The 221,891-nt window shown below is 51.3% G+C and carries 185 protein-coding genes, 3 tRNA genes, 1 other RNA gene and 4 pseudogenes (1 of these 193 running past the window's edge); 46 read left to right on the forward strand and 147 right to left on the reverse strand.

The window, feature by feature from the left end:
* The 7 genes from V4U88_RS10400 to V4U88_RS10430 form a co-directional block, all read right to left on the reverse strand.
* Window positions 1-1,256, reverse strand: the 5' portion of a protein-coding gene (locus tag V4U88_RS10400) for a response regulator (RefSeq protein ID WP_334073188.1). It extends 325 nt beyond the left edge of the window; 1,256 of the gene's 1,581 nt are visible here — the first part of the coding sequence; it begins with the start codon at window positions 1,254-1,256; its stop codon lies beyond the left edge, outside the window.
* A complete protein-coding gene (locus V4U88_RS10405) occupies window positions 1,244-3,079 on the reverse strand; it encodes a sensor histidine kinase (protein ID WP_334073189.1) in 1,836 nt (611 codons plus the stop codon). The genes V4U88_RS10400 and V4U88_RS10405 overlap by 13 nt, the downstream gene beginning before the upstream one ends.
* A 155-nt stretch (window positions 3,080-3,234) precedes the next feature.
* A complete protein-coding gene (locus tag V4U88_RS10410) occupies window positions 3,235-3,648 on the reverse strand; it encodes a cupin (protein ID WP_334073190.1) in 414 nt (137 codons plus the stop codon).
* 35 nt (window positions 3,649-3,683) lie between these two features.
* Window positions 3,684-4,514 carry a sugar phosphate isomerase/epimerase family protein gene (locus V4U88_RS10415; protein WP_334073191.1) on the reverse strand — a complete coding sequence of 277 codons (831 nt, stop codon included), beginning with the start codon at window positions 4,512-4,514 and terminating at the stop codon, window positions 3,684-3,686.
* A gap of 44 nt (window positions 4,515-4,558) precedes the next feature.
* Window positions 4,559-5,875 carry an anaerobic C4-dicarboxylate transporter gene (locus tag V4U88_RS10420; protein ID WP_334073192.1) on the reverse strand — a complete coding sequence of 439 codons (1,317 nt, stop codon included), beginning with the start codon at window positions 5,873-5,875 and terminating at the stop codon, window positions 4,559-4,561.
* 125 nt (window positions 5,876-6,000) lie between these two features.
* A complete protein-coding gene (locus tag V4U88_RS10425; RefSeq protein ID WP_334073193.1) occupies window positions 6,001-6,870 on the reverse strand; it encodes a fructoselysine 6-kinase in 870 nt (289 codons plus the stop codon).
* A 38-nt stretch (window positions 6,871-6,908) separates the two neighbouring features.
* Entirely contained in the window at window positions 6,909-7,883 is a 975-nt protein-coding gene (locus V4U88_RS10430) for an SIS domain-containing protein (protein ID WP_334073194.1), read from the reverse strand.
* A gap of 206 nt (window positions 7,884-8,089) precedes the next feature.
* On the opposite strand from V4U88_RS10430, the gene V4U88_RS10435 reads away from it, so the two are divergent.
* Entirely contained in the window at window positions 8,090-8,800 is a 711-nt protein-coding gene (locus V4U88_RS10435; RefSeq protein WP_334073195.1) for a GntR family transcriptional regulator, read from the forward strand.
* Window positions 8,801-8,878: 78 nt separating this feature from the next.
* Here V4U88_RS10435 and ltrA read toward each other — a convergent pair whose 3' ends face one another.
* From ltrA to V4U88_RS10455, 4 genes are all read right to left on the reverse strand, one after another.
* Complete coding sequence (gene ltrA, locus V4U88_RS10440) at window positions 8,879-10,270, reverse strand: group II intron reverse transcriptase/maturase (RefSeq protein ID WP_334073196.1); 1,392 nt, start codon at window positions 10,268-10,270, stop codon at window positions 8,879-8,881.
* 472 nt (window positions 10,271-10,742) lie between these two features.
* Entirely contained in the window at window positions 10,743-12,365 is a 1,623-nt protein-coding gene (locus V4U88_RS10445) for a response regulator transcription factor (protein WP_334073197.1), read from the reverse strand.
* A 22-nt stretch (window positions 12,366-12,387) separates the two neighbouring features.
* Window positions 12,388-14,130, reverse strand: coding sequence for a sensor histidine kinase (locus tag V4U88_RS10450; RefSeq protein WP_334073198.1), 1,743 nt, complete (start codon window positions 14,128-14,130; stop codon window positions 12,388-12,390).
* Between the two features lie 80 nt (window positions 14,131-14,210).
* On the reverse strand, window positions 14,211-15,887 hold the full coding sequence (locus tag V4U88_RS10455; protein ID WP_334073199.1) for an extracellular solute-binding protein: 1,677 nt from the start codon (window positions 15,885-15,887) through the stop codon (window positions 14,211-14,213).
* A 316-nt stretch (window positions 15,888-16,203) separates the two neighbouring features.
* On the opposite strand from V4U88_RS10455, the gene V4U88_RS10460 reads away from it, so the two are divergent.
* Together V4U88_RS10460 and V4U88_RS10465 are read left to right on the forward strand one after the other, a co-directional pair.
* On the forward strand, window positions 16,204-17,061 hold the full coding sequence (locus V4U88_RS10460; protein WP_334073200.1) for an ABC transporter permease: 858 nt from the start codon (window positions 16,204-16,206) through the stop codon (window positions 17,059-17,061).
* Window positions 17,062-17,081: 20 nt separating this feature from the next.
* Entirely contained in the window at window positions 17,082-17,960 is an 879-nt protein-coding gene (locus V4U88_RS10465; protein ID WP_334073201.1) for a carbohydrate ABC transporter permease, read from the forward strand.
* Between the two features lie 494 nt (window positions 17,961-18,454).
* Here V4U88_RS10465 and V4U88_RS10470 read toward each other — a convergent pair whose 3' ends face one another.
* The 5 genes from V4U88_RS10470 to V4U88_RS10490 all read right to left on the reverse strand — a co-directional run bounded on the left by V4U88_RS10470 (window position 18,455) and on the right by V4U88_RS10490 (window position 26,161).
* Window positions 18,455-19,540 carry an AI-2E family transporter gene (locus V4U88_RS10470; RefSeq protein ID WP_334073202.1) on the reverse strand — a complete coding sequence of 362 codons (1,086 nt, stop codon included), beginning with the start codon at window positions 19,538-19,540 and terminating at the stop codon, window positions 18,455-18,457.
* Between the two features lie 87 nt (window positions 19,541-19,627).
* A complete protein-coding gene (locus V4U88_RS10475; RefSeq protein WP_334073203.1) occupies window positions 19,628-20,278 on the reverse strand; it encodes a response regulator transcription factor in 651 nt (216 codons plus the stop codon).
* A 2-nt stretch (window positions 20,279-20,280) separates the two neighbouring features.
* On the reverse strand, window positions 20,281-21,492 hold the full coding sequence (locus tag V4U88_RS10480) for a sensor histidine kinase (protein WP_334073204.1): 1,212 nt from the start codon (window positions 21,490-21,492) through the stop codon (window positions 20,281-20,283).
* A gap of 143 nt (window positions 21,493-21,635) precedes the next feature.
* The gene (locus V4U88_RS10485) at window positions 21,636-24,800 is read right to left on the reverse strand and encodes an efflux RND transporter permease subunit (protein ID WP_334073205.1); all 3,165 of its coding nucleotides are present in this window, start codon (window positions 24,798-24,800) and stop codon (window positions 21,636-21,638) included.
* Window positions 24,797-26,161: an efflux RND transporter periplasmic adaptor subunit gene (locus tag V4U88_RS10490; RefSeq protein ID WP_334073206.1), complete on the reverse strand. Its 1,365-nt coding sequence runs from the start codon at window positions 26,159-26,161 to the stop codon at window positions 24,797-24,799. Before V4U88_RS10490 ends, V4U88_RS10485 begins: the two co-directional genes overlap by 4 nt.
* A gap of 275 nt (window positions 26,162-26,436) precedes the next feature.
* On the opposite strand from V4U88_RS10490, the gene V4U88_RS10495 reads away from it, so the two are divergent.
* Window positions 26,437-27,792 (forward strand): TolC family protein, encoded by a 1,356-nt coding sequence (locus tag V4U88_RS10495; protein WP_334073207.1) that lies wholly within the window; start codon window positions 26,437-26,439, stop codon window positions 27,790-27,792.
* 447 nt (window positions 27,793-28,239) lie between these two features.
* On the opposite strand, the gene V4U88_RS10500 is transcribed toward V4U88_RS10495, so the two are convergent.
* A complete protein-coding gene (locus V4U88_RS10500; protein ID WP_334073208.1) occupies window positions 28,240-30,903 on the reverse strand; it encodes an adenosylcobalamin-dependent ribonucleoside-diphosphate reductase in 2,664 nt (887 codons plus the stop codon).
* A 506-nt stretch (window positions 30,904-31,409) separates the two neighbouring features.
* Here V4U88_RS10500 and V4U88_RS10505 point away from each other — a divergent pair.
* From V4U88_RS10505 to V4U88_RS10515, 3 genes are all read left to right on the forward strand, one after another.
* Window positions 31,410-33,191, forward strand: a complete 1,782-nt coding sequence (locus V4U88_RS10505; RefSeq protein WP_334073209.1) for a DEAD/DEAH box helicase — start codon at window positions 31,410-31,412, stop codon at window positions 33,189-33,191.
* 6 nt (window positions 33,192-33,197) lie between these two features.
* Window positions 33,198-34,130, forward strand: a complete 933-nt coding sequence (locus tag V4U88_RS10510; protein ID WP_334073210.1) for a YqhG family protein — start codon at window positions 33,198-33,200, stop codon at window positions 34,128-34,130.
* Window positions 34,131-34,317: 187 nt separating this feature from the next.
* Window positions 34,318-35,301 carry a hypothetical protein gene (locus tag V4U88_RS10515; RefSeq protein ID WP_334073211.1) on the forward strand — a complete coding sequence of 328 codons (984 nt, stop codon included), beginning with the start codon at window positions 34,318-34,320 and terminating at the stop codon, window positions 35,299-35,301.
* Window positions 35,302-35,345: 44 nt separating this feature from the next.
* Here V4U88_RS10515 and V4U88_RS10520 read toward each other — a convergent pair whose 3' ends face one another.
* Window positions 35,346-35,546, reverse strand: a complete 201-nt coding sequence (locus V4U88_RS10520; RefSeq protein WP_334073212.1) for a YqzE family protein — start codon at window positions 35,544-35,546, stop codon at window positions 35,346-35,348.
* 183 nt (window positions 35,547-35,729) lie between these two features.
* On the opposite strand from V4U88_RS10520, the gene V4U88_RS10525 reads away from it, so the two are divergent.
* On the forward strand, window positions 35,730-36,437 hold the full coding sequence (locus V4U88_RS10525; protein ID WP_334073213.1) for an N-acetylmuramoyl-L-alanine amidase family protein: 708 nt from the start codon (window positions 35,730-35,732) through the stop codon (window positions 36,435-36,437).
* 54 nt (window positions 36,438-36,491) lie between these two features.
* On the opposite strand, the gene V4U88_RS10530 is transcribed toward V4U88_RS10525, so the two are convergent.
* Window positions 36,492-37,106 carry a TetR/AcrR family transcriptional regulator gene (locus V4U88_RS10530; protein ID WP_334073214.1) on the reverse strand — a complete coding sequence of 205 codons (615 nt, stop codon included), beginning with the start codon at window positions 37,104-37,106 and terminating at the stop codon, window positions 36,492-36,494.
* 100 nt (window positions 37,107-37,206) lie between these two features.
* Here V4U88_RS10530 and V4U88_RS10535 point away from each other — a divergent pair, with 100 nt between their 5' ends.
* Window positions 37,207-38,220, forward strand: a complete 1,014-nt coding sequence (locus V4U88_RS10535) for an alpha/beta fold hydrolase (protein WP_334073215.1) — start codon at window positions 37,207-37,209, stop codon at window positions 38,218-38,220.
* 81 nt (window positions 38,221-38,301) lie between these two features.
* On the opposite strand, the pseudogene V4U88_RS10540 reads toward V4U88_RS10535, so the two are convergent.
* From V4U88_RS10540 to V4U88_RS10595, 12 genes and pseudogenes are all read right to left on the reverse strand, one after another.
* Window positions 38,302-38,583 (reverse strand): annotated as a pseudogene (locus V4U88_RS10540) (nickel ABC transporter, nickel/metallophore periplasmic binding protein); the annotation flags it as partial.
* Between the two features lie 213 nt (window positions 38,584-38,796).
* The gene (locus V4U88_RS10545) at window positions 38,797-39,957 is read right to left on the reverse strand and encodes a homocitrate synthase/isopropylmalate synthase family protein (protein ID WP_334073217.1); all 1,161 of its coding nucleotides are present in this window, start codon (window positions 39,955-39,957) and stop codon (window positions 38,797-38,799) included.
* 83 nt (window positions 39,958-40,040) lie between these two features.
* On the reverse strand, window positions 40,041-40,820 hold the full coding sequence (locus V4U88_RS10550; RefSeq protein WP_334073218.1) for a HesA/MoeB/ThiF family protein: 780 nt from the start codon (window positions 40,818-40,820) through the stop codon (window positions 40,041-40,043).
* Between the two features lie 38 nt (window positions 40,821-40,858).
* Window positions 40,859-41,392 carry a DUF269 domain-containing protein gene (locus tag V4U88_RS10555; protein ID WP_334073219.1) on the reverse strand — a complete coding sequence of 178 codons (534 nt, stop codon included), beginning with the start codon at window positions 41,390-41,392 and terminating at the stop codon, window positions 40,859-40,861.
* Window positions 41,373-41,786 carry a nitrogen fixation protein NifX gene (gene nifX, locus V4U88_RS10560; RefSeq protein ID WP_334073220.1) on the reverse strand — a complete coding sequence of 138 codons (414 nt, stop codon included), beginning with the start codon at window positions 41,784-41,786 and terminating at the stop codon, window positions 41,373-41,375. The genes V4U88_RS10555 and nifX overlap by 20 nt, the downstream gene beginning before the upstream one ends.
* Entirely contained in the window at window positions 41,764-43,092 is a 1,329-nt protein-coding gene (gene nifN, locus V4U88_RS10565) for a nitrogenase iron-molybdenum cofactor biosynthesis protein NifN (protein WP_334073221.1), read from the reverse strand. The genes nifX and nifN overlap by 23 nt, the downstream gene beginning before the upstream one ends.
* Window positions 43,082-44,449, reverse strand: a complete 1,368-nt coding sequence (gene nifE, locus V4U88_RS10570) for a nitrogenase iron-molybdenum cofactor biosynthesis protein NifE (protein WP_334073222.1) — start codon at window positions 44,447-44,449, stop codon at window positions 43,082-43,084. Before nifE ends, nifN begins: the two co-directional genes overlap by 11 nt.
* 54 nt (window positions 44,450-44,503) lie before the next feature.
* Window positions 44,504-46,039, reverse strand: a complete 1,536-nt coding sequence (gene nifK / locus V4U88_RS10575; RefSeq protein WP_334073223.1) for a nitrogenase molybdenum-iron protein subunit beta — start codon at window positions 46,037-46,039, stop codon at window positions 44,504-44,506.
* A complete protein-coding gene (gene nifD / locus V4U88_RS10580; RefSeq protein ID WP_334073224.1) occupies window positions 46,036-47,484 on the reverse strand; it encodes a nitrogenase molybdenum-iron protein alpha chain in 1,449 nt (482 codons plus the stop codon). The genes nifK and nifD overlap by 4 nt, the downstream gene beginning before the upstream one ends.
* 60 nt (window positions 47,485-47,544) lie before the next feature.
* Window positions 47,545-48,417, reverse strand: coding sequence for a nitrogenase iron protein (nifH, locus tag V4U88_RS10585; RefSeq protein ID WP_148450257.1), 873 nt, complete (start codon window positions 48,415-48,417; stop codon window positions 47,545-47,547).
* On the reverse strand, window positions 48,414-49,817 hold the full coding sequence (nifB, locus tag V4U88_RS10590) for a nitrogenase cofactor biosynthesis protein NifB (RefSeq protein ID WP_334073225.1): 1,404 nt from the start codon (window positions 49,815-49,817) through the stop codon (window positions 48,414-48,416). Before nifB ends, nifH begins: the two co-directional genes overlap by 4 nt.
* Before the next feature lie 990 nt (window positions 49,818-50,807).
* Window positions 50,808-51,836, reverse strand: coding sequence for an L-rhamnose/proton symporter RhaT (locus tag V4U88_RS10595; protein WP_334073226.1), 1,029 nt, complete (start codon window positions 51,834-51,836; stop codon window positions 50,808-50,810).
* Between the two features lie 155 nt (window positions 51,837-51,991).
* Here V4U88_RS10595 and V4U88_RS10600 point away from each other — a divergent pair, with 155 nt between their 5' ends.
* The 5 genes from V4U88_RS10600 (at window position 51,992) to V4U88_RS10620 (ending at window position 56,033) form a co-directional block, all read left to right on the forward strand.
* Window positions 51,992-52,699 (forward strand): response regulator transcription factor, encoded by a 708-nt coding sequence (locus tag V4U88_RS10600; protein WP_334073380.1) that lies wholly within the window; start codon window positions 51,992-51,994, stop codon window positions 52,697-52,699.
* Entirely contained in the window at window positions 52,696-53,781 is a 1,086-nt protein-coding gene (locus V4U88_RS10605; RefSeq protein WP_334073227.1) for a sensor histidine kinase, read from the forward strand. Before V4U88_RS10600 ends, V4U88_RS10605 begins: the two co-directional genes overlap by 4 nt.
* Before the next feature lie 71 nt (window positions 53,782-53,852).
* Window positions 53,853-54,584 carry an ABC transporter ATP-binding protein gene (locus V4U88_RS10610; RefSeq protein WP_334073228.1) on the forward strand — a complete coding sequence of 244 codons (732 nt, stop codon included), beginning with the start codon at window positions 53,853-53,855 and terminating at the stop codon, window positions 54,582-54,584.
* Complete coding sequence (locus V4U88_RS10615; RefSeq protein ID WP_334073229.1) at window positions 54,581-55,282, forward strand: ABC transporter permease; 702 nt, start codon at window positions 54,581-54,583, stop codon at window positions 55,280-55,282. Before V4U88_RS10610 ends, V4U88_RS10615 begins: the two co-directional genes overlap by 4 nt.
* 13 nt (window positions 55,283-55,295) lie before the next feature.
* Window positions 55,296-56,033 (forward strand): ABC transporter permease, encoded by a 738-nt coding sequence (locus V4U88_RS10620; RefSeq protein WP_334073230.1) that lies wholly within the window; start codon window positions 55,296-55,298, stop codon window positions 56,031-56,033.
* An 808-nt stretch (window positions 56,034-56,841) separates the two neighbouring features.
* On the opposite strand, the gene V4U88_RS10625 is transcribed toward V4U88_RS10620, so the two are convergent.
* The 7 genes from V4U88_RS10625 to V4U88_RS10655 form a co-directional block, all read right to left on the reverse strand.
* Entirely contained in the window at window positions 56,842-57,723 is an 882-nt protein-coding gene (locus V4U88_RS10625) for a CPBP family intramembrane glutamic endopeptidase (protein WP_334073231.1), read from the reverse strand.
* A 68-nt stretch (window positions 57,724-57,791) separates the two neighbouring features.
* A complete protein-coding gene (locus tag V4U88_RS10630; RefSeq protein ID WP_334073232.1) occupies window positions 57,792-59,729 on the reverse strand; it encodes a serine hydrolase domain-containing protein in 1,938 nt (645 codons plus the stop codon).
* Window positions 59,730-59,913: 184 nt separating this feature from the next.
* Window positions 59,914-62,262: an ABC transporter permease gene (locus tag V4U88_RS10635; RefSeq protein ID WP_334073233.1), complete on the reverse strand. Its 2,349-nt coding sequence runs from the start codon at window positions 62,260-62,262 to the stop codon at window positions 59,914-59,916.
* 1 nt (window position 62,263) lies between these two features.
* The gene (locus tag V4U88_RS10640) at window positions 62,264-63,025 is read right to left on the reverse strand and encodes an ABC transporter ATP-binding protein (RefSeq protein ID WP_334073234.1); all 762 of its coding nucleotides are present in this window, start codon (window positions 63,023-63,025) and stop codon (window positions 62,264-62,266) included.
* Window positions 63,026-63,141: 116 nt separating this feature from the next.
* Window positions 63,142-64,401, reverse strand: coding sequence for a HAMP domain-containing sensor histidine kinase (locus V4U88_RS10645; RefSeq protein WP_334073235.1), 1,260 nt, complete (start codon window positions 64,399-64,401; stop codon window positions 63,142-63,144).
* A complete protein-coding gene (locus V4U88_RS10650) occupies window positions 64,398-65,084 on the reverse strand; it encodes a response regulator transcription factor (RefSeq protein ID WP_334073236.1) in 687 nt (228 codons plus the stop codon). Before V4U88_RS10650 ends, V4U88_RS10645 begins: the two co-directional genes overlap by 4 nt.
* Before the next feature lie 188 nt (window positions 65,085-65,272).
* Window positions 65,273-67,078: a hybrid sensor histidine kinase/response regulator transcription factor gene (locus V4U88_RS10655; RefSeq protein WP_334073237.1), complete on the reverse strand. Its 1,806-nt coding sequence runs from the start codon at window positions 67,076-67,078 to the stop codon at window positions 65,273-65,275.
* Window positions 67,079-67,270: 192 nt separating this feature from the next.
* Here V4U88_RS10655 and V4U88_RS10660 point away from each other — a divergent pair, with 192 nt between their 5' ends.
* From V4U88_RS10660 to V4U88_RS10670, 3 genes are read left to right on the forward strand one after another with little or no spacing between them, the layout of a single operon-like run.
* Window positions 67,271-68,185, forward strand: coding sequence for an ABC transporter ATP-binding protein (locus tag V4U88_RS10660; protein ID WP_334073238.1), 915 nt, complete (start codon window positions 67,271-67,273; stop codon window positions 68,183-68,185).
* A complete protein-coding gene (locus V4U88_RS10665; RefSeq protein ID WP_334073239.1) occupies window positions 68,182-69,117 on the forward strand; it encodes an ABC transporter permease in 936 nt (311 codons plus the stop codon). The genes V4U88_RS10660 and V4U88_RS10665 overlap by 4 nt, the downstream gene beginning before the upstream one ends.
* 23 nt (window positions 69,118-69,140) lie before the next feature.
* On the forward strand, window positions 69,141-69,845 hold the full coding sequence (locus V4U88_RS10670; RefSeq protein ID WP_334073240.1) for a DUF4097 family beta strand repeat-containing protein: 705 nt from the start codon (window positions 69,141-69,143) through the stop codon (window positions 69,843-69,845).
* Window positions 69,846-70,188: 343 nt separating this feature from the next.
* Here the strand turns inward: V4U88_RS10670 and V4U88_RS10675 are convergent, their stop codons facing one another.
* The 14 genes from V4U88_RS10675 to V4U88_RS10740 all read right to left on the reverse strand — a co-directional run bounded on the left by V4U88_RS10675 (window position 70,189) and on the right by V4U88_RS10740 (window position 85,103).
* Entirely contained in the window at window positions 70,189-70,284 is a 96-nt protein-coding gene (locus V4U88_RS10675) for a putative holin-like toxin (RefSeq protein WP_148450269.1), read from the reverse strand.
* A 157-nt stretch (window positions 70,285-70,441) separates the two neighbouring features.
* Window positions 70,442-73,108, reverse strand: coding sequence for an ABC transporter permease (locus tag V4U88_RS10680; RefSeq protein ID WP_334073241.1), 2,667 nt, complete (start codon window positions 73,106-73,108; stop codon window positions 70,442-70,444).
* Window positions 73,105-73,788, reverse strand: coding sequence for an ABC transporter ATP-binding protein (locus V4U88_RS10685; RefSeq protein WP_334073242.1), 684 nt, complete (start codon window positions 73,786-73,788; stop codon window positions 73,105-73,107). Before V4U88_RS10685 ends, V4U88_RS10680 begins: the two co-directional genes overlap by 4 nt.
* 95 nt (window positions 73,789-73,883) lie before the next feature.
* A complete protein-coding gene (locus V4U88_RS10690; protein WP_334073381.1) occupies window positions 73,884-75,062 on the reverse strand; it encodes a sensor histidine kinase in 1,179 nt (392 codons plus the stop codon).
* The gene (locus V4U88_RS10695) at window positions 75,062-75,721 is read right to left on the reverse strand and encodes a response regulator transcription factor (protein WP_334073243.1); all 660 of its coding nucleotides are present in this window, start codon (window positions 75,719-75,721) and stop codon (window positions 75,062-75,064) included. The genes V4U88_RS10690 and V4U88_RS10695 overlap by 1 nt, the downstream gene beginning before the upstream one ends.
* A gap of 157 nt (window positions 75,722-75,878) precedes the next feature.
* The gene (locus V4U88_RS10700; protein WP_334073244.1) at window positions 75,879-76,487 is read right to left on the reverse strand and encodes an ABC transporter permease; all 609 of its coding nucleotides are present in this window, start codon (window positions 76,485-76,487) and stop codon (window positions 75,879-75,881) included.
* Window positions 76,488-76,819: 332 nt separating this feature from the next.
* Window positions 76,820-77,431, reverse strand: coding sequence for a sugar O-acetyltransferase (locus V4U88_RS10705; protein WP_334073245.1), 612 nt, complete (start codon window positions 77,429-77,431; stop codon window positions 76,820-76,822).
* A gap of 140 nt (window positions 77,432-77,571) precedes the next feature.
* Complete coding sequence (locus V4U88_RS10710; RefSeq protein ID WP_334073246.1) at window positions 77,572-78,570, reverse strand: ROK family protein; 999 nt, start codon at window positions 78,568-78,570, stop codon at window positions 77,572-77,574.
* Window positions 78,571-78,609: 39 nt separating this feature from the next.
* Window positions 78,610-79,362 carry an ABC transporter permease gene (locus V4U88_RS10715; RefSeq protein ID WP_334073247.1) on the reverse strand — a complete coding sequence of 251 codons (753 nt, stop codon included), beginning with the start codon at window positions 79,360-79,362 and terminating at the stop codon, window positions 78,610-78,612.
* Complete coding sequence (locus V4U88_RS10720) at window positions 79,356-80,132, reverse strand: ABC transporter ATP-binding protein (RefSeq protein WP_334073248.1); 777 nt, start codon at window positions 80,130-80,132, stop codon at window positions 79,356-79,358. The genes V4U88_RS10715 and V4U88_RS10720 overlap by 7 nt, the downstream gene beginning before the upstream one ends.
* Window positions 80,113-81,096, reverse strand: a complete 984-nt coding sequence (locus tag V4U88_RS10725; RefSeq protein WP_334073249.1) for an ABC transporter substrate-binding protein — start codon at window positions 81,094-81,096, stop codon at window positions 80,113-80,115. The genes V4U88_RS10720 and V4U88_RS10725 overlap by 20 nt, the downstream gene beginning before the upstream one ends.
* A 419-nt stretch (window positions 81,097-81,515) precedes the next feature.
* Window positions 81,516-82,010, reverse strand: coding sequence for a PTS sugar transporter subunit IIA (locus tag V4U88_RS10730; protein WP_334073250.1), 495 nt, complete (start codon window positions 82,008-82,010; stop codon window positions 81,516-81,518).
* Window positions 82,011-82,290: 280 nt separating this feature from the next.
* The gene (locus V4U88_RS10735) at window positions 82,291-83,739 is read right to left on the reverse strand and encodes a sucrose-specific PTS transporter subunit IIBC (RefSeq protein WP_334073251.1); all 1,449 of its coding nucleotides are present in this window, start codon (window positions 83,737-83,739) and stop codon (window positions 82,291-82,293) included.
* 473 nt (window positions 83,740-84,212) lie between these two features.
* Complete coding sequence (locus V4U88_RS10740; RefSeq protein ID WP_334073252.1) at window positions 84,213-85,103, reverse strand: AraC family transcriptional regulator; 891 nt, start codon at window positions 85,101-85,103, stop codon at window positions 84,213-84,215.
* A 146-nt stretch (window positions 85,104-85,249) separates the two neighbouring features.
* Here V4U88_RS10740 and V4U88_RS10745 point away from each other — a divergent pair, with 146 nt between their 5' ends.
* Window positions 85,250-87,445 carry an alpha-galactosidase gene (locus V4U88_RS10745; RefSeq protein WP_334073253.1) on the forward strand — a complete coding sequence of 732 codons (2,196 nt, stop codon included), beginning with the start codon at window positions 85,250-85,252 and terminating at the stop codon, window positions 87,443-87,445.
* A gap of 208 nt (window positions 87,446-87,653) precedes the next feature.
* Here V4U88_RS10745 and V4U88_RS10750 read toward each other — a convergent pair whose 3' ends face one another.
* The 5 genes from V4U88_RS10750 to V4U88_RS10770 all read right to left on the reverse strand — a co-directional run bounded on the left by V4U88_RS10750 (window position 87,654) and on the right by V4U88_RS10770 (window position 97,196).
* Window positions 87,654-92,432, reverse strand: coding sequence for a polysaccharide lyase family 8 super-sandwich domain-containing protein (locus tag V4U88_RS10750; RefSeq protein ID WP_334073254.1), 4,779 nt, complete (start codon window positions 92,430-92,432; stop codon window positions 87,654-87,656).
* A 236-nt stretch (window positions 92,433-92,668) separates the two neighbouring features.
* The gene (locus tag V4U88_RS10755; RefSeq protein ID WP_334073255.1) at window positions 92,669-93,715 is read right to left on the reverse strand and encodes a glycoside hydrolase family 130 protein; all 1,047 of its coding nucleotides are present in this window, start codon (window positions 93,713-93,715) and stop codon (window positions 92,669-92,671) included.
* A 32-nt stretch (window positions 93,716-93,747) separates the two neighbouring features.
* Entirely contained in the window at window positions 93,748-95,280 is a 1,533-nt protein-coding gene (locus V4U88_RS10760; protein WP_334073256.1) for an extracellular solute-binding protein, read from the reverse strand.
* Window positions 95,281-95,363: 83 nt separating this feature from the next.
* A complete protein-coding gene (locus V4U88_RS10765; RefSeq protein ID WP_334073257.1) occupies window positions 95,364-96,248 on the reverse strand; it encodes a carbohydrate ABC transporter permease in 885 nt (294 codons plus the stop codon).
* Window positions 96,249-96,257: 9 nt separating this feature from the next.
* A complete protein-coding gene (locus tag V4U88_RS10770; protein ID WP_334073258.1) occupies window positions 96,258-97,196 on the reverse strand; it encodes an ABC transporter permease in 939 nt (312 codons plus the stop codon).
* 310 nt (window positions 97,197-97,506) lie between these two features.
* Here V4U88_RS10770 and V4U88_RS10775 point away from each other — a divergent pair, with 310 nt between their 5' ends.
* Entirely contained in the window at window positions 97,507-99,774 is a 2,268-nt protein-coding gene (locus V4U88_RS10775; protein ID WP_334073259.1) for an AraC family transcriptional regulator, read from the forward strand.
* 26 nt (window positions 99,775-99,800) lie between these two features.
* On the opposite strand, the pseudogene V4U88_RS10780 reads toward V4U88_RS10775, so the two are convergent.
* A pseudogene (locus tag V4U88_RS10780) lies at window positions 99,801-99,893 on the reverse strand (hypothetical protein); the annotation flags it as partial.
* A 343-nt stretch (window positions 99,894-100,236) separates the two neighbouring features.
* On the opposite strand from V4U88_RS10780, the gene V4U88_RS10785 reads away from it, so the two are divergent.
* The gene (locus V4U88_RS10785) at window positions 100,237-101,139 is read left to right on the forward strand and encodes an IS1595 family transposase (protein WP_334073260.1); all 903 of its coding nucleotides are present in this window, start codon (window positions 100,237-100,239) and stop codon (window positions 101,137-101,139) included.
* 369 nt (window positions 101,140-101,508) lie between these two features.
* Here V4U88_RS10785 and V4U88_RS10790 read toward each other — a convergent pair whose 3' ends face one another.
* From V4U88_RS10790 to V4U88_RS10810, 5 genes are read right to left on the reverse strand one after another with little or no spacing between them, the layout of a single operon-like run.
* Window positions 101,509-102,333: an ABC transporter ATP-binding protein gene (locus tag V4U88_RS10790; protein WP_334073261.1), complete on the reverse strand. Its 825-nt coding sequence runs from the start codon at window positions 102,331-102,333 to the stop codon at window positions 101,509-101,511.
* Window positions 102,278-103,132, reverse strand: a complete 855-nt coding sequence (locus V4U88_RS10795; protein WP_334073262.1) for an ABC transporter ATP-binding protein — start codon at window positions 103,130-103,132, stop codon at window positions 102,278-102,280. Before V4U88_RS10795 ends, V4U88_RS10790 begins: the two co-directional genes overlap by 56 nt.
* Window positions 103,132-103,935: an ABC transporter permease gene (locus V4U88_RS10800; RefSeq protein WP_334073263.1), complete on the reverse strand. Its 804-nt coding sequence runs from the start codon at window positions 103,933-103,935 to the stop codon at window positions 103,132-103,134. Before V4U88_RS10800 ends, V4U88_RS10795 begins: the two co-directional genes overlap by 1 nt.
* The gene (locus V4U88_RS10805) at window positions 103,932-104,879 is read right to left on the reverse strand and encodes an ABC transporter permease (protein WP_334073264.1); all 948 of its coding nucleotides are present in this window, start codon (window positions 104,877-104,879) and stop codon (window positions 103,932-103,934) included. Before V4U88_RS10805 ends, V4U88_RS10800 begins: the two co-directional genes overlap by 4 nt.
* Window positions 104,879-106,480, reverse strand: coding sequence for an ABC transporter substrate-binding protein (locus V4U88_RS10810; RefSeq protein ID WP_334073265.1), 1,602 nt, complete (start codon window positions 106,478-106,480; stop codon window positions 104,879-104,881). The genes V4U88_RS10805 and V4U88_RS10810 overlap by 1 nt, the downstream gene beginning before the upstream one ends.
* A gap of 152 nt (window positions 106,481-106,632) precedes the next feature.
* Between V4U88_RS10810 and V4U88_RS10815 the strand changes: the two genes are divergently transcribed.
* Complete coding sequence (locus V4U88_RS10815) at window positions 106,633-107,388, forward strand: class I SAM-dependent methyltransferase (RefSeq protein ID WP_334073266.1); 756 nt, start codon at window positions 106,633-106,635, stop codon at window positions 107,386-107,388.
* An 80-nt stretch (window positions 107,389-107,468) separates the two neighbouring features.
* On the opposite strand, the gene V4U88_RS10820 is transcribed toward V4U88_RS10815, so the two are convergent.
* From V4U88_RS10820 to V4U88_RS10920, 21 genes and pseudogenes are all read right to left on the reverse strand, one after another.
* On the reverse strand, window positions 107,469-108,245 hold the full coding sequence (locus V4U88_RS10820; RefSeq protein WP_334073267.1) for an NAD-dependent epimerase/dehydratase family protein: 777 nt from the start codon (window positions 108,243-108,245) through the stop codon (window positions 107,469-107,471).
* 113 nt (window positions 108,246-108,358) lie between these two features.
* On the reverse strand, window positions 108,359-109,645 hold the full coding sequence (locus tag V4U88_RS10825) for an MFS transporter (RefSeq protein WP_334073268.1): 1,287 nt from the start codon (window positions 109,643-109,645) through the stop codon (window positions 108,359-108,361).
* 288 nt (window positions 109,646-109,933) lie between these two features.
* Window positions 109,934-110,209: pseudogene (locus tag V4U88_RS10830) on the reverse strand (GNAT family N-acetyltransferase); the annotation flags it as partial.
* Window positions 110,206-110,550 carry an Asp23/Gls24 family envelope stress response protein gene (locus tag V4U88_RS10835; protein WP_334073269.1) on the reverse strand — a complete coding sequence of 115 codons (345 nt, stop codon included), beginning with the start codon at window positions 110,548-110,550 and terminating at the stop codon, window positions 110,206-110,208. The pseudogene V4U88_RS10830 and the gene V4U88_RS10835, both read right to left, overlap by 4 nt.
* Before the next feature lie 162 nt (window positions 110,551-110,712).
* The gene (locus V4U88_RS10840; protein ID WP_334073382.1) at window positions 110,713-111,279 is read right to left on the reverse strand and encodes a TetR/AcrR family transcriptional regulator; all 567 of its coding nucleotides are present in this window, start codon (window positions 111,277-111,279) and stop codon (window positions 110,713-110,715) included.
* A gap of 175 nt (window positions 111,280-111,454) precedes the next feature.
* Window positions 111,455-112,885 (reverse strand): glycoside hydrolase family 32 protein, encoded by a 1,431-nt coding sequence (locus V4U88_RS10845; protein WP_334073270.1) that lies wholly within the window; start codon window positions 112,883-112,885, stop codon window positions 111,455-111,457.
* Window positions 112,882-114,546 (reverse strand): glycoside hydrolase family 172 protein, encoded by a 1,665-nt coding sequence (locus V4U88_RS10850; protein WP_334073271.1) that lies wholly within the window; start codon window positions 114,544-114,546, stop codon window positions 112,882-112,884. The genes V4U88_RS10845 and V4U88_RS10850 overlap by 4 nt, the downstream gene beginning before the upstream one ends.
* A 1-nt stretch (window position 114,547) precedes the next feature.
* Window positions 114,548-116,833 carry a GH32 C-terminal domain-containing protein gene (locus V4U88_RS10855; RefSeq protein WP_334073272.1) on the reverse strand — a complete coding sequence of 762 codons (2,286 nt, stop codon included), beginning with the start codon at window positions 116,831-116,833 and terminating at the stop codon, window positions 114,548-114,550.
* Entirely contained in the window at window positions 116,830-119,031 is a 2,202-nt protein-coding gene (locus V4U88_RS10860) for a PfkB family carbohydrate kinase (RefSeq protein WP_334073273.1), read from the reverse strand. Before V4U88_RS10860 ends, V4U88_RS10855 begins: the two co-directional genes overlap by 4 nt.
* Window positions 119,032-119,061: 30 nt before the next feature.
* Window positions 119,062-120,684, reverse strand: coding sequence for an ABC transporter substrate-binding protein (locus V4U88_RS10865; protein WP_334073274.1), 1,623 nt, complete (start codon window positions 120,682-120,684; stop codon window positions 119,062-119,064).
* Between the two features lie 125 nt (window positions 120,685-120,809).
* The gene (locus V4U88_RS10870; protein ID WP_334073275.1) at window positions 120,810-121,706 is read right to left on the reverse strand and encodes a carbohydrate ABC transporter permease; all 897 of its coding nucleotides are present in this window, start codon (window positions 121,704-121,706) and stop codon (window positions 120,810-120,812) included.
* 11 nt (window positions 121,707-121,717) lie between these two features.
* The gene (locus V4U88_RS10875) at window positions 121,718-122,668 is read right to left on the reverse strand and encodes an ABC transporter permease (RefSeq protein ID WP_334073276.1); all 951 of its coding nucleotides are present in this window, start codon (window positions 122,666-122,668) and stop codon (window positions 121,718-121,720) included.
* A 155-nt stretch (window positions 122,669-122,823) separates the two neighbouring features.
* Window positions 122,824-123,792, reverse strand: coding sequence for a LacI family DNA-binding transcriptional regulator (locus tag V4U88_RS10880; RefSeq protein WP_334073277.1), 969 nt, complete (start codon window positions 123,790-123,792; stop codon window positions 122,824-122,826).
* Window positions 123,793-124,005: 213 nt separating this feature from the next.
* A tRNA-Leu gene (locus V4U88_RS10885) sits at window positions 124,006-124,090 on the reverse strand.
* A 71-nt stretch (window positions 124,091-124,161) separates the two neighbouring features.
* Window positions 124,162-125,079: a GNAT family N-acetyltransferase gene (locus V4U88_RS10890; protein ID WP_334073278.1), complete on the reverse strand. Its 918-nt coding sequence runs from the start codon at window positions 125,077-125,079 to the stop codon at window positions 124,162-124,164.
* Window positions 125,080-125,184: 105 nt separating this feature from the next.
* A tRNA-Leu gene (locus tag V4U88_RS10895) sits at window positions 125,185-125,269 on the reverse strand.
* A gap of 193 nt (window positions 125,270-125,462) precedes the next feature.
* Complete coding sequence (locus V4U88_RS10900) at window positions 125,463-126,044, reverse strand: pyridoxamine 5'-phosphate oxidase family protein (RefSeq protein WP_334073279.1); 582 nt, start codon at window positions 126,042-126,044, stop codon at window positions 125,463-125,465.
* Between the two features lie 203 nt (window positions 126,045-126,247).
* The gene (locus V4U88_RS10905) at window positions 126,248-127,225 is read right to left on the reverse strand and encodes a DUF5643 domain-containing protein (protein WP_334073280.1); all 978 of its coding nucleotides are present in this window, start codon (window positions 127,223-127,225) and stop codon (window positions 126,248-126,250) included.
* Window positions 127,226-127,260: 35 nt separating this feature from the next.
* Window positions 127,261-128,238, reverse strand: a complete 978-nt coding sequence (locus tag V4U88_RS10910; RefSeq protein ID WP_334073281.1) for a DUF5643 domain-containing protein — start codon at window positions 128,236-128,238, stop codon at window positions 127,261-127,263.
* 21 nt (window positions 128,239-128,259) lie between these two features.
* Window positions 128,260-129,465 carry a DUF4179 domain-containing protein gene (locus V4U88_RS10915; RefSeq protein WP_334073282.1) on the reverse strand — a complete coding sequence of 402 codons (1,206 nt, stop codon included), beginning with the start codon at window positions 129,463-129,465 and terminating at the stop codon, window positions 128,260-128,262.
* Window positions 129,452-130,009 carry a sigma-70 family RNA polymerase sigma factor gene (locus tag V4U88_RS10920; protein WP_334073283.1) on the reverse strand — a complete coding sequence of 186 codons (558 nt, stop codon included), beginning with the start codon at window positions 130,007-130,009 and terminating at the stop codon, window positions 129,452-129,454. The genes V4U88_RS10915 and V4U88_RS10920 overlap by 14 nt, the downstream gene beginning before the upstream one ends.
* A 230-nt stretch (window positions 130,010-130,239) precedes the next feature.
* Between V4U88_RS10920 and hcp the strand changes: the two genes are divergently transcribed.
* Window positions 130,240-131,925, forward strand: coding sequence for a hydroxylamine reductase (gene hcp / locus V4U88_RS10925; protein ID WP_334073284.1), 1,686 nt, complete (start codon window positions 130,240-130,242; stop codon window positions 131,923-131,925).
* 120 nt (window positions 131,926-132,045) lie between these two features.
* Here the strand turns inward: hcp and V4U88_RS10930 are convergent, their stop codons facing one another.
* From V4U88_RS10930 to V4U88_RS10985, 12 genes are all read right to left on the reverse strand, one after another.
* Window positions 132,046-132,909 (reverse strand): ABC transporter ATP-binding protein, encoded by an 864-nt coding sequence (locus tag V4U88_RS10930; protein ID WP_334073285.1) that lies wholly within the window; start codon window positions 132,907-132,909, stop codon window positions 132,046-132,048.
* Window positions 132,910-133,080: 171 nt separating this feature from the next.
* Window positions 133,081-133,902: a TlyA family RNA methyltransferase gene (locus V4U88_RS10935; RefSeq protein WP_334073286.1), complete on the reverse strand. Its 822-nt coding sequence runs from the start codon at window positions 133,900-133,902 to the stop codon at window positions 133,081-133,083.
* A 661-nt stretch (window positions 133,903-134,563) separates the two neighbouring features.
* Entirely contained in the window at window positions 134,564-135,457 is an 894-nt protein-coding gene (locus tag V4U88_RS10940; RefSeq protein ID WP_334073287.1) for a carbohydrate ABC transporter permease, read from the reverse strand.
* 12 nt (window positions 135,458-135,469) lie between these two features.
* Window positions 135,470-136,384, reverse strand: a complete 915-nt coding sequence (locus V4U88_RS10945; protein WP_334073288.1) for an ABC transporter permease — start codon at window positions 136,382-136,384, stop codon at window positions 135,470-135,472.
* A gap of 65 nt (window positions 136,385-136,449) precedes the next feature.
* A complete protein-coding gene (locus V4U88_RS10950) occupies window positions 136,450-138,180 on the reverse strand; it encodes a sugar ABC transporter substrate-binding protein (protein ID WP_334073289.1) in 1,731 nt (576 codons plus the stop codon).
* A 267-nt stretch (window positions 138,181-138,447) separates the two neighbouring features.
* Window positions 138,448-140,094 carry an extracellular solute-binding protein gene (locus V4U88_RS10955; RefSeq protein WP_334073290.1) on the reverse strand — a complete coding sequence of 549 codons (1,647 nt, stop codon included), beginning with the start codon at window positions 140,092-140,094 and terminating at the stop codon, window positions 138,448-138,450.
* Window positions 140,095-140,121: 27 nt separating this feature from the next.
* Window positions 140,122-141,543, reverse strand: a complete 1,422-nt coding sequence (locus V4U88_RS10960; RefSeq protein ID WP_334073291.1) for a response regulator transcription factor — start codon at window positions 141,541-141,543, stop codon at window positions 140,122-140,124.
* 3 nt (window positions 141,544-141,546) lie between these two features.
* A complete protein-coding gene (locus V4U88_RS10965) occupies window positions 141,547-143,247 on the reverse strand; it encodes a sensor histidine kinase (RefSeq protein ID WP_334073292.1) in 1,701 nt (566 codons plus the stop codon).
* 314 nt (window positions 143,248-143,561) lie between these two features.
* Entirely contained in the window at window positions 143,562-144,785 is a 1,224-nt protein-coding gene (locus tag V4U88_RS10970) for an FAD-dependent oxidoreductase (RefSeq protein ID WP_334073293.1), read from the reverse strand.
* A 20-nt stretch (window positions 144,786-144,805) separates the two neighbouring features.
* Window positions 144,806-145,354 carry a YeeE/YedE thiosulfate transporter family protein gene (locus V4U88_RS10975; protein ID WP_334073294.1) on the reverse strand — a complete coding sequence of 183 codons (549 nt, stop codon included), beginning with the start codon at window positions 145,352-145,354 and terminating at the stop codon, window positions 144,806-144,808.
* A 35-nt stretch (window positions 145,355-145,389) separates the two neighbouring features.
* Window positions 145,390-145,617 (reverse strand): sulfurtransferase TusA family protein, encoded by a 228-nt coding sequence (locus V4U88_RS10980; protein WP_128632914.1) that lies wholly within the window; start codon window positions 145,615-145,617, stop codon window positions 145,390-145,392.
* A gap of 112 nt (window positions 145,618-145,729) precedes the next feature.
* Window positions 145,730-146,419, reverse strand: coding sequence for a YeeE/YedE thiosulfate transporter family protein (locus V4U88_RS10985; protein ID WP_334073295.1), 690 nt, complete (start codon window positions 146,417-146,419; stop codon window positions 145,730-145,732).
* A 172-nt stretch (window positions 146,420-146,591) separates the two neighbouring features.
* Here V4U88_RS10985 and V4U88_RS10990 point away from each other — a divergent pair, with 172 nt between their 5' ends.
* Window positions 146,592-147,479, forward strand: a complete 888-nt coding sequence (locus V4U88_RS10990; protein ID WP_334073296.1) for a LysR family transcriptional regulator — start codon at window positions 146,592-146,594, stop codon at window positions 147,477-147,479.
* 10 nt (window positions 147,480-147,489) lie between these two features.
* Here V4U88_RS10990 and V4U88_RS10995 read toward each other — a convergent pair whose 3' ends face one another.
* The gene (locus tag V4U88_RS10995; protein ID WP_334073297.1) at window positions 147,490-147,717 is read right to left on the reverse strand and encodes a sulfurtransferase TusA family protein; all 228 of its coding nucleotides are present in this window, start codon (window positions 147,715-147,717) and stop codon (window positions 147,490-147,492) included.
* Window positions 147,714-148,625: a LysR family transcriptional regulator gene (locus V4U88_RS11000; protein WP_334073298.1), complete on the reverse strand. Its 912-nt coding sequence runs from the start codon at window positions 148,623-148,625 to the stop codon at window positions 147,714-147,716. The genes V4U88_RS10995 and V4U88_RS11000 overlap by 4 nt, the downstream gene beginning before the upstream one ends.
* Before the next feature lie 135 nt (window positions 148,626-148,760).
* On the opposite strand from V4U88_RS11000, the gene V4U88_RS11005 reads away from it, so the two are divergent.
* On the forward strand, window positions 148,761-149,786 hold the full coding sequence (locus tag V4U88_RS11005; protein ID WP_416367205.1) for a YeiH family protein: 1,026 nt from the start codon (window positions 148,761-148,763) through the stop codon (window positions 149,784-149,786).
* 113 nt (window positions 149,787-149,899) lie between these two features.
* Here V4U88_RS11005 and V4U88_RS11010 read toward each other — a convergent pair whose 3' ends face one another.
* From V4U88_RS11010 to V4U88_RS11085, 16 genes and pseudogenes are all read right to left on the reverse strand, one after another.
* The gene (locus V4U88_RS11010) at window positions 149,900-151,696 is read right to left on the reverse strand and encodes a polysaccharide deacetylase family protein (protein WP_334073299.1); all 1,797 of its coding nucleotides are present in this window, start codon (window positions 151,694-151,696) and stop codon (window positions 149,900-149,902) included.
* A 451-nt stretch (window positions 151,697-152,147) separates the two neighbouring features.
* Window positions 152,148-152,855 carry a 5'-methylthioadenosine/adenosylhomocysteine nucleosidase gene (locus tag V4U88_RS11015; protein WP_334073300.1) on the reverse strand — a complete coding sequence of 236 codons (708 nt, stop codon included), beginning with the start codon at window positions 152,853-152,855 and terminating at the stop codon, window positions 152,148-152,150.
* Window positions 152,856-152,864: 9 nt separating this feature from the next.
* On the reverse strand, window positions 152,865-153,716 hold the full coding sequence (locus V4U88_RS11020; protein ID WP_334073301.1) for a MetQ/NlpA family ABC transporter substrate-binding protein: 852 nt from the start codon (window positions 153,714-153,716) through the stop codon (window positions 152,865-152,867).
* 39 nt (window positions 153,717-153,755) lie between these two features.
* Window positions 153,756-154,526, reverse strand: a complete 771-nt coding sequence (locus V4U88_RS11025) for an SDR family NAD(P)-dependent oxidoreductase (RefSeq protein WP_334073302.1) — start codon at window positions 154,524-154,526, stop codon at window positions 153,756-153,758.
* A 5-nt stretch (window positions 154,527-154,531) separates the two neighbouring features.
* Window positions 154,532-154,993, reverse strand: a complete 462-nt coding sequence (locus V4U88_RS11030) for an S-ribosylhomocysteine lyase (protein WP_124331543.1) — start codon at window positions 154,991-154,993, stop codon at window positions 154,532-154,534.
* A 95-nt stretch (window positions 154,994-155,088) separates the two neighbouring features.
* On the reverse strand, window positions 155,089-155,769 hold the full coding sequence (locus V4U88_RS11035; RefSeq protein ID WP_334073303.1) for a methionine ABC transporter permease: 681 nt from the start codon (window positions 155,767-155,769) through the stop codon (window positions 155,089-155,091).
* Complete coding sequence (locus V4U88_RS11040; protein WP_334073304.1) at window positions 155,766-156,833, reverse strand: methionine ABC transporter ATP-binding protein; 1,068 nt, start codon at window positions 156,831-156,833, stop codon at window positions 155,766-155,768. The genes V4U88_RS11035 and V4U88_RS11040 overlap by 4 nt, the downstream gene beginning before the upstream one ends.
* A 251-nt stretch (window positions 156,834-157,084) precedes the next feature.
* Window positions 157,085-159,337, reverse strand: coding sequence for a glycoside hydrolase family 3 C-terminal domain-containing protein (locus V4U88_RS11045; protein WP_334073305.1), 2,253 nt, complete (start codon window positions 159,335-159,337; stop codon window positions 157,085-157,087).
* 77 nt (window positions 159,338-159,414) lie between these two features.
* Window positions 159,415-160,741: pseudogene (locus V4U88_RS11050) on the reverse strand (glycoside hydrolase family 30 protein).
* 37 nt (window positions 160,742-160,778) lie between these two features.
* The gene (locus tag V4U88_RS11055; RefSeq protein ID WP_334073306.1) at window positions 160,779-161,606 is read right to left on the reverse strand and encodes a carbohydrate ABC transporter permease; all 828 of its coding nucleotides are present in this window, start codon (window positions 161,604-161,606) and stop codon (window positions 160,779-160,781) included.
* Window positions 161,603-162,490, reverse strand: coding sequence for a carbohydrate ABC transporter permease (locus V4U88_RS11060; RefSeq protein ID WP_334073307.1), 888 nt, complete (start codon window positions 162,488-162,490; stop codon window positions 161,603-161,605). Before V4U88_RS11060 ends, V4U88_RS11055 begins: the two co-directional genes overlap by 4 nt.
* Window positions 162,491-162,565: 75 nt before the next feature.
* Entirely contained in the window at window positions 162,566-163,861 is a 1,296-nt protein-coding gene (locus V4U88_RS11065) for an ABC transporter substrate-binding protein (protein ID WP_334073308.1), read from the reverse strand.
* Window positions 163,862-163,941: 80 nt separating this feature from the next.
* Window positions 163,942-165,021, reverse strand: a complete 1,080-nt coding sequence (locus V4U88_RS11070) for a response regulator (protein WP_334073309.1) — start codon at window positions 165,019-165,021, stop codon at window positions 163,942-163,944.
* 3 nt (window positions 165,022-165,024) lie between these two features.
* The gene (locus tag V4U88_RS11075) at window positions 165,025-166,791 is read right to left on the reverse strand and encodes a sensor histidine kinase (protein WP_334073310.1); all 1,767 of its coding nucleotides are present in this window, start codon (window positions 166,789-166,791) and stop codon (window positions 165,025-165,027) included.
* A 94-nt stretch (window positions 166,792-166,885) separates the two neighbouring features.
* Window positions 166,886-168,892: a beta-galactosidase gene (locus V4U88_RS11080; protein WP_334073311.1), complete on the reverse strand. Its 2,007-nt coding sequence runs from the start codon at window positions 168,890-168,892 to the stop codon at window positions 166,886-166,888.
* 386 nt (window positions 168,893-169,278) lie between these two features.
* Window positions 169,279-169,363: transfer RNA gene (locus V4U88_RS11085), tRNA-Leu, on the reverse strand.
* A 162-nt stretch (window positions 169,364-169,525) separates the two neighbouring features.
* On the opposite strand from V4U88_RS11085, the gene V4U88_RS11090 reads away from it, so the two are divergent.
* Window positions 169,526-169,933, forward strand: coding sequence for a hypothetical protein (locus tag V4U88_RS11090; protein ID WP_334073312.1), 408 nt, complete (start codon window positions 169,526-169,528; stop codon window positions 169,931-169,933).
* 74 nt (window positions 169,934-170,007) lie between these two features.
* Here V4U88_RS11090 and V4U88_RS11095 read toward each other — a convergent pair whose 3' ends face one another.
* The 4 genes from V4U88_RS11095 to V4U88_RS11110 form a co-directional block, all read right to left on the reverse strand.
* Window positions 170,008-170,352: a carboxymuconolactone decarboxylase family protein gene (locus V4U88_RS11095; protein ID WP_334073313.1), complete on the reverse strand. Its 345-nt coding sequence runs from the start codon at window positions 170,350-170,352 to the stop codon at window positions 170,008-170,010.
* Between the two features lie 86 nt (window positions 170,353-170,438).
* A complete protein-coding gene (locus V4U88_RS11100; protein WP_334073384.1) occupies window positions 170,439-170,654 on the reverse strand; it encodes a hypothetical protein in 216 nt (71 codons plus the stop codon).
* A 173-nt stretch (window positions 170,655-170,827) separates the two neighbouring features.
* Window positions 170,828-171,160: a hypothetical protein gene (locus V4U88_RS11105; RefSeq protein ID WP_334073314.1), complete on the reverse strand. Its 333-nt coding sequence runs from the start codon at window positions 171,158-171,160 to the stop codon at window positions 170,828-170,830.
* Between the two features lie 101 nt (window positions 171,161-171,261).
* Window positions 171,262-171,837 carry a xanthine phosphoribosyltransferase gene (locus tag V4U88_RS11110; protein ID WP_334073315.1) on the reverse strand — a complete coding sequence of 192 codons (576 nt, stop codon included), beginning with the start codon at window positions 171,835-171,837 and terminating at the stop codon, window positions 171,262-171,264.
* Between the two features lie 102 nt (window positions 171,838-171,939).
* Between V4U88_RS11110 and V4U88_RS11115 the strand changes: the two genes are divergently transcribed.
* Window positions 171,940-172,971, forward strand: coding sequence for a YkvI family membrane protein (locus V4U88_RS11115; protein ID WP_334073316.1), 1,032 nt, complete (start codon window positions 171,940-171,942; stop codon window positions 172,969-172,971).
* On the opposite strand, the gene V4U88_RS11120 is transcribed toward V4U88_RS11115, so the two are convergent.
* The 3 genes from V4U88_RS11120 to V4U88_RS11130 are packed head-to-tail and all read right to left on the reverse strand — an operon-like array spanning window position 172,972 to window position 178,633.
* The gene (locus tag V4U88_RS11120; RefSeq protein WP_334073317.1) at window positions 172,972-176,178 is read right to left on the reverse strand and encodes an AAA family ATPase; all 3,207 of its coding nucleotides are present in this window, start codon (window positions 176,176-176,178) and stop codon (window positions 172,972-172,974) included.
* Window positions 176,178-177,494, reverse strand: coding sequence for a metallophosphoesterase family protein (locus V4U88_RS11125; protein ID WP_334073318.1), 1,317 nt, complete (start codon window positions 177,492-177,494; stop codon window positions 176,178-176,180). Before V4U88_RS11125 ends, V4U88_RS11120 begins: the two co-directional genes overlap by 1 nt.
* 5 nt (window positions 177,495-177,499) lie before the next feature.
* A complete protein-coding gene (locus V4U88_RS11130; RefSeq protein ID WP_334073319.1) occupies window positions 177,500-178,633 on the reverse strand; it encodes a glycosyltransferase family 4 protein in 1,134 nt (377 codons plus the stop codon).
* A gap of 182 nt (window positions 178,634-178,815) precedes the next feature.
* Between V4U88_RS11130 and V4U88_RS11135 the strand changes: the two genes are divergently transcribed.
* Both V4U88_RS11135 and V4U88_RS11140 read left to right on the forward strand, forming a co-directional pair.
* Entirely contained in the window at window positions 178,816-179,052 is a 237-nt protein-coding gene (locus tag V4U88_RS11135; RefSeq protein ID WP_334073320.1) for a hypothetical protein, read from the forward strand.
* Between the two features lie 81 nt (window positions 179,053-179,133).
* Window positions 179,134-180,549 carry an RsmB/NOP family class I SAM-dependent RNA methyltransferase gene (locus tag V4U88_RS11140; RefSeq protein WP_334073321.1) on the forward strand — a complete coding sequence of 472 codons (1,416 nt, stop codon included), beginning with the start codon at window positions 179,134-179,136 and terminating at the stop codon, window positions 180,547-180,549.
* A 70-nt stretch (window positions 180,550-180,619) separates the two neighbouring features.
* On the opposite strand, the gene V4U88_RS11145 is transcribed toward V4U88_RS11140, so the two are convergent.
* From V4U88_RS11145 to V4U88_RS11175, 7 genes are all read right to left on the reverse strand, one after another.
* The gene (locus V4U88_RS11145; protein ID WP_334073322.1) at window positions 180,620-181,840 is read right to left on the reverse strand and encodes a copper amine oxidase N-terminal domain-containing protein; all 1,221 of its coding nucleotides are present in this window, start codon (window positions 181,838-181,840) and stop codon (window positions 180,620-180,622) included.
* Between the two features lie 277 nt (window positions 181,841-182,117).
* On the reverse strand, window positions 182,118-182,942 hold the full coding sequence (locus V4U88_RS11150; RefSeq protein ID WP_334073323.1) for a Cof-type HAD-IIB family hydrolase: 825 nt from the start codon (window positions 182,940-182,942) through the stop codon (window positions 182,118-182,120).
* A gap of 22 nt (window positions 182,943-182,964) precedes the next feature.
* Window positions 182,965-183,732: a pseudouridine synthase gene (locus tag V4U88_RS11155; RefSeq protein WP_334073324.1), complete on the reverse strand. Its 768-nt coding sequence runs from the start codon at window positions 183,730-183,732 to the stop codon at window positions 182,965-182,967.
* 3 nt (window positions 183,733-183,735) lie between these two features.
* The gene (locus tag V4U88_RS11160) at window positions 183,736-185,292 is read right to left on the reverse strand and encodes an RsmF rRNA methyltransferase first C-terminal domain-containing protein (protein WP_334073325.1); all 1,557 of its coding nucleotides are present in this window, start codon (window positions 185,290-185,292) and stop codon (window positions 183,736-183,738) included.
* Window positions 185,293-185,394: 102 nt separating this feature from the next.
* The gene (locus V4U88_RS11165; protein WP_334073326.1) at window positions 185,395-185,889 is read right to left on the reverse strand and encodes a DUF309 domain-containing protein; all 495 of its coding nucleotides are present in this window, start codon (window positions 185,887-185,889) and stop codon (window positions 185,395-185,397) included.
* Window positions 185,879-186,694 (reverse strand): GTP pyrophosphokinase, encoded by an 816-nt coding sequence (locus V4U88_RS11170; RefSeq protein ID WP_334073327.1) that lies wholly within the window; start codon window positions 186,692-186,694, stop codon window positions 185,879-185,881. Before V4U88_RS11170 ends, V4U88_RS11165 begins: the two co-directional genes overlap by 11 nt.
* A 28-nt stretch (window positions 186,695-186,722) precedes the next feature.
* Window positions 186,723-187,817, reverse strand: a complete 1,095-nt coding sequence (locus V4U88_RS11175) for a quinone-dependent dihydroorotate dehydrogenase (protein WP_334073328.1) — start codon at window positions 187,815-187,817, stop codon at window positions 186,723-186,725.
* 185 nt (window positions 187,818-188,002) lie between these two features.
* Here V4U88_RS11175 and V4U88_RS11180 point away from each other — a divergent pair, with 185 nt between their 5' ends.
* Complete coding sequence (locus V4U88_RS11180) at window positions 188,003-188,140, forward strand: hypothetical protein (RefSeq protein ID WP_334073329.1); 138 nt, start codon at window positions 188,003-188,005, stop codon at window positions 188,138-188,140.
* Window positions 188,141-188,157: 17 nt separating this feature from the next.
* On the opposite strand, the gene V4U88_RS11185 is transcribed toward V4U88_RS11180, so the two are convergent.
* The 3 genes from V4U88_RS11185 to V4U88_RS11195 all read right to left on the reverse strand — a co-directional run bounded on the left by V4U88_RS11185 (window position 188,158) and on the right by V4U88_RS11195 (window position 191,448).
* The gene (locus V4U88_RS11185) at window positions 188,158-189,594 is read right to left on the reverse strand and encodes a L,D-transpeptidase family protein (protein WP_334073330.1); all 1,437 of its coding nucleotides are present in this window, start codon (window positions 189,592-189,594) and stop codon (window positions 188,158-188,160) included.
* A 179-nt stretch (window positions 189,595-189,773) separates the two neighbouring features.
* Window positions 189,774-190,016, reverse strand: a complete 243-nt coding sequence (locus tag V4U88_RS11190) for a ferredoxin (protein ID WP_334073331.1) — start codon at window positions 190,014-190,016, stop codon at window positions 189,774-189,776.
* Between the two features lie 142 nt (window positions 190,017-190,158).
* Window positions 190,159-191,448, reverse strand: a complete 1,290-nt coding sequence (locus V4U88_RS11195) for a DNA polymerase IV (RefSeq protein WP_334073332.1) — start codon at window positions 191,446-191,448, stop codon at window positions 190,159-190,161.
* A 188-nt stretch (window positions 191,449-191,636) separates the two neighbouring features.
* Between V4U88_RS11195 and cimA the strand changes: the two genes are divergently transcribed.
* A complete protein-coding gene (cimA, locus tag V4U88_RS11200) occupies window positions 191,637-193,256 on the forward strand; it encodes a citramalate synthase (protein ID WP_334073333.1) in 1,620 nt (539 codons plus the stop codon).
* 366 nt (window positions 193,257-193,622) lie between these two features.
* Here cimA and V4U88_RS11205 read toward each other — a convergent pair whose 3' ends face one another.
* Window positions 193,623-194,228: a TlpA family protein disulfide reductase gene (locus tag V4U88_RS11205; protein ID WP_334073334.1), complete on the reverse strand. Its 606-nt coding sequence runs from the start codon at window positions 194,226-194,228 to the stop codon at window positions 193,623-193,625.
* Between the two features lie 138 nt (window positions 194,229-194,366).
* Between V4U88_RS11205 and V4U88_RS11210 the strand changes: the two genes are divergently transcribed.
* Entirely contained in the window at window positions 194,367-194,855 is a 489-nt protein-coding gene (locus V4U88_RS11210) for a Mov34/MPN/PAD-1 family protein (protein ID WP_334073335.1), read from the forward strand.
* Here V4U88_RS11210 and V4U88_RS11215 read toward each other — a convergent pair.
* The 3 genes from V4U88_RS11215 to V4U88_RS11225 are packed head-to-tail and all read right to left on the reverse strand — an operon-like array spanning window position 194,842 to window position 198,167.
* Window positions 194,842-195,576: an exonuclease domain-containing protein gene (locus tag V4U88_RS11215; protein WP_334073385.1), complete on the reverse strand. Its 735-nt coding sequence runs from the start codon at window positions 195,574-195,576 to the stop codon at window positions 194,842-194,844. The two genes, V4U88_RS11210 and V4U88_RS11215, sit on opposite strands and share 14 nt — an antisense overlap.
* Complete coding sequence (locus V4U88_RS11220) at window positions 195,573-196,664, reverse strand: DUF294 nucleotidyltransferase-like domain-containing protein (RefSeq protein ID WP_334073336.1); 1,092 nt, start codon at window positions 196,662-196,664, stop codon at window positions 195,573-195,575. Before V4U88_RS11220 ends, V4U88_RS11215 begins: the two co-directional genes overlap by 4 nt.
* Before the next feature lie 54 nt (window positions 196,665-196,718).
* Complete coding sequence (locus V4U88_RS11225; RefSeq protein WP_334073337.1) at window positions 196,719-198,167, reverse strand: ammonium transporter; 1,449 nt, start codon at window positions 198,165-198,167, stop codon at window positions 196,719-196,721.
* 305 nt (window positions 198,168-198,472) lie between these two features.
* Between V4U88_RS11225 and V4U88_RS11230 the strand changes: the two genes are divergently transcribed.
* On the forward strand, window positions 198,473-198,904 hold the full coding sequence (locus V4U88_RS11230) for a MerR family transcriptional regulator (protein ID WP_334073386.1): 432 nt from the start codon (window positions 198,473-198,475) through the stop codon (window positions 198,902-198,904).
* A gap of 53 nt (window positions 198,905-198,957) precedes the next feature.
* Window positions 198,958-199,638, forward strand: coding sequence for a zinc metallopeptidase (locus V4U88_RS11235; RefSeq protein ID WP_334073338.1), 681 nt, complete (start codon window positions 198,958-198,960; stop codon window positions 199,636-199,638).
* 103 nt (window positions 199,639-199,741) lie between these two features.
* On the opposite strand, the gene V4U88_RS11240 is transcribed toward V4U88_RS11235, so the two are convergent.
* Together V4U88_RS11240 and V4U88_RS11245 are read right to left on the reverse strand one after the other, a co-directional pair.
* Window positions 199,742-200,653 (reverse strand): LysR family transcriptional regulator, encoded by a 912-nt coding sequence (locus tag V4U88_RS11240; protein ID WP_334073339.1) that lies wholly within the window; start codon window positions 200,651-200,653, stop codon window positions 199,742-199,744.
* 125 nt (window positions 200,654-200,778) lie between these two features.
* A complete protein-coding gene (locus V4U88_RS11245) occupies window positions 200,779-201,393 on the reverse strand; it encodes a rhomboid family intramembrane serine protease (protein ID WP_334073340.1) in 615 nt (204 codons plus the stop codon).
* Window positions 201,394-201,502: 109 nt separating this feature from the next.
* Between V4U88_RS11245 and tpx the strand changes: the two genes are divergently transcribed.
* Window positions 201,503-202,024, forward strand: coding sequence for a thiol peroxidase (gene tpx, locus V4U88_RS11250; RefSeq protein WP_334073341.1), 522 nt, complete (start codon window positions 201,503-201,505; stop codon window positions 202,022-202,024).
* Window positions 202,025-202,117: 93 nt separating this feature from the next.
* Here tpx and V4U88_RS11255 read toward each other — a convergent pair whose 3' ends face one another.
* The 3 genes from V4U88_RS11255 to V4U88_RS11265 all read right to left on the reverse strand — a co-directional run bounded on the left by V4U88_RS11255 (window position 202,118) and on the right by V4U88_RS11265 (window position 203,765).
* The gene (locus V4U88_RS11255) at window positions 202,118-202,507 is read right to left on the reverse strand and encodes a DUF1499 domain-containing protein (RefSeq protein ID WP_334073342.1); all 390 of its coding nucleotides are present in this window, start codon (window positions 202,505-202,507) and stop codon (window positions 202,118-202,120) included.
* A 187-nt stretch (window positions 202,508-202,694) separates the two neighbouring features.
* Window positions 202,695-202,885: non-coding RNA, 6S RNA (gene ssrS / locus V4U88_RS11260), on the reverse strand.
* An 85-nt stretch (window positions 202,886-202,970) separates the two neighbouring features.
* Window positions 202,971-203,765: a YesL family protein gene (locus V4U88_RS11265; RefSeq protein ID WP_334073343.1), complete on the reverse strand. Its 795-nt coding sequence runs from the start codon at window positions 203,763-203,765 to the stop codon at window positions 202,971-202,973.
* A 177-nt stretch (window positions 203,766-203,942) separates the two neighbouring features.
* Between V4U88_RS11265 and V4U88_RS11270 the strand changes: the two genes are divergently transcribed.
* Window positions 203,943-204,047: a sporulation protein YjcZ gene (locus tag V4U88_RS11270; RefSeq protein ID WP_334073344.1), complete on the forward strand. Its 105-nt coding sequence runs from the start codon at window positions 203,943-203,945 to the stop codon at window positions 204,045-204,047.
* Window positions 204,048-204,118: 71 nt separating this feature from the next.
* Here the strand turns inward: V4U88_RS11270 and V4U88_RS11275 are convergent, their stop codons facing one another.
* Window positions 204,119-205,696: a DEAD/DEAH box helicase gene (locus tag V4U88_RS11275; protein ID WP_334073345.1), complete on the reverse strand. Its 1,578-nt coding sequence runs from the start codon at window positions 205,694-205,696 to the stop codon at window positions 204,119-204,121.
* Window positions 205,697-205,960: 264 nt separating this feature from the next.
* Between V4U88_RS11275 and V4U88_RS11280 the strand changes: the two genes are divergently transcribed.
* From V4U88_RS11280 to V4U88_RS11295, 4 genes are all read left to right on the forward strand, one after another.
* Window positions 205,961-206,782: a YitT family protein gene (locus tag V4U88_RS11280; protein WP_334073346.1), complete on the forward strand. Its 822-nt coding sequence runs from the start codon at window positions 205,961-205,963 to the stop codon at window positions 206,780-206,782.
* Window positions 206,783-206,956: 174 nt separating this feature from the next.
* Window positions 206,957-207,157 (forward strand): hypothetical protein, encoded by a 201-nt coding sequence (locus V4U88_RS11285; protein WP_211373256.1) that lies wholly within the window; start codon window positions 206,957-206,959, stop codon window positions 207,155-207,157.
* Window positions 207,158-207,392: 235 nt separating this feature from the next.
* Entirely contained in the window at window positions 207,393-208,574 is a 1,182-nt protein-coding gene (locus V4U88_RS11290) for a putative glycoside hydrolase (protein ID WP_334073347.1), read from the forward strand.
* Between the two features lie 86 nt (window positions 208,575-208,660).
* Entirely contained in the window at window positions 208,661-210,019 is a 1,359-nt protein-coding gene (locus V4U88_RS11295) for an MATE family efflux transporter (protein ID WP_334073348.1), read from the forward strand.
* 103 nt (window positions 210,020-210,122) lie between these two features.
* Here V4U88_RS11295 and pfkA read toward each other — a convergent pair whose 3' ends face one another.
* The 3 genes from pfkA to V4U88_RS11310 form a co-directional block, all read right to left on the reverse strand.
* Window positions 210,123-211,094 carry a 6-phosphofructokinase gene (gene pfkA, locus V4U88_RS11300; protein WP_334073349.1) on the reverse strand — a complete coding sequence of 324 codons (972 nt, stop codon included), beginning with the start codon at window positions 211,092-211,094 and terminating at the stop codon, window positions 210,123-210,125.
* A gap of 21 nt (window positions 211,095-211,115) precedes the next feature.
* Window positions 211,116-212,198 carry a tetraprenyl-beta-curcumene synthase family protein gene (locus V4U88_RS11305; RefSeq protein WP_334073350.1) on the reverse strand — a complete coding sequence of 361 codons (1,083 nt, stop codon included), beginning with the start codon at window positions 212,196-212,198 and terminating at the stop codon, window positions 211,116-211,118.
* A 90-nt stretch (window positions 212,199-212,288) separates the two neighbouring features.
* The gene (locus V4U88_RS11310) at window positions 212,289-212,615 is read right to left on the reverse strand and encodes a hypothetical protein (protein WP_334073351.1); all 327 of its coding nucleotides are present in this window, start codon (window positions 212,613-212,615) and stop codon (window positions 212,289-212,291) included.
* A 151-nt stretch (window positions 212,616-212,766) separates the two neighbouring features.
* Here V4U88_RS11310 and V4U88_RS11315 point away from each other — a divergent pair, with 151 nt between their 5' ends.
* Window positions 212,767-214,008, forward strand: coding sequence for an MFS transporter (locus tag V4U88_RS11315; RefSeq protein ID WP_334073352.1), 1,242 nt, complete (start codon window positions 212,767-212,769; stop codon window positions 214,006-214,008).
* A gap of 139 nt (window positions 214,009-214,147) precedes the next feature.
* Here the strand turns inward: V4U88_RS11315 and V4U88_RS11320 are convergent, their stop codons facing one another.
* The 3 genes from V4U88_RS11320 to V4U88_RS11330 form a co-directional block, all read right to left on the reverse strand.
* Complete coding sequence (locus tag V4U88_RS11320; protein WP_334073353.1) at window positions 214,148-215,041, reverse strand: hypothetical protein; 894 nt, start codon at window positions 215,039-215,041, stop codon at window positions 214,148-214,150.
* A 20-nt stretch (window positions 215,042-215,061) separates the two neighbouring features.
* Window positions 215,062-216,087, reverse strand: a complete 1,026-nt coding sequence (locus V4U88_RS11325; protein WP_334073354.1) for a helix-turn-helix transcriptional regulator — start codon at window positions 216,085-216,087, stop codon at window positions 215,062-215,064.
* Window positions 216,088-216,347: 260 nt separating this feature from the next.
* Window positions 216,348-216,545 carry a cold shock domain-containing protein gene (locus V4U88_RS11330; RefSeq protein WP_009222768.1) on the reverse strand — a complete coding sequence of 66 codons (198 nt, stop codon included), beginning with the start codon at window positions 216,543-216,545 and terminating at the stop codon, window positions 216,348-216,350.
* 222 nt (window positions 216,546-216,767) lie between these two features.
* Between V4U88_RS11330 and V4U88_RS11335 the strand changes: the two genes are divergently transcribed.
* The 6 genes from V4U88_RS11335 to V4U88_RS11360 all read left to right on the forward strand — a co-directional run bounded on the left by V4U88_RS11335 (window position 216,768) and on the right by V4U88_RS11360 (window position 221,457).
* The gene (locus V4U88_RS11335; protein ID WP_334073355.1) at window positions 216,768-217,001 is read left to right on the forward strand and encodes a hypothetical protein; all 234 of its coding nucleotides are present in this window, start codon (window positions 216,768-216,770) and stop codon (window positions 216,999-217,001) included.
* 59 nt (window positions 217,002-217,060) lie between these two features.
* Window positions 217,061-217,240, forward strand: coding sequence for a hypothetical protein (locus V4U88_RS11340; protein WP_334073356.1), 180 nt, complete (start codon window positions 217,061-217,063; stop codon window positions 217,238-217,240).
* 200 nt (window positions 217,241-217,440) lie between these two features.
* Complete coding sequence (pepF, locus tag V4U88_RS11345) at window positions 217,441-219,231, forward strand: oligoendopeptidase F (RefSeq protein WP_334073357.1); 1,791 nt, start codon at window positions 217,441-217,443, stop codon at window positions 219,229-219,231.
* 78 nt (window positions 219,232-219,309) lie between these two features.
* On the forward strand, window positions 219,310-219,645 hold the full coding sequence (locus V4U88_RS11350) for a LapA family protein (RefSeq protein WP_334073358.1): 336 nt from the start codon (window positions 219,310-219,312) through the stop codon (window positions 219,643-219,645).
* A 17-nt stretch (window positions 219,646-219,662) separates the two neighbouring features.
* Complete coding sequence (locus V4U88_RS11355) at window positions 219,663-220,700, forward strand: M42 family metallopeptidase (protein ID WP_334073359.1); 1,038 nt, start codon at window positions 219,663-219,665, stop codon at window positions 220,698-220,700.
* Window positions 220,687-221,457: a hypothetical protein gene (locus V4U88_RS11360; protein WP_334073360.1), complete on the forward strand. Its 771-nt coding sequence runs from the start codon at window positions 220,687-220,689 to the stop codon at window positions 221,455-221,457. The genes V4U88_RS11355 and V4U88_RS11360 overlap by 14 nt, the downstream gene beginning before the upstream one ends.
* The last annotated feature ends 434 nt before the right edge of the window (window positions 221,458-221,891 follow it).

Genomic DNA, 221,891 nt, shown 5'->3' on the forward strand with positions numbered 1-221,891 from the left:
GCTTGTTTTTTCGAGAAAATGGTTCGTGAAGTGCTAAGGACGTATCGCTCCAAAATAGTGGTTAATTCCGGCAGATTGTCCGCCGTGATGATCGAAACCAGCGTTGCTTTATTCAACGCGTGTTCCTCCTCGATCTGTTGTTCCATGGCCGCGCGCTGGCATGCGGCAATCACATCCATCGCCGCCAGCCGAAACTGCGCCACACCGGAAAAAGGAACAGCGAATATGCGGGGCAGCATCTCCGCCGCGCGTTCGGACGAACCTACGCTGACATAAAATTGCAACTGCTGGAGTAGTTCCGGATTTGACTGATAAGACTGCTCCCTACTGTCAACCATATCTTCAAAACAGACGACCTGATTGTTTCCGGCGAATGCCTTGTATCGAATCGCACGGCATGCCTCCTGATATTCCAGGTGGGCTTCTTGCAGATTCCCGCGCTTGCGCCCTACCCCGATGTTTACCAGGCAGGGGGAGGACTCAAGCAGCTTGGTAATCAGCGATTCGCCGTCGCTCACGAGATCCGCTTCCTCGTTAAAGGAAACAAGCACAAATTGGTTCCGGGTGTCCGACAAAATGAGAACCCGGTCGTCATCCCAGAAAAACGCCTCTATGTTGTTCTTGCCCTCCATCCCCAATAAAATCAACTGTTCCTCGGTGTGCTTCTCGGATGCCGGAGCGATTTCGACAACAGCGATTTGATAGGCTCCATCGTGAAGGAGCATGGGCATGTTGAAATAAGCCGCCTTATCCAGGATTTCTTCCAGGGACAGGGCACCCTGAATCCATTGGAATAAAAACTTCTCCCGCAAATAAGGGAGGTTCCGTTCCAGCTCTTCCTTTAGCCGCTTCAATTCGTTCTCACGCGTACGTTCCTCATTCATTTTCCGTTTGAGCTTGTCGGTGACATGCAGCAGGTCCGCGGCCCGAATCGGTTTGAGGAGGAAATCGAAAACTCCGATTTTGATACTCTGCTGCGCATATTCAAACTCGTCATGACCCGTAACGACCACGATTTTCATCTCCGGGTATTTCTCCAATACCCTCCGGCTAAACTCGATTCCATTGATATTCGGCATGTAGATATCCGTAAAAATAATATCCGGCTGCTGTTGCTCCACCATATCAAGCGCTTCTTGAGCGTGGGACGCTTCGCCGACGATCATCATGCCTTGTTGTTCCCAATCGATGCGCATTTTAAGTAGATTCCGAATCAGATATTCGTCGTCCACAATCAAAACCTTTAATTGTCCCATGATGCATCTGCTCCATTCGGTATAATTAACGTAATCGTCGTTCCTTTTCCCGGTTCGCTATCCACGGTGATACAATCCTTGTCCCCGTAAAATATGCGCAGCCGTTCCATGGTTCCCCATAATCCAAAGCTCTTGATCTGGCCTCTTCTTTCCGTCTGCAAAATTTGCTCGATCTCTTCTTGCGACATGCCGACACCATCGTCGGAAATGGTTATTCTCACGCTGCCATCCGTAGTTTTCGCGCTGATCCGTATAATACCTTTCGTTCCTTTGGGGCGTATGCCGTGATACAGCGAATTTTCCACCAACGGCTGCAAGACCAGTTTGGGAATCGGGGTCTGGCAGCAATCTTCGTCCACCTCGAATTGAGCCTCGAACACATCGTGGTAACGCACCTTCTGGATTTTCAAATAATTGCGGACCATCTCGATTTCTTCGCCCACCGTGATCACGTCTTTTCCTTTGCTGACGCTCATGCGATAATAACTCCCCAACGCCTCGATCAGGTAACATACCTGGTCGTTTAGCCCGGACAACGCCAACGAGTTGATAGAGTCCAGCGTGTTATACAGAAAATGAGGTTTGATTTGCGATTGCAGCGTATTCAATTCGGCCTTGCGGATCGTCTTCTGCTCTTCGATCATGCGCTTCAGAAGTTGGTCAATCTGCTCAATCATATGATTGTATCCGTTATACAACTGTTCGAATTCATAGCTGTTCTGCTCTGCGATCACTTTCATGAAATTTCCGCTAGGGGCTTTGTTCATCGACCGCAGCAGCTTTTGAATCGGTTTGATAATGCTGCGCGAGATCACGAAGGAGCTCACAAAAAAGATAGCTCCATTGACAATAAGCAACACCAGCGCCAGAAGCACCAGCGATTTATTTCTCTCCTGAAAGGTATCGTGCGGCGAGATACTCACGAATTTCCAATCAGACTCCCCGCTGGCAAGATATGTAACCGTATATTTCTGTGAACCGATGTTCGCGGACAGAAACCCGGAATCGCTTTGCTGAAACAATTGTTCCAATTTGACTTTATTGTCGGTCAGAATCTCTTGATACACCGCTCCATTGGGTTCGTCGGCGGAGTCGGCTACGATGGTCTGATTGTTTTCATCCAAAATCGTAATGTCCAAGGAATTTTGATCCAGCAGATTGGAATACGCCTGCACAAACGCTTCATCCTTGATGTTCATGACCAGGACCCCGAGAGGAGACGTATTGTCAATGTCCCGAATTAATCGGATAAAAGATACGGTATTGCCGTCTGCCCGGTTCTCGGCCGCCCCCTCCGATATGGACGGGTTTTGGTTTAGCTTGAGAATATATCTGCCTCTATTACGTACCGCCTGTTCATACCACGGGGCCTCCTCAATATTCGCTTCCATAAAAGTCGGCAGTTCCTGGGTACCGACGGAGAAACGGTGCCCCGAGTTATCATAGATATATACCGAATCAACAATTGGAACCGCTTGCATAAGATTGTACAGGTATGCGCTAACTTTAGACTGGGTTTGCAGGTTGGAATATACATCCCCTTGTCTCAGCAAGTTTTGCAGATTCTGATCGGAAAATATCATTTTGGAATAGTTGTTTACGTTTTCGATCATCAAATCAACGTTTGTCCGGATGGAGGTAATCGTTTGCAAAGACGCCTCATTGATTTTCTTTTGAGCCGAATTCGTTGATATTTGAGTGAGTACCAGATAGCTGAGCCCGACCGTAAACAAAATGACCAGGAAATAGGCAAACGGTATTTTAAAAGCTAATTTTTTCGGCTTGCCGTAAATGAAATGGTTGCTCTTTATCCTCTCGATCACCGTTTTGGCCCCCTGCCTTATGATGTAATAAATTCCATTATAGCGACAGCCCTTTGTTTCAGACAATAAAAAATAGTTTCCCGTACTGCGTCAAAAATAAATATGCATGCCAAAAAGAGACGTTCCGGCAACGAACGTCTCTTTTTAGATCCATCTTACTTATTTAATATTTTAAGCGCCTTTGTTCTGACAAAAGCCAACTCGGCTTCGCTCATGTTGCAGTATTCGCTGTTTTCGTTCGTGGTGTTGGCGTCTTGGACATACGTCATCACCGTGTCCTTTTGCATAATCGTATAAAACCAGGTATCCTGAGGGATGTTGTAGACCTTCCCCGGTTCCATCTCGATCAATTCAATGTCGAACTGGTCGTCCTTTCGATCCGCAGCCAGCAGAATCGCTTTGCCGCGGATCAAGATGAACTGTTCATCGGTTTCGCGATGGACTTCGAGGCGATAAATGCCGTCGATATCGTTATCCGGTTTCCAGTTTTTGATGCAAACCAACCATTTGTCATTTTTGTACACACATTGAATGCCTTCGCCTTCATGAATAAATATATCCGCCTTCATCGGCTTACCATTCCTTTCGATTTCGCAGATAGGTATTAGGATAAGTGCTTTTCAAACCAGGTCAGGGAATCCCGCATCGCTTTTTCCGGATCCAAAATGTATCTTCGATCCAGCAGTTCCAGGCCCAGATATCCCTTATAATCGATATCGTTCAGCGCCTTTAACGCCCCGGCCATGTCGAGCTTGCCTTCTCCGGGAACCAAATGTCCCCCGGGATTGCCGTCGACGAAATGCACATGGTTCAAATCATCTCCAAGCTCCCCGATGAAGTCGTGAATCGTATCTTTGCCTGTCGTCGCCATGACGTCCGTATCCGCCAGCCCTTTCAAATTGGGGCTTCCGACTTCTTGGATCATCTGGGCAATGTGCGCCGCGCTGTTAAACACGTGTGTGGTAAAGGAGGTAAACGCCTCCACGGGCAGGTAGACTCCTTCTTTTTCCGCCGTTTTGCAGATTTCGCCCAAAGATTCCCGGATCCATTTCCATGTTTCCGTCTCATCGGCGTCCAAATAAGCGATCCCTGTCGTCACCAGCACTCTGTCGCATTCCAGAAGCGACGCGGCTTCAATATGCCGGCGGAAAAACTCCACGCTTTGCTTGCGGTATTCCGGATCGGGGTGGCTGATACTGATCGGATAAACAAACTGCTCGGGGGTCAGACAGATGACCTTTAGCTCACGTTCTTTGATTTTTTTGTTTAACTGTTTGATATCTTCCAACGTGAAATAGTCCAGATGAAAATGCGGTCCCGAAGCCCATAACTCGATATTCCGGAAGCCCAACCCGGCAACGGAGTCCAAAAAATAATCCATGGAGTACCTTTTGTAATGATAATTCGCGGCAGCCACTTGCGAGAGTTGTATCATAGTCCAAACCCCTCCTTATCTTATCCAGCAATAAATACTGACTTCTAAATTAAAACGCTTCCAATTAATGTAGCAACAATGACGGAGGTCAAGGTGTTGATCAATCCCGGTATCATAAAGCTGTGATTGAGCACAAACCTGCCGATTTTGGTCGTTCCCGCGGTATCAAACGAGATGGCGGCAAGGCACTGCGACGCGACCGGCAAAAAGTAGTTGGCATTGACGGCCATCCACGCTCCAATGATGATGTAAGGAGGTAAATCAAGCGCGATGGCGATCGGGACCATAATCAATGTCGTGGCGCCTTGACTTGTCGTCAGGGCGGCGACAATAAACATGATTACGGCGAGCATCCAGGGATAACTATTTACGATCGTAGCGACATGTTCTTGGATAAAGGCGGTTTGTCCGTTGATAAAGGTGCTGCTCATCCACGCGAGTCCAAAAGCGCAAACCATCGCCAGCGCCCCGGCCCTGAAGATGGGGCCGTTAAGGATCGTTTCAATCGCCGGACGGCCAAAGATAATGATGAGCGTGGCGCAAACCAGCATAATAATTTCAATCGTATTCGGCATGGATAAGATCGTAGTCTCGCCGCCTTGCACCCAGGATGGACGCAGGTTATTGAACAGACCCATGATGACAATCGCCAGAACACCCAGCAAAAAGAGCACAACTGAAGCTTTCGCTCCTTTTGGTACGGCTTGTTTCTCGGCCTTCTGTTCCGGTTTGACAATTAATCCTTCCGCGAGCCTCCGCAAATATTCCGGGTCTTCCGCCAACTCCTTGCCCTTGCGAATCGTCAACACCGCACTAACCACAACGCCCAGTAAGGTAGCCGGTATGGCAATGGTCAAGATGGTTCCCAAGCCCACTCCAAGGGGGGCCATAAATCCGATCATGGCCGCGGTTGCCGCCGATACCGGCGAGCAGGTAATGGCCTGCTGGGACGCGATGATACTGTTTGAAATCGGCCGTTCCGGCCTGATTTTGTTATCGATGGCCAGTTCATTGATAATCGGAAGCAAACTGTAGACGACATGTCCCGTTCCCGACATGAACGTAAATAACCAGGAGATAATCGGGGCTATAATCGTAATATTTTTAGGCGACTTACTTAGCATTTTTTCCGCAAGATGGACGAGAAAATTAAGCCCGCCCGAAGATTGCAGCGCGGAGGCCGCGAGCACGACCGCCAAAATAATCAACATGACATCGATGGGAGGAGCCGCCGGCTGGACGTGAAAGATGAATATAAATATAGCCACGCCCACGCCGCCGAGCAAGCCCATAAATACGTCGCCTTTTCTGGCGCCAAAGAAGATGAGCAAAATAATGATGAACAGCTGTAACCAAAACATGAAGGTTCACCCTCCTTATGTGATTTTGCCGACTTGTCTAAACTATCGCGGCATCTGCTGCGCTATCTCTGAATACGCTTACAAATCCCCGATTAAAGGTGTCTCTATTGAGTCGGAGGGTTGCTTTACAGGATTGCCGTTCCGTGGCCAAATGCGCCGTTAATCCGGCAAATCTTTGCGGCAAAGGCGGCTCCTTGCTCCATGCTTGCTTTGATTTTTCGCAGCATCTCCTCATCCGAATCCGCGAATATGGTGCCGTTTTCCGAGCTTCTGATCATCCCTATAAGAAAAGCGGTTAAATAGGAATCGCCCGCTCCCATCGTGTCTACCGTTTCCGTTAATACAGCCGGCTGGTAGATCCATTGATCTTTATAAAGCGCGAATGAGCCGTTCTCTCCCACCGTTCCAATAACCAATTTGGAGCCGAATGCCTGAGCTTTCCGCATCTCTCGTTCCCGTTCGCTTTCCGTTATATGGCTGCAGGACAGAAAGGAAATGTCCGCATACCGGCATACTCGCTCCAAGTACTCGTCATTCCAGCGCACCGAAAAGTCAAAGGAGACCGGTACATCGCTTGTTTTTAAGATCGCCAGATCTCCCTCGATATAGCTGTTCAGGCTGGTATGGATCACGGAGAACTGTTTGATATAATCCAGGTCGTCTTCCGTAAAATTCCAAGGCTTTTCTTTCGCGATGCCGCCTTTGTTCGAACCCAGAAATACACGGTCCCCGTTTTCCAGCGTTACCTGCGCGTATCCGTTCTCTCCCTCAAATATCCGGCAACGGCTATGTTCAATCTCCAATTCATCCATAACCCGCTGGATATAGTGAGCGACTTGATCGTTGCCGAATTTCCCCAAATAAGACGAGTTCATTCCGCACATGCGGGCATAGGCGCTAAAATTTAAGGCGTTTCCACCAGGATACATCACACCCTGGTGGACATACTTGTCTACTACGTTGTCGCCGATCCCGATAACCTTATATTGTTCCATAAAAATAATCCCCTCTAAAGCTGCTAATGTAGGTAAAATTAATACTCAACCTTCCACATATATCTGCGGGTGGTAAGCGGATGCTGTCTTTCCACCGCCAAAGCTTGATTGTAAACGGGGTAAACGTTGTTAAACAGGGAATGGTTGAAATAATCGACAACGGAAGCGTCGATGGTGGAAAGGCCCAGATCTTTGGCATCCAGTACTTCCACTCGCTTGGCATACCGGTTCAGGAACTCCAGAGCTCTTTCATCCAGCGGCCGGGTGCTTCCTTCGGAAATCTGAATGACGAACGGAATTTCCGCATCCGTGATCTCGAACGGACCGTGGAAGAATTCGCCCGAATGAATGCTGGAGGAGTTGATCCACTGCATTTCCATAAAGATACAAATACTCTCCATATAAGCGGCCCCGTAACCGGCCCCGCTGGCCATCGTATAAATCACGTTATCGTCCTTGTGATTTTTCGCGAACGTCAGAGCGCGTTTAGCCACGTGTTTGCAAGCGCTTTTAACAATATGATCGATTTTGGCCACTCCATCGAGGAATGAATTGTAGTGCTCGTATCCCTCAGTCTGATTCAATGCCTCTACCGCCGTCAACAGGGCTTTTATGGTTTTTTCCCCAGCAATATCCTTGCCCTCGCCAAAGGTGTACTTCACCACATAATCGGCATGCTCCGTAATCGGCGAATCCGTAATCCAGGTTAGCGCGATGACCGGAACGCCCGCCTTTTTGCCGATCTCCGCCGCTTTCACGGTCTCCGGCGTATTGCCTTTATGAGAGGCTACAACCAGTACCGAATTTTCGCCAAACGCCTTAGGTGTGTTGTGTACGAATTCATTGCTGTTATACAGGCCTACTTTAATATCCTTAGCCTCTTTTTCCAGAAACGTCTTGGCCGGATAAAAAGCGCCATAAGAACCGCCGCAAGCTACATAATAAACCTGCTTAATGCCTCCGACCTCTTGTTTTCCCGCCACAATTTCCGCAATAATTTGTTTTATATCCATGGCCTTCTCCTTGTATGATACATTTAGTTTCTTTACATTCCCCACCGGTGTAATGTATTGGAATGTCTTAACTGAAGGATAACACATAGTAATACATTATACAAGTGTACTTTGCTGTTTTTTTGTACACAGCCTATAGATATTGTTATAATATAGAAGTACGGTAACATAACAATATAATACAAAGTTTTTTTGGAGGTAAAACCATGGTCGATCATACGGAATCCGCACCGTTATATAAACAGCTGCAAGACAAAATTTTGGACTCCATCCATAACGGCACGCTGAAGCCGGGGGACAAACTCCCTACGGAATTGGAATTAAGCGAAACCAACAATGTGAGCCGCGTAACCGTCCGCGCCGCCCTTGACTCCCTCACCTCTGAAGGGTATTTGGTGCGCATTCCCGGAAAAGGCACATTTATTACGAAGGAGAAGATCAGGAAGAATGTCACGGAGACGATTGGATTTAGCGATACTTGCAGACTGCAAAATAAAGTTCCCGGCGCCAAAGTCATCAAATGCGTGATTGAAGAAGCTACGGCCGCGGATCAGGAGCACTTGGGTTTAAAACCCGGGGATAAAATCATTAACATCGAAAGAATCAGATATGCCGACGATGTTCCCGTATCCGTGGAATATACCCGTCTTCCTTCGTCCTACTCCTTTTTGCTGCACGAGGATTTAAATCATAAATCACTGTACGAGCTTTTAAGGAATAAACACAATATTACCTTTGGTATTTCCCGTAAATACATCGTCCTGGAATATGCTTCCTTCGATGTGGCCACTTACTTGAATATCGAGGAGGGCCATCCTTTGCTTTGCATCCGAAGTACCGTCAGCAGCCCGGACGGCAAAAAAATCCACCGCTCCAAGCAGTTGATCTTAGGGGACCGGTTTGAACTGATCGTTTAATCGAGTAGGAGAGGGCGGCAAGCCCTCGACCTCTCACACCACCGTACATGCGGGTCCGCATACGGCGGTTCCAAAAGGTTAACAAAGCTCCAGATAACGTGAAAGCAAACTTTTCAGCCCTTTCGCTTCCCAAAAGGAAGTCGGAAGGGTGTTGTTTGTGTTGCGGGACATTTCCCATGGACCCCGACGTGAATTCGCCATCCTCCAAGCCGCCCATTCAGGCACTCCCAAAGCGCGGAGGTTGCGCAGCCTCGTCCTCGGGAGCTTCCACTGTTTCCAGAGACACATCCGCAGCCTTCTTCGAATCCATTTGTCAAAGTTTTCGCAGTGACTCTTGGCTGCGGCGAGACGGAAGTAGCCAATCCAGCCCATCATGTAGCGGTTCAGTCGGTCAATCCGTTCCTCCATCGGCAGCGGGCGCGTTCGGTCTGTAATCTCCCGGACTTTCGCTTTGAATCGCGAGATTGTCTTGGGGGCCAGCCGGACCGTGGCCTGTTTGTTCGACAGGAAGCTAAAGCCGAGGAACTTGCGGTTCCATGGCCTGTCCACCGCGCTTTTGTCTCGGTTCACTTTCAGTTTCAGCTTTCCTTCCACAAATCGGATCACCGATTCCATCACGCGTTCTCCGGCTCGCCTACTGGCCACGAAAATATTGCAGTCGTCTGCATAGCGGACGAAGCACAGCCCCCGCTTGGTCAATTCCTTGTCCAAGTCGTCCAGCAGAATGTTGGCAAGAAGCGGACTGAGCGGCCCACCTTGTGGCGTGCCTTCCTTCGTTCGCTGCACCACACCCCCGGTCATAACCCCGGCGTTCAAGTAGGCACGAATCAGCTTTAGCACGCGCTTGTCGCTTACCTTCCGCGCCACTCGCGCCATCAGGGTGTCGTGGTTGACACGGTCGAAGAACTTTTCGAGATCCATATCCACGACCCAGCGGAGTCCGCTTTGGATGTACTTTTGCGCTTGCTTTACCGCATCGTGCGCTTTCTTGCCCGGGCGAAAGCCGTAGCTATACCATGAGAAATGCGGATCGAAGATCGGGTCCAACACTTGCAGAAGCGCTTGCTGGAGAAGACGGTCCATTACGGTCGGGATGCCGAGCAGCCGCATGCCGCCTCCGGGTTTGGGGATTTCCACCCGTCTGACAGGCATGGGTCTGTACGTTCCCGTCAGGAGCGCAGTTTTCACCACTTCCCACTGTGTCTTCAGGTAAGCTTGTAACTCTGTTACCGTTACACTGTCCACACCGGGGGCTCCTCCGTTCTGCACCACTTTCTTGTAAGCCATCAAGAGGTTTTCCCTTTCAAGCATCTTCTCCAGCAAATCGTTCTGTGCTATGCGAGAGGAAGAGGCGATTTGTGCCGGCGATGAACTCGGCGCTCCGGCATACCCTTGCGGCTTCACCGCTGCTCTTTGCCAGCAGCTCTCTTGCGAGATATTCGGCTGTCTTTGCTCTTCGCGCGAACGCATCGGTTCCCTCTCTCCTTTCGGTTCGGTCCTTCCGTTTTCCGGTATCCCGTACTCGCGTACTATGACCTCTGCTGACTTCTGCGGATTCAGCGCGGCCTCTCGACCGCGGTTACGAAGGAACTTCGCGTATTCCGCAGACCTCCCCAGATAAGAGCGTCATCTGTCTGCCCGCGACCACCCAAGTTTACAGCGTCAGCCCTTGGCGGCTTCGGATTTCGTTGTGTCGTGGCAACTCATCCGGCTGATACTGCCTCGAATTGGGTTCGTGTACCTTGGCCCGTGCATTTGCCTACAGCTTCCTTCAGATTCCGCCTCGCGGCGGACACCCTTGCCTTCGGCTAACGGTAGGCGCTCGCCAGCCCCCGTTCAGGACTTTCACCCTATAGATGACGCCCATGCTGGGCGTACACGCCAAAAATGCCAACCGTATCTGGTTGGCATTTTCATATACTTCCCTTCGGGCCATACCGCTTCAACTACTACAACGATGCATCGCATCGCGGTACTCCTGAGGAGACATATTGTACTGTCTTCGGAACAGCTTGCTGAAATACTGCGGATTTTGATACCGCAGCTCACCGGAAATCTCGTAGATTTTTTTGTCCGAGTATTTTAGCAGATAGGCCGCTTCCTCCATTTTCAACCGGAAAATATACTCCGTGATGCTCTCCCCGGTTTCCAGCTTGTACACTCTCGATACGTAAGCGGGATTCAGGTTGACGCACTCCGCAATCATGTGGGAAGTGAGGTCGGCGTATAAGTGTTCCTGGATGAACGCCTGAATTTTACCGATCAACATTTGCCGGTTGTCCTTCCGGCCCTTCTCGCTCTCCTCGATAATTTTATCCAGCACCCTGTAGGTCCACTCCCGCAGCGCCTTCACCGTAGTCATTCGGCTCGTATCCAGGATGCGGTGATCATTACCCATCAACTCAAAAAAACGCCAGCCGTTCTTGTGCACAATATAGGTAAAAGCCCCGGATATCACGAAAAACGCCTCCATGATATGCTCATAGGAATCGGACCAGCGGTTCTCAAGCTCATCGATCACCCGGCTGACCTTCTCCCGAAAAGCGTCCCAGCGCGCCGACTCCAGCAGCACGGTCAGCAGCGGCGGCTCATACAAGCGCTCCACGATGCTCGACTCCGCAAACGTGAGCGAATTCATGGTGATGACCAGTTCATCCTCGCTGCCGGCCAGCTGTCTCAAGGTCCCGATGCTGTTCCGGTAAGTGGCGGTGAGTTCGTCGGGGAAACCGAACCAGGAGCTGACCAGAACGGATATCCTGCCTTTCAAATACAGCTGCACACTGCGCTGCAATTCCCCTGCCTTGAGTTCCAATAAATTGTTCTTATTTTGCGCGTCCGATTTGTATTTCGGCTTGACCACCATCGTCAAGTAGTCGTGCGGGTCTTTTCCGATCCAAATCCAAAACTGGTCGGCAAAAACCTCTGCCGCGATATTTCCAACAGCGTATTCCATTAGGGAAAGTGTGTGGTAATCATATTCGGCAAAGGTCCCTTCCATACGGATCAACAGCAGAGCGAGAGAATCCCCCGTGGAAAAAGGCATTTCGAGAAGAGCCATCTTTTCCTCCAACGACGGGAAGTCGATTTTCTTCCCTTGCAGCAAGTCATGCAGCAGGTTGCTTTTCAAGAGCGGAAGGTTCTCTTTGATGGCGGAAACCGCTTGTTGATAGGAAGCGATTCTCCCCCATTCCTCTCGTAAACCGGCGATAATTTGCGTGACGGAAGTCTCCAGTTCCTCGGTTTCGACCGGCTTCAGTAAGTAATCCGTAGCTTTGAATTTAATCGCCTGTTTGGCGAAATTGAAATCCGAGTACCCGGTCAGCAAAATGCACTTGACCTTTTTCCATCTCTCATGAATAATTTCGATCAATTCGATTCCCGTCATCTCCGGCATTTTGATATCCGTAATGACAATATCGACCTGGGACGAATTCAAAATGTCCAGCGCTTGCTCTCCCGAATAAGCCTTGTGCACGGTCGACACGGACATCCTGCTCCAATCCGTCGTTTCCGCCAGGCTCTCCACCAAATGCTCCTCATCATCGACAATCAACACGCAATACATACGCAACCCCTCCTGCTGTAAATTAACTTTCGCCAGGCTCGTCCCATCTGATTACAACGTGAAGACCTCCCAGCTCCGAACGCAAGAAGCTCAGCCCGCTGCTTTCTCCGTATTTGATAATCAGCCGCTGATGCACATTCCACAGACCGCAGCCCATCTCTTCGTTCAGCGGAGTCCATAATTTTTCGGCAAGCCGCTCCATCTCGTCGTCAGTCAGACCGAATCCATCCTCCTCGACATGAATCAGGCAGACCCCTCCCTCAATTTCCCCTCTTATCCGGAGCATGGAGGAATTTTTCTTCTGTTCAATCCCGTGAATGATGGCATTTTCCACGACAGGTTGAAGGATAAGCCTTGGAATCGATAACCGCCGCATAGCATCGGGAATATCTATCTGATACTCCAGCCTGTTCATCCGCAGCTTGTATATCTCCAGGTAACTGTGTACTAAGTCCAGCTCCTCTTGCAACGGGATCGTCTGGTTCTCGACTCGTGTGGTCTTCCGGTAATATTTGCTTAAATGGTAGGACATCGCGATGACGGCGTCGTGGTCCTGCAGCTTAGCCATGCTGTTAATATACGCGAGACAATTGTACAAAAAATGCGGGTTAATCTGGGATTGCAATTGCTTTAGAACAGCCTCTCTGGAATGGATCTTCTCCTTGTATACATTCTCGATCAACTGTTCAATCTGCATGGCCATATAGTTGTACCGCTCAAGCAAAAAACGAAATTCACTCTTGGGCCGAATCGAGATCCGATAGGAGAAATCCCCGATCTTGATCCGGTTTACCGCATAGACCAACTGCTGAATCGGCAGCTTCACCTGCCGGTATATAAAGGTGATCGCCACGATCACCAACAACATCAGCAGTCCGGTAGAGCCATAGAAGATATCCCGATTCTTGATGATGGGCCCCAGCACTTCCGCTTCCGGGATGTAATCGACCAAATACCAGCCCAACTGCTTGGACTTCACGTAAAAAACTTTGTATTTCTTACCGTCCAGTGTCTTGGTCAGCTCGCCTTTCTCCCGGTTTTGCGGAACGGAAATGTCCGCGATCAGCGCCCGCACTTTGCCCCGATCCGACGAGCCGTTATATAGAATCGAATCGCCGCCGAGAGACGGACTATAGAAAAAGGGATCCTGATTTCCGTCCTCGTCCTTGTAGCGATTCAGCATATGTTCAATGTTGGAAGCCGGAAATTGCATTTCCAAAATAAAATCCGTCTCCTCGGTACCGCCCGCTTTATAAAAAGGGTCGAACAAGGTGTAAGAGAAAACCGCTCTTTTTTTGCCTTTGTCGATAAAATTCCATCCTTGACCGTGCGTCATCACTTCTTTAAGAAATGCCTGTTTATTATTCATCGTATTGGTCGAGATGAGCAGATCGAGGCTTGTCGAATACAAGCTCAATTCATTAGGCCAAACGCTCGAAGTGCTCTGAAGAACCAGCTTCGTTTCCACCCGTTGGATCATGTCGATTTGATCAAGGTCCAGCAGCTTGCTGGACAGATAGAAGCTTTGAAATTCCCGGATATCGGGGTCCTGGTTCAACATAATGGGAAAGGTGGCGAGCTTGCCGGCGTTCGTGTCGATTTCATTCACCAGAAATGACAGTTGGTTCAAGTTGTAATTCGTTATTTGTTCCTTCAGCAACGCCATCGTATTGCGGTGGCTGTTGGAATACAAATACACGATGGGGATCAGAAAGAGGAAAAACAAGATAATGAATTTATTGAAGAAATTCCATTTGCTAGTCATGCCGTTTCTCCTCTCGACCGTGAGAATAAAGGAAACCATAGGGCGGTTTCAGCCCTATGGTTAAATGCGTCTTTCGGTATTTACTTCACCGACTGGTACCATTCATTTACCTCTTTGGTCATGTCGTCTCCGCCGGACGATTTCCATTCCTCTACGAATTTGTCGAATTGTTCGGGGCCGACTTTGCCGTAGATAATCTTCGAGAACACGTCCTTCTCCAGCTTGTTGAGATATTCCTGTCTCTTTTTCATCGTTGGCGTTTGGCGCGTTTGGAACATACTCGGAACGGCCAAATCCTTTTGATCCATCACGATTTTGGCCGCATCGAGCATCGTCTTCGGCGTGCCTTCCGCAATGATCTTCTCGAACGGAGTCGTCGGCGGCTCGCCATTGGCCAATTTGGACATCGTCTTCATGTTCAAAGAAGGAATCCGGGCTCCGTCAAAGGTGAGGGTATATTTGTACGCTGGAGCGCCGCCGCCCGGCACCTTCGCTTCATCCACCCATTTGCCGTCCACGAAATCGTAGTCGTAGCCTTGGAATGTTCCGAATTCAAACTCGCTGCCGGCCTTCCGCTCGGCGTAATTGTCAAACCAGTAGTTTTGATACGTGAAAAAGACTTCCGGATGTTTCATATTTTTGTTGATCAGGACTACTCCGTTCCGGACGAAAGTGGTGTGGCGGCCGCCTTTGCCGTCAGGGCCAGTTGGCAGCGGGTAGGCCTTAAACTCCGCACCCTTGACGTTTTTGCTCAAATCTCCAAGCGGCCACGCAACCATCCAGTGCGGGCCGGCGATCATCCCCGCTTTTCCTGATACAAACGCCTCGGTTGCCTTGCTTTCATCCCAAAGCGAAAACTCCGTTGGAATGTATCCTTTCTCTTTCCATTCTTTCAGCTTAACGAGCCCTTCCTTGACGCCGGGCTGAACGGAGCCAAACTCCAGGTTACCTTCGCTGTTCAGATTCCATTGGTTCGGCATGGCGCCGTAAGCGCCGAAGAGCCAACTAACATCGGACATCCATGTGTTAAACGCGTTCTTCGTTCCAAGCGTCAGTCCCCAGGTATCTTTTTGACCGTTTCCGTCGGGATCTTGATTGACGAAGGCGTCCATGATCTTCTCGACATCTTCGATCGTTTTCGGCGCCTGGAGATTGAGCTTCTTCATCCAGTCTTCGCGAATCCACAGCACCGGATCCGAATTGTAAGCGTAGTCCAAAATAGGAATGCCGTATTTTTTGCCGTCCTTCATATAACGATACCATACTGTCGGATCCTCATTCATGGCATTTTTCCAGGTTTCGGAGGCATACTTGTCGAACAACTCTCCGACCTCCATAAACTTGCCGGAGTCAAGGAGCGCATCCAGAATATCCGAATCCTCACGCATGGCGATAATATCCGGCATTTCCTCATCGGAAGCCAGCGCCAGGCGAAGCTTGGTAGCGAACGCATCGTTTGTGTTCGTCACCGTCCAATTGTATTTGATCTTAATACCAAGCTTTTCTTCCGCCCACCGGGTGTGCACGTTGTTTTCAATGGTCTCGCCGTTCTTGAACGTCACATCCGCATTTACGCCGCGAATGGTGGTAATCGTTACCGGCGGATCGTACTTTCCATTGACCAGCTTCAGCGTTTCCTGAGCCGGCGGGTTAGACGCTTCGCTTCCGTTGTTTTTGCCTCCGGAGCAACCGCTAACCAGCGTGAAGGTCAATGCCGATGTCAACAAGACCGCCGCACACTGTTTAATCGCTTTCATTTTTTCATCCCCCTGTAAGGAAATCTTGTAAATACAACGTTTATTGTAGATGAGCTCCCAGGATCTTAAAATGGCTGCTTTTTTACCTGGATGGAACGATTTTTAGATTTGTAAAATTCGTGCCCTTCGGGTAAACAGGCTGCCATATCTCGCCTTTTTGCACTCAAGTATAATAAGGCCACAAGCGTAAGCCTGACAAGTAGAGAGGAGAATGATGATGGCGTCTGTTAGTGAAACGGCAACGCAAAATCCCCGGCGTACTGACGTTTCGGGTTCGCGTACAAAGCGCAGTAAAAGCGGTTTTGTTTTTCATTTCATGCTGCTGCCGGCAGTAATTCTAACGATTATTTTTGCTTATGTTCCCATGTTCGGCGTGATTATGGCCTTCCAGGATTTCAAACCTTGGCTTGGTTTTAGCGGCTCTCCCTGGGTTGGGTTGGACCATTTCAGATTTATGTTCGAGAGAGAAGACAGTATTCAGGTTATCTTAAATACTCTCATTATTTCCGTTCTCAAAATCACGATCGGGATGATTATCCCTATTCTGTTTGCCATCCTACTCAATGAAATCCGAAAAATAGCCTTCAAACGGGTCGTGCAAACGATGGTCTATCTTCCTCATTTCCTGTCATGGGTGATCTTAGGGGGAATTCTGATTGACCTTCTGTCCCCTGAAGGCGGCCTGGTGAATCAGGCACTCGGTGTGTTGGGGATCAAACCGATTTTCTTTTTGGGGGATGGAAACTGGTTCCGGGTCACGATTGTGGTTTCAGATATATGGAAGGAGTTCGGTTTCTCCACGATCGTATACCTGGCCGCCTTGTCGGGCATAAACCCGTCGCTCTATGAAGCGGCGGAAATCGACGGAGCTTCACGCTGGAAGCAAACTCTGCACATTACCGTTCCAGCCCTATTGCCGATCACGATCGTCGTCGGAACGCTCGCGCTAGGCAATATTCTGAATGCGGGCTTTGACCAGATTTTCAACCTGTATAATCCGCTGGTCTACGACAAAGGCGATATTATCGATACTTTCGTCTACCGCATGGCCATCTTGAACGGTGAAATGAGCTTTGGAACGGCCGTCGGCTTGTTCAAATCCGTCATCGGCGCGGTCATGATTATTACCGCCTATCGCTTGGCTTACAAATATGCCAATTACCGAATTTTTTAAAATCCCGGAGGTGAGGATGTATGTATCACAAAACGCTATCCTATCGCATATTCAATGTATTCAACCATGTTTTTCTGGCGCTCCTGTCCCTGCTTTGCGTCATTCCCCTGATTCACGTTCTGGCCGTTTCTTTCAGCGGAAAAGCTGCGGCGAGCGCAAATCGGGTCGGCTTATGGCCGGTCGACTTCACCCTCGACGCTTATGAAAAAACACTGGGTAACGAAAACTTTATTCAATCCTTGATCATTTCCGTGGAGAGAGTCGTTGTGGGAACATCCCTCAGCATGTTAGTCGTATTCCTGGCCGCCTACGCTTTATCCAAGGATGAAAAAGTCTTTCGCGGAAGAAACCTGTATTCCTGGTTCTTCGTGTTCACGATGTTGTTCTCCGGCGGCATGGTTCCCATGTACATCCTGATTCAAAAAATCCATTTGATGAACACCATCTGGGCTTTGATCATTCCGGGGCTGGTCAGCGTATGGAACATGATCCTGCTGCTTAACTTCTTCAGGGGTGTCCCGAAGGAACTCGAAGAGGCTTCCTTGATCGACGGGGCCGGTCACTTGACAACCCTGTTCCGTATCTACCTGCCGCTTTCCATGCCGGCGATCGCCACCTTGTCTCTTTTCACCTTGGTCGGTCAGTGGAACGACTGGTTCTCGGGCCTCCTCTATATGTCGGATTACAAGAAGTATCCGCTTGCGACCTTCCTGCAGACGATTCTCGTACAGCAGGATATGAGCAAAATGAATGTGGACCCGAAAATGCTGGAAAACATCTCCCAGCGCACGGTCAAGGCCGCCCAAATATTTATCGGCGCCGTACCGGTCCTGCTGATTTATCCTTTTCTCCAAAAGTATTTTGTCAAAGGCATTGTCCTGGGAGCGGTTAAAGAATAGAGTCATATACTATGTTTTTTCGGCTATATAGGTTGAACTAAAGAATTGGCGTTAGGCAAGGATATGAAATGGTTTCGGAGATACGTTGCCACTAACGGGAAAACCTCCCGTTAATGTATCGCTCTTGGCCCTTGGATCGGATTTAGCTGGAAAAGCTCCATCTATTTCGCGGCCCAATTACCGATATACACAATTTCGGGCGAATTAGCGGGAGGTTTTCCAGCTAATTCGCCTCTGCAGCCGCATAAGTACCAAATTAACGGGAGGAATTCCCTTTAATTTGAACCAAAGAATTAGCTGTAGGCCAAGAGTGTGAAAAGAACCCTTCACACCGCTGTCTAATATGCAAATCAATAGTTCAACCTATATAGCCGTAAACATTTAAACACAAAGAACCGTCCCCCGTAAAAAAAACAGGGACGGTTCTTTTGACCATCATCCGGTTTAACCTATATTGCCTTTTTCATAGATTGCGTGGCCGTTGCCCTCCTGAATCATAAAGCTTCCCAATGAGTTCTAAAGAACAACTTGTACAGCCGCTTCCAAGCGATTTTCAACAACATGTACACCGGGATCACGACCAACATGCCGATGATGCCAAACCAGTTTCCGCTTCCCAAAACGAGCAAAATCGTCGTTACCGGATGGATGTCCAGTTTTTTCCCAAAAACATAGGGGGAAATGACATTATCCTGAATCTGCTGCGCCAGCAAAATTATGACCAACGCCCAGACGCCGGTCGACGGGGACTGAATCAAGCCGATGATGACAATGGGAATGGCGGATATAATTGCCCCGAACAAGGGGATGAAGTTTAAAATGACCGCGATCGTCGTCAGCAGGAGTGCATAAGGCAGCCCGATCGCCAAAAAGCCGACAAACATCAGAACGCCAAGGGCCGCATTCACGATGACCCGGCCGATAATATAGTCATTCAGCGCCTTGTCCATGTCCCCGGCCGCGCGAAACACCTCTTTCCGATAACGAATGGGAGAGAGCTTGACCAAACTGCGTTTGAAGCGATATCCTTCCTTCAACATGTAATAGAGCAGGATCGGGAAAGTAAACAACACAATGGCGAATTGGGACAGGAAAGAGACGAAACCGGTCACATAATTCGTTAAGAAGGAAATCCCCTTGCTCAGGTACTCCGAAAAATTAGCTGCCAAACCGGAATCGGAAGGAATAATGGACGAAAGGAAAGGCGTTTCTCCCCACTCTCTCAGTTGAGCATCCAGCAGATTCACGAATTGGGGAATGTTCTGCACCAAATTGATTAATTGGGCTTGCAAAAGCGGCCATACCCCGGCAATAAATCCGATAGCCAAAATGACCATGATGACATAAAGGATCAGGATCGCCAAAGACCGCCTGATCTTATGCCGCTCCATGTAAAGGACGACCGGACGAAGCAAATAGTAAAAAAAACCGGCCAGCAGGATCGGAATTAAAATGGCTCCAATCACAGCTTGCATCGGGAGAAAAAAGGGCCTCACCAAAGAAAATACGTAGACGATAGCCAGCAAAATCAAAACGAATTTCGCGATGCGCGTCCATCTTTCCAACAGCTTCATTCTCATCAGCACCTAACTTTCAAATAATCGGAATACAATAACTATACCTACATTATATAATCGGATGGGCCCGAAAATAAAATCGTCAGGTGGTTACATAAGTAGAATCCCACGTTCCATGGCGATCGCGACAGCTTGAGATCGTGAATCCACGCCGAGCTTATTATAGATATTGGTCAAATGCGCCTTTACGGTGCGTTCCGAAATTCCAATATCAAAGCCGATCTCTTTACTTTTATACCCTCTGGCTACGAATTGAAGAATCAGAAGTTCACGCTCCGTCAGTGAAGGCTCCTCCGTTCTGTTGCCAGCAGGCTCTGCTCGGTCTTTGGCTTCAAACACTTTCGCCAATATGTCGGCCTGGAAAAGCGCTTCGCCACGCACCGCCGATTCAATGGTACGAAACAAGTTTTCGCGATTTGTATCTTTAAGCAAATAGCCTTTTGCCCCCAAAGCCAGTCCGTTAACCATCAGTTCATCTTCGTTATAGGTTGTCAAAATGATGACCGGAACCTGATTTTGATGATTCTTCAAAATTTCCATAGCTTCCAGCCCGCTCATTACGGGCATATTCAAATCCATTAGCACGACGTCAGGGTTAAGCTCCTTAATCCGTTGAAGCGCGACCCTGCCGTTTTCGGCTTCAGCGACAATGGCGAAGCGGTCGTCCGTTTCAAGAATCAGCCTCAGTCCTTCACGGACGATGGAATGGTCATCAACTATCAGCACTTTGTACGGATTCATATTTAGGCTCCTTTGTGAACAGGGAATTCCAAGAAAATTTGTGTACCTTCCGGATAACTGTTAATTCTGACTTCCCCCTCGATCAACCGCGCACGTTCTTGTATCCCCAGTATGCCATAATGCCCTGGTTCTTTGCCAATACGTTCTGTATTGAAACCTATCCCATTGTCCCTAATCTTGATTTGCACCCTATCGTTTTGTTCGATGATCGAAACCCATAACTTATTAGCTTGGGCATGTTTTGCTATATTTGTAAAACACTCGCTGATGATTTGCATACTATGCTCAATCAGAGTTCGGGATAAATGGCTGGAAATCTGGACATGATCAACAACCTCGATGCCGGTGGCCTGAATAAAACGGCGGATCTCGTAGGTCAGTGCTTCTTGAAAGCTCATTCCTTCTACTGATTTGATGCGCAAATTATCAATAGCGCGCCGTGCGTCGGCTAAAGTTTTACGTGCTTGGCTCATGGACCTTTGAATGATCTCCTGGGACCGCGGGATGTTCCCTTGAGATATGAAGGCATCTGCAGCCTCGAGCTGCATGATCAAACCGGCCAAACCTTGGGCCAACGTATCATGAAGATCGCGAGCCATACGCTGTCGTTCAGTCATGAGTGTCAACTCTTCGACCTTTCGGTGTGCGGTTTCCAAATCTTTTACATAGAGTTGTGTTCGTATCCTAGCGTGCACTTGCTGAAAATACAACAAAGCATAGGCACCGGTAAGGATCACCATAAAAAGAAATATCGGGACCAGTAGTACAAGATCATAAAGTTGGCCTAAATAGAATTGAGCCGCGAAAAAAAATGAAAAGCAGCAAAGTACCACGAAGAGTATATTCTTTTTGTGATAATAAAGTCCGATGCTCTGACCGATTAATACTGGAAGAAAACCGATTAATATAGCAGGAGAGCCTCCCGGCACCAACAAAGCGCTTGTATAAATGAGAAAGCCCTGAATGAAAAAGTACAGCCAAGACTTTGTAACGGTGAGACGGTAGGCGTTCCAGTGAAGAAAAGCGTGAACGCCGAAGATAAATGTAAAGATCAAGCTGTTAAAGATAAGTAGCTCTTCAATGCTTTGCAGTATAATGGAAGCCACATAAACCAGAGATATCCAGAGAAGAATCGGAAACCGAGAGATAACCAGTTGGTCTGTTGCTTGAACTGGAGTCGTTTCTTGTCTTTGATCTAAATTCAACGCCTTCACCAGATCACCTCCATAGGCACATGATAGGTATTTCACCCCGGTTTAAATCATACTTCAGCCCATATACCAAAGTACAGCTTGGAAAATAAGTTCGATTCGCGAATAATTAATCCCCTCTGCGTTTAAGCAGAGGGGACACTTACTTACATCGATACAGAACCGGACGAGGCCGGCTGATCGGGTTTATGTTTGCGCATCAGGCGCTTTTCTTTCCACCCGGCCACCACCATGTATATCGAAGGCACCACAAACAACGTTAAAACTGTCGAGAACATTAAGCCGAATATAATAGTGTAAGCCATCGGTCTGAATAATATGCTGCCGGCGATCGCCAGGGGCAGCATCCCGATCATGGCCGTAAGCGAAGTGAGTACAATCGGGCGGAATCGCGCACCTGTGGCTGCAATGACCGACTCATACAAACCGATACCTTCGCGTCTTGATTCCTCGATAAATTCGATCAGGACGATCCCGTTTCGCACGACGATCCCGGCGAGCGAAATAATCCCCATCATACTCATGAAACCGATGGAAGAACCGGAGACAAAGATGCCGATGATTCCGCCGGCGGCCGCCAAATACACCGTGGTCATGACGATAATCGGTGCCGACAAGGAATAGAACTGAACCGTGATCAAAATAAAGATTAAAAAGATAACTACAATGAACAAGGTTGCCAAATCCGCGAAAATATCCGATTGCTCTGAAGTCTCGCCGCCAAATTGGAGGGTGTATCCTTCCGGAACAGGCAGATCTTTGAGCATGCTGCGGACTTCGGCGGTTAGCTCCGTTGCCGTCTTCCCTGCCGCGTTCGCTTCCACCGTTACCATACGCTCAAGGTTATAATGTTGGATTTTTTGAGTCGTGAATGACGTTTTCATTTCAGCCAACTGCGCTAAGGGCACTTGCACCCCTTGTTTATTGGTAATGTAAATTTGCTGGAACAACTGGTTAGGACTTGCTTCCTGATTAGAAACGTGTAAATTAAGGTCAACGATCTGTTTTCCGGTATCAAAGTCCCCGATATCCAGTCCGTCCCCCATAAGGCGCAGCGTCTGAGTCAGTGTGCTGTAATCGATCATATACTCATCCATAGCCGGCTTATTCATTTCGAATTCCAACGTATAGCTCTGATTTCCAAAGTTATCTTTAATGCCGGTAGCGCCATCGATTTTGGCGATTTTTTCTTTGACTTGTTGGGACAGTTTTTGCAGCGTATCCAGTTCATCACCGGCGATTCGGATGGAGACGGCCGAACCGACCGGTATGCCAAGCCGGGGAACGTGCATGGATAGGGTCGCACCCGGGAACCGTTTTGTTAATTCCGCCTCCCAAGCCGGCACGGTCTTATCCAATTTAAAGCTATCCGACTTGCCCATAACCGTAATTTGCCCGACATTCGTTGCAGAAGGGAGAGAATTGGTGATATCGGAATAGATGGTTGGTGCCTTGCCGCCAATACCGACACTAATTAACTCGGTCTCAGGCTGTTTCTCGACCCACTTGGTGATATTATCCACCATCCGTTGAGTTTCCCGGAAGGTTGTGCCAACAGGCATCTCTACATTAATGCTGGCATGCGGTTCCTCGGCCTCGGAAAACAGATCAATCGGTGTAATCAGTGCCAACCCGAATGAGGCGGTACCGATGAGAAGTCCAACAGTCGCGAACATTTTTGGCCGTTTCAGCACCTTCGGAATTAAGGTGCCGGAATACCACTGGGTCGCAGCCTGAATTTGTTTGCCGAGCAAACCGGCGGGTTTTTGTTCCCAAGGTTCGCTGTTTTGATCGTTTTCATTTTCATTATGAAGCAATTTATGCTTGGCCGCTGATTTTCTTCTCCGGCGCTTCTCGTGCCATTGACGGAAAATCGGTATAATGGTCAGCGACATAATCATGGACGCGAGCATGGAGCAGGAAATGACGATAGGGATCGGGCTGATGAAGGAACCGATATCCCCCGTCAGGAACAATAACGGGGCAAAAGCGAAAATCGTCGATAACGTAGCGGTCAGAATGGACACCGATACTTCCTTCGCGCCTTTTACCGCCGCAACGTCGGGACTTTCCCCCAAGACGTGAAGCCGGCGTTCGATATTATCGTTCACGACTACCGCATCATCGACAAGGATACCCAGCACGATGATCAGACCGACGATGGAAATTTCATTCAGGGAAATGCCAGTGAATGGCATTGCAATCATACCTATTGCAATTGATATCGGTATGGCCATGGCCACAACCAGCGATGTCACCAGATTGAGCCCCAGTGTGCAGATTAGAATGACGGAAGCGATTGCGATCAGCATTTCACGAATTAGCTCGCCGAACATTTTGCTGACAACCTCTTCTTGGCCGAAAGCTCGGCTAAAATGCACGTTACTTGGCAAGCCCTTCTTGAGGTCATCCAACTTGGCCGAGATCCGCTTATCCATCTTCGGAACATCGGAGCCGGTCTGCGCGGAAACATTGATCGATATGGCCGGTTTTCCGTTGTAATACGCCAGATAAGTTGAGGCTTTATCCGCCGTTTGAACTTGACCCACATCTTTCAAATATATAGGGAACCCGCTCTCGCTTCTGGAAATCAGCACTTCATTCAACTCTTCGGCCTGTTTCATGTCGGGAACTACCAATTCGTAGCTGCGCGATTGAAATTCCAGCGCCCCCAATGGAGTACGGTTGTTCATATTCTTGACTGCCTGTACAATCTGCTCCCAGGCGATGCCGTATTGCTCCAGTTTCTGCAAATCGATTTGAATGCGCACTTCCTTTTCCGGGATCCCACTGATCTGTACATCCGCTACACCGCCCACTTGGCGTATCTTGTCCCGCCAATCGATCATCTGGTCGTTTAAGGCATACAGCGCATCTATCTTATCCGCGTAAATTACATAGGAGCCGATAAAAGAAGAGAACAAATCGTCATTAACCATGGGCTGTATAGTGCCGTCCGGCAAGTCTGCTGAGGCATCTTCCACCGCTTTCCGCAATTCATCCCAAGTCGCTTTGGCATCCGCGTCGGGATAAGCGGTGACTGTAATGTTCGAAACACCGCTCGAACTGGTAGATTCTATTTTTTCAATGGTCTCTACCTTTTTAATAGCCTGTTCCAACACCTTTGTTACCGACTGCTCTACCCGCTCCGGGGTCGCTCCAGGAAAAACCGTCGTAACTACCGCGTTTTTTATCACCACATCCGGCATATCTTGACGCGGTAACCGGGTAGCGCTAAATATCCCGAAAACAATGAACATCACAAACAGCAGTAATGTAATTTTGCGTTTTTTAACGGAGTACTCAATCATTTGGCGTTTTCCTCCAAAATCGTTATTGCATCCCCGTTAAACAAGCTATCCGCCCCGGAGCTGACAACCACATCTCCTTCTTTCAGCCCCGATGCGATACTTTGTCGATTGTCTTCGCTTAAATGAGTGCCAAGTTTAACGATCGTCTTTACGGCCTTGCCGTTAACATATCTGAACACATAAGGCTCCTGGCCATTGCTGATTACTGCTCCGACTGGAACGAAGATACCTTCCTGCTCCGAAACCGACCTGCCGGCTCGGACCACTTGCCCAGGAATCCACTGATGCTTGGGATTGGGGACATTGGCCTCCACACTTATTGTTCCGGTTCCCTGATTGGTTACCGGGGAAATCCGCTTTACGGTACCCTGCAACGCAACTCCGTTCTGTTCCAAGGTAATGGATTGCCCCATTGTCCATTCTGAAGCTTGATCATTTGGAACAGGAATCAACACCTTTAACGTATCAATAGATCCGATGACAAACCCTTCCGCTCCTGCTGAAACCGTCTGCCCAACAACAACCTTTTTATTCAAAACAGCCCCGCCAACAGGCGCGATCAGTTTGGTTTGGGACAGAGCTAATTCAGCCTGCTGCTGCTTCGCGACCACTTGATCATAAGCAGCTTGCGCTTGCGTTAATGACCCTCTTGCTTGAGCAACCGCGGCCTCTGCCGAGCTCTTTCCGGCTTTGGCTTGGCTTACCGTGGCATTAGCCGTTCTGATCTGCTCCGGTGTCGCGCCCTCGGTTAACTCGGATAGCGACTGCTTGGCGTTATCGAGTGCGGTTTCCGCATCCTTCAATTGGACTTGAAATTTCTCGTATTCATCCAACGATATGAGTCCATTAGCATACAAATTTAAATACCGGTCCGCATCCGTCTTTAATTTATCGTAGGCGTTTTGAGCTTGGGTAACGGCATTTTGGGCCTGGGCAAGCTTTTGTGCAGACGCTCCTTTCTTTACGGTAGCCAAGTTGGCTTCCGCCGTCTCCAACTGTGCGGCGGCAGCATCCACTTGAGCCTCCGCGGCAGCGACTCCCGCTTTCGCGGCGTTTAATTGACCTTCGGCTTGCTTCACGCCCTTTTGCGCTTGCTTCAGCTGCAACTGCGCGGCCGCGTCATCAACGACAGCCAATATCTGCCCAGCCTTTACCTTGTCTCCTTCCTCTACCAGTGTTTTTTGGATTTCTCCGGCTGCTTGAAAAGAGATGCTTGCCTCCTGGTTTGGCCTCAAAGTACCGGATAAATTGTACACCGTACTTAACGGCTCCTTCTTGACCGTAATAACTTGTACGGCGGAAGTGGCATCTTCTCCATTGGCAGCTTTCTCTTTATTCGAACCGCACGCTGCTAGAATCATAATAATTAGTATTGAACATAAAACCGCCGTCCAGCGTCCTTTCATCTGGTTCTTCCCCCCTGATCCGTTTTTGCTGATGATTTTTTTTGCCTTCATGTTCCCTGCGGCTTATTATAGGCGTTCCATCCCCGAATAAAATCGTGCTTTAGTACATGTACCTAAGGGCAAAAGGGCATGTACGAAAGTACAAATTGCGCGGATGAATTTGTGGATGATAGCATGGAAAGCAAAACAAACACCAATGTCACATGTAAGGCTTGGGAGGGAAAGGTAGAATGACTATGAAGCGAAGTTTCTCGGTAATGATGTCGTCCTTGCTGAGCATGGCCCTTTTGGCGGCTGGACCGATTTCGGCTTATGCGGACAGTAATGAAAACGATAATTCCATTCGTTCAGGGAAGGAGGCCACGAGCAGCGGGGTATTAAAGGAGCACTTTATCGATTCGGGTACCTTGGCTCCGTTAAAACGCTTGGATCTGGATACAGTTTTGAAACTTGCGCTGGACTATTCTCAAAATTACAAGCTGTTGACTTTTAAAATAACCGCACTTAAAGAAAATGAAGGGAACCTCAAAGAACAAAAGAAAAAGCTGGATGAATCCACTTCCGGCGGAACGGGGGGCTCCTACACTTTGCCGGAATCACTGGAGGAAATTCAAAAAAAGTATGAGGACTTTCCCGAGGAGCTGCTTCCGTCCCTATATCCGGTGCTGGAAACCAACGCCGCGGTCAATCAGTTGATCAACGGACTCGGCAGCATCACCGACGCCATGAACAAACAATTGCAGGGTCAGCGTGACCAATTGATCCTTTCTCTAAAACAAATCGATATCGAACAGGCCAATACATTGCTCGATCTGGAGGAAGCCAGAATAGGGATTCAATTGCAAATGACTTCGCAGTATGTAGATTTGCTATCGCTAAAGAAGCAGGTTCGTACGAACGAAGCCTATTTGGATGTTCTAAAAACGGATGTGAAGCGGGCCGAGTTGATGCAGGAGCAGGGGATGACATCGGCGGCAAAAGTCACCGAAGCGCAAAGGGAGGTGGAGAAACAGGAGCAGCAACTGAATCAATTAAGAAACAAGTACCTTCTTGCCCTGGTTCAGCTCTGCTTTGACCTCGGCGTAGCTTACGACCCGGACATTGAGCTGGGGGATTTGAGGGAATTCTCCGCGCAGCCCGTTACCCAAATGAGCCGGGAGCGGATTTTGGAGAAATCATTTGAGATGAAAAGACAATGGAACTCCATTATATTGGCGGAGCAGCAAAAAAGTCACACCGACGCCGCGAACGAGGACCAGGGGGATTATCTAGAGACAAATGTTCGGATCGCGGAGCAGCAGGCGGAGAAATCGCGCATCGATCTCAATAAAAAAATCGACCAGTTATATAGCAATCAGGAAACCGCCTACCAGGCTTATCAAAACGCGTTAAAAGACTTGAATAATGCGCAACTGGATGTTCAACATATAACAGTCCGTTACAACAATGCGCTTGTATCGCGTCATGATTATGAAAAATCCAGCTTCAGTCTGACCCAGCAGGAGGCTCAGCTGGAACTGGCCAGACTGCAGCTTTATGTCGCACAACGTGCCGTTGACGCGCTGGAAGACGGGTTTATTATGTAGGTTAAACGCAAAAGAACCGCCCCATGTATAAAACGTGGGACGGTTCTTTTCATTTTCCGAATCCAACCTATATTACCTTTTTCATATCTAATACTATTTCTGTCTGTTTATTTCTTCTATATAGTTTACCAGCAACTAATTGTTAGGTTCAAATTAAAGGGAATTCCTCCCGTTAATTTGGTGCGTATGCGGCTTCAGAGGCGAATTAGCTGGAAAACCTCCCGCTAATTCGCCTGAATTTGTGTATATCGGCCATAGGGCCGTGAAATAGATGGAGCTTTTCCAGCTAAATCCGATCGAGGAGCCAAGAGCGGTACATTAACGGGAGATTTTCCCGTTAATGATGTAGACTCCGACGGTAGGGCTTTATATCTACAATTGTGACTGCTGGCAGCGTATCTCCGAAATCATTTCAATCCTTGCCCAATGCCTCCATACTTTAAAACCTCACGAGCACTTGCTGTACCCGCAATTGCTGCAAGTTTTGCAGCCCTCGATGTTGATCAACGAGGCGGAGCCGCAGGACGGACACAGGTCTCGCGAGGTGGCAACCGCGCCAGCATGGGTATGGGAAGCGGAGCCGTTATCCGCGTGCGCATGCTCGGCATGCTCTTCATGATGTGCGATCGTGGCCGCTACCGGAGCGGGATCGTGGTCCCCGTAAGGCCCGTTCTGCACATGGGTTTCCAGCGCCTTGGCCACGGCGTCCGCGATCGATTCGACGCGGTTCGGGCCGAACCCGATGGCGCCGGAGCCGCCGATGCCTTTCAGGTGCTTGATCAGCAGTTCCACCTTGTGACCGTGATCTCCGTAGCGCAGGAACAGGGAGCACACGCGGCCCAACGCTTCCGCCATCGCGAACACATCGGAGCCCGCTTTACCGACGTTCAGGAAGATCTCGCTTGGTACGCCGTTCAAATCGTTGATCGTAATATACGCCATACCGAACGGCGTATTGATTTTGTAGGTCGCCCCGTGCAGCACTTGCGGGCGTTTCTTGTACTGCTTGTCGAGCAACTCCTGTTTCGAGGTCCCCCCGGAAACGGCCAGGCTTTGGTTCAATCCGTTCAGCGCCTTCGCTTCCGTTTCCAAAGCCTCGCCTTCGGATCCGGTTTTGACCGCAATCGCCGCCTCATCGGCCCCCGATGCCTCATTCTTCGCGTCGGCGTCTTTCTCTTCTTTCTTCTCCGTCTGCAGCACCTGAACATCGCGGCTTCCGTCGCGGTAAATCGTCACGCCTTTGCAGCCAAGGTCGAACGCCAATTCATACAGGCGCTTCGTCTCTTCGACCGTGAAGTCGGCAGGACAGTTGGCCGTTTTCGAAATCGAGCTGTCCACCCAGCGCTGGATGGCGGCTTGCGCACGGATATGATCCTCGGCCGACAAATCCATGGCGGTGACGAAGTAGTCCGGCAGCGGTTCGCCCGGATGGGCGTCCATCCATTCCTGGGCGATCGGCACGAATTGCTCGTCGAAGCCCAAGCGGCTTTGACGGTAGTATTTAAAGGCAAAGTACGGCTCGATCCCGGTCGAGGTTCCGACCATCGTCCCCGTGCTGCCCGTCGGCGCCTGGGTGATGATCGTAACATTGCGGATGCCTTTTTCGCGGACGGCTGCCCCGACTTCCGGATATACCTCCGTCATCACCTTCATAAATCCGCTTTGCAGATATTTATCCGCTTCAAACGCCGGGAAGGAGCCCTTCTCCGCCGCAATCTCGGCGGAAGCGAGGTAGGCTTCCTTGGCGATGAAGCCGTACAATTTATCGAGGAACTTCAGCGATTCCGGGCTGCCGTAGCGGATGTTCAGCTTGATCATCAGTTCGGCAAGACCCATCGTTCCGAGCCCGACGCGGCGCTCTTTCTTCTGGTTTTTCTCGTTTTCTTCAAAATGGTACGGCGTTTTGTCGATGACGTTATCCAGGAAACGCACCGAATAGCGGGTCGTGGTCGCGAGCTCGTCCCAAGCGACATCATGGTTTTCTTCATCGTAGAATTTGGACAGGTTCATGGCCGACAGGTTGCATACGCCCCAACCCGGCAGCCCTTGCTCACCGCACGGATTCGTACAAATGATCGGGTTAAAATACCAGCTGTTCGACATCTGGTTGTAATATTCCATGAACACGACACCCGGCTCGGCGGATTTCCACGCCGATTCGATGATCGTATGCCAAATATCGCGGGCTTTGACGGTCCGGTAGTGCACCACGTTGCGCCCGGCCGCCTTCCATTTCTCCAGATCGCCGTCCCAGACCTCGGTGTAATCATCATACGTCGTGTCCGGGAACACGAGCTCCCAGTCCAGATCTTCCTTGACGGCTTTCATAAAGGCGTTGCTCACGCATACCGACAGGTTGGCGTTCGTCACTTGGCCCATCGTTTGTTTGACGGTAATAAAATCGAGCACATCGGGATGCCAGTCGTTGATCATCAGCATCAGGGCGCCGCGGCGGCTTCCCCCTTGTTCGATCAGGCCGGTCGTGTAACTGAACAGTCCGCCCCAGGACACGGCGCCGCTCGAAGATCCGTTGACGCCTTTAACCACGGCGCGGCGGGGACGCAGCGAGCTGAGGTTAATGCCGACTCCGCCGCCTCTGGCCATAATCTCCGTCATTTCCGACAAGGTTTCCATGATCCCGCCGCGGCTGTCTTTCGGTGAAGGGATCACATAGCAGTTGAACAGCGTCAGCTCCTCGCTCGCGCCCGCCCCGGCAGCGATTCGTCCGCCCGGCACCAGCTTCCAGTCGTCCAGAATATAGCGGAACTTCTCGCGCCATTCCTCTTGCAGCTCCGGGGTTTTCTCGACCGAAGCCATCGCGCCCGCAAGCCGGTCCCACATTTCTTCAGGCGTTTTCTCGATGTTCAGCGTCAGTTTCTCCACATCGGACTCCACCAATTCGCCCTTGCGCGTCTTGACCGTTACGGTGCGGCCGTTCCGGGCCACGACTTCACCGACTTCTTTGGTCGGGAACTTCGGATCGTCTTTGGTCAGAACCAATACCACGTCGCCTACCTCGGCATGACTCGGGTCCGCGTCCTTCCAGGCATACCGGTCCAAAAAGATTTTTTCGCTAAGCCCTTCCAGGCGTTGCTTATGTTCTGTTTTCAAAGAAAACACCCTCCTCTAAATATGGTCGGCGCAAGCTTCGGAATCTAAAATGATCGAGTGCAAAGGCTCGAAGGTTACGCTTTGTCGATGATCGCAAAAAAATAGCGGCCACAGGCTCTCGAAACGCCCCGCAATTCCCTTAAAAAACGTGAAATCCGGGCTTTTTCCTACCAACCTATAACCGGAATGCACACGATAGAAACGGTATATCATATGTAAAAATCACAACATATTGTGTGCGAATACCATTATACTATACAATATCTCGTTGTCACGGGAATTCAGCATGAAATTTTAGCCAAGAAAATGGGTCAAGCCCGACCGATCGCCGAATTCCTCCCCCATCCTCTTTTTTTCGAGCCGCCTTCTATGAAAATTGCCCTGAAAACCGGCTGCTCAGCCGTAAGGTTATGAAGTATCCCGATTTCGTCCATACTACTCCTTAATGTGAGCATTCACCAGACGCTGGCCCCGGTCAGCCGACACGCAAAGGGAGGTTTTACATCATGAATCCTCATGCCCCGGGTTCCGTCACCGCCGCTGCCGCTTCGACAACCGCCGTTCCTGGCAACATAACGGTCGAGTTTGACCGCAGTTGGTACGAAGACCTGGAAGCACGGCTGGACAAAGGCGGCCCTTGGGACGATTGGAAGCTGTTCAACCTCGCCGGTCAGGCCGAAGAAGCTTCGCTCGTCACCAGTTTTGAAGAAATGCTCTGTCTGAAGCATCTTCAGGAGGTTACGCCGCTCCCGCATCAAACCGAAACCGCCCGCAAAGTACTGTTCGAGATGCGCGGACGGGCCATCCTGGCGGACGAAGTAGGCTTGGGAAAAACGATCGAAGCCGGCCTTATTCTGAAGGAATATATCATCCGCGGACTGGTCCGGAAAGCGCTCATTCTCGTCCCGGCCTCGCTTGTGCTGCAATGGGTGCGCGAGCTGAATCAGAAATTCGGCATTCCCGCCGTCGCGCAGAAAAAGGCGCATTCCTGGCAAAACGACGTCGTCGTCGCCTCCATAGACACGGCCAAGCGCGAACCGCATCGCGAAATCCTGCTGGGCAGCGAGTATGACATGGTGATCGTGGACGAAGCGCATAAACTGAAGAACAAGAAGACAACCAACTATCAATTCATGCTGCAACTGCGAAAAAAATACTGCCTGCTTCTAACCGCAACCCCGGTTCAGAACGACATGGGCGAGCTGTTTAACCTGATCACGCTGCTCAAGCCCGGCCAACTCGGTGGACAAACCGATTTTGCCTCCAATTTCGTCTACGACAAACGGGTCCCCAAAAACGAGGGCCAGTTGAAAAGCGAGCTCGCCAAAATTATGATCCGCAACCGCCGTGGAGACGGACAGTTGGAATTTACGAAACGCAATGTCAAAAATATCGATGTCCATCTCTCAACCGAAGAAATGGAATTATACGATGGTGTTACTTCCTTTGTCAAAGACCAATATCATGCAGCCGGCGGCGACCTGAACAGCATGCTCTCCCTGGTGACCTTGCAGCGGGAAGTATGCAGCAGCCGGGACGCCGTGTTCGTCACACTCGTCAATCTCTCCAAGAAGCTCGCTCCCGATTCGCCCCTGCGCGATAAAATATGGGACCTCGTCGGCATTATTAAAAAGATCCAGGCCAACAGCAAAGCCGAAAAAGCGATGGAACTGATCGGGCAAATGGACGACAAGGTCATCGTTTTCACCGAATACCGGGCCACCCAGGAATATCTGCTCAAATATTTCCGCGACCGGAACATGAGTGCCGTCCCCTATCGCGGGGGTATGAACCGTGGCAAAAAAGACTGGATGATGGACCTGTTCCGCGGCCGGGCCCAGGTTATGATCGCGACCGAAGCCGGCGGCGAGGGTATCAATCTCCAATTCTGCCATCAAATGATCAACTTCGACCTGCCCTGGAACCCGATGCGTGTGGAGCAGCGGATCGGACGGGTGCACCGGCTCGGACAAAAAAACGACGTTCAAATTTACAACCTGTCAACCAAGGGAACGATCGAGGAGCATATCCTGAATCTTTTGCACGAAAAAATTAACATGTTCGAAATGGTCATCGGGGAGCTCGACGTCATTTTGGAGCGTTTTGAAAAGAACGATTCCCTGGAAAAAAGCTTATATAAGATTCTGCTGGAGTCCGGCAGCCAGGAGGAAATCGCCAGCAAAGTCGATTCCCTGGGCCAGTCGCTTCATTCGCTCCGTCACGATCTGGGGGCCGAAGGGGATCCAGCCGGCAAAAACATGGCGATCCAGCGGCTGCTGGGAGGTTGAGCGGATATGGCCATGACCAAGGAACAGATTCGCGATTTTGTGATGACTTATCTGGAGACGACGGAATGCCGGTTTCTGGAAAAATCGCCGTACCACGTCACCGTCAAACTGTCTCCCCGGGCGGACCGCGATTTGACCAACCGGCCGTACTACTGGGGTTTCATCGAACGCACGGGGACCGAGCCGGAAACGATGACCTTCTCGTTTATTTTCGATCCCGAACGCCACCGGGAAACCCAGGAGGAATCGGGCGGGGCCGCGGACGCCGGGGAGGATTCCCTAATGTCCCGCCACTTCGGCGCCGTCCGCCCGCTGCCCATTCTCGGGCCGGGCCGGATTCAGCGGGAGGAGCTACATTTTGGCAGCCCCCGCCTCAAACAGATTTTTGCCGCGGTCAAGCAAGGCGGACGCAGCATCTATCTGTTTGAGGACCCCGGCCCCCTCCAGCGGGACACCTTGCTCTCCGCCGCCTACGAGCCTTGGCTGGGCGTCCGCTTCAAGCTCGAGTTCTGCTGCGACATGAAGCGGGAGGAGCTGCATTTTCTCGGGGTATCCTTGCGGACGGGACAGATTGCGGATCCCTTCTCCCCCCGGCTGGCGGGGAAAGCTTTCGTTCCGCGCGTCCCCGAGAATATGCACGTGCTGCCCAGCCAGTTGACGCTGGCTCAGGGGCTTCAGGCGCTGGAGAACGTGATCGGCGAAAGGCTGGGCCGCTGCGACAGCGCCTGGGCGGACGAAGCCCGGGAAAGGCTAAGCGAGGAATTGTCGCTCATCGATGCATATTATAAAGATCTGCTGGCCGACCCGGATGAAGAACGAAAAAAGGCCGTCGCGGAACAGTACGAGGCCCGGCGAGGAGAAATCCGCTGGCAGTACGAGCCGAGAATTGTCGTTTCGGCGATCGGCAGCGGCATCTTTCATCTGCGTTCGCCGGGTTAGCCAGACATTGACCTCCCTCGCTAAAAAAAAGCAAAAATAGAAGCTGTCCGCGCTTTAGCCGCGCGACAGATTGCAGCAACCTTTTCAAGCCGTCCCAAGTACAATGGGACAAGCACCTGGGATATTTGACAGCAGGGGCGCGGACCCGGCGTCCCGCATTCTAAGGAATAGCGGGTGATCCGTTGATATGCTTTCGCAAAATTGTACAAAACGCAACCGCTTCATCAAACTTTTGCTCTGCCTCGGCCTAATTTTCGCCGGAAGCAGCCAGCTTCTTCCCGGTTTTCAAGCGGCGGTGAACGCGGCCGCCGAAGAAGGCCGCTCTGACAATCCAGCCCCCGCCGGACTGCGAAAATTTGCCGAAGAAGCATCCGCCCTTTTGGCGGGAAGCGAGCCGTTTACCGCTTGGGCCGGAGCCGCGATGGTGATCGAGCCGCTCGGTCCGGGGACCCGCAGCTGGCTGATAACGTTAACAAAGGGACAGGGCAAAGCCATTCAGCCCCTTGGGTATATGATTATTAGCGCCACGCCGGACGGCGAATACAAATTGATCGAATACGGCTGCGGCGCGGAATCCCTTTACGGGAGCGGAGCTCTCCATTCCGGCCTTTCCGGCCTCGGGTTGTCCAAAGGAAGCAAATCGGCTTCCGGGATCACTCCCGTCTACGGCGGCCCGGTTCTGGCGGCCTGGATGATTTCCTCCCAAGCCGGCAAATCCTCCAACGCCCGGTTCCTGGATGCCTTGACCGGAGAACTGCTGCCGGAGAGCCGGGAGAGCTGGGCCAGACAGTCCGCCAAGTACACTCCCCCCGCCTCGGCGGTCGGAAGCGCGAAGCAGGGCTGGACGCCGGGGGAAGCGATCCGGCTGGCCGATCCGTTTGATCCTTACGATAATCTGTTGTGGATCACCGGGAAAAACAAGCTTCATCTTAGCACCGGTAATCTGGAAAATGCCTTCGCTCAGCAACGCCGTTTCGTATTTGCCGCCACCGGTCCCAAGCGCACTTATTCCGTTCCATTGCCCGTTTACGGCTATCAAATCTGGAGTCCTTCTCCTCCTTCCTCCGGCAGCGCGGCGGCGTACATGTTAACGGGAACCGAAGATTCCCCCAGATGGATTGCCCTGGATGCCTTGCTCGCGAGCGGCAGCTTTCTGGCGATGCCCGATTAATCCGTTTTCCCTTTATATGCAAAAAGGCAGCGAGTAGAGTTGCTCTACCGCTGCCTTTCTTGTTTGTTTCGTTTCCACGGCAATTGTTCCATCCATAGCGAGATCGAAAAGGGGATCATCCCGAACCACCGATTGGTCCACGGCTCCCGCTCCTTGGCCCGCTCCCGCCGTACGTCGCGCGGCGTCTCGACATAGTCGACAAACCGCTCGGTAATGTATTTCACCAATTCGTCGCCTTTGGCCATGATACTTCCCTCCCGGCAAGCAAGATCTCTATCCCTATTGTGCACCGAACCGCCGGAACATAAACAGGCGCATACTGTATAAGCCTCTTGAGCATGCATGTTTTTCCGGGAATATGATCAAGCTAAACGCAGAAAAGAAGGAAGGCGCGAAGCAAGCTTCATTCTTGATCGAAGGGTGAGAACATGCTGATAAGAAAAATCGGGCTTCTGTTCACGGGATTCGCCCTGGCCGTCAACCTGGGCAGCCCCGCGTGCTCGGCCGACCCGCTAACCGAAAAAACCAAGGACCTGCGTCACGCCTTCCCGGTACCCGTGATCCTGATCGATGTCGGGCACGGAGGCATCGACGGCGGCACCGCTTACGGCAACACCTTGGAAAAAGACATCAATCTGGAAGTCGGCCGCAGACTATACATGGTTCTGCGCAGTCACGGATATCGGGCGATCCTGAACCGCACCGGCGACTACGCCCTCAGTGACGAGAACCGCTGGCTGAACAGCCGTTCCCGACATATGCGGGATCTGGCCCAGCGAAGAGGCTTAAGCGAGCAGCTCCCCGCCGCGATTGTAGTCAGCCTGCACGTCAACTGGGCCAGAAACACGGCGAGGCGGGGACCGCTCGTCCTGCACCAGGAGGACGGGCGAAGCGCCATGCTGGCGGGATGTCTGCAGCACGCGCTCGAAGATCTGTTTGACATGCCCGGCTCGCGGCTTCCGGAACTCGGCAAGCCTTTCTATTTGCTCAATCATATTAAAGCCCCGGCCGTGATCGTGGAAACGGGCTTTATCAGCAACGCCGAAGACCGCGCCATGCTTACGAGCAAGCGCGGTCAACAGAAGCTGGCGGAGTCGATCTACGCCGCGATCGCGGAATACTTTACGGTGATGTAAACGAAAGGCCCCGGACCCGCTCCGGGGCTGATTTGTTCGTAAGCCAGCTCCGTCTTATGCATATGTTTTGTCATCGGCGGGAATGCAAAGCGACTGGAGATACTGTTCAACGATATCCTCGAGCCGGTCCACGGGCAGTCTCTCGGGCTGCATGAGCCGGTGTACGGCCAGCCCGTCGATCAACGCGTACAGCTTCTCGGTCTCCAGCTCAACATCCAGCCCCTTTCTGGCCATCCCGCTAGCAACCAATTCCTGGAGCGCGTATTGGGACGCTGTAAGCAATCCGTCCTGCATGCTGGCGCTCAATTTTTTCAACTCCGGGTAGACCAGCGTCTTGGCGTTAAAAGAAAACCAAACCTCCATTTCCAATGTTCTCTCTTCATCCACGGGTAAAAACTGCAGCAGCATCCGTTTCAAGTCATACACAATCGGCCCTTCGATTTCGAACTTGGCCAGCCTTTCCTCCACCCGTTCCACAAACAAATTCATGCAAAAGGCGAACAATTCTTCCTGCGAGGCAAAATAATGGCGCATGGAACCGACGGAAAGGCCCGCCTCCTCCGCAATTCTGCGAACGGTAGCCCGCTCCAGCCCCGATTCCCGAATGACTTTTAGAGCCGCCTCGGCGACGATACGCTTTTGTTTGTCATGATCCACAATTTTTGGCATGGGCCTATTATACTCTCTTTTCTTTTTTGGTACAACGTGCTAAAATGATTTTGTAGTACATTGTGCTAAATAAACAAACGATGTGGAGAGGAAAACCAACATGAACAAAACTGCAAAAAGTCACAGAAAACCATCCAAGTGGCGGAAATTAAAATGGTCGCTGCTGATTATCTTGGCCTTGATCGGGCTGTCGATCGGCTCCGGATTCACTTACGAAGCCATCGCTTCGAAACAAGCCGCCCGGAATTATCCGCCTCCGGGCAAACTGGTGGATGCGGGCGGTTATAAGCTTCATCTCGTCAAGGCCGGCACCGGCTCCCCCACAATTCTAATGGAAGCGGGAAGCGGTGAAACCAGCCTGTCTTGGCGCCAAATCCCTGAGGAACTGTCCAAATTCGCCACCGTTGTAACATACGACCGCGCGGGGTATGCCTGGAGCGAGCCGGCCAACACGGAACGCACCGGCGAGAATATCGTCCGGGAACTTCATACCGCTTTAGAGAAAGAAGGGATCCATGGCCCCTATCTTATGGTCGGCCACTCGCTGGGCGGCATGTACGCCCGACTCTTTACCGAAACCTACCGGGACGAGGTCGTCGGCCTGGTTCTTATCGATGCAAGACCGGAAGACGACGCTCGCGATACCGCGGAAATTTTGAAACAAGGAGGATTTACCGGTAATCCCCAGGCTTCGACGCTCAAGCTGATCAAGCACTCGGGTCTGCTGCGTTTATTTAAAGACACATTGTTGGAAGGCCAAGTCCCCAAGGAGGACCGGGACCGGTTTCTTAACGTGATCGCCAAGGACAGTTATTTCGAGGCAAAAGATGAAGAAGGAAATTTGGCCTGGACGACGGAGGAAGCTCTGCGTGGCCAGCGCTTGGGGAACTTGCCGGTGCGGGTGATCGCCCGGGGGTTGCCGCAGAACTATGCCCAGGCAGGCATTTCGGAGGAGAGCGGCCGGAAGCTGGAGGCCATTTGGCAGGAGGGCCAACGGAAAATGCTGGACATTTCCACGGACAGCCAGCTCATCGTCGCGGAGCGAAGCGGTCACATGGTCATCCATGACCAGCCCGAGCTGGTGGTTGAAACGGTCCGCAGCTTATTGAAGTAAATGGAAAACGCGGCTCAGGGAGATATATCCCGGAGCCGCGTTTTTATTCTCGTCGGCCGTAAACAATAATTCTCATTAATTCTCATTGGCATCGAAAACGGCGTATTGATCGGTTTGTGCTCGCTGAACTTGTAAGGCCCCGTACCGTACCGTTCCGTTGTAACCGTTCACGCGTCCTTGGCCTCCCCGTTGAGGAAGTATTAACCAATTCGAACAAGTGTTCATCGATGCCTTCGTGCTCACGACATGGGTTGACAGCTTAATCCAGGAATGCTGGCTTGCGTTTCTTTGCACTGCATCGATATTCCGCATTACCGCCTCCGCGTTAAACGGCTCCCCGTCATAAAAGGTCACCCTTTGTCGCGATATACGCTGGAGAAGGCGAGGCACCCAATTAACGGGAATTCCTCCCGTTAAAAAGTGGTAAGGTGTGCAGACTCGTTACCCTCGGTGGCGTTTTGAATCTCTACATCAAGCAGACCAAACTGTGGATATCCGCACGACGATCCTAACAAGGAACTCACGAAGGATAAGCCAGACGGGGCAAAAAGAGACAACCTTTTTTTGATTCTGCGGTTACGATCGGGTTTTCATGCTCTGCATGATCTCCTCGTTCCGGAATTCTTCCCACCAATGCAGCAGTTCCTCCGGCTCCACGTTCCGTTTTTGTTCCCGGGCCTGCCGATGGACTCGGCGCAGCAGCTTTTCCGATGTAAGGGTATCGGCGACGATCCCTTTGCCCGCCAGCACATGCCGGAGGGAGCTTTTCCCCGAGTGGGTGCCGAGGACGATCCGGTGTTCCCGCCCAAGTTCCAGCGGATCGAAACTTTGATAGGTTTCGGGGTTTTTGGCCAGCCCGTCGACGTGTATTCCGGATTCATGCGAAAAGATCATCGTTCCCAGGATCGGTTTACCCTCCGGGAGACGCCGGCCGGACGCCAAGGCCACGGTTTCTCCCAGCGCTTGAAGACGATCCGTCTTCACCCCGCACTCTCCCCCGTAAAGATGGCGCCAGGCCATCACCACTTCCTCCAGCGGAGCATTGCCGGCTCGTTCGCCAAGCCCCGTTGCCGTCGTGCTTGCCCACACCGCTCCCGCCGCCAGACCGCATAATGTATTCGCCGTAGCCAATCCGAAATCATTGTGGCAGTGCACCTCCAGTTCCACATCCGGCGGTATATCGGCCCTTAACCCCGCTATCGCATTCCCCATGCTTGCCGGATGATGCAAGGAGAGCGTGTCCGCATACCGGAACCGGGTAATGCCAAGTTCCCGGTACAAGAGAAAAATCAGTTCCCGCAAAAAAAGGGGGTCCCCGCGCGATGCGTCCTCCATGCCGACCGATACGGTCATATTCATGTTCCTGGCGTATTCCGCGGCCTTCAGAACCCGGCACAAAGCTTCCCGGCCGGACCAGCCCAGCTTGGAGTTCAACTGCACCGGGGAGACCGGGATGGAGAGATGGCACCAGGAAACGCCGGTCTCCCGGGCTTTGTCGATATCCTGCGGCAGAGCCCGGTTCCAGGTCAGCAGCTTGACCGGCAGCTCAAGTTCCGCCATCGCGGCGATATGACGCTGTTCCTCCTTGCCCATGGCCGGGATGCCCACTTCTGCCTGCTCAACGCCGCATTCGGCCAGGAGGGTAAGGATGTTCAGCTTCTCTCTGAGCGTAAAGGACACCCCGGCCGATTGTTCCCCATCCCGGAGCGTCGTATCACAAATGCGCAGTTTTCTCACGATCTCCCCTCCTTTCTCCGAAAGCCGGTTTAACCGCCGCTCCCCTGTATCTTTCTGGCTTTCTTACCCTGGCATCAATGGCATCAACCCTTATCCGAATTAGCGCATCGCTCACGCGCCGCATTTCCGCAGCACTCGCACCCTGCAATTCGCTTCACCTTAAAGCAGAAGCTCCGCATATTCAGCGTGTTCATGCGGTGCATGACACCAAGCGCCGGTTCCCCGATCCCTGTAATCCACTTTATTGCTTCTATCGCGGCCAGGCAGCCGGCGATGCCGGAGGTTGCCCCCAGCACCGGAAACCCGAAAGGCTCCCATTCCGGGCAACCTTCGGGATAAATGCAGGCAAGACATGGCGTTACCCCCGGAACAATCGTTGTGAGCGACACCTCAAAGCCATACATCGCCGCCTCCACCATCGGTTTGCCGTAGTCGACGCAAAGCCGGTTCAACTCATACCGCTCCGGGAAATCGTAGCGGGCGTCGATCACGATATCCGCCGCTTCGACCCAAGACTTTGCGGTGTCGTACTCGATCTTTACCGGATAGCCTTCAAGCCTCACATGCGGATTCACCCGGCGGAGCTGCTCCATCGCCGTATCGATCCTCGATTCGCCGATCCGGAAGGAATCCATCAGGATTTGCCGGTTCATATCCGGCGGCCGGATCACCCCTTCGTGCGCGAGAATCAGTTTTCCGACACCGGCGGCCGCCAGATAGACAGCCGCTGTTCCTCCCAGCCCGCCGATGCCCGCGATCATCACCGTCGCCCGCCCCAGTTTCCGCTGTCCTCCTGCCCCCAGCAATTCAAGCTGCCGGGCAAACCGTTCTTTTTCGGACCCGGCCAACATTTTCTCCATCATGGTATGGAATCACCGTCCTTCGCTGCGGTTCGGCTCTTTTAAGAAAACAGAGGCAATTGCCTGAATCTCTCCCGGTTTTTCAGCCCTTCGCGGATACAGGAAATGCCGTAGAGCCGCAGCTTGTCAGGCTCCGCAAACGGAAACGGAACGCCTCCGCGAAAACTATGGACCACCAGCACCGTCCGCCCGGAATAAACAAGCGCACGGCCAAAACCTTCCTCATTCATTTCCACCATGCTTTGAATGAGATCTCCGCTTACCTTCTCCAAGGAGGCGGCGACCGCTTGAAAGAATACCGGAACCTGAGTCCACAAGACAGGTAAGGCGCGGCAGCCGGACATCATCTCCGTTTTTTGTTCGGGGGTACAGAGAAAATGCCTGCCGATTCGCTCACCCCGGGGCAAATCCGCATCTTTTCCCCACGGATCAGATAATTGAAGAGACCGATCCAGGTTCGATATAAACAAGTCCCCTAGACTTTCTTCGTCCCATCCGCTCCGGGCTCCCTCCCGAGCTGCGGCCTTCTCGTATTCCGCCATGACATGCCCTGAATTAGCAGCCCGTTCCGCCATTTTGCTTCTCTCCTTCCTCCTGGGGTTCTTCTTCATTAAAGATTTTGGCCAGCCACAGAGGGGGAGTGCCCCGCAGCATTTCCTGTAAACGCCTGAGCTGCCCCTCGATGCTGCTCCCTCCAGGCACCTTGACCGGCATAATCTTCTTGCGGGTTACGCGGGCTGCCGCCGAAGCGCCGATTTGCATCAGGAACACTAGAACACAATCCTCCACAGCCGCGATCCGCGCCGCGATCTTGCCGTGTTCATCCTGTCCGCTATCCGTGGGGATTCGCCGAATCTCCAATAGCTCCGTCGCTCCCGACTTGGTCAGTTTGTAAATCGCAAACTGCCTGCTTTGGCCGAAATGGGCATTCACCGTCAAGCCGTCATCACTGGCGAAAGCGATCTTCATGACGATCCTCCTCCCTTCGAATCAGCAGATTTCCGACCCGGTTCACCAGGTCCATCGCGCCCCGGTAGCCGACGCTTACACTCATATAGGATCCCAGCTCGTCGACGACCGGGAATCCGGCGGCCATGAAAGCGGACTTCATACGCCTGGCCCCCTTTCTTCCGTGCCCGTTGCTGATCCAGAGGTCGGCCCCCCGGCCCAAGGTTTCGGCATCGTCCAGATCGCCGATCCACACCTCTTGCTCCGCTTCCTTCAACAAGGGGGATTCGCACGGCGCGACCAGCGCCTTGATCTTCACGCCCATCTCTCCGAGCCAAGCCGCCATCGACAGCGCGTGGTCCGGCTCCAGCGCGACGACCGCCGAAACTCCCGCATAATGGAAATGAGCGTCCAGCATGCTGTCGAGCAGGTTCTCGCGCTGCCATCGATAGCGCAGTGGTACCGGTATCCCGCTTAGTTGCTGCAGGAATGAAACCAGCTCGTCGGCGGCAGCGAGCCCGTGCATTCCGGGAATTACTTTATAGGGAATACCGGCGGCATGTTGCAGTCTTCTTGCCGGACGCTCCATACTGGCTCCCATGGCAATCGTATAACGGGAACGAAGCATCTGCTTTAAAGCCTCCAGCGGCACGCCGCCCCGGGTCAGCGGGGAGAAGCCTGTCAGCAGATGGCCGGACAGCGAGGTCGACAAATCCGGAAGCGTAATGACTTCAAACCCGAAATCGCCAAGGATTTCCCTTAACTCCATCACATCGCCTGGAGTCAGGCATGGCCCCGGAAGCAAGTTGACCTGACCGGTGATGGGTTTGCCGGGAGGTTTGCCGCTGTGTCCCTGGATGACCGCGTCGATGATACCTTCGACGACCGCACTATATCCCGTCTCCAGCGATCCTCCTCCGAAATCGGGCAGCGTCACGGGGACAATGAGGCAATCGCGGGGAGCGCGCTCGCGGATATATTTTTTCACGCACGCCGTGTAGTCGGTTCCCGATACATCCGTAAGCTCCGTACCGATGACCGCGATCAGATCGGGACGATGCTTGGCAATTACGGTGTTCAGCGCCTCTTCCAGGTTGCGGTCCGCGTCGAAGATGACATCCATCTCCTGGAGCGCCGACGTCTGAACCGCGATAGGTTCGCGAAAATGGCGCGTAAGCAGCGATTTGGAAAACGCCGAACAGCCTTGGGCCCCATGAAGAAGCGCGATCGCGCGGTAGCAGCCTTGCACGGCCAGCACTCCGCCGAGAGACGGACCGATCGTCAAAGGATTCACCGCGACCGGTTTTGCCGTTCGCTTAACGCTCATAAGCCTTCCCCGCCTCCTCCCAAGGTGCCGCTCGCTCCGCCAGCTTCCACACCGGATGCTGCAAAGCGTGCCGGATTTGCTCGGCGAGCCGCAATAATCCGTCATATCCCGCATAGGCTGTGTGCCGTTCCTGATTGATGTCCACGAACGGAATCCGTTCCTTCAGCGAGACATACATATTTCGCCCGCCCGCGATGATCATGTCCGCTTTCCGGTCCTTGACCGCTTTCAAAATCCGCTTGGCTCCGCCCTCCGCGATGAACTCCGCGTTCTCCCCGATCCGGTCGACGATCCGTCCCACATCCTCGGCCGTGCTTTTATTTGTTCCCACGCCGACGACCGAAATGCCGAGCTCGTTTAATGCCGAAATCACGGACCAGCTTTTTACGCCGCCCGTATACAATACCGCCCTCTTCCCCTTGAAAAGCCTGCGGTATGGCTTTAACTCCTCCGCCACCCTCGCTTCCTCGCGCTCCACGAGGCGGTCCACCTTCAACTCCGTGTCCCGGTCGTTCAGCAAATAAGCCATTTGGCGCAAAGAATAACTGGTTTCCTTTGCGCCATAGAAGGAGCCCTCAAAAAATGGAATACCATACGTTTGTTCCATTCGCTTCGCCAGACCCAGCAAAGCCCGGCTGCAAACGACCATATTGACCCTGGCCCGGTGAGCCCGGCCGATTTCTTCGAACCGGCCGTCGCCCGTAATTCTGGACCGGATCGATAGGCCCGCGCGGTTCATCAGCTTTTCGATCTCCCACATTTCACCGGCGATGTTATACTCGCCGAGCAAATTGATGCCGGATGGCGGCGACGTGTCATCCGGGTCGCTTCGGCCGATCACGTACTGCATCAGCGCTTCTCCCGCCAGCCGGTTCCCCAGATTTTTGCTCCCGACAAATCCGGGACTGTTGACGGGGACGACCGGCAGCCCCAGCCGGCTTGCCGCCTCGCCGCAAACGGCGTCCAGATCTTCGCCGATCAGCGCTGTAACGCAGGTCGCATACACAAATATGGCGGGCGGAGCGAACCGCCCCGCGATATAATCAATACCAGCCGCCAGCTTGCCTTCGGCGCCGAAGATCATATCCCGCTCGCTGAGCGCCGTGCCGAAGCCGTATTCCGACAGCCGGGCACCGCTGGACAAGCTCCCCCGGCTCTCCCAGCTGTTTGCGATGCAAGACGCGGGCCCGTGGACCAAATGGGCGGCATCGGCAATCGGCAGCAGCGTGATTTGTGCCCCGTCAAAAGCGCAGCCTCCGGCGGACTCTCCCGGTTTCGGGCGCGGACAGGCTTGGGATTTCGGGCAAAGGTTCAAACAATCCGTATCGTGCGCAATTATTTTTGGGGCCGCCTCCATCCTTCACCACTCCCCTGACTCCATGTTGGTCAAACTTGTTTGCCTAACGAACCTTTATCTCACCAAATCAAAGCCGTATTCCGGCGCACGGTCATCCAATCGCTGAAGCACCGTATTCACGATCAGACTTAGTACGTTGAGGGTTCCCTGATACCCGATGATCGGGTAGCGGTGCATATGGTGCCGGTCAAAGACCGGAAATCCCAGCCGCACCAGCGGGATATCCGCATCTTTGGCCGCGTATTTCAAGTGCGAGCTTCCGATCGCCAAATCCACCGGATCGCTGATCAGCAGAGACCGCATGTGCCATAAATCACGTCCGATATACACAGTCCCCTCTTCTCCGTACGGACTGGACGCCAGCAATTGCTCCGCTTCCTGTTGGAATTCCTTGTCCCCGTTGGTACAGACGATGTGTACCGGTTCCATCCCCACCTCCAGGCAAAAACCGATCAGTCCGAGCAGCAGATCGGGATCTCCGGCCATGGCCACCCTTTTTCCGTGCAGATAATTGTGGGAATCGGTTATGGCATCGACGATTCGCCCGCGTTCGTTGACGAGCTCCTTCGGCACCTCCAAGCCCGTGAGCCCGGAAATCGCCCGGATGAGCCGGTCCGTGGCAGAGATGCCGATCGGTGTCGGCATGGAGACGACCCGCTGCCCCCAGCCGCTTTCGATATATTCCAGACTTTTCTTTACCGCATATTTTTGCAGCGAAAGGGTTCCTACGGCCTTGGCCGCCTTCGGCACATCGGACAGTTTGGTCCCACCATAGTAATAGCTGTATTCCCCCGCCGCCGGCGAATCGAAATTGCCGCTGTGATCGCCAAGGATCGTATACCCGCCGCCAAAAAAACCGAGAATCCTCCTCAGTTCGGCAAAATTGCCGGTGTACGGTTCAAAGCCGAGCAACACATTCAATGTGGGGGAGTTCGCCTGAGGTATATCCGGGTCCCCTTCGCTGCGATCGTACAAGTAGCTCAGAATCGACTTCAACATCGCGTCATATCCCGTAATATGCGAACCGACAAAGCTTGGCGTATTCGCATAGGGAACGGGGATATCCATGGCGACCGCGCCTTCCTGCCGTGCGGTTTCGATGAAGGCGTTCAGGTCGTCGCCGATGACTTCCGCCATGCAGGTCGTGGACACGGCGATCATCCCGGGCCTATACAGCGCCATGCTGTTCTCCAGGCCTTCGATCAGGTTTCTCATGCCGCCGAACACCGCGCCGTCCTCGGTCATGGAAGAGGACACCGCCGGCACCGGCTCCTTAAAATGCCGCGACAGATGGCTGCGGAAATACGCCGTGCAGCCTTGCGAGCCGTGCAGGAAAGGCAGCGTCTTCTCGAATCCGAGCGCGGCCATCACCGCGCCGAGCGGCTGGCACGCCTTGGCCGGATTCACGACCAGGGAATTTCTCGCGAAATTTTTGTCCTTATAGGCGTCGGTTCTGGAGTAAGCGGCCGCCTCTGCCACCTCGGCCTGGGTGCATGGAGCTTCGAACGCTTTTTTCCGCTCCAGGAGGTCCTTATATTCCTCTTTTCGAAACAGATCGTTGAAATCTTGAATTTCTCGCTCCACACTCATACGCCCACCGCCTCTTCTTGCGGATGCTCCAGCAGTTTCCACACCGGGCTGTTTACGGTCATATCCATATCTCTCGCAAACACTTTAAAACCGTCGAAGCCGTGATACGGGCCGCTGTAATCCCAGGAATGCATTTGACGGAACGGGATGCCCATTTTGTGATAAACGTATTTCTCTTTGACGCCGGCTCCCATCAGATCGATGTCCAGCTTCTGAGCCAGCTCCTCCAGTTCATAAGCGGACGGATCGTCGTAAATGATCGTGCCTTCCGTTAACTCGGGAAAAGTCCGGACATAATCGTCCTTGTGGGCGAATTCATACCCGGCCGCCACGATTTCCATCCCGAGGTCCTCATAAGCTCCGATCGTATGGCGCGGACGGAGTCCGCCGATCAGGAGCATCACTTTTTTGCCTTCCAGACGAGGCCTGTATTTGCGGATGATCGCGTCCATCTGAACCTGGTATTTGGAGATCATTTTCTCGCAATTGTCGCGGATTTGATCGTCGAACCGGTCCGCGATCGCCCGCAGACTCTCGATCGTTTTGGTCGGTCCGAAGAAATTGTACTCCATCCACGGTACGCCGTACTCGCGCTCCATGGTCGTGCACATGTAGTTCATCGAACGGAAGCAATGAATCAGATTCAGCTTCGATCTATGGGCGATCGCCAGCTCGTTGAGGGACCCGTCTCCGGACCACTGGGCGATCACCCGAAGGCCCATCTCCTCCAGCAAAATCCGGGACGCCCAGGCGTCCCCGCCGATATTGTAATCGCCGATAATGCTGACATCGTAGGGCCCACTCTCCTCAAGTTCCCGGCGTCCCATCAGGAAATCGCGGATCGCATCGTTGGCGATGTGATGTCCCAGCGACTGGCTCACCCCGCGAAAGCCTTCGCAGCGGACAGGGATGATCGGAATCCCGATTTCCGCGGACATCTTTTTGGCAACCGCCTCGATGTCGTCTCCAATCAGCCCCACCGGGCATTCCGACTGGATCGAGATGCCTTTCGCCAGGGGGAACATCTCCTTGATCTCCCGGCAGATCTCCTCCAGCTTTTTGTCTCCGCCGAACACGATATCCTTCTCCTGAAAGTCGCTCGTGATTTGCATGGCCGTAAAATTGTCGATCCCAAGCGCGCCGCCGGCGTAATTCCGCCGGGTGCCCCAGCTGTATTGACCGCAGCCGACCGGTCCATGGCTGATATGAACCATGTCCTTGATCGGCCCCCACACCACGCCTTTGGAACCGGCATAAGCGCAGCCCCGGACCGTCATGACCCCCGGGCGGGATTTCATATTGGATTTGATGGCGCATTTGCCGCAGTTGATCAAATTCTCGTCATTGATTTCGTAATGCCTGCTTCGATCCTTCCTCGCCTTATCGGGATAGGCTTCCAGGATGTCGTCGATCAGGCTCTGTCTGCCGCCGAGGTCCGTACTCATCTTTTCCCCTCCCCTGTTCAGTGTGCCAATGAATTCGCATCCGGCTTCCGTTATTTCGGTTTAAACCGCTTTTTGCTGGCCGTTCAGTTTTTTGAGCTGGGTCTCTTCATCCTCGATCACGCCGAAGTTGATAAGCAGATCCTCCAGCTCCTCCATGGAAATGGGGGTCGGAATCGTCAGCATGTCATTGTGCAAAATTTTCCCCGCCAAAATTTCATATTCATTCGCCTGCGCATGCTCCGGTGCATATTGAGCCACCGTCATTCGGCGAAGCTCGGCATGCTGCACGACATTGTTCCGCGGCAGGAAATGAATCATTTGCGTGTTCAGACGCCGGGCCAGTTCCGTAATAAGCTCATCTTCCCGGTCGGTGTTCCGGCTGTTGCAGATCAACCCGCCCAGGCGAACCCCGCCGCTGTTGGCATATTTGAGAATCCCGCGGGCGATATTGTTTGCGGCGTACATGGCCATCATTTCGCCGGAGCAAACAATGTAGATTTCCTGCGCTTTATTCTCGCGGATCGGCATCGCAAACCCGCCGCAAACGACGTCGCCCAGCACGTCATAGGATACGAAATCCAGTCCGTCGTAGGCCCCTTCCTGCTCCAGAAAGTTGATCGCCGTAATAATGCCTCTGCCCGCGCAGCCTACGCCCGGCTCCGGTCCGCCGCATTCCACGCAAGCGATGTCTCCAAACCCTTGCTGCACCACATCCTCCAGCTCCAGATCTTCGACCGTCCCGCGTTCCGCGGCAAGATGGAGCACCGTTTGCTGCGCCTTCGTATTCAAAATCAACCGGGTCGAGTCCGCCTTCGGATCGCAGCCGACAATCATCGTCTTCTGGCCGAATTTGGTGGCCAGCTGGGCCAACGTGTTTTGCGAAGTCGTCGATTTACCGATGCCGCCTTTCCCGTAAAAAGCGATTTGCCTCATGTTACATCATCCTTTCGAAATAAGTTGTTTTGAAAGTAATAGCTGTATCGGCAGCTCTCGAGAATAAGCTGCTCCGCGTCCCCGCTTCGCACGATCGGCACGATGCCGGCTCGTTGCAGTTGCCTCCGGGGATGATCGCCGATGCCGGAACAGAGCAGAACCTGGCAGTCCTTCAGGATGGAGCCGATCTCCCGCAGCGTTGCTTCCTTGTCGCCGTTGCACTCCGCGCGCCCGTGACAGTAGGATTGGACTTTCCGTACGCCCAGCAGGCTGACGGTCTGCCCGTCGCTCTCGTAAACCAAAAACTCCCGGGCGTGGCCAAAATGCAAATTCACTTTCCCCGAACCTCTGGTAGCAACCGCCACTCGGATCACAAATCGCCGGGCCGCCGCAACTTCCGATATCTCCGCGGACGAACCATTGCGTTCCTCCCTCTTCAGCCGCCGCTGCCTGATCTTCTCCTCCAGTTGGGCTTGCAGTTGCTCTCTCGCTTCCAAGTTCAAGGGGGGCGCCTGCTCAATATTCTCCCGGGTGAAATCCGCGCTCCGGTCCTGGCCAAGCAAGCCGATGGCGTCGGCGCGGCACTGACGGCAGTGCCGCATGATCTTCATTCCCTCCCGACCGCAGCTCTCCTGAAGGGCATGCAGCTCCTTGGGCCGGGGAGCCCGTCGTCCCTCTTGCTCGTATTGACTGCCCGGCGCGACGATGAGCGGCGTTACATTGTGCAGGGCCGCGCCCAGCGACTTCACGGCTTTGGACACCTCCGGGAGATGGGCATCGTTGATCCCCGGGATCAATACGGAATTGATTTTGCATAATACCCCCCGCTCGCTTAAGGCTTTCAGGCCGGCTAATTGTCGGGAAATCAGCAATTCCGCGGCTTCTTTCCCTTCATACCGGACACCATTCTCTACCACCCAGGCATAAACCCCGCTGCCGATTTCGGGATCAATCGCGTTGATGGTAAGGGTCACATGCTTGATTCCTAATTCCTCGATTTCGTCCAAATGCTGAAGCAGCGTCAATCCGTTGGTGCTAAGGCACAGGTTTACGCCGGGCACGCTTGATTTGACCTTGCGGAACGTTTCAAAAGTCCGGTCCGCGTTCGCAAGCGGATCGCCGGGGCCGGCAATCCCGACGACGGATAGCTGCATCAGTTGAGCGGCAACTCCTTTAACCTTTTTGTCCGCCTGCTCCGGCGACAGCACTTCGCTTACGACGCCGGGGCGGCTCTCGTTGACACAGTCGAACTTCCGGTTGCAGTACCTGCACTGAATGTTGCAAGCCGGAGCCACGGGAAGATGCATCCGGGCGAAATAACGATGTGCTTCTTCGCTGTAACAGGGGTGGCGGCTAACTTCTTCCTTTACATCGGAGCCGCTGCATCTTCCGGATTCCACGCTTCGTCCCCTCCCTTCTCTTGTCCTCTCATTTTTCACTGATGTCAGGTTTTGGTTTATTCCCGTGTATCGAATTACTTTTATTTACATTCATAATATTTACAAGCAAATTTTACGTCAATTAACTTCCCACGATGTTTCCTCGTTTTCAGCACTAGTTTGCAATTTTGTCAATTTACATGTTATATAACATGACATATACATTACCTGGAAACGGTTGCTAATCTGGAAATGGGTGAGTCATAACTGTCGGCTAAGCCGATGGCTTCCATCAGCCCCATAAGGGCAAGGCGTACAAACCATGTTTGCAGGTAAATTAGGGCCTGATGCGGCGCTATTTTGTCGAATGCAGCTTGGCAGGTCAGGCTTTCCGGCTGGCTGGTACTAACGCCTGAGGGAAGTCTAACGGATGTAACAGCCGCTATTTAACGAAAAGTACCCCTTTCGAAATTCTAGCGGTCGTGAGCGCCGTTATTTCCCTGGATTCCTTGCCCTAACAGCCTGTTTATGCCAAATAAGCGCTGTGGCGACCGTTAGAATGGGAAATCGGCGTTTTCAGGGCAAATAACGGCTGTGGCAACCGTTAGCGTAATTTTCGTCTGCGGCGGCGGTTAGGGGAAATGGGGCGCACCGGGATGCAATTTCAGTAAGCCCGCAGGATGAGCACCGTGATCTAACGGCTGCCACAGCCGTTAGATCACGAAAAATGACTACACTTACTTATAAAAAAGAAAAGGGGCTGTCCCCAAAGGTCATAAAATGACCTGAGGACAACCCCTTTTTATCATTATCCGACGAGATCACGAAGGCTTCAAAAGAAAGTTCCGCCCCACCCAATCCTGAGTAGTCATGGCTCCGGAAGAGGAAGAAAGCAATGGATTAACCGCTGGGTTTTTTCCGCGTTTTCTTTTTGCTTCTCCGCTTCGATTTTCTTGCCTTTTTCCACTTCCTCCGGCGATGTTTTGCTAGTGGACCCCTCCGGCATAACGTTCAAGCCAAACTGTTGGAGATCCCCACGACAATCCATGACACGATCAGAATGACGTTTCCCGCCAGCAGCCATTTTTTAGGCCCGGCAAAGCCCTTCCACTCGCCGTCCTTCAACCCCCAGGCATTGCTGACGATCAAGGCCAGGCCGTTGAAGGCCAGCCAACCGACGCTGGAGCCGATCGGCCCGAGCATAACGGTAGCCTTGGCGTAAAATCCAAGGGCGAAGAACCAGACGAAAGAGGTGACAATCGCTTTGAAATAAGCTTTGCCCGAGCCTGTTTTCGTGAAATCGCGATAGGTCCGGTTTCTGATCAGCAAGTAGAGAGCGTATACGAAATTCGCCACAAAACCGCCGGATAGCGCGACAACCCAGGGAATCAAACTGGCGTTAATCTCGGGAACACCTTGCTCCGCGGCAATTTTCAGCGTCTGACTGGCATAGGAGAAACCGATATTCATCGCCGCCGAGCCTAACCCGGCGAAGGAGGCCATGAGCAGTCCTTTGGACAGCCCTCTTCCTTGCTGCCCTCCCTGTTCGGGTTGCCGCTCCGATCCCTGCGTTTTCCTACTATTGTCCCTATCCAGTCCCGCCTTCGTAATGACAACGACGCCGCCCAGCATCACAGCCATCCCGATCAATAAAAGGACAAAGGAACGGGCGGGCGGAATGTTCCCAAAGATCAGCAGCGGAATCAGCGACCCCAGGGAAGCCGAAATTCCCATGTTCACGCCGTAGGTCAAGGAAACCCCAATCGTATCGACCGCTTTGCCGAACAGAATGGAGCTGACTCCCCACAGCAGGCCGCAAAACGAAGCGAGCACCAACACCTGCACCGGGGTTTGCCGAACATAATCCATGAAGGACGGAACCTCCAGCCAGGTCCATCCGATCGGAATCAGCAAAATACCGATCACCGAAAACAAAACCCAGAAGGCTTCCCAGGAAAAGGGCTGGTATTTTTTCATGCCTAATCCGAAACTGCCCTGAAACAAGCTTGCCGCCAGCAGCAGCAAAAATCCGTAAATCACCGTATTCTCTCCCCCCGGCCTCCAACCCGAGCGCCGAAACTTTGTTTATCCGATAAATTAACTATATAGATGAAAGCGAAAAAAGACAATTAAAAAAAATCATCGAATGGTATGATAATAGTTAGAAAAAGAAACTTTCAGATGGAGTGAGTCAAGTGGAGAACGGTACCGTCCTGCTTGTGGATGACGAGCAAGGCTTGTTGGATCTGTTGGCCTTTACATTACGGAAATTCGGGATCACTAACCTGTTAACCGCAACGACGGCGCAAGGAGCGCTGGAAATCATCGCTCGCCATGATATATCCCTGATCGTCCTGGATGTGATGCTCCCGGACGGTGACGGATTTGAGGTTTGCCGGCAAATCAGAATGATTAGCGAAGCGCCTGTGCTGTTTCTGACCGCCAAGAATCAGGATATGCATAAAATTACCGGGTTTGAACTGGGGGCGGACGATTACATTACAAAGCCGTTTAACCCGACCGAAGTGGCGGCGAGAGTTCAGGTTCATTTGCGCAGAATGGTCAAGCTGCAAACGCTGTCCAAAGCGGTTTACGATTTCGGGCATTTTAAACTGAACAAGCAAAGCGGGCAATTATTCGTTCAAGGGCGGGAAGTCTCATGTGCGCCGATGGAATTTTTGTTGCTTGCTTTCTTTTGCGAGCATCCCAATTTTATTTTTACGGTGAGCGAATTATATGAAAAAGTGTGGAGGCCCTATCAGGAGGGCGATGAAAAAACGGTGGTCATTCATATCTCAAGAATTCGAAAGAAGATCGAACCCGACCCCAGACAACCGCAGTTTCTCGTCAATATGAAAGGGTTGGGGTATAAATTGGTGAAAGAAGCGAGGAATGTTCTATGACGATTGTTCGGCGCTCCATGCTGCTGTCCCTTGTATTTTTGTTGGCTTCCGTATTTATAATCTCTGTCGGCTTTGTGGCCGCTACCGTTGTCATCATTCTCTTAATGCAATATATCCCTGCGCTTCATCTGCTTGATATCAAAGTTTACCATATATTAGTTATGGTCGGGGTATTAGGCCTATATATGTATACGGCGGGCTGGTTGATCGGCAAGCCGTCACTGGCTGTAGTAGGCTGGATGAAAGGCTTGTCCGAAGGGCAGTACGATTCCCGTCTTTATGGCGAGCGGTATGCCTTTCTTTGGAAAAAACAGCAAAAGATCAGGTTTCGCTATACCCCTTTCAAAGATATGATTCTTCGCCTTCAGGAATTGACCGCCACGCTTGAGTATAACCGCCAGGAACTTGAGCAGGCCAACGAAGTAAAAGAACAATGGATTTCCGGTGTATCCCACGACATAAAAACTCCACTCTCTTACATAAAAGGATATCTGGATGTAATGGCCAGCCCGCAAGTCGAATTGGCCAAGGAGGATGAGGAGCGAATTTTCCGATTGCTGCTGCAAAAAGTGCAAGATATCGAGGGGTTGATCCGAACTTTTCAGTTCAAGCGCGGAAAGCCCCGAGTGCTGAAGACAAGAAGCGATCTTGTCCGTTTCTTGAGAGAGCTAACGCTCGATGCGGCCAACAATCCCAAATCCGCTTCCTTTCAGTTCAGCTTCGAATCCCAAGTCTCCGTTTTGCCGTACTATTTTGACTCCAAACTTTTGAAAAGAGCGGTCCAAAATATTTTGATGAATGCCGTATTGCACAACCCGCCCGAAACGAGTATCGCCGTCCAGGTGAGAGCGCATGAAGACGTTCAAATCATTGTAACCGACAACGGTGTAGGCATGTCCCCCGAAGTCATTCAACGTCTCCATCACCGCCATCCGGGCGATATTCAGGATAAGGACGAGGGAATCGGCTTGTTCGTCGTCCAAGACTTGATCGGGGAACACCGGGGAAAGCTGGAGGCCCACAGCGTCCCGAAACAGGGAACGACCGTCACGATCACACTTCCGCTCGATGCCGTCAGGTAAATTCGTTTACCTGACGTTTACTTTGTTCGCTTACTCTGTGGAAAGAATATGAACAGAGGTGAACAAAGAGAATGGCACAGTATGTCCTCGAAACAGACGCTCTATGCAAACAATTTGGCGATCATCTATCCGTAGACCAGGTTGATTTGCAAATTCCCGAAGGCTCGGTTTACGGGTTTTTGGGACCTAATGGAGCCGGCAAATCGACAACGATCAAAATGCTGCTCGGATTGGTCAAGCCCGACGGCGGAACCATGACGATTTTTGGCAAGCCTTTTCCAAAAGCGCGGATTGAAATTCTAAAGCAGATCGGATCGCTGGTTGAATCTCCATCTTATTACGGGCATTTATCGGGATACAAAAACATGAAAATCGCAGCCACTTTGCTGGGAGTCTCGGAGTCACGCATTACGGAGGCGCTGGAATTGGTCCGTTTAACGGATCAGGCCAACAAAGCGGTCCGCAAATACTCGCTGGGCATGAAACAGAGACTCGCCATTGCGATGGCGATCCTCCACCGCCCCAAATTACTGATTCTCGACGAGCCGACCAACGGCTTGGACCCTTCGGGCATACAGGAGATCCGCAGTTTGATCAGCGCCATGCCAAAAATGTACGGCATGACCGTATTGGTGTCGAGCCATCTATTGTATGAAATTGAACAGGTCGCGGATCATGTGGGAATCATCAATGAAGGAAAACTTATTTATCAAGGAACACTATCCTCCCTAAGGAAACAAGGCGGGGATCGATCGCTGGAACAAATCTTCCTCGGCATGACCGGTATGGGGAGAAGTTTATGATCAAGCTGATTCGCACGGAATGGATGAAATTGAGAACGTTTTGTCTCGTGCTGCCGGTTATCGCGGCGGTTTTGCTGCTGGGGGTGATAAGCGCATTCTGGTACATGAATTTCCGGGAAGCGCCCGGCGGTGCATACGCCACGATGTCCGTGATGTACTTTTTTCTTTCTTTTACCCTTATGCTTAGCGTTACATTGATTACCAGCGTCATGGCGTCTACGGAGCATGAGACGAAAGTCTGGAACCGGATGTGCACGATTCCTGTACCGAAGCCAAAAATTTACTTAAGCAAATGGATCGTCACTTGCCTGCTACTGCTCATTGAAGTATTGCTGATTATCGCGGGAACGATCGTGCTTTGGAAGCTGCTATTCCATGAACCGGCACCGTTCGAAATCATCATCAAGCAGCCACTCTATTGTTACTTGGCCGTATTTGCCTTTATCTCCATTCAAACGTGGCTATCCATTCTGTTTGCCAACCAATCGATTGCGATAGGGGCGGGAGCCGCCGGTTCCATGGCGAGCTTGTTTCTGGCACGTTCGACTTTTCCTGTCCTCCATTATATGCCGTGGACTTACCCGGCGCTATCCACCCCTCTAATCCCCGGGCATATGCAATGGATCTTTACCGGTGTAGCTGTAGGACTGGTTTTGCTGGCGGCAGGATGTTGGCACTTTAACAGGAAAGACTGGTAGGAGGAAAATAGAAATGAAAAGACTACTTACCGCAGAATTCATAAAAATTCAATGGGGGCTGATCGCCGTCCTTATTCTCATCGCCATGATTGCGGATGTATCATTAGCTAGCAGCAATTGGGGCATGCTTTCCGCGGTTTACGAACCGAGTTGGCCGAATTACCTGATGTATATCATAAACCTGCATACGGCGTTTTTCTTTCCGCTGTTATCCGGGACCATCGCGGGTCTGATCTGCATGTACGAGCATAGGTCGGGGGGATGGAAGCAGTTGCTTGCCACACCTTACTCCCGTTCCAGCATCTATTCGGCCAAATACGCCGTGTTGCTCTGCATGCTGGCGATTATACAGGTGTTATTCATCGCGGCGGAGATCGGCAGCGGCATGGTTGCCGGTGTTGAAGGCAGCATCGATTGGCTATTCGTGGTGTCTAGCGCCGTGTTGGGCTGGATCGGCATTCTGCCGTTTGCCGCCATCCAGTTATGGTTCTCCACCCGGTTTAAAAACTTCGGCATCGCTTTCAGCATCAATGTCGTCTGCGTCCTGCTGAACATCGTGTTCTCCGGCCTCCCGTCAACGCTCGGCATGTGGTTTCCGTTTGTTTTGCCCTTCTATACCATGATGCCGCAAGGCACCCCTTTCTCGCCGAGAGTTCAGGAATGGAGCTTATATGCGATGGTAGGCATCAGCTTTGTCTTTTATTTCTTACTGGGTAAGTATATGTTCCGGAGGAAATCGTTGGCGGCGTGAAGCTTGATTGTCTGCGTTCCTACCTGCCGCCGAACCATTCTATCAAATAAGTTGCTCCAGCGAACTCATCGCCTCCTATCCGTAGACTCCAGCTATGGGGAGGATCGGTGCGGCTGACTACGAGATTTGGGAGACAGATGGCTTAAAATCCAATTAACGGGAGTTCTCCCGTTAATTTTGCTTGTTTCGCGCAAACGTTACCCTTTAACCGGAAATGCTCCTGCTAATTCCGCCCAAAAGGGCGAAAGAAGCCGCAGTGCCGAGGATTAGCTGGAGGTTTTCCTGCTATATAGGTTGAACTAAAGAATTGGCGTTGGCAAGGATGTGAAATGGTTTCGGAGATAGGTTGCCAACATTTACAATTGTAGATATAAAGCGCCACCGTTGGAGTCTACGCATAAATTAACGGGAAAACCTCCCGTTAATGGACCGCTCTTGGCCCTGGAGCCGGAATTAGCTGGAAAAGCTCCATCTATTTCGTGGCCCAATGGCCGATATACACAATTTCAGGCGAATTAACGGGAGATTTTCCAGCTAATTCGCCTCTGCAGCCATATACGCACCAAATTAACAGGAAGAATTCCCTTTAATTCGAACCAAACCATGAGTTGTAGACCCAGAGTGTGAAAAGAACCCTTTACACGGCTGTCTAATATACAATTCAATAGTTCAACCCATATAATTACAGACCGCGGGCGGCAATATCCAAATACCGGGAGTTTATCCCGTTCATTTGTATGGAGGAGGCCGGTTACTCCGACGGACTCGTCGCCCCATCTTGGTAAACCCCGTTAAAGGAAAACAATCATCACAATGGACTATGGTACCGTGGATCATCGACTGCCTCTTTGCGACCGCTAGTCTTCTTGCGGCTTGCAATTAACATCGCCGCACAAGCCAGCCCAAGCACCAGCGTTGTAACGGCGCTTCCCTCCAGGCCAAAGCCGCCCCCGCTGAGCCAGCTTGCTCCCTGCAATTCCAGGGTATAGATGCCGTCAACCGGATGCCCGCTGACCGGAACGCCAAATATATAACCCTGAAACAAATTCCACGCCGCGTGGAGAGCGATGGCGAAGTAAAGATTCCCCGTCAAGATCGTCATCCCCGAGAAAATCAGCGACACGAGCACGATGTTAAGCGCACTGATCCAGGTGAAACCGCCGTTCATCATATGCCCGAGCGAGAATCCGGCTGCTATGATTATCATAGCCCAGAAGGGAGACAAACGGCTGGAGAGGAGCTGTTGAATGTACCCCCTGCAGAGAACCTCTTCGGAAATCCCCGCCAGGATGGAGACGATGAACAAATCAACGGGATCGATCCGTCCCCATTGCGGATGCAGCCAACCTCCTTGCAAACTTGCGATGTCCAATGCCAGCAGAATCACGACGACGGTATTCAGCAGCAATGCTCCGCTTAAGAAACCGCCGGATAACCTTTTGCCGTCCGGGCGGACAAGCCCGATCGAAGCGAGCGGCATTTTACGAACAACTTTGACGACAAACCCGACAACAAGCAGGATATACAAGCCAAGCCCATTAAATAGGCGCGCCCATCCGTCTCCGGAATCCGTCCACAGTGACATACCGAGCAAACAGATCCTCTTCAACACAAACATGGCCGCGATCACCAGCAAGATTTCCCATCCCGCGCGCAATTGTTTGGACTTGTTTTTAAAAATAAACCGCATCGTCTGGCGACCTTCTTCCTAATAAATTTCACTTTCTTGAGAAGCCACTACGCATAGTCTGCAACGCCTTACGGGATGAAGTGGAAGAAGTGCCAATCGGCCAGCAGCAGGGCAAAGCCGGTGAACAGCACGCCCGTGGCGATCCGCCCCCATTTCCGCCATTTGGATTGCGGTACACTTCTGCTTTTAACCAGGGAGAACACATACAATCCCGCGGCAAGCAAGCTCAGCACCCAATTTAGGGCAACGCCAAAATTCATCTGGCCTACCGTCACGTTTTCGTTGATCATGGCATTCACCAGCAAATAGAGAATGTTGACTACGAGAAGTGTCCCGCACAGGACAGCGGCCGCTAGCAAACGACTACCTGCCAATCTTGCCGATGCGGACGAAGCGCCTTTTCTTTTACGCAGAAGCCAGCGAATCAGCAGAACCAATGGAGCCAGCAAAAAGAATACGACAGCAAGGATGGCCAACGCCAAATAGCTAATCAGCGCGGGAAGCGAACGGCTTCCCTTGAGCGGCAATATATCCGTAGCAATCCCTTTGCTTAAGCGCACCACTTCTCCGTCCGAAATTTCCGCATACAGCACCGGGGCCAATCTTTCAAATCTCGGATTGTCGGACTTGGCGAACTTGTATACATTGGGACTTGTTTGTTTAAGCTCGCCCGACATGCCCATCACACTCAGCGTAAGATCATGCTCCCCTTTTGCTTCCACCTTGATCAACCCCAGATAGTTGGTAACCTCGTGATATGTGGAGTAGGTACCGCCCGATTGAACGTAGTATCCGGCCAACTCGCCGGACGGTGACAAATCGGCCGCCGGGACCGGTCCCTCGGCTTCCTTCGTCTTGTCCTGAACCAGCAGATTAATGATGCCGGAGGTGAGCTTCTGCTCGATTTCCGTGTTCGTCAAGACAACGATGCCAAGCCGCTCCGCGGGAACGATCGCGAAATTGCCGGAAAATCCCTTCACATTCCCGCTGTGTCCAACGGCATGGGGCTCTGCCCGGTATTCCCAGAATCCGTGCGCATTGGACAGAATCTCCCCGTTCGGCGTATAACTCCGGGATAGCATCGTCCGCACGGTCTCCGGCCGGGCGAACAGCGGACTGTTCTCGGCATACAGCGCCATGGCGAACCGGGCCAGATCTTCCGCCGTTCCTTCCATAGCTCCCGCCGGATACATGGGAACATAATAGTGAGCTCTCGTTTCGAAGCCCCCCTCCTGTTTCACCGCGTAACCCATAGCCTCCGCCTCCCGCAAATCCCGGTGATCCGCCAGGGTAGGATGCCCGGAGGTGCGGTTCATTCCCAGAGGCTTCAGAATGTGGTTCATTTCGTAGTCGGAAAAAGATTCCCCGCTCACCTTCTCCACCGCCAGACCGGCCAGTGCCGTGGCAAAGTTGGAATAGGCGATCACCTGTCCGGGTTCATAGATTTGTTCGGGCTGATTTGACAGCAGCGTCTCTTCCAGCGAGGTCAAGTTCTCCGCCGACAGCGTAAATGTACTGAGCGGATGCTGCTCATAACCGGCCGTATGGCTCATAATGTCCAGCATTGTGATCGGCTTGTCGTAACGCAGCTGCTCCGCGACCTTTTTGGGAAAATACGCCCGGATATCTTGATCCAGCCGCATCTTGCCCGCTTCCACCATCTGCATCACAGACGTCCAGACGAACGCTTTGTTGATGGAGCCGTAGGCAAACACGGTAGCGGAGGGATCAACGGCCGCCTTGCGCTTCATATCGGCATAGCCGTACCCTTTGGAGAAAATAATCTTGTCGCCCTTGGTGACCACAACCGCGGCGCCGGGAGTGGACTTTCCGATATGGGAGTTTACAAAGCTGTCGATCTCTTCCCCCAGCCGGCTATAGGGTATCCCCGAAGGGGTTTCCCCTGTTGCGGCGGTATTCGCCGCATAGGCCCGGACCGATAAGACAGTGAAAAGCAGTACACTTATCAGAAATACAAAAGCAGGCTTTCGTATTCTCATATTCATATGGTTGTGCTCCTTCCTTCTTACAGAGGCTACATATTTATTATTCAAAGATATAACAGATGTTTTATAACTATAATATATATTGGGTTGGCCCGCGGACTTCCGCAGCTTATGGATTCGAGGCACGACGTAACTCATCCTCGCAGCCCATCTTTGTTTTTTCAACCCATAAGCTGCCGTCCGGTTACTCCGTAATTAATACATACGGGCTGACCTCTTTGATTCTGCGCGCCACAAAAAGCGACACAACATAGGAAAAGGCTATAATGGCTGTGCATAACGCTACAACAGGCGGCATCGGGACAATAAAGCGGACTTTGGAGATCCCCGCGTCCGCGAGCAGGAATTCCAATATGGCATTGGTATACAGGGCGCCGAGCGCGCCCCCCGCCATGACGCCGGCTGCGGTTACCGGAATGATGCTTAGTGTAACTTGGGTCATCAGTTGGAATGAGGTGTAACCTGCCACTTTCAGAATGCCCATTTCTCTTCGCCGCTTCAGAATGGACGTCCTGATGACAAGATAGAGAACCAGGACAACCACCAGCATCGATATGGACAGAATCACGGTCATCACGGCCCATAATGCCGAGCCATATACTTGCGTTCCGCTTTCCTTTGATGCATTCACATCGGTTACGGAACGGATCAGATCTCCATACCCCGCTTTAACCTCCTGCGTGAAAACCGATTTGCCCATTCCTTGCAGGTAAACATTAATGGACATCCCCGTATGTCCAGGGATCAGATGGTTGAGGCCCGACAGGGTTAATGACGCTCCCTTTCCTTCCGCACTGAACGATTGGTTCAGCCCCGTAATCAGAAAAAGATAAGCTCCGTTTCCGGCTTCCACCCTTACGGAATCCCCGATCGTTTTGCCCAGCAGCCCGGCCAGCCTGCCGCTAATGGCGATCTCATTGTCATATAGCGGATAACGACCTTCGTAAACCGTTTGGTTGTCCCGTGTTTCGAACTCATCGGAAATTTCCGTACTTACGATTTGACCATGGACTACCGTCGGAATCGACGCCGTTAAATTAGCCTTGCCCACCCCATCCATCCGCCGGATCGCCGTCAGCAATTGCAAACTGTCTTGGCCGGACTGGACCTGAATACCGACATCAGGCGTTTCCGAACCGAGCATTTGGAACAGGGCCGCTTTATCCCAGGCCATGTTGTAATACAGCACCACCGAGAAAACCGAAGCAAAAGTGACTGCGGCTATAATGCACCCGAGCAGCAGATTTTGCCGGCCGCTCGCGAGCATCGTTTTGCAGGCAAGCAGCCCATGCAGGCTGCCTTTGGTACGGTCCAGCGGAACATAATTGCGTTTGAAATTATGGGACTTGATCCCGCCCCGCAACGCATCGACAGGATGGATCCCGCAGATGCGGACTGCGGACAGGAACGCCACTGCAAATACCGGTAAAGTCACCGACCCGACACAGGCCAGAGCGGAGCCCGCATGCGCGCTTCCGTTCCATACCAGCCCCGCCAAAGCGGAGACCGCTTTCCCGTATGCGGACATAACCGCGCAGGAGACGGCGACACCTGCGATGCTGGCCGCGAAGGCATGCAATACATACGGTACAAAAAAGGATAATACAATCTGCAGATTAGTGTAGCCCATCGCTTTGAGGACGCCCATGTGGATCATCCCCTCTTCGATACGGTCCGCAATGCGGAATTTGATGACCAAAAGTGACACCAGCATAAGGACTGCCGCAAATGCGACCAGCATCATCGAGACAAAATAAACGACGAATGCCCCGCCGTCCTCGGCCATTTGCGTATTCGCGGCCCAAAAACCGGGGATTACAGTCTCGTTTGACCGGGGGAACGCTTTGTAATAATCCATTAACAACGTGCCCGATCGCTTGCTGTCCGTTAAGATGGCGGACATCAGCGTTCCCTGGACTGCGGGCCCCAAGTCGTTGGACAACTGTCGGAAGCTCGCTTGCGGCAAATAAAATTTCATCATATCCAGCTTCGGAGTGCCCATTAAAGTCGACTCAAAAAATCCGGCGACACGATAGCTATACTGTTTATCCCGATAAGTAATCGGAAAGCTGTCCCCCAGTTCGTAACCGCCCCGCACTTTCAGAGTATAAGGAATATAGATCCCTCCTCCCGTATCGGCAGGGGCCGCCTCAATCAGCTTTACCGGAGCGATGTTTCGGGCAGCATCCGCATCAAGCACCATGGTATGAATGCCAAAACCCGAATCATTCTTATAGAAAGGAATCGTCGAGGCGGACAGCAGAATCACCTGCTCCGTCTCCAGCTCCCTTACGCCCGGATAGGATGCCAGAAAATCCCGGTAAGCCGGCTTGCAGCTTGCGCTGTCCATCGCAATGCCGACATGCGGATCGTGCAGCTCACGCACCTTGTCCGCGTAAAAAGTGTCCATGTCGGACACGGTGGTCAGGCCGAGGTTCAACAGGATCCCGGCCATCATGAGCAGGATGAACAGGAAGACGGCTGCACTTTTGGATTTTTTGAGATGGGCGGCGGACAGATTCAACGCGTTCAACTCACCATCCCATTTCGGCCAAAAATGCCTTCAGCCTCTCCCGGCGGTCCCCACCCTGCTCGTTCTGAAATGCCCCCAACGCCAAGTCACCGTAAATGCTGCCGTCGCGCAGATAAAGGATGCGATTGCCCCGCAAAGCCGTGTTCAGATCATGCGTGACCAGCACGATGCTCTGTCCGTCACGGTTCATCTCCGACATCACATCCATCACGCTGTCGCCGGACGCGGAATTGAGGGCGCCTGTAGGCTCATCAGCGAACACGAGGCTCGGGCTGTTTATAAAGGCGCGGACAATGCCGACTCGCTGGGCCTCGCCGCCGGACAACTGGGAGGGGAATTTGCCCCATGAGGATGCGGGCAATCCCACTTGGGTGAACAGTTGCTCCGCTTTAGCCGTGACGGACCGCCGGTTTCGGTTCACCAGCAACCCGTTCGCCAGCACGTTATCCATCACGCTCATATTGTCCAGCAGGTAGGTTTGCTGAAACACAAATCCGCAATGGGTCCGGCGAAAAACGGCAAGCCGGCTCTCGCTGTACCGCGTAATATTTTCCCCATCAAAATAAATTTCGCCCAGGGTTGGCTTGTCCATGCCGGAAAGCGCATAAAGCAATGTCGATTTACCGGAGCCGGAGCTCCCCATAATAATCGTAAAGTCTCCTTCCAGCAGATCGAGGTCCAGATTTTTGAGCACATGCTGTTGATTGCCGCCGGTGGAGAAGGTTTTGCATAGTTTCTCCGTTCTCAATAGCGTATTTGGCACGAAACGATCATTCCCTTGTTCTACGAATTGCGCAATCGGGTGTCCGCCATATTTCTATCCTACAAGATCAATTCTTAGTTAATCTTTGTCCAATCCTTAACCATTCCTTAAATCGGTCAGGCTAGCTTAATTCTTAAGGTCACAGTAAAACCGTCGGCACGGTTATGACACTCGATATCCCCTTGCATGCTCCGCATCAAATATCGGGAAATGAATAACCCAAGCCCCGCCCCGTTCTGGCCTTCAATATTGCTGCCGCGGTAAAATTTGTTGAACAGAAGCGGCAGCTCCTCCGGGTTAACGCCTTTCCCGTAATCCATAATCTCGATTTGCAGGTGGGTGCGAAGAATGCAAGCTCCGATTTTGACCGTGGTGCCCGCATATTTGTAAGCGTTGCTCAGAACATTGTCGAAGACTTGCTGCAAACGCATGGAATCCGCCAAAATAAGGCATCCCGGGATGGGGCCGCATACGATCCGGTCATCGTAATTTACGTTCCTGATCATTTCTTGCAGGATCAGACTATGTTCCTCGGTGACATTCACCTTCAACTCCTGCAATTCCTCCAGAGTCGCATGGAACATATCCGTAACCAGCAGGTTGATCTGCTCAGCCTTGGAGTGGATCATGTCCAGCTGGTTTTTCGTCTTCTCATCGTTTGTGCGCACCAACATCAGTTCACTGATCGCCTTGATGGACGAGACCGGCGTTTTGATGTCGTGGCTCAAACCGGCCACAAGCTCTTTCTTGCTGCGGTTGGCTTCATATTCGCTCTGCCGCGCCGCCGCCAGTTCCTCCCGCATAATATCGAAACTTTCGGTGAACGCGCCGAACGGATTATTTTTATCCATTTGAAGGGGAAAATCCAGGTTGCCGCGGGCCACATTCAAAGCGAATTTCTGCAACTTTCGGAACGGCCGGAAAATGGTGCGGTTCAGAAACAGGACATAAAGCACGCACAGTACTGCCAATACCGCAAAAGTCGTCAGCACTATAGTCACCCATTGCCTTTTGCTGCGCCGGACGGTTTGCCCATAATTATCCCGGATAATCAGTTTTCCCGCCGGCTGCCCCGCAACCGTCACATCAAGCACCGCATCCCTGTTCCTGACGGCATCATTTACGGTTTCGGGCAGTCCGCCAGTCGACCGGTAGCGCACCTTCCCGCGCTGGTCGAGCACGACAAATTGCAGTGGGATGCCGCTGTAATCGCCTGCCCCTATCTCGCCCCAGTGGCTTTCCACCGTCTTCAGCAACCGGTTCGCCATCACGATATCAAGCCTGGGGTCGACTTCATTATCAATCGCCCGGAGCGATAGCATGAAGCCGAGGAGCCATACCGCAAGCAGCGTCAGAAGCATCCCCTTTATTCTCATCGCTCGCCGTCCTCCAGCACATATCCCGTGCCCCACACCGTTTTGATGTACTGGGGACGGTTCGGATCATCCTCGATTTTTTCGCGTAAATGCCGGATATGCACATTCAGGGTTCCGTCCCCGGTAAACGTGTCGCCCCATACCTTGGCGAACAGCTCTTCCTTGGGCACTACCCGGTTTTTATGCTGCGCCAAATAGCAGAGCAAGCGGTACTCCAGCGCTTTGAATTTGACCTCCTCACCGTTCACCCGCACCCGGTAAAGCGCCAAGTCGATCCGCACCTGTCCAAATTCGAGCAGGTTCGCTGAGGGACGCTGTTTTCCGTAACGTCGGAGCACGGTTTTGACCTTGGCCAGCAGAACGCTTAGCGTATAGGGCTTTTGGATGTAATCGTCGCCGCCGATGTTCAGGGCGATCAGTACATCGTCATCACTGGAGCGGGCGCTGATAAACAGGATCGGGATATCCAGCGTCTGCCGCAATTTTTTGCACAGATCAAACCCCGAACTCCCGTCAAGATTGATATCCAGAAGGATCAGCGAGGTGTCATGCTCCCGCAGGAACCGTTCGCACGCCTCCGCGCTGGTCACGCAGGCCGATTTAACCTCAAACATATTGAAATACTCGCATGTTGTCTCCGCAAGCACACGCTCGTCATCCACAATTAAGCAGTCATAGTTCATGTTTATTCTCCATGATTCGCCAGAATTTGAATAACACCATCCCCTTAAGATAGCATGAAACAAGGCTGAGCGGAAATGTTACCCGGCACTCCGGCCTGACGGCGTCCTTTGGCTGACGTGACTTCAACGTTCGAGCATTGGAAGGGATGGGCAATAAAAAAAGCTCTCAAGAAGCGAATATCCGCCTCTTAAGAGCTTTTTGTGCCTAACTGTTCCTTTTTGGCTTTCGCAATGGCCGTGTCGCGGTCGCTCACTTGCAGCTTTAAATAGATCGCTGAAATATAATTGCGGATCGTCCCCTCCGATAAATGCAGCTTCTCGGCAATAGCCTTGTTTCGTTTCCCATCCGTCAAGCACTGGAGAATATCCAGTTCCCGCTCGGTTAATCCGTAGGGATTTGCCGCACTTTTCTCCGTCTGCTGTTGAAAAAGCTGTTGTGCGACATGTGGCGAAATCATTGTCCCCCCGCTATAAACCAGCCTGATCGTTGCCGCGAGTTCCTTCGGATGAATCGACTTGAGCAGGTAACCCTCCGCCCCCAGGCGAAGCGACTCTGCCGCAACATCAACCTCGTCCAGCGTAGTCATCATGATTACCCGGACACCCGGCCAGGCTTCCTTCACTTTCTTGGTTGTTTGGAGGCCATCCATTTCAGGCATATGTATATCCATGAGAATGAGGTCCGGCAACTCCCGCTCGCAGGTTTCCATTGCCTGCTTCCCGTCACCGGCAACGCGCACACGCATGTCCTTTTCTTCGCCAAGCAGCAATCTCAGGCTTTCACGAACCAGCAAGTGGTCATCCACAATCAGGACTTTGATTTGCTCGGTCCCCTCATTCGTCCGGTTAGGAACCGTGCAGGTAACAAGTGTACCCTGTTCTTCACTGGAGTGAATATACAGATTCCCTTGCAGAGCGGTCAGGCGATCCTTCATCGCGGTCAGGCCGAATCCATATTGAAGCTGCGAATTTCCCGCACCGTTATCCTGAATCTGCAGCATGAGACAGGCCATGTCATATTGGAGCGTTACTTCAATCCGGCTGGCCCGGCCGTGGCGGCTGGCATTGGTCAGGGATTCCTGAAGGCAACGATACAGGACCAGCTTGGCCTGCTTCATCACGGGATACGGATGTCCCATCGTCCGAAAAAACACACGAATTCCTGTACTCGTTTTGAATTCTTCAATCATTCGCATCAGAGCCTGATCCATCGGCACCGATTCCTCCAGGGGGTCCATCCGGTGCACTTGACGACGTATATCATCCAGCCCGTTTCTGGCCAAGCCCAGCAGTGCCTCAAGCTTCTCTTCGCCCTCCGGAGATTGAATTTGAGGCCGCAACGACTCCATGCCCAGAATCAACGAGGTGTAACTATGCCCGATCGTATCGTGCAGCTCCCGAGCCAAACGGTAACGTTCCTCCAGCAGCGTCATCTTTTCGATTTGGGAAGAGTATTGCTCAAGAATCGTATACTGTTCTTTTACAATGGCGAGTTTGTTGCTGATGTTGTCTATAGCGGCAGCACCTTTTTGCAAGGCAAAACCGACGCCGTAAAGGACCAGCGCGTCCGCTACACTTTGTCCCCAGAAAGGCCGCTGTAACGGAAGCATACTACCGGGGGCCACCGCACTCAGGACAAATATGCCCACGGCTAACGGCAAGGCTAGAGCATGGGCTCTCCCGCGGCTGTAAAACCCCAGCATGAGAAGAACGGGGAGAAACAAGCGAAGCAAACCGAAGCTATACGCCAGCAGGACCGATGCTCCACCAGCTATGATTAGCGCGGCTGCAAGATAATACCGATACTTGTAATGCACCAAGAAGAACGGCAGCAAATGGCACAACAAGAGTACGGGCAATATGATTCCCAACGGAAAAGCGGGCTGATCCTGATACATAAATATCAAGACGGCGGTAACCCACACGCCGTGAATACACAACAAGGTCCAATCTGGCCAGGACCATTTCCCGTTGATTTGAAAACGTTCAAACATATAATAAGTCCCCTGTCATGGTCGAATAAAACCTGTCAGTTTAGCTCTACTGGTATTGTCACGGAAGGTTGTGACAGTTTGTAACTGGTCAATATGACAGCCCGTTCAGTAGGATGTACTCATGAATAGCGCGATCCACAATGAATGAATTATAGCCTATTCCATGCGATAAAACAAAGGGAGTGTGCTAGGGTGCCCGTATTACAAATTGATCATCTCACCAAAAAAATCGGCAAGAAAACCATTGTAGATGGCGTCAGCCTTACCTTGAACAAAGGGGAAATCCTCGGCTTATTGGGGCCGAACGGCGCTGGCAAAACAACCACAATCCGCATGATTGTCGGCCTGATGAGCAAGTCGTCGGGAAACATCCTCATTAATGGAGTCGATACGCAAACCGATCGTGAAAAGGCGATGAAGAGCATCGGTGTCATTGTCGAGAACCCGGATCTTTACAAATATTTATCGGGATATGACAACCTGATTCATTTTGCGAGAATGAGCAAAGGGGTTACAGAACAACGAATCAAGGACATCATCGCTCTGATCGGTCTGGAGCATAGCATTCATGAGAAGGTAGGCACCTATTCGCTGGGGATGCGCCAGCGCTTGGGACTGGGCGTCTCCCTTATCCACCGCCCCTCCCTGCTCCTGCTGGACGAACCTACAAACGGTCTGGATCCGGCGGGGATTCGCGAGCTTAGAGAGCATCTGATCCATCTGGCCCGTCAGGAAGGAGTGGGCATTATGATATCCAGCCACCTGATGTCGGAAATGGAGCTGATGTGCGACCGAGTGGCCGTACTTCAGCAGGGCAAATTGATCGGCATTCGCGACTTGTCGGAGGTAGAGCAGGCGGGCGATTTTAAAGTTCAATTTGAAGTTGACCGGCCCGAGGCAGCAGTCCAAATTCTTCAGGCCTTGACCGTGGGTCAAGAAATTTTAAGGGACAGTGACCACATCGTCCTGCGCATGGCAAAATCCAGGATACCGGAATTTACGCAAAAATTGATCGGGGCAGGGATCCAAGTGTATGGCGTCAATACACTTAAGCCATCTTTGGAGGATACGTTTATGGCGATGACGGAAGGAGAACGACAAAAATGATCAACCTGATTCGAAATGAGAATATGAAAATATTCAAAAGAAAACGGAACTGGATTTTAATCGGCATTGTCATTTTGTTCATCATTATTCAATTCGTAAACCTGAAATCCTCCGACAACGTCCTTGTTGAGGAAGATTGGCGGACAAAATTGGAACAGGAAATTGCTTTTCTCAAGCTTGATATGAGCAAGCCGGACGCTTTACCCATTGAAATCAAGCAGGCGGAGAAAAGCATCCTGCTGAACCAGTATCATCTGGATACGGGCTTGCCCCCTTCCACAAGCACCTGGAGTTTTGCCGTAGACCAGGCCGGAAATTTGATCATCGCCATCTCGTTCATTTCCGTCATCATTGCCGGGGAAATCGTGGCCGCCGAATTTATCAGCGGTACCATCAAGTTATTGTTGACGCGATCCGCAAGCAGGACCCAAATCTATCTCTCCAAGTATATCGCCTCCATCCTTTTTGGACTGGTATTGTTGCTCATCGGAGCGGTGATCTCCGTTGTCCTTGGAGGCGTTGTGCTCGGTTTTCAGGGATTGGGCGGTTCGTACCTCTATGTGCAAAATGGCGCTGTCGAGCAAACGACCGTCATCAAGGCCTTATTCGAAGCATACTTCCTGCATATCCCGTTTTTACTGCTGACCGTTACTTTAGCGTTTATGATATCCGCGGCTTTCAAAAGCTCAACCTTTTCCATTGTCATATCCTTGCTTGTTGCTGTAGCGGGTTTTGTCATTGCCACGGCGATGAGCGGCTGGGGATGGACCCGATACTTTGTATTTTCGCATACGAATCTCACCCAATATGTTCTCGGCGACCCCTCCGTAACAGGCATCACCTTCGGGTTTTCGGTCGGGTTTATTCTGCTCCATCTTCTTGTTATGCACTTGATCTCTTACCCTGCTTTTGTCAAGCGTGATGTGGTTTAAAACAAATTCATCCGGAGGTTATTATGAAAAAGATACTTTACTCGCTGCTTATCGCCGCCTTGTTTCTGCTGTCCGCCTGCCAATCAACGAGCGAGACGACGACCGACAGCAAAGAACTGAAGTTGGATGCGGCCTCGCTGGAATCGCTAATTATCGACCATCGGAACGGCGATATCGAAATCACCGGAGATCCCCGGAGCGAGACCATTCAGGTCGCTGCCGAGATTAGCCATTCCGGAAATATCGATCCGAACAAACTTCAGTTACAACTGGAAGAACGCGATGGGGAAGCGCACTTGATGGCATTTTTCAAGGGACAGTTTTTGGCCAGCGGGAAGGGGACGGTCGGTCTAAAGGTAATTATTCCTGCCGCTCTATCGGTTGAAATCCAATCGCATCAAGACGGTTCGATCCAAATCGCCGATCTTGCATCCGCCGTCAAGATTGATAATGTTAACGGAAACATCGATGTCAAAAACATCGGAAAAGATGTCACTATCCACAATCGCGACGGTAACATAAATATTAGCAACGCGGCGGCTAATCTATATATCGACAACGTGAATGGAGCAATAACCGCGGAACAGATCGGCGGCTCCGCGATCGTCGACGTGGGTGACGGCAAACTCGACATCGACCAGGTTGACGGCGATGTCACTGTTAAACAATCCGGAAGTGGGGAAGTCCAAGTCGGCAATGTAAAGGGAAGTGTTAACCAGAAGCGGTAGTCGGCCGGGTCTTGGGGCTTGGACCTTCGGAGGAAGGTTCAAGCCCTGTTCTGGCGTCTGTATTTTAAAGGGGTCCTGCCGATCACCCGCAGTATCGTATGCAATGATTACGCCTTTTGATTTGTATTCCTCGTAAATTTTAACTACCATCGTAATCGGTGTAACAGTAATGTTTCTACTCTGTCCTTAATCTTGTCGATCAGTTCTCTCTATGGTATTATTTATGTAACAAGACCAAGTGCTGCGAACACTTGGCCTCGACAATTGGCTTGGATGGGGATTCCCCTCTGAGTATTCAAAAGGCAAAAACCCACCTTCGGCGTGCAACCTTAGGGTGGGTTTTTTACTTTCTCTTGTTGTTATTCCCGATGTATGTTAAAAGTGCAATAATAAATGTACCAAAAGCAATCATGATGAGAATCGCATCTTTAACCTCCATGGCTCACCTCCCTTCGAAGGGAGACCATGCCCACCCAAGATTCAATTGTATTTCCATTTTATCCTATAACGACAACGCGTACAAGTGTTCCCTTTTTTTGCGATTCTCTTTCATTTTCAGGAGTTAATATTAACTCTTCCAAACATACTTTCTAATCTTATACCGTTTCATCCTTGAGAACGTCAACGATCGTACCCTGTTTCAATCTCCGGCCGCCCAAGATGTAAGCGAGTACCACAGAAATGATAATCAACGCTGCGAATAGCACAAGTTCAAGTACCGGCATGTGGGGCAAGAATTCCCCTAAATAGACCATATTGATCTTGAGGAATGACCAAATGATAAGCACAGTAACCGGAATGCTGAGCAAAATCGGGATCAAGCCGAACAACAGGGCTTCCAGCAGCAGCATTCGCCCGATTCCTCGGGGCGATATTCCCACGGATCGCAGCACGGCAAACTCCTTTTGCCGCTGCCGCAAATTTCCGGAAACGGTGGAAAATACGTTGGATATTCCAATCAACGCAAGGAAACCCGATACGCAAACGATAATGAACTTCATCATCTGCCGTCCCTTGTCGCCCGATTCCTTTATCTCAATGATATTCCAAATTTCATAGTCACCCGAACCATACCATCTGTCTACGACGTTTTTCAGCTCGGCCGTGACGCGTTCAATCCTATCCGCGGACTCCGCCACGACCGGAATCGAAACATATCGCGCACGGATAGCGCGCTCCTCCGCCATTTGCCCAACGATGCCAAGATAAACGCTGCTCGGCATGATCTGCACAAGCTCGAAATTGTTATCGTATCTATCTCCGAGGGGGGGCATTTCATCCGTCAAGTAAGCAACTTCGGTAGTGAAAGTATAACTGCCCTTGTCTTCCGAATAGACCTTCTCCTCCAAATTCAACCGTTCACCTGCACGAAGTTTTAAAAAAGGAATATGCACAGTCTCGCGCCGGTTGCTGCGTAAATCGTCCCGAACCTGGTTAACGACGATAGTACGGGGCACGTCTTTATCGTAAAATAAGCGGGCGTCCGCGCCGATCCGCCGACTGTACTCGGCAAAGCTTTGATCATCCAGCGCAACCAAATTCGTCTGCAGACGGTAGCTTCCGTTTTCTTCATACAACGAGTATTGGCCGCTGTCGGCAATCCGGGAAAAACCGCCGATCCCGGCAAGCGCTTCACTTTGCCGATCCTCCTTTACCCACATTGCCGCAGGAACATGACTTACAAACAGCGCGCTTTTCACTCCCGGGACGGACCGTATCTGCTCTTCCATTTGCGGGTCCATCACATTTCCGTCCAAAATTCGCAGCGCAATATTTTCCTCAGATTCATGAAGGCTATCTTCTCTGAAAAGGGTATTGGCTACCTCAAGGATTGAAAACATATGCAAAAATCCGCTCAGCAAGCAAAAGGACAAAGTGAGGGAGATGACCGCGGTACGGTACGACTTTTTTCTGGCACGCAGGGCGTTTTTCGCGAGTTCTCCTTCAATCCCGAAGAGCTTACCGCTTAGCCAAGGCTTTCGCAATTTCTTGACCCGTATTTCACCGCCCTGGCGAATCGCGTCGATCGGCGACATTTTGCTGATTTTTCGCGCCGGGATAGACGCCGATAGCCATACGGTCAGTAGGGCCAACAGTACGGACGGGAGCACGGCGGGCAGGCCAAAGGTAAACCGGATGTCTTGAACTTCCCGCAGCTTCTCTTGTGAGCTGATATAAGCGAACAAGCCAAAGTCCAGAAGCCAACCGAAGAACAATCCTAAAGGGATCGAGATAACCGATAAAATCAGCGACTCCAGAATGACCGAACGCCGGATTTGTTTCGGTGAAGCGCCGATGCTCTGCAGTATCCCTAACTGACGGAGCCGTGCATTTGCCGAGATGGCAAAAGCGTTGCTGATAATCACGACGAACAGGCCGGTGACCAGGAGGGCCATAGCCGCAAACATCAGCGGCCATGAAAACTGCCAAATTTGAAATTGTCCTCCTTGCCCGGAAGGGAACACAAAATATTTGGCTAACAAACTGCTGTTCGTTCTCACCATGTAATCGCCGTATTCATCCGGCTTGTAGCCTACGGAGCGGGCGATCTCGACAATATCCTCATACGCCGTTCCGGGATTGTTAAAGCGCATGTAGATGGTTAGCTTGTCTTCCGGAGTCATCGACGCCTCATCCAGATAACCGTAAGCAAGATAGGCAGGGGTGGTGGAATTGGTGGTGATATCCAGTTTCCCGACCACGGTATAGCTCCGCTCCGCCGTGGGGACAAAGCGTTCTCCTTTTTTGTAGATGGATCGGGATTCCAGTGTTTCGCCGTTCAGTACCCGGCTGCCCACCGGCAAGCGAATCGTATCCCCTACCTTTAGGTCGGGATGATGCTCAAAATACTGTTTGGACAGGGCTAATTCCCCGGGATGATGCGGAATCCGGCCCTCAAGGATATGTTGACGCTCAGGCATATCGCTCCAGTAGCTTGAGGTAAGCCCGCGCATAACCAGATAGGGGCGGCGCGGATCCTCGATTTGCGCCACTTCCCATGGACCTTTGATCATGACCTGTTCCACATTGGGGTGTCCTGTCACATATTTCAACTTATCGCCAGGGGTGTCATCAAACAGTTCGGCATGCCAGTTGCCTTCTTTATGAATCGTCAGACGGATTTCGTCCGTATACATCGTATGCAGAAAGCCGCAGAGCGCAGACAGCAGTGTTGTAGCGATGAGGATCGCGATCAGGATGGCAACACTGCTTTTTTTGTTGCGGCGCACATAGTCCAGGGTGTACTCGGCAAGGATATTCATCGTTTCACCACCTCATCGGAGACGATTTTTCCGTCCTCGATGGTGATGATGCGGTCGGCTTCAAGCGCGATTTTCTCATCATGGGTGATCAACAGGATCGTCTGCCGGAAGCGGCTGTGGGATAATTTTAGTAATTCGACAGTGTCCTCGGAGTTTTTCCGGTCCAGGTTCCCCGTCGGTTCGTCCGCCAGCAACAGGGCCGGCCGATAAATCAAAGCGCGGCCGATGGCGACACGCTGCTGCTGACCACCGGACAACTGGCTGGGCAGGTGGTTTAGCCGATCCGCCAAACCAAGCGCGGTGACGATTTCGGAAAAACGTTCTTCATCCGGTTTCCTGCCGTCCAGGAGCAGGGGGAGCAAAATATTTTTGCGCACATCCAGCGTAGGGATAAGATTATAAAACTGATAAATCAGCCCCACCTTGCGGCGGCGGAATACCGCCAGCTTCTCCTCGTTCAGCGTCGAAATGTCGGTATCTTCGATCCATATCTTCCCGCTGCTTGGACGGTCTACGCCTCCCAGCAGATGAAGAAGCGTGGATTTCCCCGACCCGGACGCGCCTACGATGGCAACGAATTCACCCTTGTTCACCGAAAGACTAATATGATCTAGCGCTGTAACTTTCGCCTCGCCGGAACCATAAGTTTTAGTTACATTGTCACACGTTAATAACTTCATGGACATGGCCTCCTTTACAGTCTTCATGGTATCAGCCTTAAATGACATTTCAGTGACAGGGAGAAATAAAAAAAGCCTTCCCCCGGCACATGGAGTCAGGCATAGAATTTCACCGTAAATCGGGCACCGCCGTCAGGAGCGTTTTCGGCCCGGATGCTTCCGTTCTGGTTGGCGATGATGGAACGTGAAATGGCCAGGCCGATGCCCGCACTGTCTTTCGCCGCATTTTTTCCTTTATAGAAGCGGTCAAACAAGTGCGGCAACTCCTCCGTGGGAAAGCCTCCGCCGCTGTCCTCGACGACGATTTCCGTATAGAGCGGATTTTGCGAATACCGGAGGGTAAGCGTCCCTCCAGCCGGTGTATGCTCGCTGCAGTTCTTGATCAGATTCAGGAAGGCTTCCGCCGTCCATGTAGAATCTCCCTTAAAGCTCACTCCGGATTCGCTTGAAATGTCGAGCCGCAAATGCTTTAGACGAAGCGCCTCTTCCAGCGGCTCAACGGCACGGAGCAGCATAGCATATACATCCACCGGCTCCCGCTTGAATTCCAAGGTGCCCGCATCCAACCGCGACAGCTTCAGCAACGAGGAAACGAGCATTTCCAGACGCCGAAGCTGCCGGCTCAGATTATCCACGTAGTCCGCTTCCTCCCCCTTGCACGAGTCCGCCAAAAGCTGTGTCATTAACGACATGGAGGTCATCGGCGTTTTAAGTTGGTGCGAGATGTCCGCCAAATTTTCGGCCAGGGCCTGCCGTTCCCGCAAGGCCTTCTCCCGGGTTTGCCGGAGCTCCGTAACCGTCTTGTACAATTCGTCCTCCAGCCGGGAGAATTCATCCTCCTGCCGCACCAGCAGCATTTCCCGGCCGAGATTGACATGTTCCAGATACGTGGTTAATCCGCGAATACGCCCCTGTTTCTTTTTTGAATGGAACAGCAGCCAAACGAATAGCCCTACTCCCGGAATCAGCAAGATTCCTATACCGATCCCGGTCAGGGTTAAAGCGTGCCGCTCATGGAAAACGGCGGGGGCGTAGCCGTATTGGCGAAGGATTCGATCTCCCGCGGCAAAGTCCGTGGGGGACGCCGCTTTCAGCGCCTGCATCATCCCATCCTCGGCTTGCGGGTTTATTTGCTGTGCAGCGCCCAGCATTTGCGCGATCGTCCGGTATTCCTGACGGGCGAGGACCCGATCGGCCAGCAGTCCTAAAACCGTCCCGAGCAGAAGGCAGGCGGCCAATATCGTCAGACCCTGAAGGAAGGAACGCTTGGTCATCACGAGAGTTCCTCTATTCGGTAACCGATGCCGCGAATCGTTTTGAGGCAGGCGGGATAATTCAGCTTCTCGCGCAGCCGCTTCATGGTCACGGTAAGCGTATTGTCGTTGACAAAATTCCCTTCAGTGTCCCATAGCCTGTCCAACAGCTGCGGACGCGTCAGGGTCTGATTTTTGTTTTCCAGCAGGATGGTCAGCAACCGGTACTCTCCCGCGGTCAGCAACAACTCCCGCCCCGCAACCCAGACCCCCGCCTTCTGCTTATCCAGCATAATTTCTCCGCAGCGCATGACGGTTTGACCGGCATCTTTTGTCCGCCTCAGCACCGCATTGATTCTTGATAACAAGACGGACAACTGAAACGGCTTGACGATATAATCGTCGGCCCCCAAATCGAGTCCATACACAATGTCCTGCTCATCGTCCCGTACGGTCAGAAAGATCACCGGCACATCCCGGACCGTGCTCACCTCACGGCAGAACTCAACCCCGGTCCCGTCCGGCAGATTCCAGTCCAGCAGAACAAGCGCGAGATCTTCGATCTCGGCTAACATCGTCCTCCCCTCCGCCAAAGACGCGCAAGCCAGTGGCAAGTAGCCATTTTTACGGAGCGCAACAGTCAGACCGAACGAAATCGTCTCGTCGTCTTCTACAATCATGATTTTCCTCAATGTATCCTCCGTCCTCTATCGGCAAGCTGCATAGAGATCTCGGTGAACCTTTTTGTCGCATGGATCTGCGGTTTTTCGCCTGCCAACCTATCTCCTCCTACAATTCGACTTGTACCGCTTAATCTCCTTGTTTTCGGAAAAGGAGTTACCTTCTTCTTCCCTTCGAGTTTGGCTGAACTTTTTTCTTTCTGGCTTTTGGCTCCTTGATCCGATTTCCTATCACGGCGATTAAAGCCACTGAAGCCAGGAATACAATCAACATGGTCAGATAGCATAACGGAAGAATGTAGATGGAGCCCCCCTCTTCCTGATAATTGATAATGCCAAGTCCTGCTGCAATCGGATAAATATTTGTAAGGCCGTGTCCCGCAGCGAACACACCTACAAAACCATAGAAAAAGGCAAAACCGACACCAGCCATAAACCCGTTTGCACTGCGGCTTGTAACAACAACGATGGGCAAGACTGCCAAATATACACATAGATTTATCCCGATCATCTGAAACAAGGATTGTACCATAAACGCTGCGCTCAACCCCGTAAACCCGCTTATTAAAAATACAACAAGTGTCAGAACAAAACTCACCGCTCCAAGAAAAATGGAAAGTATCCCCACAGTTATCAATTTACCGATCAGCAGCCGGCGGAATGTAACGGGGATCGTTAATATGTTCTTCAGTGTATCGTCCGTTTGCTCACGATTGATGATACAACCCGCTATTAGAGTAATCGTAGCGGGCAAAACTGCAAGCATGGTCGCAGATACTTGCTATTCTCTCACTCACCGGGGGCCGATGTCCAATTAATCCCTAAACCTGTTATAAACACAGGATTTGCCACGTTTCTATATAGAATACAGTTTCAAAGATATATATGCTGAGGGAGGAAGGATATCAATTCACGGTACTTGCAGGAGAATTTCTCGGGGTATATTAAGGCTTAGAATATAAGGGTTATGGTGCCCGGCGGGCACCCCTTATTTTAGTCACTCGTTCAAACTCTTATCTACCACACTATCCTGTTTCGGTGATTTCACGAATCACCCAGAACAATCGTTATCGGCTTGTAAGATCTCCTAAATCTGTATTAGAGATAATCCAATACATCAAATTCTCTGTCTCTATAATAATATTTCCGATCATCTTCAGTTATCTCGCGGACAACCTTACACGGGTTCCCCACGGCGATTACATTATCCGGAATATCTTTAGTCACCACACTGCCCGAGCCAATCACAACATTGTTTCCGATGGTCACGCCAGGGTTGACAACCACATTTCCGCCGATCCATACATTATTCCCGATCGTGATGGCAATTCCGTACTCATACCCGGAGTTTCTGGAATCCGGATGGATCGGGTGACCCGCCGTATAAATCGCTACATTGGGAGCAAACATCACATTATCGCCAATGACCACCTTGCCGACATCAAGAATGGTGCAATTGAAATTGGTAAAGAAATTTTTGCCCACCGTGATGTTCTTTCCATAGTCACAATGAAAAGGCGGTTCAATGTGCACATTTTCACCTGCATGTCCAAGAATACTGCGGATCAACGCATCCCTTTTCTCCGGTTCATCCGGACGAAGCAGATTGTACTCCCTAATTTTAAGCTTGTTTTCCACTCGTTCTTCGCTTAAACCATCCAGCCAGGCTTTGTAAGGCAATCCGGCAAGCATTCTTTCCTTTTGATTCATGTGCCACTCTTCCTTTTCCAATAAGTTTAAGCCTTAAAATGACTTTATAAAGAATATTTATTAACTTTATATCAATAGCTTTTCTGCGTCAAGACACACAACTGAGAGGCCTTTCAAATTGAATTTCAGGCGGGAGTTAACTAAAGGATTAAGGCCGGTTCCAATTCTTTGAGAGTTAACCAACGCATGCCTGCCTCAAAATCTTGTTGAAAGGTCCCCTGAAAAATCACTTCCGGATATGACGGCATGGGCTGCCGAATCTGATAAGCTTCCCACATCGAGGCCCAACCATCCGCTTCCACCCTGTCTTGATAGATAACGACTTTATCGGGGGCAAGAACCGCATTGACCGTTTGAATAATTTGACACACAGCCCCCAGAAACTTCTCTTTGTCCATTTTACGACGCCAATCCAGGTCGAAGGGGAGAAACTTGATTTCACCGGCCATCCCGTTTTTCCCCTTAACGATTTTGCCATCCAGATAAATCCCCATACCCGGTGGATACCCCACAGGAAAATACATCCCGAGTATACACTGCTCGTCCTCCAACTCCTGCTTCGCGCAATACCCGCTTAAGGCGGCATTAATATCATTCTCTACCATAATAGGCAGCCCAAACTGCGATTCAATTTCCTCAACTAATCGAAAACCCGTCAGCTCCCGATGGCCGCTCACCGTAACTTCACCATTGACAGCCTGCCCGGGAATACCTACTCCAATGACTTTAATGGCAGGATATAATGTGAGGAAGTGTCCAATGATTTTATAAAAGCGCTCCCGATCAAACACAGACATTAAATGTTCTTCTTGGTGTAAGATTTGATTTTCCAAATTCACGACTGTTGCAGAAACAAGCTCTTGCCCAAGGTTCTCCTTCATGTAAATAACGAGCGCTAGGCTAAAATCATAATTGTAACGATAGGTTAGCGCAGGTCTCCCGCCGCTGGATGGAGCGGTCTCATCCTCAAATATCTCGCCAAGTTCACGCAGCTCCTTCACAAGGGAGTTTATCGTAACGACACTCAGCTTGGTCAGCGAGGCAAGTTGTGGTTTGGTGGCCGTTTCGACACGTTTCATCATCTGGCGAACCATGTTTAAATTGATTTCTTTCATTAAATTAGCGTCTGCTTTTTTCATGCTCCACCCCCCTTTACACAAATATCATGTCCAAAACACCTACTTCCGCCACTTCATAAATCGGTAGTCCAGCAGGTCCACCAACAGGAACAGGACGAAGCCGACCAGACTGAACAGCAGGATCCCGGCGTACATTTGCGGATAATCCAGCCTGAGCCAGGCATCCATAATGAAAAAGCCCATGCCATGCTCGGTGCCGTAGATTTCCGTAAAGAACAGGACCGAAATGGCCGTGCCCAGCGAGATGCGGATGGTGCTGAGGATCACGGACAACGCGCCGGGCAGGGTGACATGCCAAAATTTCTGACCGGCCCCTGCCCCAATGCTTGTCAACACATCATAAGTGCTTGCCGGAATGGCTTTTACCCCGTCCCGTACGGAAATGATAATTTGGAAAAGCAGAATCAGCATGATCATGAAGATCTTGGAGGTCTCGCCGAGCCCGAAGAACAGCATCGCCACCGGGAGCAAGGCAATCTTGGGCACCGGATAAGTCAAATAAACTACAGGGTCCAACAGCTTGTTCCAGAGCGCTGAACGCCCCATCAGAAGCCCGATCATCAGGCCGACAACCAGCGCCAGCAGGACTCCGGCAAAAATCCGCATCAGGCTATACCCGACATTCAGCACTATGTCCCTTCCGCCGAGTTGTCCCATCGCCTGATAGACCCCGAGCGGGCTGGGCAGAATCGGATGATGCACCAGCAAATACGCCGCGTACCAGACCGCATTCATCCCCAAGAACACCAGCAATAATCTCAAAATATAGTTGCGCCCCCGTTTATTCACCATTTCTCCTGCATTACCTTTCTGATTTTCTTGATCTGGGCAAAAAAGGCGTCACTGGCCCGTTTCTCCGCATACTCCAGCCCAAATACCGCCTCATTGTCAATCATCGTCGGCGCCTCGCTCTTGTTTGACGGGAGCACAATGATCTTCTGCCCCAGCAGAATGGCCTCGTCCACATCGTGCGTTACGAACAGCGCTGTGGCCGGGTTCGCCCGCCAATGCTCCAGAAACAGCAGCTGCAGCGCTTCCCGCGTAATGGCATCCAGCGCAGAGAACGGCTCGTCCAGCAATAAAATAGACGGCGCAATCGCAAACGCCCGCGCAATCGCAACCCGCTGCTGCTGCCCCCCGCTCAGGGACAGCGGATAACGCTCCGCCAGCTCCGGGATGCCCATCGCAGTCAGCCAGCGGTCAATGTGCGCCTCCCGGGACCGCTTGTCCTGCTCCTTAGGATTAGCAATCTTCATCGCCACCCTGATGTTAGCCTTCACCGTCTTCCAGGGCAGGAGACCGTAATTTTGCGGCACCAGACCAATCAGAACGTCCTGTCCGCGCAGGGGCTGCCCATTGAACAGCAGCTCGCCCCGGTATTCCGGCAGGAGGCCGGACACGGCGCGCAGCAGCGTGGATTTTCCGCTCCCGGATGGCCCAAGAATGGTGTAAATCCCATGCTCCGGCAGGGTGAAATCCACTCTCCCAAGCGCCAGCTCCCCGCTCTTGTATTCAACCTCAAGCTCCTTTACGCGAAGTCCGTTATTTCTTGAACTGGACATCGGAGATCACTTCTTCGGGGGTGATGTTTTTGGTCAGCAGTCCCTGCTCGCGGGCCCAGGCAAACGCCGCCTCGACCTCTTTGACATCGACCTGGTTGGCCGGGATGTAAGCCGGCACCTCAATTTGGTCCTTCAAGGTTTCCGGGTAGCCGACCTCCTTGATCACCAGGTCGATGTAATCCTTCTGGTCATGGGATTGCATGTACGCTACCGCATCGTCATAGGCCGCGTACATAGCCCAAATCGCTTCCGGCTTGGCTTCAATTGCACTTTGCGGGAAGGCCAGGACGAACGGGTTTACCCGTGCTTGGTTCGTGGAGCTAAGCACGCGTAAGCCTGACGCTTTCCCCATCGTAACGAACGGCTCCGGCAAAATCGCGGCGTCCGCTTTGTTATTTTTCAGCAGCTCCAGCCGGGTTGGAATTTGCGGCACTTCCGTCACATGGACATCCTTCTCCGTCAGACCGGCCTGCTTCAGCATCATGGCAACGGTGTACTGCGTGGAGGTATTTTTGGACAGGATCACGGTTTTGCCCTTCAGATCCTTCACGTCCTGAATTTCGTTATTGCCGGTCAGCAGATCGAATTCCCCGAAGGTAGTGCTGGTGATTTTTACATTTAGCCCCGCTTCATTGTAGATCGAAATGGCAACCAGATCGGCGCTCAGCCCGTCAAGCTTACCTGCTTGAAAAGCTACATCGCGGTCTTTGGCGCTTTTGAACGTCTGAATGTTCAGATTCACCCCGCGCTTCCGATCAAAGCCCTGCTCATGAGCAATAATGAACGGAATGGCGTCAATCGAAGGCAGAAGGCCCAGCGACAGCTCCGGCAGCTCCGCCGCCGTGTTGCCCGCGCCGCCTGTGTTGGCATTCTCCGTCTTGCTGCCGCACGCCACGCCCACTATGCTGACGACAATCACAAGCGCCAACAGCATCATCATTTTTCTTGTTGCTCCAAACTTCATAGTTGTCTCTCTCCCCTATGTGTTCTATATAGAATTGGTATGGCAATGTGCCTACTTTACTTAAGACGTCTTCCACCACTTTGCGCTTTTATTCACAAAACATATTGAAAATAGGCCATACGCCCGTCCGATCGTCTCAAGTAATGTCATTTTACACCTATTGCCGCATTTTGTATATTTACAAATTTAAATAGTTTGCTGTAGTTTAAACCCGCATACCGCATAAAAAAAGCTCGTAACCGCCTAGGCAGCTACGAACCATCTTTGCAATATAATGCGGTCGAGAGGACTCGAACCTCCACGGAGGTTAGCCCACACGGACATGAAGCGCGTATGCGACCCGGAACCAAGCGGAATATAAATCCACTGGCAATGTGCTGCAACGGTTGGGCGGTTCTCCCGAAATCCAAGCTACACCATCATTTTAAGTGAACGCGAAGCAGTGGGACACCGTCTGTCATCCCAGCGCCTTCCATCGTCTCCACGGACTTCACCATTTCCTGGTCGTCCGGGACCAACACCGGTGTGATCACCGGAAAGCCCGCCTGCTCGATTTCGGAAATATCAAATTCCAGCAGCAGCTGTCCTTTCTTGATTTTGTCACCGGTCTGAACGCGAAGGTTGAACCCTCTTCCCTTCAACGATACCGTATTGATGCCAACGTGAATCAGCAGTTGAATACCGCTGGCATGCTCCAGCAGCAACGCGTGATGACTACGGCCGAACGCATGCGCTACTGTCCCGTCAAACGGCGCGTAGACTTTACCTTCCCGGGGCTTAATGGCTATTCCTTTGCCCATGAAGCCGCCGGCGAATGCCGGATCGGGTACTTCCGAAAGCTCAACGACACTGCCTGCAATTGGAATTCCAACTTCGATAGTCTCCAGCTTTTCCTTATTCTTAAACCATCTCATCTCTTTCCTCATCCTCCAGCTCCTAAATAACATTCAGTTGGCTGCCCTCTACTTCAATGTCCCATATGTTGGCACGGTATAGAACATCGCCCCTTTGGCAAAAAAGGATAATCCCCGGCTCCCCTCACGGGGAACTATCGGGAACCTGGTACAATCGACCGCCCTCCATGTGTTGTCTGAGAAGCAAAGAAATCAAAACCACGATCCAGCAAGTGAAAGTACGAAGATCGATGGAGCGGTACAGCATTGGCACAACCGGTAAAATTGCTTAAGATTACAGTTAAGCCGCTGCTTCGTTCGAAGTCTCCCCTTCGGCTGACGCATTTTTCCGCTTGCCCCAAAACAGGGTGATGAGAAACGTAACCAGAAAGCTGATGCCCATACCGATGCAGAAACCAACGATGGACTGTGGACGGATCGCGATAATACCGGGTAGTGCCGCCGGTCCCATCGAAATGGACAGCACATGCGCGTAAGCAATATAGGCGGAAGCCAGACCGGAACCGATCATCGCAGCAATGAACGGGTAGCGAAGCTTCAGGTTGATCCCGAACATTGCAGGCTCGGTAATACCGAGCATTGCAGATATGCCGGAAGCTGAAGCGATACTCTTCGTCTTGCTGTTGCGTGTGATGAGAAAGACGGCCAGCGTAGCCGCGCCCTGAGCGATATTCGCCATCGAGGCAATGGGAAGCAAGAAGGATCCGCCCGTTTTAGCAACGTCCGACAACAGTTGGGTATCCACAGCGAGGAAGCTGTGATGCATCCCCGTTATAGCGATCGAAGAATAGAAAAAACCGAAAATACCTCCTCCAATGAAACCCGTCGTATCATAGAGCCAGAAGAGAACATCTGTCAGTCCGTTGCCCGCAGCGCGAAGGACCGGTCCAACAACAACAAAGGTCAAGAGGCCTGTAATGAGAACAGACAGTAAGGGAGTCAATAGATTATCAAGATAAGATGGAATTACCTTGCGCAAATTTTTCTCGATGACCGATAAAATGTAGGATACCGCCAGTACTGGCAGAACCGTTCCCTGATAGCCAACCTTTTCGATTGAGAAACCGAACAGTTGCCAGGTGGGTACTGTCCCCTCTACAAGTGCCTGGCCGTAGCTGTAACCATTAAGCAGATCGGGATGGACCATAATCATGGCCAGCGCTGCACCCAAATAAGGATTTCCACCAAACTTGCGAGTGGCCGAGAAACCGATCAGGATGGGGAGGAAAACAAAAGGAGCGTTGGCGAATAAATTAATAATGCTTGCCCAATCGGCAATACCAGGGTACATCTCGACCAGAGACCTGGGACCAAATAGATTGCTGGCAGTCAGAACATTGTTGATCCCCATTAATAACCCCCCGGCAACAATCGCCGGAATGATCGGAACAAAAATGTCGGAAAGTGCTTTCACAAACCGTTGAAGCGGATTCATTTTAGCTGCTCCTGCCGTCTTTACATCGCCGGTAGACATTTCTCCGAGCTCCGTAAGTTTGGCGAACTCGCCATACACGGTATTTACAATCCCGGGCCCAAGGATAATTTGATATTGTCCTCCTGTGGAAAAGGTCCCCTTAACAGCATCCATTTGATCAAGCGCTTTTTGATCAAGCAGAGATTCATCTTCAAGAACGAGTCGCAATCGCGTCGCACAATGCGCAGCTGCCTTTATGTTTTCTTTGCCTCCCAGGGCATCCAGGATGTCAGCAGCAACTTGCCTGTAATCCATATTTCTCTCCTCCAAATTTTCTGGAACCGGTTCCAATTTAATTAAAAAAAAATGCTGGTGCCGGGAACCACTCTCTTTTTTTTCAACAAAACTGCCCTCCTATTACTTTCTCGCAAGAGGGTTATATCCCCACTTCCCCCACTTCTCTCCCCCTTCAATTAGCCCCCTTTTGACCTCCCGTAACGGATTAGATGGACATACAACCCTTAGCATAGGATAAAAAATTGCTCAATTCAAAATACTTGTGTTGTATTAAATTTTGTAAGGGGCTGTTCTTGTAATCATAATAAAACACTATCCATGTCATCCTCAATGGTAAGTTAATGCGATAGCAGGGTAAAAAATTGCCCTTTATCAGGTATACCGCTGGCATGCTCCACAGCTTAAGTACCGCTCCATTCCGGCAAGACGGGGAGCTTTTTGTCTTGATAGAATCGAGTCAGCCTGTTGCTATTTTCAAGAGCCTATTTTAATTATCCGTTCCGGATCAACCGCCGAATTTGATGCAAATCGCCCTCCTTGCGGAATTCCCCTGGAGCCATCCCTGTATACTTTCGGAACACTTTGCCGAAATAATTCGCATTCGAGAACCCGGACTGCTCCGCCACCTGCTCCAACGTCAGGCTCACGGGCTCCAGCAGAAGAGCAGCCGCTCTCTCCAACCTCATACGAGTTAAATAGCGACCGGGGGAGAGGCCAAGCTTGCGTTCAAACTCGCGGGTGAGATGGAATTTCGAACAGCCGGAAACCTCCGCCATGTCCTGAAGGCCAATGCTCCGATGCAGATTATTGTCAATAAACGTCTTACACCGTTCCACGAGTGGAGGCAATGGGGCGCTGTTGGCTAGAGTGACAAGATGGCTGGCCAGCGACATGGCCAGTGAATAAGCAGCCCGTGAGCATTGATACATATCGCGATAACTGTTCTCGACCGCTTCCCGATAAGTAGCCCACAGGAGATGCTCCAATTCGGACTCCGGTTCAATCCGGAAAATGCATCCGTTTACGTCCAGCCATTCCTGGAGGAGATGCAGCGCTAAGTGTGACAGTTCAAAGTAGAGCACTTCCCATCTGGGGGAATCCGGCGGAAGACGGTAGAGATGATCGCCCGGAACATCAGCCAAAAAAGCATCTCCCGGCTCAAGAGAATGCTTCCTCCCTCCCGTTTCAATCTCCCCCCGACCACCCAATGTATATTGAAGCACGCAATGGTCACCGGTACGGTTCCGTCCATCCCAGATATAATCATGCGAAGTAATCAGCTCATATCCGGCACCTTTTAACAAGATATAGGGCATTGGCGTTATAAAGTGAAAAGATACCGAGGACTGCTTCCCTTTCCCGTTTTCATCCTCATGATTCACTGCAATATTTCACCCTCCCCAGCTCATGAAGTTACTCTTGTTTCGGTTCCTATACACCTTTACGCTAATGATAAAGGCTATTTTTTATAATCAGTTATTTCACATGCTTACTAAATTATAACACTAAAAGGAGCATAATTTCACTTATGGGCATTCATTACGACGAGAAACGCCAGGTGTTTCACCTGCATACCCCCGGTTCCAGCTACTGCTTTCAGATTGTTCGCGACGGCTACCTGGGGCATTTATACTGGGGGCGACGAATCTCTGTCTATCGGGATTCTATACCTCTTGATTTTATCGATCGGGGCTTTTCTCCAAATCCCGACCCTGCCGACAGAAAGTTCTCTTTAGATAACCTTCCGCAGGAGTATCCGGGCTACGGGAACGGCGATTTCGGCATATCCGCCTATCAGGTGGGCCAATCTAACGGATCTGAAATCTGTGATTTCCGTTACCAGACTCATCGGATATACTCTGGCAAGCCAATGCTTCCAGGTCTTCCTGCCACTTACATCGAGCGGGAGGACGAAGCCGATACACTGGAGCTTGTGCTTGAAGATGCGCTGACAGGTCTGCGAGCTACCTTGATTTATACTGTCTTTAATGAATACGATGCCATCGCGCGATCGGTTCGTTTTGACCATACCGGCTCCGATAATCTGATCCTTCTCCGGGCGCTAAGCGCCAGCATCGATTTCAGAGATGACGAGTATGACATGTTGACCTTCTACGGGGCGCATACCAATGAACGAAATATCGCGCGGCGGCCCCTTATGCCCGGCATCCAGAGCGCGGAAAGCCGGCGAGGTGCCAGCAGTCCCCAGCAGAATCCGTTTCTGGCCCTGCTTCGTCCTGGGACTGATGAAGACAATGGCGAGGTATACGCGCTCAATCTCGTTTACAGCGGAAATTTCATTGCTCAGGCCGAAGTTCAGCAATACCGGACGACTCGGGTGTCGATCGGCATCAATCCGTTTGGCTTCTCCTGGCAGCTGTCTCCCGGCGAAAGCTTTCAAACGCCCGAGACCATCATGGTATACTCTGCACAAGGCTTGGGCGGGATGTCCCGCGTCTTTAACAGGCTGTACCGCACGCGGCTCAGTCGCGGCAAATTTCGTGACGTCGAACGGCCGATCCTAATCAATAATTGGGAGGCCACCTACTTTGACTTTAACGCCGACAAGATCGAAGCGATCGCCCGCGAAGGGAAAGAACTTGGTATAGAGCTCTTCGTCCTGGACGACGGCTGGTTCGGCAAGAGGGACAATGATTTAAGTTCCCTGGGCGACTGGACCGTTGACCGCCGCAAGCTTCCGGAGGGGCTGGACAATCTGGCCCGGCGTATAACCGGAATGGGTATGCAGTTCGGTCTGTGGTTCGAACCGGAGATGGTCTCACCGGACAGCGAACTCTACCGGCGTCATCCCGACTGGTGTCTTCATGTGGCGGATCGTCCCCGTACGGTGGGGCGGAATCAGCTTGTTCTCGATCTGTCGCGGCGGGATGTATGCGACTATATTGTTGGAGCGCTATCCGATATTCTGTCTTCCGCGCCAATTACGTATGTGAAATGGGACATGAACCGCCATCTGACAGAGATCGGCTCTGCCCTGCTTCCGGCGGAGCGCCAGCGCGAGACGGGTCACCGGTATATCCTCGGTCTATACAGGGTATTGGATGAGCTCACTTCCGCCTTTCCGAATGTACTGTTCGAGAGCTGTTCCAGCGGAGGAGGGCGCTATGATCCCGGCATGCTCTATTACATGCCGCAAACGTGGGCAAGCGACAATACGGACGCGATCAGCCGGCTAAAAATCCAATACGGTAACAGTATGGTCTATCCAGCCGTATCCATGGGCGCTCATGTTTCGGGTGTGCCGAATCATCAAGTCAACCGGATTACTCCTCTTGACACCCGGGGACATGTCGCGATGTCGGGAAACTTTGGCTACGAGCTCGACCTTACCAAGATGTCGCCGCAGGAAAAGATCATGGTCAAGTCCCAAATTGCGCTGTATAAAGAAATTCGCCACCTTATCCAATTCGGAGAATTTTATCGGATTTTAAGTCCGTTCGAGGGCAACGAAGCGGCCTGGTCCTTTGTTTCTGATGACCAAAACGAAGCCGTACTTGCTTTTTTCCGAGTGCTGAGCCAGCCGGGTGAAAGGGTGCCTATTCTGAAATGCAAAGGATTGAATCCGGATTTCTTGTATTGCCATCACGAAACTGGGAAGGTATACGGAGGCGACGAGCTGATGTACGCCGGACTGACGCTTCCGAGAATTAAAGGGGATTTTATTAGCCTGTTCTGGCGGTTCAGAAAGGCTGGCGAGCAATGAGGAAACGTCGGTCAAGGTGAGAGAAGCCTGGCTGGAGAGGTTCTCCTCTGGCACAAAGGCACTGCGGTTCCGCTTAAACCCATGCTCCGAAACGGCAGGCCCAACATGAAAACACAAAAAAGCGGGTTCTGCGCAGACACGCATACCCGCCCGCAGTCGTCCGTGGAAGACCGCATACAAAGACAATTCCAAGCATAATTTCTATGGTTTATTGTTCTGTACCAAGCTCCAATATCCGCACCAATAGGGTCACCGCTTCCGCCCGGGTCGCAGTACCGTTCGGAACGAACTTATTGTCGTCGCGGCCATACACGATGCCCAGCTTACGAACCGCCTCAATCGCGCCTTTCGCCCACTTCGGGATGTCCTTATCGTCCGCGAAACCGGTCGTTGCGCCTGCTTCAGCAGACAGTTTAAGCGCTCTAGCGATCATCGCTGCCATTTCCGCCCGGGTAATCCGCGCATTCGGCCGGAAGCTGCCGTCCGCGTACCCGCTCACAATGCCTGCTTCAACCGAATTCGCGATCGCTTGCTTCGCCCATCCGCCGATTTTGGCCTCGTCCGTAAACGCAGTCGCTGAACCTGCTCCTTCCAGCTTAAGCGCATTGGCCAGCATGACCGTAAATTCGGCGCGGGTAATGGCGGCATTCGGCTTGAACGTTCCATCCGGATAGCCGCTGACAAGCTTCATGCCCGCCGAGCTCAGGATGGCGTTCTTCGCCCAATGTTCCGCGATGTCTGTGAACGATGGCGCGGGCGCGTTCGGTTCGCCGCTTTCGTCCTTTTTCTCGCCTACAGCCATGACCGCAAACTTGGTGAAGTGATCCACCTCGGCCGTAATTCGATCGCCGTTCACGATGCCGCCTATTTCAATCCATAGTTTCTTTGCTTCGTCATAGTAGAAGATAGCGACTCTTTGATTGTCACCTATGAGAGACGGATCGAACTTCATCGAGATGACGATCGGCTTCTTGAAGTTACCGGTTGTATTTTTGGTCAATTCAAAGACGTTGCTGACAAGCGTTTCCTTATCGAATACGTGGTTTGCCGTACTGAGCAGCTTCTCGATCTCGATGCGCAGCTCTTGAACCGCCGCCCCCGCGCCTATCGTAAGAATAACTTCGTTATCGAGGCTGACCTCGCCGGCCCGTCCGCTCGGAATAAGGATGGTGCCGTTGGTCGATTTAATAACGGATGTATCATTGCCACCACTTGTGCCGCTCCCCGGCCTCTCCGATTGCGGATCCTTCGGCGTCTCCGGTTGCGGTGCCTTAGGTGTTGCCGTTACGGCATTGGAGAACTTGCTCTCGCCCCCCGTTCCCACGGCTTTCACTGAGAACGCGTATCGGGTGCCGTTCGTCAGGCCGGTTACGGTGTATGCGGTGTCCGTGACGTTCGCCTGCACTTGCACCCAATCGGCCGGATCCACCGGAGCCGCTGACCCTGCATACTTGTAAACGACATAGCGATCCGCACCAGCCACGGCATCCCAACTCAGCGAAACTTTCCGGTCGTCCGCCAAGGCGGCAAGATGAACCGGCGCTGCCGGAACCTGCGACAAGGTCGAATTCGGCGTCGCCGTCACGGCAGTGGAGAAGTCACTCTCGCCTCTCGCATCTACGGCTTTCACCGCGAACGCATAGCTCGTTCCGTTCGTCAATCCGGTTACCGTATACGTGGCTTCCGTTACGCTGGCTTGAGCCAACTGCCAGTTGCCCGGATCGGCCGGCGCCGCCATGCCTTCATATTGGTACACGGAATAGGTGACGCTTTCCGCCGAAGCGTCCCATCTTAAGGTTACGGATCGGTCGCCGGGCGCCGCCGTCAAATTCGCAGGCGAAGCCGGAACAGATGCTTCATCCGGCGATGGGATCACTTCGTTCGACGGCGCGGACGAGGCCGATTCCCATTTGGCGTTCCTTGCGATCACCGTAAAGGTATACGCCGTACCGTTCGTCAGACCGGTGACGGTGATGGGGCTGTTCGAACCTTCCGCCGTCGCAACAGCTTCTCCGTTTGCCCACGCGGTGACCTTATAGCCTGTAATTTCGCTTCCGCCGTTATGGATCGGTGCGGCAAAGCTTACCTCGGCGGACCCGTCATGACCGACGGCATGCACATCGGCAGGTGCGTCCGGTGCGGTAGCAAGAGCCGAATACACTTTAAATTCCCAGAGTGAGTAGCCGTAGGTGGTCCCTCTTTTCGTGCCATACATCTGAACGTATCTTGCTTTCACGGGTTCGAAGGAGATTCTGTCGACTCCGCCGTCTCCGGTTGTGGTGCTGTAAACTGTAGTCCAATTCGTCGCGTCGTCGGAAACCTGGATTTGGTATGCCTTTCCATACGCGTCTTCCCAATGTAGATGGACCTCCTGGAGGGATTGGCTAGTGCCGAGATCGACATAGATCCACTGCGGATCGGAATAGTTGGATCCCCAACGGGTGCTAAGTGAGCCATCAACTGCATAATCAGGCCCCACGTTCGCGGCTCTGGACGAGCTTGCCGCTACCGGCTTGCCTTCCGCAAGATTGGGCGGTACTGCTTCATACACGTTGAATTCATGAAGCGAGTAGCCGTTTCCGGTACCCTGCTCAATCCCTTGCATACGAACATACCTGGCACTGACCGGACTGAAAGAGATGTCTTCGATTCCTCCTTCGCCCGTCGTCGTTGAGTAAACATCATTCCAGGTGACGGCATCGTTCGACACTTGAATTTTATAACTCTTCCCGAATGCTTTCTCCCAATTTAGCCTAACTTTATTAATCAAAAATTGATTTTGCAAATCAACATATATCCATTCATGATCCGAATCGCTTGAGCTCCAATACGAAGTTCTGTAAAGATCCGTGGCATTCGAGGCAAATTGGTTGTCTTTGCTGGATGAAGCGATCGCGCCTTTACTGTAAGCGAGATCGAATCCGCTGTCGTCAATGGATTCTCCCTCATTCAAAGTCATGCTTCGGCCTGTGAACGTATCCTTGCCGAGTCTAAAGCTTGTCGTGGATGTTTCTCCGTTTCGATCCAGCGCCACGTTCACGGTAATCCCCGGTGTTTCGGGATTGGCGACTGAAATACGGACAGGTGCTGCGGATTCGTCAACGATAACCATGGCGGGTTTATCGACGGTGACCGTCAAACCGTCCCTCACCGTCACCGTCCCGGGTTGATAAAACAGCAATTCCGCAATTCTCAGAGAATTATGTCGGACAGCCTGGACGGACGGTGTATTCGAAAGAATACTTATCGGGTTGTCGTTCGCGTAACTGCTGACCCCTTCAGAGGTTGTGTTCGGCAATACAATGTATTGGTAGGAAGCGTTTGTGGGTTTTACGCCATGATCGAGCCAAATCGAAAAAATCGGCTTGGTCATCGCCTCCGTCGAACTTCCCGAGATGACGTCGCTCCATTTTCCGGTTTTCGTCTCCCGTTTTACTTGAAAATCCGTCGGATTCGGGAATATATAGCCGATATGATCGTTATAGGCCCAGCGTCCGCCCGTTTGCATCGTTCCGTCTGCTAACGGATTGCCGTCTACGAGAACTTCGCCTACCGCCTGACTTTGGTTCAATGTCGTGTGGATCGGCGCGGCATTCGTCGAAGCGATTCCTGCGCCAAGCGCCACCATTTCATCATCGAAGAAGAAGTAGCCTTTCTTTCCGCTTGTACTCAACTTGTTAAAATCAAATGCGGTGGCTCCGTAACGCTCGTTTGTCACTCCGCCTACAAACGTTTTGGGATTGTTGAAATTCCCGTCTTTCGTGAGGGCGTACGGGGCCGTCGTACCGGGAACATGGGCCCAGTCCATCAACGGGTAAACGGGTCTGTATTCGTCGCCGGTTCTCTGAATGGCAGTGGCTCCTTGCGGCGTCCAGTACAACAGGTTATATCCGCTGGGATGAATCGTTCTCCATTCGCCGCCTTTAACCGTGCTGGAGGACATCTTGACCGTAATTCCGTAGTCGGTCCGCATATGGGAGGAGACAAGCGTCTGCCATTGCGTCATATTGTTGGCATTAAGTCCGTTGCTCGTGTTCGTGCCGATCCTGCGAATATTGTCAAGGAAACTGGTAAACTCCGCAGCCCGCTTCGGATTGGCCGTCTGCATCCATTGCATCGGATCTTCATAGAAGGTCAAAGCCGCACTCGAATAACCCGGCCAATCAGGTCCGTTCATCCCCATGCCCAGATCGGCAACATCGCCTTTCACGAGATACCGGGTGCCGTCCAACAAGTAGGACGATAACGAATCAATCGCCGCCTCGCTGTACGAAAACATGGTGCCCGAGGTAATGTAGGCCCAGAATGACATATCTCTGGCAAAGCTTCTTCCATAGCCCGTCGTATAATTCGTTTTGCCATGCATGAAAAAAGACATGTCCGACTGGATTCCCGTCACGGTTGTCGTCACATTGGACAGTACGTTAAACGCGTTCACGGCGTTCCGAACGATCTGGGGATCCTCCAGCAATAAGCCCCGGTACATATAATTTTGATTGTACCAGGACGAATTGGCTCCATCGACCGTGTGCGGGCTGCTGTCTAACGTGCCGATAATATTGGAGACTTGAGTTGCAGTTAAATAGCCTTCGCATAGAAGCGCAATTTTTTCCAGCCTTAGCTGTTTGCCGATTCCGGTCTCCCACCAGTTGGTTGAAGTCGGCTTTACCATGAACCAATAATCCAGCGCCTTTTGAATACCGGCTAACAGCGTTTCACTATGATAATTTGGATCATTCGGGTCGGCAAACGCCTGCGCCATCGACTGCATCCGGTCTAATGCAAGGTAGGGCGACCAACCTCTCCCATTAGCGGCGGAAGTTGTACTCGTGTAATCGACATCCCCCCAGCTTCCATCCGATTTTTGATGGGATAAATAAGTGCCTGCCTGTGATTTGAAGGTCCACTCGACCCGACCGTTCGTTCCGTCATTTATGATATCTTTGGAGATGTAAAAATCAACCATACGCTTTTTCATCATTTTCATATCAGCGATCTCTTGAGAAGCATTCGTCTCCTCGGGAGTGCTCGCCGATACGGGCGAGTATAAAAATAGGGAAGACATCATTGAACAAACAATAACAAGACAAATCCACCTTTTTACAAACCTTTGCCTTGGGTTAGCCATTCTCATGTTCCTCCTTTATTAAGCTCAAAAAGTTTTTTTGATAGCGCTTTCACATTAGTAGATTGAAGAAGGCAGCAAATACTGCCCTCAATCCTTCAAAAAAAAGTACTATATATATCCTCCAAGGGGATGTCCACGACAGCCATCACTTCGTCCGCGGCACCGTAATACATGCGGATCGTTTGATCTAGTAAAATGGCTCCGCACGAAAACACGACCCCGCCGAAAAATCCATTCACCTCATAGGCGGTTTCCGGCTCCAATACGGGTACACGAGATCTTGCTATCACCTTGGCCGGATTTTTCAAGTCGAGCAGCACCGCGCCCATACAATAGCGATGCTTGCTGTCCGCGCCGTGGTACAGTGCAAGCCAGCCCCGATCGGTTCGAATAGGAACCGCGCCGCCGCCCATTCGAGCCGAATCCCAGCCTTGTTCGCTTAACCCCATCAAGAAGCGATGATTCCCCCAATGTACGAGATCGGGCGATTCGGCAATCCACATCTCGGGGGAACCGAACGACTTCGGCACCGGACGGTGCAAAGCGAAGTATTTGCCGTTAATTTTCTCCGGGAATATCATGACATCCTTATTTTCGGGAGCGAGCATAAGCCCGTGACGCTTGAATGTTCGAAAATCCCGGGTCTCCGCCAGACCAACCCCAACGCCGCGAGCGGAGGCGGAGCTGTAAGTGATATAATACATGTCCCCGATTTTGGTCACGCGCGGATCTTCAATACCCCACGCTTCCAGAGCGTGTTCCGGAAACAAGGCCGGCTCCGGCTCGATGTCGAAATGAACGCCATCCTTACTTCGTGCCACCCGCAGATGGGATAAGGATGTGAGCATGACTGTTCGTCCGTCCCTTGCTACGAAGCGCGAGTCGGAGAAATCATAGCTCGGATCGGCCTTGTCATAGCGCTCTATAAGTACATCGGTGCCCGCTTCGTTAAGCCGGGGGACGAGCACTTCGTCCCCCCGGTCCGATACCGGCGCTTCCGAAACGCGCAGCAACAGAATAATTTCATCCCGTACTTGCGCAACGCCTGCATTAAACGCTCCAAGCACTCGAAAGTTGGGGCGGGAGGGTGCAACGTCCCCGACACGTATAACAGGATTTTGCGCGCAGCGTTTTACGTTCATGTGAGATACCTCTTTCCGTCTTTCAATGATTGTTATTTACCGGATGTAACGGCGTTGATTTGCGCTTGAATTTCATCGATCACTTTTTGTCCGCCGAGGCTCGCCATTTTTTCCTCCAGCATCGCCTTGCCTTCATCCGCAGGCAGCAAGCCTTGACTAAGCGGCAGGAAGAGCGAATCGTGAAGCGGCGTAATTTTGGCATACTCCGTCTTCACCTTTTCAGCGTTAAAGCTGAAGCCTGCCGTCGGACTAAGCGTGAAATTAGCCGGGTCGGCGGAGAAGTCGAACCACTTCTTGTCATCCGGCATCATCGTATCCGGCGTGCGGTTCAGCGTTGGCCGCCAGGTCAACACAAAGCCCGGGAACGAATAGTTGGACAGCACCTTATAGCTCGTATCGCCGACAGGCTCCCAATCCTTGCCTTGAATGCCGTATTCCATCAAATCGTGGTTTTCCTTAATGGACAACCAATTGACTACGTCCAGAGCCAAATCGCTGTGCTTGGATGAAGCCGGAATGCAAAGGAAGTTCCATTGCTGGAAAGCGGTATACGGCTTAGCCTTATCACCGTTTGGAACGAAAACCTCAAGCTTGTCGCTGCCGTCCTTCAGCATATCCGAATATTTCAATCCCTCCACACCGTCAGCCGCATAATAGGTTGCGGCATATTTGCCCTGTTTGAACAGTGTTTCGGCATTTTGCTCCTGCGCGATATTTTTGGAAATTATGCCATCCTTATAGTATTTAGTGACGCGTTCATAACCATCGGCAATCATCGGGCTTGCCCATTGACCGACAACTTTCTTGTCCTTGGTTGAATAGGCGAACATGCTGACGCCGATTTCCAGCACTTCATCGAGCGCCAGATTAGCGGATTCACTCAGGATAAACGGAAGTTTATCGGCTTTGATGCCATTAATGACGAAGGGTCTGACATCCTTCTCGTTTTCCTTGACCGTATACAAAAATTTCTCCAGATCTTCGAGTGTTTTCAACTCGGGAAGCCCGTATTTCTCGCGCAAATCTTTGCGGATAAGCAGGCCGTATACCGGGCCTTGGGTGGTTCCGAGCGGAATGCCCATAATTTTGCCGTCGAATTTGTTATAATCCCACATTTCATCAGGAATGGACGCTTTGAGCTCCGGACGCTCGGCCACCATGGCATCCAGTTCCAGCAAAGAATTGCTGGCGATCATCTGATTCATGGACAACCATGGGGCATCCAAATACATATCGAAGTCTTCCCCGGCAGACATCTTCACAGATACCGCATTCCCGTAATCGGACCACGGCAAGAAATTGATATTCAAAGCCGCTCCGACGTTGTCCGCTTTCAATTTGTCGTTGACCGCCTGCAGCACATCGTCAAAGCCCGCCGGCTTATCCCCCGGAAAATAAGCCTTCAGCGTCACCGTTTCCTTCGGTGCGGATGTAGCGCTTTCCGTATTCGTTGGAGAATTTCCTTTATTGCCGCCAGTCTCCGTTTTGCCTCCGCAGCCCGCCAGCATCAATGACAAAGCCAATACTGTGGTCGTCACCGCGCCAAACCATTTTTTCAATCTCATTTCTTTAACCTCCCTTTATATAATGAAGAAAAAAAGTATCTATGATTAACCGGGCTGATCCGGTTAATGCCGGAAATCCTCGATTACCCTTTCACAGCTCCTACCGTTAGACCTTTGACAAAATACTTCTGAAGCAAGGGATACAGCAAGACAATCGGGCCGATTGTCAGTACGGTTGTCGCCATCCGCACGCCATAGGTTGGTGGCGTCACGGCAATGGCCGCCGAGGCGGGAATGAGATTTCTGGCGGCCTCCATATTGGATACCATCCGGCGCAGAATCAATTGCAGCGGGAACAGCTTCTCATTATCCACGAACATCAATCCCATAAACCAGTCATTCCAGTAGTTCAGGGCATAAAAGAGACCGACGGAAGCCAGAATCGGCTTCGAGATCGGTATCATAATTTGAAAGAAAATTCTCATCTCATTTGCTCCATCAATTCTTGCGGCTTCCTCCAATTCCTCGGGAATTGTACGGAAGAAACTGACAAGCAAAAAGACGAGGAACGGCTGGCATAATAATGTTAAAATTAGCACCCAAACGGTATTCTGCAAATGCAGCCACTGACTGACCACAATATAAAACGGAATGATGCCTCCGGAAAAAAGCATAGGCAAATAGCAAAAAATCAGAAAAGGCGTTTGCAGGACATTCCGCTTGTTGGCCAGAGAATAGCCAAGCATTGCGGAAATGCACAAGGCGCTTAATGCGCCTACCGCGGTGATAAAAATTGTGACCGCGTAGCCGTTCAGCAGCACATCCGATTGCAAAACCGCTTTATAAGCGTCCAGTGATAATTTTTGCGGAAATAAAGTATACCCGTGCGCAATCAGTTCCCCCTCGTCCGTAAACGATCCGATAATCATCAGCAGAAAAGGAAACAGACAAAATAAGGTGAACAATAAAATGAACGTATAGGCAAATACTGTAAAAGTTTGATCCGCAGCACTCTGTTTCTGTCTCATCGTTACCTCCTAGAATAAAGCGGATTCTTTAGACACCCGTCGGGTTACCCAGTTGGCGGCAATGACGAAGATCAGACCCATAACCGACTGGAACAGGCCAACCGCCGAAGACATGCCGAAGTCGTGCAACTGTCTCATGGAGCGGAATACAAAGGTGTCGATGACATCGGTAGTCGGATACAGCAAGGAATTGTCTCCAATGATGGCATAGATCATGGCAAAGTCCCCGTTGAAAATCTTGCCTACGGCCAGCAAAGTCATGATCATAACAGTTGGAACGAGCAGCGGCAGCGTAATGCGCAACACAATCTGCAGCTTAGATGCCCCGTCTATCCGGGCAGCCTCGTACAAATCCTCCGATATGCCGGTAATCGCGGCCAGAAAAATAATCGAAAGATAACCGGCTCCTTGCCACACGCGGATAACCGTCAGTATGAAAGGCCACAGCTTCGACTCAAACATCCAGTTGACCGGTTCCAAGCCGAAATTTTGCAGCCAAGTATTGATCATCGGCTCTTCCCCGCCGAACAAGGATTGGACAATCATTCCTACCACAATCCAGGACATAAAATAAGGAAGAAAAATAAAAGACTGCGAAATTCGTTTGAAATACTTATTGCGAATTTCATTGAACATTAGCGCGATTAATACAGCAGCCGCCGTAGTAAACAAAATGAACAGCATGTTCAGCATCAGCGTGTTGCGCAGTATCACCCAGAAGTCATCCGAAGTAAAAAAATAGTTGAAGTTTTTTAATCCGACCCATTCGCTTCCCGTAATTCCTTTGGCAAAATTATAGTCCTTGAAGGCAATTATAATCCCGTATATGGGAAAATAACTGAACACGAGAAAGAACAGCAGCCCCGGCACGGCCATAGCATAGAGAAAAGGATTACGAACAATATGCTTCAGCTTGGACCGTTTCCTTGCATTAAGTTGATATTGCATAGTTTTACTTCCCCCTTTCATCGAAACAGGCAATCGCATCTGCGTCCCGTTATTTATACCGTTACCTTACCGAGCTCTCACCGCAACGGCAATTCCGGCAAGCTCCAATTTTTCCTGCAAGCGCAGATTTACGAACTTCCCAAAAACAACACTACCCTCGAAAATAACCGATTCTGCAGACAGGAATGCTCGTTATGCTATAATTAATAATCTAAAAATGATAAGAATCGGAAGTTATAATAACGGGGGATTCAGAGCAATGAAGTTCAGACTTCCACTTTTCACATCGCTGAAGCGGCATCCTACTTATATGAAACTTATTTTTTATTTTGTCAGTGCAAACGTTCTGGTTCTGGCTGTATCTTTCGCGCTGCTCTATGGGCAGTCTTCCCAGACGCTTCTGGAAGAGATCGGCGATCATTCCGAATCCTTGCTAGTGAACGGTGCCCGGAACACAGCGCGACTGATGGAATGGTCTTTGGAATTCAGCTTCTCCTCCAGCGATGACAGTACCCTCAAGGTAAATGCCCTTTCGGATCAATACAGCGATTTTGAAACTTATAAGGTATGGAGACGGCTTATCGAAATCAAGAACGCCAATCCGTCTATCGATTCGGTATACCTAATCAACGATTACACAAATACTGTAGTAGATTCCAGACTTGGATTGAGTGATGCGGAAGCTTTTTACGACCAGGACATTATTAAGCGCTTGCAGGATCCGGCTACAGCGGACCACAGCGTTCTCATTCCGAGAACCTTGTCCATTCCGCTTGTCGGCATTAAGGCCAAAGAGGTGATTAGCATCGTAAGATTTTACGAAAAAGGCAGTTCCATCTCGGCTTTCGTTCTGAATATAGATACTGATAATTTAATGACCTTGCTTCAGAACAATTCGAATTATGCGAACAGGTCGGTCACTGTTCTGAATGATCGGGATAAGACGGTTTTTAGCAGCATTCCTTTGAATCAGGAACAAATTGCGGAGCTCAGGAGCCAAGGGAATAAGGGCGAAAGCGGATGGAAGCTGTTTCAGCCCCGCAATCAGGAAGAGCAACTGATGGTTTACGCAAGCTCCTCCATCAAAGGAATTCAAGATTGGACCTTTATCGAAACTATACCGAAGTCGGTCATTTTGGGAAAAATCACTGTTCTTCGCAACACAAGCATGATCTTGTTCCTCATTCTGTTCGTAGCATCATTGACCGTTATCGTTCTGATTTCCAAACGGGTCTACTCGCCTATTCAAGAACTGATTAGCAGAGTGATGCGGCAGCATCAAGCGGAAAGGCCCGGCGAAGGATTTAGCGCAAATGAACTTGACTACTTATCCAATGTGTTTACAGCCCAACACAAGCAGATCTATGAACTGACCGAGCACTGGCGGCATACTAAAATTCTGGGTAAAGAGCGGTTTTTACGGGATTTTCTGGGGGGTATCTACCATACGGCAGAGGAAATATGTTCTCAATTCCAAGAATGGGGAATTGCTCTGCCGGAAGATCAGCTGTCGGTGGCCATCTTTCGGATCGACCACTTCTCGGAATTTACGGAGGCCTACCCGGAGAAGGACCGGCGTCTACTCCGATTTGCAATGTCCAATATTATCCAAGAGTCGCTGCAATTTTCCAAGCACAAGCTGCAAACGGTGGACATGGGGAACGATCACGTGGCGGTTGTCTTATCCGCTCCAATGTCCGAAGAATATGCAAAGAAGCTGCAAGTATCTATGCAATTAATGGAGCAGTATTTGTCCATCGGCACGACCGTCGCTTGGGGTAGGACGTTGCCCAGTCTGACCGACATGCATGAGGTATATATGGAGACGTATGAACTAACGCACGAACGGTTCCGATTCGGGCACGGAGCGCTCATCATAAAAGCATGGCTGGCCGACGCGCCAGGAGAACTGTATCATTTGCCTGTGGACAAAGAGCGGCAGATCGCTCAGGCTCTTTCCAAGGGTAACGTGGATACGGTTCTGGAAATCATACGCTCAGCCGTGGTCAAGCTGCGGGGACTGCCCTATTTTGAATGCAAAATGTCGTTGATTACCTTGTTTATGGACATACGCCGGCTTATGCAGGAGCACTCCAGTCAGACGTTGCCCCATTCATGGGGGCTGACTTCCATCGAGAATCAGATCATACAGCAGGAGACGATGGAAAACGTAGTGCCATGGATGGAAGCTCTGATAACCAAGACGCTTGAAGACATTGAGGCTGCCCGCAGTCTGTCCAAAAACGCGGCCCTGATCGAGCAGGCGGACCAGTTCATTGAAGAACAATTAACCGATTCGAACTTGTCCGCAAAAATGCTGGCCGACCATTTGGGTCTGTCCGTGAATTATTTCCGCAGTTTGTATAAAGCGGAGACAAACCAGTCGATTACGGAGAAGATATCGGAGAAGCGCCTAAATTACATTTGTCAGGAGTTGCTTGCCTCCGACTCGCCAATTGAGCCGATCATCCAAAAATACGGCTTTTCGTCGCTTAACACGTTTTATTCCATCTTCAAAAAGGTGTATGGAATGACGCCAGCCCAATATCGGAGGATGCATAAGAATGGAAATTGTTGATAGTGGGATTTAATGTAAATTTCTGTAAACATGCCGCCTGCTCCGTTGGTTTCCTGACCGATCACATGACGAAGCGGAATCGTTTCGTCTTTAATACGAGCATCCAATAGTCCTACACTTAACTTTCGCAGCATAAAAATTGGCAAGTAAGCCTTGAAGTAATGGACAAAGCGGCAATCCAATTCTGGAGTTGACGCTCATAACCGAGATCAGTGCTTGACGAAATAAATTATGACTTTGACACTATAGTGTTCGTGTCTTGGTGTCCCCGCCTGCTGCCTTTGCAAGATTATCCCTTTCGTTCAGGGGCAGAGGTTGGGAGCTAAGGTAAATGGATAAATCGAAATAAGAAAAAAATGAGGCGGTTCAGGTGAGATTTTCGGCTTGATATAGGAACGCATGTTCGATATAATGAAGTAAAACGAACACGCGTTTTAAATCTTGATTCGGGGGCGAGTGAACATGGAGGTCAATGCGGGAAGGGAACTTCAACCATTCAGCAGCCGTTATAACAGCGAACAGGCTTGCATGGAGGCGCTGATCGCGATGAAGTGGCCAAACGGCTTCGTCTGCCCGCGCTGCGCTCACACCCGGTGCAGCCGTCTGACTTCCCGACGAATCCCCTTGTTCGAGTGCGGAAAGTGCGCGCATCAAACGTCGGCTTTGGTCGGCACGATTTTTGAACGAACACATCTGCCCCTGCTCAAGTGGTTCGAGTCCCTGGATTTATTCCTACTTGAGGGCGGCATCTCGGCGATGCGACTGAGCCAGGTGATCGAGGTCACATACAAAACCGCCTGGTTGATGCTGCACAAAATACGCCATGCCGTCGGGGAGTTCGATGCCCAGGAGCTGCTCTGCGGAGATGTGAAGGTGAACAGCGATCTGTATGGGCGTAACCCATCCCGGTGTCAGTTTCCGCATCCGTATGCTTTGGCGGTAGTAGCGGGATGCACGGTAAGGGAGTCGGGCGAGCCGGAGCAGGTCAAAATCCGCCTGATACCGTATAAGAGAGGAGACGGGAAAAGGGCAAACCGTCTCGAACTCGCCGCGTTCATCAACAGGCATGTAAATGTTAGTACATCAGCGGTACAATCGTTCCCTCTATCCTATCGGCTGTATGCGCCCTTGCGAAAAGTGGTGAGAGAGGCGTGGGAATCGCTGAAGAATACGTATGGAGCCTTGGGACTGAAGCATCTGCAGGCTTACCTAAACGAGTTTACCGGACGCCGCTGGCTGCGCTTGCCCAGAGCGGAAGAAACGATTCGGCAGAAGTTGCTGCAGATGTGTGTGGCGATACCGACGCTTCCCTACCATCGGCTTATCGCGCGCCAACTGAATCAGCCCCTTGCGGCTGTAGCCTGATCGAGACGCTGGAGTAGAGGGGATTAGTTTGATGCGGATCAACTTGATGGGTGTGGGTTAGCATGAACAGTGCGGGCGTTGCTGCAGACGGAAAGGTTCAGGCTGCAGCAAAATCACGGTCTTTTCGTTTCCCCCCGCATCTTGTCCTTCATCTACCGTCCGGTCTGCTTCACTTCTCCTAAATTTGCTTCCTTCTCCTAAGATCGTCTTAAGACCGTCTCATTATCTCGAACCTATCTGTTTCCCACCAAATACTTACTTCTCTCGAGCTTGTCTATTCTCTTCTACCTGATCAAACGGGATAATCGTGCAAAGCGCCCGGACGGTGGATGTTGATCTGCTGGCCAACCCACCGGCCTTTCTATGTTCTCAAGCTTTCAACGCCCTTCCGCATTCTCTTACCATAATCGGTTGAGGGCCCGGCTCTTTCCATATCATCCACTTGGCTTCAAGCATTTCAGTTGATTTAAGCAACTCGATCGTATAGGCGTCTCGCACGCTCTCATTATGGAGGTCGGAAGTAGGAAATTGCTCGATCTTTTTCCCGTCTTTCATCACTAAAATATCTTGGCACAGTCCGGGAACAAGCGAGAGATCATGGGTAATGAACAAAAGAGACAACCCTTGTTCCCGCTGAATGGACTTAAGGAGTTCTATGATCCGCTGTTGCAACACGATATCAAGGTTCGAGACGATTTCATCACAGATCAATAGTTTGGGATGAACGATCAGCGCTTTAGCCAGGCAGGCTCTTTGATACTGGCCTCCACTTAATTTATCTGGCCGGTATCTAAGAAGGTCCTCACGAAGCCCCACTTTGTCCAAATACTCTAAAATTCGCTTTTTACGCTCCACTCTATTCAAGGTTGTAAAGTTCTTTAACGGTTCTTCCAGACACTGAAACAAGCTCATCGCCGGGTTTAATGTTGAGGCAGTATTTTGAAAAACGATCTGAATATCGCGATACCATTCTTTATACGCTTTTATTCCTTTGTGGGGCAGGTGTTGCCCATTAAATATAATTTGCCCCGATGTCGGTTGTTTTAAGGCCATGATCAGTTGGGCTAGCGTGGATTTGCCGCTGCCGCTCTCGCCTACGATGGCTAAAGATTCCCCGTCTTCTATCACAAAATGGATGTCATTCAGAATTTGCCTTCCATTCATTTCTTTGAATAGCTGCTGAACTTGAAGCATTGGGGCCGGCACCTCCTTTGCTAAGGAGCTTTTGCGATCGATACCTGCATAATTGCTTGGTATATTCATGCTCGGGTTGTCCTAATATTCGCTCTGTGCTTCCCTGCTCTATGATTTCTCCGTCACGCATCACCCCGATCGTATCCGCAAGATAACTTGCCAGGAGTATATCGTGCGTAATAAACAACATACTCATGTTCAGCTCCAATATCAGATGATGCAATAAGGAGATGACTTCAGCCTGGGTGGTGACATCAAGCGCGCTCGTCGGCTCATCGGCGATGACGACTTCAGGCTTTAACAGAAGCGCCATCGCAATCATGACACGTTGATTCATTCCGCCGCTCAGCTCATGAGAATAACTTTTCATCACATGCGCCGTATCGTTCAAGAGCACTTGAGACAGCATCTTTTCCGCTTGTTGCTCAGCCTCATGCCTCGATACCGGTAAATGACTAAGCATAAGATCACCTAATTGTCTGCCAATCGAGAGCGCTGGATGTAACGCTTGTTCAGGGTGCTGAAAAATGACGCCCACCTGTTTCCCCCTGATTTTGCGCCAGTCCCTTTGGGATAAACGATTCAGGTTTTTGCCGCGCAACAGGATATCGCCCGACATTTGCAGATCTGCAGGCAGCATTCCTAAAATAGCTTTGCTTGTTAACGTCTTGCCGCTTCCGCTTTCTCCCAATAAGCAGTATGTTTTCCCCGGCTCCAAACAAAAACTGCTGTTGTTTACAAGCGGCCGACCATTTGCGTTTCTAATACTCAGATTATTTATTTCTACTGCGGAATCCATTACTTTCCCCTCCTAAGCCGTTCGCCAACAATCTGGAACGAACAGGCTGTCAGAAAAATCATAAAGCCTGGGAAAAACCCCATCCATGGCGCAACTTGCAAATAATTTTTCCCATCCAACAACATCACACCCCATTCGGGTGAAGGCGGCTGCGCGCCAATTCCTAAGAAGGACAACCCGGATAAAGTCAAGATCACCTTGCTTACATCCAGAATCAGCATGGTTCCAAGCTGCGGGGCGATATTGGGTACCATATGACGTATTATCGTTCTCATGCCAAAAGAACCGCTTACCCTGCTGGCGATAATATACGGCTCCTTTTTTACATCATGGATCAAACCGCGAATTAATCTTACGTACTTGGCCCACCAGGAAAGAATCACCGCAAAATACACATTCTCCATGCCAAAACCGAGAAAGCCAACCACCACAATGGTGAGCAGGACATTCGGCAAGGCCGTAAAAATATCCGTCACACTCATCATCAACATGTCAAGTTTATTCCCCCAAAAAGCACTCAGTGCACCAACGAACAGTCCGATCAACATGACAACGCCGAGAACGATGAAAACGGGGAACACCGAGTCGCCGATCCCGTGAATCACCCGGCTTAACAAATCTCTTCCCAGATAATCCGTTCCAAACGGATGAGAGAGGCTTGGGGGAAGGAGCTTTGCTTGATGATTGGTTTGGAACGGGTCATAAGGTGATATCCATGATGCGCTCAGTCCGGCAATAAGAAGAGCCACAATTAACAACAAAGCTGTTGTTGGAAGTTTATTCGCCCGAACGAGATTCATCATAGTTCCCACCTCTGTTTGTCAAGATGAACACGCGGATCGGCCAAAAAATAAAGGATATCGCTCACAAAGTTAAACCCGAATATAAAAGCGGCCACCAGCAGCGCGCTTCCCTGAATGACGGGAAAATCACGGCGGTAAATGGCCTCGAGCATATACTTGCTGAACCCCGGAAAACTAAAAATCGTTTCCGTGATGATCGAGGCTCCAAAAAAGCTCGGCAAGCTGGTCGTGATTAACGTCAGGATCGGGATGAACATGGCGCGGAATAAATAAGCCGGATAAAAGATAGCGGGCCGCAAACCTCTGGCTTTTGCCGCCTCAATATAAGAGAATTTACTGTACTGTACGGTGTATGAGCGTACCATCCGAATGAAGTAAACGCTTTGGACCAGGGAAATCGCCGTTACCGGGAGCACATAATGCTGTACGGAAGAGCTTCCGACGATCGGAAGAATCGGCCAGATCACACCGAAAGCATACATGAGAAGAATAGCAAGCCAATATAAAGGGATCGACAACCCTAAAATGGTTACCGAATAAACCACGCGATCCGGAATCGAGCCTGCATTTAACCCTGACCAAATTCCTGCCGGTATTGAAACAGTCACCGTAAGCAAAAAAGAGCCTGCGATCAGTGTGAACGTCGGTTCTAAACGGTTCATGATTTCGTGTAACACCGGTTCGCCGGACATAAAAGAATTTCCCAGTTCTCCTTGGAATATCTGAAAAACCCAAGCCATGTATTGCTGAATAAACGATTGATCAAGCCCCCATTGCGCCTGCAAATGAGCCACTAATGATCGTTCCGGCACCGCCCCGATGTTTAGCAGCATCATCGACGCCGGATCCCCCGGCGCCAGACGCATAAGTGTGAAGAGGAACAATGAAAACAGGACAAACGTAAGCACTAACATCAACAGACGATGGGTAATGGAACGCAGCATTATTGGGCTTCCTTCTTCAAGTGATGCCACTTTAAAGGATCGTCTTCTATGGCATTGAAAGTAAAGCCGGTAAGTTCGCGCGTATGAACAAAGGTTTGCTTGGCGTAGTAGATTGGCACCGACATCGCTTCCTCGTACATGCGAAGAAACACTTGGTCAAATAGCGCCTGCTGCTTCTCTACCGAGACGGTGGAAGCAATCTGATTCAGCAGGTCCGATAATGGACGGTCTTGATAAGCGACCCCCGGCGCGGATGGCGAACTATAGAATAGAGAAGACAGGAATCGATACGGCAACTGCGCATCCGTATAAGTCCGATACATAAGCAGGTCATAATCCTTGCTGCTCCATAACGTATCATAGTAAGCTGCCCGTTCCTGATTCACGATGTCCACTTGGATGCCGATCTGCTTCATGTTGTCCTGAAAAATTTCCGCCATCTCTTTCCACTCCGGATATTCTTCCGTTTGAATCACCAATCGCAACTGCAGGACTTGTCCGTCTTTTTCATAAAGCTGCTTTTTCTCATTCCATTTGTAACCCGCGGCTTCGATCAATTGTTTTGCCTTCTCCGGATTATAAGGGTAGAACGGCTGGTTATCGTCCGTGACAAAGGCGACTTCTTCTTGAAACAACCCTTTGACCGGTTCACCGCTTCCATCTGCAAATTTACTCGTATCATTTCCGTAATTGATCGCCTGGCGTATATTTTTATCCGCTAGAGCCGCATTATTTTGATTGATGACCAAAAAATAGGACATCGTACTGGTTCCCGTTTCCACCACATACTTGTCGTTATTTTGAAAAACAATTAGACTTTCCGCCGGAATATTGCCAACTTCCCCACCTGCAAGATCCACCTCTCCGGATTGCAGCGCAAGCACCCTTGCCTGCGGATCAGTAATGACTTTAAAGACAAGCGAATACTCCGATGGTTCCTCTAACCAATAATGCTCATTTGCAACCAGAACCGTCTCGACTCCTTGCTGATAGCTGCCTATTTTCCAAGGCCCCGTGCCGATCGCTTGGTGAAAGGCTCCATTCACATCTCCCGCAGGAGTCACCGCGGTTGGACTCATAATCCGAAAAGGCCTCGCCTGACTAAGCTCATACAAAACTTGAGTTGCGGTTTCTTTAAACGTAAGTACGACGGTGTTGTCATCAGGGGTTTCTATTTTTTTCAGCAAACGGGATATTTCAAGCGTAGCGTTCTCTTCTCTGCCGACCGCCCGCTCCAAAGAAAACTTAACGGCCGCTGAATTCAATGGACTGTCGTCCGAAAATTTCACTTGTTTTCTTAGCTGAAAAGTATAGGTCTTTCCGTCATCGGAGATTTCCCATGATTCGGCCAAGCTGGGGGCGATCTTGCCTTCCCCTTCATATTCCACCAGCGCATCATATACAGCGGCATGCACATGGCGTGTTCCATTGAAGGTCGCGGCATCCAGTTTATCCCCTTCAGCATCCTGGGTTACCGCTACAACGATTTGTTTGTCCGCTTCTTGACCGGAACCGGAAACCGTGCTTTTGGCTTGTGAGCACCCCACAAGCAACAACAACGTCAAAACGGCGGCAACAATGAAACCATATCTGCTAAACATCCCTACTCCTCCTACTTCTTCTCCCTTGATGTTGGTGATTAAACTGCTGCAATGTTCATGACCACTTGCAAACGGAATAATCTTTGTATATTATTAATCGTAATTATTACGATTTGCAACATATTTTTTTGGGATGAAGGAGACGAGGATTAATGAGTGAGCATAAACTTGCAGAGCAATATCGGGATTATTGGGACAAAGGGGCCGCCGTGTATGATGAAATCGTTAATACCGAATTTGCAACGAATACATATGATCAATGGAACGCGATCCTGAGTGGTCTTTTATCCGGAAAACGGAATTTAAAGATCCTGGATGTTGGAACGGGGCCCGGATTTTTTGCGGTTTTGCTTAGCCGGATGGGGCACCTGGTTACCGCCATTGATTCCTCGCCTGAAATGGTGGCTAGAGCTAGGCAAAATGCGCAAAAATACAACTGCAATATCAGGATTATGGAGACAGATATCATCGAATATAAAACCGAAGAAACCTTTGATGTCATCATTTCCAGGAATGTCACTTGGTTCCTATACAATCCTGTTACGGCTTATCAAAATTGGCATGGGATGCTTAACGACGGGGGCCAAGTTATTATTTTCGACGCAAATTGGAATTTGTTTTTGAGCCATCCCCAGGAGGCAGAGCTTTTCAGAAAAGCCAAGGAGGAGGCGATGGAGCAAGGTTACTTGCCGTACCGTGAAGAGAAAGACATCGAGGAAGGAGATCAACTGGCGCTTACCTTGCCGTTAACCTACGTAAGAAGACCTGGATGGGACAGCGAAATGCTTAAGTTTATTGGCTTTACTAAAATCCAAATCCATGAAGGATTCGATGCTGAATTTTATAGTCCAGGAGAAAAAATCCTAAACCGCCACCGGCCCATGTTTGCGATCGTTGCCGAAAAATAGACGCCTTGCGGCGTCTATCAAACATTTGGAATATATAAGGAGTTTGAAAAAATGACGGATCGAGGCGGCGGAATGGCGGGCTACGGTTGCTGTCCCCCCTGATAGGCCGTTTCATCCCGGCTCACCTTGCGTCCCGCTGCCTTGGCTAGCTCAAGCAACTTTGTTGCGTCATCCTGAGGTTTATATCCGATCAGTTCCTCCAGATAATCTATGTTGTAGTAGTTATCGCTATTGGCGGAGGTGCCGTACAGATTCAAATACTTCAGTTCGTCACCAGCTTCAATGCAGCAAACGATCAGTTGAAGCATATCACGCTCGGATATCCAGATATGCCCTGCACGTTCGGAATGGGGCCGATCGTCCCCCGGAAAGTTGCCGATGCGAATATTGAACGAAGATATCTTCCCTTGGTCAGAATAAAGCCGGCCCAGCAGTTCGATATAGCATTTGCTGAGCCCGTAAAAGCTATCCGGACGGTACGGATCGTCGGGATCAACCTTCTCGTCCGTCTTGTAAAAACCGGTCGCATGATTGGAACTGGCGAATACAATGCGGCGGACGCCATTTTGCACCGCCGCCTCAAATAATTTATATGCACCGCTCACATTTCCAGCCAACACCTTGCCGAGAAAATCCCCGTTGTCCTTGATCCAGGCAAAATGGAGCACCGTATCAATTCCTTGCGTCAGCTCTGCCAGCCGCGCTTCATCCGCGATATCCGCATGCACAATGCCTTGCTCATCGTCCGCCTGTATATCCGCTCCGACAATGTCGTACCGATTATCGTTTTGCAGCCCCTTGTAAAGTACATTCCCTATTGTACCCGCCGCTCCCGTTATTAATAGTTTGCGTTTCATTCGTTCTCCCCCTTCCCCCTTGTGGCGTATTCTTGCGTCACGCGATTGCTGTGGTGTTAGTTATTACCCGTTGGGAGAAGGAAATATGCAAATCGTCACACCTTAAACCATTTTCAAATCACTGTGTCCTTGACAGTTGGATGATCCACTTGTGCACTTTCCTGAAAATCCCTCCGATAGAACCACCCGATCAAGACAGCAATTGTCGTCATAGCCGCAGCCAGCAGATACACCTGTACCATTCCAAAGCGGTCTGCATACCAACCTAGAAACAACAAAGATAAGCCAAAGCCAAGGTTCGTAAGCACGTCAATTCCTGCCATCACTTTTGGGAGTTGAGCCGCCGGAGCACTTGTTTGCAGCAAGGTACGGCGAATAATTCCGGCCATTTGCACCGGTAATCCCGAGACGGCAAAAAGAACAAGCGCAGCGGCCGGAATCGTATTGAGAGCAAACACTACCGTAATCAGCACATACACGAACAATGCTCCCAGCATGTACAAATAACTGTTCTTTTGCAACCGTTTGACCAAGCCAACAACAACCAGCCCGCCCAGAATCATGCCGGAGAAAAAAGAGGCATTCATAAACCCCCACCAGCTTGCATCCTTATGCAGCACCTGAGTTACATACGCCAGAATAAATACACCAAGCCAGGAGGTTCCCCCAATGGTGTCTATACTGTCCACGATCATCAGAGAACGAATGCGGCGGTTATGCCAAATAATCCGCCAACCTTCCCCAAGTTCTTTCCAATGGGAGCCCTTTGATTCGGCTGCTGCTGCCGGCTGAGTAGCGAGGATTGGAGATTCGGAACCTGATGCCTGATAATCCAGCGGATCACGAATGAACGAAGTGACAGTTGCAGCCAACAAATAGCAACAGGATGCGATCAAAAGCGTACTCAGTGAACCGAGCCAGGCTACAACAATCCCGCTGAGCGCCCATCCTGCACATTTAACTACTTGATCACTGACGGCTACAAAGCCGTTCGCGCGCATGAGTCCCTCACCGCTTGCCAAGCGTGGGACAAGTGTATTTCGTGCCGGGTTGGTCCAGCCGTCCAGAAAGGACATGCCAAACACCATCACAAAAATGAAAAGTAACGATCCTTGCCCAGGCTTGGTCCACAAGTAAAGAAGCAGCAGTGTAAAAATGACAAACTGCCCAAGTTGGGAGAACAGCAAAATCCGCGTGAGCCTGAATCGACTGAGAATTACAGGTGCAACCAGCCCGCTAACCACTTGGGCAGACAAACGGAACAACGGAATCAAAGTGGTCTGCATTAGAGAATTGCTTGAGCTGAACACCAATACCGTTATACTCAACATGTAGATAATATCTGCAACATTGGAGATCGTCTGAGACCCCCACAGATAATAAAAAGGCCGCTTGATCAAAAAAATTCCCCTTTTCTTTTGTCAAGTTTAATATATTCTATATAAACCCTTAATTTACCTTCTTTTATTTATAAAGGAAATTTAATATTATCTGGAGTACCGTCTAAGATTTCGTCACCCCATATCATAAGCAATAACCTATGTCCTCAGCCAGACAAAAAGGCTCGTAATTGCCTTGGCAACTACGAACCCTGTATTTCATTCCCTCACGAACACGAGGGGCGAGTACCGCTTTAATCTGGGGAAATCCTTCTTCGTCTACGGAACCGAGAAAACCACCATGTCCGGTGTTACCATGCTCAGGCGTCTCAACACCCGGACCGGATAACATGTGATCATTCCTAATGTCTGTCCGTTGACCCTTGCCTCAAAGGCATATTGATGACTGAAGCGATTCTCCCTCCCCTTCCACAGCTTGCGGAAAGTGCCGGAAACGATGCTCTTCTTCTCGGACCCGGCTAATGTGTACGCCATATATTCCAACGCCATTTGATTAAGCCTGGCGCCGACCGCCGACCGGGCATCGGCCTTTTGGATGGTGGTTGCATTTTCTATCAAGATCATTTGACGGATACCCCCACAATAGTTACATTGATGGAGACGATGCTTAATCCGGTAAATTTCTCAACGGCCTCCAGAACATTAGATTGCAGTATCTTGCAGACTTCCGGCATTTTCAACCGGTGTTGGACAGTTACGCATAAGTGAACATCCAGTCCCCTGTCCGTTTCCTTTAACTCGATTCCATTTTGTATACTGTTTCCGCCTAACCAATTCGTGATATTCTCGACAACTCCGGTTGACGTGCATATGATACCGCTAGTCGCGTTTGCTGCTATGCCAACGATCTTGGCGATTATTTGTTTTGAAATATTGATTTTTCCCATCGCATTTTGAATGAACATGCACATCCCCACTTTTCACGATTTGTTGAAAACAAATTGATGGTCTTTCACCATAAAACGATAGTGAAATTTATCTTTTGATATTAAATTATATCATTATTGGGCGTCAGTCAACTTTCTCCCTAAGGGGGACCGCCAGCAATACGTAGAAAAAATTGACTTTTAATGTCTCTTAAATCCGTGATAAAACGTATCCACAACCAAGGCAGCTGCGGAATTTTTGGCAATATCCCCGTCTATGACCTGCTGCCAAGTCAGGAACAGAAGTGAATACAGGACATTGACAATCCAGTTTTTGTCTACATTCTGGCGAAAATACCCCTTCTGCTGCAGCAAACCGATCGCACGCAGCACAGGCTCCCGTAATTTCTGATCCTCTTCCTCAATCTCCCGATTATAATTGACGGTAGCGTCATGGGCCAGAAAATAAATTTTGTCCCCGAGTGGTATCAACGCTTCAATCAGCTCCGGAATGAAGGTTTCACAGTTCTCTTCATCCAGCCGAATCTCTTTCATCTTCTCGCTGACGACCTCAATCGCACGAAGCCCCAAGTAAATCATCAATTGTTCCCGGCTCTCAACATACCGGTGCAGCGTTGCGATACCGATTCCGGCGGATTCGGCAATTTCGTGCATGGAAGCATTCGGCTTCTTGATTAAGAGCTTGGTCGCTTCATCCAAAATAGTGTTCAGCCGCGTCTGCTTGATTGACGTCAGTTCTTTTTTCATCATGTTACACCTCTTAATGAGCAATGTACGGATCTGATTTGGAGATTGATCACTTGATAGTATAGCATATCGACTATCTATACTAACCATCAGAAAATACATATTATGCTCCCTTTAGCTAAGCTTCTTGACGCAAAACAGCCCGGATCGTTTATTTACCGATCCGGGCTGTTTTTTACCTCACCAATCTGGCATCAATCCGTACTTCGTCGAATCGGGCATGCCCCTGATTGACAAACAAGCCTAGCTTGCCTCGAGGGATGTCATACATTCTTGCACTCAACGATATGTTCTCATCTACGTAAATTTCGCAAATCGATCCGTCTATGAACACTTTGATATCGTAAGAACGATCAGGAATAAGTTCAATCTGACGTTCCAGTTCTACCTCATAAGGGAATGTTTTTCCGCCTTCTTCCGACTGCATAATCGCCCCCCGGAAGGTAAGGCGATTCCGTTGCGGTTCCAGGGTAACGTAATAGGCCTCATCCAACTTATCTTCCGTTCGGAGCATCAATCCTACCCCTTGAGTCTCCCGGGAGAAGGAGACGCTGGCGGAAATCTTGCATTGATCAGGGAGCTCTTCGCGGCTCGTGCAGCCGGCAAAGCCATATGGCGAGGCGCACGAGAGCGCCTGATCCGCAATGTTCCAATCCCCCGCAATGCCTTGGAATTGCAACGGGAGCGGATTCCTAAATGCCTCATCGACCGTATCCGGCACTTTTACGCCGAGAGTACCGTCCGGTCGCTGAACGATTTCATGGACGATCAAGTTCCCGCCCCAATCCCACGTATTGTAGTCCTTGCCTCGGGATTTAGGCGGATTCCAACCGAACAAATCATCGTTTTTCATTGGGTTCCAACCGAACAAATAACGTTTTTGCCCGTCGGACACGGATTTGGCCGCATAGAAGGCCCTCCCGTCGAAGGTGTCCTCCCGGGGAGTCAGCCAAGGACCTTCCAGGGAACGACTCATCCGGTAAAAGGTTGCGAATCGCCCGGTATAGGAGGAGTAAATCAAATACCACCAATCCCCGATCCGAAACAAATCGGGGCATTCGTGGGCCCCTACGTGCAAATTCGGCGCGTACAGAGGTTCGCGGTACTCCCAAGTTTTAAGGTCCTTGGATGACAGCAGCGCGGTACATCCTTTCCGGTTGGTCAGCCCTTTCGCCATCGCCGCAAGCAGCATCCAGTATTGGCCTTCCTCTTCATTCCAGAACACGAAAGGGTCGCGCCAATCGGACAGCTCATAGGTGCGGTTGTCAGCGGCAAAGGTATCTTCGGGGATGGGTTCCCAGGTCTTCAAGTCACGGCTGATCGCATGGCATACCAGTTGCTTCCCCGGGGGAAATATACAGTAGAACATATGATAAATACCGTTCACTTTCAGAACATGGCCGGTTCCACCTTCAATCTTGCAGGCTCCATCTTCCCGATAATCGACGAAATCCTTCGTTCCGACAAGATACCAGCCATGGTCAAGCCCCTCCCGGTAATTCTCCCGCCAGCCATGGAGATAGAACAACTTAAACTCTCCGTCCTCATAATAGGGAATCACGTCCCCTACCCAGGCGTTCTCCGGCCGATAGAAAAATCCCCTCATCTTCCTTCCTCCCCGAGTTTCAAGTGGTCTAAGCGTTCATTCAACGGAACAGGCATATACGCATCGCTTGTCCCCCGCTCCTGGTACCAGTAAACGGTAGCGGCATACAAACTGTGGTTATTGGGCCCCCAATGATTCCCTTTATATTTCTCGATAAATCCTTCAAAAGAGTTCATGAAGGGAACATTGTCGCAAATGTGGAAGCGGTTGACCGAGGTGTGTCCGTTCGCATCCGTTTCGATAAACGGCTGACTGGCGTAAGCACTGTCGAACATCGGGAAAGGCGGTTCGGCCGCCCAGGCATAACCGATATAGTCCTCGCTGCCCGTTCCGAACGTGGACGGAAAAGATTCGCTATCCACGAAAAATTTTTCGTCTCCTTCTCCCCACCACCAGTCGATCGTTTTTCGATCCCATCGCCCGTACCACCAGGTTTCGGCCTCCTCAGCCGGTTTCACCCAGGTATTGTTTAAGTGCAGATGGACGCCGCAAAATCTCCCCCGGCTTTTCGTCAGCAGCAAAGGCCAATCCGGCCAGCGATCCCCGTCTTCCTTGAAGCGCTCCGCATCCAGATCCAGATATTGATCCTGGTGCCATTTTGCATGAAAACGCAGAAGATTTTCCGCATGAGACTTAGGTAGAGGTGTGTACCGGATATCCGCCTCAAACGCGCATGCGTCCGTTCCCTCATTTTCAATTTCAATCCTCGCGCCTTCCGAAAATGGCATGTACCAATAACTGTACATTTCAATCTCGTTCATCCCCAAGGGCAGTGAGCGGTAGGGTTTGATCCCAGGCGCGCCGCCAAAGAAATCCCCCAGCGGGGCCCATACCGAAGGAGCTGCTTCATGGTCCCATTTCATCGATATGGTTAATTGTCTGGCCAACATCCGCTGCTGTTCCTCACTCTTTCGTCCAAGGTTAGTTCTGATCCGGATCATGGAAATCGCGCCGGCCCCTTGGTGATCAAACAGCACCGCTTTACCGCCTGACGGTACGGATACCGTAACGCTCTCGTCAGTTGGCCCTTCCGCTTTCAAGAAAGAACGGTTTCCCCTTTGCTGCAGTACTCGGTCTGCTTCAGCCAATGCAATGGCCGAAGCCTTATCGAAGCTGCCGTCAAAGGACGGCACCCTAACCCCGGCTGGGAAGACGGTATAGGTGATATGGTAGTAAGAGCCCCACCCTTTATCCAGCAGCACTTTACAATGTTGCTGAAAAGGGATAGGAATAAAGCAGTTTCTTCCGCGGGATAACGTAGGCGACAGATTCGGAAAATTGGCTGGCGGCCCTTCCCGGTTAAATTTTTCGAAATAATCCCGAAAGGGCTGATCCATCACAGGGGTATCCGCGTGATCTATAAAAATCCGGATATGGCCCTCTTCGGGAAGCGCAGACCAGACTCTCCAGATCACCCCGGGTCCGTCGAGTTCCATGGCAACGATGCTGTCCCCTTCCTTGCGAATAAAGCCTCCCCCGTCATCATTGGCTCCCCAGTTCTCGTACAGGCCTGTCTCGGCATTATAAGTCGAGCTTCGGTCAAAACTTGAGAAGCATCCCGATTTCTCGCCGGCCTGCGGCGGCACCGCCAGCGCCTCGAGATCGTATAATCGCTTCACGAGGTCTTGATAGGAATAAGACTGTGGTTCCGTTGGATTCATGTCAGGCGCTCCCTTCTCCCCAGATCGGCTTCATATCCCATACTTCCAGCGACGTTACAGTCAAATTGCCGTCCCCCCAGACCTCAAGCCCCATAGCATCCTTACGGCTCGGATATACCCGGGTCGTCAGGCTTTTCAATCCGTTGGCATAGGCTTCGACCATGGAACGGTCCAAATAAATGTGCAGCTTTAGATTCTCACCCGGCAGCTCCAGCTTACCGCCCTGGATCCCTCCGCATCTTTCCCCCGGATGCTGCGTCGTTTTCGTCCGGTCGACCAAGAGCATCAATTGGTTCGCATCATAATACAGCAGCGTTTCTTCTTCCCCGTCCGGGGTGCGCCGGACCTTGATTCCGAATTGTCGGGCGCAGCCCGGCTCGATTTCCAATTGAATTTCAAGCATATCGCCTTGAACCTCCCGGAGCCGTGCATTCGCCTCGGCGAGTGACTTGTCCCGAAGCGATAGCCGCTTCTCCCCGCGCAGTGATTGCAATTCCTCAATGGGTTCGATCCCCAATCGTCCGTCATCCCGCAAATATACACTGAGCGGCAACCCTCCGTTATGGGCCCAACCCGATTGATATTCCAGTTCGGGCGTCCGGTCGCCTTGGGCGATTGTAAAGATGATCTTTCTGCCGGTCCTCGGATCCACCATTCCGCTCGGGCCGGTAAAGTGGAAATCACCAACGTCAATCAATTGAGGTTCCTCTTGATCAGGAACAAATGTAAGATTTTGCTTGTCTAGCTGCCCGATCCAATAGAACACCTCGACATCCGCCCCCTCTCCCACAGGGCTGACCAGCAGAAGATGTTTGTCTGCCCCCTGTCGGTCGCTGCCAAGCGGAAGCAGCACGGGGAGCTCCCAGATCGGGCCAAGGTAAGGAAACTTCTGAATATCCGCTTTAAAAAGAGGGCCTTTATATGTCCAATTCAGCATATCCCGGGACGCAAAAGCCAGCGCCGCTCCTCCTTCGCCCTCCATCCCGGACCCGACCAAAGCATACCAGCCGTCATCGTCCTTCCAAACAAATGGATCTCGGAAGTCGCCGAATGCGCCCATGCCCTTTTCCTGCACGATGAGCGGCTCCGGATGTTTGACCCAACGAACCAGATCCGTGTCTCCATCCCGGGAATAAGTGCTTCGGGCCAGCGCCACGCTCTGATTCGGCGAAGCGCTGTCATTACCCGCCGTAAAAAACAAAACTGGCAGGCCGTCCGCATCATAGGTCGCGCTTCCCGACCAGATCCCGTCCGGTGCAAGCCCATCCTTCTCCGGCGCGAGCGCCACAGGAAGGTCACGCCAATGCACCAGATCTTCACTTACCCAATGTCCCCAATGGATATGATGAAAGAAAGGTCCAAGCGGGTTATGCTGATAGAATAAATGATATTTACCTTCAAAATAAATCGGCGCATGGGGTTCGTTCATCCAATGGGCAGGCGGGCTGAGATGATATTGCGGTCTGTGCCGGTCCGACAGCAGAGGCGTCCGATCCAGCTTGATCTGATCGTATTTTAATGGCGGCCGGACTCCTCCATGGGCGGTGTCCAGTACTTCCCGGTAAGCGGATGCAACCTCTTCCTCACTCAAGGACCGGTTGTAAATCTTAAGCTCATCGAGGATTCCGCTAAACATGTGCAAGCTGAATGCTCTCGCCAGCCCGCTGCTATGATTGTTTTTGCCGATGAGCAGATCCGTGTCCACAGCCTCAACCAAGCGGGAACCGGGCGGCAAGGCAGTCGAAGCGATTTCGCTGCCGTTCAAATAAAGCCTCATTTCTCCCTGGTTCCCATCAAAGACCGCGCTTACGTAAGACCATTCATTTTTGGGCAGTTCACAGCCGTCCAGCGACCAAATCTCCGCCCAGGTTCCTCCTTCAAGCCCAACTTGAAAAGACCACGATCCGTGACGAAACATACCCAGCAAATAGCCCTGCTTGCGGTCCATGTTGTAACGGTTCACGATGGATGCCAATTTGCCCCCTTCCCCCCATTCATAAGAACGAGGCGCCACCCATACTCCGATACTTAGGGCCGACAGATATTCCGGCGTATCTCCCTCTTTGAACAGATGGGCAATATAAGTCGAGTAACCGTCAAACAGAAGTCCGCCGCCCAATACACCCTGGCTCCACTGCGGATCGCGCGGTTCCGTAAACTCCGCCTTCTTAAATACATATTGAATATCATCCCGAGTTTGGGATAGGCTCTCCAAAGCTTTTGCTCCGGTTCCTTCATCAAAGGCCCAGTGCATCATCAGCCCCCGATTGTCGGATACTTGGCTCACGCGTCATTCCCCCTTGAAGTCAACTCGACGGTACCACCAGGAATGGGAACGGATTTCAGCGTATGGATATGAAGTGAGTCCAAAACAACCTGCCCCGAATTCACGCTTATACGAACGCTCTCAATCGGAGCGTCAGGAAAAATCTGATCCGTCAGTGCAACCTTTCCTTCATTCGCATATACTTCAACCGCATTGCGATCCAGCCAGATATGAAGTTTGATCTTTCCATTGTCCGGTACCACTCTGGCGCCATGCTCGCAAGCGAACGACGGGTGAAAATCGGTCAGGCCCGAGTTCGAGCGGTCAATGTATAGCCACTGGCGCTCAGCATCATATCCGATCCTCGTTTCGCTCTTCCCGGAGGATTTCAATTGGATGTGGACTCCGTTCCCGGTCCGGATATCAATGTCCGCTTCAATTTCCAGCAGATCTTCGTTCGTCTGGAGCGTAAACGACGCCTCCGGCTTTACCGTGACATTATCCCAGCTCATGGATGCTTTGCGCAGTTGCTCGACTTCCCGTACCGGCATTTGCGTCAGCACCACGCCCTCGTCACAGCTCGTCAACGACAAGACGCGAGGCAGCGTCATTGCGCCTCTCCAGGCTCCGGTGGGCGTCTCGTTGGCATATTTCCAGTTGCTCATCCATCCGATGATCACCCGGCGCCCGTCTTGCTCAGGCATATCCGACCAGGTCACCCCCGCATAGTTGTCTCGTCCATAATCCAGCCACAAGATATGATCCGCTGGATTGTCATTGATGAATGTATTTCCGTCGAACTCGCCGATAAAATACTGCGTTCGCGATCCTTCCGGAGCGGAAGGATGATCCCCAATGCTGATGATTAGCACCCATTTGGACCGCCCGCTGTCATCGATTGGCAATTCAAAGAGATCAGGGCATTCCCACACACCGTCATGCGATCCCTCCCCTCTGCCGAATTGGCCGGTCAGCTCCCATTCGAGTAAGTTATTCGACCCATAAAAACGAGCGTGGTCTCCCGCCACAATCACCATCACCCACCGCTCACTTTGCGAATGCCAGAACACTTTCGGATCGCGAAAATCGATCAGATCATCCTCGGCGAGAACCGGGTTCCCCTCATATTTGTGCCAAGTTCGGCCTTTGTCGCTGCTGTAAGCCAAGCTTTGCCGCTGGCGTGGCTGCCCGGTTTTCGGAGAAGTGTCCGCATGGGTAAAGATGGCGACCAGCCCATGAGAACCATCAAACAGTCCGCTACTGTTATTCCAGTCCACCACGCAACAGCCGGAGAAAATGGCCCCGTACTCATCCGGGAACAAAGCGATTGGCATGTGCTTCCAACGGATCAGATCCGGGCTCACCGCATGTCCCCAATGCATCGGCCCCCACTTGTTACTAAAGGGATGATGCTGATAAAACAGATGATATTCTTCTTCGTAATAAACTAATCCGTTCGGATCGTTCATCCAATGAGATGGAGTTGAATAATGAAACCCTGGTCTAAATCTATCATCATAGTGCTGCCTGTTTGACTCGATCATCTTGTTAATTTCATCTGTCGTTGGCATAAACTGAAGAGCTCCCTTCCGTGTCGTGACAATCGATCCGCCGGCATTGGCAAATGTCAGTATGCTGATGAGTTGCTGTTTTTCTAGCAGATGCAGTGATACTTTGCTTTCCAAAATCTTAAATAATAAACAGCCTAAAAAAGCGTCGCCGGCTCCCGTTGTATCGATGGTTTTTACCCGGAAACCAGGCACATATCCATCCTTATCCGCCAATCGGAAATAGCAGCCTTTTTCCGCCAAAGTAACAACGATCAAGGCAATGCCGAAATGTTGTTGTATCTCTATCGATCCTGTTTCCACATCGGTCGTACCGGTAATAAAGCCTCCCGGCTTCCGATAGAAGCTGAACGACCGGTCTCCGTCTTCTTGCAAATGAACGAAGGCCAGCGTTGTATTGGCTTCGTCCGTAAACGAAAGCGCGGATACGTCAACCCCGCTGTTAAGCAAAGTATGGTGCAGCAACGATCCGAAATGATCCTCCCCAACCTTGCTAACGATACCCGCTCTGGCTCCTAAACGGGACAGCGCAGCCGCTACGTTTGCCGGAGCGCCTCCGGGATTGCAAGTAAACTGCCCGTTACCTTCCGCTGTTTGGCCTGCTGGAGTAAAGTCGATCAATACTTCTCCGATGGTCATTACATCTAGCACAGTTTCTCCCCACCTATCCATATTAGTTGCTTACTTTTTTAAATTTGTGTTATATCGATCCAGCCCCGTTTGATAAATCTCCATCAATTCGTTCAATCCCATTTTCTCCAGCGTCTTCACATAGCTGTCCCACTGCTCGTCGACACCGCCATCTACGATAAACTTGCCTCTTTGAGTATTCACAAACTTGATCAATTCAGGTTCGATCTTATTGATTTTGTCCAATTCTTCCGGGTTGAAGAAAATGCTCGGATAGTTTTCCTTCTCCATATACGGATCATAGTACTTCTCCAAGTCTTTCACTCGCTGCTGGGCGCGAGGCTCCAAATCAACAACCTTCCCCAAGTCTTCAATGGTAATGACGCCGGGACCGCCTGCGCCGGGAGCCACTTTTTGCCGGAATTCGCCGGCGGAAGTTCCCTCGGGAAGGGGCAGGTTCACCAACTTTCCGTTCTCGTCTTTCTTGAAAACTACATCGAACGGACCCCAGTGAATTTGCGCCGCCATATAAGGTTCATACTGCTCATCGATCCATCTCATCGTGATTTCCGGATAGCGGTTTGCTTTGGTGATCACGAAGGCGCCGCGTCCCGGACCTCCGCCATTGCCGCGGCCGATCAATTGATCCCCGTTCGGTCCCTTGAGCGGAGCCAACAGAGCATAATCCCGGCCTCTCTCTGATCCGACAACCTCTTCTGCTTCCCACCAAATATAGGAGCCTAGCGTTTCGTCCGTTGTTTTGCCTTTGGCCAAATACTGCGCTGCATCCTGGGTGAATGACTCGGGGTCGATCAGGCCCTGTTTATACCATTTCTCATGAAAATACTTCAAAGCATCCTTATATTCGGGTTGTGTAGCGGTAAAAATCACTTTTCCGTCACGGACGATACGGTGTTCCATGTTATCCGGAAGTCCAAAAGCTCCGAATATGCCGCCGATATCCATGCACCACTGCATATGCATAAAGCTTAATGGAATTTCATCCGCCTTGCCGTTCCCGTTCGGGTCCTTCGTTTTAAAAGCCACCAAGGCTTCCGTGTATTCATCCAGCGTTTGCGGCATGTTCAGGCCGAGTTTATCGAGCCACTTTTTATTGATGACGTGGAAGAAAGGGTTGGTTCCAAGGTTATTCTCCTCCCATGACGGCAGCCCGTAGATGTGTCCATCGGGCGCCGTAATCGCCGATTTGATGTCGGGGCGGCGTTCAAAAAGCGCTTTCAAGTTAGGCGCGTATTGATCGATCAGATCCTCCAGCGGAATAATCGTTCCGTCTTCCCCATAATTGATCAACTCGTAATCCGTGAATCCGGCCGTGTAAAAAGCGTCCGGTAAATTTCCACTCGCCAGCAGCAAATTTTTCTTCTCGGCGTAATCGGTATCCGGAATGTTCTCCCATTCAATCTTAATGTTGGTCTGCTCTTCGAGACGCTTGAAGATTTCCATCTCGGAAAACTTTGGCGCCAAAGCGGCTTTTGGGGATACCATCCTTAAGGTCACCGTTTCATTCACAATCGGCAGACCGGTTTTGTTGAAATTCGCGTCCTGATCCGGACTTTTCGCTTGGTTCTTTGAACCGTCCCCGCCCGAACATCCGCTTAATGCAAACACTCCTGCCAGCAGAAGAATCCCCGCGTTTTTGATTAAAGATTTCATCGTTTACATAACCTCCCTTTTGAACTCTCGCCATTTGAATGCTTTCATGAACGTCTTCTGGGTTGGTCTCTAATGCCACGCATCGAAATTGTCTGCGCATCCCCCCTTTCAAGCGCGAAGTCCCATCACCCCTTGATCGAACCGATCATGACACCTTTGACAAAGTACTTTTGCAGGAAGGGATACAACATGAGCAGCGGCAGGCTGGATACGATGATCACACCGTATTTGATCAACTCCGTCACCCGCATCTTCGCCGCATAGGATTCCACGTCCACCATCATGCCGGAGTTGACCTGATTCTGGACGAGAATATTGCGCAGCACCAACTGAAGCGGATACTTGCTTTCATCGTTTAAATAAATCAAAGCATCGAAAAAACCGTTCCAAAAGCCGACGACATGATACAGCACCATGACCGCAATAATGGATTTGGATAAGGGCAACACAATGCTCCAAAAGAATCGGGTATTGGAACAACCGTCGATCGAAGCCGCTTCCCACATTTCATCCGGAATGGACGACTGAAAAAACGTTCTTACGATAATGACATTGAATATTGCACCGGCTCCGGGAATGACCAGCGCCCAGATGGTATTCAACATGTGCAAATCCTTGATTAACAAATAGGTCGGTATCAATCCTCCGCTAAAAAACATGGTGATCATTAAAAACCACATGATGACCGATCTTCCGACGAGGTCCTTCCGGGCTAAGGGGTAAGCCGCAAATACGGTGACGGCGACTCCGATCAGGGTTCCCAAGCCTGCATAAAGAATGGAGTTGGCATATCCGAACCAGATGGAGGAGTCATTGAATATTCGTTCATAACCATCGAGTGTAAAGCCCTTTGGAAACAACCATACTTCCCCCGAATAAATCAGATTGGGATCGCTGAATGAAGCAATCAACACAAAATACAGCGGAAATAGTACGAGCAGCATGACGACGGTCAATACAAAATAATTGATGGCGTCAAACCAGATATCCCCTTTGCTTTTTCTCTTCAATAATTGGTTCAAAGTGATTCCCCCTACCACAGGCTGGTTTCCGTCAATTTTTTGGCGATCCGGTTGACGGTGACTATCAGGATGATGTTGATCAAGGAATTAAACAGGCCGACCGCTGTCGAAAAGCTATATTGAGCCTTCTGAATCCCCAACTCGTATACATAGGTCGGAATAATATTGGAGGTAGCGTAGTTCAGATCACTTTGCATGAGAAACGCTTTTTCGAAACCAATGCTCATGATGTTCCCCAACGCCAGAATCAGCAAGATCACGATCGTCGGCAAAATGCTAGGAATATCCACGTACCATACCCGCTTCCATTTGCTTGCTCCATCCATAATGGCGGCTTCATGCAGTTCGGGGTTGACCCCCGCAAGTGCGGCCAGATAAATAATCGTGGAGAATCCGGTCTCTTGCCATATTCCGGACAAAATGTACAAAGGACGGAACCAGCCTTCATCGGCCATAAACAGAATAGGTTCGCCTCCGAACCAGGTAATGAGATGATTCACAATTCCACTGTTTGGCGACAAAAAAACATGAAGCATGCCGACCAGTACGACGGTAGAGATAAAGTGTGGCGCATAAATGACCGTTTGGATAAATTTCTTGTACCGCTTGCCTAGCATCTGATTCAGCAGGATCGCGATGATAATCGGCGCCGGAAAGCCGAACACCAGCGACAGAAAACTAAGCGTCAGTGTATTGCTCATGATCGTCCAAAAGTTATAAGAATCGAAGAAATCAATAAAATGTTTGAACCCTACCCATTCACTGCCCCAAACCCCCTGACTCGGCGAGAAATCCTTAAAGGCAATCTGCACACCGTACATCGGATAGTACTTGAACACGAGATAAACCAGAATGATGGGCAGCAAGAATAAATATAATTCGTAATTTCGTTTAACTTGAGCCCAAGTCTTGCGTTTCGCCTTGACTATGGGTTGATCTACCCCGGAATCACTTGAATTCACTTTTATGCACCCTTTCTACGCAAAATATGTTGTTTTTGAAACGTTTCCAATTTAATTGAAACGTTTCCAATTTGTCAAAAGAAAAACATCAACCGGCTAACCCGCAAGGTGAAACTACCGTGCAACGATGTTTTTCTCGTGATCTAGAACCGCACTCAAGTAGTTTCGCCTTGCCTAAATATAACCGGTAAACGGTAAACCTCCCGATCCAATGTCTCGCCTCTAATTTTTTTGTAGAGCAGCCTGATCGTCGTACGCGCCATCTCTTCTACAGGCTGCCTGATTGTTGACAATAATGGGTGAAAATAAGGATGATCTTGAATGCCGTCATACCCGACAACTTTTACATCCTCCGGAACGCGAACCCCCCGCCTGCCCGCTCTTTCAATATATTTAGCTGCAAACATATCGGTAATGGCAAAAATGCCGTCCACATCGTGATACTGATCCAGAAATTGCTCAAAATAGGCATCGTCGTCTACAACCGGGTCCGGCTTCTCATAGACTACATAATTAACGCCCATTGCTTTCGCCTCATGAACGAATCCCTCTCTCCGATTCATGGTTTCACTAAAAACGGAAGTGACACTACCTAGAAATGCCGGTTTACGGGCTCCCGCTTTGACCAGCTCCCTTAACGCCAAACGCCCCCCTTCGTAGTTATCGGAGGTGACGCAAGTGATCTTCTTGTTAAAATGTCTGTCGATACTGACAATCGGGATATCGTTGCTAATGTAATTTTCGATATCGTTGTACGTAATGCCGACTATGCCCGCTACTTTGTTTTGCTGAAGCATATCCAGATAATATAACTCCTTTTCGGGTTTGCCTCCGCTGTTGCACAACATGAGTTTGAAACCTTCCCGGTCCAGCTCATCTTCAATGTAATAAGCCATTTCGGAAAAAAAGGGATGCCAGATGCTCGGGAGCAGCAGGGCAACCATTTTGGATTTCCGCATTTTGAAATTCCGGGCGATCTCGTTCGGGATATAATTTAATTCTTGAATAGCTTCCTCCACTTTCCTGCGTGTCGCGGGTTTTACTGCACCCGAATTATTAATGACACGGGATACGGTTCCCACGGCAACACCGGCTAAGTTGGCTACATCTTTAATGCTTGACATCTAACCCCCCACTTATTGGCTCTTTTATGGTTATCATCTTAGCACTAAGTTGGAAACGTTTCAAGTGATTTTGGAAACGTTTTTATACTTTTAAATACAGCTCAATGCCCTCATCGGCTAAAGTAATGAGCAATCCCTTGCAAATTCTGGACAAGCAAAGAAGCCTTTGAATTTCCAAAAGGAAACTCAAAGGCTTCTTCCCTGTTAAAGTAATGCGGTCGAGAGGACTCGAACCTCCACGGGGGGTTAGCCCACACGGACCTGAACCGTGCGCGTCTGCCAATTCCGCCACGACCGCGTTTTCGTTGTGCTGATTCGCAGCAACGAAATTTATAATATCATGCATCAGCAAGAGAGTCAACAAGCAAATTAATCCGCCACCATTTCTTTGACGATATCATACCGGAAGTTGGCGGCCGCTTCGACCTGCCGGAACCCTTCCTGCAAATACAGATTTTTGGCCCGTTCGTTCTCGGCATTCACGCATAGCATCGCTTGAGAATAACCGCGCTCAACCGCAAACGCCATGGCGGCTTTCAGCAGGGTTCTACCGAGCCCCTTCCCTTGGTATTCGGGAAGAAGCGCAAGCGGTCCGATGTTCATGGTCGGCGCTCCCTCAAACTCGTCATCCGCCCCCCGAACGATGCCTACGGCGCGATCCCCATGGTACAGCATTTGCATCCCGCCCTCAAGGTAATCGTTCTCCGCAGCCATTTGGGCCACCATTTCGGGGGTGATAGGCGTTTCATTTCCTTTTAACTTGGCGAAACCCGCGTTGCGGACCTCCGCCCATGCCTCCTCATCCCGCCCGGTTCGAAAGGCTTCCAACCGATATCCGTCAGGCACCTGAAAGGCCGGCTTCTCAAGATGGTGATGAACCAGAATAAAGGCATACCGCTCCAGTTTGAAATCCAATCTTCCCAATAGCTCCATCACTTTCTCTTGTAGGGTCGGCACAAAAACAAACAGCTGATCCAGCCCTTCCCCGTGCCGCACAATCGACTTCAATAATTGTTCGTATAGAGTGAGATCCGCCGTTTCGGCGTGAAAAATCCGGAACCGTCCCCGGCGCCCCTTGCGATGGTAAGCATCCTTGATGAGTGAGGCTGCGGCAACCATGTGCCCTGCCGGATCCAAGGCGATATAGGTCGGGTTATCTGCGCCAATCGCAAAGTCACGTAAATCCTCCTCGTACAAAAATGATTCGTCCACTTCCCGGCGATGCTTCCTGCAATAAGCAAAAAACTCCTCCAGCTTTTCCGCACTCAATGCTGCGATTTCCGTCATATGCCTCATCCCCGCTTTCTCCCCCATATAAAAGGATACTTGTCACATCGCACGTCTATTAAAAAAACTCCAGATTTCTCTGGAGTTCGCTTGTGATGTGTATAATGCGGTCGAGAGGACTCGAACCTCCACGGGGGGTTAGCCCACACGGACCTGAACCGTGCGCGTCTGCCAATTCCGCCACGACCGCGTTTTTCGTTGTGCATTGTTTTGCAGCAACGAAATATATAATATCATGCATCTCCAAGTGAGTCAACAAGCAAACATGTAATATGTTGTTGTGCTGTGATAATGTCACCCGACTCCCTTTCCACAAGGGTATTTTGTTCACTTGTTAACAATTAAAAATGTATCGTATCGCAATATATGAAGAACTAACTATATTATTTTAACAAGCGTTCGTTCTCTTTCGAATCGGGCAAACCAAAAGCTGTCGGCAAGCCGTCGATGCTTGCTGCATTCTTCTCGTGCCAGTACTTTTCAAGTTGTTCATTGGTGAACTTAAGCGATACTTCCCTTAGCGTGTCCCGGTCGCCCTCGTACTTCATGAACGGGACCCCAAAGCCGCACGAGTCCTGCACCATGTGAACGTCAACGACAATCATTTGTCTCGCGCCCGGAAGCGGATCAAACAGCGGGTACAGTTCCTCCCACCGGTTTGAGCCGGGCAGTACGACCGTCCCATTACCGTAAAGCCGCACAATGCTGGAAGGCCCTTCAAACGCGCAGAACATCAGGGTCACTCTGCCATTCTCCAAAATATGCGCGCACGTCTCGTTGCCGGAGCCCGACATATCCAGGTAAGCCACCTGATTATCCGACAGAATGCGCAAGGAGCAATAACCCTTAGGCGAAAGATTCACATGTCCCTCCGCAGACAAAGGCGCCGATCCGACGAAAAAAAGATGCTGACGCTGAATGAACTCCTTATGCTTCGGCATAAGAGCATCGAATTTTTTCCCCATATTCACCCTACTCTCCTCTTTATATTGGCATGAGGTGCAATTCTTGATCCGAATATTGTTTACTCTGAAACAAAAATATCACGATTTCTCTGGAGAATCAATAGCAAAAATAAATTGCAGCGTTGACACAGAAGCTGCTGCGCAAAATAAACAAGACTACAGACCGGGGCCCCTTACAAGAGGCCCCGGTCTGTAGTTTCCTATCACTTCACTTTTACCGTCATTTCCAGTTCTTTTATCTCTTGTTTCACGATCTCGCCGTTTTCGTCCAGTTTAAACGCTCCGCTTGTCGCTCCGGGTTCCACAAATTCAGGTTTGTAGGCCTTCACCGTAATCGACTTCACGTTTTTTCCCAACGGGCCGAGCAGGCAATTGTAGTACATATCGCCAGCTTTGTTGTTCTCGTCGGTACCAAAGCTCGAAAGATCGTCCAACCGGTTGCCTTGATCATCCACAAATTCATACATGAAATCGGAAGGCTTGCCCTTTTCAAAGCCTTTCTCGATCAACTGAATTCGGGTTGAGGTGGAGGTTGCGTTTAATTGGCTCAGAACGACGGTACGACTGCCCAATTTTTTACTTACATTCGGCTTCAAGACAATCGGTTTAGCCGCGCTTTTTTGCATCGAGTGGATAAAAGTATAAGGCTTATCCACACCTTCCAGGGTGATCTTCGCCGTCAGTTTGAACTTGTTCGGGAAGGTATACTGTTGACCGCCAAGCCAGGAGGGATCGGACACTTGAATGACAGCCTGATCCGGCATCCCCCCCTTAGCCCAATCCAGGGCCGGTCTTTTGCTCATCCTGCCTCCGCCCTGTTTAAAAATGTCTTTGCCATCAATGAGGATCTGCACATCTTTGATCGCGCCCTTCTCCCTGAGCACATCCTGGGTCTTTTCGTCAAATTTAGAGTCGGTGATACCGCCGACCAAATTCTTGCCGCTGCGCTTCAGCGAAATTTTAATGTAATTTCCGTCATAAATGGCCTCGCTCACACCGAGCGTAATGCCGTTCTGCGTAAGTTCCGCCGCTTTTCCCGCCTTCTGCGCCGCGGCGCTATAGCCCGCCTTGGCCTGAGCCGCCGAAGCGTGAACGTCCGTTGATGCCGTCACCCATCCCGCCCCGCCAAGAAGCATCCCGGCTAGTGCGGCGGTGGTCATCACCTTATAAACCTTCTTCATCTTATAATCCTCCAACTCACATAATTACTATTTAACTACTTCACGTTAACCGTCATTTCCAGTTCGTTCACATATTGTTTAACAATCTCGCCTTTTTCGTCCAATTTAAAGAGTCCGCTTGTTGCCCCCGGTTCCGCATATTCGGGTTTGAAGGCCTTTATCGTAATCGACTTCGCGTTTTTCTCCAGAGCACTCAGCACAAAATCATGGTACATGTCGCCGTCTTTGTTGTTCTCATCAGTGCCCATTCCTGAAAGAGTTTCCAGCTTACGGCCTTGATCATCCGCAAATTCAAACATGATGTCGGATGGCTTGCCCTTTTCATAGCCTTTCTGAATCAACTGAATACGGGTAGAGGTCGAGGTCAGGTTCAATTTGCTAAGGTTAAAAGTCTGCTTACCTGATGTTTTCGTTAAATTCGGCTTCAGGAGCATCGGGGATCCCGTGCTTTTTTGCATCGCCAACTCAAACGTGTACGGTTTCTCCACGCCTTCCAGGGTGATCTTGGCGGTCAATTTGAACTTGTCCGGGAAGGCATACTGTTGGCCGCCGAGCCAGGAAGGATCGCTTAATTCAACGATAGCAGCGTCTGGCGTAGGGCCTGGCCGCCAACCCAAGCCCGGTCTTTTGCCGAGAGATCCTCCACCGATCTCATAAATGTTTTTGCCGTCAATAAAGATCTGGATATTCTTGATTGCCCCCTTCTCCCGGATCAGATCCTGGGTCTTTTCGTCAAATTTGGAGTCGGTGATGCCGCCGACCAAATTCTTGCCGCTGCGCTTCAGTGAAATTTCAATGTAATTCCCGTCATACTGTGCCTCGCTTACCCCAAGCGTAATCCCGTTTTGCGTAATCTCGGGCGTTTTTCCCGCCTTCTGCGCCGCGGCGCTGTAGCCCGTCTTGGCCTGAGCCGCCGAAGCATGAACGTCCGTTGATGCCGTCGCCCAACCCGCTCCGCCAAGAATCATCCCGGCTAGTGCGGCGGTCGTCATCACTTTATACCCTTTTTTCATTATTTAAGCCCTCCAGATTTTCTATTTTGAAACTTCATATAATTTTTTCAATGCGGTCCGATCCACCGGGATGGTGATCTCCAGTTCTTTTATATAATTTTTGATAATTTCGCCGTCAGAACCTAGTTTGAATCTTCCCGAAACTGCCCCCGGGATCTCCATCTCAGGCAGGAACGCCTTAATCGTTACCGATGCCGGCACATCGGCAAATCGGTCGAACAAAAATTCGTTGATCATTTCCAATTGGTCATCGTTCTTGAATATTCCGACGCCGTTCACAAGATCGAGTTCTCTGCCTTGATCGTCCCAAAGCTCAAAGATCAAATGATGTCTTAAAAGCTTGGCCTCTTTATCGCTGGACAGGATGTTCAATTTTACTTTGGTTGTGATCGGGGTGAACTGGATTTGTTCGACCTTAACCTTATTTCCCTTCCACTCCCTCGTATCTGAGGAAGATAGCGCCAGAGTATCCGCGTTTTTACGAACTGGAAATTCAAAAGCGAAGGGCTCGGAAATGCCCTCCAGCCGGAATTCGAGCGTCAACTGAAACGCGTCCGGTAAAACGGGAGCCGTTTCGCCCTCTGAGGGAAAAGCCGTCAATTCGTAGATGGCCGAATTCGGATCGGAAGTCGGCTTCCCGCTCCATAGGATTTTTCCCCTGCCCTCATCGGTAATAATTGGAGTATTGTCGATCAATACATCTACTGAAGTAATCGCTCTCTCAGGGGAAAACTTTATTTCTCCATCTATAACCTCGTAGCCCATGATAGTCCCGCCTAACCCTCCGCCTTCGCGCGTTACGGCCAAAGATAACCGGGTTCCGTCATAGACCAATTGCGGAATGCGAAGCGTGACTCCCTCATGGGTCACGCTGGCATCGAGATGGGCTGCAAGCCCTTTTTCGTCCGCTGTCCGTAAACCCAGATCACCGGCCAGCTTGAAAATGCTGCCGATCAGCGGAATATTCTTCAGCGACTCTGCCATCGCCGGCGATACCATGGCGCCTCCCAGGCCTCCGACCAGAGCGATCACGGCGGCTGCGGCAGTCGATAAGACAACTATGCGGGTTTTGCGGAATCTAACATTCTGGCCGGTTCGAGTCTCCATCGGAAGGTCGGCCAGGGAGGCATAGACTTCATCCTGCCGGCGGCGAACGATTTCGGGGATCTCGGGCAGCGGTTGGTTGCCAAGTTCCCGCAGTTCTTTTTCAACATCAAATACTTTCATAAGCCAGCTCCCCCTTCCGAATCTGCTTTACTTCATCGGCCAATATGCCGCGAGCCCTGTGCAGGCGCGCTCTGACAGCTCCGTCGGAAATATCCAGCACACCGGCGATCTGTTTGATCGGCAAATCCTGATAATAAAATAAATGGATAACGATCCGCAGAGATTCATCCAGATTCTCCACGGCCTCCCGAAGATCGAGCTTCCGGCTGTCTTCGTAATAAGGCGCCGAGCGATCCGACTCCGCAACCTCCGGCAACTCCGCCATAACAACAGTTCTTTTGCGCATACGGAGCAGTTGGTTGCATTCATTGATCAGAATCCGGATAACCCAGGTTTTAAAATATTTTGGCTTTCGTAATGTCGCCAATGATTTATACGCCTTAAGCGTCGTTTCCTGAAACGCGTCCGCACAGTCTTCATCACGTCCCACAATGGACTTCGCCAAGCTGTACAGTTCGGGTTCCAGCCTCTGGAACAGCCGGATAAACGCCTCACGATCTCCCCGCTGCGCTCGCTTGACTTCCAGTTCCATATCTTGCTGCACGAATTTCATCTCCTTTTGAGGGCCCTCTGTAAGATTAGATGGACGAGTCAATCAAAATGTTATATCAGCGAAAAAAAAAGAATTTGTCAACTTGAAGACATTTGTTCTGAAGCCGCCCGGCTCCCATAAAATTGTGATTGAAATCACCAGTCCTTCCCACCTCCGGCGTTATGCTTCTGGATGTCAGGTACAGGTTTCTACTATATTTTTCCATAGGAGGTTGTTTTAAGATGACCACATCCGTATCCCCTGTTGGCACCCAGCAGCCATCCATGTTTTGTTTTCAGTGCCAGGAGTCGGCCGGAGGAACCGGCTGCACGATTAAAGGCGTTTGCGGGAAACCGCATGATGTCGCCAACCTGCAGGATTTGCTGATCTATGTATTGAAAGGCATATCGTTTCTTTCCATCGGGACACATCTTCCCGAAGCTTTGGAGCGGAAGGTGTCCGTCTTTATCATGGACTCGTTGTTTGCCACGATTACGAACGCCAATTTTGACCGCGATGTGTTCATCGCCAAAATCCGGGAAGCGCTCGCTCTGCGGGCCGACGTACGAAGCTATTGGGGCGAACGGCACTCCGGCAATGTGGGGACGCTTCCCGATGCCGCCGTTTGGCAGGCTGACGACGAAGCCTCGTTTGACGCCAAGTCCAAGCAGGTCGGGGTCCTCGCCACCGCCGATCCGGACATCCGCTCTTTGCGCGAACTGTTGACATATGGCCTTAAAGGCATGGCCGCTTACACGTATCATGCACTTCACCTGAACCATGCCGATGCGAACATCGACTTGTTTATGCGCCGCGCTCTCGCCGCCACTTTGGACGATTCCTTAACCGCGGACGATCTCGTCGCTTTGGTCATGGAGACGGGCCAGTTCGGCGTAGAGGCCATGTCCTTGCTCGATCGGGCCAATACCGGAACCTATGGGCATCCGGAAGTAACCCGGGTGAATATCGGCGTTCGCAACCGGCCGGGCATCCTCATTAGCGGACATGACTTGAAAGACTTGGAGGAACTGCTGCGGCAAACCGAAGGTACCGGGATCGATGTGTACACGCACAGCGAGATGCTGCCGGCCCATTACTATCCGGCTTTCAAGAAATACGAGCATTTCGTCGGGAATTACGGGAATGCCTGGTGGCAGCAAACGACGGAATTCGCCGCGTTCAACGGGCCGATTCTGATGACCACCAACTGTATCGTCCCGCCAAAATCAAGCTATATGGACCGCATATATACGACCGGTAACACCGGATATCCCGGTGTGCGGCATATTCCGGAAGGCCTGGAAGAGCAGCCGAAGGATTTCTCGGAAATCATTGCGCACGCCAAACGCTGTAACCCGCCAACCGAGCTGGAGAACGGCGAAATCGTCGGCGGCTTTGCCCATCATACCGTGACCGGGATTGCCGATCAGGTCGTGGATGCCGTGAAGACCGGGGCGATCAAGCGATTTTTCGTCATGGCCGGCTGCGACGGACGGATGAAGTCGCGCAACTACTATACGGAGTTCGCCCGGGAACTTCCCGGCGATACGGTCATTTTGACCGCGGGGTGCGCGAAGTATAAATACAACAAGCTCGATTTGGGTGAAATCGGAGGCATTCCCCGCGTCCTGGACGCCGGACAGTGCAACGACTCTTATTCCCTTGCCGTGATCGCTTTGAAACTGAAGGAGATCCTGGGCCTGGAGGATATCAACGAGCTGCCGATTTCGTACAATATCGCCTGGTATGAGCAAAAAGCGGTGATCGTACTGCTTGCCTTACTCTACCTCGGCGTCAAAAACATCCACCTGGGTCCGACGCTTCCCGCGTTCCTATCACCTAACGTGGCCAACATCCTGGTTGAGAAATTCGGCATCGGCGGGATTACAAACGTCGAGGACGATATGAACATGTTCCTGGGCGCGTAACACCAGATCATTCCAGTATGCAGGAAGCACAAAGAAAAGGCTACGATGAATGGGATCATCGTAGCCTTTCGTTTTGAAACGCCCGTTTCCTTTGCCGCTCAACACGCCAAGCGCCTGCAATTACTCAACCACATACCACTTTCTCTGGGCTTCAAACATTTTTTTATATTCGCCATCCCTACTAATAAGTTCACTGTGCTTACCATCCTGTACAACCCTGCCGTCCTTTAATACGATAATTCTATCGGCGATCTGAACCGAACCCAACCTGTGAGTCACGATGATTGCGGTTTTGTCTTGGCAGATTTCCGCAAAATCGTTATATAGGCGTGTTTCCTCCAAAGGGTCAATAGCTGACGTTGGTTCATCTAAAATCATCAATTGGCTATCCCTGAATAATCCGCGTGCAATAGCGATCCGCTGCCATTGACCGCCGGATAGCTCTATCCCGTCAAAATCTCGTCCAAGCCTAGTGTTTAATCCGTCTCTATAGCTTTCGTCTTTCAAAATCACCCCCGATTTATCGCAAATATCCATAAGCATCGCTTCATCTGTAGGCTTGTCCATCTGACTGATGATCAAATTTTCCCGCACGGTCATATTATATTTGCAATATTTTTGAAAGACAGCGGACGTATGATCATAACTCAAATTTTTAACAGGCATATCTCCATAAATGACTTCTCCTTTAGACGCCTCATATAACCCCATAATTACTCTGCATAATGTTGTCTTGCCGCTGCCGTTTTCACCGACGATCGCTAAAGTCTGGCCACTGGGTACCGTTAAACTGATATTAACCAAGGCCTCCTTGTCAGTCATTGGATAGCTAAAACTTACATTGCTCAATTTAATATCAACTTTTTGAGGCCTTGGCACCCTTTTTTCAGGTTTATTCCTCTCATTGACAAAGTCCAAGAAGTTTTCAACAGTTCCCACATTTTCAGATGCCCAACCGATCCTTTCGGAAACTAGTTCGCTCATAAAACTATAAAGTCTGTAAATCGAGGCCAGTACGGCCGCAAACGCGCATTTTGCCTCCAATGTTTAACATGCGTAGATTGTAAGAAAATACGCTAAGTCTCCAATATGTAGAGACTTAGCGTATTTTTAGTTGAATGATCTGTGATATTACCGTTCCATACGCAGATGCTCTTATTTACTATAAGCCTTTAGTTTGGCGGCCTCACTGACGGCAACATCGATATCTTTTCGGATATCTCTTTTTACAGAAGCTCCGCTCTGACCGAGCCATAGAAAAAACTCTTTCGTCCCTTTATTCCCAGTAACCGGACTGTTCGTAATACCCAAAATGCGGAGCCCGATATTTTCTGTAAAACTAACGAGATCCATGAGAATTTGTGGATATATACCCGGATCGTCTACTTTTCCCGATCTGCGGATTTGCGGGTCCGCAACCTCAAACAAAGGTTTTACCAAACATAGTATTTCCCCGGACGGCTGCAGCAGTCGAACAACAAGCGGAATCGCCTGTTTCAAGGACAAATAAGAAAGATCCAGTGTGGCGAATTCTGGCTCGGGCTTTAAATGCAGCTTCGTAACGGAACCAATATTTGTCTTCTCCATGTTAACGACTCGGGGGTCAAGCCTTAACTTACCCGCCAATTGACCATACCCAGCATCGATCGCATACACTTTAGCTGCACCGTGCTGCAATAAACAATCGGTAAATCCACCCGTTGAGGCTCCCGTATCCAAAGCGATTTTACCGGAAACATCGATTTGAAAATGCTCCAATGCGCCTTCAAGCTTAAGACCGCCTTTTCCGACATATTTCTGTTCATACCCTTTAATGGCTATCTCAACATCTTCTCTAACTTGCTCTCCTTCATAGACCGCAGGTCGGCCGTTAATCAACACCTTATTTGACATGACCCAACTGGCCGCTTCCTTCCGCTCCTCAAAAAAGCCCCGTTCCAGCAGCAATTGCCATAAAGGTAATTTTCGTTTGTTCAACCCATTCCGCTCCTCTTCTTTAAAGTCGTCATTCTGGACTTCGCAGAAGGCGGAGCTCTTATAGGCCGGTAGTAACGTTATATTTCAACTAATAAATGGTACATGTAGAATCAACTCCGAATACATATTTTCACTAAGTTAATTATTCATTTGCACGGAACAAAAGGTGCAAATGCACCACAAAAAAGAAACTATCAGTAATCAATCACATAATATCACAACATTTTCCATTAATATAGATGTATTTTTATATTATTACGCTTAAAAACCATCTCATTTGTAAAGTTATTACCAGGTTTTAATATTGCATTTGCACGTAAAACTTCATGTCAATTTTCGTTTATGCACAGTTTAATGCACATTATGTCATGTGCTTTAGTTATAGGAGGTTCCGAGTATGCAAAAAGCTCTTGAATTTCCACAGAGGAGATTCAAGAGCTCATCCATTCTCTAGTTGATGCGGTCGAGAGGACCGACCACGTTTTCGTCGCCCAATTTTCTGCAGCAAAGAAATACAAAATATCATATCCTCACAAGAGAGTCAACCTAAAAAACTAACCTGTGTTGTTGTTCCGCGATAATGTCATTATGGAACAGGAGTCATTAACTTTGACAAGAACAGAACTGGCATGCTGCACCCAATGATCGCCTCCGCCGGTGTTTATTCCTTTACCGACCCTACCACGATCCCGGTAACAAAATACTTTTGTAGCATCGGATATATCATTAGAAGGGGGACTACGGAGATGACGATTTTGGCCGCATTCAAGTTTCTGTTGGATATTTCCGTAATATTGGCTAGCGAACTCGAATTGGTCCCCTCTTTTACCAGATCCGAAATATTGATGCTCAATGACTGAATGTATGTCATTAATGGATAATTGCTCACTTTGGTCATATAAATCAAACCGCTGAAAAAGTCATTCCATGTCCCCACAATGCTAAACAAGGCTACTGTCGCTAGTGCCGGGACCGAAACGGGTACATAAACCTTCAGCAAGACCTGCATCGGATTTGCCCCGTCAATAACTGCCGCCTCCTCCAATGCCCGGGGCACTCCTATAAAAAAGTTCATGACGAGAATGACACTAAAAATGGGGACGGCTCCAGGTAAGACTAGTGCCCACACATTGTTAAGCAGATTCAGGTTTTTCACAATCAAATAGCCGGGAATCAGACCGCCACTAAACAACATGGCAAAAATCATTAAATTCATATACACATTTCTGCCTTTGAATTCCCTTTTCGATTTGGAAAGCGGGTATGCCATTAAAATGATTAGGATCATATTAAGAATCAACGCAAGTGCGACGCGAAGAACAGATATCCCGAAAGACCTCCAGAATTGAGCATCCTCTATAATTCTCGTATACGCTACCGTTGTAAATTTTACCGGCCATAATCCCACAGCATTGGCTGCAACGGCAGCGCTGCTGCTGAAGGAAATAGCTACGATATTCCACAGGGGAAGAAGACAAATAAGTGCTGAAAATATAACGATGGCATAGATTACAAACCGCCCAAACCGGGCTTTAAAGCCTGCATATTGCGTCATTACAACCGCCCCCTAGAATATCTTCCGATCTGTATATTTTTTGGCCAATTCGTTAGCGGACAACAATAGAACAATGCCAATGACTGATTTAAACAGACCTACAGCGGTTCCGAAACTGTATTGGCGCCCTACCAGACCGATACGGTATACATAAGTGTCCAATATATCTCCAGTCTCGTAGACGATGGGATTGTACAAGTTAAAAACCTGGTCAAAACCGGCACTCAAAATATTGGTGAGACTCATGACTCCCATAAGGAGAATAATAGGCAGCATCCCTGGAAGTGTAATATGCCACACCCGTTTCCACCAGTTGGCCCCATCGATGGCAGCCGCTTCATGGAGTCCGGGATCAATAGCTGTTATCGCGGCCAGGTATACGACCGAACTATATCCGAATTCCTTCCATACATCAGTTCCAATAAGTAACGGCTGAAACCAGGTGTTGCTTCCAAGAAAATTGATTTTCTCCAAACCGAAAAACGTTAAAATCTGGTTCACGTTCCCATCCAGATTAAACATGTTAACCACTACGGATGCTAAAACGACCCATGACAGAAAGTGAGGCAAATATACTATAGTTTGAACCGTCTTCTTTAAAAACCTGAGCCGGATTTCATTTAACAAAATGGAAAAAACGATGGCCGCAAGGGTTCCCAAAATAATTTTCCCAAGTGCGATTACCAAGGTATTGCTTATGATTTGCGCGATATCCGGTAGTTGGAACATGTATTTAAAATGCTTCAAGCCCACGAATTTCGATTCAAAGATGCCTTTGGCCGGTATATAGTTCTGAAATGCCATAACAATCCCAAACATCGGAATATAGCTGAATATGAGTAGAAACACCATTCCGGGAAGCATCATCATATGATACATGGCCCCCAGACCTAGCCGTTTTTTAGCCATACTGCCGTGCTGCTTCATAAATAGGCTCCTTTCATATACAAAGGGCTGCATCAGCAGCCCTATTTTGCTTTTTAGATAATTCCCTATTGCTTGTTTTCGGATACTTCTGTTTCAATTTCTTTGATAATCTGGTCTCCACCTTGTGCCTTCCAATTCGAAACAAAGGTATCGAAATAATCCAGTGGCTGATCGCCCATGATAATTCTGATAAAATCTTCTTGCTCCATTTTTTGCAAATTCGCCCAAGATTGCTGCATGCTCTCCGTGGTTCCGGAGAATACAGGAGTCACCCAGTTAAATTTGTTTTCTTTCGTGAGCTGGTCGATCAGACCGACGCCTTTCATGCGGGAATGATATTTCGCCCAATCCGTTACTTCCGCAGTGCCCGGGTTGGCCAAATATTTTTTGACACTCTCAATATTATTTTTGGATTCCGTTGTCCGTACTTCATCCATGGTGATTTCATCCTTGGCACCACGGGATATATCGGAGAAGTCATCCAACAGGGAGGTAGCCGAATTAATCTCGATGTTAAATGGTCTTGCGGAACCATCCACTGCGTCTTTCTGGTATTTGGCTACTTCCGGCATGGTCGTAGCAATATTTTTGTCGTTGGCAAGCTTATCATAAAACAGATTTACGATCTTAATCGCCAGTTCCGGATGTGCATATCCTTTCTTCACCACGATAAATTGATCGCTTGGATTGGCATGGGCCACATTGATTTTGCCATTTTCATCTTCCAAGGCATATGCTGTAAACACAGCGTTACCATCCATTTGTTTTACCGTGCTCAAGCCCCAATCCGGGATATGCCAAGGGCCGAAGGCAATGCCGCTTTGTCCACTCGTGAGAAGAGCCATGACTTCATCCCAAGTTCTTGTACCGAATTGTATATCTAGGATGCCTTGTTTATACCAATCAGCCAATACTCCTAAGGCTTGCTTGGTTCCCTCGGTGGTAGAACCATACACAACTCCTCCTTCCTTACCTTCAAGCCAATATTGAGGAAAGGCGGAATAAACATTGGCAATCGCCGTCATCGTATGGGCGGTTCCGCCATAATCATTTGAATTTAAATGGTTGATAAGAGGAATGCCAACGGGTTTCCCTGTCTTCCCTGGATCCTTTTCCACGAATGTCTTTGCCGTTGTTGTTAGCTCATCCAAAGTGATGGCGCCATCATGATCACTGTCAAGCTTTATTCCCAGAGAATCCAGCCAGTCTTGGCGAATCCAAACCATAGTCGGCGCAGAGTCCACGGATGTAGCCGGAATGGCCATTAATCGTCCATCAATCGTCGCATTGCCTAGAGCTCTACCCTTATAGGAATCATAAACTTGCTTAATCGTATCGGTAGCATATTTGTCATACACTTCGGTTAAATCTTCAATCAATTCATTATCAACCAATTCCTTCAAATCTTGTTTGGAATTCACACGCATCATATCCGGTAATTCTCCGGAGGCGATGGCAAGAGCAACCTGTCTATTGTATGCATCGCCATTACTTTCAAAAGCATCTTTGATGGTTACATTAAATTGTTCCTTTACGAGCCGCGTATAAGCATTATTCTCATATGTATCACCTTGAGGCAATTTAGGATTCGGCGCCGTAACCCGGCCCAAATTCACTACAACCTCATCCTTATAGGCACCAAACGGGTCTACCGCCGCGGTTTCATTCCCCGGTTTCTGCGTCTTATTTTGTGAACTATCACTATTCGATGAGTTCCCACATGCCGTTAAGGAATAAATCATGACTGCTGACATGGTTATTGCTGCAAAACGCTTTAAAAATGTGCTTCTTCCCATCTTATTTACGACCTCCCATAAAAACTATCAGTTTTTGAATTCGCTTTCATTATAAGAGAGAATTCGTTGGGCCGAGATAGATGCGAGTTGGGGATTTAGGTAGACAATTGTACGCAGTTTTCTTAATCAAGATTAAATTTTAGCTGTAGTCTTCAACATTACTCCCCCCTTCGTCGTACAAATGTCTACCTCGGTGCCTTAAGCTTTATAAAAAAAACGGCTGCAAAACCCACGATACTTCGTGCTGTTTACGGCCGGTTATTTCTGTTACTTTATAGATGGTTTCATTTCCTCAATAATTTGATGACCGCCCCGTTGCTTCCAATCCTCAACAAATTGGTCAAAGGAGTCGACCGGTGCTGAACCCATTATGATCTTCAAAAATGCTTCATGTTCAAGTTTAATTAATTCGTCCCATTTTTCTTTCGCCGTTTTGGTTCGTTTATAAGAAAGGCTTTGAATTTCGTTCAGGTTGGGATCAAAGAAATTTCTCCCTCCCACAAGTAGGGAATAAGTTCGCATAAAACTCGGATCGTCTTGATTCCAGTACTGTATAGCAAGGTTACTATAAGGTTCCAATTTAACTCTTTTAATCGTCTTCACCGTGTTTTTTAGCAACTTATATTCCGGCTTGTCCAGGAAATCTTCCGGGTTCTTGGTTCCTGCCAAAACTTCCTGCGCAGCCTTAGTCTCGAACTTCGCCTCATCCATCGGGGCAATGAAGTTTCGAATCAACATGAATTCGTTTCCCAACCGGGATTCGTCTTCAAGGTAAAGATTATTCATCTTTATTGCAGCTTCCGGATAGGCATACCCTTTACGTACAACAAGAAAAGAGTGGGAGGGATTGGATATTTTTATATTATATTTTCCCTTCGCATCTAGCGGCAATGCATAGGCCTGCCAATTCGCATCCGGATCATTCTTCCAGGCGCTCGGCAACGGCCAATACCCTCCAAAGAAACCTTGAAAGAACATCCCGGCTTTGCCGCTTATAACCACATCCTCCGGTGCTTTGCGGCTGCCTAATTCCGGATCAATCAAACCTTCAAGGTACATTTCCCGCAGGTTAGCAAGCGCTACTTTGGTTTCCGGGAGAATTGACCCATAGGAAAGATTTCCACCAGCATCTTTTAACCAATATCCCGGATAAGCATTGTAGGCAGAAAATATCGGAGTCAGGTCAAAGGCGAACGACCCGATGCTGAAATCGTTATATAACCCCGTGCTTGCGGCAAGGCCTATAGTATCCGCCAATCCGTTTCCGTCAGGATCTTGTTCAACAAAGGCCTTCGCGACTAGCTTCAGTTCATCCATGGTTTTCGGGGGGGTTAACCCAAGGCGGTCCAGCCAATCTTGCCGAATCCAGAGCATACTGAAATCTTCAGATGCTACAGATGGAATAGCCATCATTTTTCCGTCGTAGATCACTCTATCCAAGGCAAAACCTTGGGTACTGTCTATAATTCGCTTCATTTCGGGAGAGGCATAATTTTCATACACTTTGGTCAGATCTTCAATTTCTTCGGCTTTCACCATCTCCTCCAGTTGAGCCTGATTTACAATGACTGCATCGGGGAGATCAGAACTAGCTATGGCCAAGTTTATCTTCTGGTCAAAATTTTGTTTGGAGACCTGCCACGCCACATTCATTTCAATATTAAGACGTTCTTTAATCTCTTTCCTCCAGGGATTGTTTTCCAGCGAATTTCCATTCATGGGTTTCAAACTCGGGTCAACGATATAGCCCAGCCGAATCTCGACTGGCTCTGGATACTTGCCAAAGGGACCGGCAATCGTAGTAGAATCCGGCATTCCACCAGATCCATTATGGCGATTCGGAGAATCTGATTGGCCGGAGCAGGCAGATAATAGGGAGGCGGCAAGAATAAGCGGAATAGTTCTTTTTATCATGAAAATACCTCCTAAGATTCCCAAGTATTACTCTCCCCTTGTTTTGTTATCCTTCCGATGAACCTGTCGATATTCACTTGGAAGCATACCCGTTAATTGTCTAAAGGTTCTGCTAAAGTACTTTTCGTCTGCGTAGCCTGTTTGTTCCGCGATCCAGAATATCGTGTTGTTGGTATTCAACAAATACTCTTTTGATTTTTCGATCCGGATTGACCTGGAGTACTCATTGAACGTTTGACCCATCATTTCTTTAAAACACTGGCTAAAATAGCTGCGGCTAATGTTCAGTTCTTGCGACAATTTGGATGCGGTAAGCGGACGACTCACCTCATGCTGCAGCATCAAGACCGCTTTCTTTACGCAATCCACAATCTCCTGGGAATATGAAGTAAACTCGGCTGATTTGCGTATGATTCTTCGAATTTCATCCATCCATTGTTTCACCTGATACCAGGAGTTAATAGAATGAATCATCGGGATTTTCCCCAGATTGGTATTTGCGAATAAGTGATTCCATTCCATTACAAGAGAATAAAACAACCCTGTTAATTGGCTTTTGCGCATTCTTAGCGACTGGATTTGTTCAAGAAATCCTTCATAGCAGCTATCGTTATAGGACCAGGGTGAAGAAAGCCAAATGTCTTTAATCCTATTCAAATCTTCGTCTTTCAGATCCTGGGTGACAGGAAGTTTTTCTTTCATAGAGACATAAAAATAAGGATTGCCCGGTACATATTCATAAAATACTACCTTTTCTATATACTCTGTGACCCATTTCTGAATCTCTTTCCAGGGGAATCCATGAATATGCGATAACGTAAGCAGGATCCCCTCCGGGACCGAAGATACTTTATCCGACAATCTGGTCGATAAATCATTTTCGTTTCCCTTTGGAGCAACCCAAATCCAGTTGTTTCGCTCCAACTCCAATTTGAATTCACCGGATTTAAGCTCAATTTCAAACGGCCAGGCTTGATTGGATTCGCGATCCATGGATACCAGCACATATGCCTCATGAAAGTCTGTATTCTTTTCATCAAAATCAATATTTTTTCGCTCGAGCGTCTTCAGTTCTTTAATACGTCCTGCTATTCGGCCCAATACTTCTTCAAACTGTTCCTTCTCCAATTCCACCTTGGCTATATAATCAATTGCACCTAATCTAAGTGCTTCCTGGATAAAATCAAAATCCTGGTGTAGCGTCAACACCACAATGTGGAGGCTTTGGTACCGTTGTCTGGCAATTCGCATTAACTCTATTCCTGACATGACAGGCATGGCTAAGTCGGTCAATAGCAAATCAACAGGATGCGATTCCAGAAATTCAAGAGCTTTCTCTCCATTATTGGCTTCTCCTATGACCTCCATGTCAAAATCTGCCCAGGGCATCGCGGACATGAGTCCTTTCCGAACAAGTTTATCATCATCTACGATAAGAACTCTGATCATACGTTATTCCTCCCGATCTAGGGGCAGGATCAACAGTACTTTTGTACCGATGTCCATCTCGCTAGTTATCTCCAATTTGGCCCTCTCCCCATACTTTGCTTTTAACATCCGGCGCACATAGTTTATTCCAATCCCCATCCCCACCTTATTTTGCTCTACAGTCTGGCTGTTCAACAATCTTTGTATCGTCTCATCAGACATTCCGGCCCCGTTATCTTGAATACAAATTTGTATATCTTTTTCAAGCTTAACGTCAATTTCAATAAATCCATCGTCATTTAAACCGTGATAGAGCGAATTTTCGACCAGAGGCTGAAGTATAAATCGAGGAACAGGCATTTTAAGCACTTCCTCGTCCGCTTCAATCCGTACGTTAAACTGAAAATCATAACGAATCTGTTGGAGTATCAAATACTGTTTTAAAGCATCCAATTCTTCCTCCATTGTTGAGACTTGCCCAAGCTTCCCCAAATTATAATAAAGTAGCTTGTTTAAAGATTGCACAAGCCGGTCAATCTCATGTTGTCCATTCATCAATGCCAGCCAATGAACCGTATCCAGCGTATTCATCAAGAAGTGCGGATTGATCTGATATAACAGCTTCTCCACTTCGAGGTCTACCCTTTTTTTCTCCTTTTGCTCTACTTCTTTAAATAAGTAGCCTATCTGATCCCGCAATTCCGAAAATTTAATCAACAAAAAATCAAATTCAGGAATTTTCGTATATGCTCTGTGTTTTGCAACCTGTGGATGCTGTGTCATCCATTTAATTTCCGCATGAAATAAATTCAGCGGTCTATACACCATTTTCCAGAGCAGCCAGGCGAGTAATAAGGTTAATGCAAGAAAAAACAAAGCAACAAGCATAATCTGGAACATCCACTGATTCTTCTCATGCTTATAATCCGAATCCGAAATGACGGAAACGACACTCCAACTCTGATTGGACTCCTGTTTGAACCAATGGTACCCGTTATAAGTTCCCTCCAAAGAACCGTTGAATACTGCGGATACGTCATCCCCCTGCTTAAAAACCCCCTGTTCTTCGCTATAAGCGATTTTCCCCTTTCCATTAACAATTAAATGGGAGAGTGTCCCCCCATATTCGTCATAATCCAGGATATTTTGCGTCAATCGAAATCCTGATTCCATATAAACATAAATGTCATCACGTTCAGGCAGCTCCACCTTACGGAGAGCGGAGAAAACAAATTGATTATCGTACTGGCTCATACTAATGTGAGGTCCATAATAGGTAATTCCATAAGATTGGAAAAGTACCGGCATTGAATCGGGAGAAAACTCTTCCTTAATAGGAAAATTTTCGAATTGGACTTCACCGTCATTTTTGAAATAATACAAAGTTAACCCAATATTAGGATTTGTAAAAGTAACTACACTCAGCTCACTCATGAGCTCCTCTCTCGATTCCATGCGTTGAAAAGGATCTTGATCTGGTTGCATTACTTTGTTCAATTGCTTTCCGATCGTCCCCTCGTAAGATAACTGTTGTGTTACATGCTTCAAGTTGGTTATCGAATTCTCCAACGAGTAGGTTACTTGTTTCAGATTGCTTTTTATTCCGTTGTCAATTTTATTGGCGAAAATGGAATCAATCGTATAGTACGATAAAATAAAAATACTTAAAAAAGGCGCGATCGAACTAAATAAAAAAAGCAAAAAGATCCTTCTTTTAAGCGTCATTCTTAATTGCTTCTCCTTCAAGTAATTTTTGGGAAACTTGGGTTCCGACAAATGTGGATGTATTGATTAGGTTTTATAGGATAGTTCACCATATATAATATATTGTTATTACAATGGCGTAAACGTTTACTACAAGAGATCCATCCATCACTTTCCTCCGTTCTGTACTCCCCACGCTGCACTGCGAGAAACACAAAGAAAAGGCTACGATGAATGAGCTCATTCATTGTAGCCTTTCGTTCGAAACAGGGATATAGTGATGTGGAGCCGAACAAGGACTTTTCGTAACCGCCATTAAGTAGAACGCGAATCTTCTAAGACAGAAGACGGTTTAAATGTTCTTCATTAATATTTTCAGTTAATATTCTCTGCATCTTCCCATCGGTGAAGTAAGCGACAGCCGGTACGATGTCTATGCCTAGCTTGCCGGCAAGTCCGGGCGACTTATAGACATCCACCTTGGTTACTCTCAATTGTGCCCCGTGAGCCTGCTCGAACTTCTCGATCAGCGGCAGCAGCTCGCGACACTTCGGTTCCGTAGCATTCCACAGGTAGACAACCGAAGGGTTACCGTGATTTAAAATCTGATTCTCATAAACTTCGCATTCCGAAATATATTTCTCTGCGCCGTAACCGGCAATTGCACCGTCTCCCACCGCCGTAGCGACCTGTTTCAGGAATTTATCGCATACATCGCCTGCGGCCAATACACCGGGTAAATTCGTCTCCATCTTCTCGTTGACGAGCACGTATCCGTTTCGATTCAGCGTGATCGACTCCGCAAATATTTCCGTATTGGGGATATATCCAATGAACAGGAAGCAAGTGTCCACTTTGACCGGCTGCAGCTCACCGGTTTTCAGATTTTTCAGCACGACAGTCTCCAGCCGTTCCTCTCCCTCAAAAGAATCGACCATCGTATTCCACATAAATTCCATCTTGGGATTGTCGAGAGCCTGATTTTTGGCGATTTCATTGCAATCCATTTTGCCATGATCATGCATCACGGACACGATCACTTTATCGGCAAATTTCGTCAGGAACATTCCCTCTTCAATAGCCGCATCCCCGCTGCCGATCACCATCACCGTTTTGCCCGTATTGGCCGCCGCATCACAGGTCGCACAGAAGGAAATCCCTTTATCGTACAAATACTTTTCTTCATTCTTGGCACCGGTCAATCTTGGCTTTCCCCCGCTGGCAATGATCACAACCTTTGATTCATAACGAATCCGGAACGTTTCCACCACCTTCACCTCGTCCGTCAAAGAAACCGCTTTGACATCGGTCATTTTAAAATCCACGCCAAATTTCTTCGCCTGTTTATGGAACAGGCTCATCAATTCCGTCCCTGTCGTCCCCTCGGGAAACCCGGGATAGTTTTCGATCTCGTTCGTATACGTGGCAAGACCGCCAACCAGTGTTTTTTCCAGAATCAGCGTCTTGAGTCTGGCGCGTCCGCAGTAAATTCCCGCCGTTAACCCCGCCGCACCACCGCCGATAATTACGACATCATAGTGCTCTGTTCTCTTCTCCATATGCCCGATCCCCCATCACACTACATAAAAAATTTAGCCAACAATTTGCTGCCGACAAAAGCGCCTACCAGCAGGAACAGCCAGAAAATCCAGCCGGAAAGCGACAGCGAAGAAATCGAAGTAAACAATGCCCCGATATTACAGCCGTTGGCAAGTCTCGCTCCGTAACCCATCAGCAAACCGCCGAGTATGGCTGCAAACACTTGCTTCAACGAACGAATCTTCTTCAGCTTAAATTCCGAAGCAAACAGCGTAGACAGCAAGGCCCCGAGAATAATGCCCAGATTACGAATCGATCCTCCATCGTTCAGAAAGCCTGCAGACAGCGTCTTTTGTGCCTTTTCCGAGCTGAAATACGCCCAGTTGTCCACATTGCCTCCGACGAGTTGATACATCCAGGCACCCCAATCCGCAAAGGCGCTCGTCACCCCCCACCCCTTCGAGAACACAGCAAGGTGGGCTGTTGCAAATACCGCGAGCAGCACGGCTCCGGTTACGTATGTTAACGGTTCTTTCAGCAACTTCTTATAAAAACGGTTAGAGGATATTTTCAACCAGAATGCGTTCACCTGTTAATTCCCCCCATCTTCCTCGTTCCGACATGCTATTTCGTCTTCTCGATCACAATTTCCCATTCGCCATCATCAATTTCTTCAATTTCCACGTTGTGGCCTTGCTTTCTCGCCCATTCCGGAACATTCTTCATCGCACAGCTATGGTCAATCGATACGACCAGCACGTCGCCAACCTTAAGCTCCTCCATCTTTTTCTCCGTTCTCATCAACGGAACCGGACAAGCCTCACCCATGCAATCCAACGTAAACTCTGCCATTTTCATTACCACCTTAACTTAGTATTTTTGTGAATCATTTCACTTTTTTTTCAAAACCAAAGATACCCTTTGTACCCAGGCTTAAGAGAAGCGACCTTCGCCCGCTGAGCTCTCACTCCGCACTGCCCATTTTTTTCTGCTGCCATTTGACAGAAGCAATGTAAAGCAGCAAAATAATTAAAAACTGAACCAGCAAGGCTCCCAACCAGCCAAACACATCAGGTAAAAACACCGCCGGCGCATCCTTTATCACCGCTGTCCGCCACCAGCCCATATCATGCGCTCCCCACAAAGAGCCAATGACAAAGAACACCAGAGAGAGCATCTGCATCGTAAAACCTTCCCCGACCCGCATCAACGTGCCAGAGGCACAGCCGCCGGCAATAACCATCCCGATCCCGAAAATAACGGCGCCGATGACCAATGCCAGGCTGATCTGACCGACATTGTCCATGCCCGGAATACGGTTGCCCGCTGCAAAGGCCGAGTATTTTATCGCCGTGAAGCCAATGGTTGCAAGAGAGCAAGCAATTAATACCGCTCTCGTCACGGATGTGCTCCCCGTAATCCATGGATCCCGCATGGAAGCCGTAAAACAAAACCGCGCTCTTTGCAGCACTACGCCAAACGCAAGCCCGAAAAGTAAATAGACCACCATTTTGTCATTGTATTGATTCAAATAGAAACCAAATCCAATGACGAGAGCCGTAGCCACAAGAGCGATCGGCAGTTGGCTCTTCTTCGGCTTTCTGGGTGCCCGGGCGCGAGTGGATTTCGCTGCGGCACCGGTGTTTTGCTCCATAAATAAACACCTCCAACTTTGAAGTCAATTACTATGTGAAAATAGTAACATGATTATGAGATCTGTGGTTATCTGCATTTTTGATGCTGCATTAGTTTTTTTTATAGCGATTTAATTATTGACGGGTTATGATATACAGTGGTCAAAGGTTGACAAAAGGGGGCGCATTCCAATGAATCTGGAAACGCTTAAATTATTTCTGGATGTTGCCAAGCTCAATAGCATTTCCAAAGCGGCGCAGAGATCGCACATCACGCAGTCCGCGCTAAGCCAACAATTAAAATCCTGGGAAACGACGCTGGGCACCGAGCTGCTGAAGAGAAGCAACAAAGGGGCGCAGCTTACGGAAGCTGGAGAAATTGCCCATAAATACGCGGCACAAATTTGTAAGCTGTATGAAGATATGGCCACCGAAATCGAACAATTCAAGTCTGTCCCATATCAACACCTATCGATTTACGCGGTCCCTGAAGTATGCAACTATGCACTGCCCTGTACTTTATTTGAAGTGAAGAATCACTTCCCCTGCTGCAATATTTCCTTAAACGAAGCGCTCAGCCCTCACGTTGAAGATCATATTTTACTTGAAGAAGGAGACATCGGCTTCATCTCCGGTCCACCCTCCAAGTCAGAGATCGTCTCGCATAAGGTATTTTCCGACCAAGTCATGCTCGTCTCCAGCAGCTCCAAGCCTGCTCCCGATGAGATTCATTTGGAAGAGCTGACCCGATACCCTCTGATCGGATCAACCCAGCTTGGCTGTGTTCAACGCTCGCTGGCGAGAGTCTTGACGGAAAACGTAAAGTTGAACATCCTCTACAACTTGGATTCCATTGAGGCCGTTAAGCTGGCTGCAATCAAAGGGCATGGCGCTGCGTTTCTTCCATATATGTCCATAAAAAAAGAGCTGTATTACAAACAGCTCAAACCGATCCATATTCGCGATCTCCAGGTTTACAATGATATTTATATGGTGAAGAGGCATCATCAAAAATGTAACCGCGATACCAAGCAACTTGTTCAGTTTATTGAGCAGACCTTGATTGATACGTTATGCTAAGATCCCAAGCTCAAGCCTCTATGCTGATCTCCCACACGCCATTCATCACTTCTTCGGCCGAGCAACGCAGCCGGGTCTGATCACAATATTCCGTAATCGATTTTCTCGCACAACTATGGTCTGTAAGCAGCAACACCTTTTCGCCGCGGCAAATCGCTTGATGATGCTTCTTAAGCATCAATACCGGCACCGGACAAACTTCTCCCATACAATCGATTTCGATCATATTTTGACTCACTCCTCACTAGACTCCTTGATAAGTCCAGTATTCAAATACTCCTTAAGCGTTTCAATAAACGTATTCAGCGCTTTGGTCCGGTATACCGAGCTGGTGACGAGGGTAAATTCCCGCTTAAACGGAAGCCCCCCCACTTTGAGCATTCCGATGTATCCGTTCGTCAGCTCCTTAGCAATGGCCCACCCTGACAGCAGACTGATCCCCAAACCGGCCTCAACCGACTCCTTGATCACCTGGGTACTTCCGAATTCCATGATCATTGTCGGAGTAAAATTATGCATTTCAAAGAAATGGTCTGCGGCCTGTCGGGTACCCGAACCTTCTTCCCGAAGAATCCATGTTTCATCCGCTAATTCCGAAAGGTGCAATTCACCGTCCTTTTGTAATAAAGGATGCGACGGTGAAGCAACGATGACCATATGATCCTCCGAAACGACCTCCGAATGCAATTGATGATTGTTGAAAAAACCCTCAATAATCCCAATATCCAATTGATATGAATTCACCAAATCGGTGATTTCTTTCGTGTTGTGAATAATAATGGAGGGTCTGATCAGCGGGTACTCTCTCTTCAGCTTGGCGATAATATGCGGCAAAATATATTCACCAAATGTATAGCTCGCGCCAATAGCAATCGGACCGCTGGCATGGCCCGCCAAATCATCCACTAAATCATGCATTCTTGTATAGAGGGCCAGGATTTCTTTTGCATGGTGGTAGACAATCTCCCCGGCTTTATTCATTCGCACGTGTTTATTGTTCCGCTCCAACAACCTGGCCCCTACCAACCGCTCCAGTGTTCTAATGTGTTGGCTGACGGCCGGCTGTGTCATATGCAGTTCCTCTGCGGCTTTCGTGAAATTTTCTTTTTCCACGACCTTCATGAATACTTCTAAATATTGATCCATCTCGAACACTTCCGCCCATATAAATTCACTTATTATCCCTATTATATATCGTTATTTTTCTTATGAATATGACGGAGGTACACTGGGATTGTGAAATTAATTTGGGGTGATGATATGGAAATCCAATGTGCAAATATGTTAAAAGAGAAAAAACTTCCTGAACCAAAAAAGAAAGCTTCCGCGGGCATGTTGTTTTCAGGGATTGCCTTCACTGTTGTTATTGCCGCAATGGGGTTCGCTTTATCACGGGTTCCCGGATTCGATCATGTTGGCCCGCTGGCCTGCGCGATCGTCATCGCGGTGATTTACCGGCAATTTTTCGGTTATCCGGAGGCATTACGGTCAGGGATTCAATTTTCATCCAAGCGTTTTTTACGTTTTGCGATTATCTTGTATGGTCTGAAATTAAACATAGATACTGTTCTTCACCAGGGTCTTCCCCTGCTTGTTCGTGATATGGCAGTCATCGGATTTGCGATTGTGACAACCGTTTGGCTGGGGAAAGTTCTCAAAGCGGAGCCATCATTAACCTTGCTTCTCGGGGTAGGAACCGGGGTCTGCGGTGCTGCGGCTATTGCCTCCGTATCCCCGATATTGAAAGCTGATGACGAGGACACCGCCATTGGAGTTGGCATTATAGCACTAGTAGGAACCGTTTTTTCAGTCGCTTATACCATTCTTCGGCCGTTTTTGCCGATTTCAGCCATCCATTATGGAATTTGGAGCGGAATCAGCCTTCATGAAATTGCGCATGTCGCACTGGCGGGGGCCCCTGCGGGACAGGATGCACTGGCGATTGCTCTACTGGCCAAATTAGGTCGAGTTCTGCTGCTGATTCCCTTATGCTTCATATTGATCTTTTGGATGAAACGGAAAAATTCCGGAAACAGTAGCGGTACGCGAATTGAATTTCCTTGGTTCCTTATCGGATTTATTCTGATGAGTCTATTTGGCAGTTACTGTTTAGGCAAGTACATTCCTGTTTCCCATGGGCTCATGAACGGCGTATCCAATCTGACGACCTTTATTCTCACAACCGCCATGGTCGGGCTTGGATTAAATGTAAATCTGCGCGACCTCGGTGCAAAAGCTTTTAGACCGCTCATGGCGATGTTAATCACTTCTATCGTGTTATCGGTTGTTACGTTTTTTATTGCTTAAGAAGCGAAATATCCCGGTTTACCTTTAAAGAATAAGCGGATTAGGAACAGAACAAGCTCCTGAATTGCCGCATGGACAATATCAGGAGCTTGTTTATAGTTATGGAGCGCGACCTAACCGTTTGTCTGTACCAACTCCATCATCATTTTTACAATTTCGACGCCATAGGAAGTAACACTCGCCCACGATCCGCCCAAAGCCTCCACCGTAACCGCCTTTCCCTGCAAAGCAGGAAAGTGCCTTGGGTCAGGTGTATCCGATTTCGGATAACCCGGCGCGCCGGCGTACAATGCCAGATGATCAATCTGCGCCTGAACCCCTTCCTCCCAACTGAAAAAGCGCTGATGCGCCGCATGATCCGTGTCGGAACCCCCTTCCTGGTTTTTTAAGCCGGCCGGATTATTAAACGTTTCATCCAAAATGCCTCCAAATTTTCCAAAGCCCGTCTCCTTTGCGGCCTGACAATACACGACCGTCGGATCGACTCCCGCTTTTAAAGCTTCCTCCCAAACAATATCCGCCAAATTTATAAACACATCCGTTGCCCCTTTAGAACTTGCCCATGCTTTAGCTTGCTGGACCGTAGCTCTTGGGGCGGACAAGATGTATGTATCGCCAGCAACGGCCCTTTCCTCGCCGTTATCTTCTACCGACTTCTCGTCATTTTCTTCTGCCGGTTTCTTGGAAGAAAGGGTAACGGTACTGTCTGCGGAGTTCCACGTCATGTCCATTCCGGCAAGTTCACTCACAAATCTTAAAGGGACATACGTTTTTTCCTTTATAATCATTGCGCTGGTATCCATCTGTATCTGCGCTTCATTGACCACAGCCACTTTGTCGCCAATCTTCAAATCGACATGTGTATTGTCCTTCGACAGAACCAATTGTTTCTGCTCCCCGCTTCCCTCCCATTTGACGCCAAAACCCAAGGATTCCGCCATGAATCTTACAGGCACCAGTATCCTGCTATTTTCATCGACATGTGGTTTCGCATCCGAAAATTCGACTTCCGTGCCATCGTATATCAAATGGATATTACGCTCTTCGGTACCGCTGTTTCTATTATTGGAGCCATCAGCATTAGCCGACGTCTCCTTGTCCTTATTCTGCGCAGCCGGTGAATTTGCGGCCTGTGAAGGGACGTCCTTTGAAGGAGCGGTCTGCTTTGCAGTATCGGGGGCCGCGGCTGTCGATCCGTCCAGATTATCAGCCAAACCGTTCAGCTCGGCCATCGTAACAAAAGTGTAGCCTTTAGACCGGTAGTAATCAATAATCTGGGGAAGCGCCTTAACCGTCTTATCCCGCTTTCCTCCCCCGGAATGCATCAGCACGGTGATCTTGTTGCCGGAGCTGGACTTCACCGTTTTGAGAATGCTGGCAACAGAGCTGCCCGCCGCCCAGTCCCGGGTATCGACAGTCCATAGAGCCTGTGCATGTCCCAGTGCCTGAATTTCTCCCTTCACCCGTCCCGATGTCGCCCCATAGGGAGGCCGCATCATGGTCGGGGCGGAGCCGGTAATCTCCCGAATCGCTTTATCCGTCTTTACAATTTCCTGGCGAGCCTTCTCTTTGCCAAGCTTGGTTAGTTCAGAATGGCTCCACGAATGATTTCCTAGAGCATGCCCTTCTTTTACGATGCGTTTCATCACATCGGGATACTGTTTAACCCTATTTCCTACTACAAAAAATGTACCCTTCACTTTGTAATCTCTTAAAATATCAAGCACTTTCCCGGTATATATTTTATCGGGCCCATCATCGAAAGTTAGGGCCACCATTTTATTGGCTTTATTTCCCGATGAGGAAACAGATCCTGCGGCTGCCGAGTAACCGGTTCCGGCTGAAATAAGTAGTAAAACGATCATTACGGTAGTAACAATGAGCCTGAATAGATGATGCCTTTGCTTCATGTAAATTGACCTACTTTCAATATATTAATCTAGTGAACATTTTGCATAACCAGAGTCTTCATGGGTAACGACTGATGAACATAAGAAATGGGCTTCTCCCGACTTGGAGAAAGTTTTCAGGGAACCCGACATATCCGCAAAATGCTCATGTACTGAAAAAGTATAGATTATTTTTTTCCAAAATGATAGAGAAGAACTTGTATACAACTTGTAACTTTTGAAAATAGGGATCAAAGGATGGGAGCGTTAAGGTATACGGAAATGAACCGCAGCAGCATATCCAATATGTACATCTGAACGCGAGCTTTCTATCGAGGTTATTTAAAAAAAGGACGGTATGACCATTACGAAATTATCCTTAACATACAAACCACATTACAGGAACGTTCCCATGTTAAAAAATGAAAAAGCGAGCATTAGCGGAAATCCTCCCACTAACACTCGCTCTTTCTCATCCAATGAAGCTGCTAACCAGCAGATCCGTAAAGTGCGCGGCATGAGCGGCAACGGCATCCAAATTATCATCGAAGCTGTCAGCCGTTACACCGCCATGTCCCGCGATATCCGATACCGCTTTTACAGCTAATACCGGTATTCCATATTGCGCAGCGGCCTGCACTATGCCGAGCCCTTCCATATCCGATACCTTGACGGCAGGGAAGGTTGATTTAACCCTTTCTACCCGCTCCGGTTCACTCATGAAGGAGTCCAAAGTCAATACTAATCCGAAATCAAGAGAATAGGGGAGTTCTGCCGCTGCCGCTACTCTTCTCGCCCGATCCAGCAAAGCTGCATCCAAATCGTATCTGGCCGGCATTTGCGGAACCTGTCCGGGTTCATACCCGAAGCAAGTCGCATCGACATCCCCATAAATGTACTGCGTTGCCACAACGACATGGCCTACGCTCAATCCTGCGCCAAATGCGCCGGCCGATCCGGCATTCAGAATCAGATCCGGCCGATGCCGTTCGATCAACAGCGTGGTTGCGACGGCTGCGTTGACCTTGCCGATGCCGCTTTCTACGAGGATTAGCGGTTTGCCCCGGTACACAGCTTCCTCAATGATAACCTTGCCTACTTGGGTCCTGGCCGTAATTTGCGCCTGATTGCGAAAGGGAGCCATCTCCTCCTCCATCGCCGTAATGATAGCAGTCCGCATGGAGCCTCTCTATTCTTGCAGATAAGAGATCGGCTTATCTACGGGCACCTTGGTGCCGCCGAACTCCTGCTCGATATATTTCTGCGTATCCTCGTTGTGATACAACTCACCTAATTTTAAAATGCCTGGATCATTCTGCTTCTCGGAAGTGGTCGCCAGCACATTGATGCTATTCTTCGTATCTACAGAAACTTCCTCATGGAACAAGGAGTCCTTCAGGACATTCAATCCGCCTTCCAGGGCAATCGTGTTGCCGATCAATACCAGATCGACGTCTTGGATCACCCGCGGGCCGGTCGTATCGTCGATCAGCTTGAACTTCAGATTTTTAGGATTATCGACGATATCGTTAACCGTACCTGTCCCCAAATTAAAATCATCCTTCAGTTTGATCAGACCGGCAGTCTGCAGCAGGCTTAAGCCTCTGGCCGTATTGGCCGGGTTATCCGCCAGGGCGACGAGGGCGCCGTCCGGAACCTCCTTAATATCCTTGATCTTCTGTGAATAGATGCCCATCGGCTCCAGATATGTGGTCGCTGTTGCTACCAGATTGGCGTTGCTTTCTTTATTATAGTTGACGAGATAAGCCCAGGATTGAAAAGCATTCACATCGACTTCGCCTTCCTTGGTAGCGTTATTCAACTCTACGCCGCCATTAATCTCCTTGACTTCAATATTAAGCTTGGCATCCTTGGCCGCCTGGGATTGCGCGATATGCTTCCAAATCTGAGCATCGGAGCCCTGCGAACCAATGACAATCTTCTGGCCATCGCCCGATGATTTGCCGCCGCAGCCCGCGGTCGCCAGTATCAATACCAATCCGAGTGCTAGTCCGCCCCATAGTTTCCCTTTACTGCTCATATGATCCTCTCCCCTTTTGATCTGGATGCTATTTTTCTCCTAATGCATGGTCATACCGCCAGTTACATTGATCGCTTGGCCTGTCATATACGAAGATAACGGACTGGCCAAAAATAGGGCGACGTTGGCAACATCACTGACCTCGGCCGTTCTGCCCAGCGGAATTTGGGAGCAGTCCTCCGCATAGATCTCCTCGGCCGTCATGCCGCGGATTAATCCGCCTTCGACACGCTCCCGATGCTTCATGGGCGTCTCCACAATACCCGGACATATCGCATTGACGAGTATGTTATGCCGCGCCAGTTCAATCGCCATTACCTTGGTCAGTCCAAGCACCGCATGCTTCGATGCGCAATATCCGCCCATAGCCCGATAGCCGTTCTTGCCGGCCTGCGAAGCCATTTGGATAATTCTCCCTGGTCTTCTGGCATCGACCATCGCTTTCGCAAATATTTTCGATACCAGGTATAACCCCGTAGAATTAATGGAGAATACCTTCTCCCAATCCTCCAGCTTGCTGTCAATCACGTAATCCATCGTGGAAATGCCGGCGCAATTCACGACGATGTCCGGAACTCCCGCCTGTTCCAACACCATATTTGACCAGCGATAGATATCCTCCGATCGGGACAAATCCAGTCTGGATTCGAACAACTGCCCGTTAATTTCTTTAAAATCCCCTTCATGAGCGAGATCGGCAGAAATGACCTTGGCCCCACTCTGCAGTAGAATTTGTACGATGCCTTGTCCAATGCCTGAATTGCCCCCGGTGACAACCGCCGTTTGATGCGATAAATCCAAAGTAATCATGGCTGTTACAATACTCTTTCAAAAGGATCCCTGCTGATTCCGGCTTGCAAGACGATCTTCGCGTATTCCTGAGCAGAGAACAGGGAATGGTCCTTGTAATTCCCGCATTCCAGCGCGGAGACAGCCGGAACCTCGGTTGTTTCCAGCACGCGCTTCAGCGTTCTTTCCAAGGCGGACGCGATCTCTTCGGGATCGTGCTCATTCCAGAGAATCAGATAATATCCGGTTCTGCATCCCATCGGAGAAATATCGATGATGCCTTGAATCTCGTCTCTCATATAGGTAGCGAGCAGATGCTCAAGAGTATGAAGTGCCGCCGTCGGAATCGCGTCTTTATTCGGCTGCAGGAAGCGAAGATCATATTTTTGCACAGTGCTGCCTTTTTCATCATGCTCAAGCCCTGCCGCCCTGACGTAAGGAGCCTTTACGATCGTGTGGTCCAATTGAAAGCTTTCTACTTTTGCCATTGTTCTTCAGTCCTTTTTGTAGTGTTGTATGTTTAACCAGTACCCGCCCAGAGGCTAGGGCAGTATACTGCACAAACCGTGGTCATACCCTGATGTCAATGCGTCGTCTTCTTGGTGAAATAATCCCCGATGAATTGGCACACGAACACCAGAATCAAGATCAGAATCGTAGCCACAAGTGTAATATCCGTCTGGAAGCGGTTGTACCCCTTATTGATAGCCAGGCTGCCGAGGCCCCCGGAGCCGATGGCCCCAGCCATCGTGGTCAGTCCGATCAGGTTAATGATCGTCACAGAGGAAGCCCTGATAATCGCGGACAAGCCTTCTTTCAGATATACGCGGAAAATAATCTCAATCGGTCCCGACCCCATAGACTGAGCCGCTTCAATGATCCCGGAATCAACTTCCACCAGCGCATTTTGTATCTGTCGGGCATAGAAAGGTACGATGCCGATGACCAGGGGCACGATCGCGGCATTCATACCGATCGATGTGCCTGTAATAAGTCGGGTAAGCGGCACGACAACAGCGATAAGAATGATGAATGGAATGGATCTGAACAGGTTAATGAATTTCTCCAACACACTATAGACCAGCCTGTTCTCCAGAATGCCTCCCTTGTCCACCACAACAAGGGTGACGCCAAACAAGATCCCAAATAACACGGAAAATAACGAGGTAACGACCACCATATAAATCGTCTCATAGGTGCTTAGCAGGATGTCTTCCCTTAAATTCCAGATGTTAGGGAAATATTTTGTAAAAAACTCACTCATGCCGGATCACCCACCTTTCGATTCTGAAAAAGTCGGGAATTGATAACTTCAACGTCTACCCGAGCCGACTGCAAGTATCGCAAAGCTCCCTCCAGATCACCGGGAGTGCCGGACATCACTACGATCAGATTGCCGATCGGGGTCTGCTGTAAAATCTCCACATTCGCGAATAAAATATTCGTCTTAACTCGGTAACGGGCAGTCAGCTCGGAAATAACCGGTTCACTGGTACTGTCGCCGATATAAGAAATCTTGCACAGCATATCGTTATCCTTCAAATGAAGGAGTGAAGGGTGCGACGTAAGCTTGTCCAGCATCTGCTCGATATGAGTAGCCGTATTAATGAAATCACGGGTCAACGTATTTTGCGGACGGCTAAAGATCGAGACGATATCGCCCTGCTCGACAATCCGCCCGGCTTCCATAACGGCAACCTTATTGCAGATCTCTTTCACAACTTGCATTTCATGCGTAATAATGACTATGGTCAGCCCCAGCGTTCGATTTAATTTCTTCAGCAATTCCAGAATGGATAGCGTCGTTTTCGGGTCCAGGGCGCTGGTCGCTTCATCGCACAGCAATATTTCCGGATCATTCGCCAGCGCTCTGGCTATAGCTACCCTTTGCTTCTGCCCTCCCGACAATTGGGAAGGATAAGCATCCAATTTATCCGACAAGCCTACCAGCTCTAGCAATTGTTTAACCTTCAGGTCCCTTTCGCGCTTGGAGAGCTTGGAACTCTTCAAGGGAAAGTCCACATTGTCATAGATTGTTCTCGAGTTCATCAAATGGAAATGCTGAAAGATCATTCCGATCCGCTTCCTGGCCAAGCGCAGCTCCTTGGGCTGCAAAGCCAGCAAATCCTGCCCATTGACTACTACACTTCCCGCCGAAGGCCGCTGCAGCAGATTAATCACGCGGACCAGCGTGCTCTTCCCCGCCCCACTGTAGCCGACAATTCCGTATACGTCTCCCGCGTCAACCTGCAGACTGACATCCTGGACGGCTGTAACCGATTGTGACCCATTTTCAAAGGTAACTTGAATATTGGATAAAGTAATCATGATGTCCAACCCTTTCTAGACTTCTGTGAACTAAGCCAGCTCCGGAAAATATATTTCTGTCATTTTACATCAGTTTACTCGGAATTACTACTACATTTTTTTAGGAAAACTATACCAAACCGCACTGCCACGCATATTCCAAGTATGCAAAAAAGCCTTGAATTTCCATGCAAGGAAATCCAAGGGCTCGTTCATTCGTTCAATCAGCTTAACTTATCGGTCGTTTAAATCACGTTTTTCATATATTTGAATTATTCGTTTAACTCCGCGATGTCCTTGGCCAACATCTCCTCTGTATATTTACCTTCGCCAAACGCAACCATGCCGCGCAGCGGCAAATATTTCAGCATGGCGAGTGCCATCTCCGGATTGTCCTCCAGCATGGCCTCAAACCCACTGCGTCCGGCGATCTCCTTCGCTTGGGCCGCCGTAGCCGGATTCAGCAGCAAATCACCGATGAGCGTATTTTGAGTTACGGGCGCCTGCTTTAGCGGAACCGTGGATTTAACGGTAACCTTTCGTGTCAAAGCGATGTCCCGCGAGGACGAGCCGACGCGGATCTCAAACTCGCCGGATTCCACATGCCAATCCGCCAAGGCGACGTTGTAATAAGCGAATGCCCGTTTGTCCAGCGTAAACCGGACAGTCTGGACCTCCCCGGGTTGAAGCTCCACCTTGTGGAAGCCCTTCAACTCCTGGAATGGCCGGACAACACTGCTTTTCAAGTCGCGGACATATAACTGCACCACCTCTTTGCCGACGCGACTCCCCGTATTTTTCAGGGTCACCTGGACCTCCAGGGACTCATCATCGTGCAGGGTTGCGCGGTTCAGCTCCATATCCAGAAGTTCAAATGAGGTGTAACTTAGACCGTGTCCGAAGGCAAATAACGGCTTGATCTCTTTTGTATCGTAGTATCTGTATCCCACAAAAGGACCTTCACGGTATTCCACCCTGTCTCCTTCGCCCGGGAAAAACAGGTACGAAGGATTGTCGGACAGCCTGACCGGAAACGTCTCCGCCAGCCTGCCGCTCGGGTTAGCGATGCCGAGCAGCAAATCGGCCACCGCGCCGCCGAACGCTTGCCCGCCCAGGTACCCTTCCAGCACCGCCTTTGTCTTATCGAGCCAGGGCATTTCCACCGGCGCACCGTTGCATAAGACGACGACGAGGTTCGGCTGTCTCGCCGCCACCGCTTCGATTAGCGCCAAATGACTTTCCGGTATGGACAAATGTGTGCGATCATATCCTTCCGACTCGTACCGATCCGGCAAGCCCGCAAACACGACCGCCACTTCCGCGTTCGCGGCCGTTTCCGCCGCCGCCTCGATCAGCGCGGTTTCGATCTCATCCGAATCGATCCGATAACCTTGCGCATAAGCGACGGATCCCGCCGAAGCGAGCCTGCGGATTTCCCCGAGCGGCTCATCCAGCTTCGTCGGATTGACATGCGAGCTGCCGCCGCCCTGATATCTCGGACGAACCGCAAATTCCCCGATGACCGCGAGCGATGTGCCGGACTGCAGCGGTAAAATGCCTTCATTTTTAAGCAGAACCATGCTTTCGCAAGCCATTTGCTTGGCCAGCGCATGATGCGCTTCCAGATCGACGACCGTCTGAGCCTTACGTTCTTGCCCGGCTTTCTGAAGAAACGCGAGCAGGCGTTCCACCGCGCGATCGAGCGTCTCTTCCGGCAAGGTTCCGTTCCTTACGGCCTCGACGATATCCCGATCATGGATCCCGCCGTTCCCCGGCATCTCCAGCTCCATTCCCGCCCGGAGCGCCTTGACGCGATCATTGACCGCTCCCCAATCGGACACGACGAACCCTTCGAACCCCCACTCCTCACGCAAAATACGCGTTAACAGCGTTTCATTTTCGGAGGCGTACTCCCCGTTCACCTTGTTGTAAGCGCACATGACGCTCCAAGGTTGTGCCTGTTTCACAGCTCCTTCGAAGCTGGCCAAATAAATTTCGCGCATCGTTCTCTCGTCCACGATGGCGTCGACGGACATCCGGCGGTGCTCCTGATTATTGGCCGCGAAATGCTTCAGTGAAGTGCCGACGCCTTGGCTTTGGACTCCCTCGATATGGTGGGCCGCCATCTCCGAAGAGAGAAACGGGTCTTCGGAAAAATACTCGAAGTTTCTTCCGCACAGAGGCGAGCGCTTGATATTCGCCCCGGGGCCGAGAAGAACGGCCACATTCGCCGCCTGGCATTCCGTTCCGAGCGCCACGCCTACCCGGTGGATCAGGTCGCGGTTCCACGAAGCGCCCATGCCTGCCGCCGTGGGAAAACATGTTGCCGGAACGCTGTCGTGAAGTCCGAGGTGATCCGAGGTTTCATCCTGTTTTCGCAGCCCGTGCGGCCCGTCCGTTACCATGACCGATGGTACGCCGAGGCGCTCCACGCTTTCGGTATGCCAGAAATCCGCCCCCGAGCAAAGACTTGCTTTCTCCTCAAGCGTCAATTGCTTGATGATTTCCTCAATGCATTGGTTCATCGCTCCATCCTCCATGGCGGCACCCCGAATCGCAAAGGATCGGGATACCTCATTCATTGGCCTAACTGGTCTACCGATCAAAATATCATCGTGTTAAAGGACTCCGGCTCCAGTTCGAAGCCGTACATTTCCGTTCCGTCCGAAATCCGCACGGTTCTCGTTTCCCTAAACGGATTTGACATCACTACGACGCGCTCGCCGCTTGGTGTCACGTAGCTGACCGCGTTGCCGAACCAGTGGCCTTGCTGACCGATCCGCTTTGAGCCCGGCGTCACGAAATGCGAGAAATGTTTCATGACATAATACTCGGGATTAAAAACCGCCCTTAGTTGCTCCTTATCGACCGTAATCATCGAGTTCTGCTCCCACCCCCACGTGCTCCGTCCTTTAGGCTCAAGCACCATGTTCCAATAAACGTACGCGTTTACCCGGTTCGTGAAATAATGTTGGAACAGATTAAATACGTATTTGGCATACTCCCAAGTATTCGTACCGTCGCCGCATTCGTTCTCGGTTTGCATGTACCGCAGTTCCGGGTAGCTCAGCACAGTGCGCTGGATCGCCCATTTTCCGGCCCATTGATAGCCTACGCCCTTAATCTTCAGGATCGCTTAACACCGTATGTGCGTAAGCGTCGTGGTCGGTGACCTTCTTCTTTAGCCATTCGTCCCACGGTTCCGGCGCATTAATGGTCCCCAGCCAGATTTCCGTATCGAGTCCATGCCGTTCAAAGGCCGGTCCTAAATAATCGCGGATATAATCGCGAAGCTGCTCGCCCGTCCAGACACAGGACGGAAACTTCTGATCGGCCACCACTTCGTTCTGGACATGGATCTGGTGAATCGTGATCCCCTCTTCCCTATAGGCCTGCACGAACTTCACGAAATATAGAGCATAGGCTTCCAGATTTTCGTGCTCCCAACGAAGTGTTCCGTAGTTATAAGCTTTCGGGTGCTTCATCCAAGTCGGCGGGCTCCAAGGCGAAGCGAACAGTTTTAGTTCGGGATTTAGCGCCAGGGCTTCCTTGATATAGGGAATCAAGTATTTCCGGTCCCGTTCGATGGAGAAATGCTCCATCGCATAGTCCCCATCCGTTTCATTGTGGCTGTACCACTCCAGGGCGTAGTCACTGGCTCCGATCGGAAGCCGGCAAATGCTGAATTTCTGTTCCCCGCCCGGATGAAACAAGTCGAACAATACCCTTGTTCGCTGCTCCTCGGGAAGTTGACTTAACGCCACAAACCCGAGCTCATTAAAACATCCCCCAAACCCTTCCACGTTTTGATAAACGGCATCCGTTAGCGTCAAATCCGCGGTTCCCCCGTTTGTCAATAAATTAGGCAGACCTTTCTCTTCCCATTGCCGCTCCCTTGTGCTCGATATCCATCGTTTCGGTTGTAACATGAATATCCTCCTCTCCTTATTCAATTAATGCATATGCCTAGCCCTTCACGGCCCCTTCAGCGATTCCTTCCATAATAAACTTTTGGAAAAACGCGTAAATCATCACCACCGGAATCGCCGTGAGCACCAGCGAAGCCAGAATCAGCGACCACTCCTTGTTATACTCCCCGAACAACATGTTGGTGGACAGGATCAACGTATAGTTGTCTACGTCCGTCAGCATCATCAGCGGCAGCAGGAAGTCGTTCCAGATCCACAGAAAGTCGAGAATCGCGATCGTTACGGTGATGGGCAAAAGCAGCGGCAAAATGATCCGGATAAAGGTCTGGAATTCGTTGCAGCCGTCAATTTGTCCGGACTCTTCCAGCTCCCGCGGGATCGACTTGACGAAACCATGATACAGAAAAATGGCCATATTGACGCCAAGCCCGATATAGATCAGCGCCAGTCCGTAAGTGCTGCCCTGCACCTGCATGGTTTTGGCCATCCGGGTGAGCGGAATCATGATCGAATGGAAGGGCACGAGCATCGAGGCCACAAACAGCAGAAAAATAAAATTGCTTAATTTGCCCCGGGTTCGGGACAGCTTATAGCCCGCCAAAGCGGAGCAGAAGACGATTCCTCCGATACCGATCACGGAAACAATCACCGAGTTCAAGGAGCTGTTCAGGAGATTGATTTTTTCGAACGCTTGCGAGTAGTTTTCAAAGTGCAGCTTCGTCGGCAGGGCGACGAACGATTCGAACATTTCCCCTTGAGTCTTAAACGAGTTGACGACCGCCATATAAATGGGAAAACATGTGAACAGGGCGCCCACGGACAAAATCAACCCGATCAAGAGCGAATTGATTCTCTTCATTCTCATGCTTCCACCTCTTTTTTCTTCATGACGTTCATCTGGATCAGGGTAACGAGTAATACGATGGCAAAGAGAATGAGCGATTTCGCGCTGGCGTAACCGTAGCGGAAGTTATTGGAGAAAGCCTCTTCATAGATGTTCATCGTAATCACCTGCGTGCTTCGTCCCGGCCCGCCGCCGGTAAGTCCGTATACGACATCAAACACTTTGAATGCGCCGTTCAGCGTCAGGAAGAAGCAAATGGTCACGGCATGCGTAATCATCGGCAGTATAACGCTTCTTAACGTTTGGAACGAATTGGCCCCATCGATAATGGCCGCTTCCTTCAAGCTCTGAGGCACCCCTTGCAGGGCCGCCAAATAAATAATCATCATGTACCCGACCCCGTTCCACAGCGACACGATCAGGATGGAGTAGAAAGAAAATTTTGGATTGCCCAGCCAGGAATGGTCAAGGAAAGTAATCGCCGCTTTTTCGGCGAGCTGCGGAATCACTTGCGAAAAAACAAAGGTCCACATAAAGGAACTGATAATTAGACTGATCATATTCGGCATAAAAAATATCGTACGGAAAAATCCTTTGCTCCGGGTCCGCGTCTCGATGAGTACGGCAAGAAGCAAAGCGATTACATTTTGCAATACAACCATGAATGCGACATATTTCAGCGTAAATAATAACGCATTAATGAAATCCGGGTCCTCCGTGAGCGCTTCGACGATATTGGCAAATCCGATGAAGCTGTAATTCTGGTTCAAACCGTTCCAGTCCGTAAACGTGTAATACATTCCGCCGAATGTCGGTATGAGCAGAAAGATGGTGTAAATAACGAGTGCCGGGGCCGTAAAAGCCAGCAAAGAGATATACTTCCTGAAGATCCTGGATGACGGCATGTTCTTCCTCCCCCTCCGTTTGTCTATGAATTGAGAAGGAAGGAACTTCTCGTTCCTTCCTCACCGGCAGCCGCGTTACTTGTTGACCTTGTTATACGATTTCCACGCTTTGTCGAGTGCTGTGAGCACATCGTCCTGCGAAATTTGCCCGGCGATGTAGGATTGCAGCGCTTTGCCGGATTCATCTTTAACCGCTTGCGGAATCCGTGGATCTTGATAGGACTTGCCCTCTTTCACATAAACCATCGCATCGTCCACCCAAGGATAGCTGCTGTAGTCGTGTACCGTGGCGACCGGATTAAACTTCAGCGCCTGGAAGAATGCGCTGGAATCCTTGTCGTCCAGAACGTAGTTCACAAAATCGAGGGCAACTTCCTTGTTTTTGCTAGTCTTGGATACGGCCAAGGAGGTAGACGTACTCAAGTTGATCATCGTAGCGTCGGGATTGTCGTTGATCGGCAAAGCCGCTACACCAAAACGGAGGTCGGGATTGGATTTCAAAATCGTCTCCGCAAACCAGGGGCCCTGAACCCACATCGCCGCCTTACCCTGCGCAAACATCGCCGCACCGTCGTCGCCGCCTACCTCGAGGCCGTTTTTGGTACCGTTCGCGTAAACCAAGTCGATGATGTCAAACATCCCTTTCATTTCGGTGAAGGAGCCTTGATCCTGGTTCATCCGCTCGATGAAATCCGGATTTTCCGTATTGACCAGTTGACCTATGGAAAGCGGCAGGAATAATTGCGGAATCCACGCCTCTTTGTCGGATAAAAGAAACGGGGTGATCTTGTTTTGTTTCAGCTTTTCAACGACTGTCTTCATCTCCGACAATGTCGTAGGAGGCGTCAGTCCCTGCTCTTCAAAAATCTGCTTGTTGTACAAATATCCCCAAGACAGTGTCTCGAGCGGAACCGCAACAATTTTTCCGTCTTCGGTCATGACCGAAGGCTTCACGCTATCCAGCAGCTTGCCGACGAACGGTTGATCCGACAAGTCTTCCAGATACCCGGCTTTATAAAATGGAGGGATTTCGTTGACCGCATGGATCGCGAATATGTCGGGTGCGTCGTTGGAAGCCAGTCTGGTTTTTAAAATTTGCGGGGCGGTATCCGCCGGCGGCATTTCCAGTTGAACCGACACATCGATGTTTTTCTCCGCTTTTTCTTTGGCCACGAAGGCATCGATGTACTTGTCATAATGTTCTTTTAGGCGAGGTTGGGCGATAAACATTTTCAAGTTGACGCTTTTCCCGCCGGAGCTTTCGCCCCCTGCCGATTCGTTGTTCGCCGCATGGTTTCCGCCGCCCGCTCCGCAGCCGGCAAGCAAAGAGACGATTAGCGCGGTTCCTGCTAGACCCTTCCAAATTTTCATATAAGATGACCCCCCAGAACGTTGATGTTTGTTTACGCCTTCATTCTAATTTATTTATGAAAGCGCTTCATTGGACGGGATTAGACTTTTCGATTGGATATTTTTAAACCTTGTGAACCTTTTCTCGCCTCTCCCGGCGAAATTCCGAAATGCTTTTTAAACACCCTGTGAAAATAGGACACGTCCTCATACCCGATCATTTCCGCTACTCTCTTGATGGCGACTTCTTCGTCCGATTTCAGCCATTCCATCGCCTTCTCCATTCTTAATTCCACGACATAGTCCGTAACCGTTAAGCCGTATTCCAGCTTAAACGCCTTGCTCAAATACTCTTTGCTGACGAAAAACAGCTTGGCGAGCTGCTCCAAACCGATCGGTTCCGCGTAATGATGATCAAGATACGATTTGACTTCTCCCAAATGCAGTTTATTTTTATATTTCCGCTGTTTGATCAGTTCTTCCAGGGCGTTCACATAACACTCGGATATCAAGCGGACCCCTTCCTGGAAGGAGTTTGGCATATCCGTAAGTTCAGCCGGGCGGTCCGATTCGCCGGCTAACGCGTTCGCCGCGCAGAGTTCTCTCAAGTACAGCAGAGTATCTTTTACCAGATAGCGGATCGTTTCCGGCTTCAACGCGGATTCAAGCTCCGAATCGGATTGCAGTTCATGGCATACTTTCCGGAGTCCCCCGCCATTCAGATCATTAAAGTAAGTCCCCAACCGCTTTTCGTATGCGGCCCATCTCGAAGACATCTCCAAATCGATTCCCTGCCGCTCCGTGCGCTTCCGTAGAGACACGCAACATCTGGCCAACACCGCGTTCAGTTCCTGCGGATCGATCGGCTTCAGCAAATAGTCGACCGCTTTGTAGCGGATCGCCTGCCTGGCGTAGTGGAAATCATCGTACCCGCTTACCACGATGACCTGCTTGTCGGGAAAACGGTCGCTCATCTTCCGCATCAGTTCTACTCCGTCGGAACCCGGCATGCGCATATCGGTAATGATGAGCTCAGGGCTAAGCCGTTCGATCATCCGTATCGCTTCCAAACCGTCCTCCGCCTCCCCCACGACTTCCATGCTGTGTTCGTCCCATCGGCCCAAATTTTTGATAATATTCCGGTTCCACTCTTCATCATCCACTATCAATACTTTGAACATGCTTTAGCCCTCCTTTTGATCGGGAAGATGCAGCGTGACACTGGTGCCTTTGCCCCATACGCTGTCAAGGCTCATTTTGTATTCCGCGCCAAAATACATCTGGATTCGGGAAGCCACATTGATCAGCCCGATGCTCGTTCCCTTGGTCCATACCTGCTCCAGATCCCGGTTCAGCTGCGTTCGCAACCGCTGGAGCTGCGCATTTTCCATCCCTGCCCCATTATCCCGGACCATCAGCCGTATGCCCTCGGACTCGGGGCGGATCGTCACCTCCAGCCGCCACTCTCCGGTCTTATGATCCAGCCCGTGAACAAATGCATTTTCGACGATCGGCTGCAGTGCCAGTTTCGGGATTCGGCAGTCCAGCACATCTCCGTCTATGTTTAGCTCGTAATGGAGCCGCTTGCCGAAGCGCCGCTGTTGGATATTCATATAATGATTCAGATGTTCAAGCTCCGCCCGAAGCGTCGCAAGCGTATCCGGATCCCGTACGATATAACGGAACATTTCACTAAGCGAACGGATGATACCGTAGCTCTCCGCCGGTTTTTGCGAGAAGATCATTCCCCCGATCAACTGCAGCGTATTTTGCAAAAAATGCGGGTTGATTTGCGATTGCAGCGCTTTAAGTTCCGCCGTTTTCTTTTCCAGGCGAATCCGGTACTCGGTATTAATATGGTCTCTGATCCGCTGGGCCATGGTGGCAAAATTGGCTTCCAGGAGCCCGATTTCATCTTTGCGCTTGCTCCGGGGAATCATCTGCTCCTTGGTCAAATCGAGCTTCCGCATCGCCCGGGCCAAACCGATGATGGGTTTGGTCGTTTTCCAGGCAAAATAAAAAGCAAATAAAGCGGAGATGATCGTGGAAATCATCCCGACGATCAAACCATAGTTCATCGTCGCCCGGGCGCTTTCGTTGATCGTGGCGACCGGGATTATTTTTACCAATCTAAGGTCAACGGGATCCAGCGTATTGTAAAAAACGAATTCCCGATCCGTTCTGAATTGGCCCGGCCCGGCATCCTTGGAAGCTTGCAGCTCCGCCGCCACATCAGGAGAGATTTCGCCGTCGCCGTATAGAATGCGGCCGTTCATATCCGTAACGAACACGGACTGCTCCTTTCCTTCGCCAAGTAAACGGATCGTTTGATCGAAATAGGACCAGAGTACCTCCAGGGAGATGTAGCCCAGCTTTTCCTGGTTTTCAAAGCGGTTGATGCTGCGAATCAATCGAAATTTGCCGGGGTCCGATGAATCCGTCTCCACGATAAAATCTTTGTTCTCCCGCAGCAAATCCCGGTAAACGCGCGGTATGCCGCTGATCTCTTCCACTTCGTTTTGCATCGAATTGATCGTAAACAGCGTCCCGGTTTCATGCAGGTACATAACGACGCCGACCAGGTGATTCCCTCCGCTGTAATACACGCTATTCAGTGAATTAAAAACATTCTGCTGAGCGACAAATTGGCTGGCCGGGGTTTCCGCTTCGGGCCGATTCAGATAATTGGCCAACCCCGGACTGATCTGGAGCGAATAGACCAGGTTGTTTAGTCTGGCAAACTGATCACTCAAATAAATCCCCGTCCATTTCATATTGGATAGGTTGGTGCCTATCACTTGCTCTTCCATCGAAGCGCTGCTGTTCTCCGCTGCCAGCGCGGTAACGACGACGACGGGTACGATCGCGATCAATATCATCGTCAGAATCAATTTGTTGCGGATACTCGTTTTGAACGGGTCAATGACCCTCCGCCGCAGTCTGCCAAACATTCGCTTCCCCCCTGTGATGCCGCATATCGCATAAATAGTAGAAAACGCCTCGCGGATGCGGGAGGCGTTTATTTCAATACAAAGCGTCTATGGCTTATTGTTCTTCGATAATGGTAAAGCCCCATGGCTCAAGCTTCAGGGTTTGTCCAGAGCTTACCGTTTGGTCCGAAAGCAGCTCAATTCCCTCACGATGACGATAGTCAAACGAAGCCGGCATTTCAGAATAGTTAAAGTAATATCGGACCGTTTTGCCCAGCCCGTTAACCCCGGATTTCGTGATCAGCGGGAAGCGGATCTCTTGATCCAGTCCCCATAAACCGGCCTTCTTCACGGCATGCTCCAGAATTTTGCCCATAACCGCCTCGCTCGTCATACAGCCGATATACACGGCCTGCCCTTGGCCGTAACCGTTTTGCGTGACCGCGGCATACTTCCCCCAATGCGGATGATCATAATAGGCGAGCACCTCCGCCGTCGATGGGGTGAGCAGTTCCATCCACGTATGCACCTGGTTTTGGTCTTCACCGACCCGGAACGGATCGTCTTTTAACGTCACCCGTTTCGGCTCGACGAACATGTTATACGAAATGCCGCATGCTTGGCCGATGATTCCCGGTTGCCGTTCGGAACGGACCTTGACATTTTGATCCGTGAAGCCGCTCTTAAAAGTATAAACGATATGCCCACCATCATATACAAACCGGTTTAACCGCTCCAAAAGATCATTGGAAGCCGTATAAAGCGCAGGAACGATAAGCAGATCATATTTTTCAAGATGCGGGGTTGCGGGAGACACGAAATCACAGCCGATGTTCATCCGGTACAGCTCATCATACATCATTCTAACGACATCATTATACTTTTTCGTGCTGGAAAAATTAAATTTGAACCACTCCATCGCCGTTAACGAGTCGTTGCTGACCAGAATGGCGACTTTATTCTCTTTTTGAAGGTTCACCAAATGCGGAGACAAACGCGCAAAGTCCCGGCCGATCGTTCGGGCTTCCTCATAAATCGGGTTGGGTTCGAAGTCATGGCTGAGCAAGCCTTTCCAATAGGTTTCGAAGGAATTGTGGATCGAATGCCAGTGCCAATAGGCCACCATATTGGCTCCCGAAGCCAGATGGCTGAACGCCTGCAATCTTAACTGCCCCGGGTACGGGGTCCAGTGGGGAAAGGCCTGCGCTTCCGTCTCGAGCACCAAATAATTCGTTCCTTTGGTGGATCGCGCCACATCCCCGCCGAAGGAAATTTCAATCCCGGTCAGATCGTCCTGTGACGGATGGTAAATGTCCACCCCCGTGATATCGAAAGGACGGGAAGCCTCAAAATGGTCCACATCCGGCTGAATGCCGTAGGAATGTCCCCGCCACTCAAAATCGAAATTTTGCGTAACAAACTGATCCGCCCGCTTGTACTCATTAACGATGGATACTTGCCAGTTCAGGAAATCGGCGACCAGTTTCCGTTGAAATTTGGCAAACTCCGCGCCCAAGCTGCCATTAATCGTCCCGATGATGGACGGGAAGTCCTCCCAACTGTTGATCCGGTTGCTCCAATAGTCTAGCCCAAACGCCTTGTTCAATTCCTCTAGCGTTTTGAATTTGTCCCGAACGTATTTAACAAACAGCAACTGGACATTAGGGCCCGCGGTATGGTAGTGCTTCGTTTCATTATCGGTTTGGTACCCGATCACCGCCGGATGTTCGCTAACCCGGGAGATCAGCTTGCGGATGATGCGCTCCGCATAAAACAAATAGGTCGGGTTCGTGATGTCCATTATTTGCCGTGCCCCATATTTGCCCGGTCCGTTTGCCGTCGTTGCCAACACCTCCGGATGCTCCTTGACCATCCAGGTCGGTACGGCGTAAGTAGGCGTTCCGACAATGACATGAATTCCGGCCCGATGCATCGCATCAAGAACGCGATCTACCGAGGTGAAATCGAATACTCCATTTTGCGGTTCGTGCGTGCTCCAGGTCGATTCGGCGATCCGCACCACGTTAATCCCCGCCTCTTTCATCATGCGGATATCCTCATCCAGCCGATCATAAGGCATATATTCGTCATAATAAGCGACACCGTATAACAGCTTCTCCATATTGACCTCCCTGAGTTTATAGTGACATTCGGCGATCTATCATGTGTAAAAATCATTTTAAAGCAATTGTTTACGCTTTCATAGTATTAGAAAAATCCATCCGCTTCACTGGACAAAATTAAACTCTTGCAGTGGAGTATTTTAAACTACTGCTCTCTTGGCCTCATGATGGGATTTAACTGGAAAAGCTCCATTTATTTTGCGGCTCATTTGCCGATATCCCCATTTAAGTCGAATTAGTGGGCGGTTTTCCAGCTAAACCGCCTCCCCAGCCGTTTAGGCTCCAAATTAACAGGAATAATTCCCTTTAATTTACCCCCGTACATGCAAAAAGCTCCTGATTCATCCACAAGGACAATTCAGGAGCTCTTTCGTTAACATTAGGATGCGGTCGAGAGGACTCGAACCTCCACGGGGGGTTAGCCCACACGGACCTGAACCGTGCGCGTCTGCCAATTCCGCCACGACCGCTTAGTGTCTCTTACAGAAAATCAATTTCCGCAGCGACAAGATTTATAATAGCATGAACTCACAGACATAGTCAACACTTTTATTTCCTCTTTTAATTCGGCAGCGCTTTGGCTAAAATAAGAACATAAGTTCCCATTCAATAAGGATAAGGGGGTTGTCCAAATGGCGGTACCCGGCATTACGGAGGATGAATTGGCATTGATTCGGAGCGTAGTTCTGCTGCGTTTCATCCGCCGGATACTGGATCGGGATGCCCGGATTTTAGAGGAGAGCGGCGTATTGAAGAGCCCGGAGCTCTATACGGAGATCCTTCGCGGCGCCGAGCGGCGCGCTTCTTTGGTACAGCATGAGATTATGGCGGAATTCCAGAAGCGCCGGATCAAATTTCTGCGCCTGACCCAGGATGAACATGGAATCGAAGCCGATTATCTGTGCAGAGGCTACCGGGGGACGATGAAGATGCTCTGGCCCGTCCTCCGCAGTGAAATGGCCTCCCGCATCCGTGCTTATTTGGGTTCCGGCTGCGCGGACGTCTCCGAGACGCCGCTGTCCGAGCCGATCCGTTTATAACAAACCGCTCATAGAAAGAAAGACCCCTGTGTTCCTTAAAGAAACCTCGGGGTCCTAGTTTAACGGAAGAATCCTTAATGCATCGGCGTTTGACCGAGAGCCTCCTGCACGCGAATCACGCCTTGGGACAAAGCGTTTCCCGCCAATGCGGCGGAAGCGACCGCCACCGTTTCCAGCAGTTCTTCCTCTGTCGCTCCCTTGGATCTGGCTTCCTCGGTATGGTAGAACGTGCAAATTTCATTATTCGTGGACAAAGCGATCCCCAGCGCGATCAGTTGCTTGGTTTTGGCGTCCAGCTTGCCGCTTTCAAAACATTCCCCCGTAAACGCATGATACGCCTCGGTTGCCCCGGGAACTGCGGCTCCATAAGTATGAATCTGATCCTTATAGGCTTTTATCTTTTCACTGACGAGTGACATGGCTATTCAGGCATCCTTTCTCAGGGATTTGGCGTGAAATTATCCGGACTACCTTACTACCATGTCCCGCTCCGCCAAAAATATGCTTATATTTCCGGCGAAATCCGGGGCTCCCTGGCCGGACGAATGCTATAGCGCCGGTCAAGCTTGACCACATTCCGGTTGGGTCTGCGAATCAGTACGTGGGTATCGTCCCACGCTACGACAATCCCCCGGATGTCGTTCTCGGGGAGCGCGTCGCGCACGACCCGGACTTTTTCACCCGATAAACGAAACGCATTCAGTTCTTCATCGGAAATCATCGTGTTCACCGTCTTTCTGGAAATAAGTTATCACTCTCATGATAATTAAAAAAAGACTCCGCAGCAATTCACGGAGTCCTTTAACACCATGACCGTCACTTTCCGTCAACGCTCATGATAAAACCACACTATAATCAGCAATCGGATCGGCAGAGCCATCCTCCCATTTCCTTCTAGCGTTGGGCATGCTCCTTGCTGTCGTTCTTCTCGAACCAGAAATCAAGCACTTTCGCCGACATGACACGCTGCTTCACATATCCAACCTGCTGCGGGCTGAATTCCGCTCTCCAGTCAATACCTAGCTCCTCGCATAGCTCGGCGATCGTAAGCAACTGTGACCAAGCGACATAGCGCTTATACCAGAAGAACTGGGGATGCTCAAGCATATAGGGATAAAGGTCGTCAAACTCCGTATGTTTGCAATCCAGGGCACGTTCGAAAGTAACCTTGGCATCGGACAATTTAGTAATAAAGAATTCCGCGTTCACTACAGGATCATTCCCCATTTTATAAGCCTCCTCTCCCTAGTAATCCCCATTATAACGAAAAAAAAGAGGCCTGCAAAGAACTGTTGCAAAATTGGAACGAATTAATTTCTCAGGATGATTCAGGCGTCGGCAAAAACAACTTGGCCGCCCTCCAGCGAAGCGATGCGCACCAGGGATTCCAGGCGGATGCCTTGCTCCCGCAGCGCTTTGGCTCCCGGCTGGAAGCATTTCTCCACCACAATCCCGGCTCCGACCAACTCCGCGCCCGACCGCTCAATGATTTTAACCAGCCCTCTGGCCGCATCCCCGTTCGCGATGATATCGTCGATAAACAAAACACGGTCGTCCGGCGAAATCAGTTCCCGGGAGATCAAAATGTCCGTCACGATTCCTTTCGTGAAGGAAGGGACCCGTTCGCACAGCATGTCCGGCTCGGCGAGCAGCGTCTTTTTGCGGCGCGCAAACAGCAGGGGAACCCCCAATTCATACGCCGTGGCAAAAGCGATCGCAATGCCCGAGGATTCAACCGTAACCACCCGGGTCACGCCCGCGTCCCGGAAGCGCTCGGCAAATTCCCGGCCCATCTCCATCGTCAGTTGCGGGTCGACCTGATGATTCAGCAGCGCATCCAGCTTCAGTACCTGATCGGATACCACCACGCCCTGCTCCACGATTCGTTGTTTCAATTTCTCCATTCCTATTCCTCCCGAACTTGATCCATTTAGGGTTTGAGTCATGTCCCGTCCCCGGACAACATACCTTGTACTATATATAGCACATCGGCCGGGGGGAAAACCATGAAAAATGCCGTCAAAGTTTTGCAAATCGCTTTCACCTATATCGGCACCGTTGTCGGTGCCGGCTTTGCAACCGGCCGGGAAATCCTGCAATTCTTTACCCAGTACGGCAAATGGGGCGCATTGACGATCCTGCTAGCCTCGGCCTTGTTTATTTGGCTGGGAACCAAAATGATGCTGCTGGCCCGCAGTATCCGGGCCGAGTCTTACGAAGATCTGAACCGGAAACTGTTCGGAGACCGGATCGGCCAAATCTTGAGCCTGTTCACCATGATCGTTCTCATCGGGGTGAACAGCGTGATGCTGGCCGGAGCCGGTTCGGTCTTTCAGGAGCATTTCGGGATACACTACCAAATCGGGCTGTGGATCACACTAGCCCTTACGTTCATCCTGCTGGGCAAAGGCATCGACGGGGTGATGAAACTGAACTCCATGGTCGTCCCCATGATGATTACGCTGTCCCTGGCGATCATCTTTAATACGGCGGGATCGCCGGGAGCCTCCCGGTTTCTGACGCTCGGCACCGACCACAGCCTGCTGGCGACCTGGGCCTCTCCCTTAATGTACACGGCCTTCAATCTCTCCATGGCCCAGGCCGTGCTCGTCCCGATCGGCAGCCGGACGGAGAGCCGCCGCGTCATTATTTGGGGCGGCCTGCTTGGCGGGACAGGCGTCGGCTTTATGCTGATGGCCGGACACTTTGCCCTGTCGGCCAATATGCCCGGGATCGTGCAGTTTGAGATCCCCATGGGCAGCATCGCCCAGCAAATGGGGACCGCCATCCAGCTTATTTATCTTGTGCTGATCTTCATGGAAATTTTCAGCACCTTTGTCGCCGACGTCTACGGGGTGACGCTCCAGCTGAGACAGCGGCTGCAACTGCCGCCCCGGCTGATTTCAGCCTGTATTTTGCTGATCTGTTATGTGACAAGCCAGTTCGGCTTCAGCACCCTGCTCTCCATCCTCTATCCGGCGTTCGGGATGTTCAGCCTGCTGTGGGCGGTCATGCTCGCGCTTTACCGGCAGCGCTGATCAAGCCAGCTCCACAAGCTGGACATTTCCCAGATGGGTGCGGACCCCTTCCGCCACATGGGCATGGCAAGTCATGAGGATCAACTGCCTGCTTTCGGAAACTTCCTTGAGGACGGACAAAACCCCGGCCAATCGTCCCGCATCGAAGTTGACGAACAGATCGTCGAGAAGCAGCGGCAAGCTTTCCCGGCCCGAAACGGCCTCCGACAGCGCAAAGCGCATCGCCAGATAAAGCTGTTCCGCCGTTCCGCGGCTCAAATAAGAGCTGGCGACCGGCCCGACATCCCGATGCTCGGCCAGCAATTCCTGGCTCCCCATCTTGACGAGAATGCGGCCGTATACCCCCCCTGTCATTTTCTCAAAATAACGCGAAGCCTGCTGCAGCACTTGCGGCTGCCGCTCTTCCTCATAAATTTTGCGCACCCTTGCGATCAACTCCTGGGAGACGGCCATGACCGCGTACCGGTCGAAAGCCTCCCCCAATGCGGCCTGTTGCTCCGCCAGCTGCTGATTCACGTCGTCTTCCAGCCCCCGCTGTTCCAGCGTCTCCTTCTCCTGAAGCAGACGTCCCCGCCGCTCCAAAAGACGCTGCCTATGCTGCTTGGCCTCTTGAAGCCGCTCCCCGGCTTTCTCGGTCCTTCTTATGAGGGTCTCCTCTTCATGATCCCGCTGCAGCTCTTCAAGCTGTCGGCGCTGTGCCTCATCCATCGTTCCGAACATAACGAGCTCGGCCTGCCTGAGTTCCGCATAAAGCCGCTCCCTTTTGGCGGCCTCGGCCCCGAAGCGCAGGTACATCTCACCATCCTCCGCCCCGCTTTCGTCAAGCAGATGCCGCTCGGCGGCGGCGATCGCTTCCAACCGTGCTTTCCGTCTGCCCAGTTCCTCCTCAAGCGGGTCCAGCCTGTCGGCCAGGCGCTGACGCCGCGCCTCGAGTTCCAGCTGGATATCCAATTCGGCCTTCGCCTGGCGGACGGTGGCGGCCATCGCGCCGGGCGCGGCGGATTCCGTTCCGCGGAGCTCTCCCAACAAGGCGCGGCCATCCCGTTCAAAAGCGTCCGCCTCCAGCTTGGCCGCGGCATGCTTGGCGGACAAAGACTCCAGCCGGGCAAGCCATTCCCGGCCTTGTTCGGCCAGCCGGAACACGTCCATCGCCGCCTCCGGAGACAAATCGCCGGACAGCCGGCGTTCCCGCAGCCAGTCCTCCCATTCGCGGGCCAAGCCGGCGAATTCCGTCTCCTTGCGGGCCAATTCCCGCTGCAAGGCGGACAGTTCATCAAGCTTTCCGGCCGTCTTCAGGCGGGCCTCCGCCGCGGCCGCTTCCAATGCCGCTTGGCGTTGATCCCACAGCTGCCACTGCTCCATCAACCGGCGGAGCAGTCTCTCTTCCTCGTCCCAGCGCTCCGACTCGGCCAAACTGGCCGTCACGCTCCGGCTACCCGCGGCGGTCAGCGGGTGGGCAATCAGCCGCGGCAAGATCTCCCGCAGCCGCAGTTCCTCGGGCGAGGCCGCAGGCTCCGAGAGCAGGCGGCCTCCGCGCCGCCGCTGCCGGGGTTTCCGGCCGCCGGATTCCCGCACGGCCAGAAACAGGTAAGCGTCGATGACGAACAGCACCACGCCGCCAAGCAGGGCGCTCCACACGGAATGCGTCACCATCCACAGCAGGACCGGCAGGAGCATGGTCAACACCCCCGTCCCGTTAAGCATCCGCTGCTGGAAGCGGCGAATATGGGCTTTCGCCGCCGCTTCGGCTTCCGCTGCACGGCGCTGCTCCTGAACGGACGCGGAAACCGCTCTCCAGCGGTCCAGCAGCCCTTGAATTTCGCTCCATAGCCGGCGGACCTCATTCCGGTCTCCGGGCACCAGATCGCTGAACTGACGCCGCCCGGCCTCGGCACCGGCCTGGAGCTGCTCCATGGCCCCGCCATGGGCCGCTTCCAGCGCCGAGGCTTCACGCTCCAGCTGCACCCGCTCATGGTGGAGAAGATCCGCCGCTTTATCGTATTCCTGAAACCGGGCGATAAAGCGCCGGACCGTCTCCCGCTCCCCGACAGTCCCCCCGAAGGCGCGCAGCTCGTCCGCCGTCCAATCCGGGTGGATGCTCCGCAAGGCGTGCGCCAGGCGGCCTTCGATCTGCTCCGCTTCCGACCGGAGCTCCGCCGCTTCCCGGACGCCGCTCTCGTACCGCGCCAGGCGGCCAGCCAGCGAGCGGATGCCGGCTTCTCGCTCCAGCAGCTCACGGTCCGGCCGGACAGCTCCAAGCTCGCTATGCAATACGGCGAGCTTTCTCATAAACTCCGCGGCTTCCAGCTCCAGCCGCGCCTTCTCTTCCTGGAGCCGCTCCCACCGGGACAGCCCTTGCTCCGGGAAAGCGGCGCGCTCCGGCAGCTCGGCCAGCTCCGCCCGGAGCGCTTCCCGCTTCACCCAGTCGGCGCGGGTGGCCGCGGCCTTGTCCAGCCGCAGAGCTTCGGCGCTTCGCCGCTCCAGCTCCGCTTCCCCGGCCTCCAGATCCGCACCAACTTCTTCCAGCTCCTTCAACACTTCGCGGTACCGGGGAAGCAGCGCTTTTGCCGCGGCGGCCTGCCGCTCCAGATGTTCGATAGACTGGGTGATCCCCGCCATCTCCTGATTCCGCCCCCGCGGGCGGTACAGCTTGTCCATCTCTTGGGCCAGCTTCTTTTCCCCACGCAGCACGGCGGCGCCTCCCCCGATGCCCGCGTGAAACAGAAAGCGGCTCATCTCTTCGGACTGCAGCGCGGAAACCTCCTGCAGTTCGCTCAGCGAAATGGCGAACAGCTGGCGGAACATCTCCTTGGACATGCCGCCAAGCAGCTCCCGCTCCAGCTCTTCCTGCGGCAGCTCCCGGAGCTCGCCGTCCGGGCCCGTACGGGTGATGCGCAGACGGTCCCCGCGCCCTGCCGCCGGAGAGCTTCCTTCCCGCGTACGGGCATAGCGCTCGATCGTCCACAAGCTGCCCGCGTTGTCCCGGAGGGTCAGCAAACCGCCGTGCGCTCCGCCGCGGACCGGTTCATAACGCATCGCACCGTACGTCCGTGACGGAATGCCGAACAGCATGGCGCGGACAAAGCCGAGCAAGGTGCTTTTGCCCGCCTCGTTGGGGCCATACAGGACCGTTACCGGTCCTTTTAGCTCGATTTCTTTGTCCTGCAGATGGCCGAAGCCTTGGACTTGCAATTTTTCCAGCCGCATCAGCCGGTCCCTCCCCGCATGTCTTCCTCCACCAGGAGCGATACCGCCAGCGCCTCGGCCCGCTCCAGCAGTTCCTGACGCTCCCTGGGGCCTAGCGATTTCAAAAGTCCTCGAAGATGGCGGTTATCCATCAGCGGGGACAGCGCGGTGTCGATGAGCTCGTCCCGTAGATCATCGCGAGCCAAGGCCCGGTCCGTAAGCCGGAGCAGTTCCCCGAGGAAGCTGTCCTCCCCTGCCAGCCCAGCCCGGTCGATGTCCGGTCCGGTTTTGGCTTTGAAGCCGACCGGCCAAACCACGGAATGAAGCGGCAGCGAAGCGTCCGCTTCCAGCCGCATGGTCTCCCGCCGCTGCAGCTCCGCCAGCAGATCGTGGGCTTCCCTGCCGTTTTGGAGCAGGGCATGCAGCGGGCCCCGCCCGGTAAACGTAAACCGCACGATTCCGGTTTTGCCCGACAAGCCGGCCCGAACTTCCTCCAGCCGTTCCTCCACCCGCTCTTTCCAGATTTCTTCCGTGGCAAGTTCCCCGATCGGAAGCTCAAGCTCCGCCCACCGGACATGATCCAGCTCGCGGAAACCGAGCCTGGCCTCTCCCCTATCGTCCACTTCAACAAGATAGCAGCCTTTCGGGCCCGTCTCTTTGAGGCTGCGGCCCTGCAGATTGCCCGGATAAACGACCCAAGGGGATTCGCTAAGGATTTGGCGTTTATGGATATGCCCGAGCGCCCAGTAATCGTAACCCGACGAGCGCAGGTCCTTGAGCGAGCAGGGAGAATAAGCATCATGCCCCTCCTGCCCGTCCACATTGGCATGCAGGAGACCAATATGGTACAACGGCGAAGCCGGGTCGCGCCGAAAAAGAAGAGCGGTGTTCTCCGTCACCGCCGCCGTTGGATATGAAATGCCGCTGATGACCGCCACGGGTTGCCCGTCCGCCCGGCGTACCGCCGTGGCGGATTCCGGCCGGCTGCCGCCGAATACCGTAACATTTCGCGGCAAAGACAAACGCAGACGGCTGCTGTTTAAAGGATCATGGTTTCCATGGATGACATAAACCGGAATACCCGAACGGGCCAGCTTGTTCCAAGCTTCTTGAAGGCGAAGCTGGGCCCTGAGCGAGGATTCGGAAGCATCGTAGACATCTCCGCTGACGACGACAAAGTCGACGTCGGCGGAAACGGCAAGGTCCACCAGGTCGCCGAGGGCGGCGAAGGTGGACTCTTGAAGGTGGCGGCGCAGCCGGTCCGGCAGCCCGGACATGCCCGCAAACGGGGTGTCCAGGTGCAGGTCGGCGGTATGAATGAATCGAAATGAAGGCATGAGGCTCACTCTTTCATCGGTTGAAATTGCAGGTAAACTTTTTTCAGCTCGTGGACGACCCGGTTTAAGGAATAATGGTTCTTCGCATATTCCGATCCCGAACGGGCCAGTTGATAGCGGTAATCCGGATCGCCGATCACTTTCTCGAGCGCATCGGCCAGCAGAACCGGTTCCTCGGGCGGCACGAGCAGACCGTTCGAACCGTTCTCGATCTGCTCGGCGATCCCCCCAACGTCCGAACCGACAAGCGCCAGCGAGCAAAGCGCGGCCTCGGCGAACACCGAGCCGAACGCCTCCGCGCGTGAAGGCAGGACGAAAATATCAAAGAAAGGCATGAACTCCTCGGGATGCAAGGTATATCCGTAAAAAATCGTCTCGTTATAGATCCCCAGCCGTTGCGCCAATTCCTCCAGTTCCTTGCGGATCGGCCCGTCGCCGATGATATGAAGGACATAAGGCAATCCGCGGTTCTTCAGCTCGGCGCAAGCCTCCAGCAGCGTATCGAGCCCTTTGGCCGGGACGAGCCGGCAGACGGTGACCAGTTGGGCCACCTCATTTTCGTGCGGCACCGGTTTGAACCGTTTCTCATCAAAGCCGTTGGGAATGACGCCGATATTTTGGGGATGGTTGACGTAAGGACTTAAATATTCCCGGAATGACCCGGAGACGGTAAGCATCAGATCGGTCCGGTGCTCCAGCTCCCTATAAAGGGAGGTCAAAAAGCGGTGCTCGAGGCCGTCCGGCTGAATCCGGCCATTCAGAATCAATTCCCGCTCATAACTGGAGTGAATGCTCTGAATCACCGGGGTTTCCGGAAAAACCTCCTTCATCGCCATGCCGACGATCGGATGATGGGCATGGATCAGGTCGAACGGCCGCTGCAAACGCAGTTTCGTCCACCATAGATAGTCCCTGTAGGTCTGCACATATTTTTGCACGATCGGGCTTTCCTCGAATTCATGCCAGTCAAAGGTATGAAACTTCACCGGTTCGCTGCCCTTGCCGCGGATCCGTTTCGGTAAGGAAAACAGCTCCATTTCCCAATGGGGGGGATTAAACCGGTCCTGCAAATAGGGAATCATAGAGGATACGCCTCCGGGCTGTTCCGGAGGAAAGAATAAGGCCTGCAGCAATCTCATAGGGGTTCTCCTTTGCTCTTCTCTTTCTAGTCGCGTATGAACCGCTTGCTACTTCAATTATGCCATAGGCCGGACGGAACATCCATTCCCCTTTTGAGATTAAAAAACAATGTGATAAACTGCTCTAGGAAAATATGTCCCGGCCCGGCTAGTTCTGTTAGGCGGCACTGCCTCCAATTGATATGGTAAAAATTCCTGCAAATCTGCAGGCTTTTATCTCGCGGCGGGCCAAAAAATCAAAATTCCTGCAAATCTGCAAGCTTTTTGAGCAAGACAGCGCTCATTGCCCGGATAAGTTCGAAATTCCTGCACTTTTGCATCTTTTCAAACCTGGGCGTATTGGACCGGCGAAAATTGCTGCAGATTTGCACCTTTTGAAACCTATCCGCTCGACTCCCGGCACAACTCAACACAATTAGCTAACGGATGAACCGGCTATGCCTCAAAAGACGACTAGGGGGATACCGACAGAGATACCTATTGGAAGGAGTGTTAAAAACATGACAGTTTCAGCCCTGCCCGGCGCGTTTCGGGACGCCGTCTTATCGATGCTCGGTCCGGCCAAGGGGGAGGCTTTCCTTCAAAGTTATGCCGCCCCGCGCAGCTACGGGCTGCGCCTCAATACGCTGAAGCTCGGCACCAGCACGGCTGCGGCCGACAAGCTCGCCGGGCTGTTTGCCTTGCGGCCCGTTCCCTGGTGCGAGACGGGCTTTTACTACGAAGAGCGGACCCGCCCGGGCAAACAGGCGCACCATGCCGCCGGATTATATTATATTCAGGAACCCTCGGCCATGTCGGCCGTGGAGCTGCTGGATCCCCAGCCCGGAGAAACCGTGCTGGATCTGGCCGCCGCCCCAGGCGGGAAAACGACGCAGATCGCGGCGAAGATGCGCGGCGAGGGCCTGTTGATCAGCAACGAAATCCACCCGCAGCGTGCGCGGATTCTCGCCGAGAACGTCGAAAGAATGGGAGTTCGCAACGCCATCGTTACCCAGGCCGCTCCCCCGGAGCTTTCCGCGCGGTTTCCGCTCGCGTTCGACCGGATCATGCTGGACGCCCCTTGTTCCGGCGAAGGCATGTTCCGCAAGGATCCCGACGCCATCCGGGAATGGTCGCCGGAGGCGGTGGAGCTGTGCGCCGCCCGGCAATGGGATATTCTGCAGGATGCCGTCGCCATGCTGAAGCCCGGAGGAAGCCTCGCCTATTCCACCTGCACGTTCAACCGCCGGGAGAACGAGGAGACGATCGCCCGGCTGCTCGCGTCCTTCCCCTTTTTGAAGCTGGTGGCCGAGAAGCGGATCTGGCCGCATGTGCAGGAAGGAGAAGGCCACTACGTCGCCCTGCTGGAGCGGGAGCCTTCCGGTCCCGACGACGCGGACGGACAAGCCGGCTCCGGCCGCAAGCGGAAAGACGGCGGGCGCCAAAGCGGCCGCTCGGGTAAAGACGCCGCCGCAACGCGGGAAACCGCGGCCGCCTGGCAGGCTTTCCGCGACTTTGCGGCCGAAGCTCTGCCGGGCCTCCGGGTGGACGGCGAGCCGATCCTGTTCGGGGAGGCGCTGTATTTGCTCCCGCGCAGCGAAGGGCTCGCCCTCACGGCCGGCATGCTGTCCGGGCTGAAGATCCCGCGGGCCGGCCTCGAGCTGGGCGAAGCCCGCAAGGGCAGGTTCGAGCCAGCCCATGCGCTGGCCATGGCCGCGGGCGCCGGCGATGCGGCCCGCGTCGTGACGCTGGACGCGGATACCCCGTCCGCGGCGGCGTTCCTGCACGGGGATACGCTGCCCGTGCAGGATCATCTCCGCGGCTGGTGCCTCGTCACCCTCGCCTGCGGCGGGGAAAGCTTCCCGCTCGGCTGGGGCAAAGCGAGCGGCGGGCAGCTCAAAAACCATCTGCCCAAAGGTCTGCGCCACCCCGGCTAAGTCTAGGCACAGCAAAAAGGACGCGGGCTCCCCAGAGCCCTGCGTCCTCTTTTTCATGAAATCCTCAGGATCAGTCCGCAGTCAGTGCGACTTCCCCGGTCTTCCGGTTATACGTGTACGTCTTTACCCCTTCCTTATCAAACGGGCTGTCATAGCCGATGACCAGAAGCCCGCCTGCCGATTCCTGACCCAGATACTTCAACTCATCCCCGTGATAAGGAACATCGTTGTTCAGCGCGTACTCCAGATCGTCGCCTTTCAATATTTTTTCGGCCAGATTTACTGTCGTCTTATCGTCCAGATTGATCAGCGTCAGCAGGCCCGTCTGGTTCGGCCGGACAACGAGGTAATCCTCGCCCGCTCCCAGCACGGCATAAGTCTCATCCTTGCCTCCCAGAGCAGGGAGATCGTATTTGTGGACCTCTTTCCCTTGCGTATCGTACACGGACAGCGTCTTGCCGTCGGTCAGCAGGAGACGTTCCTCGGATTTGTTGCTTTTCGGATCGTGGACCTGGTAGGCCACAGCGTTCTCTTCATAACGCTGGAAGTACTTCGCCTTCTTCTGGGCGACGATTTTGTTGCCGTGAACAAGGACGCCGTACGCGGCATATTGGACATGAGGTTCGCCATAATTGTCCAGAATTGTCACGACCATGTCCCCCGAGTCGGCGATATACGGGTGGATGGACAAAAATTCCTCGAATTTGCCCTCAACTTTTCCGGCACGAACCGGTTTTTGTTCATAAGGATGGGCGATATAAAGATCCCCGGTGTTTCGGTTCAGCCAAATCACGCAGTTCACTCCGGCCCCTTTAACAAAAGCATTGCTGTGCTTGATGCTCACCGTCCGCTTCGATGCGTTCCATTTCACGTCCGCTCCGGTCGTTTCCGACAGGAAGCGCAGCGGCACATAGATCCGCCCCTCTACGACTCGCGGGGACTCCGACAGGCTCTTGGTTTTTCCGTTCACCGTCGCCTTCTGCGTCCCGTAGTTTAACTGGACCGTGAGTTCGGGGTATGTCATCGTCACGGTTTTCGCGGAACCGTTCCAGAAAACGACGCTGCCGAGCATTTCTCCCAAGTCCCGCAAAGGCAGGAAGACGGTGCCGTTCTTCACGAAAGGAGCCGCATTCGGCTTAAACTCCTCGCCATTCATCGTAATCTCAATCGCGCTTGATTTGGCATCGGATTTGGCCGCGGCCGCCGAGCCGGATGCCGGTACCGACAAAGCCAGCACCGCCGCCAGGACGGCATGAGCGGCGACAACAGGTAGTCGAAACTTACGGAACATTCCAATAACCTCCATTAATTTTATGATAATAAAGCATTTTACACTCCTTTTAGACGCTTCGAACCAGCGTTATGTTCCGCTAACATCTCCCACTTTTTAAAAAATCCGAAGCCGGTATCCCGCGCCTGGGTCCTGTAACTCGTGCGCCGGCTACGAAACGTCTACTTCCTTTAATTAAAAAAGTGCGGGTTGCCAAGGTCATTTGTCCTGACAGCCCGCACTTTTTCCGCTGCGCTCTTGCAAATATTCCATTTTTTTCACTTACGGGAGGTGCCGCTTATTTCACGGACTGACCGAGGCAATATTTCTCCAGCGCCTGCTTGACGCCCTCTTCATTGTTCGATGCGGTAACGGCGTTTGCCGCCGCCTTGACCTCCACCGGCGAATTGTCCATAGCGATTCCGAGACCCGCATAGGTCAGCATGGTCAGATCATTATAATAGTTGCCGATCGCCATCACTTCTTCCGGCTTAAACCCGCGTTTTTCAGCCAGCTTCTGTAATGCGGCCCCCTTGGAAGCTTCCTTATGCATAATGTCGATAAAAAAATCGCCGCTCCGCAAAACATTGAATTCCTGCGGCCATACATTCCAATCGGACTGGACCCGGTCCAGTTCTTCCTTCTTGGCGGTGACGGTCATTTTCACGACCGGTTCGGTGAATTCCGTCCAAGCAGGCAGCTCTAGCGGCTCCATCATAAACAGGCGATACATATCCAGCGCTTCCTTGCCGAGCTCGGACGCCCCAGGCACATACAACTCGAAGGTGGTATTGATGTCATAATGAACACCATGCTCCCGGCAGTAATCGATGTACCTGTCCAGTCCCTTCACATCGAGAGCGAACTCATGCACGATCTCTTCCGTCCGCACATCGACGGTCGCCGCCCCGTTATGGGTAATCACATACCCGCCCAGTCCCATTTTCCGCATAAAAGGGATCGAGTTCACCGGCGCACGCCCGGTGCACAGCACGAACTCGGTCCCCTGCCCGGCAATCCGGCGGATCGTTTCCGCCGTTCCGGGAGTAAGCTCGTGATCGTCGTTCAGCAGCGTTCCGTCGACATCCAGGGCGATCAGTTTGTATTTCTTCTCCATCTCCATGTCTCTCCTCTTCAGGCGGCGCTTACTCCGCCGGTTTATTTTTATAAAAGCGCAGTGCTTCCAGCTCCTCGGCCGTTAGCTCACGGTAAGAACCCTTGGGCAGCGTTTCATCGAGCGAAAGCGGGCCCATGGAGACTCTTTTCAAATAGGTGACTCTGGATCCGACCGCTTCCAGCATCCGCTTCACCTGATGAAACTTGCCCTCCGAAATCGTCAGGGCGATTCTCGTTCGGGGACTGCCATCTTCATAGCTCCCCCGCTCCAAAACCCCCATATGGGCCGGCAGTGTCACATAGCCGTCATCCAACTCCACGCCCTTAGCAAACCGTTCGGCTTCCCGGTCACCGAGAAGGCCTGTACAATCGGCATGGTAGGTCTTCGGCACATGCTTCCTGGGCGATAACAAATCATGGGCCAGTTGCCCGTCGTTGGTCAACAGAAGCAGGCCCTCCGTATCCTTGTCGAGTCTGCCGACCGGAAACGGGGAGAAGACGCGGAATTCCGGCGGCAGTAGATCCAGCACCGTTTTCTCCCGGACGTCTTCTGTCGCCGAAATGACTCCCGGCGGTTTATGAAGCATGATATATACAAACTCCCGATACACGACTCTATCTCCGTCAACCTCAAGTAAATCCGCCTGCGGATTGCACTGCATTCCGCTATCCTTGACAACCGAACCGTTCAAGGCAATTCGGCCCTGCTTCGCCATTTTTTTAAGATCCGAACGGGATCCGTACCCGAGGTTGCCCAGTATTTTATCGATCCGCTGCGTTTTTTTGCCTTCGCTCATCGTTTAGGTCCACCTCCAGCCTGCAGGATATTCGTTTTTTAACAGGCCGTCCAGCCATTTTCCAAAGCCCAGGGAATATCCGTCCACCGTCACCAGAACGAAGCCTTTCGGGCCGGTGTCCGCGTTCCGGCGTATCCGGGATTCCGCGATTTCCAGCGTCTCCCCTTTCAAATACCGCACCGCTTCCCCATCCTCCAGCGACAACTCCAGGACCCTTTGCGCCTCATCGGCTTTCAGCGCGGCAGCCAGCGGATGTCCCGGCTGGAATCTGCCGTTCTTGACCGTACCGACGTACCACCCGGGACGTACGGTTTTTAACCCGTCAAGCCGCTCCTTCGCCACCGGGGAAATATACACATGGCCTCCAAACAGCAGTACTTCCCCGTGCGGCGTTACCGCCAATTGCTCCGACGCAAAGGTGCGCCAGCTGTCCGTCAGCTCCCGCTCGTCCGGGGCTTTTTTGCCCGCATGCCGGGCCGGATCGTTTCGTCCGCGGCGCTGCCGCGAAGCGGGCTCCTTCCCTTGGCTCCGCGCTTCCGCGGGCAAGATGGCCGTCTCCCGATTCGTGGTCAGCGCCTCCTCCTTGTGCTGCAGGACCGCGAGAAAATGCCCCTCTCCTTCGACTCTGTGAGGCCATAATCTTCCGCAGCGGGAGGTAGCTGCCGCCGATGGCCCCGACAGGGCCGGTACGGGCGCGGAGGCCCCTTCGGGCAAGGTCAGCTCTCCTTCCGCCAGCATGGCCAGCCAGTCCGGGCGCCCCGGCAAGAACCCGCCGCCTTCGGGGAGGGGGATCAGTTCGAACTCCGGGTTTTGTTCCAAAAACCCGGCGATCTGCGCCTCGTTCTCTTCCGGCGCAAACGTGCAGGTCGAGTAGACGATCCTGCCTCCCGGAGCCAGCAGCGAGGCGGCTGTCCCCAGAATATCCCGCTGCATGACCGTACATTTGGCGATGGAATGCCGCTCCCACTGCCTTGCCATATCCTCGTCCTTGCGGAACATGCCTTCTCCCGAGCAAGGAGCATCGATAAGAATTTTATTGAAGTAAGCGGGAAACGCCTGCGCGATCCGCTCCGGCGTCTCGTTCAGCACGATGGCGTTCCGCACGCCGTATAGCTCCATATTTTTGGCCAGCGCCTTCGTCCGTTCCGCGCTGATATCATTCGTCACCAGCATCCCTTGTCCGTTCAGCTTGGCGGCGATTTGCGTCGACTTCCCGCCCGGTGCCGCGCACAGATCGAGCACCCGGTCTCCCGGCCGGACTTCCAGGACCTCCGCCGGCGCCATGGCGCTCGGCTCCTGGATATAGTAAAGTCCAGCATGATAATACGGGTGTTTGCCGGGCCGCAGACTTTCATCCACATAGAAGCCGCTGTCGCACCAGGGGATCGGACGCAGCTCGAAGGGAGAAATCTCACGGAACTCCGGAACGCCGATCTTCAGTGTATTGACCCGGATGCCCGCGTAGCGCGGGTTATCGTACGAGGCAAGAAAGTCATTGTATTCATCGCCCAAAAGGGCTTCCATTCGTTTTAAAAATGCAACGGGTAATTGTACCGCCATAATCTACCTTCCGTTTCTTAAGCTGTGTCCATTTCCGGCAAGCCTATTGTAACACAACATAGACAAAATGCAGCCTCTCCCAAAGCAAGGCTGCATTTCGATTTATCCGCCCGAACCGTTCAGCGTATCCCGCTTCCTGCTTTGCTCCCTTGCCTCGTGCTTGGCTCCCCGCTGGGGACCTCGGCGCTGGGGCACATTGGGTTGAAGTCCGGAAGCCGTCCGGCTCACTTCCGTGGAAAGGCGCGGGTCTATGATGACGATATCAAGATCGTAAAAGGGGAACGGCTCCATTTCGTAGGCGTCCAAACAGTTCGCATACTCGGCTGCTTCATCGCGCAGCCGCCCCAGGTCGATGCCGAGGCTGTCTTCGGGGTAAACCTCCAACCGCTCGGCAGCGGAGCGGAGCATTTTCCGCCCTCCCGTCACATTGCCGTTGCGGAAATGGTACAGGCCGACCGCTACCTGAAGCAAGCCTTTATACAGCGGCTCCCGGTCCATCTTGAGCCATAGCTCCTCCAATACTTCATGACATTCGAAGTAATCTCGGTCCCGGTTAAAATACACCAGATACGCGAGGTAGAGCGGGTCATAGCTCATCCCCGGGCTCCTCCACCTTCTTGGAGGCCTTGATCAGCGCTTTGACCTCGGCCAGCAAATCTTTAATCCCTTCCATATCTCTTGTTTCCCATAACCGGTTAAAACGTTCCTGAGCGTCGATCGCCTCGGATACCAGATGGTAAAAATAGAGCTGATGGATCGCCGATAGCAGGAGAGAGACGATGTTGGATTCGTCTTCAAAACTCTTTTGCGCAATCAGGATTTCCTGGCGGATGCTGCTCATCTCGTTATCCAACACATTCGCGGCCTCCGCCGCCTTCTTCAGCCGCTTTCTCATTTCGTCGGGCAGGCTCTCTTTGTATTTATAATTCAGGGAGTGCTCGATCGTAGCCCAGAAATTCATCGCCAGCGTGCGGATCTGAATCTCGGCGAGCACGATTTTTTGGCCGAGCGCCGTTTGAACCGGGTATTCGACGATCATATGGAAACTTCGGTACCCGCTCTCCTTGTAATTCGTAATATAGTCCTTTTCGTACAGCACCCTTAGGTCCTTGCGCATCCGTATATACTCCGCCACCCGGCGGATATCCTCCACAAATTGGCACATAATGCGGATGCCCGCGATATCCTCGATCCCCGTCTCCAGGTCATCCATCGATACGTTCAGCCTCTTGGCTTTATCGAGAATGCTGGAAATTTTCTTCACCCGTCCGGTCACGAATTCAATCGGGGCGTATTCTTCACGTTTTTTCAGCTCGGACCGCATCGTCTTGAATTTGACCTTTAATTCCTCAACCGTCTGTTCGTAAGGAAGCAAAAAAGTTCCCCAATCCCTACTGTCCATGCGTGTGCCTCCTGTCTTCTCTACCGCTCTACCGGTGATCCGCCCCGATCGCTTCGGTAATATGGGCAAATCCGTCCCGTTTCAGCAGTTCCCTTAAACCGCGGTGCAGCTTGCGGTTTATTTCGGGACCTTCGTAAATCAATGCGGTATATATTTCAACCAGACTCGCGCCGGCCCGGATTTTCTCGTAAGCGTCGGCCGCGCTAAAAATGCCGCCGGATCCGATAATCGGCAGCCGTCCTCCGGTTTGACGATAAATATGTGAAACGATTTCGGTCGAACGTTGACGCAGCGGTTTGCCGCTGAGCCCCCCGGTCTCCTTGGCATGAGCGTGGGTCAAACCCTCCCGGGACACCGTGGTGTTCGTGGCGATCACGCCGGAAACTCCGCTTTTTTGGATCGTATCGACCATATAATCCAGTTCCTCAGAACTGACATCCGGCGCTATTTTGACGAGTACCGCTTTTTCGGTTCCATGAATGTTCGCCTGGGCGGCCATCTCTTCCCTGACAGCTCCGAGCAGTTGCGCCAACTCGTTCCCATGCTGCAGGTTGCGCAGATCCGGCGTGTTCGGCGAACTGATATTGACCACGAAAAAATCGGCATACCGGTACAAAACCGAAATACATTTCTTGTAATCGAGATGCGCCTCTTCGTTCGGGGTCACCTTGTTCTTCCCGATGTTGACCGCGATCGGAATCGGCCTTCGCTTGAGCGCCGCCAGCCGCTCGGCCATCTGCTCCGCCCCCCGGTTGTTGAAGCCCATCCGGTTGATCAGCGCCTCCTCCGGCGGAAGCCGGAACAATCGGGGCTGCTCGTTCCCAGGCTGGGGCTTCGGCGTAACCGTGCCCACTTCCATAAAACCGAAGCCGATCGCGGAGAAACCGTCCACCGCGTCGGCATTTTTGTCCAATCCGGCGGCAAGCCCGACAGGTGAAGGAAAATGAACGCCAAACAGCTTCGAGGACAGCTCGCGCGCCTCGGAAATCCCGTACAATCCCCGCATCACCGGGAGCATACCCGGAATTTTTGCCGCTGTATGTAAACCGCCGATCACTAGATGATGGGCTCTTTCCGGATCCAATTTAAAAAATACGGGTTTCCCCAAACGCCGATATAACACTGGTATTCCTCACTCCGATCCACATAGGTTGACAAAAGAAAAACTCCATATCCAGTTTAGCGGTTTCCGGCGCAAAAGAAAAGTTCATCGGGGCCAGAATTGCCTGAACGGGATATGGAATTTTTTTGTGAAAACACTTACAATATACATATATAAACCCATACCATGGAAGGAGAATTATAACGATGTCGACCAAACGCAGACCGCCGACGCTCCAGCAAAAGAAGGATGAGGTCAACAAAAGAGCATTGATCTGGGCAAGCTCGGTCATCGCCGCTTTAATCATCGTCGTCGCGGCCGTTATCATTCTAACGCAAGTTTAGTTTTTAGCCCCTCCCCGCTAGTTCAGCCAATGATATGTACGTTGGGGATTGGTCTGATCCTGGCGGCTGCCCAGTTTAAAACGCTCCTCGGGCACCGATTCCAGCTTCGGAAGAATCCCCTTTCCGATTGTCACCTTTGTCCCTTTCGGAACCAGATCGAACAATTCCTCCACGTCCTTCTTGGTCATCCTCACGCAACCCAAAGATTCGTCCTTGCCGATGCTGTCCGGCTCGTTCGTGCCGTGGATCGCATAGTTCGTCTCCGAAAGCTGCATCCCCCGGCTCCCAAATTCGCCGTTATCCCGTCCGTTCGGATTCATCACCTTATCCGTGATCCGGAACACGCCGTGCGGCGTTCGCTCGCCACCCAAGCCCACTTTATAGCTGCGGAGCATGACATCCCCGCTGACCACGGCCAGGCGATGGTTCGCCGTGTCGACGATCACCTCCAGGGGCTTGGTAAAATAAGGATCCGCCTCGGATAAGGCAGCCGCCTGGTCCTTCGCCGGATGCGCCCCGTCGTCACCTTTCGCCGCTTCCGTTCCCGCTCCCTTCTTCAGGCGCGTCAGCAGCGGCTGGAACGCCTTTTCCATCACCGGGTCGCTTCCCGCGAGCCAATTGTCCGGAAACGCACCTGTCAGGGACTTCAAACTTTCGGGCCAGTGTCCTTCCTTTTCTTTATAATGCCGCATTGCGGAGGAAAGCGCGGCCAGCGATTCCTGGCGCTCGATCCAGGCCAAAGCGCCTTTCCGGAGTCCCGAAGCATCCGGCGGCGTGCACTGACAGGCTTTGGCGTCATAGGATTGAAGGGTCGTTCGTCCGGTGCCGGCTTGACGGGCGACCCCATATACGACGGGCATGTCCTTTGACCATATCGACCACCGGCCGGATTGGACCATCCCGAGGACCGCGGTTTCCCGGCCCGCTGTAGATGTATCGTCCGTCAAAAGTTCGGCCATTGCGGTATGCTTGCGCTTCGGATCGCCAAAGTAAGGCTTGGCCGTATACGATCCGGCTTCACCCGTTTCATCCCCGGCGTTCTTCCCGGATTGGCCCGCCGAAGGATCACTCTCCGGCCGCGCTCCGGGGGGATCCTGCCCGGGGCCGTTCTCCTCCATGCCCGACTGAGCGGCGGGTGCGCTCCCCGGCGCCTGGGCCGAAGGCATCCATAATAATAGCAGCAGCATCAATGCGAGCCCGATTTTGCGCCAGAGCTTCGCCTGCTTCTCCTTGCGCATCGACTCCCGCAGCAGGTTTTCCTGATATTCCTTCCATAAATCAGCCGGAACCTTGCTCGATTCGAACGCCTCGTACACGCTTCCGGCCTGTATGTAACAATAGTGCGCCTTTCCTTCTTGGCCCGATGCCTCATACTCTTTGCCGAGCAAATACCAGGCCATTTTATTTTTCGGGTGGTTCTCCACGTATTTCTTGAGGTAAGCCGAGTTGCTCATCGAAATCCTCCACATGGGCAAAAATGACATTTCTCTTTATTCTTTATCGGCAGAGCCAGCCGGGTTGCTAAGCGGCATCCGAAGGCCACACAAAAATCGCGACTAATTGCCTATAAATACAAAAGACATCCCCTGCCAATGGCACAGGAGATGTCTTTGCTGTTCAATATGCAGCCTGATTAGCCTTCTTTGTTGAAAGGCTCATCCGCAATCTTGATGGAATCGGTCGGGCAGCCGTCACAGGCGTCCTGAAGATCATCGTAAAGGTCATCCGGAATTTCGGTGACACCGCGGTTCCCATCGCTGTTATAAATAACTTCGGCCAAGCCTTCGTCGTCGTAATCGTAAATATCCGGCGCTGTTGCGCCGCATGCGCCGCAAGCGATGCAAGTGTCTTTCTCAACCCAAGTATATTTAGCCATATTATCTGCCTCCTGAATAAACGGTACAAGTCCGGTTCTTAGTTTGTCACCAAGTTCAATATAATATAAATAGAAAGCAATTTCAATTCTCTTTCCGAATAATCCCATCGCAAAAACAGATGATTTCAACGGAGCCTTCGTCTCACGGTTCCTTCGGTTCTCTGAGAAAATCCGTCTGCAGTGAAGTCCCGCGAATTTTGTGATTGCGGATCAGCGCGGAAGGATCGTCGGTCAGCATGCCGGCGGTCAGAACGGCATTTTCGCCGAACTTGTCGCGCAGAAGGTCCATCGTCCTGGTCAGCGATTCCTTCTTCGGTTGCTGCTCATAATTGAACAGGTCGAGTTGAACGGCCGATTCTTCCTTGGCGACCAGATTCTGCAGTGTAATGCCGAGCAGCCGGATCGGCCGCCCTTCATTCCAGTGGCGCCGGTACAGCTCGCACGCTTCCCTGTACACGTCGTCGGCCCGCTCAATGACGGTCTCCAGGCTTTGCGAGCGGGTTATCGTCTTCATGTCCGGCGTGCGGATCGTAATCTGCACCGTTTGGGCCACTAGGTTCTGGCGCCGCAGCCGCCGGGTTACCTGATCGGCCAAATTCAACAGCACGCGCTGCACTTCTTCCATCTGCGTCACGTCCCGCGGCAGTGTCGTCGTGTGCCCGATCGATTTGTTCTTGTCGCGTTCCTCCCGCACCGGAGAATCGTCGATGCCGTTCGCGGCCCGCTTCATCCAGCTTCCCGCCACGCCGAATTTCTCGATCAGAAGCCGTTCGTCGGCGGCCGCCAGATGGCCGATCGTATGAATCCTGAGCCGCTTCAGTTTCTCGGCGGTTTTCCGGCCGATCCCGAACAGCTCGCCGCACGGCTTATCCCAGAGAAGCGCCGGTACGTCGCGGATGCGCAGAACGGTGATCCCCCTCGGCTTTTTCATATCGGAAGCCATCTTGGCCAGCAGTTTGTTCGGCGCGATCCCAATCGAGCAAGGCAGGCCGAGTTCATCCGCCACTCTGGCCTGGATTTCGTGCGCAATGTCGAGCGGGGTCCCGAACTGTTTTGAGCCGGTAATGTCCAAATAGCACTCGTCGATCGAAACGGCCTGAAGCAAAGGCGTGTAGCCATACGCGATATCCATAAACGCCCGGGAATATTTGCGGTACAAATGGAAATCCGGTTTGATCAGAATCAGCTCCGGACATTTCTTCAATCCCTGAGCCACGGTCATCCCTGTGGAAATCCCCCGCTTGCGGGCTTCGTAAGAGCAGGTGACAATAATACCTTTGCGCAGCTCTACACTCCCCGCTACCGCCGTCGGCCGATTTCGGTACTTCTCCGGTTCTTCCGCCTCATGCACCGAACAATAAAAAGCGTTCATATCGATATGCAGCACCACCCTGCCCCGGGCGGGATAGTATTTATCGATACTGCCTGTCACGTTCAATACCGTCCCCTCATTTGTATCTTTCCTGGTTCCAGCATACCCCTTTGTCCGAAGGCAGGTCAACAAGCGTCGGGGGCAAATTCGGAAAATCCGTGTTACATTTCAAAAAGACAAATGCTATAATAAGAAATTAAAATCAGAGCTTGTAATCTGGAGGACATCCATAAGGAGGAACATCCAACATGTCAAAGGCTTTATCTATCTTCGACACCACCCTGCGGGACGGTACCCAAGGCGAGGGCATCAGCCTGTCGGCCGACGATAAGTTGAAGATTGCCAAGAAGCTGGATCAGCTGGGTGTCCATTACATTGAAGGCGGCATCCCCGGCAGCAACAACAAGGACATCGAGTTTTTCAAACGCGTACAGGAACTTAATCTTACGGCAAAAATAACAGCCTTCGGAAGCACCCGGCGCAAGGACAGCCTCGCCGAGCATGACGCGAATCTGAAGCGGATGATCGAATCCGGAGTTCAGGCGGCCACGCTCGTCGGCAAATCGTGGGACTTCCACGTCCACACGGCGCTGCAGACCACGCTCGAAGAGAATCTGGCGATGATCTACGATTCCATCGCCTATTTAAAACGGCAAGGGCTGGAGGTCATTTTTGATGCCGAGCATTTCTTTGACGGCTACAAAAACAACCCCGAATACGCGCTTTCCGTGATGGCCAAAGCGGAGGAAGCCGGCGCCGACTGGCTCGTCATGTGCGATACGAACGGCGGGACCATGCCGCACGAAGTGCATGACATTGTCAGCGTGCTGGCAGGCCGCGTTGCAAAGTCCCGTTTGGGCATTCACACCCATAACGATTGCGAGCTTGCGGTGGCCAATTCGCTCAGCGCGGTGCGGGCCGGCGCGGAGCAAATCCAGGGAACGATGAACGGGTACGGCGAGCGCTGCGGCAACGCCAACCTCTGCTCCATCATTCCGAATTTGCAGCTTAAGCTTGGCTACCAGGTGCTCGAGGAGGACCAACTGAAGCAGTTGACCAATACGGCGCGCTACATCAGCGAAATCGCCAATGTTTACATGCCGGTCAACCAGCCGTATGTCGGCTCAGCGGCCTTCGCTCACAAGGGCGGCATCCATGTCTCGGCGATTCTGCGGGATTCCCGCACTTACGAGCATGTCGCTCCCGAAACGGTGGGCAACCGCCAGCGCGTGCTTGTCTCCGAACTGGCCGGCCAGAGCAATGTTCTCTCCAAAGCGCAGGAGATGGGCATCGCCTTTGATCCCGAGAACGAGAATACGCGCGAGGTCATCGCCAAGATCAAAGACCTGGAGCACCAGGGCTATCAATTCGAAGGCGCCGACGCCTCGCTGGAACTGCTGCTCCGGCAAGCCAATGGCGATCTTAAAGAGCTGTTCGTCTTCGAATCGTTCAAGATGCTGGTCGAGAAATCCGCGGGTAAACCGGTTATTTCGGAAGCTTTCGTCAAATTGAACATCGACGGAACGAGCATCTATACCGCAGCCGAAGGAAACGGACCGGTCAACGCGCTCGATAACGCCCTCCGGAAGGCGCTTATCACTTATTACCCTGCCCTGCAGGAAATACACTTATCCGACTATAAGGTTAGAGTCCTCGACGACAAGGACGCCACGGCATCGAAGGTTCGGGTTCTTATCGAATCCCGGAACTACGAGAACTCCTGGAGCACGGTCGGCGTATCCGGCAACGTGATTGAGGCCAGTTGGGAAGCCCTCGTCGACAGTTTGCGCTACGCGCTGATCGGCCAGACCAAGCGGGAGGATTACACCGAAATCCCCTCGGCTGCACGAGGTTTGGTCAATCACTAACGGGAATTCGGTTGCATCGCATCTGACCTGGTACTGCGCATTTTGATACTTTTTCGTTTCCTGAAGAAGCTGCATGAAGAAGCGGCGTGGCAAGTCGGGGCCGGAGCCTCGCAATTTCCCTAGCCGCCCGCCACATTAGCGGCCTTTTTGGACCCTATTTCGGCCCGATACGGCTCCCGTGGAATATTAGCGGTGAAATGGGGCCTCATTGCCCTGCTGCGGGCCCCGAAATCAGAATTTTCCCGCTTTTTCCCAAAAATAGCGCCGTTTAACGGATTGAATGCCTGCTTAAACACAAAAAAACGTCAGGACTCCCCTTTCATGTTCATGAAGGGAAGTTCTGACATTTTTTATGTTGGTCGGCGTCTACCCCTCCACAAGCTTGCGGATCTTGGCCTCCAGTTCCTCCGCAGGAAGAGTCCCGACGATGACGTCCTGAATTTTTCCGTCCTTATCGATCAGCACGTTCGTCGGAAAGGCGATGCCGTTGTATTTCCGGTAGACCTCTTCTTTCTCATCCAGTAGCACCGGAAACGTATATCCGTATTCCTTCACGAAAGCTTTGGCCTTATCCAGTTTGTCATAAAAGGTGACATTGACCGCCAACACATCCAAGGTATCGCTGTATTTATCCGCCAGCTTGACCAGGTCCGGGGCTTCCTCTTTGCAGGGATCGCACCAGGAGGCCCAAAAGTTGAGGAGCAGCGGCTTATTCCTTTCACCGCCCACTTTGTACGTTTCGCCGTCCAAGCCCGGTAAGGAAAACTCTGGAGCCGCAGTACCCGGCTTTGGGGCATTGGCTGCTACCAACGCGCTAACCGCCTGGTTGTTTCCGGCAACTCCGGCTTCTTCGGCCTCCTGCGATTTCCCGGCGTCCAGGAAAGACAGCCATCCGTTTCCCTGGTTATCGTATACCGCATAGGCCAATAGCAGGATCAGCAGTCCGCCCCAGATCCAACCGTTTTTTCTCATATGGGCAACTTCCTTTATGTTTATGGTATGATACGCCTGTGTGTAACTTTATTTTTTCTATTGTACCCCGTTTTCGTAAAATGTTACAAACCCTGCCTGTTGGCGTTTCTATCTAAAACTTCAAGGAGAAGGAAAAACATGATGTCGCGCCCTTTCGATCCTGACATATCCATACCGCCGACGATTCGCCTCCGCCTCCCCAGCCCGGTTCGCGAACAAATCGCCAAGGACACTTATGCCCGTTTTCCTCACGAGGCTTGCGGCGCCTTGTTTGGCACTTATGCTGCCGGTTTGGTGACGATCGGGAACTACAAACCGCTCGCAAACATGGCTGATAACCCGCACCACGCCTTCCTGATGGAGCCTGAAGAGTGGGTGAAATGCTGTTTTACCCCGGGATTGATCGGGATTTACCACTCGCATCCCACCACCCTGCCCGAGCCCTCTGCCGCGGATTTGGACGAATTGCCTCAATTCGGTTCCCTCTTTTCTCTTTATATGATCGGCTCGCCCGCAACAAAAAAGCCCCCCTCAGATGAGGGCGGCTTCTCATTGAATACCTTTTTGATTGTCAAGAAGAAAGAGTCTTCACAATATGAACTGCGCAAAATAACTACGTTTTGCTAAGAAAGTGATACAGGTCTCCCAGGGTGATAACGCCGCGGTCTCTAAGCTGGCCGATCATAGCTTGCCATAGGGAGGATGTCATTTTGGCGTCCTCCAGCGCATGATGCCGCTGCATGATCGGGATTTCGTAGACGCGAAGCCAGTCGTCGAGCGAAGAAATTTTCCGTTCGGGCGCCAGCTTCTGTGCGATCATCATCGTATCCAGCACCCGGTGCCCCAGATGCGCCTTGGTCGTTTTCCACAATGCCACATCCAGAAACGCCTTGTCATGTGCGCTTCCGTGAGCGATCAGCACGCGGTCGTCCACAAAGGCCATGAATTCCCGCAAAGCCTGCAATAGAGTAGGCGCGCTCTGAACCATTTCCTGGGTAATACCTGTCAGTTCAACAATGCTTTCCGGTACGGAGCAGGCCGGTTTGCAAAGGGAATAATAGACCTCTCCCGACATTTCCTCGCCATCCATCTTCACCGCGCCGAACGACAAGATCTCATCGCCGTAATGATAATGAAAGCCCGTCGTCTCCAAATCAAAAACCGCCGTTTTCAGTTGACTGAGCGGAACGTGAAGCGTCTCCGGCCGGCGCTGTCCCTTGGTCAGTGAACGCACGAAAGCGATTTGCTGCGCACTCGGCGCCCCGAGCATGGAGGCGATCCGGGGGGATATCCCCCCGCCTTTAAGAGCATCCCAAAAACCGCCGTTCCCCTTCATCGGTTCCTTCATAGCCATTTCCTTTCTGCGTATCGCTGCTGCCGTTGCAGGGTGCGGTACATCATCTTCACCGTGCCCAATGCCTCCCGCAGTTCACCGCGAATCTCCTTCTTGCGCAGCCATTCCCCGGGTAAGTATCCCGTTCCCGACAGAACGCCGTTTTCCTCTTTATAGGAAGCCAAAGATCTGAAGCGAAGCGCGGTAAAAAACGCCTTCTGGCTTAATTCCAGCCACCGGAACGGAACAGCCTCAAGCTCATTCAAGTGGTTTAACCGCTCCAAAGTGGAGGAGCCGCCGACGCCATACTCAACCGCAAGGTAGCGGATCGCGTTTACAATTGGTAGATATAGTCCGTACTTTACATCAAAATCTCCTGCATGTTCCCCGTTCTGCTCCGTGATCACTTGGCCGAGCACATTCAAGGCCGCCTTATGGCGAACGGTGTTTCTTAGAACGGCCGCGCCGAGATCCTGTTCCGGCGGGGATTTCCGGTCAAAGACGTCGCCCACCACCCGGCGGAGCTCATCGGATAACGACCTGTCCCCGGCAATGTGGCGCATATCCGCCGCAATCATTAAATACCTCACCTGTTCCCAGCCCAGCTCGCTTCTCCATTGTTCCAACTGCCTGCCCCAGTCCTTGACGGTCCTTCTCCAGAGCGGATTGGAGATCATTACATTTCCCGGGCACGGCGGGTATCCGGACTGCTCCAAAATATGAGAAAGCCGGGGGCCAAAGATATCGAAATAATCTTTGGCCGCCGGATCCCCGCTTTGTCCTATCACAAGCCCGTTATCCTGATCGCTCCAGAGCGTCTGCTCTCCCCGGCCTGCGCTGCCGAAAGCGATAAAGCCATAGGAAGCAGGAGGAGAGCCGAAGCCCTCCTCGACTAACTGCCGCTCGCATATTTCCGCCGCCCGGGACATCACGGCATCGTGCAGTTCGCCGACAAGCCGGTTCCACACCCCGATATTCGTGGTCGTAAAACCTTCATGCAAGCGTAACTGTTCTTCCATTCTTGCCGACCTCAGTTCCTCCGGATCGGAAGCCGACCGGATCGACTGAAGATTCACATGTGTTATGGCCAATTCAAGGCTCATAGGCCGACTTCCTTTCTTTCCCGGATTTCGTTCAACCTATATATGATGTTTCTCTTAAAGGGCCGGATCGCTCTTCACGATCTTCGGTCCGTCCGCCACCGGTTTTGCGCCGGAATCCGTAGGCAAGCCGCCTTGATTTAACAGGTTCATTTGCTCCGGATATCCATAGGTACCGTGTTCGCTAATGTCCAGCCCCATCATTTCTTCTTCTTCCGTTACGCGCAGCCCCATCAGCATTTTCATGCCGCCGAGCAGGATAAAGGACAACGCCAGCACGAAGGCAAATGTTCCGATAACCCCAAGGAGCTGAACGCCCAATTGTCCGAAGCCGCCGCCGTAGAACAATCCCGCCTTCCCCACACCCGTGGTTTCCGCCAATTCGGGTGTAGCGAACAAGCCTGTGGAGATCGCTCCCCAAACCCCTGCAATCCCATGAACGGAGAAGGCGTAGATCGGATCGTCGATTCCGGCCCGCTCAAACCATCTGGCCGTGAAGAAAGTTACCACGCCGGCTACCGCGCCGATGACGATGGAGGCCCAAGCATCGACGAAAGCACAGGAACCGGTAATCGCCACCAGCGCCGCAAGAACGCCGTTCAACATACTAGGAATATCGGATTTGCCCATCACGGCCCAAGAGATCAGCAGTGCAGCTACTGCACCGGCTGCAGCCGCCAGATTCGTCGTCATCAGGACATAACCGAAGAATCCATCGCCCAGCGGAGTCAATGCGCTGCCGGGGTTAAAGCCGAACCAGCCGATCCATAGAATGATGACGCCGAGCACGGTCAACACTTGATTGTGGCCCGGAATACTGTTAGGTTTGCCATCCTTGCTGTATTTGCCCAAACGCGGTTTCAACAGAATGGTCGCCGCGAATGCCGCGGTCGCACCGGTCAAATGCACGACCGTCGAACCGGCGTAGTCTTGCATACCCAGAGAACCAAGCCAGCCGCCGCCCCATACCCAGTGGGCAACGATCGGATACATAATCGTCAGGAACAACACGCCGAACACGATATACACACTCAGTTTCGCACGTTCAGCCATGCCGCCGCAGGCAATAGCCAGCGATACGGCCGCAAAGGCCATTTGGAACAAGAACATCAGATCCAGCGGAACGCCGATTTCGGAAAATACGGAGAACGAACCGATGGCTTCCTGGCCACCATAGAAAAATCCCGTCGTTCCCAAAAAGCTGTTGCCATCGCCAAAAGCGAAGCCGAAGCCGAAGGCCCACCAGACGATTACGGAAATTCCCAATGTCAGAACCGTCTTTCCTGCAACATGCCCGGCATTTTTCATCCGGACCGTTCCCGCTTCCAATAAGGCGAAGCCGGCTTGCATAAAGAACACCAGCATTGCCGCCACAAAGACGAACAGGGATTTCAATCCGATTTCCAGAACCGGCGCGGTCAGTTCTCCTTCAGCCGCAAACGCCGATACCGGGAAGGCGAATACCGCTAACGCCCCCAACAGTCCAAACAGCCATTTCTTTTTCATGAGACCCACTCCTTAATGTCATATTTCCTAACACAATTTAAAATGTTAAGGTGATTATAAGACTAATAATATAAACATGACAATACCTTTTTTGAAAAAAACAGCAAAAGTGCAAATAACCTAACACAAAGTGTAAAAGAAGCGGATATAATGTAATTAAGTAACTGAAAAATATAAAGTATAACGTTTGACTGTATACTTGGGGTGGAGTATCATAATTTATAGTAAGAAGGATATGGCGGCTCCTTCGCCGTATCTGCTCCTTTAAGGATATATATATGAAGAGAGGTGATCCTATTGGAGTCATGAAGCTTTACCGGATCGGGGAATTGGCCAAAGCCGCAGCCATCAGCGAACGAACCATCGATTACTACACCAAGCTTGGCTTGATTGCTCCCGAAAAACGGACGCAAAAAAACTACAGATTATACAGTTCTGAAACCCTGTCACGTTTGGAACGTATTATTCAGATGAAGCAGGAAAAGTACTCTTTGGAGGAAATCCGCGAGAAGCTCCAGCAATGGAGTAAAGTTTCGAGCGAGGAACTTGTTACCGAAAGGCTAAATTCGCTCGAAATTCACATGCAGCAGTTGGAGCGGGAAGTAAAAGAACTTCAACCGCTGATTTCCAATCTGAAGCCGGGCCAAGCGAAGAAGGCATTCTCCCATCTGATGCCGCAGAGCCTCGCCTGCATCGAGGCGTTACGCATAATACTTAACAACGGGCCTTTCAGTTAGAGCGCTTTTTCCTGGACATCCTTGCTTCTATGACATATTTGGAGGAATGACAAATGTATTCTAACGTAATGCTTATTCCTATTTTATTGGCGTTCGGCTTATCCTTATGGGCTCAGTTCCGGGTATCCGGTACCTTTAAAAGATGGGCAAAAGTACCGAATATGTATGGATTAACAGGGCATGACGCTGCCCGGCGCATGCTGGATGCCAACGGATTGTACGATGTTCCGATCGAACCTGTTCGGGGCTCTCTGACCGACCATTACGATCCGATTCACCGGGTTGTTCGGTTGTCGGAACCGGTTTATTATGAAAATTCCATTTCCGCCGTCGCTGTTGCCTGCCACGAAGTGGGGCACGCCATTCAGCACAAGGAGTCATATCCGATGCTCGTCATGCGGCACAGAATGTTTCCCTTCGTGAATTTTGCTTCAGGCATAGCGCCGTTTTTGCTGCTCGCCGGCTTTTTGTTCGGCATGTTCAACCTGATCGGGCTCGGGATTATTTTCTTCTCCGCAGCGGTTCTTTTCCAGTTGGTTACGCTGCCGGTAGAGTTTAATGCCAGCAGCCGGGCACGCAAAGTCATGCTGCAGCAAGGTTTTATTTCTCCGAACGAAGAACAAGGCGTTGCCAAGGTGCTGAACTCCGCCGCCTTGACCTATGTTGCCGCCGCGCTGCTGTCTTTGCTCGAGTTGCTGCGCTACATCCTTTTGTTCGTCGGCAATCGGGAATAATTATTATATACGCAAACAAGCGCAGGAGTCCGGGGCTGTCCCCCGAGCTCCTGCGCTTTTTGCTTTTCTTCTTATATTGTCTGCAAATTAAAAAACCGCCTCATCATTGACTCGGCGGCGTATCGACCTGCAGGCCGAAATATTCCAGCAGAAAGACCCGAAAGGATTGTGCGACCAGCGGCAGCTTCTCGTCCACCCGATGGATCAGTCCAATCGTTCGGGTCACCTTGGGTTCCGAAATCCGCACGCGGCTGGGCTGGAGCGTAAAGCTCTGAAACAGCGCCATTTCCGGCAGCAGACTGACCCCCATCCCTGCGGCCACCAACCCGCGGATCGTATCGGTTTCCTCGCCCTCAAAAGCGATTTTGGGCGTAAACCCGGCCTCCTGGCACGCTTGCCAAACGATAGGCCGCAAGGAATAGCCTTTGCTGAAAAGAATGAACTTATCGTCTTTCAATTGACTCAGTTTAATGCTTTGCTCTCCGGCGAGCGGATGGCTCGGCGGCATGATCGCCACCAAATCCTCGGTCAATACGACATTGCCGACGACCTGATCGTGATTTTCCGGAAATGGCGAGATGAAGGCCAAATCCACTTCTCCGGAAACGACATCCCGGATCAGCGTTGGATAGGTCCCCTGCCTAAACCGGAATTTGACGTTCGGATAAAGCTTGCGAAACTCCGCCACGACGCTGGGAATCATATGAATGCCCAGACTGTTCGGAAATCCGAGCCGGATTTCCCCCTGCTCGGGATCCAGAAACTCATGGACTTCATGGACCGCCCGATCCAAGTCCTTCAGAATGCTCTCCACCCGGCTGCAAAACAGCTGACCGACCGCCGTAAGCTGCAGATTCCTGCCCTTTTGCATAAAAAGATTGACGCCGAGCTCCTGCTCCAACTGGTGGATTTGCCGGCTTACCGCTGACTGGGCGACATGCAGCTCCTCCGCCGCCTGGGTGACATGTTCTTTTCTCGCCACTTTTAGAAAGTATTGCAATTGTCTTAATTCCACGAATCTATCGCTCCATTTCGCTTCGGTTAAGAAAGTCCGCATAAAAGGGCTTACAATCCATGCATCGACGATTTCTAACGAAAGTGGTGATTTACCTCTAATGTACCATGGACGATCCTGCGGGTTCAACGTCGTTTTAACACCCGAATAATAAGGCCATAAAGGAAGAAGCCGCCAAGCAGGCCGCCGAAGTGTGCCATCCAGTTAACCTGGGGAACGATAAGGGAAAACACCACCCCGATGATCAGAAGGCTATACAACGTTTGCCGGGAGCTTTGGTCAATTAAATGTCGCTGCAGTAGGGCGATGTACAAAAACGCGCCATATACCCCGTAAATCGCCCCGGAGGCCCCTACGGACAAATGGTTCTCCATCGATTGCCGGTAGATCTCCAGGCTGATCAGGTTTCCTACGAGACCGCCGCCCAAATAAAGCAGCGCGTATCTCCAGTGTCCCAGCAGGCGTTCCAACGGGGGGGCAAACACTAAGATGGCAAAGCAATTGGAAATCAGATGCGTGAGATCATGGTGAAGAAACATGGAGGCAAAAAGTCTCCATCCCTCGCTGGCGTAAGGCTCCATATTGGTCAGAGCTCCGTACTTCAGTTGGGTCAATGCGTCGCCCGATCCTCCATTGAAGGTGACGAGAAGAAACATAATCACGTTTGCCGCTAAAATCAGACTGGTTACCGGATAATAGCGGAGATAGCTTTTCCAGTTTTCATAGCGAATAAAAATCATCGGAACCTTCCTTTGCACAATCCTGAATTCCTAAATATTGGACAATCTCTTTTTAAAACGACTATAATGAAGACTGAACCCATTATCTCATGTTTAGGAGGAGAAAGAAATGGCACAAGAACGCACAAGCGTGGCAACATTTAAAGGCAATCCCCTTACCTTGGTGGGCCCGGAACTGAAAGTCGGCGACACCGCCCCGGATTTCCGGCTGAATAAGAACCTGCTTGAAGAAGCCACTCTCCAGGACTTTGCCGGCAAGATCAAACTCATCAGTGTCGTCCCCTCCCTGGATACAGGCGTTTGCGACGCGCAAACCCGCCGTTTCAACGAAGAAGCCGCCAGCCTTGGCGATGACGTCGTGATCCTGACCGTTAGCTGCGATCTTCCTTTCGCTCAAGCGCGCTGGTGCGGTGCGGCCGGTGTGGATCGCATCGTGACCTTGTCCGATTACAAAGACAACTCGTTCGGCAAAGCTTACGGGGTTCTGATTAAGGAATTTGCCTTGGATCAGCGCGCCGTCTTCGTGGTGGACAAGGACAATAAAATCCGCTATGTCGAAGTACTGAAAGAAATGTCCGAGCATCCCGACTACGACAAGCCGGTGGCCGCGGTCAAAGAATTGCTGGGTTAAATCTTCATGTAAAATGATGTTCGACCTATATCACTTTGCATAAAGAAGCGAGCAAGGAGGGGAGCCCTCCCTGCTCGCTTCTTCCATATCCGGCTAGGACACTTTATAGGATGACAGTTTCTTATCCAGCATCGAGAATAAATGCAGAATGTTACGGTAATTCGCCCCAAGATCGCCGAATGATCCCCGGGTAGCGGAATAAATATCCACCGCCGTACGCATCGGGCCCGTGGATACAATCGACACTGTTATATCCATGACCCGCCCCAGGCTCGTGCGTTTTTCCAAAGTGATCTCTCCGACCGACGGAACTTCATGCAGCACTTTGTAACCGGGGACTTTCTTCAGCGTGGAGGAGACCTCCTCCCACATTTTGTCCCTGGATAATTGATAATATCTTGTTTTCAATTCAGGCGTTTTCGCACGGTCGCTCGTTCCCTCTTGACTGCGGAAAATACCGACTAATGTTCTCTTGAATGACAACCCGCTCTTCCTCCTTTATCCTACTGACACAGCAAGAATACGATTACATCTATGTATATTCTAACATTGTTGCCGGACAAACAAAAGGGATGGCCCTTCCCCCGATCTGCTTCCCCATAAAAAAAGCACCTCGAAGCTCCATTTCCCAGGAGTTCCAGGCACTTCATTCATTCAACTCAGTTAAAAAAAGAGACCCGCCTATGCCGTCCGGTTACATTGTCTCGAACCTGCATTCGCAGGTGGGTGACCGCAGCGGCATTTTTGAAGTCCCCACATCAACATGGATAGGGCCGTTCAGCCATGACGCAATGTAAGTCTCCCGAGACTTTGTCATTGGTTCAAAACAACATAGAACCGAAACGTACATCGCAGGACGTAAACCTATTATAAAACTTTGTCAGAGAAATGTAAACTCAGCGACTAAGGAAAATTCCTCCATCACCAATCGAGACACGAAGGCGAATCAATCCTTCTCCTTCGCGTCGCCTTCTGACAGCTCCGAAACCGAAGCTTCGGCTTCCGTGGCCGCGTCCCTCTCCTCAGCCTCCCGCATTTTCTCCACCTTCTCCTGAATCTTGTTATACGCGATAAAGAAGTTGTAGAAAGCAACCAGAGCGGTCAGGGTAGCAAAGCCAAACAAAATCAGCCACATAAATCGCAGCGTCAGGAAGGCCAATACCACCACACAAATCACGGTGGAGAGTGCCCGGAAAGGACGAATAATCGTCAGCAGGATGGCATTTTTGATCAGCAAAGTCACCTTCAGATGATAATGCGCCACCAGGGAAAAGAAATTAAACAGCGATATCGAAAGCAATACAAGGAAGATCATCATGACCATGCCAAGCATCTGAAAATTTGTCAATTCCTTCATGTAGAACTCATAATCAATGTACATAATTATGAATAAAAGCGTATAAAAAATGCCGCCAACCATGCTTTGCTTATAGTTCTCTTTGTAGCCGCGGAAATATAACTTGATAATGCCCAAGTCGGATTCCCCCATCACCCATTTGCGCACGACAGTGAAGAGCGCGGCGGTTGCCGGAAAGATTGTAAACGGTGCCAAAACAGCCATAACAAGTAGTGTAAAGTTCTCTGGCGGAGCTTTGGGAACCTGCATCACATACAGGTACCTGGTCATCAGAGCGCCCAAGAAAGGTAAAGAACACAGCACCCACAGCAGATTGCTGCCGGATATCCGCATAATCCACTCCGTAATTTTATAAAACCCGCCCATTAACCCTTTGTATTCCAAGTAAAGTTCTCCCTCCGAAAGTAGTGAATTTGTCTATATAATACTATAGCATGTTTTTACAAAGACTATCCAGCGCCTATTTTGTTCGCCTTGGGCCGCCGTCTAAACCCTTCGGGGTGTCCCTCCATACTATATAAAGAAATTTCAACCATTCCCCATTTATAAGGAGGTTATCACATGTCCGGAGTAGGCGGAGGATATGGAGGTTTGTGGACTTCCACTGGAACGATCCTGGTACTGTTCATTTTGCTGGTGATTGTTAGCCGTACGATTCTGATCTAATATAAGAAAAAGAAAGAGGACGAAACTTGAGATTTCGTCCTCTTTCCCATTTCCGGCAGCGCGGAAACGAATTATTGTTCGAACGAGGAATTGTCCTCGCGTTTGTGCGGTTTGCGGTCTCCGTTATAGTTGGATGAGCGCGGTTTGCGGTCGGAGGAACGGTAGGAATCCCGTCCGCCATCCTTGCCATAGCCGCCCTTGTTGCCATAACCGCCGCGATTTCCGCCGCCGTCACGGTTATCCCGACGGTAGCCTCCGCCGCCGCGGTTCCCGTAACCGGAAGGCTTCCGTCCGCTGGAACGGATGTCCGGATTCCGGCGTTTCACGCGAATCGGTTCCTCCGGCGTAAGTTCAATATTCGCCTTGTCATTCTTCTCGCCGGTAATCAGCTTGAACGCGGCCGCCAGCAGATTTACCGAGTCATATTGCTCCAGCAGCTGGATGGCGATACCCTTGTACTCGTTCAGTTCTCCCGCTTCAACAAGCTCAAGAATCCGCTCAGCCGTAATACGCTGTTTGCCCTCAATCGCCTCCGCGATGCTCGGCAGCGGTTTGCGGGCGATTTTATGGCGGGTGATGCGCTCGATAAAGTGCAGATGGTCAATCTCGCGCGGCGTGACAAACGACCATGCCGCCCCTTCTTTCCCGGCGCGTCCCGTACGGCCGATCCGGTGAACGTAGCTCTCCGGATCCTGAGGCAGGTCGAAGTTGACGACATGCGAAACACCGGATACGTCGAGACCGCGCGCCGCCACGTCCGTAGCCACGAGCACGTCGATGCTGCCGTCGCGGAACTTCCGCATCACGTTGTCGCGCTGATTTTGCGACAAGTCGCCATGAAGCCCGTCCGCGGAATATCCGCGTTTCTGCAGTGCTTCCGATAGCTCATCCACCCGGCGCTTCGTGCGTCCGAAGACGATCGCCAGTTCCGGGGACTCCATGTCGAGCAAACGGGTCAGGGCGTCGAATTTTTGACGCTCATGAACCTCGATATAGGCCTGATCGATGAGCGGAGCGCTAACCTGCTTAGGAATGACGGATACATGCTCCGGATTTTTCAGGAACTGCTGGGCCAGCTTCTGGATATTCGCCGGCATAGTCGCGGAAAATAGCATCGTCTGGCGTTCTTCGGGAACGAGCTTCAAGATCGATTGGATATCATCCATAAAGCCCATGTCCAGCATTTCATCCGCTTCATCCAGGACAACGGTCTGAACGTCGTCGAGTCTGATCGTTTTCCGGTTGATGTGATCAAGAAGCCGGCCCGGCGTACCGATAATGATTTGAGGTTTCTTCTTCAAGGCGCGAATTTGACGGACGATATCCTGGCCGCCGTAAATAGGAAGGGAACGGGTGCCTTTGAAACGGGCCAGCTTGCCGATCTCCTCGGCCACCTGAATAGCGAGTTCACGCGTCGGGGTCATAATGAGAGCCACGATACGCTCTTCTTCTCTCGGGATTTTGTTAATCAGCGGCAGACCAAAGGCTGCGGTCTTCCCTGTACCGGTTTGTGCTTGTCCGATTAAATCGCGGCCGGTCAAGGCAATCGGAATGGATTTGCTCTGAATCGGGGTGGCTTCCTCAAAACCGAGTTCCGTAATAGCTTGTAACACCTTAGGCTCTAAGCCGAAATCTGTAAATGTGTTCAAATTGTTCATACTCCTTCTATATAGTGGACATTCCACAAGCTTGACTGTATTCTTAAGTAGCATTCAAACGTTTATAGACTATCCAATCTTTCCAAAAAATTTACATAGCGGATTGGAATGGAGAACATCAAAGGACGGTAATGACCGTTTAAAATTGGAAATGGATCCCTACTCAAGAATATCTCAAACATTATAGCACAAAACGAAACAAGAATACCAGCAAGCAGGTTGGTATACTTCCAGATTAACGTGAGGTGAAATTTTGTGTTCAAGGAAATCAGGAACACTGTGGTCATTTTGATTGGAGCGGCATTTATCGCCTCCGGTTTCAACTTGTTCCTTGTTCCGCATCATTTGCTCAGCGGCGGCGTCTCGGGCCTTGCCATGTTGACCGGTTATTTTACTCCGCTTAGCATCAGCGTTATGTATTTGGCTTATAACATACCGATCCTGGTAGCCGGGTGGTTCTTACTCGGCAAAAGGTTCGTGGGTTTAAGTATTCTCTCCGTCGCCGGCGTCACTTGGATGATGGAGATGATCCCCGAAAAACCGCTGGCTTCCGACGTATTATTATCGGCCGTTTTCGGCGGGATCCTGGTCGGGATCGGCAGCGGCATTTCCTTCCGTGTTGGCGGTTCCTCCGGGGGATTTGACATTTTGGGCTCTATCGTAACCCGCTCTCGAGATTTTCCGGTGGGGAGCATTCTGGTCGGCCTGAACGCCTTGGTTATTCTGGCGATGGGCTATCTGGAAGGCAACTGGAATCTGGCGTTGGCGTCCATGGTGTCCATATACTTGGTCGGAAAAGTGCTGGATTTAATTTACATCAATCATACCAAGGTTACGTTGTTTATCATTACCGACAGAACCGATGAACTTCTCGAACAACTCCTTTGCCGCCCTCGCGGAGTCACCAAAATCCGGACGGAGGGAGCATTTTCCCATAAGGAAAAAGATATGCTCATGACCGTCACCACCCGCTACGAGTTGGCTGAATTAAGGGAAATCATCAAAAAAACCGATCCCGGCGCGTTCGTAAATATCGTCGAAACCGTCGGCGTTATGGGCTCCTTCCGGAGACGATAAGCTTCGTGCCCCCCCTAGCACGCCGTTCCATTTACCGCGCTTTGTGGTATACTAATAACAAGCGGTTCCTTCGTCAACTCCATACGGTGTCCGATTTACCTCGATTTCACAGGATTTAGGCTTTTCCGATTTAGGAATGATTCCGGCAAAGAATGATTCTTGGTGGAAAGGGTGATGGATGTGGAAGCAGAAACGGTAAAACTGGAACAAATCGTCATGAAGTGGTTCCCGGATATGCTGCCTTTTTTGAATCAAAAGGAACTGAACTCCATGATCATCCTGCGCGATGGTCTGACTATCCTGGAACCGGAAGATGCCATGGAAATTATCCAGTTGAGCATTTGTGAGCATCAAAACAGCGCATATCTACATTGAAATAAACGGTTCTTCCAAGGCCGATTCTTCCGTCAAAGTGCGGGAGAAGCGGTCTTGTTTTTTTCTGGCGTCAACATTTTTCCCAGAGAAATTCATAATTTGCAAGTTTAGTAGAAGAGCTTTACGTTTAAAAATCAAAAGAAACGGGTGCGAAAAATGGTGACAAAGCTGTTCTTTCTGTATGCCCTTCATCGGATATAATCAAAAACGAGCGTAAACTAAGGGAGAGAAAATTATGAATATCATCTGGACACTTTTGCTTCTGGCCTTGGGGACCCATGGGGGAAATCCTCCCGCGGAACAGGCCGAAAGAGGCCAGATTCAGGCTATCCTTCAATCATCCTATCATACTTTCGCGGCAAATCTGGCGCAAGGCAGATGGGAAAATCCTCTGCCCCCGACCGAGGCAGCGATATCGGCTCAGGTGGATGCCCCAAAGGTTAAAGGGATCTATGTCACCGCCTATAGTGCGGGAGGTGAGCGCCTGAACAAACTGATCAACCTGCTGGACAGCACGGAACTGAACGCCATGGTGATCGATATCAAGGACGATGCCGGTTATATCACTTACAAAACCGACAATCCGAACTTGCAGAAACTGGGCAAGCCGCAGCCCTTTATTCGGGATATTGACGGGTTGATGGAGCGGCTGAATAAACACGAGATTTACCCGATCGCCCGCGTCGTCGTGTTCAAGGATACGATCCTGGCGAAAAAAAACCCGGAACTGTCGTTTCGAAAAAGCGATGGCAGCGTTTGGACGAACGGCAACGGAGACGGATTCGTCAACCCGTATAGCAAGGAAGTCTGGGACTATAATATAGAGGTTGCCAAAGAAGCGGCCAAACACGGTTTCAAGGAAATTCAGTTCGACTATGTCCGTTTTCCTGAAGGCTTCGAGAAGCGTGCCGATACTCTAAAATATACGAAAAACGAATTGAGCCGGATCGATACGGTTGCGGCCTTTGTGAAATACGCCCGGGAACAACTGGAGCCGCTCGGCATCAAAGTTTCCGTCGATATTTTTGGGTATGCCGCCTCCGTCCCCGCCGCCGAGGGAATCGGCCAGGATTTCGTTAAAATTTCGGACCAGGTCAATATCATTTGCCCGATGATTTATCCAAGCCATTATACAACCGGCTGGTTTAATGCCAAAGACCCCGATAAGGCGCCATACCAAACGATCAAAGGGGCGGTTGCGGATACGCAGAAGAAACTGGCGGCTCTTGGCGAAGAACAGCCTATTATCCGTCCTTGGATTCAGGATTTCACGGCGAGTTGGCTGGGTAAGGGCCATTATACAAAATACGGAAAGCACGAAGTGCAGGAACAGATCCGCGCCTTGAACGAAATGAACATCGATGAATATCTGTTATGGAATGCCTCCAACCGCTATACTGAAGGCGTTGATTTCTAGATCGGAAATTTGAACGGATCATAACCACAATCCAGGACCCGGGAAATCTCCCCGGGTCCTGATTCAGTGAAATGGAGTCTTGCGAAATGAAAGAAACCCAAAATTTGAAACAAAAATACATACAGTTTCTAAAAATCTTGCTGCCTATTCTGGTGACCCAGGTAACCATGTCGCTGATGACCTTTTTCGATACGACGATGTCGGGCCACGCCAGCCCCGCCGACCTGGCCGGGGCCGCCATCGGATCAAGCATTTGGGTTCCGGTCCAAACCGGACTAAGCGGCATTCTGATGGGGATCACACCGATCGTCTCCCAATTGGTCGGAGGCGGGCAGCAAAACAAGGTCGGATACCATGTGATGCAAGCTCTTTGGCTGGCCGTTGCGGTCAGTCTAGTCGTTCTCATAGCCGGCGGATTGCTGATCTCTCCGATCCTGAACGGGATGCACCTTGAACCAAAGGTCCATCATGTCGCCTTCTATTTCCTTGTAGCCCTGTCAACCGGTATTTTACCTTTATTCGGCTATATCGTCATCCGCTCCTTTATCGATTCGTTGGGCCAAACCCGGGTTTCGATGCTGATCACGCTGGTGTCCCTCCCGTTAAATGTATGCGCCGGTTACGTACTGATTTTCGGCCGTTTCGGCTTTCCGCGCCTCGGGGGCATCGGCTCCGGCATCGCTACCGCTTTTACGTATTGGTGCATTTTTTTGCTTGCGTTGGGGATCGTACACAAAATGCAGCCGTTTGCGGGTTACGGCGTTTTCCGCAAATTCCATGCCATCTCGTTGGCAAAGTGGAAAGAACTGATGAAGATCGGCGTGCCGATCGGCTTTGCCATCTTCTTTGAAACGGCTGTCTTCGCCGCCGTGACGCTGCTGATGAGCCGGTTCGACACCCTGACGATCGCGGCGCATCAGGCCGCCAACAATTTCGCTTCAACGCTGTACATGATCCCGCTCAGCATCTGCCTGGCCTTGACGATCCTCGTCAGTTTCGAAACCGGCGCCAAGCGACTCAAGGATGCCAAGCAATACGGTGTGCTGGGAATCCTTACGGCTGCGTGTCTCTCGCTTTTGACCGCCGTCATACTGATGGTATTCCGCGAAGGTGTCGCCGGTTTATATTCCAGTGAACCGGAAGTCATTGCCTTGATTTCGCATTTTCTGGTTTATGCCATCTTCTTTCAAATCTCCGATGCGATCGCCACGCCGGTGCAAGGGGTGCTGCGCGGCTACAAGGACGTCAATCCGGGCTTTTGGATCACGCTGCTGGCCTTCTGGGTAATCGGGCTTCCGCTGGGCTACGGGCTGGCCAACTTCACGAAACTTGGCCCTTACGGCTACTGGATCGGCCTGATTACCGGACTGGGCGTCGCAGCCATCCTGCTGTTGCGGCGGTTGTTCGTGATCCAAAGGCGGATGGAGCTTAGACTCGGCGCGTAAATCCCCGCATTAACGCATATGCATAAAAAAACGGCTTCCCAAGTCATTCGAATGACAAGGGAAGCCGTTTTTTTATATCCGATCGTTTAAGATGCTGTCAAACTTACTGCGACAGACGCGAAGCCAGTTCATACAGCTCCATGCTGAATTCCTTCTTGGTGGAAACCACCTTCTCGATATCCGTCAGCACCATTTCGCCGCCGATCATGCCGCAGGCCTTGTTCGATTCGCCGGCAATCAGGCTGCGTACGGCAAAGTCGCCCAAGCGGCTGGCCAGATTGCGGTCGAACGGCGTCGGCGATCCGCCGCGCTGAATGTGACCGAGCACGGTCGCCCGAGGCTCTACGGAAGGTTGACGTTTCTTGATCGCCTGAACGACCTCTTCGCCCGTTCCGACACCTTCGGCCACGATCACGATACTGTGTCTCTTGCCGTTGTCGAAGTTCTGTTTCATGCGGTCCGCCACTTCATTCAAATCGAACGGTACTTCCGGAACCAGGATCGTTTCGGCTCCCGCCGCAAGCCCGGCATGGAGGGCGATATCCCCGGAATGACGGCCCATGACCTCAACGACCGAAGCGCGCTCATGGGAGGACATCGTGTCCCGCAGCTTATTCACCGCATCCACCACAATGCCGACGGCCGTGTCGAAACCGATCGTGTAGTCCGTAAACGAAATATCGTTATCGATCGTCCCCGGCAAGCCCATCGTCTTGATGCCCAGCTTGCTCAGCTTCTCGGCGCCTTGGTAGGACCCGTCCCCACCGATAACGACCAAACCGTCGATGCCGCGGTCCCGCAGAATTTGCGCGCCCTTTTGCTGGCCTTCCGGCGTCTTGAACTCCAGACAGCGGGCGGATTGGAGAATCGTGCCCCCGCGTTGGATGATGTCGCCGACGCTGCGGATATCCATGGAGAAGATATCATTGTTTAACAGCCCTTGATAACCGCGCTGGATACCGAACACCTCCAGACCGTAGAACAGGCCGCTGCGAACTACGGCGCGCACCGCCGCGTTCATGCCTTGGGAATCTCCTCCACTGGTGAGGACTGCGATTTTTTTAACTGCTGACATGAATTTTCCTCCTAATTGTTATTAAAGACGCTGCTTGCGAATCCAAAGGCTGTTGGCGAAAAAGAACAACCGCATCAACGGGCTCCTTCTCATCAACTGCCTGGACACGTCCCGGATTTCACGCTGCTCGCTTACTTTCGGATCCGACAGATAAAGCGCAAGTAACCCTTCGATGATCATCCGATGAAAAGAAGAGGCCGGAAGCCGCTTAATGTCCCGGCGGGCTCCCTCAACAATAAGCGCGATCCGCTTCAGCATCGTTTCTTTGTTCTCATAATAGCTGCAAAAGTTCAAATCTCCGCCTACTTCATCCTCCGCCTGGTCAATCAGGTAATCGAGCATAATATGTAATCCGCAAACATGAGGGAAATAGGAGCGCTGGATGATCTCCGCGCTGGCTGCATCCAGATCGGCGTTGCTCGCTGCCAAAAACAGCATAAATACCCCCAACGTGGAACCTGTCGCCGCGGCGAACTCGTTCCAGCGCAAATGAGGCGTCCGCTGCTTGTGCCGCTCCCACCAATGGACCAACGCCTTCTCCCGGCGGTCCGGAGCGATATGCTTGTACACCTGAAGATCGGTATACAATTCTACCAGATCCATGATATACGGCTTCGCCGCCGCATATCCGGGGAGATTGAGAATATTGGAACGGCAGGTTTGCACAAGATGCAGAAGATAGCCCCCATCGTCTCTCTCCTCCCGCAGCGCGTAGTAATCCCGCACTTCCGCGGAAGGATTCACCGCGTCAAGCATGCTCTGATGAAGCAGACGAAAGTCGTGCTCATCCATCGACGTGCTCCGGTCGCACAAATTATCGAGGTAGTCGCTGATCGTTTGAAACGCCACGATTAAGGGGATCAAAACATCGCGCTGAGCCAAATTCGCCGCGGCATACACCGAGCCGCCCTGACAATGAAATTTCTTTGTCGCGATGCTGGCCAGCGCTTGTCTTCTCAGCTCAGGGTCGGGAATCGCCCCCGCTTCCTGTCTCCAGCCATCCAGTTCCTTCCGCACTCCGGGAAGAACGAACTTATAGACTCGGCTCATCAACCGGATCGGTTCTTTCGGAAACTGATTTCGGCTTTGCTCCAGTTCTATCAATGGCCTGCCTCCACTACATCATCAAGTAATGCATGATAAAAATCATACTATATTATAATATGATCCAACTTTTTGCACAAATAAACAAAATCACAAGTGACTTTTGCCGGAAATCGCTGGCTCCTCTTGCGTCGTCCGATACCAAATATGCAAATCGTTGATGATGCTGGCCAGCTCTGCAATTTCTCCGTTCAGCCTGCAGCTGGCCTGAAAATCGCCCTCATCGCTCATTAGCGCCAGCTTGCGTTCGATTTCCCTTTCCAGAGTTTTGACTTTCTCCGGGATCCGCCCACGGGTATCCTCCCAAAATTCAATCATGGCCAGTCGCTCCCCGGGCCTATACTCTTCAAACGGCCGGTCCAACGAAGGAACGTGAATCCCGAGGCGCTCGTCATAGAAAAAGCAGGAACCGTTCATTCTTCATCCCTCCGGAGCATACAAATTTCGCCTTTCGCATATGCCTCATATTATACACAGAACCAGCAAGGTTACTAGACTCTTTTTTTGCGAGTTTATGCTATACTAGGCCTAATCTTCCCATTTTAATTCCTGATCATGAATTTACGAAATGGAGCTTAGCGATAAAATGACCCCCTCCCCGACCTCCCGGCCGGAGCTTCCATGGCTTCGAGCCTTTACATTTACCATATTCGGCACGAGTGTGCTTGTTGCGTCCTACTTTCCTTTATTCTATGCCAAGCTCGGATTCTCCAGCAGCCAAATCGGACTGCTCTACGCCTTGGGCCCGATGATTTCACTCGTAGCGAACCTGTTCTGGAGCATCGCCAGCGACAAGTACCGGACGATCAAAAAAATTATGTTGTTGCTGCTCATCGGGCAGATGGTCATGAGCGCACTGCTTTCGGTGTCGACTCAATTTTCCGTCATTATTGCCGTCATTACGATTTACTACTTTTTCTATTACCCGGCTTTTCCGCTGTCCGATACAATTGCCATCAACGCGGCCAAACGGCATAACAGGCATTTTCTGACCGTACGGATCTTCGGCTCGATCGGCTACGCCTTTTTCGCCCTGTTTATCGGCTATGTCCTGGCCATAATCGGATCTTCCCGGACAATGTGGGTAGCCATCGGGATCGCCGCGATCGCGCTGTTCATCACGTTATTCATCAAGGACCAGGACAGCCCGGTCGCAAAAATGGATATGTCCGGGATCTGGGGCATTTTGAAACAGAAGGAGCTGCTTTGGTTTTTCGGCTGCGTGTTTTCCCTGGCCATCGCCGTGCGGATGAACGATGCTTTCCTGACGGTGACCTTAAACCAGCTCGGCGCCAGTGAAAAATTGATCGGCTGGTCGCAGCTCGCCTCCTCCTTGTCGGAGATCCCGATCTTCATTCTGCTCAGCCTTTACGGTGAAAAAATCAAGGAGCTCCCGCTCCTCGTTTTCGCCAGCCTGATCTTTGCCGCCCGTTTCTTTCTGGTCAGCGCGGCGGATTCGGCCGGGGCGATCATCGCCATCCAACTGATGCACAGCCTTTCCTTCGGGGTGTTTTACGTCACCTCCATCCGGATGTTGACCCGGCTGATCCCCGACCATTACCGCGCGACGGGAATGGCGCTGTTCACCATCGCCTGGTCGAGCGCCTCCGGACTGCTGAGCGGTACGTTCGGCGGCGTCCTCTTCGAGCAGTTCGGGCGGCACAACTTCTACCTCGTCGCCATGGCGTTCGCCTTGCTGGCCGGCATCGGCTTTGCGAGCCGATATTTCTACCGGGGGCCGCGGGTGCGGGCGGCGGGGGAGGGCGTTTCCCGGACGAGCAACACGAAAGCAGAAGAGAAGGCACAGTAACGGCTTCGGAAAGACCAACAGGCTTACTCCCCGGAAGGGAAGTAAGCCTGTTTGCTGCGCTTTCGACTATTAAGGGGATGTTCTCCCGTTAAACCTTCGCTTATACGCCTATGTCCAGTATCAACGCCCGGCAGCGGAATTAAATAACCCCGTACGCTCTGAGGGTCTTCAGATTTTGCACCGTCAACCAGCCGCGCCACTCCTGCTCTCCCGCCGGGCTGACCGCCGGAAAGCTGATATTCCACCCGCCGTCTTCTTGCTGCTCCCCAACCAGCCAGTTCAAATGGAGCGTAATCTCCTCGGACGAAATCAAACGGGAAACATAGGATCCGGGAGCCGGCGCATAATCGAGCACCTTATGAACGTAGCCCTGGGCGTGCGGATCCTTTTCGATGCCTTGGGGTCCCGTAAGCCATTCATCCAGACGCTTGCGGCAATCGGCTCCCCGGCCTTCCGGATCAGGCACATGCTCCAGAAACGCGATCCACTGGGCTGCGTCATGATAATCGCCGGGCAGCGACCGTTCCAGGCTTCGCCATACGTATTCGACGCTAGACCGGAACCAGTCTTCCTCAAAAAAGTCGATTCTCACCCGCTGAGACATTAGCATCCCTAGAATGCTTCCGGTCGGGTTCAACGACGGAACGCCGTCTTTCTCCGTCGTCCACCAAGGCGCGTGCGGATAGGCGTTGACGGCCGTCGTCGCTCGCGGGAAACCCCCGCCCTCCAGCGTCAATTCTTTTAAATACTTTAGAATGCCGTCCATCAGTTCGCTGTTCCAGCCGTTGACTTCCCGTATGACCATCAAGGCGGTTTCCGTCGTCACCGGTTGACTGTCCGGGCAGCGCATATCCGGTTCCAGACCATTTCCAAAGCCGCCATCCCTGTTCTGGTAAGGCCTTAAGGCGCCGAGCACCTGCTCTTTGGTTCCGTTTTCAAAATCATAGGCATACCGCATCCGGTCCAGCAAACGGGCATGGCGGTAAATAAACTCCCCGCCTCGTTCCAATACATCCGTAGTTAATCCGTTCATTAAGAGATCGCCTCCATCGGTTAATGTTGAGGGGCATCCGCGGCCTGGGCATATCTGGCCGCAACGGATTGCGCCCGCTCTCTCAGGGCGATGCGCAACGCGGCGGGCTCCAAGACCTCGGCATCCAGCCCCATTCCATAAAAAAACGAGACCGCCCAATCCCACTCCGAGGCCGGACATGCGAAAGCCAGTTCCCAAACCTCATCGTCCGCCTGCTTGACGAGGTGCCCGATATCGGGATCCTGCTCCGCAAGCAGCGCTCCGCGGTAAGTCAGCCGGGCGGCTACGGGAATCGGAGCCGGGTCCGCGGCAGTTGAGAGGGAAGCGCCGTCGGAGTCTGCCGGCGCATCTGCCGAACGTTTCGCCCGGGCCTCCGCCGCGCTGCCAGACGCCCCCCGCGTCCCAGTGGCCTCCGCCGCTTCCGGAGGCTCCGCCGTGCACACCTCCTCGAACCGGTCCACGCGAAACGTGCGCCGCTCTCCGTGAAGCGGCGATTCGGCCTCGCAGTACCAGAAGCCGTGGGCCGCATAGACGCGGACCGGACGGAGGTGCAGCTCCCGGCGGTACCGCTGGGACCGGTACATTGCCCGGACCCAGCTTCCCTCCGCCGCATGCCGGAACAGGGTGTCCAAGTGCGGCGTCCTGCTCCGGCGGTCCGGCACCTCCAGCCCGATATGCGCGAGCCACGGGGTAACCTCGCCCAGCGTCCCTTCCGGCAGCGCCGAACGGATTTTGTCGGCCGCCGTCCAACGCGCCTGCCGGAGCGGACCATCGCTGTACTTGGCCATCCCGTCCAGCGCCATCAACAAGGTCAGTGCCTCGTCCGAGGTCAACTGCAGCGGTGCCAGACGGTAGCCCTCCATCAGCCGGTAGCCGCCGCCCGGGCCGGAAATGGCATACAGGGGCACCCCCATTTCCGACAGGGCCTGCATGTCCCGCAGCACAGTCCGCTTGGAAACCTCCAGCTTGTCGGCAAGAGACTGGGCTGTCTCCGCTCGCTGCTGCAGCGCCATCATAATCGCCATCATCCGGTCCATCCGCTTCATCTCAATGATTCCCTCCCGGTTTGTTACCAGCTTAACAAAAGATCAGTGACAGCAGCCTGTCACCAATTCTTAATGAAGTTATGTATTTTTTCAGATTACAACAATTATAATCAAGCAGGAGGAGGGCTAACCCCTGTTCTCTTACACTACCGTACATGCCGGGCATATTCAAAAAAAGACACAGCCCATATAGAGCTGTGCCTTTCATTATCGTGCTTGGAACCAAACTTTATAAGTGATCCGGCAGACCGGAATTGAGCTTATAATTTGATTACGTTAGCAGCTTGAGGACCACGGTTGCCGTCGGTGATTTCGAACTCAACAGCTTGGCCTTCTTCTAGAGTTTTGAAACCTTCTCCTTGAATTGCGGAGAAATGAACGAATACGTCTTCGCCGCCTTCAACTTGGATGAAGCCATAGCCTTTTTCTGCGTTAAACCATTTAACTGTACCTTTCAAATGAACAACCTCCTAAAAATAATCGTCATCATTGACGAATACCCATATTATACTCTATGCCCCCACACATTGCAACGTGTCATTTTCGGTGAAGTTTCACGCATATTTATTCTCCAAGGATAGCGGTATCGTTTGCTTTCCTGCATGGCCTGAGGTATCATTTTACATAAAAATATTTCCATGAAATAGGCAGTCTAACCGCCAAAGAACGGAGTCGTTATCATGATCAAAAAACACGAAATATATAAAAAAGACAAATGGAATATGATGACCGTAGAAGTTCAGGGAAAATACATCATACTCCGGGAAATCTCGGACCAGTGGGGCGAGGAATCCCATACGTTTTTGAGCCGTCCCGCGTTAATGCAATGGGCGCAAAACCGTTTCCCTAAAGAGGATTTCACGGATCGGGAAGAAGAATGGCGTGACATCATGAACGCCTTTAAACAGGTTTAATGGCCGGGCCCCGGTAAGACGGGACAGACCGCCCTAAATTGTTTGAATGGAGTCAATACATGGATAATTCCAATCTCTTTATTTTTATTGTCTGCGCTTTTGCGTTGGGCGTCGTGCTGATTTTGAGCAAAAACAATATCCCGCCCCGGTTTAGGCGCGGGTTCGCCTTAACCGCGGTCATCATGATCGCGGCGGCGTTTATTCTGATGATCTACAGTTTATTCACCATGGGCACTTAAATATTAATAACGGCGGCCGGCAGAGGGCATGATAGGGAAATGTCTCTAGAATTAGGGAGGTTCCTGTTTCTATGAAAAAATATCGCCTTCTCTCCCTCCTGCTGGCCGCCAGCCTCACGGCCGCGGGCTTGCCCGGCAGCGCAGCCCCGGCGCAATCGGCGGCAAACGCCTCAGCTTACCCAAACCAAAGGAGGATTCCAATGAGCACATTACCAAAACGTTCCGAAGTAAAAATGGAAAATACCTGGAAACTGGAAGACATGTTTCCCGACCAAAAGGCCTGGGACCAATCTTATGAAGCCTTAAAAGAACTTAAGAAAAAAGCTGCCGACTATGAGGGCAAGCTGGACAGTCCCGAGAAGATCAAAGCCGTTTTCGCTCTGGAGGACGAAATTTCCGAAAGTCTGGAGCGCCTTTATGTCTACGCTCACCTGAATCACGATCAGGACACCACAAACCCTACATACCAGGCGTTGACTCAAAAAGCCAAGAAGCTGAACGTGGAAGTCAGCGAAGCATTATCCTTCATTACGCCGGAAATTTTGTCGCTCCCCGAGAGCGAATTGGATGCGCTGATCAAGAACCCGGATTTGGCCGATTATAAATTCACGCTGCAGGAAATCAAGCGGGAGAAAGCCCATGTCCTAAGCAAAACGGAGGAAGCCCTGCTCGCTCAGGTCGGCAATTTGTCGCAAGCTCCGCAGCATATTTTCGGCATGATCAATAACGCGGACATAAAGTTTCCGAAGATTGAGGACGAAAACGGGAATGAAGTCGAGCTGACCCACGGCAGCTATATTCAATTTTTGGAGAACCCGAACCGTGACGTCCGGCGCCGGGCTTTTAAAGCGGTCTACGAAACCTACGGCAAACAAAAGAACACCATCGCGGCTACGTTGAACGCCAACGTGAACAAGAACATGTTTTACGCCAAGGTACGGAAATATCCTTCCGTTCTGGAAATGTCCCTTTACGGCGACAATATTCCGAAAGAAGTTTATACCAACCTGATCGATACGATTCATGAGAGTCTTCCGCTGCTTCACCGCTATATGAAGCTGCGCAAGAAGCTGCTCGGGGTTGACGAACTTCATATGTACGACCTGTTCGCGCCGCTGGTGGAAGAATATAAATGGGACATCTCCTATGAAGATGCCAAGCACATGGTTGAAGAAGGGTTGAAGCCGCTCGGCGAGAATTATTTGAGCGTGCTGCAGAGCGGTTTTAACAAACGCTGGATCGATGTCTACGAGAACGAAGGCAAACGGACCGGCGCCTACAGTTGGGGCGCATACGGAACTCACCCTTATGTACTGCTGAATCACAAAGACAACCTGAACAGCATGTTCACTCTCGCTCACGAGATGGGGCATGCGCTGCATAGTTATTTTTCCGATGAAGCCTTAAAATACCGGGATGCCCAGTACACCATCTTCCTGGCCGAGGTTGCCTCGACCACGAATGAAGCGCTGTTGATGGATTACCTGCTGAAGCATGCGACCGATCCGAAGCAAAAAATGTACCTGCTCACCTACTATGCGGACCAGTTCCGGACGACCGTGTTCCGTCAAACGATGTTCGCCGAATTCGAGAAGATCATCCACGAGCGGGCCGAGGCCGGTGAATCCTTGACCCCGCAGGAGCTCTCGTCGATCTATTACGATCTCAACGTGAAATATCACGGACCGGAGATGAACGTGGACCGGGACATCGAAATGGAATGGGCCCGGATTCCGCATTTTTACACCAGTTTTTACGTGTACAAATATGCTACGGGCTTCTCCGCGGCCACCAGCTTCTCGAAGCAAATCCTCGAGGAGGGGCAGCCGGCGGTCGATCGCTACCTCGGCTTCCTGAAAAGCGGCGGCAGCGACTTCTCGATCAACATCCTGCGCAAGGCGGGCGTGGATATGTCCTCGCCGGAGCCGATCCGCGAAGCGATGAGCGTATTTGAGGACATTATCGAACAGATGGAGAAGTTGACGAAATAAGAAGTGCATTTTCAGGGAATCCCTTGCTCCTTGCGGGCAGGGGATTTTATACTGTCTAGTAGAAGGAGGTGCATCCTCATGAAAATTCAATGGTCTTTGATCCTGGGTATGGTGTTTGCGCTGATCACGGCTGTCTTTGCCGTAATCAATGTCGATCCCGTGCCGGTCAATCTGCTGTTCGGCTCATTCAGTCTGCCTTTGATTTTGCTGATCTTAGGTTCCACGCTGCTCGGCGGCATCATCGTCGGGGCCTTCGGAATCTATCGCAGTTATCGGCTGCAAAAGGAAATTAAAATCCTCAACGCCAAGCTTGTACATATTCAAGAGGCTACGGGTTATGTTTTTCCCGAGCCCGTGGCCCCTGACGAAAAGCAGGAAGACTCGCCATCCGCTAAAACGGATGGCCCTCAATAATTCATGGAGGTTTACTCATGCAAATTCAACCGAACGAGTCCTATATTCTGGACCTGCTGAAGCGGCTGCTCGATACCCCGAGCCCCAGCGGATTTACCCATGACATCATGAAACTGATCCGCTCGGAAGCGGACAAACTGGGCATCGCCTTCTCCCAAAACGAAAAAGGCGGAGCCTTGTTGAGTCTGAAAGGGAAGGATTCTTCGCGGACGATCGCCTTGAGCGCCCATGTGGACACGCTCGGCGCCATGGTTCGCGCCGTCAATGCCAACGGGACGCTGGCCATTACCTCCGTCGGCGGCTTCATGATGGCGAGCATCGAAAACGAGTACTGTCAAATCCATACGCGCGGAGGAAAGGTTTATACAGGAACGATCCTGACCTCCCACCCTTCCGTGCACGTATACTCCGATGCCCGGGATTTCAAACGGGAAGAGAAAAACATGGAAGTGCGGATCGACGAGCTGGTCGAATCCAGGGAGGACGTCCTGAAGCTGGGGATATCGGTAGGGGATTTCATTTCCTTTGATGCCCGGGCTGTTATTACGCCAAGCGGTTACGTGAAATCACGCCACCTGGACGACAAAGCGAGCGTCGCCGCGCTGTTCGGCCTGCTGGAATCGAGCGTGCGGGAGGGCTGGACGCCGCGGCATGATCTGGTCTTCCTCATTTCCAACTATGAGGAAGTCGGGCACGGCGCCGCTTGGATTCCGGAAGGCGTAAACGAGATGATCGCCGTCGACATGGGCGCCATGGGCGACAACCTTGGCTGCAAGGAGACCGATGTCTCTATTTGCGCCAAAGACTCCTCCGGTCCGTACGATTACGAGATGACCGGAACACTGATCGGGCTGGCCAAGGAGCTGAATATCCCATATGCGGTCGATATTTATCCGCATTACGGATCGGACGCCTCCGCCGCCCTGCGCGGCGGGCACAACATCCGGGCCGCGTTGATCGGCCCCGGCGTTCATGCTTCCCACGCCATGGAAAGAACGCATAAGCAGGCGATCGTCAATACCGCGAAGCTGCTTGCCGCCTATGTGGCCGACTGACCTTAAGCGATGGGGAGCGGCCCTCGGTTCGGCCGCCCTTCTCTTCCTGGCCGTTCTGCTGATGCAATATTGGGGCAGCCGGTTTATTCTCCCGCACCATTACGTCTACCAGGAGACACGGGCGGACAACGGCGTCAAGCTTCATGCGATGGCGGTGTCCCCGGAGCGTGTGGAGCTTCGGGCCGCCGACCGGCCGCTGGGCAGCTACCGCGTGTACGGCATCAATGGCGGCTTCTTTTATCGGGAAGCCGTCTTATCGATTGCCGTGAACGGCGACAAGCCGGTCAGCGGCCCGGCCGGAGCGTACGGCTCCGGCTGGTTTAACGAGAAGTATCCGCGCGGAACGCTCGTCTGGGATGAAGCCGCCGGCGCCTTCTCGGTGCAGGTTGTCTCCTCGGCCGATGAAATCCGGGTGAGGGACCGTAGCCGGTATTTGGCTCAAGGCGGGGTCAGCATGAACCTGGGGGACGAAGCCGGCTGGGAGGCGGCCATGCAGCGGGAGCATTTGCCGAACCCGGACGAGAAGCGGCTCCGCTCCGGTCTCGTTTATCACGGGACGGGGACGCTATGGTTGATCGTCACCCCGGACCTATGCACCGCCGCTGCCTTCCGGGAAGCGGTACAGGAGGAAATCGCCCCCGGCAGCGCCAAGGAAGGCATCTTCCTGGACGGGGACGGATCCGCGCAAATGAACGCGGCAGAGACGAAGCTGTACGGAGATTCCCGGGACTTGCGGCAAATTATTGCGATCAGGTAACTATTGATTTGCTTGTAAGGCCATGTGAAAGGTTCTTCCGATCGCAGCCGATACTCATGATTATTGCTAATTCTTTAATTTGACTATATAACAGCTTTTTGGGCACTGAAGTTGAAGTTGCATCAAACCTGACAGGGTGCTGCCTATTTTGTAACTTGTCGCCTCGGTGTGGCGAGTTGGATCCGGCGTGCCCCATTTCCCTAACCGCCGTCGCATGAGCAGCCTTGCAAGAAAGACGAAAATTGACGCTAACGGTTGCCACAGCCGTTATTTGTCCTGAAAACGCCGATTTCCCATAGCTAACGGCCGCCACGGCGCTTATTTTCGCATAAACAGGCTGTTAAGGCAGTAATCTTGCAAAAAAAATGACATAAAAAGTAAGAAGAATAATTTACAAAAAAAGGAGACCCCAGTTATCGTAGAATTGTACAGAC

The organism is Paenibacillus sp. A14, from assembly GCF_036864815.1.
In the GTDB taxonomy this organism is placed as follows: domain Bacteria; phylum Bacillota; class Bacilli; order Paenibacillales; family Paenibacillaceae; genus Fontibacillus; species Fontibacillus sanfengchensis.

Coding starts and splice junctions, on each gene's coding strand:
- V4U88_RS10775 (WP_334073259.1), top strand. CDS start 97,507: ATGAAACTTATTTTTTATTTTGTCAGTGCAAACGTTCTGGTTCTGGCT.
- V4U88_RS10805 (WP_334073264.1), bottom strand. CDS start 104,879: ATGCTGCGTTCCATTACCCATCGTCTGTTGATGTTAGTGCTTACGTTT.
- V4U88_RS11030 (WP_124331543.1), bottom strand. CDS start 154,993: ATGGCAAAAGTAGAAAGCTTTCAATTGGACCACACGATCGTAAAGGCT.
- V4U88_RS10525 (WP_334073213.1), top strand. CDS start 35,730: ATGCTGATAAGAAAAATCGGGCTTCTGTTCACGGGATTCGCCCTGGCC.
- V4U88_RS10680 (WP_334073241.1), bottom strand. CDS start 73,108: ATGAATATCCTTGCCGAGTACACCCTGGACTATGTGCGCCGCAACAAA.
- V4U88_RS10455 (WP_334073199.1), bottom strand. CDS start 15,887: ATGAAAGCGATTAAACAGTGTGCGGCGGTCTTGTTGACATCGGCATTG.
- V4U88_RS11210 (WP_334073335.1), top strand. CDS start 194,367: ATGATGTCGCGCCCTTTCGATCCTGACATATCCATACCGCCGACGATT.
- V4U88_RS11090 (WP_334073312.1), top strand. CDS start 169,526: ATGGCGGTACCCGGCATTACGGAGGATGAATTGGCATTGATTCGGAGC.
- V4U88_RS10505 (WP_334073209.1), top strand. CDS start 31,410: ATGAATCCTCATGCCCCGGGTTCCGTCACCGCCGCTGCCGCTTCGACA.
- V4U88_RS10610 (WP_334073228.1), top strand. CDS start 53,853: ATGGCACAGTATGTCCTCGAAACAGACGCTCTATGCAAACAATTTGGC.
- V4U88_RS11080 (WP_334073311.1), bottom strand. CDS start 168,892: ATGGAGAAGCTGTTATACGGTGTCGCTTATTATGACGAATATATGCCT.
- V4U88_RS10915 (WP_334073282.1), bottom strand. CDS start 129,465: ATGAAAGTATTTGATGTTGAAAAAGAACTGCGGGAACTTGGCAACCAA.
- V4U88_RS10950 (WP_334073289.1), bottom strand. CDS start 138,180: ATGGGAAGAAGCACATTTTTAAAGCGTTTTGCAGCAATAACCATGTCA.
- V4U88_RS11160 (WP_334073325.1), bottom strand. CDS start 185,292: ATGGCGGTACAATTACCCGTTGCATTTTTAAAACGAATGGAAGCCCTT.
- V4U88_RS10675 (WP_148450269.1), bottom strand. CDS start 70,284: ATGGAGGTTAAAGATGCGATTCTCATCATGATTGCTTTTGGTACATTT.
- V4U88_RS10460 (WP_334073200.1), top strand. CDS start 16,204: ATGCTGCTGCCGGCAGTAATTCTAACGATTATTTTTGCTTATGTTCCC.
- V4U88_RS10960 (WP_334073291.1), bottom strand. CDS start 141,543: ATGATCAGAGTTCTTATCGTAGATGATGATAAACTTGTTCGGAAAGGA.
- ltrA (WP_334073196.1), bottom strand. CDS start 10,270: ATGCGTTCGCGCGAAGAGCAAAGACAGCCGAATATCTCGCAAGAGAGC.
- V4U88_RS10815 (WP_334073266.1), top strand. CDS start 106,633: ATGAGTGAGCATAAACTTGCAGAGCAATATCGGGATTATTGGGACAAA.
- V4U88_RS10470 (WP_334073202.1), bottom strand. CDS start 19,540: ATGAGAATGAAGCTGTTGGAAAGATGGACGCGCATCGCGAAATTCGTT.
- V4U88_RS10795 (WP_334073262.1), bottom strand. CDS start 103,132: ATGGATTCCGCAGTAGAAATAAATAATCTGAGTATTAGAAACGCAAAT.
- hcp (WP_334073284.1), top strand. CDS start 130,240: ATGACCACATCCGTATCCCCTGTTGGCACCCAGCAGCCATCCATGTTT.
- V4U88_RS11040 (WP_334073304.1), bottom strand. CDS start 156,833: ATGATTACTTTATCCAATATTCAAGTTACCTTTGAAAATGGGTCACAA.
- V4U88_RS10605 (WP_334073227.1), top strand. CDS start 52,696: ATGACGATTGTTCGGCGCTCCATGCTGCTGTCCCTTGTATTTTTGTTG.
- V4U88_RS11060 (WP_334073307.1), bottom strand. CDS start 162,490: ATGCCGTCATCCAGGATCTTCAGGAAGTATATCTCTTTGCTGGCTTTT.
- V4U88_RS11075 (WP_334073310.1), bottom strand. CDS start 166,791: ATGTTTGGCAGACTGCGGCGGAGGGTCATTGACCCGTTCAAAACGAGT.
- V4U88_RS10685 (WP_334073242.1), bottom strand. CDS start 73,788: ATGAAGTTATTAACGTGTGACAATGTAACTAAAACTTATGGTTCCGGC.
- V4U88_RS10910 (WP_334073281.1), bottom strand. CDS start 128,238: ATGAAAAAAGGGTATAAAGTGATGACGACCGCCGCACTAGCCGGGATG.
- V4U88_RS11045 (WP_334073305.1), bottom strand. CDS start 159,337: ATGAACCAATGCATTGAGGAAATCATCAAGCAATTGACGCTTGAGGAG.
- V4U88_RS10730 (WP_334073250.1), bottom strand. CDS start 82,010: ATGAGATGGTTTAAGAATAAGGAAAAGCTGGAGACTATCGAAGTTGGA.
- V4U88_RS10850 (WP_334073271.1), bottom strand. CDS start 114,546: ATGAATCCAACGGAACCACAGTCTTATTCCTATCAAGACCTCGTGAAG.
- V4U88_RS10550 (WP_334073218.1), bottom strand. CDS start 40,820: ATGATGGAGAAAATGTTGGCCGGGTCCGAAAAAGAACGGTTTGCCCGG.
- V4U88_RS11170 (WP_334073327.1), bottom strand. CDS start 186,694: ATGGACAGTAGGGATTGGGGAACTTTTTTGCTTCCTTACGAACAGACG.
- V4U88_RS10425 (WP_334073193.1), bottom strand. CDS start 6,870: ATGGAACAATATAAGGTTATCGGGATCGGCGACAACGTAGTAGACAAG.
- V4U88_RS10430 (WP_334073194.1), bottom strand. CDS start 7,883: ATGGATATAAAACAAATTATTGCGGAAATTGTGGCGGGAAAACAAGAG.
- V4U88_RS11235 (WP_334073338.1), top strand. CDS start 198,958: ATGTATTCTAACGTAATGCTTATTCCTATTTTATTGGCGTTCGGCTTA.
- V4U88_RS10725 (WP_334073249.1), bottom strand. CDS start 81,096: ATGAAGTTTGGAGCAACAAGAAAAATGATGATGCTGTTGGCGCTTGTG.
- V4U88_RS10655 (WP_334073237.1), bottom strand. CDS start 67,078: ATGTTTGAACGTTTTCAAATCAACGGGAAATGGTCCTGGCCAGATTGG.
- V4U88_RS11135 (WP_334073320.1), top strand. CDS start 178,816: ATGGTAAAAATTCCTGCAAATCTGCAGGCTTTTATCTCGCGGCGGGCC.
- V4U88_RS10520 (WP_334073212.1), bottom strand. CDS start 35,546: ATGGCCAAAGGCGACGAATTGGTGAAATACATTACCGAGCGGTTTGTC.
- V4U88_RS11125 (WP_334073318.1), bottom strand. CDS start 177,494: ATGCCTTCATTTCGATTCATTCATACCGCCGACCTGCACCTGGACACC.
- nifK (WP_334073223.1), bottom strand. CDS start 46,039: ATGAGTGTGGAGCGAGAAATTCAAGATTTCAACGATCTGTTTCGAAAA.
- V4U88_RS10535 (WP_334073215.1), top strand. CDS start 37,207: ATGAACAAAACTGCAAAAAGTCACAGAAAACCATCCAAGTGGCGGAAA.
- V4U88_RS10695 (WP_334073243.1), bottom strand. CDS start 75,721: ATGATTGTAGAAGACGACGAGACGATTTCGTTCGGTCTGACTGTTGCG.
- V4U88_RS11165 (WP_334073326.1), bottom strand. CDS start 185,889: ATGAGCTATGACCCGCTCTACCTCGCGTATCTGGTGTATTTTAACCGG.
- pfkA (WP_334073349.1), bottom strand. CDS start 211,094: ATGTCAGCAGTTAAAAAAATCGCAGTCCTCACCAGTGGAGGAGATTCC.
- V4U88_RS10820 (WP_334073267.1), bottom strand. CDS start 108,245: ATGAAACGCAAACTATTAATAACGGGAGCGGCGGGTACAATAGGGAAT.
- V4U88_RS10985 (WP_334073295.1), bottom strand. CDS start 146,419: ATGGAGCAAAACACCGGTGCCGCAGCGAAATCCACTCGCGCCCGGGCA.
- V4U88_RS11065 (WP_334073308.1), bottom strand. CDS start 163,861: ATGAAAATTTGGAAGGGTCTAGCAGGAACCGCGCTAATCGTCTCTTTG.
- nifE (WP_334073222.1), bottom strand. CDS start 44,449: ATGGAGGCGGCCCCAAAAATAATTGCGCACGATACGGATTGTTTGAAC.
- V4U88_RS10760 (WP_334073256.1), bottom strand. CDS start 95,280: ATGAGATTGAAAAAATGGTTTGGCGCGGTGACGACCACAGTATTGGCT.
- V4U88_RS11335 (WP_334073355.1), top strand. CDS start 216,768: ATGATCAAAAAACACGAAATATATAAAAAAGACAAATGGAATATGATG.
- V4U88_RS10690 (WP_334073381.1), bottom strand. CDS start 75,062: ATGACCAAGCGTTCCTTCCTTCAGGGTCTGACGATATTGGCCGCCTGC.
- V4U88_RS10485 (WP_334073205.1), bottom strand. CDS start 24,800: ATGATTGAGTACTCCGTTAAAAAACGCAAAATTACATTACTGCTGTTT.
- V4U88_RS10615 (WP_334073229.1), top strand. CDS start 54,581: ATGATCAAGCTGATTCGCACGGAATGGATGAAATTGAGAACGTTTTGT.
- V4U88_RS10700 (WP_334073244.1), bottom strand. CDS start 76,487: ATGCTTGCAGTTTTGCCCGCTACGATTACTCTAATAGCGGGTTGTATC.
- V4U88_RS11205 (WP_334073334.1), bottom strand. CDS start 194,228: ATGAGAAAAAACGGTTGGATCTGGGGCGGACTGCTGATCCTGCTATTG.
- V4U88_RS10450 (WP_334073198.1), bottom strand. CDS start 14,130: ATGACTAGCAAATGGAATTTCTTCAATAAATTCATTATCTTGTTTTTC.
- V4U88_RS11130 (WP_334073319.1), bottom strand. CDS start 178,633: ATGAGATTGCTGCAGGCCTTATTCTTTCCTCCGGAACAGCCCGGAGGC.
- V4U88_RS11150 (WP_334073323.1), bottom strand. CDS start 182,942: ATGGAGATGGAGAAGAAATACAAACTGATCGCCCTGGATGTCGACGGA.
- V4U88_RS10785 (WP_334073260.1), top strand. CDS start 100,237: ATGGAGGTCAATGCGGGAAGGGAACTTCAACCATTCAGCAGCCGTTAT.
- V4U88_RS11000 (WP_334073298.1), bottom strand. CDS start 148,625: ATGGATCAATATTTAGAAGTATTCATGAAGGTCGTGGAAAAAGAAAAT.
- V4U88_RS10510 (WP_334073210.1), top strand. CDS start 33,198: ATGGCCATGACCAAGGAACAGATTCGCGATTTTGTGATGACTTATCTG.
- V4U88_RS10720 (WP_334073248.1), bottom strand. CDS start 80,132: ATGTCCAGTTCAAGAAATAACGGACTTCGCGTAAAGGAGCTTGAGGTT.
- V4U88_RS10665 (WP_334073239.1), top strand. CDS start 68,182: ATGATCAACCTGATTCGAAATGAGAATATGAAAATATTCAAAAGAAAA.
- V4U88_RS10555 (WP_334073219.1), bottom strand. CDS start 41,392: ATGGCGGAACGGGCTGCTAATTCAGGGCATGTCATGGCGGAATACGAG.
- V4U88_RS11035 (WP_334073303.1), bottom strand. CDS start 155,769: ATGAGTGAGTTTTTTACAAAATATTTCCCTAACATCTGGAATTTAAGG.
- V4U88_RS11225 (WP_334073337.1), bottom strand. CDS start 198,167: ATGAAAAAGAAATGGCTGTTTGGACTGTTGGGGGCGTTAGCGGTATTC.
- V4U88_RS11185 (WP_334073330.1), bottom strand. CDS start 189,594: ATGAGCAACTCGGCTTACCTCAAGAAATACGTGGAGAACCACCCGAAA.
- V4U88_RS11270 (WP_334073344.1), top strand. CDS start 203,943: ATGTCCGGAGTAGGCGGAGGATATGGAGGTTTGTGGACTTCCACTGGA.
- V4U88_RS11325 (WP_334073354.1), bottom strand. CDS start 216,087: ATGAAGCGGATGGACCGGATGATGGCGATTATGATGGCGCTGCAGCAG.
- V4U88_RS11350 (WP_334073358.1), top strand. CDS start 219,310: ATGAAAATTCAATGGTCTTTGATCCTGGGTATGGTGTTTGCGCTGATC.
- V4U88_RS10990 (WP_334073296.1), top strand. CDS start 146,592: ATGAATCTGGAAACGCTTAAATTATTTCTGGATGTTGCCAAGCTCAAT.
- V4U88_RS11140 (WP_334073321.1), top strand. CDS start 179,134: ATGACAGTTTCAGCCCTGCCCGGCGCGTTTCGGGACGCCGTCTTATCG.
- V4U88_RS11095 (WP_334073313.1), bottom strand. CDS start 170,352: ATGTCACTCGTCAGTGAAAAGATAAAAGCCTATAAGGATCAGATTCAT.
- V4U88_RS10515 (WP_334073211.1), top strand. CDS start 34,318: ATGCTTTCGCAAAATTGTACAAAACGCAACCGCTTCATCAAACTTTTG.
- V4U88_RS11025 (WP_334073302.1), bottom strand. CDS start 154,526: ATGATTACTTTGGATTTATCGCATCAAACGGCGGTTGTCACCGGGGGC.
- V4U88_RS11155 (WP_334073324.1), bottom strand. CDS start 183,732: ATGAGCGAAGGCAAAAAAACGCAGCGGATCGATAAAATACTGGGCAAC.
- V4U88_RS10630 (WP_334073232.1), bottom strand. CDS start 59,729: ATGAATATGAGAATACGAAAGCCTGCTTTTGTATTTCTGATAAGTGTA.
- V4U88_RS11220 (WP_334073336.1), bottom strand. CDS start 196,664: ATGAGCCTTGAATTGGCCATAACACATGTGAATCTTCAGTCGATCCGG.
- V4U88_RS10530 (WP_334073214.1), bottom strand. CDS start 37,106: ATGCCAAAAATTGTGGATCATGACAAACAAAAGCGTATCGTCGCCGAG.
- V4U88_RS10625 (WP_334073231.1), bottom strand. CDS start 57,723: ATGCGGTTTATTTTTAAAAACAAGTCCAAACAATTGCGCGCGGGATGG.
- V4U88_RS10880 (WP_334073277.1), bottom strand. CDS start 123,792: ATGTCAAGCATTAAAGATGTAGCCAACTTAGCCGGTGTTGCCGTGGGA.
- V4U88_RS11315 (WP_334073352.1), top strand. CDS start 212,767: ATGGAGCTTAGCGATAAAATGACCCCCTCCCCGACCTCCCGGCCGGAG.
- V4U88_RS11230 (WP_334073386.1), top strand. CDS start 198,473: ATGAAGCTTTACCGGATCGGGGAATTGGCCAAAGCCGCAGCCATCAGC.
- V4U88_RS11355 (WP_334073359.1), top strand. CDS start 219,663: ATGCAAATTCAACCGAACGAGTCCTATATTCTGGACCTGCTGAAGCGG.
- nifX (WP_334073220.1), bottom strand. CDS start 41,786: ATGAAGATCGCTTTCGCCAGTGATGACGGCTTGACGGTGAATGCCCAT.
- V4U88_RS10905 (WP_334073280.1), bottom strand. CDS start 127,225: ATGAAGAAGGTTTATAAGGTGATGACCACCGCCGCACTAGCCGGGATG.
- V4U88_RS11010 (WP_334073299.1), bottom strand. CDS start 151,696: ATGAAGCAAAGGCATCATCTATTCAGGCTCATTGTTACTACCGTAATG.
- V4U88_RS10955 (WP_334073290.1), bottom strand. CDS start 140,094: ATGATAAAAAGAACTATTCCGCTTATTCTTGCCGCCTCCCTATTATCT.
- V4U88_RS11055 (WP_334073306.1), bottom strand. CDS start 161,606: ATGAGAATGAAGAGAATCAATTCGCTCTTGATCGGGTTGATTTTGTCC.
- V4U88_RS10410 (WP_334073190.1), bottom strand. CDS start 3,648: ATGAAGGCGGATATATTTATTCATGAAGGCGAAGGCATTCAATGTGTG.
- V4U88_RS10800 (WP_334073263.1), bottom strand. CDS start 103,935: ATGATGAATCTCGTTCGGGCGAATAAACTTCCAACAACAGCTTTGTTG.
- V4U88_RS10475 (WP_334073203.1), bottom strand. CDS start 20,278: ATGAATCCGTACAAAGTGCTGATAGTTGATGACCATTCCATCGTCCGT.
- V4U88_RS11070 (WP_334073309.1), bottom strand. CDS start 165,021: ATGTTCAAAGTATTGATAGTGGATGATGAAGAGTGGAACCGGAATATT.
- V4U88_RS10940 (WP_334073287.1), bottom strand. CDS start 135,457: ATGACGCAATATGCAGGCTTTAAAGCCCGGTTTGGGCGGTTTGTAATC.
- V4U88_RS10810 (WP_334073265.1), bottom strand. CDS start 106,480: ATGTTTAGCAGATATGGTTTCATTGTTGCCGCCGTTTTGACGTTGTTG.
- V4U88_RS11015 (WP_334073300.1), bottom strand. CDS start 152,855: ATGCGGACTGCTATCATTACGGCGATGGAGGAGGAGATGGCTCCCTTT.
- V4U88_RS10650 (WP_334073236.1), bottom strand. CDS start 65,084: ATGAACTATGACTGCTTAATTGTGGATGACGAGCGTGTGCTTGCGGAG.
- V4U88_RS11360 (WP_334073360.1), top strand. CDS start 220,687: ATGTGGCCGACTGACCTTAAGCGATGGGGAGCGGCCCTCGGTTCGGCC.
- V4U88_RS10495 (WP_334073207.1), top strand. CDS start 26,437: ATGACTATGAAGCGAAGTTTCTCGGTAATGATGTCGTCCTTGCTGAGC.
- nifN (WP_334073221.1), bottom strand. CDS start 43,092: ATGAGCGTTAAGCGAACGGCAAAACCGGTCGCGGTGAATCCTTTGACG.
- V4U88_RS10620 (WP_334073230.1), top strand. CDS start 55,296: ATGAAAAGACTACTTACCGCAGAATTCATAAAAATTCAATGGGGGCTG.
- V4U88_RS11340 (WP_334073356.1), top strand. CDS start 217,061: ATGGATAATTCCAATCTCTTTATTTTTATTGTCTGCGCTTTTGCGTTG.
- V4U88_RS11285 (WP_211373256.1), top strand. CDS start 206,957: ATGGATGTGGAAGCAGAAACGGTAAAACTGGAACAAATCGTCATGAAG.
- V4U88_RS10770 (WP_334073258.1), bottom strand. CDS start 97,196: ATGCAATATCAACTTAATGCAAGGAAACGGTCCAAGCTGAAGCATATT.
- V4U88_RS11020 (WP_334073301.1), bottom strand. CDS start 153,716: ATGAGCAGTAAAGGGAAACTATGGGGCGGACTAGCACTCGGATTGGTA.
- V4U88_RS10435 (WP_334073195.1), top strand. CDS start 8,090: ATGGTCGATCATACGGAATCCGCACCGTTATATAAACAGCTGCAAGAC.
- V4U88_RS10790 (WP_334073261.1), bottom strand. CDS start 102,333: ATGCTTCAAGTTCAGCAGCTATTCAAAGAAATGAATGGAAGGCAAATT.
- V4U88_RS11145 (WP_334073322.1), bottom strand. CDS start 181,840: ATGTTCCGTAAGTTTCGACTACCTGTTGTCGCCGCTCATGCCGTCCTG.
- V4U88_RS10945 (WP_334073288.1), bottom strand. CDS start 136,384: ATGAAGCAGCACGGCAGTATGGCTAAAAAACGGCTAGGTCTGGGGGCC.
- V4U88_RS10490 (WP_334073206.1), bottom strand. CDS start 26,161: ATGATTCTAGCAGCGTGCGGTTCGAATAAAGAGAAAGCTGCCAATGGA.
- V4U88_RS10765 (WP_334073257.1), bottom strand. CDS start 96,248: ATGAGACAGAAACAGAGTGCTGCGGATCAAACTTTTACAGTATTTGCC.
- V4U88_RS10735 (WP_334073251.1), bottom strand. CDS start 83,739: ATGGATTACAGGCAAGTTGCTGCTGACATCCTGGATGCCCTGGGAGGC.
- nifD (WP_334073224.1), bottom strand. CDS start 47,484: ATGAGTACGGACCTCGGCGGCAGACAGAGCCTGATCGACGACATCCTG.
- V4U88_RS11245 (WP_334073340.1), bottom strand. CDS start 201,393: ATGATTTTTATTCGCTATGAAAACTGGAAAAGCTATCTCCGCTATTAT.
- nifH (WP_148450257.1), bottom strand. CDS start 48,417: ATGAGGCAAATCGCTTTTTACGGGAAAGGCGGCATCGGTAAATCGACG.
- V4U88_RS10980 (WP_128632914.1), bottom strand. CDS start 145,617: ATGGCAGAGTTTACGTTGGATTGCATGGGTGAGGCTTGTCCGGTTCCG.
- V4U88_RS10835 (WP_334073269.1), bottom strand. CDS start 110,550: ATGTTCATTCAAAATGCGATGGGAAAAATCAATATTTCAAAACAAATA.
- V4U88_RS11120 (WP_334073317.1), bottom strand. CDS start 176,178: ATGCGGCTGGAAAAATTGCAAGTCCAAGGCTTCGGCCATCTGCAGGAC.
- V4U88_RS10415 (WP_334073191.1), bottom strand. CDS start 4,514: ATGATACAACTCTCGCAAGTGGCTGCCGCGAATTATCATTACAAAAGG.
- V4U88_RS11215 (WP_334073385.1), bottom strand. CDS start 195,576: ATGAAGGAACCGATGAAGGGGAACGGCGGTTTTTGGGATGCTCTTAAA.
- V4U88_RS10755 (WP_334073255.1), bottom strand. CDS start 93,715: ATGAACGTAAAACGCTGCGCGCAAAATCCTGTTATACGTGTCGGGGAC.
- V4U88_RS11295 (WP_334073348.1), top strand. CDS start 208,661: ATGAAAGAAACCCAAAATTTGAAACAAAAATACATACAGTTTCTAAAA.
- V4U88_RS10930 (WP_334073285.1), bottom strand. CDS start 132,909: ATGAGCGAACTAGTTTCCGAAAGGATCGGTTGGGCATCTGAAAATGTG.
- V4U88_RS10845 (WP_334073270.1), bottom strand. CDS start 112,885: ATGAGGGGATTTTTCTATCGGCCGGAGAACGCCTGGGTAGGGGACGTG.
- V4U88_RS10710 (WP_334073246.1), bottom strand. CDS start 78,570: ATGAAAAAAGCAGACGCTAATTTAATGAAAGAAATCAATTTAAACATG.
- V4U88_RS10420 (WP_334073192.1), bottom strand. CDS start 5,875: ATGTTTTGGTTACAGCTGTTCATCATTATTTTGCTCATCTTCTTTGGC.
- V4U88_RS11100 (WP_334073384.1), bottom strand. CDS start 170,654: ATGATTTCCGATGAAGAACTGAATGCGTTTCGTTTATCGGGTGAAAAA.
- V4U88_RS10645 (WP_334073235.1), bottom strand. CDS start 64,401: ATGAGAATAAAGGGGATGCTTCTGACGCTGCTTGCGGTATGGCTCCTC.
- V4U88_RS11110 (WP_334073315.1), bottom strand. CDS start 171,837: ATGGAGAAATTGAAACAACGAATCGTGGAGCAGGGCGTGGTGGTATCC.
- V4U88_RS11320 (WP_334073353.1), bottom strand. CDS start 215,041: ATGAACGGATTAACTACGGATGTATTGGAACGAGGCGGGGAGTTTATT.
- V4U88_RS11180 (WP_334073329.1), top strand. CDS start 188,003: ATGTCGACCAAACGCAGACCGCCGACGCTCCAGCAAAAGAAGGATGAG.
- V4U88_RS10705 (WP_334073245.1), bottom strand. CDS start 77,431: ATGAATCAAAAGGAAAGAATGCTTGCCGGATTGCCTTACAAAGCCTGG.
- V4U88_RS10840 (WP_334073382.1), bottom strand. CDS start 111,279: ATGAAAAAAGAACTGACGTCAATCAAGCAGACGCGGCTGAACACTATT.
- pepF (WP_334073357.1), top strand. CDS start 217,441: ATGAGCACATTACCAAAACGTTCCGAAGTAAAAATGGAAAATACCTGG.
- V4U88_RS11290 (WP_334073347.1), top strand. CDS start 207,393: ATGAATATCATCTGGACACTTTTGCTTCTGGCCTTGGGGACCCATGGG.
- V4U88_RS11115 (WP_334073316.1), top strand. CDS start 171,940: ATGAAAAATGCCGTCAAAGTTTTGCAAATCGCTTTCACCTATATCGGC.
- V4U88_RS11310 (WP_334073351.1), bottom strand. CDS start 212,615: ATGAACGGTTCCTGCTTTTTCTATGACGAGCGCCTCGGGATTCACGTT.
- V4U88_RS10465 (WP_334073201.1), top strand. CDS start 17,082: ATGTATCACAAAACGCTATCCTATCGCATATTCAATGTATTCAACCAT.
- V4U88_RS10970 (WP_334073293.1), bottom strand. CDS start 144,785: ATGGAGAAGAGAACAGAGCACTATGATGTCGTAATTATCGGCGGTGGT.
- V4U88_RS11190 (WP_334073331.1), bottom strand. CDS start 190,016: ATGGCTAAATATACTTGGGTTGAGAAAGACACTTGCATCGCTTGCGGC.
- V4U88_RS11105 (WP_334073314.1), bottom strand. CDS start 171,160: ATGGGGAATGATCCTGTAGTGAACGCGGAATTCTTTATTACTAAATTG.
- V4U88_RS10670 (WP_334073240.1), top strand. CDS start 69,141: ATGAAAAAGATACTTTACTCGCTGCTTATCGCCGCCTTGTTTCTGCTG.
- V4U88_RS11005 (WP_416367205.1), top strand. CDS start 148,761: ATGTTAAAAGAGAAAAAACTTCCTGAACCAAAAAAGAAAGCTTCCGCG.
- V4U88_RS10965 (WP_334073292.1), bottom strand. CDS start 143,247: ATGACGCTTAAAAGAAGGATCTTTTTGCTTTTTTTATTTAGTTCGATC.
- V4U88_RS10445 (WP_334073197.1), bottom strand. CDS start 12,365: ATGTATTGCGTGTTGATTGTCGATGATGAGGAGCATTTGGTGGAGAGC.
- V4U88_RS10715 (WP_334073247.1), bottom strand. CDS start 79,362: ATGGTGAATAAACGGGGGCGCAACTATATTTTGAGATTATTGCTGGTG.
- V4U88_RS10865 (WP_334073274.1), bottom strand. CDS start 120,684: ATGAAATCTTTAATCAAAAACGCGGGGATTCTTCTGCTGGCAGGAGTG.
- tpx (WP_334073341.1), top strand. CDS start 201,503: ATGGCACAAGAACGCACAAGCGTGGCAACATTTAAAGGCAATCCCCTT.
- V4U88_RS10890 (WP_334073278.1), bottom strand. CDS start 125,079: ATGACGGAAATCGCAGCATTGAGTGCGGAAAAGCTGGAGGAGTTTTTT.
- V4U88_RS10750 (WP_334073254.1), bottom strand. CDS start 92,432: ATGAAAATGATGAAAAAGCGTATGGTTGATTTTTACATCTCCAAAGAT.
- V4U88_RS10745 (WP_334073253.1), top strand. CDS start 85,250: ATGGGCATTCATTACGACGAGAAACGCCAGGTGTTTCACCTGCATACC.
- V4U88_RS10900 (WP_334073279.1), bottom strand. CDS start 126,044: ATGGGGAAAAAATTCGATGCTCTTATGCCGAAGCATAAGGAGTTCATT.
- cimA (WP_334073333.1), top strand. CDS start 191,637: ATGTCAAAGGCTTTATCTATCTTCGACACCACCCTGCGGGACGGTACC.